The organism is Mesorhizobium sp. P2_C7 (assembly GCF_056404515.1).
Genome location: NZ_JBFUDW010000003.1, coordinates 1 through 220815, shown reverse-complemented (window position 1 = coordinate 220815; position 220815 = coordinate 1). Strand labels below are relative to the sequence as shown.

At 63.1% G+C, this 220815-nt stretch carries 232 protein-coding genes, 1 tRNA gene, 2 pseudogenes and 1 riboswitch (1 of these 236 only partly in view); of the genes and pseudogenes, 110 read left to right on the top strand and 125 right to left on the bottom strand.

Translation table 11 applies throughout. From position 1 onward, the window contains the following. The 7 genes from AC1D2G_RS08860 to AC1D2G_RS08830 all read left to right on the top strand — a co-directional run. Positions 1–211: the 3' end of an FAD binding domain-containing protein gene (locus AC1D2G_RS08860; protein ID WP_477413350.1), read on the top strand. 584 nt of this gene lie to the left of the window's left edge; only the last 211 of its 795 coding nucleotides appear in the window; its start codon lies beyond the left edge, outside the window; it ends in the stop codon at positions 209–211. 60 nt (positions 212–271) lie between these two features. Beyond that, positions 272–754, top strand: a complete 483-nt coding sequence (locus AC1D2G_RS08855; protein ID WP_477413348.1) for a (2Fe-2S)-binding protein — start codon at positions 272–274, stop codon at positions 752–754. Between the two features lie 11 nt (positions 755–765). Beyond that, positions 766–2133, top strand: coding sequence for a xanthine dehydrogenase family protein molybdopterin-binding subunit (locus AC1D2G_RS08850; protein ID WP_477413346.1), 1368 nt, complete (start codon positions 766–768; stop codon positions 2131–2133). A 1-nt stretch (position 2134) separates the two neighbouring features. Further along, entirely contained in the window at positions 2135–3139 is a 1005-nt protein-coding gene (locus AC1D2G_RS08845; RefSeq protein WP_477413344.1) for a xanthine dehydrogenase family protein molybdopterin-binding subunit, read from the top strand. Positions 3140–3148: 9 nt separating this feature from the next. Next, positions 3149–4030, top strand: coding sequence for an AAA family ATPase (locus AC1D2G_RS08840; RefSeq protein ID WP_477413613.1), 882 nt, complete (start codon positions 3149–3151; stop codon positions 4028–4030). A gap of 62 nt (positions 4031–4092) precedes the next feature. Further along, positions 4093–5169, top strand: coding sequence for a vWA domain-containing protein (locus AC1D2G_RS08835; RefSeq protein ID WP_477413611.1), 1077 nt, complete (start codon positions 4093–4095; stop codon positions 5167–5169). Beyond that, entirely contained in the window at positions 5169–6056 is an 888-nt protein-coding gene (locus tag AC1D2G_RS08830; protein WP_477413609.1) for an amidohydrolase family protein, read from the top strand. The genes AC1D2G_RS08835 and AC1D2G_RS08830 overlap by 1 nt, the downstream gene beginning before the upstream one ends. Before the next feature lie 56 nt (positions 6057–6112). Here AC1D2G_RS08830 and AC1D2G_RS08825 read toward each other — a convergent pair whose 3' ends face one another. The 8 genes from AC1D2G_RS08825 to AC1D2G_RS08790 form a co-directional block, all read right to left on the bottom strand. Further along, positions 6113–6643, bottom strand: coding sequence for an N-acetyltransferase family protein (locus tag AC1D2G_RS08825; RefSeq protein WP_477397928.1), 531 nt, complete (start codon positions 6641–6643; stop codon positions 6113–6115). A 30-nt stretch (positions 6644–6673) separates the two neighbouring features. Then, positions 6674–7081, bottom strand: coding sequence for a carboxymuconolactone decarboxylase family protein (locus tag AC1D2G_RS08820; protein WP_477413342.1), 408 nt, complete (start codon positions 7079–7081; stop codon positions 6674–6676). A 154-nt stretch (positions 7082–7235) separates the two neighbouring features. Then, complete coding sequence (locus tag AC1D2G_RS08815; RefSeq protein WP_477413340.1) at positions 7236–8732, bottom strand: sugar ABC transporter ATP-binding protein; 1497 nt, start codon at positions 8730–8732, stop codon at positions 7236–7238. Beyond that, the gene (locus AC1D2G_RS08810; protein ID WP_477413338.1) at positions 8732–9787 is read right to left on the bottom strand and encodes an NHL repeat-containing protein; all 1056 of its coding nucleotides are present in this window, start codon (positions 9785–9787) and stop codon (positions 8732–8734) included. Before AC1D2G_RS08810 ends, AC1D2G_RS08815 begins: the two co-directional genes overlap by 1 nt. Further along, positions 9784–11907, bottom strand: a complete 2124-nt coding sequence (locus AC1D2G_RS08805) for an ABC transporter permease (protein WP_477413336.1) — start codon at positions 11905–11907, stop codon at positions 9784–9786. Before AC1D2G_RS08805 ends, AC1D2G_RS08810 begins: the two co-directional genes overlap by 4 nt. 86 nt (positions 11908–11993) lie before the next feature. Beyond that, positions 11994–13019 carry a sugar ABC transporter substrate-binding protein gene (locus AC1D2G_RS08800; protein ID WP_477413334.1) on the bottom strand — a complete coding sequence of 342 codons (1026 nt, stop codon included), beginning with the start codon at positions 13017–13019 and terminating at the stop codon, positions 11994–11996. 100 nt (positions 13020–13119) lie between these two features. Continuing rightward, entirely contained in the window at positions 13120–14106 is a 987-nt protein-coding gene (locus AC1D2G_RS08795) for an ABC transporter permease (RefSeq protein WP_477413332.1), read from the bottom strand. Positions 14107–14373: 267 nt separating this feature from the next. After that, positions 14374–15807, bottom strand: coding sequence for a DHA2 family efflux MFS transporter permease subunit (locus AC1D2G_RS08790; RefSeq protein WP_477413330.1), 1434 nt, complete (start codon positions 15805–15807; stop codon positions 14374–14376). A gap of 118 nt (positions 15808–15925) precedes the next feature. Between AC1D2G_RS08790 and AC1D2G_RS08785 the strand changes: the two genes are divergently transcribed. Both AC1D2G_RS08785 and AC1D2G_RS08780 read left to right on the top strand, forming a co-directional pair. After that, positions 15926–16927 carry an ornithine cyclodeaminase family protein gene (locus tag AC1D2G_RS08785; protein WP_477413328.1) on the top strand — a complete coding sequence of 334 codons (1002 nt, stop codon included), beginning with the start codon at positions 15926–15928 and terminating at the stop codon, positions 16925–16927. Continuing rightward, positions 16924–18441 carry an HAL/PAL/TAL family ammonia-lyase gene (locus tag AC1D2G_RS08780; RefSeq protein WP_477413326.1) on the top strand — a complete coding sequence of 506 codons (1518 nt, stop codon included), beginning with the start codon at positions 16924–16926 and terminating at the stop codon, positions 18439–18441. Before AC1D2G_RS08785 ends, AC1D2G_RS08780 begins: the two co-directional genes overlap by 4 nt. Here AC1D2G_RS08780 and AC1D2G_RS08775 read toward each other — a convergent pair. The 15 genes from AC1D2G_RS08775 to AC1D2G_RS08705 all read right to left on the bottom strand — a co-directional run bounded on the left by AC1D2G_RS08775 (position 18406) and on the right by AC1D2G_RS08705 (position 31823). After that, positions 18406–19206, bottom strand: coding sequence for a 3-methyl-2-oxobutanoate hydroxymethyltransferase (locus tag AC1D2G_RS08775; protein WP_477413324.1), 801 nt, complete (start codon positions 19204–19206; stop codon positions 18406–18408). The two genes, AC1D2G_RS08780 and AC1D2G_RS08775, sit on opposite strands and share 36 nt — an antisense overlap. A gap of 34 nt (positions 19207–19240) precedes the next feature. Then, the gene (locus tag AC1D2G_RS08770; RefSeq protein ID WP_477226916.1) at positions 19241–19555 is read right to left on the bottom strand and encodes a MocE family 2Fe-2S type ferredoxin; all 315 of its coding nucleotides are present in this window, start codon (positions 19553–19555) and stop codon (positions 19241–19243) included. Positions 19556–19566: 11 nt separating this feature from the next. Next, complete coding sequence (locus AC1D2G_RS08765; protein WP_477413322.1) at positions 19567–20658, bottom strand: fatty acid desaturase family protein; 1092 nt, start codon at positions 20656–20658, stop codon at positions 19567–19569. 20 nt (positions 20659–20678) lie between these two features. Continuing rightward, entirely contained in the window at positions 20679–21593 is a 915-nt protein-coding gene (locus AC1D2G_RS08760; RefSeq protein ID WP_477413320.1) for a sugar phosphate isomerase/epimerase family protein, read from the bottom strand. 57 nt (positions 21594–21650) lie between these two features. Beyond that, the gene (locus AC1D2G_RS08755; protein ID WP_477413318.1) at positions 21651–22739 is read right to left on the bottom strand and encodes a Gfo/Idh/MocA family protein; all 1089 of its coding nucleotides are present in this window, start codon (positions 22737–22739) and stop codon (positions 21651–21653) included. A gap of 181 nt (positions 22740–22920) precedes the next feature. Next, on the bottom strand, positions 22921–23370 hold the full coding sequence (locus AC1D2G_RS08750) for an aconitase X swivel domain-containing protein (RefSeq protein WP_477413316.1): 450 nt from the start codon (positions 23368–23370) through the stop codon (positions 22921–22923). Beyond that, positions 23367–24617: an aconitase X gene (locus AC1D2G_RS08745; RefSeq protein WP_477413314.1), complete on the bottom strand. Its 1251-nt coding sequence runs from the start codon at positions 24615–24617 to the stop codon at positions 23367–23369. The genes AC1D2G_RS08750 and AC1D2G_RS08745 overlap by 4 nt, the downstream gene beginning before the upstream one ends. Positions 24618–24688: 71 nt before the next feature. Continuing rightward, entirely contained in the window at positions 24689–25756 is a 1068-nt protein-coding gene (locus AC1D2G_RS08740) for an ABC transporter ATP-binding protein (protein WP_477413312.1), read from the bottom strand. Next, positions 25756–26544 (bottom strand): ABC transporter permease, encoded by a 789-nt coding sequence (locus AC1D2G_RS08735; protein WP_477397962.1) that lies wholly within the window; start codon positions 26542–26544, stop codon positions 25756–25758. The genes AC1D2G_RS08740 and AC1D2G_RS08735 overlap by 1 nt, the downstream gene beginning before the upstream one ends. Beyond that, complete coding sequence (locus tag AC1D2G_RS08730; RefSeq protein WP_477413311.1) at positions 26544–27407, bottom strand: ABC transporter permease; 864 nt, start codon at positions 27405–27407, stop codon at positions 26544–26546. Before AC1D2G_RS08730 ends, AC1D2G_RS08735 begins: the two co-directional genes overlap by 1 nt. A gap of 66 nt (positions 27408–27473) precedes the next feature. Beyond that, on the bottom strand, positions 27474–28535 hold the full coding sequence (locus AC1D2G_RS08725; protein WP_477397964.1) for an ABC transporter substrate-binding protein: 1062 nt from the start codon (positions 28533–28535) through the stop codon (positions 27474–27476). A 54-nt stretch (positions 28536–28589) separates the two neighbouring features. Beyond that, the gene (locus AC1D2G_RS08720; RefSeq protein WP_477413309.1) at positions 28590–29564 is read right to left on the bottom strand and encodes a PfkB family carbohydrate kinase; all 975 of its coding nucleotides are present in this window, start codon (positions 29562–29564) and stop codon (positions 28590–28592) included. Further along, positions 29561–30601, bottom strand: coding sequence for an ADP-ribosylglycohydrolase family protein (locus tag AC1D2G_RS08715; protein ID WP_477413307.1), 1041 nt, complete (start codon positions 30599–30601; stop codon positions 29561–29563). Before AC1D2G_RS08715 ends, AC1D2G_RS08720 begins: the two co-directional genes overlap by 4 nt. Positions 30602–30604: 3 nt before the next feature. Continuing rightward, positions 30605–31330 (bottom strand): GntR family transcriptional regulator, encoded by a 726-nt coding sequence (locus tag AC1D2G_RS08710; protein WP_477413305.1) that lies wholly within the window; start codon positions 31328–31330, stop codon positions 30605–30607. Positions 31331–31541: 211 nt separating this feature from the next. Further along, positions 31542–31823 carry a DUF982 domain-containing protein gene (locus AC1D2G_RS08705; protein ID WP_477413303.1) on the bottom strand — a complete coding sequence of 94 codons (282 nt, stop codon included), beginning with the start codon at positions 31821–31823 and terminating at the stop codon, positions 31542–31544. A gap of 74 nt (positions 31824–31897) precedes the next feature. Between AC1D2G_RS08705 and AC1D2G_RS08700 the strand changes: the two genes are divergently transcribed. From AC1D2G_RS08700 to AC1D2G_RS08690, 3 genes are all read left to right on the top strand, one after another. Then, positions 31898–32155 (top strand): hypothetical protein, encoded by a 258-nt coding sequence (locus AC1D2G_RS08700; protein ID WP_095091414.1) that lies wholly within the window; start codon positions 31898–31900, stop codon positions 32153–32155. A 211-nt stretch (positions 32156–32366) separates the two neighbouring features. Continuing rightward, a complete protein-coding gene (locus AC1D2G_RS08695; RefSeq protein ID WP_477413301.1) occupies positions 32367–32654 on the top strand; it encodes a hypothetical protein in 288 nt (95 codons plus the stop codon). A gap of 189 nt (positions 32655–32843) precedes the next feature. Beyond that, a complete protein-coding gene (locus AC1D2G_RS08690; protein WP_477413299.1) occupies positions 32844–33914 on the top strand; it encodes a sensor histidine kinase in 1071 nt (356 codons plus the stop codon). A 6-nt stretch (positions 33915–33920) separates the two neighbouring features. Here AC1D2G_RS08690 and AC1D2G_RS08685 read toward each other — a convergent pair whose 3' ends face one another. The 9 genes from AC1D2G_RS08685 to AC1D2G_RS08645 form a co-directional block, all read right to left on the bottom strand. Then, complete coding sequence (locus AC1D2G_RS08685; RefSeq protein WP_477413298.1) at positions 33921–34406, bottom strand: pyridoxamine 5'-phosphate oxidase family protein; 486 nt, start codon at positions 34404–34406, stop codon at positions 33921–33923. 18 nt (positions 34407–34424) lie between these two features. Continuing rightward, on the bottom strand, positions 34425–34598 hold the full coding sequence (locus AC1D2G_RS08680) for a hypothetical protein (protein ID WP_477413296.1): 174 nt from the start codon (positions 34596–34598) through the stop codon (positions 34425–34427). 271 nt (positions 34599–34869) lie between these two features. Then, positions 34870–35034, bottom strand: a complete 165-nt coding sequence (locus tag AC1D2G_RS08675) for a DUF3309 family protein (protein WP_095091793.1) — start codon at positions 35032–35034, stop codon at positions 34870–34872. A gap of 253 nt (positions 35035–35287) precedes the next feature. Next, positions 35288–35923, bottom strand: coding sequence for a methyltransferase family protein (locus AC1D2G_RS08670; protein ID WP_477413294.1), 636 nt, complete (start codon positions 35921–35923; stop codon positions 35288–35290). A 504-nt stretch (positions 35924–36427) separates the two neighbouring features. Beyond that, positions 36428–37450 (bottom strand): ABC transporter substrate-binding protein, encoded by a 1023-nt coding sequence (locus AC1D2G_RS08665; RefSeq protein WP_477413292.1) that lies wholly within the window; start codon positions 37448–37450, stop codon positions 36428–36430. Then, positions 37443–38222, bottom strand: coding sequence for an ABC transporter ATP-binding protein (locus tag AC1D2G_RS08660; protein ID WP_457151270.1), 780 nt, complete (start codon positions 38220–38222; stop codon positions 37443–37445). Before AC1D2G_RS08660 ends, AC1D2G_RS08665 begins: the two co-directional genes overlap by 8 nt. Beyond that, on the bottom strand, positions 38219–38974 hold the full coding sequence (locus AC1D2G_RS08655; protein ID WP_095091792.1) for an ABC transporter permease: 756 nt from the start codon (positions 38972–38974) through the stop codon (positions 38219–38221). Before AC1D2G_RS08655 ends, AC1D2G_RS08660 begins: the two co-directional genes overlap by 4 nt. Positions 38975–39073: 99 nt before the next feature. After that, positions 39074–39682, bottom strand: a complete 609-nt coding sequence (locus AC1D2G_RS08650; protein WP_095091410.1) for a YkoF family thiamine/hydroxymethylpyrimidine-binding protein — start codon at positions 39680–39682, stop codon at positions 39074–39076. Then, positions 39673–39786: riboswitch (TPP riboswitch) on the bottom strand. Its footprint overlaps the gene before it by 10 nt. 104 nt (positions 39787–39890) lie before the next feature. Next, a complete protein-coding gene (locus AC1D2G_RS08645; RefSeq protein ID WP_477413290.1) occupies positions 39891–40811 on the bottom strand; it encodes a LysR family transcriptional regulator in 921 nt (306 codons plus the stop codon). A gap of 145 nt (positions 40812–40956) precedes the next feature. Here AC1D2G_RS08645 and AC1D2G_RS08640 point away from each other — a divergent pair, with 145 nt between their 5' ends. After that, positions 40957–41694, top strand: coding sequence for an SDR family oxidoreductase (locus AC1D2G_RS08640; RefSeq protein ID WP_477413288.1), 738 nt, complete (start codon positions 40957–40959; stop codon positions 41692–41694). Positions 41695–41878: 184 nt separating this feature from the next. Next, on the top strand, positions 41879–42973 hold the full coding sequence (locus AC1D2G_RS08635) for a nucleotidyltransferase family protein (protein WP_477413286.1): 1095 nt from the start codon (positions 41879–41881) through the stop codon (positions 42971–42973). Between the two features lie 81 nt (positions 42974–43054). Here AC1D2G_RS08635 and msrA read toward each other — a convergent pair whose 3' ends face one another. Continuing rightward, a complete protein-coding gene (msrA, locus tag AC1D2G_RS08630; protein ID WP_477413284.1) occupies positions 43055–43573 on the bottom strand; it encodes a peptide-methionine (S)-S-oxide reductase MsrA in 519 nt (172 codons plus the stop codon). A gap of 135 nt (positions 43574–43708) precedes the next feature. Beyond that, the gene (locus AC1D2G_RS08625; protein ID WP_477413282.1) at positions 43709–45253 is read right to left on the bottom strand and encodes a glycosyltransferase family 39 protein; all 1545 of its coding nucleotides are present in this window, start codon (positions 45251–45253) and stop codon (positions 43709–43711) included. Between the two features lie 195 nt (positions 45254–45448). Here AC1D2G_RS08625 and AC1D2G_RS08620 point away from each other — a divergent pair, with 195 nt between their 5' ends. Next, the gene (locus tag AC1D2G_RS08620) at positions 45449–46156 is read left to right on the top strand and encodes a hypothetical protein (protein WP_477226896.1); all 708 of its coding nucleotides are present in this window, start codon (positions 45449–45451) and stop codon (positions 46154–46156) included. 116 nt (positions 46157–46272) lie between these two features. Here AC1D2G_RS08620 and AC1D2G_RS08615 read toward each other — a convergent pair whose 3' ends face one another. Genes AC1D2G_RS08615 through AC1D2G_RS08595 form a run of 5 tightly spaced genes read right to left on the bottom strand, consistent with a single transcriptional unit; the run spans position 46273 to position 47926 of the window. Then, positions 46273–46596 carry a hypothetical protein gene (locus AC1D2G_RS08615; protein ID WP_095091790.1) on the bottom strand — a complete coding sequence of 108 codons (324 nt, stop codon included), beginning with the start codon at positions 46594–46596 and terminating at the stop codon, positions 46273–46275. After that, positions 46596–46781, bottom strand: coding sequence for a hypothetical protein (locus AC1D2G_RS08610; protein ID WP_095091404.1), 186 nt, complete (start codon positions 46779–46781; stop codon positions 46596–46598). Before AC1D2G_RS08610 ends, AC1D2G_RS08615 begins: the two co-directional genes overlap by 1 nt. Then, positions 46766–46993 (bottom strand): hypothetical protein, encoded by a 228-nt coding sequence (locus AC1D2G_RS08605; protein WP_457151276.1) that lies wholly within the window; start codon positions 46991–46993, stop codon positions 46766–46768. The genes AC1D2G_RS08610 and AC1D2G_RS08605 overlap by 16 nt, the downstream gene beginning before the upstream one ends. Position 46994: 1 nt before the next feature. After that, on the bottom strand, positions 46995–47219 hold the full coding sequence (locus AC1D2G_RS08600; protein WP_457151277.1) for a hypothetical protein: 225 nt from the start codon (positions 47217–47219) through the stop codon (positions 46995–46997). Further along, positions 47219–47926, bottom strand: a complete 708-nt coding sequence (locus tag AC1D2G_RS08595; protein ID WP_477413279.1) for a glycoside hydrolase family 108 protein — start codon at positions 47924–47926, stop codon at positions 47219–47221. The genes AC1D2G_RS08600 and AC1D2G_RS08595 overlap by 1 nt, the downstream gene beginning before the upstream one ends. 81 nt (positions 47927–48007) lie before the next feature. Between AC1D2G_RS08595 and AC1D2G_RS08590 the strand changes: the two genes are divergently transcribed. Next, on the top strand, positions 48008–49081 hold the full coding sequence (locus AC1D2G_RS08590) for an acyltransferase family protein (protein WP_477413277.1): 1074 nt from the start codon (positions 48008–48010) through the stop codon (positions 49079–49081). A 395-nt stretch (positions 49082–49476) separates the two neighbouring features. Then, entirely contained in the window at positions 49477–51600 is a 2124-nt protein-coding gene (locus tag AC1D2G_RS08585) for an acyltransferase family protein (protein ID WP_477413275.1), read from the top strand. Here AC1D2G_RS08585 and AC1D2G_RS08580 read toward each other — a convergent pair. The 3 genes from AC1D2G_RS08580 to AC1D2G_RS08570 form a co-directional block, all read right to left on the bottom strand. Continuing rightward, entirely contained in the window at positions 51597–52733 is a 1137-nt protein-coding gene (locus AC1D2G_RS08580; protein ID WP_095091396.1) for an acyltransferase family protein, read from the bottom strand. The two genes, AC1D2G_RS08585 and AC1D2G_RS08580, sit on opposite strands and share 4 nt — an antisense overlap. A gap of 87 nt (positions 52734–52820) precedes the next feature. After that, on the bottom strand, positions 52821–54935 hold the full coding sequence (locus tag AC1D2G_RS08575) for an SGNH/GDSL hydrolase family protein (RefSeq protein ID WP_477413273.1): 2115 nt from the start codon (positions 54933–54935) through the stop codon (positions 52821–52823). 511 nt (positions 54936–55446) lie between these two features. Beyond that, positions 55447–55974 carry a hypothetical protein gene (locus AC1D2G_RS08570; RefSeq protein ID WP_477413271.1) on the bottom strand — a complete coding sequence of 176 codons (528 nt, stop codon included), beginning with the start codon at positions 55972–55974 and terminating at the stop codon, positions 55447–55449. 161 nt (positions 55975–56135) lie between these two features. Here AC1D2G_RS08570 and AC1D2G_RS08565 point away from each other — a divergent pair, with 161 nt between their 5' ends. Beyond that, the gene (locus tag AC1D2G_RS08565) at positions 56136–57014 is read left to right on the top strand and encodes a hypothetical protein (protein ID WP_477413269.1); all 879 of its coding nucleotides are present in this window, start codon (positions 56136–56138) and stop codon (positions 57012–57014) included. A gap of 88 nt (positions 57015–57102) precedes the next feature. Beyond that, positions 57103–57918: a hypothetical protein gene (locus tag AC1D2G_RS08560; RefSeq protein ID WP_477413267.1), complete on the top strand. Its 816-nt coding sequence runs from the start codon at positions 57103–57105 to the stop codon at positions 57916–57918. On the opposite strand, the gene AC1D2G_RS08555 is transcribed toward AC1D2G_RS08560, so the two are convergent. The 6 genes from AC1D2G_RS08555 to AC1D2G_RS08530 all read right to left on the bottom strand — a co-directional run bounded on the left by AC1D2G_RS08555 (position 57899) and on the right by AC1D2G_RS08530 (position 63351). After that, positions 57899–58651, bottom strand: a complete 753-nt coding sequence (locus tag AC1D2G_RS08555; RefSeq protein WP_477413265.1) for a hypothetical protein — start codon at positions 58649–58651, stop codon at positions 57899–57901. The two genes, AC1D2G_RS08560 and AC1D2G_RS08555, sit on opposite strands and share 20 nt — an antisense overlap. Next, entirely contained in the window at positions 58651–59154 is a 504-nt protein-coding gene (locus AC1D2G_RS08550) for a hypothetical protein (RefSeq protein ID WP_477413263.1), read from the bottom strand. Before AC1D2G_RS08550 ends, AC1D2G_RS08555 begins: the two co-directional genes overlap by 1 nt. 3 nt (positions 59155–59157) lie before the next feature. Further along, positions 59158–59865: a hypothetical protein gene (locus AC1D2G_RS08545; RefSeq protein WP_477413261.1), complete on the bottom strand. Its 708-nt coding sequence runs from the start codon at positions 59863–59865 to the stop codon at positions 59158–59160. Between the two features lie 261 nt (positions 59866–60126). Further along, positions 60127–62154 (bottom strand): phage tail protein, encoded by a 2028-nt coding sequence (locus AC1D2G_RS08540; protein ID WP_477413259.1) that lies wholly within the window; start codon positions 62152–62154, stop codon positions 60127–60129. Then, a complete protein-coding gene (locus AC1D2G_RS08535) occupies positions 62151–62519 on the bottom strand; it encodes a hypothetical protein (protein WP_477413257.1) in 369 nt (122 codons plus the stop codon). Before AC1D2G_RS08535 ends, AC1D2G_RS08540 begins: the two co-directional genes overlap by 4 nt. A gap of 259 nt (positions 62520–62778) precedes the next feature. Further along, on the bottom strand, positions 62779–63351 hold the full coding sequence (locus tag AC1D2G_RS08530) for a hypothetical protein (protein WP_477413255.1): 573 nt from the start codon (positions 63349–63351) through the stop codon (positions 62779–62781). Between the two features lie 313 nt (positions 63352–63664). On the opposite strand from AC1D2G_RS08530, the gene AC1D2G_RS08525 reads away from it, so the two are divergent. Beyond that, positions 63665–63985, top strand: a complete 321-nt coding sequence (locus tag AC1D2G_RS08525; RefSeq protein WP_095091384.1) for a YMGG-like glycine zipper-containing protein — start codon at positions 63665–63667, stop codon at positions 63983–63985. A gap of 151 nt (positions 63986–64136) precedes the next feature. Here AC1D2G_RS08525 and AC1D2G_RS08520 read toward each other — a convergent pair whose 3' ends face one another. Together AC1D2G_RS08520 and AC1D2G_RS08515 are read right to left on the bottom strand one after the other, a co-directional pair. Next, on the bottom strand, positions 64137–64460 hold the full coding sequence (locus AC1D2G_RS08520; RefSeq protein ID WP_477413253.1) for a Bbp19 family protein: 324 nt from the start codon (positions 64458–64460) through the stop codon (positions 64137–64139). Then, complete coding sequence (locus tag AC1D2G_RS08515; protein ID WP_477413252.1) at positions 64402–66243, bottom strand: portal protein; 1842 nt, start codon at positions 66241–66243, stop codon at positions 64402–64404. The genes AC1D2G_RS08520 and AC1D2G_RS08515 overlap by 59 nt, the downstream gene beginning before the upstream one ends. A gap of 284 nt (positions 66244–66527) precedes the next feature. Between AC1D2G_RS08515 and AC1D2G_RS08510 the strand changes: the two genes are divergently transcribed. Further along, complete coding sequence (locus tag AC1D2G_RS08510) at positions 66528–67145, top strand: class I SAM-dependent methyltransferase (RefSeq protein ID WP_457152171.1); 618 nt, start codon at positions 66528–66530, stop codon at positions 67143–67145. A gap of 413 nt (positions 67146–67558) precedes the next feature. Here AC1D2G_RS08510 and AC1D2G_RS08505 read toward each other — a convergent pair whose 3' ends face one another. Then, positions 67559–68128 (bottom strand): hypothetical protein, encoded by a 570-nt coding sequence (locus AC1D2G_RS08505; RefSeq protein WP_457153825.1) that lies wholly within the window; start codon positions 68126–68128, stop codon positions 67559–67561. A gap of 139 nt (positions 68129–68267) precedes the next feature. Here AC1D2G_RS08505 and AC1D2G_RS08500 point away from each other — a divergent pair, with 139 nt between their 5' ends. Next, positions 68268–68639: a nuclear transport factor 2 family protein gene (locus AC1D2G_RS08500; RefSeq protein WP_457153824.1), complete on the top strand. Its 372-nt coding sequence runs from the start codon at positions 68268–68270 to the stop codon at positions 68637–68639. Positions 68640–68896: 257 nt separating this feature from the next. Here AC1D2G_RS08500 and AC1D2G_RS08495 read toward each other — a convergent pair. From AC1D2G_RS08495 to AC1D2G_RS08480, 4 genes and pseudogenes are all read right to left on the bottom strand, one after another. Beyond that, positions 68897–69673: pseudogene (locus tag AC1D2G_RS08495) on the bottom strand (phage terminase large subunit family protein); the annotation flags it as partial. A 223-nt stretch (positions 69674–69896) separates the two neighbouring features. After that, positions 69897–70553 (bottom strand): terminase large subunit domain-containing protein, encoded by a 657-nt coding sequence (locus AC1D2G_RS08490; RefSeq protein WP_457153826.1) that lies wholly within the window; start codon positions 70551–70553, stop codon positions 69897–69899. After that, positions 70531–70926: a hypothetical protein gene (locus AC1D2G_RS08485; RefSeq protein ID WP_477398294.1), complete on the bottom strand. Its 396-nt coding sequence runs from the start codon at positions 70924–70926 to the stop codon at positions 70531–70533. Before AC1D2G_RS08485 ends, AC1D2G_RS08490 begins: the two co-directional genes overlap by 23 nt. Further along, positions 70919–71413 (bottom strand): hypothetical protein, encoded by a 495-nt coding sequence (locus AC1D2G_RS08480; RefSeq protein ID WP_477413251.1) that lies wholly within the window; start codon positions 71411–71413, stop codon positions 70919–70921. Before AC1D2G_RS08480 ends, AC1D2G_RS08485 begins: the two co-directional genes overlap by 8 nt. Positions 71414–71920: 507 nt before the next feature. Here AC1D2G_RS08480 and AC1D2G_RS08475 point away from each other — a divergent pair. Both AC1D2G_RS08475 and AC1D2G_RS08470 read left to right on the top strand, forming a co-directional pair. Then, a complete protein-coding gene (locus AC1D2G_RS08475) occupies positions 71921–72190 on the top strand; it encodes a hypothetical protein (RefSeq protein WP_457153820.1) in 270 nt (89 codons plus the stop codon). Between the two features lie 116 nt (positions 72191–72306). Continuing rightward, positions 72307–72612: a hypothetical protein gene (locus tag AC1D2G_RS08470; protein ID WP_457153819.1), complete on the top strand. Its 306-nt coding sequence runs from the start codon at positions 72307–72309 to the stop codon at positions 72610–72612. 143 nt (positions 72613–72755) lie between these two features. On the opposite strand, the gene AC1D2G_RS08465 is transcribed toward AC1D2G_RS08470, so the two are convergent. Together AC1D2G_RS08465 and AC1D2G_RS08460 are read right to left on the bottom strand one after the other, a co-directional pair. Continuing rightward, positions 72756–73193, bottom strand: a complete 438-nt coding sequence (locus AC1D2G_RS08465) for a VOC family protein (RefSeq protein WP_457153818.1) — start codon at positions 73191–73193, stop codon at positions 72756–72758. Positions 73194–73290: 97 nt separating this feature from the next. Then, complete coding sequence (locus tag AC1D2G_RS08460; RefSeq protein WP_457152621.1) at positions 73291–73749, bottom strand: DoxX family protein; 459 nt, start codon at positions 73747–73749, stop codon at positions 73291–73293. 218 nt (positions 73750–73967) lie between these two features. Here AC1D2G_RS08460 and AC1D2G_RS08455 point away from each other — a divergent pair, with 218 nt between their 5' ends. The 5 genes from AC1D2G_RS08455 (at position 73968) to AC1D2G_RS08435 (ending at position 75651) form a co-directional block, all read left to right on the top strand. Continuing rightward, the gene (locus AC1D2G_RS08455) at positions 73968–74159 is read left to right on the top strand and encodes a hypothetical protein (protein ID WP_095091787.1); all 192 of its coding nucleotides are present in this window, start codon (positions 73968–73970) and stop codon (positions 74157–74159) included. A gap of 38 nt (positions 74160–74197) precedes the next feature. Continuing rightward, complete coding sequence (locus AC1D2G_RS08450) at positions 74198–74482, top strand: DUF3606 domain-containing protein (RefSeq protein ID WP_245331371.1); 285 nt, start codon at positions 74198–74200, stop codon at positions 74480–74482. A gap of 103 nt (positions 74483–74585) precedes the next feature. Beyond that, the gene (locus AC1D2G_RS08445; protein ID WP_095091373.1) at positions 74586–75029 is read left to right on the top strand and encodes a GFA family protein; all 444 of its coding nucleotides are present in this window, start codon (positions 74586–74588) and stop codon (positions 75027–75029) included. Between the two features lie 126 nt (positions 75030–75155). Next, positions 75156–75392 carry a DUF982 domain-containing protein gene (locus AC1D2G_RS08440; RefSeq protein ID WP_095091372.1) on the top strand — a complete coding sequence of 79 codons (237 nt, stop codon included), beginning with the start codon at positions 75156–75158 and terminating at the stop codon, positions 75390–75392. A gap of 13 nt (positions 75393–75405) precedes the next feature. Then, positions 75406–75651 (top strand): DUF982 domain-containing protein, encoded by a 246-nt coding sequence (locus AC1D2G_RS08435; RefSeq protein ID WP_095091371.1) that lies wholly within the window; start codon positions 75406–75408, stop codon positions 75649–75651. 21 nt (positions 75652–75672) lie between these two features. On the opposite strand, the gene AC1D2G_RS08430 is transcribed toward AC1D2G_RS08435, so the two are convergent. Both AC1D2G_RS08430 and AC1D2G_RS08425 read right to left on the bottom strand, forming a co-directional pair. After that, the gene (locus tag AC1D2G_RS08430; protein WP_477226868.1) at positions 75673–75963 is read right to left on the bottom strand and encodes a hypothetical protein; all 291 of its coding nucleotides are present in this window, start codon (positions 75961–75963) and stop codon (positions 75673–75675) included. Positions 75964–76119: 156 nt separating this feature from the next. After that, positions 76120–77196 carry a sensor histidine kinase gene (locus AC1D2G_RS08425; protein ID WP_477226867.1) on the bottom strand — a complete coding sequence of 359 codons (1077 nt, stop codon included), beginning with the start codon at positions 77194–77196 and terminating at the stop codon, positions 76120–76122. A gap of 464 nt (positions 77197–77660) precedes the next feature. Here AC1D2G_RS08425 and AC1D2G_RS08420 point away from each other — a divergent pair, with 464 nt between their 5' ends. From AC1D2G_RS08420 to AC1D2G_RS08390, 7 genes and pseudogenes are all read left to right on the top strand, one after another. Then, complete coding sequence (locus tag AC1D2G_RS08420) at positions 77661–77954, top strand: hypothetical protein (RefSeq protein WP_477226866.1); 294 nt, start codon at positions 77661–77663, stop codon at positions 77952–77954. Positions 77955–78089: 135 nt separating this feature from the next. Beyond that, positions 78090–78380, top strand: coding sequence for a hypothetical protein (locus tag AC1D2G_RS08415; protein WP_457152616.1), 291 nt, complete (start codon positions 78090–78092; stop codon positions 78378–78380). Positions 78381–78477: 97 nt separating this feature from the next. Continuing rightward, positions 78478–78551: transfer RNA gene (locus AC1D2G_RS08410), tRNA-Gln, on the top strand. A 589-nt stretch (positions 78552–79140) separates the two neighbouring features. Beyond that, complete coding sequence (locus AC1D2G_RS08405; RefSeq protein WP_477413250.1) at positions 79141–80397, top strand: glycosyltransferase family 2 protein; 1257 nt, start codon at positions 79141–79143, stop codon at positions 80395–80397. Between the two features lie 11 nt (positions 80398–80408). Continuing rightward, positions 80409–81455, top strand: coding sequence for an HlyD family secretion protein (locus tag AC1D2G_RS08400; protein WP_477398252.1), 1047 nt, complete (start codon positions 80409–80411; stop codon positions 81453–81455). Positions 81456–82712: 1257 nt separating this feature from the next. Next, positions 82713–83087 (top strand): CHAP domain-containing protein, encoded by a 375-nt coding sequence (locus tag AC1D2G_RS08395; RefSeq protein ID WP_477301739.1) that lies wholly within the window; start codon positions 82713–82715, stop codon positions 83085–83087. A gap of 174 nt (positions 83088–83261) precedes the next feature. Then, positions 83262–83519: pseudogene (locus AC1D2G_RS08390) on the top strand (CbtA family protein); the annotation flags it as partial. Between the two features lie 210 nt (positions 83520–83729). Here AC1D2G_RS08390 and AC1D2G_RS08385 read toward each other — a convergent pair. Next, entirely contained in the window at positions 83730–84557 is an 828-nt protein-coding gene (locus tag AC1D2G_RS08385; RefSeq protein ID WP_477413248.1) for a DUF4344 domain-containing metallopeptidase, read from the bottom strand. Between the two features lie 384 nt (positions 84558–84941). Here AC1D2G_RS08385 and AC1D2G_RS08380 point away from each other — a divergent pair, with 384 nt between their 5' ends. The 7 genes from AC1D2G_RS08380 (at position 84942) to AC1D2G_RS08350 (ending at position 88397) form a co-directional block, all read left to right on the top strand. Continuing rightward, complete coding sequence (locus AC1D2G_RS08380) at positions 84942–85085, top strand: hypothetical protein (protein WP_477396047.1); 144 nt, start codon at positions 84942–84944, stop codon at positions 85083–85085. 31 nt (positions 85086–85116) lie between these two features. After that, a complete protein-coding gene (locus AC1D2G_RS08375) occupies positions 85117–85401 on the top strand; it encodes a hypothetical protein (protein WP_477396045.1) in 285 nt (94 codons plus the stop codon). An 80-nt stretch (positions 85402–85481) separates the two neighbouring features. Beyond that, positions 85482–85631: a hypothetical protein gene (locus AC1D2G_RS08370; RefSeq protein WP_477396043.1), complete on the top strand. Its 150-nt coding sequence runs from the start codon at positions 85482–85484 to the stop codon at positions 85629–85631. Positions 85632–85763: 132 nt separating this feature from the next. Beyond that, positions 85764–86111 (top strand): hypothetical protein, encoded by a 348-nt coding sequence (locus tag AC1D2G_RS08365; protein WP_477413246.1) that lies wholly within the window; start codon positions 85764–85766, stop codon positions 86109–86111. Positions 86112–86914: 803 nt separating this feature from the next. Beyond that, positions 86915–87451, top strand: a complete 537-nt coding sequence (locus AC1D2G_RS08360; RefSeq protein WP_477413244.1) for a DnaJ domain-containing protein — start codon at positions 86915–86917, stop codon at positions 87449–87451. Between the two features lie 225 nt (positions 87452–87676). Next, the gene (locus tag AC1D2G_RS08355) at positions 87677–87910 is read left to right on the top strand and encodes a hypothetical protein (RefSeq protein WP_477226857.1); all 234 of its coding nucleotides are present in this window, start codon (positions 87677–87679) and stop codon (positions 87908–87910) included. A 280-nt stretch (positions 87911–88190) separates the two neighbouring features. Further along, the gene (locus AC1D2G_RS08350) at positions 88191–88397 is read left to right on the top strand and encodes a hypothetical protein (RefSeq protein WP_109660896.1); all 207 of its coding nucleotides are present in this window, start codon (positions 88191–88193) and stop codon (positions 88395–88397) included. 78 nt (positions 88398–88475) lie between these two features. Here the strand turns inward: AC1D2G_RS08350 and AC1D2G_RS08345 are convergent, their stop codons facing one another. After that, on the bottom strand, positions 88476–88715 hold the full coding sequence (locus AC1D2G_RS08345; RefSeq protein ID WP_095091359.1) for a hypothetical protein: 240 nt from the start codon (positions 88713–88715) through the stop codon (positions 88476–88478). Positions 88716–88985: 270 nt separating this feature from the next. Here AC1D2G_RS08345 and AC1D2G_RS08340 point away from each other — a divergent pair, with 270 nt between their 5' ends. Then, on the top strand, positions 88986–89282 hold the full coding sequence (locus AC1D2G_RS08340) for a hypothetical protein (protein WP_477413242.1): 297 nt from the start codon (positions 88986–88988) through the stop codon (positions 89280–89282). 462 nt (positions 89283–89744) lie between these two features. Here the strand turns inward: AC1D2G_RS08340 and AC1D2G_RS08335 are convergent, their stop codons facing one another. From AC1D2G_RS08335 to AC1D2G_RS08325, 3 genes are all read right to left on the bottom strand, one after another. Beyond that, positions 89745–90002 (bottom strand): PilZ domain-containing protein, encoded by a 258-nt coding sequence (locus AC1D2G_RS08335; RefSeq protein ID WP_477301723.1) that lies wholly within the window; start codon positions 90000–90002, stop codon positions 89745–89747. Positions 90003–90067: 65 nt separating this feature from the next. Beyond that, positions 90068–90409 carry a low affinity iron permease family protein gene (locus AC1D2G_RS08330; RefSeq protein ID WP_477226854.1) on the bottom strand — a complete coding sequence of 114 codons (342 nt, stop codon included), beginning with the start codon at positions 90407–90409 and terminating at the stop codon, positions 90068–90070. Positions 90410–90676: 267 nt separating this feature from the next. Further along, a complete protein-coding gene (locus AC1D2G_RS08325; RefSeq protein ID WP_457155502.1) occupies positions 90677–90985 on the bottom strand; it encodes a DUF1236 domain-containing protein in 309 nt (102 codons plus the stop codon). Positions 90986–91287: 302 nt separating this feature from the next. On the opposite strand from AC1D2G_RS08325, the gene AC1D2G_RS08320 reads away from it, so the two are divergent. The 5 genes from AC1D2G_RS08320 to AC1D2G_RS08300 all read left to right on the top strand — a co-directional run bounded on the left by AC1D2G_RS08320 (position 91288) and on the right by AC1D2G_RS08300 (position 97937). Continuing rightward, positions 91288–91527, top strand: a complete 240-nt coding sequence (locus AC1D2G_RS08320) for a hypothetical protein (protein WP_477413240.1) — start codon at positions 91288–91290, stop codon at positions 91525–91527. Between the two features lie 320 nt (positions 91528–91847). Further along, entirely contained in the window at positions 91848–92171 is a 324-nt protein-coding gene (locus AC1D2G_RS08315; protein WP_477413238.1) for a hypothetical protein, read from the top strand. An 81-nt stretch (positions 92172–92252) separates the two neighbouring features. Then, positions 92253–93257: an aldo/keto reductase gene (locus AC1D2G_RS08310; RefSeq protein WP_477396032.1), complete on the top strand. Its 1005-nt coding sequence runs from the start codon at positions 92253–92255 to the stop codon at positions 93255–93257. Positions 93258–93630: 373 nt separating this feature from the next. After that, complete coding sequence (locus tag AC1D2G_RS08305; RefSeq protein ID WP_477396054.1) at positions 93631–94737, top strand: efflux RND transporter periplasmic adaptor subunit; 1107 nt, start codon at positions 93631–93633, stop codon at positions 94735–94737. Beyond that, positions 94734–97937, top strand: a complete 3204-nt coding sequence (locus AC1D2G_RS08300) for an efflux RND transporter permease subunit (RefSeq protein WP_477413236.1) — start codon at positions 94734–94736, stop codon at positions 97935–97937. The genes AC1D2G_RS08305 and AC1D2G_RS08300 overlap by 4 nt, the downstream gene beginning before the upstream one ends. Before the next feature lie 654 nt (positions 97938–98591). On the opposite strand, the gene AC1D2G_RS08295 is transcribed toward AC1D2G_RS08300, so the two are convergent. After that, entirely contained in the window at positions 98592–100262 is a 1671-nt protein-coding gene (locus tag AC1D2G_RS08295) for a winged helix-turn-helix domain-containing tetratricopeptide repeat protein (RefSeq protein ID WP_477413234.1), read from the bottom strand. An 89-nt stretch (positions 100263–100351) separates the two neighbouring features. On the opposite strand from AC1D2G_RS08295, the gene AC1D2G_RS08290 reads away from it, so the two are divergent. After that, positions 100352–100741 (top strand): hypothetical protein, encoded by a 390-nt coding sequence (locus AC1D2G_RS08290; RefSeq protein ID WP_477413232.1) that lies wholly within the window; start codon positions 100352–100354, stop codon positions 100739–100741. Positions 100742–100790: 49 nt separating this feature from the next. Here AC1D2G_RS08290 and AC1D2G_RS08285 read toward each other — a convergent pair whose 3' ends face one another. Continuing rightward, positions 100791–102779 carry an AI-2E family transporter gene (locus tag AC1D2G_RS08285; RefSeq protein ID WP_477413230.1) on the bottom strand — a complete coding sequence of 663 codons (1989 nt, stop codon included), beginning with the start codon at positions 102777–102779 and terminating at the stop codon, positions 100791–100793. Between the two features lie 329 nt (positions 102780–103108). Here AC1D2G_RS08285 and AC1D2G_RS08280 point away from each other — a divergent pair, with 329 nt between their 5' ends. The 3 genes from AC1D2G_RS08280 (at position 103109) to AC1D2G_RS08270 (ending at position 104171) form a co-directional block, all read left to right on the top strand. Next, positions 103109–103462, top strand: a complete 354-nt coding sequence (locus AC1D2G_RS08280; RefSeq protein WP_095091345.1) for a hypothetical protein — start codon at positions 103109–103111, stop codon at positions 103460–103462. A gap of 98 nt (positions 103463–103560) precedes the next feature. After that, a complete protein-coding gene (locus tag AC1D2G_RS08275) occupies positions 103561–103806 on the top strand; it encodes a DUF982 domain-containing protein (protein ID WP_095091344.1) in 246 nt (81 codons plus the stop codon). A 131-nt stretch (positions 103807–103937) separates the two neighbouring features. After that, entirely contained in the window at positions 103938–104171 is a 234-nt protein-coding gene (locus AC1D2G_RS08270) for a DUF378 domain-containing protein (RefSeq protein WP_095091343.1), read from the top strand. Between the two features lie 90 nt (positions 104172–104261). On the opposite strand, the gene AC1D2G_RS08265 is transcribed toward AC1D2G_RS08270, so the two are convergent. The 3 genes from AC1D2G_RS08265 to AC1D2G_RS08255 form a co-directional block, all read right to left on the bottom strand. Then, positions 104262–105335 carry a D-alanine--D-alanine ligase family protein gene (locus AC1D2G_RS08265; protein WP_477413228.1) on the bottom strand — a complete coding sequence of 358 codons (1074 nt, stop codon included), beginning with the start codon at positions 105333–105335 and terminating at the stop codon, positions 104262–104264. Between the two features lie 24 nt (positions 105336–105359). Then, positions 105360–105977 (bottom strand): C39 family peptidase, encoded by a 618-nt coding sequence (locus tag AC1D2G_RS08260; protein ID WP_477413226.1) that lies wholly within the window; start codon positions 105975–105977, stop codon positions 105360–105362. A 197-nt stretch (positions 105978–106174) separates the two neighbouring features. Continuing rightward, entirely contained in the window at positions 106175–106594 is a 420-nt protein-coding gene (locus AC1D2G_RS08255) for a VOC family protein (protein ID WP_477413224.1), read from the bottom strand. A gap of 378 nt (positions 106595–106972) precedes the next feature. Between AC1D2G_RS08255 and AC1D2G_RS08250 the strand changes: the two genes are divergently transcribed. Further along, a complete protein-coding gene (locus AC1D2G_RS08250; protein WP_477413222.1) occupies positions 106973–107227 on the top strand; it encodes a hypothetical protein in 255 nt (84 codons plus the stop codon). Positions 107228–107243: 16 nt separating this feature from the next. Here the strand turns inward: AC1D2G_RS08250 and AC1D2G_RS08245 are convergent, their stop codons facing one another. The 4 genes from AC1D2G_RS08245 to AC1D2G_RS08230 all read right to left on the bottom strand — a co-directional run bounded on the left by AC1D2G_RS08245 (position 107244) and on the right by AC1D2G_RS08230 (position 110512). Continuing rightward, a complete protein-coding gene (locus AC1D2G_RS08245; RefSeq protein ID WP_477413607.1) occupies positions 107244–108443 on the bottom strand; it encodes an aminotransferase-like domain-containing protein in 1200 nt (399 codons plus the stop codon). A 142-nt stretch (positions 108444–108585) separates the two neighbouring features. Continuing rightward, positions 108586–109038, bottom strand: a complete 453-nt coding sequence (locus AC1D2G_RS08240; protein WP_477413220.1) for an N-acetyltransferase family protein — start codon at positions 109036–109038, stop codon at positions 108586–108588. Between the two features lie 316 nt (positions 109039–109354). Beyond that, the gene (locus AC1D2G_RS08235) at positions 109355–109900 is read right to left on the bottom strand and encodes an NADAR family protein (RefSeq protein ID WP_477413605.1); all 546 of its coding nucleotides are present in this window, start codon (positions 109898–109900) and stop codon (positions 109355–109357) included. Between the two features lie 123 nt (positions 109901–110023). Continuing rightward, complete coding sequence (locus AC1D2G_RS08230; RefSeq protein ID WP_477413218.1) at positions 110024–110512, bottom strand: hypothetical protein; 489 nt, start codon at positions 110510–110512, stop codon at positions 110024–110026. Between the two features lie 109 nt (positions 110513–110621). Between AC1D2G_RS08230 and AC1D2G_RS08225 the strand changes: the two genes are divergently transcribed. After that, positions 110622–111218 (top strand): DUF922 domain-containing Zn-dependent protease, encoded by a 597-nt coding sequence (locus AC1D2G_RS08225; protein ID WP_245331366.1) that lies wholly within the window; start codon positions 110622–110624, stop codon positions 111216–111218. Positions 111219–111220: 2 nt separating this feature from the next. On the opposite strand, the gene AC1D2G_RS08220 is transcribed toward AC1D2G_RS08225, so the two are convergent. Then, positions 111221–111760 carry an RBBP9/YdeN family alpha/beta hydrolase gene (locus tag AC1D2G_RS08220; RefSeq protein ID WP_477413216.1) on the bottom strand — a complete coding sequence of 180 codons (540 nt, stop codon included), beginning with the start codon at positions 111758–111760 and terminating at the stop codon, positions 111221–111223. Positions 111761–111868: 108 nt separating this feature from the next. Here AC1D2G_RS08220 and AC1D2G_RS08215 point away from each other — a divergent pair, with 108 nt between their 5' ends. Beyond that, complete coding sequence (locus tag AC1D2G_RS08215; protein WP_095091783.1) at positions 111869–112348, top strand: Lrp/AsnC family transcriptional regulator; 480 nt, start codon at positions 111869–111871, stop codon at positions 112346–112348. 38 nt (positions 112349–112386) lie between these two features. Here AC1D2G_RS08215 and AC1D2G_RS08210 read toward each other — a convergent pair whose 3' ends face one another. Next, positions 112387–113925 (bottom strand): acid phosphatase, encoded by a 1539-nt coding sequence (locus tag AC1D2G_RS08210; RefSeq protein ID WP_477413214.1) that lies wholly within the window; start codon positions 113923–113925, stop codon positions 112387–112389. Between the two features lie 253 nt (positions 113926–114178). Here AC1D2G_RS08210 and AC1D2G_RS08205 point away from each other — a divergent pair, with 253 nt between their 5' ends. Both AC1D2G_RS08205 and AC1D2G_RS08200 read left to right on the top strand, forming a co-directional pair. Further along, a complete protein-coding gene (locus AC1D2G_RS08205) occupies positions 114179–115411 on the top strand; it encodes a cytochrome-c peroxidase (protein ID WP_477413604.1) in 1233 nt (410 codons plus the stop codon). Between the two features lie 219 nt (positions 115412–115630). Beyond that, the gene (locus AC1D2G_RS08200) at positions 115631–118039 is read left to right on the top strand and encodes a putative bifunctional diguanylate cyclase/phosphodiesterase (RefSeq protein ID WP_477413212.1); all 2409 of its coding nucleotides are present in this window, start codon (positions 115631–115633) and stop codon (positions 118037–118039) included. An 86-nt stretch (positions 118040–118125) separates the two neighbouring features. Here the strand turns inward: AC1D2G_RS08200 and AC1D2G_RS08195 are convergent, their stop codons facing one another. The 4 genes from AC1D2G_RS08195 to AC1D2G_RS08180 all read right to left on the bottom strand — a co-directional run bounded on the left by AC1D2G_RS08195 (position 118126) and on the right by AC1D2G_RS08180 (position 120988). Then, positions 118126–119184, bottom strand: a complete 1059-nt coding sequence (locus AC1D2G_RS08195) for a Gfo/Idh/MocA family protein (protein ID WP_477413210.1) — start codon at positions 119182–119184, stop codon at positions 118126–118128. A 34-nt stretch (positions 119185–119218) separates the two neighbouring features. Next, positions 119219–119668 carry a hypothetical protein gene (locus AC1D2G_RS08190; protein WP_477413208.1) on the bottom strand — a complete coding sequence of 150 codons (450 nt, stop codon included), beginning with the start codon at positions 119666–119668 and terminating at the stop codon, positions 119219–119221. A 23-nt stretch (positions 119669–119691) separates the two neighbouring features. Beyond that, positions 119692–120396 carry an SDR family oxidoreductase gene (locus AC1D2G_RS08185; RefSeq protein ID WP_477413206.1) on the bottom strand — a complete coding sequence of 235 codons (705 nt, stop codon included), beginning with the start codon at positions 120394–120396 and terminating at the stop codon, positions 119692–119694. Between the two features lie 130 nt (positions 120397–120526). After that, positions 120527–120988, bottom strand: coding sequence for an Lrp/AsnC ligand binding domain-containing protein (locus AC1D2G_RS08180; RefSeq protein WP_095091332.1), 462 nt, complete (start codon positions 120986–120988; stop codon positions 120527–120529). A 132-nt stretch (positions 120989–121120) separates the two neighbouring features. Here AC1D2G_RS08180 and AC1D2G_RS08175 point away from each other — a divergent pair, with 132 nt between their 5' ends. Beyond that, complete coding sequence (locus AC1D2G_RS08175; RefSeq protein WP_477413204.1) at positions 121121–122116, top strand: ornithine cyclodeaminase family protein; 996 nt, start codon at positions 121121–121123, stop codon at positions 122114–122116. Between the two features lie 73 nt (positions 122117–122189). Here the strand turns inward: AC1D2G_RS08175 and AC1D2G_RS08170 are convergent, their stop codons facing one another. Beyond that, a complete protein-coding gene (locus tag AC1D2G_RS08170; RefSeq protein ID WP_477413202.1) occupies positions 122190–122744 on the bottom strand; it encodes a cytochrome b in 555 nt (184 codons plus the stop codon). Between the two features lie 171 nt (positions 122745–122915). Between AC1D2G_RS08170 and AC1D2G_RS08165 the strand changes: the two genes are divergently transcribed. Continuing rightward, positions 122916–123599, top strand: coding sequence for a YoaK family protein (locus tag AC1D2G_RS08165; protein ID WP_477413200.1), 684 nt, complete (start codon positions 122916–122918; stop codon positions 123597–123599). Here AC1D2G_RS08165 and AC1D2G_RS08160 read toward each other — a convergent pair. Next, on the bottom strand, positions 123596–124066 hold the full coding sequence (locus AC1D2G_RS08160) for a MarR family winged helix-turn-helix transcriptional regulator (RefSeq protein WP_477413198.1): 471 nt from the start codon (positions 124064–124066) through the stop codon (positions 123596–123598). The genes AC1D2G_RS08165 and AC1D2G_RS08160 overlap by 4 nt on opposite strands. Before the next feature lie 125 nt (positions 124067–124191). On the opposite strand from AC1D2G_RS08160, the gene AC1D2G_RS08155 reads away from it, so the two are divergent. Beyond that, positions 124192–125007 carry a p-hydroxycinnamoyl CoA hydratase/lyase gene (locus AC1D2G_RS08155; protein WP_477395997.1) on the top strand — a complete coding sequence of 272 codons (816 nt, stop codon included), beginning with the start codon at positions 124192–124194 and terminating at the stop codon, positions 125005–125007. 38 nt (positions 125008–125045) lie between these two features. Beyond that, on the top strand, positions 125046–126560 hold the full coding sequence (locus AC1D2G_RS08150) for an AMP-binding protein (protein ID WP_477413196.1): 1515 nt from the start codon (positions 125046–125048) through the stop codon (positions 126558–126560). Positions 126561–126574: 14 nt separating this feature from the next. On the opposite strand, the gene AC1D2G_RS08145 is transcribed toward AC1D2G_RS08150, so the two are convergent. Next, positions 126575–127297 (bottom strand): 3-keto-5-aminohexanoate cleavage protein, encoded by a 723-nt coding sequence (locus tag AC1D2G_RS08145; protein ID WP_477413194.1) that lies wholly within the window; start codon positions 127295–127297, stop codon positions 126575–126577. Between the two features lie 187 nt (positions 127298–127484). Here AC1D2G_RS08145 and AC1D2G_RS08140 point away from each other — a divergent pair, with 187 nt between their 5' ends. Further along, positions 127485–127679: a hypothetical protein gene (locus AC1D2G_RS08140; RefSeq protein WP_167392369.1), complete on the top strand. Its 195-nt coding sequence runs from the start codon at positions 127485–127487 to the stop codon at positions 127677–127679. 77 nt (positions 127680–127756) lie between these two features. On the opposite strand, the gene AC1D2G_RS08135 is transcribed toward AC1D2G_RS08140, so the two are convergent. Continuing rightward, on the bottom strand, positions 127757–129853 hold the full coding sequence (locus AC1D2G_RS08135) for an EAL domain-containing protein (RefSeq protein WP_477413192.1): 2097 nt from the start codon (positions 129851–129853) through the stop codon (positions 127757–127759). Positions 129854–130104: 251 nt separating this feature from the next. Between AC1D2G_RS08135 and AC1D2G_RS08130 the strand changes: the two genes are divergently transcribed. Next, positions 130105–130554 carry an ester cyclase gene (locus AC1D2G_RS08130; protein ID WP_457154611.1) on the top strand — a complete coding sequence of 150 codons (450 nt, stop codon included), beginning with the start codon at positions 130105–130107 and terminating at the stop codon, positions 130552–130554. Between the two features lie 279 nt (positions 130555–130833). Beyond that, complete coding sequence (locus AC1D2G_RS08125) at positions 130834–131904, top strand: phosphatase PAP2 family protein (RefSeq protein ID WP_095091321.1); 1071 nt, start codon at positions 130834–130836, stop codon at positions 131902–131904. Positions 131905–131989: 85 nt separating this feature from the next. Here AC1D2G_RS08125 and AC1D2G_RS08120 read toward each other — a convergent pair whose 3' ends face one another. Together AC1D2G_RS08120 and AC1D2G_RS08115 are read right to left on the bottom strand one after the other, a co-directional pair. After that, entirely contained in the window at positions 131990–132520 is a 531-nt protein-coding gene (locus AC1D2G_RS08120; RefSeq protein ID WP_477413190.1) for a hypothetical protein, read from the bottom strand. 121 nt (positions 132521–132641) lie between these two features. Continuing rightward, on the bottom strand, positions 132642–132968 hold the full coding sequence (locus AC1D2G_RS08115; RefSeq protein ID WP_095091320.1) for a DUF1330 domain-containing protein: 327 nt from the start codon (positions 132966–132968) through the stop codon (positions 132642–132644). A gap of 174 nt (positions 132969–133142) precedes the next feature. On the opposite strand from AC1D2G_RS08115, the gene AC1D2G_RS08110 reads away from it, so the two are divergent. Further along, positions 133143–133835 (top strand): winged helix-turn-helix transcriptional regulator, encoded by a 693-nt coding sequence (locus AC1D2G_RS08110; protein ID WP_457152609.1) that lies wholly within the window; start codon positions 133143–133145, stop codon positions 133833–133835. 52 nt (positions 133836–133887) lie between these two features. Here the strand turns inward: AC1D2G_RS08110 and AC1D2G_RS08105 are convergent, their stop codons facing one another. Both AC1D2G_RS08105 and AC1D2G_RS08100 read right to left on the bottom strand, forming a co-directional pair. After that, positions 133888–134286, bottom strand: a complete 399-nt coding sequence (locus tag AC1D2G_RS08105) for a helix-turn-helix domain-containing protein (RefSeq protein WP_184875228.1) — start codon at positions 134284–134286, stop codon at positions 133888–133890. After that, a complete protein-coding gene (locus AC1D2G_RS08100) occupies positions 134286–134582 on the bottom strand; it encodes a type II toxin-antitoxin system HigB family toxin (protein WP_457152607.1) in 297 nt (98 codons plus the stop codon). The genes AC1D2G_RS08105 and AC1D2G_RS08100 overlap by 1 nt, the downstream gene beginning before the upstream one ends. A gap of 137 nt (positions 134583–134719) precedes the next feature. Here AC1D2G_RS08100 and ada point away from each other — a divergent pair, with 137 nt between their 5' ends. The 4 genes from ada (at position 134720) to AC1D2G_RS08080 (ending at position 137711) form a co-directional block, all read left to right on the top strand. Further along, on the top strand, positions 134720–135850 hold the full coding sequence (gene ada / locus AC1D2G_RS08095; protein WP_477413602.1) for a bifunctional DNA-binding transcriptional regulator/O6-methylguanine-DNA methyltransferase Ada: 1131 nt from the start codon (positions 134720–134722) through the stop codon (positions 135848–135850). Positions 135851–135858: 8 nt separating this feature from the next. Continuing rightward, positions 135859–136095: a hypothetical protein gene (locus tag AC1D2G_RS08090; protein WP_457152606.1), complete on the top strand. Its 237-nt coding sequence runs from the start codon at positions 135859–135861 to the stop codon at positions 136093–136095. A 309-nt stretch (positions 136096–136404) separates the two neighbouring features. Beyond that, a complete protein-coding gene (locus AC1D2G_RS08085) occupies positions 136405–136971 on the top strand; it encodes a methylated-DNA--[protein]-cysteine S-methyltransferase (RefSeq protein ID WP_477413189.1) in 567 nt (188 codons plus the stop codon). Continuing rightward, positions 136968–137711 carry a 2OG-Fe(II) oxygenase gene (locus tag AC1D2G_RS08080; protein WP_477413187.1) on the top strand — a complete coding sequence of 248 codons (744 nt, stop codon included), beginning with the start codon at positions 136968–136970 and terminating at the stop codon, positions 137709–137711. The genes AC1D2G_RS08085 and AC1D2G_RS08080 overlap by 4 nt, the downstream gene beginning before the upstream one ends. An 8-nt stretch (positions 137712–137719) precedes the next feature. Here AC1D2G_RS08080 and AC1D2G_RS08075 read toward each other — a convergent pair whose 3' ends face one another. From AC1D2G_RS08075 to AC1D2G_RS08060, 4 genes are all read right to left on the bottom strand, one after another. Next, a complete protein-coding gene (locus tag AC1D2G_RS08075; RefSeq protein WP_477413185.1) occupies positions 137720–138655 on the bottom strand; it encodes a sigma-70 family RNA polymerase sigma factor in 936 nt (311 codons plus the stop codon). Between the two features lie 88 nt (positions 138656–138743). Then, on the bottom strand, positions 138744–139694 hold the full coding sequence (locus AC1D2G_RS08070; RefSeq protein WP_477413183.1) for an alpha/beta hydrolase: 951 nt from the start codon (positions 139692–139694) through the stop codon (positions 138744–138746). 106 nt (positions 139695–139800) lie between these two features. Further along, positions 139801–140682: an SDR family oxidoreductase gene (locus AC1D2G_RS08065; protein WP_477413181.1), complete on the bottom strand. Its 882-nt coding sequence runs from the start codon at positions 140680–140682 to the stop codon at positions 139801–139803. Positions 140683–140810: 128 nt separating this feature from the next. Next, a complete protein-coding gene (locus tag AC1D2G_RS08060) occupies positions 140811–141398 on the bottom strand; it encodes a dihydrofolate reductase family protein (RefSeq protein ID WP_477413179.1) in 588 nt (195 codons plus the stop codon). A gap of 111 nt (positions 141399–141509) precedes the next feature. Between AC1D2G_RS08060 and AC1D2G_RS08055 the strand changes: the two genes are divergently transcribed. Next, positions 141510–141932, top strand: coding sequence for a winged helix-turn-helix transcriptional regulator (locus AC1D2G_RS08055; protein WP_477413177.1), 423 nt, complete (start codon positions 141510–141512; stop codon positions 141930–141932). 51 nt (positions 141933–141983) lie between these two features. Here AC1D2G_RS08055 and AC1D2G_RS08050 read toward each other — a convergent pair whose 3' ends face one another. Further along, positions 141984–142697 (bottom strand): DUF899 domain-containing protein, encoded by a 714-nt coding sequence (locus tag AC1D2G_RS08050; protein ID WP_477413175.1) that lies wholly within the window; start codon positions 142695–142697, stop codon positions 141984–141986. Positions 142698–142906: 209 nt separating this feature from the next. Between AC1D2G_RS08050 and dinB the strand changes: the two genes are divergently transcribed. Both dinB and AC1D2G_RS08040 read left to right on the top strand, forming a co-directional pair. After that, positions 142907–144154, top strand: coding sequence for a DNA polymerase IV (dinB, locus tag AC1D2G_RS08045; protein ID WP_477413173.1), 1248 nt, complete (start codon positions 142907–142909; stop codon positions 144152–144154). A gap of 128 nt (positions 144155–144282) precedes the next feature. Further along, positions 144283–144624 (top strand): hypothetical protein, encoded by a 342-nt coding sequence (locus AC1D2G_RS08040; RefSeq protein WP_477226818.1) that lies wholly within the window; start codon positions 144283–144285, stop codon positions 144622–144624. 27 nt (positions 144625–144651) lie between these two features. Here AC1D2G_RS08040 and AC1D2G_RS08035 read toward each other — a convergent pair whose 3' ends face one another. From AC1D2G_RS08035 to AC1D2G_RS07995, 9 genes are all read right to left on the bottom strand, one after another. After that, positions 144652–144927, bottom strand: a complete 276-nt coding sequence (locus AC1D2G_RS08035) for an excalibur calcium-binding domain-containing protein (RefSeq protein WP_477413171.1) — start codon at positions 144925–144927, stop codon at positions 144652–144654. A 315-nt stretch (positions 144928–145242) separates the two neighbouring features. Next, positions 145243–146844: an FGGY-family carbohydrate kinase gene (locus AC1D2G_RS08030; RefSeq protein WP_477413169.1), complete on the bottom strand. Its 1602-nt coding sequence runs from the start codon at positions 146842–146844 to the stop codon at positions 145243–145245. A 153-nt stretch (positions 146845–146997) separates the two neighbouring features. Next, positions 146998–147723 (bottom strand): SDR family oxidoreductase, encoded by a 726-nt coding sequence (locus tag AC1D2G_RS08025; protein ID WP_184875240.1) that lies wholly within the window; start codon positions 147721–147723, stop codon positions 146998–147000. A 22-nt stretch (positions 147724–147745) separates the two neighbouring features. After that, entirely contained in the window at positions 147746–148999 is a 1254-nt protein-coding gene (locus AC1D2G_RS08020) for a sugar ABC transporter permease (protein WP_477413167.1), read from the bottom strand. Then, positions 148996–149817 carry an ATP-binding cassette domain-containing protein gene (locus tag AC1D2G_RS08015; protein ID WP_477413165.1) on the bottom strand — a complete coding sequence of 274 codons (822 nt, stop codon included), beginning with the start codon at positions 149815–149817 and terminating at the stop codon, positions 148996–148998. The genes AC1D2G_RS08020 and AC1D2G_RS08015 overlap by 4 nt, the downstream gene beginning before the upstream one ends. Before the next feature lie 149 nt (positions 149818–149966). Next, positions 149967–151043 (bottom strand): ABC transporter substrate-binding protein, encoded by a 1077-nt coding sequence (locus tag AC1D2G_RS08010; protein WP_477413163.1) that lies wholly within the window; start codon positions 151041–151043, stop codon positions 149967–149969. 250 nt (positions 151044–151293) lie between these two features. Further along, the gene (locus AC1D2G_RS08005; protein WP_095091306.1) at positions 151294–152178 is read right to left on the bottom strand and encodes an AraC family transcriptional regulator; all 885 of its coding nucleotides are present in this window, start codon (positions 152176–152178) and stop codon (positions 151294–151296) included. Positions 152179–152519: 341 nt separating this feature from the next. Next, entirely contained in the window at positions 152520–153506 is a 987-nt protein-coding gene (locus tag AC1D2G_RS08000; RefSeq protein WP_477413161.1) for a L,D-transpeptidase, read from the bottom strand. A 94-nt stretch (positions 153507–153600) separates the two neighbouring features. Then, positions 153601–154785, bottom strand: a complete 1185-nt coding sequence (locus tag AC1D2G_RS07995; RefSeq protein WP_477413159.1) for a Gfo/Idh/MocA family protein — start codon at positions 154783–154785, stop codon at positions 153601–153603. Positions 154786–154910: 125 nt separating this feature from the next. Here AC1D2G_RS07995 and AC1D2G_RS07990 point away from each other — a divergent pair, with 125 nt between their 5' ends. The 16 genes from AC1D2G_RS07990 to AC1D2G_RS07915 all read left to right on the top strand — a co-directional run bounded on the left by AC1D2G_RS07990 (position 154911) and on the right by AC1D2G_RS07915 (position 173257). Further along, on the top strand, positions 154911–155798 hold the full coding sequence (locus AC1D2G_RS07990; RefSeq protein WP_477413157.1) for a MurR/RpiR family transcriptional regulator: 888 nt from the start codon (positions 154911–154913) through the stop codon (positions 155796–155798). A gap of 78 nt (positions 155799–155876) precedes the next feature. Then, the gene (locus AC1D2G_RS07985) at positions 155877–156659 is read left to right on the top strand and encodes an SDR family oxidoreductase (protein ID WP_095091302.1); all 783 of its coding nucleotides are present in this window, start codon (positions 155877–155879) and stop codon (positions 156657–156659) included. Continuing rightward, positions 156656–158194, top strand: coding sequence for a mannitol dehydrogenase family protein (locus AC1D2G_RS07980; RefSeq protein WP_477413155.1), 1539 nt, complete (start codon positions 156656–156658; stop codon positions 158192–158194). The genes AC1D2G_RS07985 and AC1D2G_RS07980 overlap by 4 nt, the downstream gene beginning before the upstream one ends. A gap of 134 nt (positions 158195–158328) precedes the next feature. Next, positions 158329–159243 (top strand): sugar phosphate isomerase/epimerase family protein, encoded by a 915-nt coding sequence (locus AC1D2G_RS07975; RefSeq protein ID WP_477413153.1) that lies wholly within the window; start codon positions 158329–158331, stop codon positions 159241–159243. A gap of 158 nt (positions 159244–159401) precedes the next feature. Then, entirely contained in the window at positions 159402–160436 is a 1035-nt protein-coding gene (locus AC1D2G_RS07970; protein ID WP_477413151.1) for an ABC transporter substrate-binding protein, read from the top strand. Positions 160437–160649: 213 nt separating this feature from the next. Then, on the top strand, positions 160650–162224 hold the full coding sequence (locus AC1D2G_RS07965; RefSeq protein WP_477413149.1) for a sugar ABC transporter ATP-binding protein: 1575 nt from the start codon (positions 160650–160652) through the stop codon (positions 162222–162224). Next, the gene (locus tag AC1D2G_RS07960; RefSeq protein WP_477413147.1) at positions 162221–163192 is read left to right on the top strand and encodes an ABC transporter permease; all 972 of its coding nucleotides are present in this window, start codon (positions 162221–162223) and stop codon (positions 163190–163192) included. The genes AC1D2G_RS07965 and AC1D2G_RS07960 overlap by 4 nt, the downstream gene beginning before the upstream one ends. Positions 163193–163283: 91 nt before the next feature. Next, the gene (locus tag AC1D2G_RS07955) at positions 163284–164270 is read left to right on the top strand and encodes an ABC transporter permease (RefSeq protein ID WP_477413145.1); all 987 of its coding nucleotides are present in this window, start codon (positions 163284–163286) and stop codon (positions 164268–164270) included. Between the two features lie 525 nt (positions 164271–164795). Next, positions 164796–165461, top strand: a complete 666-nt coding sequence (locus AC1D2G_RS07950) for a hypothetical protein (RefSeq protein ID WP_095091773.1) — start codon at positions 164796–164798, stop codon at positions 165459–165461. Positions 165462–165555: 94 nt separating this feature from the next. Beyond that, a complete protein-coding gene (locus AC1D2G_RS07945) occupies positions 165556–168531 on the top strand; it encodes an OmpA family protein (protein ID WP_477413143.1) in 2976 nt (991 codons plus the stop codon). 13 nt (positions 168532–168544) lie between these two features. Beyond that, entirely contained in the window at positions 168545–169039 is a 495-nt protein-coding gene (locus AC1D2G_RS07940; protein ID WP_095091295.1) for a Rab family GTPase, read from the top strand. A gap of 3 nt (positions 169040–169042) precedes the next feature. Continuing rightward, the gene (locus tag AC1D2G_RS07935; protein ID WP_477301644.1) at positions 169043–170113 is read left to right on the top strand and encodes an adenylate/guanylate cyclase domain-containing protein; all 1071 of its coding nucleotides are present in this window, start codon (positions 169043–169045) and stop codon (positions 170111–170113) included. A gap of 275 nt (positions 170114–170388) precedes the next feature. Continuing rightward, positions 170389–172122: a winged helix-turn-helix domain-containing protein gene (locus tag AC1D2G_RS07930; RefSeq protein ID WP_477413141.1), complete on the top strand. Its 1734-nt coding sequence runs from the start codon at positions 170389–170391 to the stop codon at positions 172120–172122. Positions 172123–172358: 236 nt separating this feature from the next. Beyond that, positions 172359–172658 (top strand): DUF4242 domain-containing protein, encoded by a 300-nt coding sequence (locus AC1D2G_RS07925; RefSeq protein ID WP_477291509.1) that lies wholly within the window; start codon positions 172359–172361, stop codon positions 172656–172658. 86 nt (positions 172659–172744) lie between these two features. Continuing rightward, positions 172745–172948: a DUF1127 domain-containing protein gene (locus AC1D2G_RS07920; protein WP_477226799.1), complete on the top strand. Its 204-nt coding sequence runs from the start codon at positions 172745–172747 to the stop codon at positions 172946–172948. A 27-nt stretch (positions 172949–172975) separates the two neighbouring features. Continuing rightward, a complete protein-coding gene (locus AC1D2G_RS07915) occupies positions 172976–173257 on the top strand; it encodes a hypothetical protein (RefSeq protein ID WP_477413139.1) in 282 nt (93 codons plus the stop codon). A gap of 132 nt (positions 173258–173389) precedes the next feature. On the opposite strand, the gene AC1D2G_RS07910 is transcribed toward AC1D2G_RS07915, so the two are convergent. Further along, complete coding sequence (locus AC1D2G_RS07910; RefSeq protein ID WP_457153091.1) at positions 173390–174892, bottom strand: helicase HerA domain-containing protein; 1503 nt, start codon at positions 174890–174892, stop codon at positions 173390–173392. Between the two features lie 418 nt (positions 174893–175310). On the opposite strand from AC1D2G_RS07910, the gene AC1D2G_RS07905 reads away from it, so the two are divergent. Continuing rightward, a complete protein-coding gene (locus tag AC1D2G_RS07905; protein ID WP_095091288.1) occupies positions 175311–175616 on the top strand; it encodes a hypothetical protein in 306 nt (101 codons plus the stop codon). Positions 175617–175635: 19 nt separating this feature from the next. Here AC1D2G_RS07905 and AC1D2G_RS07900 read toward each other — a convergent pair whose 3' ends face one another. Next, the gene (locus tag AC1D2G_RS07900) at positions 175636–176388 is read right to left on the bottom strand and encodes a GntR family transcriptional regulator (protein ID WP_477226797.1); all 753 of its coding nucleotides are present in this window, start codon (positions 176386–176388) and stop codon (positions 175636–175638) included. Between the two features lie 102 nt (positions 176389–176490). Between AC1D2G_RS07900 and AC1D2G_RS07895 the strand changes: the two genes are divergently transcribed. Continuing rightward, entirely contained in the window at positions 176491–177036 is a 546-nt protein-coding gene (locus tag AC1D2G_RS07895; protein ID WP_477413137.1) for an autotransporter, read from the top strand. Between the two features lie 48 nt (positions 177037–177084). Here AC1D2G_RS07895 and AC1D2G_RS07890 read toward each other — a convergent pair whose 3' ends face one another. From AC1D2G_RS07890 to AC1D2G_RS07880, 3 genes are all read right to left on the bottom strand, one after another. After that, positions 177085–177915: an aldo/keto reductase gene (locus AC1D2G_RS07890; RefSeq protein ID WP_477413135.1), complete on the bottom strand. Its 831-nt coding sequence runs from the start codon at positions 177913–177915 to the stop codon at positions 177085–177087. 111 nt (positions 177916–178026) lie between these two features. After that, positions 178027–178659, bottom strand: coding sequence for a Vgb family protein (locus AC1D2G_RS07885; protein ID WP_477413600.1), 633 nt, complete (start codon positions 178657–178659; stop codon positions 178027–178029). Positions 178660–178705: 46 nt separating this feature from the next. Next, positions 178706–179926: a helix-turn-helix domain-containing protein gene (locus AC1D2G_RS07880; RefSeq protein ID WP_477413134.1), complete on the bottom strand. Its 1221-nt coding sequence runs from the start codon at positions 179924–179926 to the stop codon at positions 178706–178708. A 452-nt stretch (positions 179927–180378) separates the two neighbouring features. Between AC1D2G_RS07880 and AC1D2G_RS07875 the strand changes: the two genes are divergently transcribed. From AC1D2G_RS07875 to AC1D2G_RS07860, 4 genes are all read left to right on the top strand, one after another. Then, complete coding sequence (locus tag AC1D2G_RS07875; protein ID WP_477413132.1) at positions 180379–181131, top strand: DUF899 domain-containing protein; 753 nt, start codon at positions 180379–180381, stop codon at positions 181129–181131. A 230-nt stretch (positions 181132–181361) separates the two neighbouring features. Further along, the gene (locus tag AC1D2G_RS07870) at positions 181362–181637 is read left to right on the top strand and encodes a hypothetical protein (RefSeq protein WP_457154681.1); all 276 of its coding nucleotides are present in this window, start codon (positions 181362–181364) and stop codon (positions 181635–181637) included. Continuing rightward, on the top strand, positions 181634–182638 hold the full coding sequence (locus AC1D2G_RS07865; protein WP_477413130.1) for a zinc-dependent alcohol dehydrogenase family protein: 1005 nt from the start codon (positions 181634–181636) through the stop codon (positions 182636–182638). The genes AC1D2G_RS07870 and AC1D2G_RS07865 overlap by 4 nt, the downstream gene beginning before the upstream one ends. 142 nt (positions 182639–182780) lie before the next feature. Beyond that, positions 182781–183053 (top strand): hypothetical protein, encoded by a 273-nt coding sequence (locus AC1D2G_RS07860; RefSeq protein ID WP_095091279.1) that lies wholly within the window; start codon positions 182781–182783, stop codon positions 183051–183053. A gap of 36 nt (positions 183054–183089) precedes the next feature. Here the strand turns inward: AC1D2G_RS07860 and AC1D2G_RS07855 are convergent, their stop codons facing one another. The 9 genes from AC1D2G_RS07855 to AC1D2G_RS07815 all read right to left on the bottom strand — a co-directional run bounded on the left by AC1D2G_RS07855 (position 183090) and on the right by AC1D2G_RS07815 (position 191381). After that, complete coding sequence (locus AC1D2G_RS07855) at positions 183090–183947, bottom strand: sigma-70 family RNA polymerase sigma factor (RefSeq protein WP_477413128.1); 858 nt, start codon at positions 183945–183947, stop codon at positions 183090–183092. Then, complete coding sequence (locus AC1D2G_RS07850) at positions 183947–184420, bottom strand: carboxymuconolactone decarboxylase family protein (protein ID WP_477413126.1); 474 nt, start codon at positions 184418–184420, stop codon at positions 183947–183949. Before AC1D2G_RS07850 ends, AC1D2G_RS07855 begins: the two co-directional genes overlap by 1 nt. 135 nt (positions 184421–184555) lie before the next feature. After that, complete coding sequence (locus AC1D2G_RS07845) at positions 184556–185554, bottom strand: bestrophin family protein (RefSeq protein ID WP_477413124.1); 999 nt, start codon at positions 185552–185554, stop codon at positions 184556–184558. Between the two features lie 192 nt (positions 185555–185746). Next, positions 185747–186904, bottom strand: a complete 1158-nt coding sequence (locus AC1D2G_RS07840) for a substrate-binding domain-containing protein (RefSeq protein WP_477226787.1) — start codon at positions 186902–186904, stop codon at positions 185747–185749. Between the two features lie 80 nt (positions 186905–186984). Further along, entirely contained in the window at positions 186985–187989 is a 1005-nt protein-coding gene (locus tag AC1D2G_RS07835; RefSeq protein ID WP_477413122.1) for an ABC transporter permease, read from the bottom strand. Next, the gene (locus AC1D2G_RS07830) at positions 187986–189563 is read right to left on the bottom strand and encodes a sugar ABC transporter ATP-binding protein (RefSeq protein WP_477413120.1); all 1578 of its coding nucleotides are present in this window, start codon (positions 189561–189563) and stop codon (positions 187986–187988) included. The genes AC1D2G_RS07835 and AC1D2G_RS07830 overlap by 4 nt, the downstream gene beginning before the upstream one ends. A 105-nt stretch (positions 189564–189668) precedes the next feature. Beyond that, the gene (locus AC1D2G_RS07825; RefSeq protein ID WP_477413118.1) at positions 189669–190421 is read right to left on the bottom strand and encodes a DeoR family transcriptional regulator; all 753 of its coding nucleotides are present in this window, start codon (positions 190419–190421) and stop codon (positions 189669–189671) included. Positions 190422–190528: 107 nt separating this feature from the next. Next, positions 190529–190765: a hypothetical protein gene (locus tag AC1D2G_RS07820; protein WP_477395896.1), complete on the bottom strand. Its 237-nt coding sequence runs from the start codon at positions 190763–190765 to the stop codon at positions 190529–190531. 4 nt (positions 190766–190769) lie between these two features. Continuing rightward, a complete protein-coding gene (locus AC1D2G_RS07815; RefSeq protein ID WP_477413116.1) occupies positions 190770–191381 on the bottom strand; it encodes a TetR/AcrR family transcriptional regulator in 612 nt (203 codons plus the stop codon). 290 nt (positions 191382–191671) lie between these two features. Between AC1D2G_RS07815 and AC1D2G_RS07810 the strand changes: the two genes are divergently transcribed. The 6 genes from AC1D2G_RS07810 (at position 191672) to AC1D2G_RS07785 (ending at position 199397) form a co-directional block, all read left to right on the top strand. Then, positions 191672–192169, top strand: a complete 498-nt coding sequence (locus tag AC1D2G_RS07810; protein WP_477413114.1) for a (2Fe-2S)-binding protein — start codon at positions 191672–191674, stop codon at positions 192167–192169. Further along, positions 192166–193224 (top strand): FAD binding domain-containing protein, encoded by a 1059-nt coding sequence (locus AC1D2G_RS07805; protein ID WP_477413112.1) that lies wholly within the window; start codon positions 192166–192168, stop codon positions 193222–193224. Before AC1D2G_RS07810 ends, AC1D2G_RS07805 begins: the two co-directional genes overlap by 4 nt. Next, positions 193214–195472: a xanthine dehydrogenase family protein molybdopterin-binding subunit gene (locus AC1D2G_RS07800; protein WP_477413110.1), complete on the top strand. Its 2259-nt coding sequence runs from the start codon at positions 193214–193216 to the stop codon at positions 195470–195472. The genes AC1D2G_RS07805 and AC1D2G_RS07800 overlap by 11 nt, the downstream gene beginning before the upstream one ends. Positions 195473–195646: 174 nt before the next feature. After that, the gene (locus AC1D2G_RS07795) at positions 195647–196126 is read left to right on the top strand and encodes a (2Fe-2S)-binding protein (protein WP_477413108.1); all 480 of its coding nucleotides are present in this window, start codon (positions 195647–195649) and stop codon (positions 196124–196126) included. Then, positions 196123–197106, top strand: a complete 984-nt coding sequence (locus AC1D2G_RS07790; RefSeq protein WP_477413106.1) for an FAD binding domain-containing protein — start codon at positions 196123–196125, stop codon at positions 197104–197106. Before AC1D2G_RS07795 ends, AC1D2G_RS07790 begins: the two co-directional genes overlap by 4 nt. Further along, the gene (locus AC1D2G_RS07785) at positions 197103–199397 is read left to right on the top strand and encodes a xanthine dehydrogenase family protein molybdopterin-binding subunit (RefSeq protein ID WP_477413105.1); all 2295 of its coding nucleotides are present in this window, start codon (positions 197103–197105) and stop codon (positions 199395–199397) included. The genes AC1D2G_RS07790 and AC1D2G_RS07785 overlap by 4 nt, the downstream gene beginning before the upstream one ends. Before the next feature lie 214 nt (positions 199398–199611). Here the strand turns inward: AC1D2G_RS07785 and AC1D2G_RS07780 are convergent, their stop codons facing one another. Beyond that, positions 199612–200622, bottom strand: a complete 1011-nt coding sequence (locus AC1D2G_RS07780; protein ID WP_477413103.1) for a zinc-dependent alcohol dehydrogenase family protein — start codon at positions 200620–200622, stop codon at positions 199612–199614. 97 nt (positions 200623–200719) lie between these two features. Between AC1D2G_RS07780 and AC1D2G_RS07775 the strand changes: the two genes are divergently transcribed. Then, complete coding sequence (locus AC1D2G_RS07775; RefSeq protein WP_477413101.1) at positions 200720–201649, top strand: LysR family transcriptional regulator; 930 nt, start codon at positions 200720–200722, stop codon at positions 201647–201649. Between the two features lie 44 nt (positions 201650–201693). On the opposite strand, the gene AC1D2G_RS07770 is transcribed toward AC1D2G_RS07775, so the two are convergent. The 3 genes from AC1D2G_RS07770 to AC1D2G_RS07760 form a co-directional block, all read right to left on the bottom strand. Continuing rightward, on the bottom strand, positions 201694–202452 hold the full coding sequence (locus tag AC1D2G_RS07770) for a slipin family protein (protein WP_095091267.1): 759 nt from the start codon (positions 202450–202452) through the stop codon (positions 201694–201696). Next, a complete protein-coding gene (locus tag AC1D2G_RS07765; protein ID WP_477413099.1) occupies positions 202449–203840 on the bottom strand; it encodes an NfeD family protein in 1392 nt (463 codons plus the stop codon). Before AC1D2G_RS07765 ends, AC1D2G_RS07770 begins: the two co-directional genes overlap by 4 nt. A 213-nt stretch (positions 203841–204053) precedes the next feature. Then, positions 204054–204935, bottom strand: a complete 882-nt coding sequence (locus AC1D2G_RS07760; protein WP_477413097.1) for an EamA family transporter — start codon at positions 204933–204935, stop codon at positions 204054–204056. 368 nt (positions 204936–205303) lie between these two features. Here AC1D2G_RS07760 and AC1D2G_RS07755 point away from each other — a divergent pair, with 368 nt between their 5' ends. The 4 genes from AC1D2G_RS07755 to AC1D2G_RS07740 all read left to right on the top strand — a co-directional run bounded on the left by AC1D2G_RS07755 (position 205304) and on the right by AC1D2G_RS07740 (position 208754). Continuing rightward, entirely contained in the window at positions 205304–206185 is an 882-nt protein-coding gene (locus AC1D2G_RS07755; protein WP_477395874.1) for a helix-turn-helix domain-containing protein, read from the top strand. A 179-nt stretch (positions 206186–206364) separates the two neighbouring features. Continuing rightward, positions 206365–206742: a nuclear transport factor 2-like protein gene (locus AC1D2G_RS07750; protein ID WP_477395873.1), complete on the top strand. Its 378-nt coding sequence runs from the start codon at positions 206365–206367 to the stop codon at positions 206740–206742. 134 nt (positions 206743–206876) lie between these two features. Then, positions 206877–207524, top strand: coding sequence for a hydrolase (locus tag AC1D2G_RS07745; protein WP_477413095.1), 648 nt, complete (start codon positions 206877–206879; stop codon positions 207522–207524). Between the two features lie 45 nt (positions 207525–207569). Further along, positions 207570–208754 carry an amino acid ABC transporter substrate-binding protein gene (locus AC1D2G_RS07740; RefSeq protein ID WP_477413094.1) on the top strand — a complete coding sequence of 395 codons (1185 nt, stop codon included), beginning with the start codon at positions 207570–207572 and terminating at the stop codon, positions 208752–208754. 325 nt (positions 208755–209079) lie between these two features. Here AC1D2G_RS07740 and AC1D2G_RS07735 read toward each other — a convergent pair whose 3' ends face one another. Next, complete coding sequence (locus AC1D2G_RS07735) at positions 209080–209349, bottom strand: hypothetical protein (RefSeq protein ID WP_477413092.1); 270 nt, start codon at positions 209347–209349, stop codon at positions 209080–209082. 29 nt (positions 209350–209378) lie between these two features. On the opposite strand from AC1D2G_RS07735, the gene AC1D2G_RS07730 reads away from it, so the two are divergent. From AC1D2G_RS07730 to AC1D2G_RS07715, 4 genes are read left to right on the top strand one after another with little or no spacing between them, the layout of a single operon-like run. Next, positions 209379–210545: an acyltransferase family protein gene (locus tag AC1D2G_RS07730; protein ID WP_477413090.1), complete on the top strand. Its 1167-nt coding sequence runs from the start codon at positions 209379–209381 to the stop codon at positions 210543–210545. Further along, entirely contained in the window at positions 210542–211648 is a 1107-nt protein-coding gene (locus AC1D2G_RS07725) for a glycosyltransferase family 2 protein (protein WP_477413088.1), read from the top strand. The genes AC1D2G_RS07730 and AC1D2G_RS07725 overlap by 4 nt, the downstream gene beginning before the upstream one ends. Before the next feature lie 5 nt (positions 211649–211653). Beyond that, complete coding sequence (locus AC1D2G_RS07720; RefSeq protein WP_477413086.1) at positions 211654–212688, top strand: glycosyltransferase family 2 protein; 1035 nt, start codon at positions 211654–211656, stop codon at positions 212686–212688. A gap of 9 nt (positions 212689–212697) precedes the next feature. Beyond that, positions 212698–214530 carry an ABC transporter ATP-binding protein gene (locus AC1D2G_RS07715; RefSeq protein ID WP_477413084.1) on the top strand — a complete coding sequence of 611 codons (1833 nt, stop codon included), beginning with the start codon at positions 212698–212700 and terminating at the stop codon, positions 214528–214530. A 1-nt stretch (position 214531) separates the two neighbouring features. On the opposite strand, the gene AC1D2G_RS07710 is transcribed toward AC1D2G_RS07715, so the two are convergent. The 5 genes from AC1D2G_RS07710 to AC1D2G_RS07690 form a co-directional block, all read right to left on the bottom strand. Further along, the gene (locus AC1D2G_RS07710; protein ID WP_477413082.1) at positions 214532–215998 is read right to left on the bottom strand and encodes a coiled-coil domain-containing protein; all 1467 of its coding nucleotides are present in this window, start codon (positions 215996–215998) and stop codon (positions 214532–214534) included. A gap of 642 nt (positions 215999–216640) precedes the next feature. After that, entirely contained in the window at positions 216641–216913 is a 273-nt protein-coding gene (gene minE / locus AC1D2G_RS07705; RefSeq protein WP_024501686.1) for a cell division topological specificity factor MinE, read from the bottom strand. Then, on the bottom strand, positions 216910–217725 hold the full coding sequence (minD, locus tag AC1D2G_RS07700) for a septum site-determining protein MinD (protein ID WP_477226767.1): 816 nt from the start codon (positions 217723–217725) through the stop codon (positions 216910–216912). The genes minE and minD overlap by 4 nt, the downstream gene beginning before the upstream one ends. Positions 217726–217785: 60 nt before the next feature. Beyond that, positions 217786–218616 (bottom strand): septum site-determining protein MinC, encoded by an 831-nt coding sequence (gene minC / locus AC1D2G_RS07695; protein WP_477413080.1) that lies wholly within the window; start codon positions 218614–218616, stop codon positions 217786–217788. A gap of 491 nt (positions 218617–219107) precedes the next feature. Further along, the gene (locus AC1D2G_RS07690; RefSeq protein ID WP_477413078.1) at positions 219108–220190 is read right to left on the bottom strand and encodes a transporter substrate-binding domain-containing protein; all 1083 of its coding nucleotides are present in this window, start codon (positions 220188–220190) and stop codon (positions 219108–219110) included. Positions 220191–220815: the final 625 nt, after the last annotated feature.

The following is a 220815-nucleotide window of genomic DNA, read 5'->3' as shown; positions in this document are numbered from 1 at the left end:
GCGGATCGCGCTCGGCTGTATGGCAGACCGGCCGATGCGCGCCAAGGCGGCGGAAAAAGCATTGATCGGCCAAAGCCTGACCAAGGACGGCATCGCCTCGGCGCTCGCCGTGGGCAACGAAGGCACCTCGCCCGTCACCGATCCGATCGCCAGCGCTTGGTATCGCAACGAAGTTCTTCCGGTCCATCTCGGCCGGCTGCTGCTGACCTGAAACACCCGTTGGGGGGCGCGCGTCTGTCCGATCAATCGGGCAGGCGCGCAAGGAGGAAACATGGCAAAGGTCCCGGTCCAGTTCACGCTCAACGGTTCTGAAAAGGCCGAATTCATCGACAGCGGCACGACGCTGCTCCACGCCCTCCGCGACAAGATCGGCGACACCTCGCCGAAAGGCGGCTGCCATCAAGGCACCTGCGGCGCCTGCTCGGTCATCATCGACGGCGAGCTCCGGCTGTCCTGCCTGACGCTGGCCGAGGCCTGCAATGGTGCTGCCATCACGACGACATCGGGCCTTTCGGATGGTGGCGTCCTGCACCCGCTGCAGCACGCTTTCCTCGACACCTTCGCCACGCAATGCGGCTTCTGCACGCCGGGCATGATCATGGCCGCCAAGGTGCTGCTCGACCATACACCCAATCCCAGCCGCGACGACGTGGTCGAGGCGCTGTCGGGCAACATCTGCCGCTGTACCGGCTACGAGCCGATCATCCAGGCGGTGCTGCGTGCAGCCCGCGCCAATTCGCAGAACGCGGCCTGAGGGAAGCAAACATGGAACTGCGCAAGAGCTACTTCGCCGATGTCCGCAAGGATGATCTGCACGAGATCGGCCAGCCCCGGCCGCGCTCGGATTCACCCGGTCATGTCACCGGCAAGACCGCTTTTTTCGCCGACCGCAGTTTCCACGGCATGCTGCACCTGAAGATGGTGCGCAGCCCGCATCATCACGCCCGCATCCGCTCAATCGACACCTCGGAGGCCGAAAAGCATCCAGGCGTGGTGAAAATCCTTACCGCCAAGGACGTGCCGCACAATGTCTACACCATCCTGATCCTGATCCAGATTGGACCGGAGGACGAGACGGTGCTGGCCGACGGCAAAGTGCGCTGGAAGGGCGAGGCCGTGGTCGCCGTTCTGGCCGAAACCGAGCGCGCCGCCCAAGAAGCCGCCGCCAAGGTCAAGGTCGACTATGAAGTGCTGCCGGCCGTCTTCGACATGGAGGAGGCGCTGAAGCCCGGCGCGCCGCTGGTCAACGAGTACCATGGCCAGAATTATTATCTCTATGACAGCGGCGAATGCCGCAAGGTGCGTTTCGGCGATGTCGAGGCAGGCTTCGCGGCCGCCGACCACGTCCTCGAGCAGAGCTACCAGTCCTCGCCGATCGAGCATGCGCCCACCGAGACCACCGGCTGCGTGGTGGCGCCCGAAGGCAATGACCGCTTCACCTGCTACACCAATACGCAGGCGATGTTCTTCACCCTCGACAACGCCTCGATCATCCTGCAAATGCCCGGCAACAAGCTCCATTTCGTCGGCGGCACCGTCGGCGGCGGCTTCGGCGGCAAGGTCGACGTCATCGTCGAGCCGATCGCCATTCTCGGCGCCAAGCTCACCGGCCGTCCGGTTTCCTTCATCTACAGCCGCGAGGAGGAGATGCAGATCTCCTCGCCGCGCGCCGCCGAAAAGGTGGTCATCAGGGACGGCGTCATGAAGGACGGCCGCATCGTCGCGCGCAAGGTCACCGGCTATACCGACGCCGGCGCCTATTCGCGCCATTCGCCCTACGGCGCGCAGAAGGGCGCCGGCCACTATCCCGGCCCCTACACCATCCCCAATGTCTGGATCGACACCTACTGCGTCTACACCAACCGCACGCCCTCCTCCGCAATGCGCGGCTTCGGCGTCACCATTGGCGACTTCGCTCTGGAGGTGCAGATGGACAAGCTGGCGCGGCTGATCGGCATGGATCCGCTCGAATTCCGCTTCATCAACGCCTATCGTGACGGCGACATGAAGGCGCATCGCCAGCCGACCGAGGGTGCGGCGCTGATCGAGTGCATGCAGGAAGCCTCGCGCGCCGCCAACTGGCCTGTGGCGGAAAAATTCATGGCGATGTCATCCTACGTGAAGGGAGCTTGAGATGGCGATCAGGCGCGGACGCGGTGTTGCCGCCATCAACTATCCGACCGGCATGAACCTTGGCGGCGACCCGACCCAGGCGCTGGTGCATTCGACGCCGACCGGCAATTTCATGGTCACGCTGTCATCGGTCGATCTCGGCCAGGGCATGAAGCAGATCATGGCACAAATCTGCGCCGAGACCATCGGCGTGCCGACCGACCGCGTCGTCGTCGACACCGCCGACACCGACACCGGCCCGCACTGCATGGGCACCTTCGCCTCGCGCGGCACCCACCGCGCCGGCAACGCCGTCATCCAGGCCGCCAGGGAAGCCCGTCAGGTGATGCTGGAAGTGGCCGCAGAAGAGCTGGAAGTGAACGCCTCCGACCTCGAGACCGACGGACAGGGCAACATCCTGGTCAAGGGCGCGCCGCAAAAATCGATCTCGATCTTCGATGTCGCGCTGTCGGCACATTTCAAGCGCGGCCGCTCGATCTCCGGCCGCGGCATGTTCCTGATCCCGCGCTCCTATCCCGAGAAAGAGACCGGAGCGATGAAACCGTCGACCTGCTATGCGCATGCCTGCACCGTGGCCGAGGTCGAGGTCGACGACGAGACCGGCGAGGTCACCGTGCTGACGGTGAAGAACGTTTTTGAGATCGGCCGTGCGCTGAACCCGAAAATGGTCGAGCAGCAGCTGGTCGGCGGGTCATGGATGGGCATCAGCCACGCGCTCTACGAAACGACCGAGCCCTATTATCCCAACCGCGATCATGGCGGCACCGACTTCAACCAGTATCTGATGCCCGGCCCCGGCGATCTTGCCGAGACCGAGATCATTGTGCTGGAGAGGCCATCGGCCGACGGGCCCTATGGCGCCAAGGGACCGGGCGAAATGTGCGCCAATCCGCAGATACCAGCGCTTGCCAATGCCGTCTTCGACGCCGTCGGCGTGCGCATCGACACGTTGCCGATCACGCCGGAGCGCATCCTGCGCGCGCTCAGGGCGCAAGCGGCGAACTGAGTGATCGAAATGCCCGAGGTGAATGCCGAGACATCAGCGACCTCACCGGAGGCAGTGGCGGAGCAGCTGGCCGCCTCGCGCTATCTAGCCGATGACAGCCTGGCAACCGCCATCTTCCTGGCTATCCGGCTGGGCAAGCCGCTGCTGCTCGAAGGCGCGCCGGGCGTCGGCAAGACGGAAGCGGCCAAGGCAATCGCGCAGCTGCTCGGCCGCGATCTCGTACGGCTGCAATGCTACGAAGGCATCGACGCCGCGCACGCGCTCTACGAATGGAACTACCAGCGCCAGTTGCTCGCCATCCGCCATGCCGGCGAGCACGAGATCGACATCTATGACGACCGTTTCCTGATCGCCCGGCCGCTGCTGCAGGTGCTGAAGGCGCCCGAGCAGCGTGTGCTGCTGGTCGACGAGATCGACCGATCGGACCATGAATTCGAGGCGCTGCTTCTGGAATTCCTCTCCGATTTCCAGATCAGCATTCCCGAGCGCGGAACCATCCGCGCCAAAGCTCAGCCGATCGTCATCCTGACCTCGAACCGCACCCGCGAACTCGCCGAGGCGCTGCGCCGACGCTGCGTCTACCACTGGATCGGCTATCCCGACGCCGAGCGCGAGGCCGCCATCATCATGCTGCGCGCCGGCGATGTGGCGCAACACACCGCACGCGCAGTGGCGGCAGCCGTGCAGAGCATCCGTGCCCGCCCGCTGGCCAAGCCGCCCGGCATTGCCGAGGCGGTCGAATGGGCCAACGCAGCGACCATTCTGGAAAGGGGCGGCAGCCCGTGGCCTGAAGCCTTCCGCCGAGCCATCGGCGTGCTGATCAAGGACGAGGAGGACCTGACCTACATCGCGCCGGAGCTTGGCCGGATTGTCGAGGAGGCCATGGCGTGAGCGCGGAGCGCCTACCAGCCCTGCCCCGCGCGGCCACGCCGTTCCTCGGCTTCGGCCGGCTGCTGCGCCGTTACGGTTTCGCCGTCGCGCCGGGGCAGGTGTCCGGCTTCATGCAAGCCGTGACATTGCTCGGGCCGCGTTCGATGGCCGACATCCGCGAAGCCGCCCTTGCCACGCTGGCCCCGCCGCCCGACCGCCGCGAAGAATTCGAGGCGCATTTCCAGAACCATTTCTACGGCAACGCATCCGCCGTGGTCGAAGGAGACGGAGATGAGGAAACCAATATCAAGGATGATGGCGGCGCTGACGACGAACGGATCGAAGCCGAGCACAGCCAAGAAGGTGGCGAACTGTCCTCGGCCCTGGAGCAATTGAGCGCGCGCGATTTCCAGCGCGACGACGATAGGCTGGCCGCCTTCCGCCGCAAGCTGTCCTCGGCCTTGCCTGCCCGCCGCTCCTTCCGCACCGTGCGCACCCACTCGCGCGGCAAACTCGATCTGCGCCGGTCGCTCAGGGAAATCGTCAGTGCCGATGGCGACGTACCCTCGCCACTGCTGCGTCGCCGGCAGACTGTGCCGCGCAAGCTGCTGATCCTGATCGACGTCTCCGGCTCGATGAAGCTGCACACGTCAGACTATCTCAAGCTCGCCCATGCCGCAGTGCAAGGTGCTGACCGCGCTGAAATCTTCACCTTCGGCACACGGCTGACCCGCATCACCGCCGCACTGCGCATTCGCGACCGCGACCAGGCGCTGGCCCGCGCGGCAGCGCAGGTCGACGACTGGGACGGCGGCACCCGCATGGGGCCGACGCTACTCGCTTTCCTGTCGGTGCCACGCTTCTCCGCCTTCGCCCGTGGTGCCGCGGTCGTCATCCTCTCCGATGCGCTGGAGCGCGGCGATCATGCCGCACTAGAGACAGCGATGCGTCGGCTGAGCGCGCGCGCTTTCCGATTGTCTCTCGCGACGCCGCTGGCCGGCGATCCGCGCTTCCGGCCGGCAACGGCCGCACTGCGCGCCATCCTGCCGGTGCTCGACGATCTCATCGACGGCTCGTCGCTCAAGGGCCTCACCGATTTCATCCTGTCGCTCGCCCGCCCAGCCCCGGCAGCGGCGGCAATCTGGAAGAGGGTTTCGTGATGCAGAAAGCAATCGACGCGCATTTCCACATCTGGCGCCAGCAGGACCAGCCCTGGCTGGTCGGACCGATGGTGCCGCGCATCTTTGGCCCCTATGAGCCGATCCGCCGCGACTACCCGATCGAGGAATTTTTGGCCGACCAGAAGGCATCGGGCGTCGAGAAAGCCGTCTATGTCCAGACCAACTGGGCCAAGGAGGATTTCGAGAAGGAGGTCGCCTTCCTGCAGAAAACCGCAGATGAGACCGGCTGGCCACACGCCATCGTCGGCTACACCGACATGACCGTGGACGATATCAGGCCCCAGATCGACCGGCTGAAGAAATATCCGCTGCTGCGCGGCGTGCGCATGCAATTGCACTGGCACGAGACGCCGGCCTTTCGCTTCGCCACTTCGGCCGACCAGGTCATCGATCCCAAGGTCCGCGCCAATGTCGCCCGGCTGAAGCACTACGGCCTGTCCTTCGACCTTCAGCTATTCCCTGCCCAGATGAAGGACGGGCTGACGCTGGTCGGCGAGAACCCGGAGACCAATTTCATCCTCACCCATGCCGGCATGCTCACCGGCATGGAGCCCGAAATCACGGAAGCCTGGAAGGCAGGCCTGCGCACGCTGTCGGCCGCGCCCAATTTCCATGCAAAACTGTCCGGCCTCGGCACCTTCGTCCATCGCAACGACCCAGCGTTGATCGCCTATATCGTCGACAATGCGATCGACATCCTGGGCGCGGACCACCTGATGTTCGGCTCGAACTTCCCGATCGAGAAACTGTGGACCAGCCACGCCGAACTGATCAAGGCGCATCGCGCGGCGGTGTCAAAGCACGGCGCGAAAGCTGAGGCGGATATTTTCTGGAACACGGCCGAGAGAGTTTATCGGCCTGCATAGCACACGCCTTCCCTTCTCATTTCAAGAAAGTGGCCAAGCGCCTGTGATGGATCTGCTCACAACGGCCGGCCTAAAACCTGGACCATATGCCGTTTTGCCCCAATGCTGACTGGCCCCGCCGTCCGCATTGGCTTGAAGCCCTGCCGCTGCCAAAAGCGAAGAGCCTGCTCATTTTCTGTGATCACGCCGAGTTCCACCCACTTGACGTTCTGGGATTTCAGCCACCTGAAAAAGTCGTCGCACAGTGTACGCCCCAACCCTCTTCCGCGAAGTGCTTTGTCGATCATGAACAACGCGATCCACCAACACTCCACTCGCGGATAATTGCGGTCGCAGGCCAGCAAGCCTACAAGTTCACCATCGATCGCCTTCACCCCGAATATGAACTTGTCGGCCTCCGTCCGGTTCGGTGGAAAGTTCTCAAATTCCTCCTTTGCCGTGGCAGCGTCGGGCGGCTCGCCTCGTTCCAGCACGACATAGTCAGAGCAGCCCTGATACAGCGGCACCAGTCGTGAAGCGTCAATTCCAATCAGGCCTTCAATCTCGTAGCCAGAGAGCGACGTGGGAAATCTGGTGCTTTTGTCCATGAAAGTTCCAGCCGCGGGAAGCAACCGCCCTCACTTCACCTCGAACTGCGGATCGACGGGGATCTGCATCGCCGTGACCAGATGGTTGGTCTGGCCGGCCAGCCCGATGATCGAAACCAGTTCGCCATGCTGCACGTCTGTCATGCCCTTCGCCCGGGCCGCCGCCGTGTGCGAGTGGACGCAGTAGGAGCAGCCATTGGCGGTCGACACCGCGATATAGATCATTTCCTTGGTCAATGGATCGAGGGCGCTCTCAGCGACCATCACCACCTTCAACTGTTCCCAGATCCGCTTCAGCGCCGGTGGATCATTGGCCAGCCCGCGCCAGAAATTGTTGACGAAATCGGATTTGCGAGTCGCGCGGATGTCGTCGAACACCGCCTTCACAGCCGGGATCTTCTCCACCTCGGCATCGCTCAGAAGTTTTGTGGTGGCCATGGCTGGTCCTTTCGTTTAGATCGTCGTGTGAATTAAATCAGATCTTGAGCAATCGCAGCCAATCCATTTGCCCGATTCACTTTTTAGCGACGGCATGGCGATTCAGGTCAGGAAGCACAAGAAGTCGCCATTTGCAGGCCGGCCTCACCTGAATCTAGTGAACTGCCGCGTACATGATCTTTTCGTCAGTTGCCTCCGCCGGCGAAAACTCTTCGACGATGCGGCCTTGCCGGCAGACTAGGATGCGGTCCGACAGGTTCATGATCTCCGGCAGGTAGGAGGAAATCACGACGACAGCGAGACCCTCATCGGCCAGCCGGTTGATGATCTGATGAATCTCGGCGATCGCGCCGACATCGACGCCGCGCGTCGGCTCGTCGAAGATGACGATGCGCGGCCGCTGCACCAGCCCTTTGCCGATCACCACCTTCTGCTGGTTGCCGCCGGATAGCTCGACGACGCGTGCATTGTCGTTGATCGCCTTGATGTTCAGCGTCTTCGTCCATTCGGCCGCAAGCTGCCGCATCTCCTGCTGGTTGATCACCCAGGCCTTTTCACGGCCCGCCGCCAACAGCCCGCCGAACAGGTTCTCGGCAATGCCCATTGTCTCGAAGATGCCCTCGCTCTTGCGGTCCTCGGTGACATAGACGATGCCGTCGGCCACCGCCTCGCTCGGCACGAGATAGCGCACCGGCTTGTCGTCGAGTTCGATCGCCCCGCCACGCAGGAAATCGCGCTTGTAGATGCCGGAGACGATCTTGAACGTCTCGGTGCGGCCAGACCCGATCAGCCCGAAGACACCGGTAATCTGTCCCTCAAAGATCGAGAAGGAGTTGTTGCGCACGACATTGCTCATCGAAATGTCCTGCACCGACAGCACCTTCTTGCCGGCCTTGCGCAATTTTGCTTCGTCGCGCTGCCTGTAGATCTGCCCGGACAGTGTTCGCCCGACCATGGCCGCGACGATCCGGTCGCGGTCGAAGGCCGATGTATCGTCGGTGATGACCAGCTCGCCGTCGCGCAAAATGGTGATGCGGTCGGCGATATCAAGCGCCTCTTCCAGCGCGTGGCTGATGAAGACGATCGACACGCCGCTCGCCTTCAGCCGCCGGATCAGCGCGAAGAAATGCCGTTTCTCTTCTGGCGTCAGCGTCGCCGTCGGCTCGTCGAAGATGATGACCTCGGCATTGTGGTGGACGGCGCGCGCGATCTCGACCATCTGCCGCTTGGCGGCACCCAGCGTCGCCACCATCGCGTTCGGGTCGACGGGAAAGTTGAGTGACTGCAGGAACTGCTGCGCCGAAATGTAGGTGCCGCGCAGCCGGTTGAGGAATTTTTCGGTGCCGAGATAGAGGTTCTGCGCCACCGTCATCGACGGCACCAGGCTGGTTTCCTGGAACACCATGGCAATGCCGGCTTCGAGCGCCGCATGCGGCGAGGCGTAGGCGATTTCGGCGCCCTTATGGAACATCCTGCCGGAGGTGGCGTCGACCACCCCGGCGACGATCTTGGTCAGCGTCGACTTACCCGCGCCATTCTCGCCGAGCAGCGCGTGGATCTCGCCCTTGCGCAGGTCGAAGCTGACGTTCTTCACCGCGGGCACGCCGCGATAAGTCTTGGTGACGTTTTCCAGGCGGACGATCGGTTCCATCAAAACCCTCCCGACGCGAGGTCGACCGACAACACGCAGTCGCCGCCCCTGGAGGCGATGAACAGAAGGCCGGCCCTTTCGGCGACGCTGCAAATGCCGTGGCGCGTGCCGTTGGCGCGGCTGTGCAGGCTGAATTGCGGCTGCAGCTTCTGGTCGAGCCTTACCACCAGCCCGTAGGAGCGGCTTGGCGACCAAGGCTTGTGGATGCCCATGGTGCGGATGCCACCGCATTGCAGCGGTTCGAGGAAGCTGCGGCTGGAAGCCAGGGCCGGCGCGATCCAGTAGGCCGGTGGCACCTGATTGATCATGTCCTGCCGGTAGTGCGTTTCCTGCAGCACGAATTCGATCAGCCGGTTGCGCGGCGCAAACAAGGTCAGCCACGCACCGCCATCGGCGGTCGGCGACAGCCGTGCGGGATAGCCGGGCAGATGCGCCAGCACCGTCGAGCGGTTGCCGGTCGCGCCGTCGAAGCGGACGAGCTGGTGGCGCCAGCTTTCGCTGACCAGCACATCCTGCCCTATGGGATGGAGCCCATAGGGAAAGGCGATCTCGCCTGCCACCTTGCGGAACCCACCGCCCGCCGCATCCCGCTTCCACAGCGAACCGGACGCGCCCTTCTTCATCAGGTCGGCGGCCCATTGCGAGGGCGCGTGTTCAGCCGAACCGTTGGCCAGCCACAACATGCCATCGTCTGTGTAGGCAAGTGCAGTGATGCAGCGTATCCCGGCCGGCAGCGAAACCTCCTTGCCGGCAATCAACAGCCTACCGCTCTCCAACCCGACCGTCAGTTCGCCCGATGGCGACAGCGCCAACGCCGTGACCGGAGATGGAAAGGTCTCGACCACGGTTGGCACGGCGCCGGCAGCAATAGCGTGTATGGCATTGCCGCTGGAGGCCAACAGCCTGTCGCTGGAAATCAGCAGATTATCCGGCTCGGTCAGTTCGGCGACCGCCGGCGCGTCATCCAGCCGTGTGTTGGGGCGGAAGGCGCCGTCGAGCGGCGGAATGGTCACCGCCTTGCCGCGAAACAGGTCAAGCACAGGATCAAGGATCATGACTTCGCCCCCCAGTAGGAAGCGGGGCTGGTCCAGTTCGGGTCGGCGCCCGATATCTTGTAGCGGCCGATGCGGTTGTTGAGGATGCCGCCGACGAACAGACAGCCCTTGTGCTCGCGCATCGAGGTGACCATCGGGTGCGCGCCGCCGGTGAGGTCGCCCATCGCCTCGACGATGCCGCCGGTTTCGTTGAACTTCACCACGCCGCCGGTGTTGATGTTGGGGAACAGCCATTCATCCTGCGGCAGCCGCCGCGTCATACGCTTGCGCATGTCGGGATGGCGCAGCGACAGGTCGAAACTCGGCGTGCGCATGCCGAGCCACGCCATCCAGTAGTTGCCGTCGGAGGCGCGGTTGATGTTGTCGGGGTAGCCCGGCATGTCGCGGATGACGCATTCGGCCGTGCCGGCCTTCGGCCCTTCCAGCCAGTAGCGGTGCACGCGGCAGGCCCAGCTTTCGGCGAAGAACAGCGACTTGCCGTCATGCGCCATGCACACACCGTTGGTGTAGCGGTAACCGTCGAGCAGTGTCTTGGTCGAGCCGTCCTTCGGGTCGTAGACCAGCAAGCGGCCGGTGGCGCGGTTTTCGATCGAATCCAGCGCCCAGTCATGCGCGTCGTAGCGCTTGGTCGAGTCGGTGAAATAGATGCGGCCGTCCGGTGCCACGTCGCAGTCATTGGGATCGCGCAACCGCGCATCGTCAACGATCGAGGTCCAGGAGCGCGAGGTCTCGGCCGACAGGCGTCTCACCTTCCGATCCGGCGACACGGAATAGAGCCCCATGGCGCCGACGCAGCTGATCAGGTTGCCTGATTTGTCGAAGGCAAGTCCAAGCGGAAAGCCGCCAATATGGGCAAATACTTCCGACCTGACATAGTCCGGCGCGAAGAAGCGGACGATCTCGCCATGGCGGGTGCCGCAATAGAGATTGTCGTCGCGGTCGAGGATGACATCCTCTGGCCCCTCCAGTTCGCCGAGCCCGATATGGTCAGCTTCTGACAATCGATTGTCGAGTTCGTATGGCGTGCCCGAACCGGGCGCCGCCGACTGGGTCGCGCCCATCTTGAGATAGACCGGCGCGACATAGACCTCGTTCAGCACCTTGTGGCGGTTCTTCAGCCAGCGGATGTCGATGGTCACCGCCACCGCCAGCATGATGCCGAGCACCATCTGGTTGGTTCCGGTGCCATAGCCCAGCCGGATCAGCCCGTTGGTCATGGTCAAGACGATGATGGCGCCCATCAGCCCCTTGATCACAGAGCCGCGCCCACCGCCCAAGCTGACGCCGCCGACCACCGCCGCCGTCAGCGCCATGATCTCGAGATTGAGGCCGGTACCCGGCCCTGCCCCGCTCAGGCGGCAAGCGATGAGGAAGCCACCGATCGAGGCGCAGAAACCTGAGAAGACATAGGTCATGAACACGGTGCGGCGCACCCGGATCCCGGCATTGTGCGCCGAGCGCCGGGAGCCGCCGACCGCCAGCACGTGCCAGCCCGGCCGCGAACGAGTCAGCGCGATATGGGTGACGATCGCGAGGATGATTGCCAGCCAGACCGAGACCGACAGGCCCCAGAAGGTACTGTCGCCGATGAAGTCGAGCACATCCGACGTGGCTGTCGAGAGCTGCACGTCGGCGGCATAGGTGGTGACCAGTATGTCGAACAGTGCCCGCCCGAAGATGAAGGTGACTAGCGTGGTGAGAAAGGCGCGCAGGCGGAGATAGCCGACGAGATAGCCATTGATGGCGCCGAAGACGAGGCCGGTGGCAAGCGAAGCGGCCAGCGCCAGCCAGATCGACTGTTCGAGGATGAAGAAGACATAGACGGCCGAGAAGCACGACAGCGCGAAGATCGAGCCGACCGACAGGTCGATGCCGCCGCCCAGCATCACCACCGTCATGCCGGTGACGACCATCGAGAACTCGCCGAGCTGGCGGGTCGATTCCTGCAGCGAGGTCAGCTTGAAGAAGCCCGGAATGATCGAGCCGAAAGTCGCCAATGTCACCACCAGCGCCAGGAACGGAATGGCGTTGTCGGTCCAGCGCTTGGTCAGGATCTCGCCGACAAGATGGTCGGGCACGAGATTGTAGCGCCAGGACTGGAGGCGTTCGCGGAAGGACATCAGGTCACTGCAAATCTGGGCTGCTAGAGAAAGAGGTGGCCGGGCAATCCGGCCACCTCGTTGATTGATATTTGGCAAGGATCGGTCTATTTCGCCGCCGCTTCGGCCTGCAGCGCCTTCAGGTCCCAGCAGCTGTCGGGCTTGAGGTCGGCCTTGGTCGTCGCCTTCTCGAGCGTGTAGATGTAGGTGTGCGAGGTGCCGGCCGGCTGGCCGCTCTGCAGCAGGAACTTGATAATAGCATTCATGTCGCCCGACTGGCGGGCAAGCTCGGTCATCACCACGGCGCCATAGGTGCCGTCCTGCAGCTTGTCGCAGTCGGCCGCCTTTTCCCCCCCGCCGGTGGTGACCAGGAACACCTTGCCCTCGAGCTTGGCGTCTCGGATCGCGGCCGACGCGCCGGTGGCGTCACCATCCCAGAAGTCGATGATCGAGCAAATGTCCGGGTTCTGCTGCAGCATCGTCGTCGTCACGTTGCGCGAGGTCGTCGCATCCCAGTTCGAGTCGGGCTTGGCCACCACCTTGAAGTCGGGATGCTTGTCCAGAACCTTCATGATGCCGGCATACTGATAAAGGCTGGAAGAGTTCGCCTGGTCGCCCTGCACCAGGCCGATCTTCTTCGACGAGTTTTCGCCACAGCCCTTGATCGCCGCTTCGGCCTCGAGCTGGCCTAGACGGTCCCAGTCGCTGCCGACAAAAGCGTCGGCTGGGAAGTTGGCAGGATTGTCGACCAGGAGCACATAGGTGCCGGCCGCCTGCGCCTTCTTCATCAGCTTGGAATAGGAGTTCAGGTCCGGCGCATGAATGATCAGCACGTCCGGCCTGGTGTCCGACGAGATGGCGTCGGTGATTGCCTGCGCGCCGGCATCGACAACCCAGTTCGGGTCGCGCGTCTCGAACACGCCGCCCCAGGCCTCGACTTCGGTCTTCAGATAATGCGCCCAGCCCTGCGCCAGGTCGAAGCCCATCGCCAGCGGCACCAGCATGACGCGCTTGCCCTTCAGCGACTGCGCATAGGCGGCCGGGCCCGGATCGTCGGCGGCAAAGGTGGGCGCTACGAAGGTGGTAACGGCAAGCGCCGTGGCGGCGGCCAAGAGTGTTCTGATCAGTTTCATGTTACATCCTCTGTTTTGGTCACTGTGGTTCACCGACGGCCCCAACCGTCCGCGTTTGGTCAAGTCTTCTGGTTCGAGCATAATCTCTTCGGGACCATGCCTAGATATCGCCCTGCTGCGCGGTCTGTTCGTCACGTGGGTTGATGACGCCGTCGACGATGATCGCCCCCAGCAGGATCGCCGCCTTGATCAGGTTCTGGTAGAGCAGCGGAATGTCGATGATGGTCATGGCGTTGAGCAGGATGCCGATCAGCGCCGCCCCGACCAGCACGTTGCGCACCCCGCCCCGCCCTCCGGACAGGCCGATGCCGCCGATCACCGCCACCAGCACGATGTCGTAGAGCAGCGTCGAGTTGACGACGCGGGTGTTGATGGAATGCAGGCTGGCCGCCGTCAGCAGGCCGGCAATCAGCGCGACGAAGGCCGACAGCACATAGCGCAGCACCAGCATCGGCCGCACCGGAATGCCGATGTTGCGCGCCGCGACCGGATTGTCGCCGGCGAAATAGATGTAGCGGCCCCATTTGGTGTAGCGCAGGAACAGGAAGAACAAGAGGGCGAGGCCCGCGAAGACGAACACCTCGACGGGAATATCGAGGAAGCGCAGGCCGCCGAGCAACTCGACCCAATGGCCCTGCGGCACCGGCACGGCATCCTGCGTGATCAGTTGCGAGCGGACGTAGCCGAAGACGAAGGAACCAGTCGCCAGCGTCACGAAGATCGCCGGCACATCGGCATAGGCGACGAGGAAGCCGTTTAGCAGGCCGATCGCGAGGACGCCGGCCAGCACATAGGCGAAGGCCAGCCCGTCCGGCGTTCCAGAATTCAGGAGTTGCAGATACCAGGCGACAGACATTGCCATGATCGCCACGGCCGAGAGGTCGATGCCTCGGCCGATGATGACGACAGCCATGCCGAGCGCCAGTATGCCGAGCACCGACACCGAGCGGACGATGGCCACGAGATTGTTTGGGTCGATAAAGCCCGGCAGGCCGATGGCAGCGGCAACAAACAGCACCACGGCAATGGCAAAGACAATGCCTTCCTGATTCAGGCTCCTGAAATTCGGCCAGCCGATCGCGTTCATGTCCCGCTTACGCCCCAATGGCAGCGCTGCCATCCCACGGAAAGCTAATCGGCTTAGCGTCGGTTCGTCAAATGAATCCGCGTTCAGAAGCCCGGTCGGTGGCGATATTCATCGAGTGGACGCATCGATTGCCAAAACTGGCGCAATGCCCGGAAAAGCCTGGATTTTTAGCAATTGGTTGCGCCAATGCGATCGCTTGCGAAAGCACCGACCAAGGCGAAAGGGCAAGGCGGAATTTATCTCCGCGTCAGGTGGAAAAATTCGATTTCAGTCCCCCCGTGCGTGGCCGGAAACCTCGGCACCCGCACCTGGTGGCAGCGCGAGGAAACGCAACGCCGCCACCAGCCCGATGGCGCCGATCGCCAGAAAGGCGATTCGAAAATCGACGAGGTCGAGCGCCGGCCGGTCCCTGGCGATCTGCGACAGGTTGAGGATCGCCGCCGCCACCGCGACGCCAAACAGCATCGCCACTTGCTGCAGCATGCTGGATAGTGTCGCGGCCGAACTGCGCTGCGCCGCGTCGATATCGGCGAAGGCCAGCGTGTTGAGGGCGGTGAACTGCATCGAGCGCGACAGGCCGGCGATCAGCATCAGTAGGATCACCAGCGCTTGCGGCGTCTGCGGTGAGATCGCTGCGCACGCCATGATCGACGCCGAGGCGATCAGGCCGTTGACGACCAGCACAGATCGAAAGCCGAAGCGCCGCAATGTCGGCGTCGTCACCGTCTTCATGCCGAGATTGCCGAGGAAATAGGCCAGGATCATCATGCCGGCATCGACGGGGCTAAGACCGAAGCCGACCTGGAACAGAAGCGGCAACAGGAACGGCGTGGCGTTGATCGCCACCCGGAAATTGGTGCCGGCGGCAAGCGTCGAGATGGCGAAGGTCAGCACCTTGAACGATGAGAGGTCGAGCAGCGGGTGCGGTGCGCGCCTGAGATGGCGCACCGCCAGCCAGCCGATGGCGACGCCGAAGGCGATGAGCGCCACCGTCGGCAAGACACCGTCTTCTGGATGCGCGATGCGTTCGAGCCCGTACAGAAGGCAAGCAAGTCCCGCCGATGTCAGGAAAAAACCCGGCCAGTCGAGCGGTTTTGGGTTGGCCTCGCGGTCGCCGGGAATGAAGCGGGCGACCAGCGCCAGCCCGATTACGCCGAGCGGGATGTTGATGAAGAAATTCCAGTGCCAGGACAGATAGGTGGTGATGAAGCCGCCCAGCACCGGCCCGACCACCGGCGCGAACAGTGCCGGCCAGGTGATCAGCGCGGTGGCGTTGAGCAGCTCGGACTTCGATGCATTGCGCAGGACGAGAATGCGGCCGACCGGCGTCATCAGTGCGCTTCCTAGCCCTTGCACGACACGTGCGGCGACGAACTGGGTCAGGTTCTGCGAGAAGCCGCAGGCGAGCGAGGCCAATGTGAAAAGGATGATTGCCAGCAGGAAGATATTGCGCGCACCGAACCGGTCGGCGAGCCAGCCCGACAGCGGCACGAACACTGCCATGGTCAGCATGTAGACGGTGATGCCGATGCTCATCGCCACCGCCGGCACGCTGAACGAAGCGCCCATCTGCGGCAGCGATGTCGAGATGATCGTCGAATCAAGCAACTGCATGAAGAAGGCGATGGCGACAATCAGCGCCACGCGCCGCGCATTGGTGGCCGTTTCGGGTAAGGCTTCAGTGTCGGGAATGGCAGTCATGACGGAACCGGTTTGAACAGCAATTAGCCGGCCGCGTCCATAGACGGCGTAACAAACTTTCGTGTCGCGTCACGGCCTGTTATGGATGAGAGGCGACCGGGGAAAGTGCACGCAGCAGATGAAACCCATCTATATCGACTATCTCAATGCCCTCGATATCGACGCCCTTGCCATGTCCGATGGTGAAATCATTGCCGCCGTAGAGGCCGGCCTGGTGGCGCAAGGCAATGGCCAGACGGTGATCGAGCCGCGCGTCCATCTCGAGCCGGACCCGTCCTTCCACGGTCATTTCAATGTCCTGCGCGGCTACGTCGCGCCTCTCGACACCGCCGGCGTCAAGATCGTCGGCGACTATGTCGACAACTACCTGCACGGCCTGCCCTCCGAATTCGGCATCCTCAATCTGTTCGATCCGCGCACCGGCACGCCGCGCGCCATCCTCGACGCCACCGTCATCACCGACATGCGCACCGGTGCCGTCACCGCCATCGGCGCCAAGCATCTGGCGCGCAAGGGCTCAAAAGTGCTGGCCCATATCGGCGCGCGCGGCACTGCCTACTGGAACGTGCGCCTGCTCGACCATCTCTTCGACTTCGACGAAATCCGCGTCCATTCGCGCCGCCCGGAAAGCCGCGACGGTTTCGCCGCAAAACTCTCCGCCGATCTCGGCAAGCGTGTCACCGCTGTGGCCGACTGGAAGAGCTGTGTCGAAGGCGCCGACATCGTGGTCGAGGCCTCGCGGCTGCCGGAACCGCAGCCCTTGTTGAAGACCGAATGGATCAAGCCCGGCGCACTGGTCGTGCCCTACGGCACCATGAGCGCCGTGGAGCTGTCGCTGACCGACATCATGCAGAAGATGGTCGTCGACGATTGGGGCCAGTGCAAGGGCGGAAAGTTCGGCTCGCTGCGCGCCCATGTCGAGACCGGGCGGCTGAGCGAAAAGACGCTGCATGCCGAGCTTGGCCAGATCGCCGCCGGTCTCAAGACCGGGCGAGAGAATGACAGCGAGACGATCCTGTTCTGGCACCGCGGCCTGTCGCTGTCCGACATTGCGTTGGGCAAGGCGATGCTGGCCAAGGCGCAGGCGCAAGGCATCGGCCAGCGGCTGCGCTTCGCATGAGTGCGCTCGTCCTCACCGGAGCCGGCGTGGGCACTGCGGATGTCGCCGCTGTGGCCCGCGAAGCGCGCAAGGTGGAGGTCCGATCCGATGTCCTCGGCAGGCTGCAGAAGGCGCGAACAGTGCTCGACCAGGCCGCCGCCTCCGGCCAGCAGATCTATGGCCTCAACACCGGGCTCGGCGCCAATCTCGGCACGACGGTCAAGGGCGACGCCAGCGCCTTCCAGCGCCAGCTGCTGGAAGGACGCAGCGGCGCGGTCGGCGAAGCGCTGCCGGTCGAGACCGTGCGGGCAACCATGTTTGCCCGCGCGGCGATGCTTTCAACGGGAGGCTCCGGACTTTCGCCCACCGTGTTTGTCGCTTTGGTCGACGCGCTCAATGCCGGCGTCCACCCGGTGATGCCGTCGCTCGGCTCGATCGGCGCCGGCGATCTGGTGCTGATGACGGCGCTTGCCCGCCTGCTGACCGGTGAAGGAGACGCCGACTATCAGGGCCGGCGCATGCCGGCGGCCAAGGCGTTGATGATGGCCCGCCTCGTCCCCATCAGCCTGGCGCCCAAGGACGGGCTGTCGCTGATTAACGCTTCGGCTGTTTCAGCGGGCAGCGGTGCGCTCGTGGTGACGGATGCGCTGTCCGCCCTTGCCCAGCAGCACCAGGCCGGCGCGCTGACCATGGAAGGTATCGGCGCCAATCGCACCATCCTCGACCCGCGCCTGCATATGGCGCGGCCGGCGGCCGGCCAGCAGGAAGCGGCCAAGGCCTTGCAATATCTGCTCGCCCGCGATGAGGCACCGGCGCCGACCACCTTGCAAGATCCCCTGTCGATCCGCTGCATGCCCTCGATCCATGGCGCGCTGATCGAGGCGATCGGCCAGGCGAGACATGCCGTCGAGATCGAACTCAATGCCGCCGCCGACAACCCGCTGGTGCTCAGCGACGACGGGCTGGTGCTGTCGACCGGCAATTTCCACACTGCTTCGCTGTCGCTCGCCTTCGAAACGCTCGGCCTGGCGATCGCCCAGAGTGCCGCCGCGAGCGCTGCCCGCTTCATCCAGCTTACTGGCTCCGGCCGTAACGGCCTGCCGAAATATCTGTCGCCGGTCGGCGGCGCCTCGGCCGGCTTCGTGCCGCTGCAGAAGACGGCGACATCGATCCTGGCCGCCATCCGCCACAGAGCCAATCCGGTGATGCTGGATTTCTTGGCCGTCTCGGAAGGCGTCGAGGACCATGCCACGCAGACACCGCTGGCTGTCGCGAAATGCGCTGGGATGGTCGCGCTGTGGCGGCGGCTGATCGCCTTCGAGTTGATGGCGGCGGCACAGGCGGTCGACCTGCGCGACGGGCTCACCCTGGCGCCACGCACCGCCGCAATTCACACGGCGATACGCGCGCTGGTCCCTAGCCTGAAGGAGGATCGGCCACTCGGCATCGACGCCGAAGCGCTCTTCGCCGCGCTCGCCAACGGACCCTGGCAGGTGACCTTACGCCCGGCCGACCTTGTCGAGGAACAGCCGTAGTTCACCCGGATCCATGTGCACGATATGCCTGTCCTCGGGATAGGCCAGGCTGTTGACGTCGGCGACATATTCGGAGAACGCCGCGATCCGCTCAGCCTGCAAACGATCATATTCGGCGGCGAAATTGCGATAGACCTTGGAGTGGTGAGGCATGTGCCCACGGTTCTGGCCGAGAATGTCGTCGGCGAACAGATATTGCGCGTCGCAGCCGGTCCCCGCCCCCATCGACAGCATGATCAGCGACGTCCGCTCCGAGATCGCCTTCGCCACCTCGACCGGCACCACTTCGATCTCCGCGCCGATGGCGCCGGCGGCCTCCAGTTGCTTCACCGCTGCGAAGACCTCCATGGCGGTGTCGGCTGTCTTGCCAACAGCCTTGAAGCCGCCCGTCCAGGTGGCGCGCGATGGAATGAGGCCAACATGGCCGATGACCGGGATGGCGTCGTCGGCCATCCGCTTGATCGTGGCGTAGCCGGCGCTGCAATAGACCGCGTCTGCGCCGGCCTTATAGAGCCGGAAGGCCCAGCGCAGGAAATCGTCCGCCGTGCCGATCTCGAAGAAATTCTCCCCCGGCATGGTGAACAGGCTGGGCGCCGCATCGCGGTATTGCGGGTTGAGCACCAGTTCGGGCGGCACCGAGACGATGTCGACCCCTGCCCGCTCGGCGGCCTCGGCCTCGTCCATCGTCAGTACGCGCAGCATCGTCAGCTGGCGCTTGCCCTTCATGGCGCGCAGGTCCGCGACCGTCGGTCTTTTTCGACTCATCGAAAGAATTCCCTCTGTTACATGCTGCGGCAGGTCAGCCGATCTGGATCATCACTTTGCCAGCCTCGACCTTCACCGGATAGGTCGCGAGATCGACGCACACTGGTGCGCCCTTGGCGGCACCAGTCTTGTAGTTGAAGCGGCCATTGTGCTTGGGGCATTCGATGATGTCGTCCATCACCAGCCCGTCAGCCAGATGCGCCTTCTCATGCGTGCAGTAGCCGTCGGTGGCGAAGAATTCGTCATCCGGGCTGCGATAGATGGCGAAGGTGCGACCGCCATGGTCGAAGCGGATGACGTCTTCTTCCTCGACATCATCGACGCCGCACGCTTCAACCCAGCCGGCCATCTGGTTCTCCCCTATTCCGCTGCCGCCGGGACGGTCAGCGCATGGAATTCGTCGCGGTACGGCCGTGCCGTCGGCGGCAATTCGCGCTCGAGGAAATAGTCCTCGTACTGGAGCTGTTTGATCAGCACCGGCCAGACCTCGCAATAAGCATGCCACATCGAAGGGTTCGGTTCCGGCAGATCATGCTTGATCAACTCATGCAGTTTCGGCAGCGCATGATAGGGCACCATTGGAAACATGTGATGTTCGACGTGGTAGTTCATGTTCCAATAGATGAAACGGCTGATCGAGTTCATGTAGACGGTGCGCGTGTTCAGCCGATGATCGGTGACATTGTCAGCCAGCCCGATATGCTGCAGCAGGCCAGTCAGCACCATGTGCCAGCTGCCGTAGAGGCGCGGCAGGCCGATCAGCACCAGCGGCAGGAACGACCAGACGTAGAGCGCCAGCGCGATCGCAGCGAGATAGATAGCGATCTGCCAGCGCGCGGCGATGACCGCCTTGTGCTGCTCCATCTCCGGCACGAAGCTTTTCTCGTCCGGCGAGAGGTTGCCGAACGCATTGCGCACCAGCGTCGGCAGCGAATAGCGCAAATCGAGGACGCCGGTGAAGGCAAGTGCGGCGCGCAACAGGTCCGGCGGACGCATCACCGCGATTTCGGCGTCGCGGCCGACGATGATCGTGTCGGTGTGATGTCGGGCATGGCTCCAGCGCCAGGTGACCGGATTGCGCATCAGCATGAAGCTGGCGATCTGGTAGACGACGTCGTTCATCCAGCGGGTGCGGAAGGCTGTGCCGTGGCCGCATTCGTGCCAGCGCGAGTCGCTGGAGGAGCCGTAGAGCACACCGTAGACGCAGAAGAACGGCACGCACCACCATGAACTCCAAAACCAGATGCCGCCGGCAGCCGAGCCCAATATGGCGGCGATCCAGATGAGGGTGTCGCGGATCGCCGGCATATCGGAGCGTTGCATCAGCTCCTTCATAGTCTTGCGCGGCACGTCTGTGTGATACCACTCGGCGGAGGCCAGCCCGGTCTCGATCGCGATCCGCGTGCTTTCACCGACCAGGCTGTAGTCGCGCTTTGTCTTGACCGTCGCCATCGTCGCCTCCCGTGCGGTCCTCAAAGGCCGTTGGCGCGGAATTTTCCATCGAGGAATGTCTTGGCGCGTGGCACGTCGTCCTCGGTCAGATGCTCGATAATGACCGGGATGTTCGGGTGCTTTTCGCTGAGCCGCTTGAGATAAAGATCATAATTGAGCGAACCGAGGCCGGGCGCCGGCAATTCGATCTCGCCGACGCCGCGAAAGGTGAGGCCTTCCGAAGCATTGTCATCGCCAATGTCGGCGTGCTTCTCCGACTTGTCGCTGCCGGAGCGCTTGACGTCCTTGGCATGCGCGATCCTGATCTTGTCGGTCAGCGTGTCGAACACCTGGTTCAGCACCTGGTCCATGCGGTCGATGTTGTGCGCCTCGAAATAATTGGTCGGATCCATCAGCAGGCCAAGACCAGGATGGTCGACCTGCGCGAACATCTTGACCGTTTCCTCGACTGAGCCGACGACATTGTTGACATAAGTTTCGAGCAGGAAGACCGCGCCATGGTCATAGGCCGTCTGGGCAAGGTCGGAGATCACCTTACGGCATTCCTCGAATCCTTCCTCAGTCTTGTTCCTGGGGTGGTGCACCCAATCGGATTCGGTGTTGTAGGTGCCTGTTTCCGAGATCACGTAAGGCGAGCCGAATTCGCGCGCGTTGCGGATGATCTCCTTGAGATAGCCGACGCGCTTGTCGCGCTCGACCTTGTCCGGGTGGATGATGTTGGTGTAGCCGGAAACGCAGCAGACCGGCAGATTGTGGTCGCGGAACGTATCCCGCACAGTCCTCGCCTTATCTTTGGTGATCTGCCCAGCCGAGAGGTCGATATCCCTGAAATGCAGATCGAGTTGTACCGTGTTGAAATCGAGCGCGCGAATGCGCCTGGCCACCTCTTCGAGGCCATAGGGAAAATAGCCGGTGAAGATACCCGCCTGCATCATGATGTGAACTCCTCCCGGTAAGCGATTCAGCCGCCACGCGATTCGGCGGCCAGATGTTCAGTCGATCGATATCTCGGACAGCTTGACCGTGCGGCCTTGTGCCATGGAGCGGTAGCCGGCTTCGACCAGCGCCATCGTCTTGACGTTATCGGCGACGGACAGCGCCGGTGGCGTGCCCGTCTTCACCGCATGCTGAAGCTGTTCCATCACGCCGATGAATGCGTGCGGGAACCACATCGTATCCCAGCTGGGCGTCACCCACTCGCCACCGGTCGTCTCGGCCGAGGCATAGGTCAGGGTCGAAGCCACGCCCGTCGGCCAGCCGATGGTGCCCTTGGCGACACCCCTGGTGCCGTCGACGCGCCAGTTGATGTGCTGGTCGTCCTTGTAGCCCTCCTGCCGCGGACCGGACCAGACATCCTCCAGCGACACGGCGAGCACCCCGGACGGGAAGCGCAACGTCGACACGGTGATGCCGTCGGAATGGTCGAATTTCGTGCGCGGATCCTTGCGCGTCAGCGTCGTGATCTCTTGCGGATCGCCGAACAGGAAACGCAGCACGTCGAGATGATGCACGCTCATATTGGCGAGCGTCAGCCGGTCATAGTCGGCAAGAAAAGTCTGCCAGTGCGGGATCGCATGCATGTCGATCTGCGCGAAGACGATGTCGCCCAGCGCGCCGCTATCGATGATTTGTTTCAGCACACGCATCGACTGGTCGTAGCGCATGTTCTGGTTGACCGAGAGTATCTTGCCGGACCCGGCCGCTTCGTCGCGCAGCCTGACCGCTTCCTCTACCGACAGCGCCAATGGCTTCTGCGCCAGGATCGCCTTGATGTGCTTCTGCTTCAGCGCATGTCGGATCAGCGCCGGTTGCTGGTCGGGCGGAAAGGCAAGATCGACGATCTCGACACGGTCGTCCTCGATCAGCTGTTCCGGCGTCTCATGAACGGTTGGGATGCCCCAGCGCCCGGCCACTTTTTCGGCGCTGGCTTTCGTACGCGAAGCGATCGCGACCACCGGGAAGCCGGCCTGTGCATAGGCGGCGAGATGGCATTCGGCCATGATCTTGCCGGCGCCGACGCAGCCGATCCGGTACTCCCTGGTGCGGACCTTCACATCCGGCTCGAAATTCGTGCCTGCCATCCATTCCTCCCGTGCAGGACAGGATATAACGCGATGGCCTGTGCCTCGGCCAAGGCCGACACCATCATTTCCCATCACGGGTGTGACGACCGACCATTCAGACCAGGAATGACGAAGGCCGCGCCGATAAGCGCGCGCCGTCTGTTCGAAGTGGCGACGCGAGGCAGCACTTTCAAGCCACTCAGGCTGGGCGTCTCCCGATGCTGACGATCGCCCGGCCATCCGCGTCGAGCCCGATCGCGATCCGGTCGCCGGAGGCGACACCGGCAATGTCGCACACCACCACCGGCATGCGAATGGCGTAGAGGAATTCGGCGACGATGGCGCCCACCGCCAGGATCCAGTCCGGCCGCTCCAGAAGGATGCCGGAAGGTGCGGTGCCCTTGCGGATCGCCTCGGCCAGAACCGAGGATGAGGAGGACGAGCCACGCCCGCTCGGCATCACCAGGATCTTGCCGGCGATATTCTGGCCGAGACCGGGATGCGAATGGTCAATGATGTCGCCAGTCTCGGCGTCGACGCCGCCCCAGAAGCTGAGCGGCTGCGAAAAAGCCAGCGCCTGGCCCTCGGCCTCACCGGCCAGTTGGAAGGTCCCGAACCGCTCGACCCCGGTGTCAGTCGACCAAATCATGACGCACTCCGCACAACATGCCCGATCGCAGCCGAGCGGATGCAATCCCTCATGTCGGCGAAGGCGACGGACACGCCGATATTGCCCGGTGCGTAATGCGCCCATTTGCCGGAATTGGTCATCACCACGCCGTCTAAGCGCTCGAGGATCGAGGTGACATAGGTGCAGGTGTCCGCGACCGGGATCAAGCCGAACCCCTCCATGCCAGCCAGCGCGCCCTCCTCCTGCAGTCGCGTCAGCGTCGCGCGACCGGTGTTGACATAGATCGGGATACGCCTGGCCGGCGCGATCTCGCGCACCATCGGCAACAGACGCATCCATTCGTCATGGGAAAAGTGCGGCGTGCCCAGCGACACGGCCGCCAGCGGCGCACCATCAGGCACGGTCGATAGCCTGGCCAGCGCTTGATCGATGTCGGCGCGGCTGATGCGGATCGAAGCCTCTGGCGCATGGCCTTGGAACGCCTCATCGAGCGTCTTCGCTTCTGGCGTGATGCCGACCGCGTGGAACAGCGCCACCGCGCCGGTGGTTGCCGCCGCAGCACCCAGCGCCTTCAGTTGGTCCTCGTCACGCGGTTGTGGCAGGCCGGCGATCACCGGAATCCGATCGCCGCTTGCCTGCCCGATGAACAGCCCGACGCCGACGAACAGGCTATCGCTCGGCTCCGGCTCAGGAACGGCCAGGTCGAACAGGATGCGGCCGCGCCGGTTCTCGCTCAGATGCAGGCCCCAGGCCGGCGCACGCGCGGTCATGGCGCAGCAGAGGTCGATGAAATCGCCATAACGGTTGGTGCGCGCGCCGATAACCGAATTGGCAAAGACGATGGCATTGGATTCACCCCAGGCGATCTGCTCGCCGAAGCCCGGCCGGAACCGCGTCTGGTAGGGTGCGCAGGTGAAAGTCGCCTGGCAGCCGAGTTCGAGATGCGCCTTCATCAGACGCCGCGCCGGCACTTCCTCCGCCGCCGGCATCTTTACCAGGCCGGGATGAATGAGATCGAACGAACCGACATTGAGCGTCGTCGGCACCCGGACACGGCCACCGCCCTCGACCAGCCGTTCGACGAAATCGAGCCCGGCCTTGCCGTGGTAAAGGCAGCCATCGATATGGGCGCCGGCAATATCGAGCAGGCTGCCGGCTCCAACTGCATTGGAAAACGCGACCAGGATTTTCATCGCCGCGGCTGCCGACTGGCCCTGCTCGCCATCGAGCATCGACTGGTCCCGCCCACTCAGTTCCAAGGTCATCGCCACTCCGGACTCTTGCCCGGCTATGCTGTCCCTGATTGCGAACGGTCTGGCAAGACCCGTTGCAGGTCTCAGCTCGCAGCGATCAGCACCGTGCTCTCCGGCGACCAGCGCAGCACCACGTCCTGCCCTTCCGCCAGCCGCTCGATGCCGGTGTTCTGCACAATGACCTTGAGCGTCTGGCCGGCGCGATCGACGAAGTACGTGCTGTTGTTGCCGGCGAAGATGCGCTTGGAAACGTGGCCCTTGAGCACGTTCGTGTCGGTGGCATTGGAAACCCCGGCATCGGTGCCAATGCGGATGCGTTCAGGCCGCACGGCGCAGCTCGCCTTGGCGCCGACAGCAAGCGTCGCGCCCGCGCCCGCAGCAATCGCCGTGCCGTCCGTCAGGCGGATACCGCTGCCCGTCGTGTCGCCACGAAAGATATTGGCGTCACCGAGGAAAGTAGCGGCGAACTCGCTCTTTGGCCGGTCGTAGATCTCTTCCGGCGGCCCTTCCTGCACCAGCCTGCCGTCGCGCAAGATGCCGATGCGGTCGCTCATCGTCAGCGCCTCTTCCTGGTCGTGGGTTACGAAGATGGTGGTGATGCCAATCTCGCGCTGGATGCGCTTCAGTTCGATCTGCATGTCGACGCGCAGCGCCTTGTCGAGCGCGCCGAGCGGCTCATCGAGCAGCAGCACGCGCGGCTTGGTGACGATGGCCCGTGCCAGCGCCACCCGCTGGCGCTGGCCGCCCGACAGTTGGTGCGGGCGCCGGCCGCCGAGCTTGCCGAGTTGCACGAGATCGAGCGCGGCCTGCACCTCGGCGGCAATCACCGCCTTGGCCTCGCCGCGCACCGACAGGCCGAAGGCGACATTGTCGGCAACGCTCATATTGGGAAACAGCGCATAGTTCTGGAACACCATGCCGATGCGCCGCTTCTCGACCGGCACCCGCTCGACGCTCTCGCCGCCAATGGCAATGCGGCCGGAATCGGGAAAGTCGAACCCCGCGATCTGGCGCAGCAGCGTGGTCTTGCCACTGCCCGACGGCCCAAGCAGCGCATAGAAGCCGCCATCGGCGAAATCGATGGAGACATCGTCCAGCGCCTTGTGCGCGCCGAAGCTGCGCGAGACGTTCGATACCTGCACGCCGGCCATTATTTCTCTCCGCCGAATTTGAAGAAGCGCGCCGTGAGCAGCATCAGTGCCATCGATACGACAATGATGATCGTCGAGACCGCGTTGATCTCGGGCGTGAAGCCCTTGCGAATCGCGGCGTAGATTTCGACCGGCAGCGTCGTCTGGCCCGGCGTCGCCAGGAAATAGGACACCACGAACTGGTCGAACGAGACGGCGAAGGCGAACAGGCCACCGGCAATGACGCCGGGCATGATCCACGGCAACGTAACGCGCGCGGTCACTTGCCACTGGTTGGCGCCGAGAGAGCGCGCCGCCTCCTCCAGTTCCGGCGCAAAGGTCTGCAGACGGGCCGAAACGACGACGATGACATATGGCAGCGCCAGCGCCACATGGCCGAGCAGGATGGCATGCAACCCGCGGCCGATGCCAACGCCGAAGAAGAAGATCAGCATCGCCGTGCCGGTGATCAGCCACGGAATGGCGATCGGCGGAAACAGCAGCGCCTGAAGGAATTTCTTGCCGCGAAATTCGTAACGATAGAGCGCCAGCGACGCTGCCGAGCCAAGCACCGTGCAGACAATGGTGGTGATGACTGCGATCTCGACGCTGTTCCAGGTGGCGGCAATCAGCTGATCGTTCTGCCACAGCGATGCGTACCACTCCGTCGTCCATTCGAACGGCAATTGGTAGAAGGGCGAGACGTTGAACGACATCAGCGCCATGATGATGATCGGCAAATAGAGAAAGGCCAGCAGCAGCCAGATGTAAAGGCGGCCGAGCCATTCGAGGATGCGGGTTGTCGCCATCACGCGGCCCTCTTGAGCACTGGCGAGGCAGCCGCCAGGATCACCAGCACGACGGCCAGCAGGATGAAGGAGAGCGCCGCACCCAGCGGCCAGTTGAACACGGCGACGAACTGGTCCTCGATGACCGTGCCGTAGAAGGTGCCTGCACGGCCGCCGAGGATGCGTGGTTCCATGAACGAGCCGACAACCGGCACGAAGATGAGTGCTGCGCCGGCCACCAATCCGGGCATCGACAGCGGAATGATCACGCGCTTCAGCACCTGTAGCCGCGAGGCACCGAGCGAGCGCCCGGCCTCGATCAGCGAGTCGTCGATCGCCTGCAGGGTCAGGTAGCAGGTCAACACCATGTAGGGCACATAGGAATGCACCAGCCCGATGATCACGGCCGGATAGGAATACATGAGGTCGATGTTGATCTTGAACGGCAGCACTGCGTTGAGCGCCGTGTCGAGGATGCCGCCTTCGCGCAGAACCATCGCCCAGGAGAAGATGCGCACCAGGCCGTTCGACCAGAACGGCAGGATGACGAGCAGGAAGATCGCCTCGCGGCTGCGGCCCTTCAGCACCTTGGCCAGCACGTAAGCCGCGGGGTAGCCGATGACGATGCACCACAGCGTCACTTCAAGGCCTAGCCGCAGCGAGGCGAGCAGCAGCGTCAGATAGAGGCTCTGCGAGAAGAAGGCGGCATAGTTTCCGAGCGTGAATGCCCACGGCTTCCCAGACAGGGGCAGCTCGGTCATGAACGAGAAGAAGACCATGGCCGAGAGCGGCAGGAAGATCGCCACCGTCAGCCAGAGATAGGCCGGCGCCAGCAGCGGCAATGCCGATCTCAGCCCGCTTCGCGACGCTGTCGCAGCTGCCATGATACCCTCCTCCCAGGATTGAAAGAACCAGCCGGCGCGAACCGCCGGCTGGCCCGGATGTCGGCCTTATTTCACGTCGACCTTGAGCTGCTGCCACAGCGCCAGATAGGCTTCGCGCTGCGCGTCGGTTATCGGCGCCTGGAACTGGATGCGCTTGGCCACTTCGGGGTCCCCCATCACCTTGCGGTTGAAGGCATCCTCGGGCAGCGCTTCCACCGCCTTCGTGTTGGCCGAGACCGGAGCGCCGACCTTGGTGACCCATTCGACATAGAATTTCGGGTCGATCATGTAGTTGATGAAGGCCTCGGCGCCGGCGACGTTCTTGGCGCCGGCCGGAATGGAAAAGGCATCGAGCCAGGCGACGGCGCCTTCCTGCGGCACGACCAGCGAGACCGGGAGCTTGAAATGCGTCTTGGCGCGGTCGGCAGAACCGCTCCAGTAGGTGCCGATGTCGATCTGGTTGGAGGCGACCATCTGGTTCCAGTCGTTCTCCGAGCTCCAGAAGGTCTTGATCTGCGGCATCAGCGAGGTGAGCTTCGTCTTGACCGCATCCATATCCTTGATGTCGTTGATGTTCTGGCCGGTGGCGATGGCGCCGAACTGCACCGCCTCGACGGCGTCGTCACGAATGACGACGCGGCCCTTGTGGGCGGCATCCCACATCGCGGCGATGCTGGTCGGCGGCTTGTCGAAGGATTTCTCGTTGATGGCGAGCGCTGTCAGTCCCCACACCCATGGCACGCCATAGACCTTGCCGTCATGGACAAGCATCGGCGATCCCGCCTTGTCCTTGCTGATGTCGGCGTAGTTCGGCAACTTGGACGTATCGATCGGCTGGATCAGCTTTCCGTCCATCGCCTGGTCGTTGAAGGCGGCATTGATCATGACGACGTCATAGAGGCCGGGATTGGTCCGGATCTTGGTCAGCATTTCCTGTTCGGAATTGAAGAAGTCGTTGATGACCTTGTTGCCGGTGGCCTTTTCGAAAGCCTCGACGGCCCACGGCTCGTCGGTGCCGTAGCCCTTCCAGTTGAGCACATGCACTTCGTCGGCCTTGGCGGCAAACGCGAGTGCGGAGGTAAATACGGCGGTCGCCGTCAAAAGAGCAGTCAAGTCAGGCATGCGCATGGTTGGTTCCTCTCTGTGTTTGCCCGCTTCCGGGCTTGTCAGGCTTTCTGGCAGTTATGCATTGGCCTTCTGTCTCCGACCCTGTGCGTCCGACGGGTCGGCGGCATGGCTCAGGAATGTCTGGATCTCGTGATCGGTCGGCGCCGAAGAACCGCCATGGCGGGTCACCGAAACCGCCGCCGCTGCATTGGCATAGCGCGCTGCCTCGAAAGGCGGGATGCCGCGCGACAGCGCGCTGACGAAGGCGCCGATATGTGTGTCGCCGGCGCCGTTGGTGTCGATGGCGGAAACTTTGAAGCCGGCAACGGTCTGCACCGAGCCGTCGGCCAGCCGTACGTGACAGCCCTTGGCCCCGGCGCGGATGACCACGCCGGCTGCTTTCGGGCAATGGACTTCCAGCAACCGCGCGGCAACCGTTTCAACGTCGCCCGGACCGGCAATCTCGGCCGCTTCCGTCGCGTTGCAGCTTAGCCATGTGGTGCGGGCCAGCACCCGTGACAGGATGAGGCGCGGAATGTCCGATATCACCGGCGTCGGATCGAAGACGAAGGGAGTGTCCGCCGGCAGTGTTTCGATCCAGTCGGTGAGCACGTCACGGCTTGCGGGGTAGCTCAGCGTGTAGCCGGAGGTGAACACCCAGTCACCCGGTGTGACCGAAACGGGCGCCATCATGTCGAGGCTGAGCACGCTCTCAGCACCCGGCCACGACACGAAGGTGCGTTCGGCGTCGCTCGAGATCATGGCGACGCAATTGCCGCTATCCATCAAGGGCGATGGCGGCGTCAGCGTCTCGATGCCCTCGTTGGCGAAAGCGGCCCGCAGGAAGTCGCCGTTCGGTCCACTGCCGAGCTGGCCGCCGAACACCACCTTCATGCCGGTACGGCTGGCCGCGACCATCATGTTGAAGCCGCCGCCGGCGACCTGGGCGAAGCTCGATGCGGTCTTCTCCGTGCCGGGCGCCGGCAAGGCATCGATGCGGTAGACATAGTCGACCACGGCACTGCCGATATGAACGAGACGCCCGCTCATGCCGCCGCGTCCTTGCCGGAACCTTTTTTCGCCACCCTTGCCGCCATGAGATCGGAGGCAAGGGCGCGAACCTCCGACATGTCGATGCCGACAAGCCTGGCGATATGCTGCTGCGGCAATCGGGAAAAGCCGGTGCAGGCTCCCGCCATGCCGGCCGCGATGGCGCCGATCGTGTCGGTGTCACCGCCGAGATTGGCGCTGATGACGGCCGCCTGCCATGGATCGCCGCCGGCGACTTCCAGCACCGCGAAGGCGGCCGGAACCGATTCCTGGCTGGCGACGCCGGTGCCAACCAGATCGGTGATCAGCCGGATCGCATCCTTCATCACCTTCCCACGCACAATATCCTGCGCCCAGACGATGCGCGCGGCGATGTCGCCGCCGGTCACCCAATGGCCGAGCGTGGCCCCGCGCCTCGCTGCCGCAACGGCGCTGTCGGACGCGGCGCGCCAGCCGCCGCCGGCGACGCCGCGGCTCACGGCGGCAGCGACGGCGGCGGCCGAAGCGATGGCGATCGAAGTGTTGTGCGTCGCCCGGCAGGTCTCCGCCACCTTGGCAACCAGCGCGTCGAGCGGCTCTAGTGGCATCATGATGCCGACAGGCGCAATGCGCATCGCCGCACCATTGGTGTCGCCACCGCGCCCGGCCTCCTCGGCCGGCACGCCGTTGTTGATGGCATCGATGGCGCGTTTGGTCGACGGTCCCAGCAGATCGTAGCTGCCGCGCGCCTTGACCTCGCGCTCCCAGTCGAGCAGCGCGTTGACCCAGCGCGCATGGTCGAAACGGTCACCGGACTCCACAAGGATGCGGCCAAGCAGCAGCGCCTGCTCGGTGTCGTCGGTGACGGTGCCGGCCAGCAGCCCTTTCGACACCGGATGGTCGGCAACCGGGGCGACGAAATCGTCGACATGGCCATAAAGCTCGGCGATCCTGGCAGGCGACAGGAGTTGCGTCGGCATGCCCAGCGCATCGCCAATCGCCCCGCCGACAAGTGCGCCCATGGCGCGGTCAATCGCCTTGCTCGCTGCATCCGACATCGCTCAGAACCTCATATGCAGCGCGAAATGCGCCGGGTTGAGCAGGCTGGTGACATACTCGATCGGCCGCTCGTCGGCGGCGCGGGTCAACCGACGGCCGCGCAGGAACGGCGAGCCTTGCGGGCAACCGAGGATGGCGGCATCCTCGGCATTGAGCATCTCGATTTCGACCCATTCCTCACCATGGTCAGGAATGAGCCCGGCGTCGCGCAGCGTCTGGTGCAGCGAACCCTCGCGCAGGCCGCGCAGTGGCACGTCCTCCAGTTCCGGCGACAGCGGCAGCCGGCTGCGTTCGATGGAAATGGCATGGCCGTCGCTGGCGTTGGTGCGAACCCGGTCGACGGCGATGAAAAACGGGCTCTCAATGCCAAGCCAGGCAGCCAGGTCGGCGTCCTCGATCACTTCCAGCCGCAGCGTTCGCGTCTCGGCATTGGCGCCGGCGTTGGCCAGCGCCCGCGACCAGCCGACCGCGTCGTCAACCGGCTTGCCGTCAAAGGTGACGAACGAGCCGATACCGACCTTGGTGGTGATCAGCCCGCGGCTGGACAGTTCCTCGAGGCCCTTACGAATCGTGTTGCGGCTGACGGAGAAGCGCTGGACCAGCTCGTTCTCGCTTTGCAGGCGGTCGCCGAAGCCGAGCACGCCAGAGCGGATTTCATGCTCCAGAACAGTGGCGATCTGCTCGGGCTTGCCCGTGCCGGGAGACAGTTGAACCGCGCGCCGCTTCATATGCGTACCTGTCTAGTGAACCTGTATAGTCCTGTTCAATATATGGACGTGAGTACCGTGTCAACGGGATGCCGAAGGCAAGCCAAACGGCCAGCGAATGGTGCGGAGGTGCCTGCAAAGCGTCGGCAGGCCGGGCAGCATGAACCCGAAAAGCTGATCGTGATCGCCGAAAACACCACAATCAATCAAGAGGATAGAGCCAAGTCTTGATTCAATTTTGGCCGGACGGCATCGACACTTCACGGGGTTCAACGAGGATATCCGCTTCGATTGCGGCGCTGATGAACGCCGCTCGTGCCGCCGAGGCTTCCTTCCTTCCCTCAAGCACGGCCAGGCAGACCTTACGGGCTGCCATGTGCCTTTGCCCTGTCGCAACCGGCCAGCGGTTCATCAGAATGTCGGCGGCCTGAGCGACACGCTCCACCTTGAAGATCGAGTTTCGCGACCGGCCGAGCGCAATCCTCACCGGCTCATCGAAACGCTGGTCCTGCACCACGCCACCTCCCGAAATCGAACGTGCCGACCTAGTTCCTTGTAGTGTGATAGATTTCCTGAGGAAGGTGCAAGATGTCCGATTCCCAAGGCCAGAAAAGTCCCAAACTGATTGTCGTGGTCGCGTTCGACCGCGGCGATGACGGCGAGCTATTTCCGGCCTTCGGCCCTGCCGACCAGCAGAGCGAGGACCGTGCCATACGCACGGCCAGGGCGCTGGCGGCAAAACATGTCGGCGTCATCGCCTGGAGCCGCGAGGCCGACCCGACACTTGGCGAGTACGGTCCGCCGAACACCCTGTTCGTCAGCGGCGACGTGCCTGACATGGAGTAATCGATTGGCCTCGGCCCCTGGCCCGAACTCAATGTCGGCGGCCAAATCGGAAATATTGCCAAAGCTCCAGTTGGTTCCGCGGCGAACCGGCTAGGGTCAGGAAATAAATTTCGTTTTTAATATTAGCTCATTTGAAGGAACTGTTTTCTCTCGATCCCGTTTTGTCTACAGGTCGTTTATTCCAATGACCTCCACAGAGAGGAATTTTAAAATGAACTTCAAGATGCTCACGATGGGCGCGATGGCGCTTGCAATGATGACAGGTTCGGCGCTTGCGGCTACCCACACGTCCGCGCTCGACGATCCGGCAAAGATGTCGCCGTTCTTCACCGATGCCGGCATGAAGACCATGAAGTCCGAGGCGGAATTCAAGACCGCATGGATGGCCATGAAGGAAGAAGACCGCGCAGGCATGATGAAGGAATGCGGCGACAAGGCCATTGCCAAGTCGCATGACAATTTCTGCAAGATGACCAAGCAGCTCGGCGGCGCGAACTGACGCACCTCGATTTGGGCGCATGCCCGAAATCGAACAGTTGGATAAAGGCGGGCCAAATGCCCGTCTTTATCTAGCGGCAATCTGAGATATCACATCACCGTGCCGGCGGATTCACTTCGCGACAACGGTCGGGCAAATGTGTAACGTCCCTGTTTGGAGTGGCGGAACGCCGCTCGTCTGGCTTTGCCCATGTTTCAACCCATTGCGAATATCGAGGACGCGCAGACACTGGCGCAGGCGATCGTCAACACGATCACCGAGCCGTTTCTCGTCCTCGACGAGCAGTTTCGCGTGCTGGCAGCCAGCCGCTCCTTCTACAAGACATTTGACGTCGACCCCGCACAGACCCAGGGCTCGCTACTCTACGCGCTCGGTGCCGGTCAGTGGGATATTCCCGCGCTCCGCCTGCTGCTGGAAACGATCATTCCCGAGAAGACCGCCATGGATGGCTTCGAGGTCGAGCATGATTTCCCGCGCATCGGGCGCCGCACCATGCTGCTCAACGCCCGCAAGGTGCTTTACGACCACAGCTCGGCGATTACCATCCTTCTCGCCTTCAATGACATAACCGCCCGTCGTGTCATCGAGCGAGAAAAGGAAGAGCTTCTGCGCCGCACGGAGGATCTGCTCCGGCAGAAGGACGTCCTGCTGCGCGAGATGGAACACCGGGTCGCCAACAGCCTGCAGATCATCGCCAGCATCCTGCTGCTGAAGGCACGGTCGGTCACGTCGGAAGAAACGCGCCAGCATCTCAAGGACGCCCACCAACGCGTTCTGTCGGTGGCCGAAGTGCAGCGCCATCTACACACCTCAGCCGGCGTCGACGAGATCGATGTCGGCTCTTACCTGCCGAAACTGTGCAGCAGCCTCGCCTCGTCGATGATCGGCGAAACTCAGCCCATCACGGTCACCGTGACAGCCGAAGGCGGCAGGATGGATTCGCAGCGAGCCGTCAGCCTGGGACTGATCGTTACCGAACTCGTTCTCAACGCCATTAAATATGCCTTTCCCAAGGAGAAGGCCGGCGCTCGTATCCAGGTGAGCTACGAGACCGCGGGCAGCGACTGGAAACTGACGGTTTCGGACAATGGCATCGGCAAGATCGCCAACGACGTAACGACTACCGGCCTTGGAACAGCCATCGTCGAGGCGCTGGTCAAACAGCTGGAGGCCAAGGTAGACGTCATCAGCGACGCCGACGGCACCAGCGTGTCGGTGACCCGGGCGACGTTCATCTCACGGGTGCCGCGGGCGGCGTAAAAACCGCTACCACGATGCCTGCCTTCCCGATATCGCCTCGATCCTGATCTGAAAGAAGAGATGGCTACCCGAAACCGTTGGCGCAGCACCTGGCTTCAGGGCTCCCGGTTCCCACCAGTTCGCGTGCGTTGCAAGAAGCGACCAGGCAAATTTGCGCTCAACGTCGATCGGAGCGCTCATCCTTTCGACGGCGGCAGCGCTGTCGTCCAGGTCCGGCCCTTTGGGCAAATCTTCGAAGACGCCGTCCACGACGACGCTTCTCCAGCCGTGCGGGCTACCAACATCATCGACCTGAAGACAGACATTCGGGTTGGCCTGCATCCACTCGACCTTCCTGCCGGGAAGCGAAAAGCTGAAAATGGCGTTGTCACCGAAGGCGAAATGGATCGGCACCACATAGGGTTTGAGGTCACGCACACAGGCCAGGCGGCCAATGCGTTGCGCTTTAAGCAGGGCGACGCAGTCCTGCCGCGTCATTTCCTTGACGTTCATCCCGATCCTCGTTTCTGTTCAGCCAGCGCGATCGATGCGGCGGATGACCTTGATGGCCTCTGCTTCCGCCACCCCAATAAGCGCATCAATTCCCTGGATGGTCTCGATATGGCCGCGAGCCGCCACTATCCGTCGCAGGACGTGAAGATCATCGCGAATTTTGCAGAGTGTTGTCCGAAGTGTTGCGGGCATTTGGTGGCCTTCCGCAACTCAACTTTCTCGACGGCAAGCTGGTTCCGCCGACCGCCAAGCAAAAGCCCGCCACGGGCGAACCGGAGCGGGCCTTGGAGGAGGACAAGGGGTGGGACCCTTTCCTCTTGTTTCCACGGGGGGTGTGGACCGCGATCACCTTACAAAGTTTTCCAAACAAGCCGGATCACAAGCCGGCTTGCGAAGTTCACATTCCGGTGCGCGCCGGAATCGACGCGGTCACGGGATTGCGATCGGTTCGGCGAGCAAGCGGCTATATCCGTCCGAGCACGACAAGCACGATGATGATGAGCAGCACGAGCCCGAGACCGCCGCCGCCATAATAGCCGGTGCCATAAAAAGGACCGCCGCCGAGGCCACTGAATCCTCCAAGCAACGCTATGACAAGAAGAATGATAAGTATGGTTCCAAGGCTCATGGTTTCCCGCTCCTGTAGACGCTGACGCGCCGGTTTAAACATCGTCGAACGCAATGTTTCGATGACGTGAACGTTCGAGCAGCCTTACCGTTCCGCGAGATTGTAATGCAGCGCATGCATGAAGAAGATTCGCCGGCAAAATGAAAAAGGGCCCGCCACCTTGCGGCAGCAGGCCCTTGGCCTTTTCCAGCGTTAACGACGCGAGGTCAGCAGGCGCAACTCGCGGTGTAGCTGCCTCCGTCCACACTTGTTGTCAGACGATCCCGTGGTACAGCCTGTAGCGGACGCGCTTCATATAGTCCCGATATTCCGGCGTGGCGGCAAGCAGCGCCTCTTCGCGCAGGATGCGATGCACCTGGAAGAACGTGATGACGGCGTAGACGGCGAGATTGTAGAAGGAAAAGGCCGACAGCAGGAACAGGACATGGCCGACCAGATAGCCGGCATAGATCGGGTGTCGCACCAGGCGGTAGGCACCCCCGGTCATCACGCCGCGATTGCCCGGCAGAATGGCGAACGAACGCCCCAGCGATGCCTTGCCCCAGATCACGAAACTCAACGCCAGGGCTTGCAGCGGCGCGGCGACATAGACCGGGATGATGGCAACGCCCGGCTCGAAGGTGATGAAGCCGACACCGAAGCTGGCAATCACGGAGACGATCACCGTGAGCGGGTTCCAGTCGCGAACCTGCGGCCGCCGCGACAGAAGCAGCCAGGTAAAGGTTAGGATCTCTGAAGTCGCCACCAGCGCTATATTGATACGGGTGGGGTCGAGCATGAGGTGATATATGCCGCGGTAGACAAACAACCCCGCGAAAGCCAGCGCGCAGAGCCGAAAGAAGCCTTCCCGCAAGTCGACGAGGATTTCCCGCTTTCGGGCTGCGGACAAAATCCCTTCGTCGTTGACGCGCGAAAGGGTTTCACTTTTTGACATGAGCAAGGCCAAGCACCCGGTTATCCCTCGGGCCGACCTTTGCACGCAACCATTGCCGTACGGTTAATCAAGAAGATCAGATCGGCAGTAAAGCGCTTATGTGTCTCCGGACGCCCGCGAACGCCTTCAACGATCGTGCGAAACACGAGCAGGATGTCTCCGCCTCAGGCAAAGATACGCGTCTCTGCTGTCTTCGGCTCCAGACAGCAAAGCCGCCGAGGCGCTGCGTGCACAATTGGCCGTGCTCAACCATGTCATGTCGCGGGAAACCGGAGCCACCTGTCGCGTGGCGAAACTCTACGCAGCCGCTTTGTCGCTGCAGGGTGAACCCGGGCGGCATAACCACTCTGCTCTATGAGATCGCGAGGAATTAGCTGGAATCTGCCAATGCGTGCGCGTTTGACGGGAAGCTGCCACGCCACGCGAGTCCTTCGAAGTTTCGAGAATCAGATAGGCTCCCTACCCCAGAGTTGAGTTGCTGAAGTACTCCGCGAATTCAGGGCGTTGCGTCAGAACTTTGCCATCGGCATCGCGCAGAATGCCCGCAGCGAAGAGGTAGTCGCCAATCGCGTGCATCTTGGTCGGATCCATCGTGCCGATTACGCCATTGTCCCCGCGCAAATAGTGGCCATCGATCAGTGCCTTCAGCGAGGCTTCGATCAGCGCCGGATTTGTCAATGTGTCCTTATTGGCGGCGATCAGAAGTGCGGCAGCCGCATCGGGATGGTCGACGGCGAATTGGTAGCCGCGCCGCGTCGCTTGGACGAAGGCGGCCGCAGGTTTGGGGTTTGCCTGGAGATAGGCCTCGCTCGAGGAGATCAGGGTCGTGTGCTCATCAGGCACGCCATAGTCGGCGTAGACGAAGCTGCGCTGCTTGACGCCTTTCAACCCGGCTTCGACACCTTCCCAGGTCGAGACCTCCAGCGTGAAATCGACCGAACCGTTGGCCAGCGCTTCATAGGCTGAAGTGCCGAGTGTCACCGTCTCGAAATTGCCCTTACCGCCATCGTGGCGGATGATGGTGCCGATCAAGGCGTTTTCCCAGGCGCTGCCGAAGCCGCCATAGGTCAGGCCGTCAAGGTTCCTCGGGCTTTTGATCTCGCTGCGTGCCGCGTTGAACACCAGCCGGCCGGTTTCGGATTGCACGACGGCATAGACGCCCTTCAGGTCGGCTCCGGCGGTTTTCTGGGTGAACAGGCTGATGGTGCCGTTGATGCCGAAATCGGCGACGCGGTTGGCGACCAGGGTGCCGGCACCGGTATCGCTGTAGGGAAGGATGTCGACCTCGAGCCCGACTTCGGAATAGAACCCTTTGTCGCGGGCGACGAACAGCCCGATGTGGTTGGTGTTGACCGTCCAGTCGAGGGCGACGGTGACCTTTTGCGCAGCCGATTGTGCTTGGGCACGGCCAGCTCCGGCCACCAGCGGAAGACCGGAGACAAGGGTGAGCAACAAGGCCTGCCGGCGCGTCAAGTCAGTCATGGTCGTGTCCTTTGGATGAGTGCGGGTTGGGCTCGGGGTTGAGCAGGATGTCGAGTATCTCGGCCTCGATTGCGCTTGTCTGCAACGCGTCAGCGCCGCCAAGGCTGCGCGGGCGCGGCAGCGGCACCTTGATTTCGCGGACGATGCTGGCCGGACGCGCCGACAGCACATAGATGCGGTCGGACAGGAAGACGGCTTCGCGCACATCGTGGGTGATCAACAGTGCCGTCCAGCGATGGCGCCGCCACATCTGCTCGAGCCAGCGCTGCATGGCGGTGCGGGTCAGTGCATCGAGCGCGCCGAACGGTTCATCGAGCAAAAGCATGTCGCGCTCCTGCACCACGGTGCGCAACAGCGCCGCGCGCTGGCGCATGCCGCCCGAAAGCTGCGCCGGAAAATGGCGTTCGAAGCCGGCAAGCCCGAACTCGGCAAACAGCGGCGCAACGCGCGCCCGCGCCGCCTTGCGCCTGATGCCTTGCACTTCGAGCCCAAGCGTCGTGTTGTCGAGGATGCGTCGCCACGGCATCAGCGCGTCACGCTGCGGCATAAAGGCGAAATGCCTGCCGTGGTCGTCGAGCGGCGTGCCGTCGAAGAACATCTCGCCCTCGCCGTGCTGCGCGCCGGTCAGAAGCTGGAACAGCGTCGACTTGCCAGCGCCCGACGGCCCGAGCATGGAGACGAATTCACCGGCACCGACGCTGAGCGAAATGTCGGCGAGCACGTCGAGCCGGCCAAATGCCTTGCGCACATGCCGCAGTTCGAGCCGGCTCATCGCCACGGCCCCGTCCCGGCGGGGTGCTGGCCGGCGGCCCGTTCCCAGGGCATGGCAAGGCGCTGCAGGAGCACCGTCAGCCCAAACAGAGTGAGCGTGAGCGCGGCGCTGACACCGACGGCGGCCAGCACCAGATCGGGGCGGAAATTGTTCTTGGCGTTGAGCATGTAGATGCCCAGCCCCTTCGCGGCACCGGCATATTCGGCGAAGATGGCGCCGACCACGGCATAGGTGATGGAGATCCTCAGGCCGGCGAAGAAATAGGGCAGCGCCGAGGGCAGTCGCGCCAACAAGAAGACGCGCCAGCGCCCTGCCCCCATGGCGCGCAGCATCTGCCCGATCTCGGCCTCCGTCGCCTCGTAGCCCTGCACCAGCGCCACCAGCATCGGAAAGAAGGTGACCAGCGCCACCAGCATGATCTTGGGCATCAACCCGAAGCCGAACCACAGCACCACCAGCGGCGCGATCGCCACCAGCGGCAAGGTCTGGCTGACAATGAAGACGGGAAACAGCGCACGCCGCAGCGGCCGGAAGAAGTCGACCAGCATCGACAGCGCAAAGGCCGCGCTGAGCGAAAAGGCAAAGCCGATCAGCGTGGCCCGGATGGTCGGAATGGCATTGTCGACCAGCGCTTCGCGATTGAGCATCGCCTGCTCGAACACACGCGAAGGCGCCGGCAGTGTAGTCGACTTGATGCCGGAATAAGTGGCATAGAGCTCCCAAGCCAGCAGCAGCAACCCGACCGAAATCATGGCCGGTGCTGCCTTGACAAGAAGGCTCGCGATCGGGCTCGAAGCGGCTGATGATGAGACCACGGGCATAACCTTTGACGGGGCCGCGAATGCGGCCGCTCAGCTGGCCGACGGGCTGTTCGCCGAGACCGTGACGTCGAGGGTTACGTGGCCGGCGCCTGGCCCGAAGCGGCAGAAGGCTTCGTCCAGCGCCGAAAAGATCGCGCCGGCATCCCCGCGCAATTTGGTGCAGAAATGCTTCGAGCGCTCATAGACGCCGGACTGCTTGAGAAAATCGATGCAGCCGTAGATCTCTTCCATGTGGTCGTCGGTGCCCATCACATAGAGCGAGAACTGCGCTGCCGCCGGCTGGCCGGTCAAAGCCGCGCCACGCACCGCGGCGATTGCCGCATCCTTGCGCGGGCCGAGGGGGCCGACAGGCCCACCAAGCGCATCGGAACGGCAGATCGGATCATCCGGCTCGCCAGGGCAGCCGCGCGAGATGGTGGCTGACAACACGCAATGTTTGCCGCTCCGTGCCGCCGCCACGAACAGGTCTCGCATCGCCGGAAACAGCACTTCTGGCGGCCCGACCAGCAAGGTCGAGATGTCGTCGGTCTCGATCCTGAGCCGATCGCGGTAGGGGTCGAGTCCATCCAGCGCGCCAAGGATGACGCCGACGAAATCGTCGGCCATGGGATATAGGGAAATCTGTGCGCCTGAAAACATCGCCCGCCTCGCTCCGCTGGTATTACCCAGATCAGCTTCTAGGGTCTGTGGGCTTGCCGCCCCCGTCTCAGCCCCGACCGTACGGAGCACCCCTGTGGATGCGCGGGTTAAAGCACCATTCGAGTTGAAGCGAAAGCCGTTTTTTTGGTGTGCTCCTCCAAAAGCATTGCGCCAGGCCTGCGAAACCGGACCGTCGAGCGACAAACTTTCAACCAACAGGCGTTGTCTGGCGCCCGGTATGCGCATGGCGCAGGAAATCGACGAAGGCCCGTACGGTTGGTGCTGTATGACGCTGCTTCTGATAGCAGAGGAACCAACCGGGAAAGGCCGCGCACCAATCATCCAGCAGCGACACCAGCTTGCCGGCATCGATCAACGGGCGCACGAGGTCTTCAGCCCAAAAGGCGATGCCGACGCCCTGCACGGCGGCGGCAATCGCCATGTCGCGGCTGGAGACGACAAGCGGACCATTGACCACGACCGAGAACCATTCGCCGCCTCTGGCGAATTCCCATGCGTAGGGCCCGGCACTGCCCGGCCGGCGCCAATTGATGCAGCGGTGCTGGAGCAGATCGGCCGGTGCCGACGGCGATCCGTAGCGGGCGAGGTAGTCCGGCGAGGCCACGGCGAGTTGGCGCTGCGTGCCGCCAAGCGCCACCGCGACCATGTCGGATTCGAGAAATTCGCCAAGCCTGGCGCTGACATCATAGCCGGCCTCGACGATATCGACGGCGGCATCGTCGATCGTCACATCGAGCACGATGTCCGGCCATGCTTCATGAAAACGGCCAAGCACCGGCTCCAGATAGGTGGCGGCGGCAACGCTGGGCATATGGACGCGCAAGACGCCGGCCGGCGTGTCGCGCAAGGCGGTCGCATCGCCGACCGCCGCCTCCATCTCGGCCATAGCCGGCGCGAAGCGCGCATGCAGGCGCGCGCCGGCTTCGGTCAAGGAGAGGCTGCGGGTCGTGCGGTTGAGCAGGCGCAGGCCAAGCCGCGTTTCGAGCTGACGGATCGTCTGGCTGAGCGTCGACGCTGAAATCCGCAGATCTTCAGCGGCACGGGCGAATCTGCCATGTGCCACGACAGCGGCAAAGGCTTTCAGCTCGGCATAGTCACTACCTCGCATTATGCCAGATTCTCCAATGAGTATGATGGTATCCTATCGCATTTTCGATAGGGCGTCTGCTGCCTAGCTTAAGGACACGCCTCGGACGGCTGCGATCATCGGCATCGAACACACCTGAATCTCCCTCTGAACAGGAGCAACGAAGATGCAGAAACTCAACAGAAAAATCGCCTTGGTGACCGGCGCCTCCTCGGGCATTGGCGCGGCAACCGCGCTGGCGCTGGCGGAGCAAGGTGCTGTCGTCGCCATCGCGGCGCGACGTCGGCAGCGCCTCGACGACCTGGCCGCACGCATCCGCGACAACGGCGGTGAGGCCTTGGCCATCGAGACCGACATCACCGACGAGGCGCAGGCCACAGCCATGGTCCGGCGCGTGCTGGAAAGCCATGGCCGGCTGGACCTGCTGTTCAATGTTGCCGGTGTCGGCGTCGCCGCACCCTTCCAGAACACCACCACCCGCGAATACCGGGAGATGGTCGACCTCAACATTCTGGGTCTGCTCTACACGATCAATGCGGCGCTGCCGTCAATGAAACGGCAGGGATCAGGCCACATCGTCATCGTTTCGTCGGGCACCGGCCGCTACATCCACCCATCTGTGGTCTATTCCGGCACCAAGCATGCGGCCAGCGCCATCGCCGAATCACTGCGCCGCGAAATCGGCAAGGACGGCATCCGCGTCACTGTGATCGAGCCGGGCGCGGTCAGGACTGAGTTCACCGCCAATATGCGCGACGATGTTCGGCTGGCTGTCGAGCAAAGGTTGGGCGACATGGAGCAACTGGAGAGCAAGGACATCGCCGCCGCCATGCTCTACGCGGTCTCGCAGCCGCCAAGGGTCAATGTCAATATCCTGACCCTCTATCCGACACAGCAGGCTTGATAACCCGCCGCAGCCCGTTCCCCGCCGCAATGGATTGCTCCGTGGCGTATGAGCGTGGCGCCAGTCCGACAGTTATAAGATTTTCGCAATTTTCTTATAACTCGCTTGAAATGCGGAGCAAAAGCGCGCAGCTATAAGGGAACCGCAAATTTCTTATAACCTAGAGACATTGGTCGAACGCACGATGAAATCGATCGACATCGCTTATCGCACCTTGTTCGCTGAACTCGTGCAACGAAGCCTGGACGCGTCGTTCCAAACCGACTTCTCGACCGCGGGCAATTTCGTGCGAGTCCCCGTAAAAGGCCGCGACTACTGGTATTTTGAGGAGACTCGGCCGAAGACAACAAGACGATATGTCGGCCCGGCCGACGATCCCGAGATCGCAAAACGCGTCGCCGCCTTCAGGGAAATCAAAAGCGACCTGAAGAGCCGTCGCAAGCTTGTATCGACGCTTGTCCGCGAGGCTGGGTTGATGGAGCCGGAGAAATTTACCGGTGATATCGTTGAAGCCCTTGGCAAGGCCGGGTTTTTCCGCCTGCGAGGCGTACTGGTCGGCACCGTCGCGTTCCAAACCTACGCCGGATATCTGGGCGTAAGGCTGCCGGGGGTGGCGCTGCAAACAGGCGATGCCGACTTTGCTCAATTTCACTCGGTTTCCGTCGAAGTCAACGACAGTCTGCCGCCGATCATGGATGTGCTGCGCGATATCGATCCTTCGTTTCGCGAAATTCCACACCGAACGGATGCCGGTCGCACCACACAGTTCGAAAACGCTTCCCGGTATAAGGTCGAATTCCAGACCCCAAATCGGGGCAGCGACGACTACGCTGACCACGCGAGCGCGATGCCGTCTCTGGGCGGCGCATCGGCGCAGCCTTTGCGATTCCTGGATTTTCTGATCCGCGAACCCGTACGAACCGTCTTGCTGCATCGTTCCGGAGTCCCGGTGCTGGTCCCCTCGCCCGAGCGATATGCTGTCCACAAACTGATTGTTGCCTCCCTGCGCCAAAAGAACGCAAACGGTGCCGCAAAGCGGGAAAAGGACGTTCTTCAGGCAAGCTTGCTTGTCGAGGCGATGAAAACTGCCCGCAGGCAAGACGACCTCGCCGCGGTGTTTGCCGAAGCATGGAACCGTGGCACCAGTTGGCGTGATGCGATCCAGCGGGGTCTTCGTATGCTCGATCCCGATCGGCAAGACATGGTCGAAACAATCGTTAGAAGGGCACTTTCGGACATTGGTGAAAAGCTGGACGGCTTCACCAACGCGGCAAGCTGACTGAAAAGGCGTTTGGAATGCAACGATGCCGCTCGACGACCTCGTCAAGCGGCATGCCTGGCAGAACCGGCGCTGCAGACCCTACGAAACCGCCTTCTCGCGAACCGGCAGCTTCCAGCCCGGTCTGACGAAGTGGCAGGTGTAGCCGTTGGGGTATTTCTCCAGATAGTCCTGATGTTCAGGCTCGGCTTCCCAGAAGGGGCCAACCGGTGCGACCTCGGTGACGACCTTGCCCGGCCACAGGCCAGAGGCGTCGACATCGGCGATGGTGTCTTCGGCGATGAGCTTCTGTTCATCGCTCGTGTAATAGATCGCCGAGCGATAGCTCATTCCGACATCGTTGCCCTGCCGGTTACGGGTCGTCGGATCGTGGATCTGGAAAAAGCGCTCCAGCAGTGTGCGATAGCTGATGACGGCCGGATCGAAATTGATCTCGATGGCCTCGGCATGGGTGCCATGGTTGCGGTAGGTGGCATTGGGCACATCGCCACCGCTGTAGCCGACACGGGTGGAGATGACGCCGGGATAGCGCCGTATCAAATCCTGCATGCCCCAGAAACAGCCGCCGGCAAGCACTGCGCGTTCGGTCGAAGTCGCCATATCACGTCTCCTCAAAAAGCAATTCCAGGAAAAATGCGTAGCGGTTTTCCGTCTGGAATTGCGCAAAAAGCAAGTTGGATCTCCCCATAAATGGGCATTGTCTCTTGCTTCGTCCAGCGGACCGGCCGATCTGCTTTAGTTGCCGGGTTGGGCGAGGCTGTCGATCACACTCGGCAGCTGCGGCGCGCCGGGCGGAACGGCGGCAAAGCTGATCGCCATCGGCGGCGCCTTGAGCGACCAGTCGAAAAGAACGGTTTTGACCGGCAGTTTGCCTAGCCACGCCTGCAGATAGGGTGGCACGTCGCGCCCGGGCCAGACCAGGAGTATGCCGTGATCACGCAGCCGCTGCTTGGTGATCCAGGGGGCGTACTGCATGTTCAGCTCGGTGAAGATCGACGGCTTGTCATAAGCATTGAGGCCCGCCAGCGGCGCAACAATGTTATGGCCGCCGACGATGTCGAGCCGACCGGGCGTCGCCGCGTGCCAGACGGCTTCTGCCTCATCCGAGATCTTCTGCGCCGGCCAGCAGACGGCGTCCATGCGCCCGCGCAGATTGCATTTCGTCCAGCGGATGCCCGCATAGGCACCAGATATGCCGATGATGCAGATGAGCGCGCAGATTACCAGCTTTCGCATCTCGACGGCGCCGAGACGGTGGCCCAGGAAGGCGAGCGCCACGACGCCCGCAAGATTGTACATCGGCGCGCCCCAGGCCTCGCCTGTGCCGGTGAACAGGGACGCCACCATGATGAGGATCGCCGGGCCAAGTCCCATCCACAAGAGATAGACGAGCGTACCGCGCCCGACCGGCTCTTGCGGCGGGGGCGAGCGGCGCAGCAGCCCTGATATCGCCAGCACCAGAAAAAAGCCGCAGAGTCCGGCCGCCTGGACGCCGATGTAATAAAAGCGGGAGCGATGCGCCATCACCCACTGATCGCGCCAGGCGGCGTAGGTCAGCGGCAGGAAATCGACGCGGTAGAGCTCGATGGCCAGCGGCGCGGCGATAGCGATGAAAACCGCAAGCCCAAGCCATGGCCAAGGCGTGGCGAGCCGGCTGCGTGCCCGCGCGTCGGACAACAGCCAGATCGCGCCAAACAGCAACAGCAGGCCGGTCGAGAACTTGGCGTAGAGCCCGACGCCCGACACCAGTCCGAGCGCCAGCCACCAGACCGGCCCACCGCCGCGCCCCGCACGCCACAACAGCCAGCAGATAGCGGCCCAGAAGGGCATCTGCGCGTAGTCATGATTGAACTGCGGGGTCGGCCAGCCGAAGAAATAGAGCGACGGCATCAACAGCACGGCGGCCAGCGCACGCCTCTGCCCGAGCATGTCGCGGGCCAGCAGATAGACCAGGACGAACGTCGCCGAGATCGTCAACTGCGCCACGAGATATTGCGGCCAGCGGAACGATCCGGTCAGGAGATGGCTGGTCTCGAGCAGCCATGCCGGAAGTTGCGGATGCTTGTAGGTCAACAGCACCCATTCGCGTCCCCACATGAAGCCTTCGACGACATCGTTGGGCGGTGAGACGTTGATAAGCGCCGGTGCCACCGTCCAGCACAGGATCTGCATCAGGCACAAAAGCGCCAGCAGGTGCCACGGATGACGGATCAGACTGGACAAGACCGATGGGGAATCGGCGCCGGAGGCGGGCAATCCCACCGGCACCAAGTGATCCATCGATCCATCTATCCCCGCCATGCGGCGCTTAAATCACATAGTCCGGTTTGACGAACAGCCCCAAAAATCGAAGCTTACGAAAAAGTATAGCTGTGTGCCATTGCAGCACCAAGATCGGGCAGGAGCATCGGCGCTCCTCTCTCCAGGCAGGACAGCGTTGCACGTCTGACCCTGTCTGAAAAAATCCGGGTCCCGATGCGCCACCACCATGCCGTCATCCACTACCGTGCGCTCGACTTCTGGATGGCGCGTGCGGCCGTCCTCGTCATCATCTGCCTGCAGCTTCTGGTCATCAACAACCTCTCCTTCGGGCCGCGCTGGCTGGCGCCGGCGCTGGAAGCCGCCCTGCTGCTGCCCTTGTCGGTGGCCACGGCCTGGACACAGGTCGCCACAAGAAAGGCGGTCGAGGATCACGAATGGCATGCGATCGGCCAGTTTCGCATCATGATCCGCAGAACGGCCCTGACCATGACCGCCATCATCAGCGTCATGAATTGCGGCTCGCTGGCCTTGCTGGTGCGAGCCTTGCTGGAGGGCCACGCCGGCAACAGCGGCACGACGCTGTTGATCGACGCCCTCAACATCTGGGTGACCAACGTCATCGTCTTTGCCCTGTGGTTCTGGAGCACCGACCGGGGCGGGCCGCCGACCTGCGGCCTCGTCAAGCTCGCGCAGGCTGATTTCCTGTTTGCGCAGATGACGCTGAACGACCGTGATCTCCGCGATTGGCTGCCCGGCTTCGTCGACTATTTCTTCCTCGCCTTCACCAATGCGACAGCCTTCTCTCCGACCGATACGCTGCCACTCAGCCAACGCGCCAAGCTGCTGATGATGGCCGAGGCCATGATCTCGCTGCTGACCATCGCGCTGGTCGCGGCACGCGCCGTCAACATCCTTGCCTGATCGGGCCGAAACGCAAAAAGGCCCGCCACCTTGCGGCAGCGGGCAGGCTTATGGAGTGCTGGGATCAACCAGCGTAGGGTAAACGAGCGGCGGAGGGGTTGGTTGCCGTTTGCGGTTCACTCCTGCACCCCCGGCTTGAACCTGCGAACGACAAACTCGAACAGGATGTCCGAGATCCACATGGCGCAGACGCCGATCAGGAAAGCCGCGGCAAGCGTGGTGGTGTCGTCGGCGGGGTCGGGCATCGGCAGGCCGGCGATCCTGACATAGGACACCACCGGCAGCGTCAAATAGGCCGCGGCAAGCGCGCCGCAGATCGGTGAGGCGACCATTTCGCGCAGCTTGTAGCGATGCCGCGACAGCGCCCGCAGGACGCCACCGGCAAGGCCGGCGGCGACGACCGGTCCCTTGATGCCGAGCAGGTCGAACAGATCGTGCATCACGGCCTCCATCCACAAAGCGCCTGGCCCTTTTCATTGTGAGCCAGGATCGCCGCCACCGACGCGCCGGAAAGGGTCGCCACCTCTGCCTTTGCCGGCCGTATGGGATGCTCGACCGCGCAGAACGACCCGCCAGCACTTGCGCAGCCGGCCAGCAGGAGCGAGAGCACTATGATCTTGACCACTTCGCTAGCCTCCCCCTGTTGTCGGCCGGCGTCCGGCCGGCAACGGCGTCGTCGATCTTCTGGGCTCGGCTGCGCGCCGCGGCGTCGGCGGCATCTTGCCTGGCCTTCTGGCTGGCCTTGCCCTTGGCGTAGGCCGTCCAGAGACCGGCGAGCGCGGCACCCATTGCAAGCAGATACGGCCACAACTGGCCAAGCATGGCGAGCGCTCCCATCTCATTTCTCCTCGACCGGCGGCGGCGGCGCGACCATGCCGAGCGGACCGTCACGCACCGCGTTGATGATGATCTTGGCAAGGGCGATAGCGCCGCTGATCTGAAGCGCGGTGCGATCGGTGACGCCGAACATCGTCCAGTCGAAGCCGACCAGGGCGCCACCGCAGATGATCGCGATCAGCGTGTTGAGCAGATTGTGCAGCGCGTTGGTGTTGAGGAATTTCATCAAAAGAGGCTCCCGAAAATATCGGTGACGTGCTGCCGGAAGGCCGCGAGCGCTCCGGCGATGAGGACAAGGATGCCGGCGGCGGCAGCAGTCTTGACGGCCGGCGGCACGGGCTGGGCCGCCGGCGCCCCGCCAAAGGCCTTTTCGGCGCCGGGCGACGGCGCGGCCGGCACAGGCGCAGGCGCGGTCACAGGTGTCGCCGACATCAGCAAGGCCTGAGCCCGCACCGACGTGACGCGATCGGACCAGCCGCGCCCGAATGTTGCCCATGTCGGCAGCCGTTTGAGAAACGCCAGCCGCGCATCGCATAGCGCGTCGATGGTGACGCCGGCCGGCCTTGCCCTGGCCGCGGCAAGGGTGGCCGGCCCGATCCGGCCATCCTGGGCGACGCCCAGGGCCGCCTGCAGGGTTTTCGCCGCCCTGCCCGGCCCGCTGTTCACGGCGAAATCGAACACGGCATGGTCGACCCCGTCGGGCAATTCGGCGCCGAGCACCGCATCCCAGTAGTAGCGGCGGAAGACGGTAGCGACCTGCTGGTCGCTGATCTTGCGCAGGTCGGCCTTGCTGGCATTCGCCTTCACATAACGGCGGAAGTTGGCGAGCGTGACACCCTTCATGGTGGCGCCGCCGGGGTCGGCCGGATTGTCCGACCACCCACCTTCCGATTTCAAGACGAGCGCAAGCGCCCGCGCAAAGTTGCGGTCCATGGCAGTTCCTTTCCGCCCTCTCCGGGCAGGTTGCTGAGTTTTGGAATTTGGCTATAGTTGGCGCAGGACGAGGGATCTAACTTGCTGAACAACAATGCGCGAATATTCGCGCTCGATGGGCTGCGCGGCATCGCCGCGCTGTCAGTCTTCCTTCAGCATTTCGCGACCGATACACCCTGGCATCCCCTCACCTTTGCCTGGTGCGGCCTCATCGGCGTTGAACTGTTTTTCGTGCTGTCCGGATTTCTGATGGGCAGGAAGTATTCGACTGCCCCAATTTCAGGCTCGGCGGTGATCGACTTCTGGGTCAAGCGCGCAGCGCGCGTCCTTCCACTGTTTTTAATCTGCGTGACGGCAGCCTATGCCTGGCTTTTGCTGACAGGTCGGGGCCAGCCTTTTTACGGGCTGCAGTGGGATGGATGGTGGCACCATTACGTTTTCTGGGCCGGCCAATCCGTGTTCTGGACGATCCCGAGAGAGATCCAGTTCTATCTGGTTTTTCCGCTGATCTGGTGGGTTTGCCAGCGTCTGGGCAATGCTGCCAACTTCTTGCTGCTCGCGGCGGCGGCCATTCTCCAGGGAGCCGCTATCGGCACGCCCGTTCTCATGCAGGCCGCCCCTCTGTTTCTCGCGGGCGTCGTCGCCGGGCGTATCGAGCTTGAGCCGGACAAGTCGTACGATGTCCCGTTCGTTGCGCTGCTGGTCCTCTACGTCTTGTCCTGGCCTGGAATGATCGATGTCCTGGAATTGCCAAGATCCCTTTTCGGCGGCACGCTGTACCTTGTCTATCTGCCTTCTCTCGTCCTGGTTTCGACAGCCTCCCCGCTTGCCCAGCGCCTGTTGGGGCGGGGCGTGCTGAAGTGGTATGGCGACATCTCCTATTCCCTCTATCTGCTCCACCTGCCCATCCATGTCGCGCTCAAGATGTGGACGCCAATTTCGCTTTTGCCGAAACCCATCTGGTTCGGGCTGACATTGATCGTTGTGACGATCGCCAGCTACTATTCATTCCGCTACGTCGAGACGCCGCTGCGCAGACGCATATCGCGCCTGGCGCCCAAGCCACCGGCGCCTCAGCAACCGGTTGCCAATGGAGGTGTTAGATCGGGCCAGCCGGCAGTGGAAGAAGCCTCGGGGGCGCCGGCGCTCACATAGCGGCGAACGTTGGCGAACATCACACAGGATGGAACAGCTCGGGTTGGGGAAATACCACTCTGAACCCGAAACGCTCGGTGAGTGGTCCCAGTCACTCGGCCGGCTGGATTGTCGAAACCCCGACGCGCTTTCCAATCAAGGCATTGCCGACCCTGTCCAGCAGCCACCGCTCGACACGGCAAACCGGCCCCTGTCCATGGACTGGCTGCCGTCCCTTTCTCCAACGGTGTAGATGATGAAGCCCGAAATAACGAAGAAGATGTCGACGCCGCCAGGCCCGAAATTGTAGATGTAAGGCGTTGTCCAGTGCCCCCGCATCGGCACGAACGGTGAAGCACATGACTGACCAGGACCATCAATGACGCGACGGCGCGCAGGAACTGGACGTTCCGATAGTGCATAGCCCCGAAGTCTCCAAAGCCATCCTCTATCGGCGGTTGCCGGGCAATTCCAGCATCGCACCACCGCCCGATGCGATGACAGGTCACATTGCGTTGGGGATTGGGGATTATCAGCACCCGGAAGGCGCAATGGATTGCCTGGAATATGGCCTTCGCGTAGAGACGATTTCTATGGATCAAATGGTAGAAGCCAAGTCGACCACGGATATTGGCAGCAGGTCGGATCATCGTTCAGATATCGACGTCTTGCGGGCGATTGCGGTTGCTGCGGTCGTGCTGTTTCATCTCGGCTGGACGACGGTTAGCGGCGGGTTTGTTGGCGTTGATGTTTTCTTCGTAATCAGCGGATATCTGATATCACGCATCATCTGGACTGAGAGCGCGCAAGGTCGGTTCTCACTCAAGAATTTCTACGCTCGGCGCGCTCGCCGGCTGTTGCCAGCCCTGTTTGCAACCATCGTCGTCACCTTCGTCGTCGCCGCTTTTCTGTTCATACCGGAGCAATTCCAGGACCTGTCGAGGTCAGCGATATTCTCTCTGCTTGGACTGGCCAACGTCGATTTCTGGATGCAGTCAGGCTACTTCGATTCCGGCGCAATTCTGAAGCCGCTGCTTCACATTTGGACGCTCGCCGTTGAATTGCAGTTCTACGCGTTCTGGCCCTTCCTCATCGCCATGGCCGTTCGAAAAAGCTATTGGGTGGCCTTCTCTTTGATTGCTGCAGCCTTCGCTGCATCACTTGCGGGTTGCCTGTGGATGATGGGGTACGATCCGACGGCAGCCTTTTTCCTCGTCCCATTCCGGGTCTGGGAGTTCGCTGCAGGCGGGCTGGTGTTTCTTACCGAGAGACGGTTGCCGAAAGTGTATGCGGACCTGCTCTATGTCGTGGGGCTGGCCGCGATCCTGTTTGCCATCTTCGGCTATTCAGGACGGACGGCTTATCCTGGCGTTGCCGCTCTCGCGCCCGTCCTGGGCGCGGCATTGATGCTGCTCGGCGGTCAAGGCCGGCTGGCAAGACAGGCTCAGTTCAGACCGGCTATCTACCTCGGCAAGATCAGCTATTCGGTCTATCTGGTTCACTGGCCGCTGGTTGTCTTCATGGTGTATAGATTTGGCGCCTTGGAAGTGTGGCAGATCCTCGCCTCGCTTGTTGCAACCTTGGCCCTTGGCGCAGCCAGTTACCATTTCATCGAAGTGCGCTATCGCAAGCCGCGCCCGTTGAAGTTGGGGAAGACGTTGATTTTCGCCTGCCTCACTGCCGGCTTCATGGCAGCCGCCACACAGAGCTGGGCGACAGATGGGTGGGTCTGGCGGATGCCTGCTGCATTCCGTAATGCTTATGTTTTGGACCTGAGAAAAGAACACACATACACCTTTTCGAACTCCACTCCGTTGCTGACACCGCACGATTTCAAAACCACCAAAAGGCATCTTCTGATCATTGGAGACTCTCAGGGAGCGGATATCATTAACCTGCTCGTTGAGACTGGCGCGGCAAAACAATTCGAAATTATCTATCGCCAACTCGATTGGCGGTGTGGCGTACCGACCCTCCCTGTCGACCTGTCTGACAGGTATTGGAAATCAATAAACCCGTTTGCTGCAGCAGTTATGAAACCCTGCAACGAAGCGTACTCACTCATCCGGTCCACACCGGCGTCGCTAGAGCATGCCGATCTGGTGATGATCGCGCTGTATTGGCAAGATTTCGCATTTCCATATGTCCAGACTTCGGTTGACGAAATGCGATCCCAAACAAGCGCTCCAATCTACGTTGTCGGCAGCAAAAATTTCACAGGCAGCAGCCTTCAGTTGCTTAATAAGCACGGCACCTTTGCAGGCATCGATGAGTACGCATTCCGAGAAATCAGCCCCGTGGCTAGAAAGATCGACACTTTCCTCAAGACGCTATCGCACGTAAGTTATATCGATCCGTTGGTTGCCGTATGCCCGCATAACCAGTGCGAAATATTTACCGACAAATCCGCGCCGGTTTTTTGGGATAGCATGCATTGGACGAAAGCCGGTGTGCAACTTTTAGCGGCCAAGAACGGCGTAGCCATCTTCCCGTTTCTCGACACAAAGCAGGCGGCCGGCAAGAACTCGCCCAAGGGTTAGGCGGCGACAGGCACTGCCGGCCTCTCGACTTTGACCCCATCAATCTCGACACGCTTTTTGCCGGCGCGTCGTGAGGCAAAGCGTTTGCCCCATTCATTGGTCCAGTTCTCCCATGCGTGGAAAGTCAGCGTTGCGACCGGGACGATACACAGTAACGATATTGCGAGCGCAAGCGCATAGGCCTGAAGTTCGCTGAGCCCTGAGTGCCGAAGCCGTCCGAACAACGGAAAAAGAGCAGCAATAATCGGACCATGCACTAGGTAGACCGAATAGCTGATATCGCCTAGCCATCTCGTTGCCGCGTTGACCAGCGGCTTGATGGGGAACAGGTAGAGCCCAACCAGCAGGCAAAAAAACATCGGCCCTTGCCAATAGATAGCCGGGCCAAATGGCACCCTACCCGTGACAATCACATAGAACTGAAGCGGCACGGACGCCAGCAGGACGGCGCCGATCGCCCGTCTATGGGTCCATTCGCCGGCAATCTGAACCACATGAAACGCGATGATTCCGAACATGAACATCGGCGCCAGGTCAAATATCGATTGACGAATGTAGATGCCCGGATCTGCCACTAGATCCCCGATGACCGAGCGAAAGACCGTGGCCACGACGAGCGCAATGACAAGCGCTCGGATCGCCAAGGTTACACTTTTGGTCTTCGCGTAAATGAAGGGGAACACCAGGTAGAACGCCATCTCAACACCAATCGTCCAACCCGCAAAGATGATGGAGGTCTGGTAGCCACGGCCTGGGATGAAGTTGAAAATAAACGTCAGGTTCGCCAGGATCGTTTTGAGATTGTAGGGAAGGCCGGCCGGGTTCCACCAATACGAAAAGATTACGACGGCATAGAACAGCGGAGCTATCCGAAAAAACCTCCGCAGCATGAAGCCGAGATATGGCCTCTGTTCGTTGTCGTGCTTCGGCATTGTGAGACAGAGGGAAAAGGCGCTCACAAGGAAGAACAGATTGACGCCCATGACGCCGCTTCGGACTAATGTTTCCGGCCACCATGAAAGCACAAAGCGCGGATTGGGCATCAGCGCGACGTGAGCCATCACGACCCACAGGGCGGCTATACCACGCAGCGCGCTGAGGTAGGGGAAGCGGTCCGACTTGCCCGGCGTCATTGTTTTTCCCAGATCGACCCCACCGCCAAACCGTGATGTCCCTGCCGTACATGGATTAGAATTTCGACGCAAGATCACCGCCGGGCGCTAATGCTCGATGTCGCGAAGGTCGGTGACGATGATGGTTTTGCCTGCGCCGTTCGCGCGCGCCCCCATGAAGCCGCCAAGGTATGGCCCGGTGAGCGCCACGGTGCCAAGGTTGGCACCGCTGACGAAGACTTGAAGGTTAGACGTACCGGCCGCAAGGATAAGCCGCCATTGGCGGGCCACACCGCTAAAATCCACGGCGTTAAGAGCGGTCGTTGCGTATGTGGCGGCGCCTGTCAACTGGTAGACGTTGACGAAGCCGGAGGCATCCAGTCCGACGCCGACTCCCATACGGGCTGTAAGGGGGCCAGCACCACCAGAGGCTACTGTCGTGACGCCGTACAGGATGAATTGAGTGTCCTTCGCCATGTTTGAGTTGAAGGTGATGTCGAGCCCACCCGCTGCAAAATGCGGCGAGATCAGGAGATCGTCTTCAATGAAGGCGCTGTCTGGACCGGCCCCATAGTGCGTAATCGTCTGCAAGGCGCGATCCCTCCAAAGGTCACGGCTTTGCGCACCTCCGACGAATGCCTTCTTGGTTCTCGTCCTTCTCGATCTAACGTAGCTAAGGCCGAGGGAGGCTGTCCCGCCACCGGATGCCATGGTGAGCAGATGGAGCCCAACGGGAACGTCCCGCGCGATGCACACTTCGTGATCATGCACAAAGTCACCGCCAAAAGCGGCTGTCGACAGTTGGTTGATACCACCGACCGACACTTGATCCCAAGCGACGTCAACACCGTTCTTGCCGCCAGCCCAGATGGGATAGGCGATGCAGATGTCTAACCCCGGCACGTCGACGCGCACCGCAACCTTGAGGCTCTTGGCGTGGTCTATGGCGTCCGAGATTAACTGGAAGCCTGTCCGTGTGGCCGGCGCAGGGAGGGGCGCATTCGCTGGATCGATGGTAACGGCTCCCTCGATGGTCGATATAAACTGTTCAGGACCAGCAAGACCAGCATGAGGATGCAAGAAGGGGGTCGCCATCTGTAAGCCAATAGCCCGATAGGTGATTACCGTGGGGTGGCATCCATCCGGCACAAGGTCCGACACGCGGTAGCGGCCAGTGCGCACCCATGAGTTGATCATGTCGTAAACCTCGATGAGAGGCGAATCGGTAGCCAGTGCCACGTCCCGCATGATCTGAACGTAGTTCTTCAGTCGGTTTGCCTTGTCGGGCGTCCCCAAGGCGGCAATAGCAAACATCGGATTGGGCGTCTGCAGGATCGGAATTTTGCCGTACTTGATGCAAGCATTGACAAATGCCAGCAGGTTTTTCCGATACTGATCCGGTGTGGTCGGAGGTATGTTCTGGCAGTCATTGATGCAGTGATTACAGATGACGATCTCCGCAGTGCTGACGGCCATCTTGGCTTCGAATGTTGAGCCGGAACCATCGGTGCCCTCAAGCATCTGCTGTGAACGGGAACCGCTGACCGCACGATTGGTGACCGTAACGGCGGAGCTAAAATAGTAATCCCGCAGCACGGATTGCAGCTTGTCCGGGGCGGGCTGTGGAGTAATCCCTCCAAGACCGCTGTCAACACCGAGCATAGTGCTGTCCCCAAAGCACTCAATCTGTGTGGACACGCCGTTCCACATGTCAACGGCCTTTGCCGCCAGCGCGGCCTTTGCGCCGCCGTAGGCAAGCAAAATGTTATTGTCCACATAGGCTTTGACGCTTTGCTGTGTGGGCACTTTTTGATCGCTGTTTGAGTGCATGTCATCTTCATCGACGATGTCAGATTTCAGCACCGGATCGGCATCCCCCGTAATGCTGAGGCTGGTAGTGCCGATGACTGGGTCGACAGTGTTAAACTGGTACGTTTTCGCGCCGTTCCCCGACCCCAGTTGCACGTAGACAGTGGTCCCCTTCTGCATAGTCCGCGACGTGCGCGCGTCAGCTGCGCGGTACCATACGCCTTCGCTGGCCGTGTAGATGCCATTGGTTGATTGGTCCGTTTGGTGGGTCACCAGCACCCGGTCGCCGACCTCAGTCAACACGCCGTCGATGGTCCTCAGACCCGACAAGACAATGTTGCCCGTGGTTGCCAGGCGCACGGGTTCGCGTTCGCCGGTCAACAGGCGAACGGCGGCAGTTGCAGGTCGGGCCATAGGGCTTGCTCCATGAAAAAAGCCCCGCGAAAGCGAGGCTGTGAACGTTGCGGATTGTGTGGCTGGTTCAATTGCGGGTTGGCTGTGCTTTGAAATAGCTTGTCCCGGAGTTACGGTGACCGTGCACGTCTTGCCAAGTCCGTTCGGCCGTCATTGTGTGCAGGTTAGTCGGGAAGGCGAGGCAGGCGCCGAAATGAAAATCGTCGGCCGCAGACGCAATTAGCATGCGCTTAATTAGTTCCGGAAAATTTTAACGAATCGTTGACCGCGCTGTCCCAGAATAGGACGGCGCGGTCAACCCCAACCGGACTGCGCCGGCGGCTCCGGCACACAGCGCCCCCCGCACTGTCGGAGCCGCTACTTACACTCCCTAATATACCAGCGATGGTTGAATCAACTGTTACCGCACGTGCTTTCCACGGCCCTTTTCCGATCGTTAAACTTTGATGGAACGCCGGGATTGGCTTGCCACAGCGGTCCCAGAGCCTTGCACAACCTCACTTGCGGAATTCTAGCGTGAGCGCATGGCGATGCTGTCCGCGCCCACCATGTCGCCGAGCGCGTCGTCCGACAGGCAGCAAGACAGCACGATAGGATCGGCCCCGATCACCGGATCGAAAGTTTCGAAGGCATAGACGAGATGGGACGAGACCGCGCCTTGCCGCACGTACACCGTGGTGCTCCTCTGCAAGGTTCGCGCGCTGCGCGCGTCGGCTGCGCGAGGCCAATGGCCTTCGCTCACCATATATATGCCGTTCTGCGTCGCGTTCGTCTGGTCTTTGACAAGCACCCGGTCGCCGACTTGGGCTTCTACGGCGTCGATGGTCTGCACGCCGTAGAGGGCAACGTTCGCGGTGGTCGCTAGGCGCACGGGTTCAAGCTCGCCGGCCAACGGGTGAACGGCGGCGGCAGCAGGATGGGCCACAGGCTTGCTCCATAAAAAAAGCCCCACGAAAGCGAGGCTTGAAAGGCGCGACTTCTGTAGGTTGTCGCGGATATGCGACGTAGCGGCGAGCGCCAATTGGATGTATTCATTCAACGGGATCTGTGCCCGTCAAGAAATCGAAACTTCGTCCACCAAGCGATGGGCAATGATGGCAATGCCTTCTGTACGAACAACTTGCCGTGCTGTTCGACAGGTGCTTTTATGACCACACGTGTGGGATAGCGGGCGCGCCATCTGTACGCTTGGAGCTATTGATGGCAGAAATTACGGACCCATCTACTGAACTTTATCGACTCTGCAAAAAACTTTCGGGCGTTGATGCCAAGGATCAAACACGCAAGACTCTAGCAAGGCAATTTGACTTGCCAGTGGATAGCCCGGAGTTCTTCGCGGTCCTTGCTGCGCTCTCTGGGAGAATCATGCGGCTACGCACCTTGGTTGCGTCGTTGACTGCAACCCCGGAGCCCTTCCGCACAACGTTTGACGACGCCTGTAACCAAGTGTCGACGTTTGTGTCCTCGGCCAATTTACACAACCCTTGGTCAGGGGTGCGCGACAGTGCCTTTACTTTAGTCGCACTTAATACCCTTTTGATGGCAGGACATACTGTTCGGGGCGCCGCGCCCCTGAGCGTGCCGACAGATGCCGAACGGGCAGAACTGATTGTGAAGATCGATGAAGCGATCAATGCCATGCGCGACAGGCACGACGTGTTTGTCACACTACTCGTCACTTCGTTCACTACCCTTCGGCTTATGATTGATAAAATGGAGTTTTATGGAGTTGACGGTGTTTTCGAACACCTCTTGAGTACACATGCTATACTTAAGAATGCAGAGTCATCCCAATCAAACAATTCAAACCGAGTTTGGTCTTATAAAGCGTGGAATGCATTGGCAACAATATATGTTGCATTAACTATTCCCGACGCCGGAATAACTGCAGTGCAGAATTATTACACGTATTCTCAGGCGGCACTGCAATATTACTATCATGAAGTACCAGAACCTGACCTTAAGCTGATCACCGGCCCGACCGACGATGCCAAGCGAGAAACTCCAGCCGATGAAGGGGTCGGTACCAGCACAACTGAAGTCCCTGCCACTGACGGCCGCGGCCTCGATGCCAAGTAGCCGGCTCGCGGAAATCGAAAGTCTAATTCTTAGGTAGCTTGTAGGTCTCCAGCCTTACGGGAAACGAGCAGCATGACGGGAAATCGCAATGTCCGCAGAGATTCTAGCGCCGATTGAGGCTCGCTTAGTGCATGCCGAAAAACAGGCTGCCGAACTAATACCTACCATACGAGAATGGGCCGAGCGCCACCCGCTTCAAGGAACTGGAAGTCTTCTTCCTGATCGGCTCGGATACGAGATTCGGCTCACCAGCGTCGATCAAACGTCTGTTGATCAGTTTGGTTTTCCAGTGGGAGACTGCGTTCACAATCTGCGCAGTACGCTGGACAATCTAGCCTTTGCCCTAGTCAAATTGAGATCCGATCCACCGCAAGCGCCAAAAGACATTCACTTTCCTCTGTACATCACCGAACGCGATTTCAACAAGAATGCAAAACGTATGCTGGAGCAAGTCAGACCACTTGTGGCTTATACGCTTGGTGCGATCCAGCCATTCCAAAGGCAGGGCAGAGTTCAGAACGGCGTTTCGGAAGGAATGCCCAAGGACGATCCCTTGGTGCTTCTGCATCGGATAAATGTAGGTGATAAACACCACGTGCCGGTTCAGGTCACAATATCTCCATCAACGTTGACGTTCAAAGGCAATGTAAAGTTTGCATCGAGTGAGGACGCTGATAGAAATATTCCACCCGACACAGAAATAATGCTGCCACTTCGCGTGGGAGACGTTTTCTTTCGTCATCGCACTGTGACCCCGCTGGTTAGCGTGAACAATAACTTCGAGATCACAGGTGATATCGCTCTCGTGGCGGGCGATGAAACGGTGCCGGTAGGACCGATACTCGTGAAATTTTGTGAGCATGTCCGCCTCGTTCTCGACAGGTTCAGAGGCTTCTTTTCCTGATCTTCGGCTCAATCCGCCGAGCCGTCTTACCAAGCAGAGCCTCACCGGCGCGCGTTTCCGCCCCCAGGCCGTTCGGCGGAGTGGTCCGGACAAGCGCCTTTGCCGTATTGCTGAGCCAGGCTGCCTCGGCTGCTTGCCTCGCCATCGGGTTGCCCATCTTGGCGATCAGATCGAGCCCGCTCTGGAGGATCGCCTCGAATGTGCTGGCGTTAGTTGGGTCGCTCTGCGCGATAGCGCTGAGCGAGGCGTCCTGCACTGCAGTCCACTCGGCCAGCTCATAATCATCACGCCGCCCTTGCTGCCTTGCGGCCATGCGCAGCGAGCCGGGCGCGCGCATCGCCTCCTTCTGGCTGGCGAAAGCGGCGCGCCGGCTTTCGGGCATGGTCCGCAAGGCATCGTCGAACAGCGTGTCGAACAGGCCTGGTTTGACCACTCGGCCGGTGCGCGGATCGACCTGGCCGTACATGGCGTCATGCAGGCCTGCGCCATCGGCCGGCGCATTGGCCGTCACCTCGTCTTCCGCCTGGGCGATGCGGCCGTTGAAGCGGCGGCGCGCGATCTCTGCGTCGAACGCCTCCTGCCGCTCCTTCATCTGCCGGTAGCGCTCGGCGACAGCGGAAAGCTCGTCGCCAAAACCCTGCATCGCCCGGCCGACCGGCGAGCCGTTTGGGTATTGCGCCGCATTGCCGGCCTCGAGCCGGCGCTGGGCTATTTGGAGAGGAATGGTCGCCATCAGTAGAGACCCCCGGTGGAAAAGCCGCCCGGTGGCGACGGGAAGGCGCCTTTGCCGAAGGTCACGGCCTTGGTCGGGTCGTAGAGGCCGGAGAGGCTCGATCCGAGGCTGCGGCCTGCGTTGAAGATCGACGCCGCCACCGCCTGCTTGCCGGAGAAGCGCGAGATGGCCGCCTGCGTGCCGAGATTGTTCTGGCGCAACTGCGCGCTGTACTGGATCGCCTTGAGGTCGAGCTGGCCCTGCCCGGCGTTGGCCGCCAGCACCTCGGCCGGCGACCCGGCCGTACCGACGCCGGATGCGCCGGCCAGGGCGCGCGCCTGCGCCTGCAGGAGATCCTGCTTGTGACGCTCCTGGCCCTGTTCGAAGGCGGCGCCTTGCGCGTCGGCCCGCGCCTGCTGCTCGTAGGCCCTGGCTTGAGCGTCGGCCATCTGCTTCGACTGCCGGCCCTCGGCCAGCGCGCCGCCGACCGAAAGAGCGGTGCCGAGAAGAGCGAGTGTGCACATGGTTCAGCCTCGTTCGCCCAAGGGTTTGGTTGCGGGAAGGAATTGGCTCTTGACGCCACCGGGACGCCTGACTTCGGGACGCCGGCCTTCGACGCGCTTGACCGGCGCGCCGAGCGCCGGGCGCGGGTCGAGCGCGCCGCCGGGGCTGAGGAAGGTCAGCAAGAGCCTGTCGGCCTGCAGCGCCGGCCGGCTGAGCCGGGCGGGTGCTGCGGCACGCGGCCCGGCCATCGCGGTGCGGCGGGTGGTGGTCAGGTTCACCTTCAAATCGGCGACGCCGGCGGCGTCGAACAGGCCGTTGGCGGTGGCGATCGCGCGGGCCAGCGCATCGGCCTCGAACAGCTGCTGGCGCAGCTCTTCGACCAGCCGGCGGACGCAGCGCCAGCGCTCGCCGAGCAGGGCCGCCCTCCCCGTGATCTCGTCGCCAAGTGCTGCGATGTCGGCGCGGGCTTCGCTCTGCGCGACCTCCGCGCGGCGCTTGCCGGCGGCGTCGATGGTCTTTTCCAGGAGTGCGATTGCCGCGTTGCAGTCGTCGAGCGCGGCACGCGCGGCGGCAAGGTCGCCATCGCCGAACACCGCGCGGTCCTCGGCTTGCGCCAGATCGGCCCTGCGGCGAAGCGCGTCGGTTAGGTCGGTGTCGAGCAAGGCGATGACGGCAGCGAATTCGGCAGCCGTCCGCGCCCTGCCGAGTTGCTCGGCATGGGGGGATGTCATGGGGTGGGTCCTTTTGGGGGAGTGAGGGGGCGATCTGCGAAGCGGAAAGGATCAACGCCGACGGGACAGCACCCCCCTCTGGCCTGCCGGCCATCTCCCCCGCAAGGAGGGAGATTGGCAGTTCAGGCGTTGCCGCTGCGCCTACAAAGTTGGCGATTGGCGAATGCAGGGGTGCCGTCTGATCTCCCCCCTTCCGGGGGAGATGGCCGGCAGGCCAGAGGGGGGTGGGCGGGAATGCAACCTTCGGCTTGCGCCTCGCCGCTAAGGCTCCGCGTCGAACACCGGCGTGAAGGCGCGGATGGTGCAGGGCGTCGGGTTGACGTGGCGGATCCTCACCCTTCCCTGCCCTTCCCAGCTGTCGTCGATCGGCACCTCGACATTGCCGGTGAACAGCGTTGCGCCGCCATCCGGTGCGACGATCGAGGGAATGCGCACCGGCTCCCAGCGGCCGCGCATGAGGGACTGCACTTCGAGCCCCGTGGTGTCGGTCTCGAGCAGCGACAGGATCGCTTTCGCCACCCTCTTGCGGCGGCCGATGATGGAGCCGTCGCGGCCGCCGACATCGAGCTCCAGCGTGTCGGCGCCCGCCGCATAGGGCAGGCCGAGCTGCCATTTGGCGGATGCGGCCGACCCGGGCGGCAAGGTCACGGTGCCGCCGCTGCTGACGGTCAGGCCGCGATAGACCTTTGCACCGGCCAGCACATCGACGGACTGGCCGGCGAGATGTAGCGCGCCGCCCACCGTGGTCACCGCCGCGCCGGAGTAGGTCAGGCCGCAATCGACCTCGAAGGCGTCGGCGATAGCGCCATACTCGAAGGGCGCGGTCTTGATCTCGATGAAGCGCCTGGTCGCGCCGCCAATGGTGCGCTTGACGACCAGCCAGAGATCGTCGTTGCCGTTCTGGCCGGGCGTCACCACGGCACTTTCGACAATCGCCCGTCCCAATCCGCCGAAGTCGCCGCCCAGGCGATGCCGGTGCATGCCTCGGACTTCCTGCGATGGCTGATGGGTATAACCGCCAAGCTCGCCATTGCCGAGCGGGAACCACAGCAGGGGATCAGGGTCGGTCTGGAAGGCCAGTTCGACCACGCCAAGTTTCGGGATATGCTCGGAGATCTGGCCGACATCGTCGGAGGTGAAACGGCTCTGCGCAGTCTGCGTCAGCTCGGCGATCGATTTGCGCGAGCGCGTGACATAGAGAAACGACTGGCCGGCATCGACCGGGCGGATGCGGGCGCAGCCGAAGGTGCGCGAACGCCGGTTCTTGAACGAGGTCGGCGTCAGCGCCTCGTCGATGCCCGAGCCCGACAGGGCCCGCACGCCGCCCGACGTGCCAATCAGCAGCGCGCCGTCGGATTCGGCGATCCAGACGATGTCGTTGGCCTGGCCGCCGCCGGCCTGCACGAACTCCAGCGCGTCGTCGTCCTTCTCGCCGAGCGCGAAATTGTCGAAATCGCCGGTGGCCGAGGCATAGACCGAAAATTTCCGGCTGAAGGCCAGGCGTTCCTCATAGAGCGAGCCCGACTGGACGTACTTGCCGGGAACGAAGGTGCCGAGCCGCCAGCGGGTGATCGGGCCGAGGTCAGGCAGAGCGAAGCCATAAAGCTGGATGGTGACCACGGTGGTGCTGGTGCGGGCGATGATCTTGGCCCAACGCCAGCGCCCGTCCGAGCCGAACAGGCGGACAGCGCGGCCGACATCGCTGGCCTGGAACCCGGTGCCGCCATTGATGCCGACGGTGGAGGAGGCCGTCAGGTTGAACGGCGTCTGGCTGGCGGCGGCGCGATTGAAGGTCAGTTCGGCGAAGTCGACATCGGTGGCGCCGTCGATCGCCTTCCAGGTGAAGCGATGGTATTCAAATCCGGTCTTGTTGACGAACTCGTAGAAGCGGGTTTCACCGGCGTTCCAGGCGATCTCGCTGGTTCGGGTGTCGAGCGCCACCCATGTCGTGCCGTTGTTCGACCCTTCGAGCACCCAGTTCGTCGGCGTCCTGTCCTGGGTGCCGCCCGAGCGTGCGGTCAGCGTGTAGTTTTCGACGATGACCTGCGCGCCGCCGGCCGTGCGGTAGGTGACGGAACCGGTATCACCGACAGTGCCGACGTGGCTGACGCTGTCCTTGTCGAACACTTTCCACGCGTCCACGGACCCGCTAAAGCCCGACACCGTGCCGCTTGGCGCGGCGTTGGATGTCATCGGCGGCGTCAGCGAACCGTAGTCGGACGGGACCAGCGCCGTCGCCGTGGCATTGATCGGGTCATAGGGACCGTCGAGGAACTGGTACTCGCTCATTCCGGCAACCCTTCCGGGCGCCGGTACTCGACCTTTTCGGACGAGGTGACCGGACGCATCGCCTCGGGCAGCCGGGCATGAAACCGGTCCCAGTCTTCCCGTGATGCGTCGGGCTGGGGAATGCGCAGGCTCTCACCCTGCTGGCGCTCCAGCTCCGCATAGGATGTGAAAACCCGATCGAGGCTTTCAGGCTTGGTCCAGCCCTTGGTTTCAGCGAGCTTGCGGTTGCCTTCGGAAAGACCGTCAAACCAACTTTGGGCGACAGGCGCGGCGGACCCGTTGTCCGCACCTGCCGGTGACCGTGCCGGGTTGCCCGCCGGCCGCGCACGCGCCGCCACGGACCCGGCGTCTGCCAGATCTGTCATGTGATGTTCCTTTGTGAGGGGTTAGAAAAGAGCCGGCGGCAAAGCTGCCAATCTCCCTCCACGAAGGGGGAGATCGGCCGTCATCGCCGCTTATGTCAATCGCCCATGTTTGGCTCAGGGCGTGTCGAGATTCCGGTCAGGCCGAGCCGAAAATGGTGGGCTTCGAGAACCGGAGCCGAGCGTACGTTTGGGTACGTGAGCACCGGAAGCGCAGAAGACCGCCGTTTGTAGGCCGGCCTCACCGGAATATCGGCATGCCCTAGGCGTTATCCCCCCAGTTCTCCCACAGCACCGTAATCGTGCCGGTCACCGCGATCGTCCCGTCGGTGTCGATATCGGTGCCGGTGGGCAAGGCGAGGTTGAGATAGAGATCGACCGGCGTGGTGGTGCCATCCAGCGTCGCGGCGGCGGCGATGTCGGCGGTCGAGGCGGTGGAGAGTGCCGCACCGGCGCCGTCGAGCGTGCGAGCGGTGGCGGCGAGCACGTTGACCATGGTCGAGGCCAGCGTCGCGCTCGATGCCGCCGACGAGCCGAGCGACCAGGTGAGTGCCGCATTGTCATTGATGGTCGCCGCGCGGGGGCTGAGTACGGCGAACTGCAATCTTGCCGTGCCGCCCTTGATGCGCACCTTGCCGTCGGTGAAGTCGAAGATCTTCTGGCTGGCATAGGCCAGCGCGTCGGTGACCGGCACCGGCATGGCACTGAACGAAAAGACGGTGCGGAAGGCGCCGCCCTGCCCGGATGTGACGGCTTTCAGGCCGGCTTTCGGCGGGGCAAGGCCGGCGTCGCGGGCGGCGGCGCGGACAAGCGTGCGGGGAAGACCTCGGGTCATTGGTATGTCTCCATTGTTTGAGTGACGAGTGGTGCGCGCAGCGCATGGGAAGCCAATTGCTTGGCTTTCCAAACGACGAACGCCCGGAGCGATAGCGAAGGGACCGGCGCAGCCAGGCCGAACCGGGAAAGGCTGAATCATTCTGACAAGGATCGGCGCTACCGCCTTGTTCGCATGAGGTGTTTTCGGGCCTCGATCCATCAACGCCCGAGAAACCCTGTCTTATATCGTGAGGCCTGGTGCCCCCGTTCCGCCGCAATGCGGCGGCACGTGGCGAGCGATAGGGATTTCAGGCATTCAAGGGAGACTTCATATGAACTTTCACAAAGCCATCGCCGCCGTGCTGATGACTGCAGCACTTGCAGGCTGCGCACAGACCGAAGGCCAGCAGAGAGCCGGAACCGGCGCGCTGATCGGCGGCGCCGGCGGCGCCCTCGTCGGCCAGGCCATTGGCGGCAACACCAAGAGCACGGTCATCGGCGCGGCCAGCGGCGCCCTGCTCGGCGCGGTTGTCGGCTCGGCCACCACCCCGCAACCGCAACGGCGCGGCGAACAGATGTGCCGCTACCAGGACCGCGACGGCCGCATCTACACAGCCCCTTGCGACGACCGGTATTATAACGGCGATTATTGATCGTTAGCCCCTTCTCCCCGTTCAACGGGGAGAAGGTCCCGGCAGGGGGATGAGGGGAAGCGCCATGTTGCGAAATGCTGGCGCCGCCCCTCACCTGCCTGCCGGCATCCTCTCCCCGTAAAACGGGGAGAGGGACGCAGCTTGAGCGTTCCTACCCCTCCTCCAACCTTGCCGCTTTCTCCAGCGCCAGCAGCTGCGCCTCGTCCAGCGTCAGAAATCCCATGATGTGCTGCACCACCTCGGCGCGTGCATTGCTGAGCGCGCTGTGCAGTTCGAAGCCGCTGGGTGTGCGGGTCCGCGCCATCCACTCGCCATAGGACGGGCGCCTGTAGTAGCCGACCGTCGCCGCGAGGTCGGCCAGCACCATCTCGCCGTCGGCGCCGGAAAACACCCGGAGATACGCCTTGGCCAGCGCCTCACGGGCCTTGGTTGGGCCGCCGGCCTGCGCGGAATGGGCGAAGCGTTTGTGGCTCATGCGCCGTCACCCGCCGCGCCCCGACCACCCGCCGCTCCCGATGTTCCCTGTACACCTTCACCAGCCGGCCCGGCCTGCCCCTGCAGCATGCCTTGCAACCCGTCGAACAGGCCGCTGTCGCGCGCCTGCACGGCCGCCGGCACGGCATCCTTGGCCGCCTTCCCGGCTGTGGCGATCGCCGCCATGCCGGCCTGGGCCTGGCTTGCCTTGGCGCGGGCATCGGCAGGCTGTCGACCTCTTGCCTGCGGCGGAAAATGCGCTGCGGGCTGCGGCCGGCGCCCTGCACGATCTTGATCGCCTCGTCGCTGTCGATGTTGTCCATCACGCCGGGATCGAACTGCGCCATCTGCATGGCCGTCGTCACCACCTGGATGGTGTCGCGCGCCTCGGCCGAGCGACGCAGCACGTCGAGCGGGCCGGTAAAGGTCGGCCGCACCGCCTTGCCGGCGAGGCTCGCCGGCGGCAGGAAGCGGCTGTCTTCGTCATAAAGCCCCTTGTCCTCGAGAATGCCGAGCTCGCGGTCGAGATTGGTGGCAAAGCCGGCCTGGATGATCGAGCCGGAGGGCCCGAGCAGCGCGCCCTTTTCTTCTTGCCTGATCAGCGCTTCGGTGGCCGTCATCTGCGGGTTCTGCACCAGTGTCTGGAACAGGTTGACGAACATCATGTCGCGGATCTCGTCGGCGCGGCTCTGCGCATAGTTGAAGGCATAGGTCGGGTTCTGCCCGGTCGAGATCGGCGCGATCAGCGGCCGGCCATTGTCGTCGATCAGGCCGGGATAGTTCTCGCCGGGATTGAGCACCGGCACATAGTCGAGCCGGGCTTTCGAGGCGGTGGCCGGATCGGTGATCTGCTGCAGCGCGCGCAAGCCCGACCGGCGCACGGCGTTTTCCTCACGCACGGTCGTCAGCGCCTCGATGGTCGGCGAGACGCCGTACGGATCGCCCTCGTAGCGGCGCCAGTTGAACGTCGACACCGGGAAGGTGCGGAAGCTGCTTTCCCGCACGATCTCCTCCTCGTCCTCGATGACATGGTAGGAGGCAAACGCCGTGTCGAGATACTGGGTGTGGCCGCCGAGCCGATACATCTTGCGCTCGTCGCGCGGCTGGATGCACTGGACCAGCGAGATCTTGGTCTCGCATTTGGCCGGATCGTCGACCAGCATTTTGATGCGCGCGGGCAGCTTTTCATAGCCGAGCAGCTGCGCCGCCTGCCGCGCAGTGCGCTCGTAGCGGCGGTGAAAGATGTCGACCTGGCCCCAGCGGTTGCGCGAGAGATAGCCCTCGACTACGGGGATCGAGGCATAGCGGATCAGCGTCGAGCCAAACCCTTCCTCCGCATAGAGATAGGCCGGGCCATAGCGCACGACATTGCGCAGGCAGGCCTGTGTCGCCGGCACGAAGTTCGAATTGGCCGAGTAGCGCAACGAGAACAGGAAATCGCGCAGGGATTCCGCCCATTCCTTTTCCTCGTCGGTCTCCTCGTCGTTCATTTCGGCGGTCGACAGGCCGTGCCATTTTTCCGACTGCGGAATGATCAGGCTTTCGAGGCCTGCAGCGAGCCGGTTGGCGGCCGAGTTGATGGTGTTGGCGTAGACCCGCGCGCCCCGCCGCTCCTGCCGCTCGGCCTGCGAATCCGCCCCACCGCCACGGCGGCCGCCCCATATGTCGGGCGCATCGGGATCGCAGAACTCAGCCACCTGCTCCCACACCGCCTCATACTGGCTGCGCTCGCTCTCGAGCTCGGACTGGCGGGACAGGATATCGCGGGCACGGGAATCGGTCATGGGATGTCTCACTTGTTTGGCGCAAAGGCCGAAGCTGCCAATCTCCCCCTCGTGGGGGAGATGTCCGGCAGGACAGAGGGGGGCGCTGTCCCGCCGACCTGCAATCATTTTGGTGTTTTGCTTTTAGGAAATCGCAAAGGCTGGCGTTCCTTCACACCCCCCCTCTGCCCTGCCGGGCATCTCCCCCTCGAGGGGGGGAGATTGGCAGCTTCGGCACCATGTCATTCTTTTGCGCGGTTCTCAGTCTAAGATTCTTCTCGCGGCGGGTTTTGGAGGAGGTCGATGTGACGACGACAAGCCTTGCCGGCACCCTGAAAAACCGCGGCAAACAGGTGGCCAAACGCCTGCTTGGCTATGATTCCCGCAACTGGCTGCGCATCCGCCAGATCGAGGCGTTCACCGTCTTCCTCGAAGCCGGAAACCGCAAAGCCGCCGACGTGATCGAGATCTCGCCCGGCTGGAACCGCACCTGGCGGGCGATGTGTCCCAACTACCGCTGCGTCGATTTCCCCGCCTTCGACATCTGCAAGGACCGCACCGACGAGCAATATTCGATCGTCATCGCCGACCAGGTGCTGGAACATGTGCGGCGGCCGCTGGCGGCGGTGCAGAACATCCACGCCATGACCCGGTCCGGAGGCTGGGCGATGGTGGCGACACCCTTCCTGTTCCGCGTCCACGCCAGGCCGCACGACTACAACCGGTGGACCCCCGCCGGCCTCAAGCAATTGATGGTCGAAGGAGGTTTTTCCGAAGCCAGCGTCAAGGTCCACGGCTGGGGCAACAAGGCCTGCGCCAGGGCCCACATCGGCGGCCCCGTCCGCGCCTACGGCCTGTGGCGCGATCTCAGCAACGACGAGGAATACCCGCTGATGGTCTGGGCCTTCGCGAAGAAGGGGTGAGTGGTGGAGCTTGAACACCCCCCTCTGTCCTGCCGGACATCTCCCCCTCAAGGGGGGAGATTGGATGTCACCTCGGCTTTCGCCAGTTTCCAACATTGGAGAAGAAGGCGTCGAGGCTGACAATGCCGATCTCCCCCCTTGAGGGGGAGATGGCCGGCAGGCCAGAGGGGGGCGCGAAGGATCGCCAGCACCTCTCACCCTCCCTCTTGTTGAGAAGGGGTGAAACGCGTCACCGCCGTCTCACCAACCGTGCATGCCGGCGCCAATACCACCACGCCAGCACGCGCTTCCTGAAACTGCGCTTCATCGCGGTCATGGTCTAAAGCCCCAGAAGCACGCGGCGCTGGCCGGTGAGGCTTGCCGGCGCGAGGTCGGTCTTGATGGTGCTCAGCGTTCCCTGGCGTTGTTCGAGCTCAGCCCTGAGCGCCGCCTCGCGCGCCTGCACGTCCTTGTCCTCGGCCGTCGGTGTCGGTGGCAGCGGCTTCAGTTCCGGTGGTTTTTGAAACAGGCACATGGTTCCAGCCTTCCCTTGTCCAGTCATAGAGGAAAAAATCTTCGCCGTTCCTGCCGTAACCCGGCAGCAGGCAGCGTTGCGTGGCCCCGAGCCGGCCAAGCCAGCGCAGCGCCAGTTCATTGGCAGCCAGCGCCCGCGCCTCGACCCGCCACGCACCACGCGCAGCCACCTGAGGCCCGAGCACGGTGTGAAAGAACACGGTGATCCCAGGCACGCAGCGCTTCATGCGGCGCGTGCCCCAGCTCCAGGCGATCCACAGCCCGCCGCGCTGTTCGGCGGCGCCAAAGCCGGCCTCCGGATTGCCGTCGAGCTCGGCGACATAGGCGAACCCCTGCAACGCCGTCAGCGCCAGCAATGCCGGCGACCACTGGTCAATCTGGCAGTCGATCTCGGCGCGGTCTTCCGCGCGCAGGTTGGCGGCGATGTAGGAGAGATCGCGCAGCGTGGCGGGGATGATGCGGAGGGTCATGGGCAGGCCAGAGCGATGGGGTGCGCTTCCCGCTTTCGGGCGGAGTCTCGAAGGCCCGCGCACTTGACCGGCCCCGTCGCCAGTGACCTACTTCGGGCATCGAACACGCAGGCTACCGACGACTGGAGGAGACGGGCGAATGGACATTCGATCGACGCTGACGGAGCTATGCGAGGCCTTCAACGCGCACGATCTCGATCGCATCATGGCGTTCTTTGCCGAGGATTGCGTCCTGGAGATGCCGCGGGGGAGCATGCCTTGGGGCACGCGTTGCGAGGGCAAGCGCAACGTACGAGACGCGCTGGCGACACGCTTCGAAGGCTTGCCCGATGTCCATTACGGCAACGGCCAACATTTTGCAGATGCGGCCGCCGATACCGGCATCTCGAAATGGACCCTCACAGGCACCACCCGCGAGGGTGTGAGAAAGGAAGTCCAAGGTTGCGACTTCTATACGTTTCGTGATGGCAAGGTGATCCGCAAGGATTCCTACTGGAAGATCGTGGAGTGACCCACGGGATCAATTCGAGACATCGCAGCTATTCGAAGCGGCGAGAATGATACGGACGGCATGGCGGCCGAAGCCTCGCCACTTCGTCATCCCAGGGCGAAGCAGGAGCGAAGCGACGTCGCGGAGACCCTGGGATCCATGCCGTGACCTCCGCCAACGCATGCAGCGGCGCAGAATTTCTGTGCCGTCGCGACGCTTGGAAGTCGCGGCATGGATCCTCGGGTCAAGCCGATGACGAAGCACGTGGCACTTCGCCCTCACCTAAATTCCCCCAGCGGATCACTCTGCCTCGCCTGTCGCCGCGAGCTCCTGAACTCCGACGGATCGACCACCGCCTCCCGCAGCATCATCACGCCATAACGGGTCGCCGCCATCAGATCGTCGCGCAGTTTTACAACCTGGCCGTCCCTGCGATGATAAAGCCGAAATTCCTCGAACCAGGGCGCAAGCGTCGAGAACACCTTGAAGCGGCCGGATTGCATGCGGTCGAGCATCTCCATCAGCCCGGCCTCGACCGAGACAGAACCGTCGGGGAATTGCGCGTGGCGGGTCAGCATGTTCAGCCCGTGCGCGGCATATTGCCGGGCAAGCGCTACGCCCGCCCCTTCCAGCGTTTCGCGGCGGCCATCGCGCGGCCACGCAAAGGGCAGCCAGTCGCCCCATGGTTTCAGGGTCAGCGTCTGCATCGCGGGAGTCTGCTGCGAAGCGCGGCAGGCTTTCGCGACATAGACGACGTCGGCCTCGGTATCCCAGGCAAGTTCGACCGCGGCCGACGGATGGTCCCAGCCGAAATCCAGCGCCCCGATGCGCGGCCAGTAGCGCGGCAGCCGGAACGGCGCGCAGGCGATCATTTCCTCAGCCACCGGAAAGATGCGGCCGGAGCCCAGCACCGGAATGCCGCGAGCACGCGCCTCCCGCTCATGCGCCGGATAGGCGGCAACGATCGCCGCGCGCTCTTGGGCTGAATAATGCTCGGCATCGTCGATGGTCATGAAGGTGACGTGGCGGCTCATGGCGAACTCCTGAATCACCTTGCGAGACGAAGGGGGTATCGCGTTGTTAAGGCGCGATTTTCGGGCTAGGCGCGGCGGTTCTCTCCTTCTCCCCTTGTGGGAGAAGGTGGATCGGCGCGCAGCGCCGAGACGGTTGAGGGGTGCTGGAAGAAATGCCTTCACTGCCCAGCTGGAACACCCCTCATCCGACCGAGCTTCGCTCGGCCACCTTCTCCCACAGGGGGAGAAGGGAAGTCCTGCGTCCTCACCCCTTCCCCATTCCCTCAACCTCTTCCGCCGACAAAAAAAACAGCACCACATCCGACATGCCGAGCAGCGGGGTGAAGGTGACGATGGTGATGCCGCCGGTGGCGTTGGTGCGGGTCAGGCCTTCGGAATAGATGTCGAGCGGCGGTTCCTCGTCGAACCAGACGCCGTGCAGCGTCTCGCCCTGCCATTTCTCGCGGCCCTTTTCGAAGCTCTTGAACGACAGCACCGATTCATCGGCCTGCACGTCACCGCCGCCGCCCCAGCGCACCACGACGCTGTCGAGCGCGCCCGGCGCGCCGCGTCCCATGATGGTGTGCACAATAGCGTCGGCAGGGATCATGCCGGTGCCCCAGGCCGTCTGCTGCTGCGGCGGGCCGACTAGCACGCGCTGCGGGTTGTCGCGCGTACCCTCGCCGGTCACGCCAGCCGCCCACAGCCGGACCGCGCCGGCAAAGACCTTGCCTTGCCACCACGAGGGGTAGCGCCCAGTCAGATGCATGGCCCATTCGGCGCCGCCGGCCCTGGTCTTGCCAAGCTGGTTGCCGGCCATGAACAGCCGTTCGCGGTTCTGCGCGCCCGCGGCATGGAACTCGGCTTGCCTGGCATAGGGCCGGTAGGCGGCAAGCTGGTTAGTGCGGCGCCTGCGGTCCAGTTCCGCCAGCAGCGCCAGATATTCCGTCTTCGCCGCCGAGGTCTTCGAGGAACGGCTTGAGGGCGGCTTCGAGGCCCCGGATACGGCTGCGGATCTCGTCATCGCTTAAGCCGTCCAGTTGGTTGATGGAAACATGCAAATCCTTGGGCAGCACCGAAAGCACGATCTTCAGATATTGGTCGGGCTTGTCGGCACGCACCTCGGCAATGACCCCGGCGCCATGCGTCCGGAAATCGGCGCGCACGGCCGCCAGGAAATCATCCCCCAGCGTCCTTTTCCCGCGCTTCGGCCGGCGCCTGGCAGCGGGCTTGGTGGCTGGCGTCGCGGTCCGGCGCTTCGGCGCCCGGCGAGCCGGCGGCGGCTTGTCAGCCATGCTCGCCCCCTGTGGTCTTTGCAGCGGCCGTCCTGGATTTCGCCACCGTGGATTTTGATCGAGCGGTTCTTTTTACCCTCGATTTCGCCACTTTGGATTTTGATCGGGCGAGGCGCTTGCGCGGCTTGCCGGCTGCCCGAGCCGGCTTGGCCGGACCAGCCTCCGTCTCTGTCGCGCCGGCTGGTGTTGCCGCTTTGGAGCTCGCCACGCCGGAACCCGCCGCACCAGAGTGGCCGGCAAGGCGCAGCCGCTTCATCAGCCGTGCCGCCCCGATCGCCAGGTCGCTGCCACCCAGCGATCCCAGGCCAAAGCCGAAGCCGCCGGCCGCATCGACCGGACCGCCGCGCACCATGCCAATCAGCACGCCGGGCGCGACCTGTTCGATGAGCCCGAGACGCGGCTGCGGCGCCGCCCCCTCGAACGCGCCAATGGCGCTGACGACCTCGCGGCCGTCATCGTCGGTGATGATGGTGGCGTAGCGGCGCATGGGAGTTCTCGTGGATATTGCGAAGGGTCGTCGGGCAAAGGATGGCGTTCCGTCACGCCCCCCTCTGTCCTGCCAACGTTCAAGTGGTTTTCAAGGGCGCATCGATAGACAGACGCCAGAAACAAAAAACCCGCCTCGGCGGCGGGTCGTTGGCGCAAATCAGCACCATGGACAAATATGTAGCATAGCTGCCCTCACCCAGTCAACGATTTTCTGAGAAAAAATTCCTATAAGCCCTTTTTCGACGCCCGCCAACCAAGCTCCCGCGCATCGCTGAAGGGCAGCCGAAAAACAAAAAACCCACCGGCGCGGCGGGTCTGGAGGTCGTTGGCGCAAATCAACACCATACCCAAATCAATAGCATGCCCTCACCGGACAACCCGATCGGCATGCGAGCGGGCGGCAAGGCCAGACTTTCGTGTCGACTTTTCATAAGCCGACATCTGTGAGACCGTTAGCTGAAGCTCATGGAATGATTCGCGTCGTACGGCCTTGTAGGAGAGGGCGATGGACAGACCAACCATGGCATCCGTCTTCAGGGTGCGGCATGCGCCGGCCACGGTTTCGGGTGTGCGAAGCACCGGTCAGGGACAGGCGGACCCGATCATCCGCGTGCGCTCGCTCGGCGAGGCGATCCGCTTCGTCGCCCACGCCTACCCCCAATACGACATCAGTGCCGTCGCCATCGCCGCGGCAGATCCCTCGATCCCCCGCCTCGGGGGTCTGGACGTGAAAGCGCTGTGGCGCGAATATGGCGAGCGCCTGACGCAGGAATAGGCATTTCCAGGCAGCCAGCTCTGTGATCTTTTGCGACCTCGACTACGCCCTGCCCTCACCGCCGGAGCGGAAACGCCGCTGGCGCGTTTTCGATCATAGCCACGGGAGCAATCGCCATGAACGTCGCCAATCTGCAACTCGAAGGCCTGCTGATGGCCGTCGCGTCGATCAACCACCTCCTGGTCCAAAAGGGGGTGCTGACGGCGGAGGAAATAGACCTGGCCTTGCGCAAGGCCGAGGCCGGCGAAATCAGCCAGGAGCGGTCCGAAGGCATGTCCGCGTCAAGCCGCGACGCCGTCAGCTTTCCGATACGGCTGCTGGAACTGGCCAATCAATGCCAGCCGGAGGCGGACATGCCCTCCTTTTCAAAGCTCGCCCGCATGGTCGGCCAGATCAAGGAGCCCTACAACGACCAGATATGAAGGACGCCAACGCGGGGGCTTGCCGCTGCGGGATGGTCGCGCGCCTGGGCCTGGCTCCCGGCAAGGCGTAGCGGAGACCACGGGAATGCCTGAACGCGCTCTCTGACCCCTGGTCGCCCTTCGTCATTGTCGTCGTATTGCGCTCAGCCGAGTTCTTGGGCGAGTCCGATGAGCAGCCCTTCAGGCCCGCGGATGTAGCAGAGCCGATACACGTCCTTGTACTGGACCACTTCGCCGACGAGCTGCGCGCCGCGATTGCGGAGCCTTTCAAGCGTCTCGTCGATGTCGTCCACGGTGAACATGACGCGGAGGTAGCCCAGAGCGTTGACCGGGGCGTTGCGGTGATCCGCGACGACAGGTGGCGCGAGGAAGCGGGATAGCTCGAGCCGGCCGTGGCCATCCGGTGTGCGCATCATGGCAATCTCGACGCGCTGATCGCCCAGTCCAGTGACACGTCCGGCCCATTCTCCTTCGATCGTGGCCCGCCCTTCGAGCTCGAGGCCGAGCTCGCGAAAGAAATCAATCGTCTGACCGAGGTCATCGACGACGATCCCTACATTGTCCATCCGTTTGAGCGCCATGTGTCCATCTCCAAGGGTTTCGTCCAGGCCGTAAACTCATAAACTGCTTGCCAGGTGAGCAAATGGTTGATCCGGGGCTAGCGACGGGCTCCTGCGCCTACGCCCGGCCCGGCCATCCTGGATTCAGCGAGAGCACCCTGCCCGGGCCATGCACCGCCGCGAACAGCAGTCCGGCCATGAACGAAAAATGGTCGATGAAGAAGCCGAACTCGGCCTGGTTGCCGGCCCAGTGGCTGGGTCCGTGGAAGGAAAAGCCGAGGAACAGCACATAGGCGGCGGCGACCAGGGCCGCCGGCGTGAAGAAGGCGCCGGTCAGCAAGCACAGCACGAGCGCGGCTTCCAGCAGCGCCGCGCACCAGGCCAGGAACAGCGGAAACGGAAAGCCGGCGGCAGCGATATAGCCGGCGGTGTCGCCCATACCCATGAACTTGAAGGTCACGGCCATCAGGAAGACGCCGGCGAAGATCAGGCGGGCGATGAGAAGTGCCGCGGTCTGCCACGGTGCCTGAATGCTTTGCGACTGAGTGGTTTGCGACTGAATGATTTGCGACGACATGGTCTTTTCTCCAGGATTGCAATGGGCTCCGGCCCAAGGACGGGCGACCGGCGCCAAATCCGACACATCAGCCAGATTTTTTGTGGGAATCCCCGATGCAGGCGCCGTGCCCCGGCGCCAAGACACCTCTAACCCGTTGAATCCACTGTTGCGGCAAAACCGATTTCACTTTGCCGGCTGATGTTATGATGGCGCCGCACTCAAACGGGGAACAGGACATGGCCAAGGCATTGACCATCGCTGCGCCGCAACATCCGGTGACGAGCGCCGCCTATGAACAGGAATGCAGGGAGATGCTCGTCCCGCATCTCGACGCGCTGCTCAACAAGGTCGAGGCCGCCGGCTGGGAGCGCGGACAGGCCGCGTCGGCGCTGATGTATCTCGCCGCCAAGCGCCTCACGCCCGCCTGATGCCATAGCGGCAAGGCCGGCGGCACGGCGATATTGTCGTGGCCTTGGAACTCGCGACGGCCGATCTGTGTTATGTCCTGTTGATCGTGGAATCGGGCGCCGACGGCTGCGCGTTTCCACGGCAACAGAAAGCGAGGCCTGAAATGGCTGACGACAAGTCGAAGACGAAGCAGGACCGCAAGCTGGTTTCGAGCGAGGAGCCTTACGAGGTCGCCGCCTTTGCCCGGAAATACGGCATTCCGCCAAGCGAGGCGCAAACCATCATCAAGCGCTATGGGCCGTCGCGCAAGAAGCTCGACGCCCATATGGCGGCCCGCGGCTAGGTCCAATGGGATCGGGATGGGGCTTTGTCCTGGACGAAACATCTGGGGACGATCTCCTGTCCCGCCCGGCCCCGCAGCAGACTGACAAGATGGAGGTCGCATCATGTCCGACACCATACGCAGGACCGGCAGTTGCCTGTGCGGCGGCGTGCAGTTCGAGGTCCACGGCGCGCCGCTCAGAATCGGGCTCTGCCATTGCAAGGACTGCCGCAAGGCCAGCGGCTCGGTCTATTCGGCCTATGCCATCTGGCCGCGCGAGGCCTTCGAGACGACGGGCATCGTCAGTTCCTATGGCACGCGAAGCTTTTGCCCGACTTGCGGCGGTCGTGTTGCCTGGGTCGACGACAACGAGGCCGAGGTGATGATCGGCAGCCTCGACATCGCGCCGACCGATCTCATGCCCGAATACGAGTTGTGGACCAGCCGGCGCGAGACATGGCTGCATGCCTTGCCCGGCACCGAGCAGTTCGAGCATGACCGGCCAACGGCGAACGCCGCTGAATTGCCGCCGCCGAGGCCCTTGTCGGACGCCGTTGCGGGCGACTGAAATTTTGATCTCGAAGGCAGGGAACCCTGCCCTGTTGCCGACGTTAACCGGCGCCTCGTTTTGTGCATGTCGTCCCGAAACCTCCGCGCACTTTCGGACGGCATGCACCAGTCAAGGAGACGACCGTTGAACGACAAGATGTTTCCCCATCCGATCAGACTGAAATTTAGCCCCGGGCGCGAGCGCGTGGTGCGCAGTGCCTGGGAAAGCCTCGAATGCCTCGGCGACTGGCCGGCGGGCCAGGGCCGGCGCTACCGGGCGGCATTGCGCAGCTGCCGCGATGCACTGGATGGCTGGACGCCGCCGGAAAAGGCGATGCGGGCAATGGTCGACGCCGCGCGCGAAGCAAAACTCCTCCATTAGCGGGAAAACAGGAATGGCCGAGCCGATGCTGTCGACACCGATGCGGATCAGGCCGCATGGCTCGGACACGATCCGCGACATCACCACGCTGAAGGATGCCAGCGAAATCCTGATCGACTGGCCGCAGGCCGAGCGCGGCCCGTTCTATCAGGCCGCGCGCGAGCAGGTCGAAGCGGCGCTGGAAAACAAGGCGGGTGCCGCCCAGGCGCAGGAAGCTTTCGTTGCCCTGTGCAACCAGGCCGGCGTGCTGGTTCGCTAATCCTTTCGGCTGCCGTGCCTCCTACTGTGCCGGCGGCTGGGCCGGCACTTCGCCCGGCTTGATGACCGGTGTCTTGCCTTCATCGGGGGCCGGCGTGGCCATCCCCTGATCGCCGGTGGCCGGCGGTTTCAGCACCCCGCCGCAGTCATTGAGCGTGTCCGTCAGATTGTCGCTGCCAGGCTGCTGTTTTGCGCCTTGTTCGGTCTGGACCCGGCATTTGTCGGTCTGCGACCCAGGGTCCTGCTGCTGGCCCGTTTGCGCCGCTGCCGACAGCGCCAGCAGGGTGAATGGCACGATGGCGAGGATTCTCATCTCGGCCTCCTTGTTCCCGTCACGGCCGCTCGCGGCGACCCTTCCCTTCACGGGGACAACGCCTGTCGATGGAAAAGGTTGGCCGTCGGCGAAGCCGGGTTGAGTTCAAGCCGATGCAGCGCCCCAAAGGTTAGGTGAACCGACCGGGCCGGACCCTCACAGGTCGAAAGACGACTCCGCGGCAGCCATTTCGGCGCCGAGCTGCGGAACGACGATCGATTCCACCGGCGCCGTCAGCGACCAGCTGACACGACCCGGGTTGCGCTCCAGGACCGCCGAGCCGTTCAGCGATTGCGGCGCGACCCGCTGCAGGACGACCGTGCCAAAGCCCTTGCGCGTGGCTTCGTCTTGCCGTCCCCCTGGCCGGTCGCCTTCAGGCACCGGCATCGTTTCGTCCCAGACGAGATGGATTTCCCGCTTGCCCGAAGCACCGGCGGCGATCTGCCAGGTGATCTCGAGCCTCCCGGCATCGACCGCCAGCGCGCCATATTTGGAAGAGTTGGTGCCAAGCTCGTGAAATGCCATGCCGAGATTTTGCACGGCGTTCGGCTGCAAGGTCAGCAGCGGTCCCGACAGCGATACCTGTGCCTCGTGGCCGAACGGCTTGAGCTGCTCTTGGATGAGGTCGAAGAGGCTGGCACCCGCCCATTCCGAGTTGACCAGCAGGTCGTGCGACCGCGATAGCGCCATGATGCGGGAGCGGATGAGCTCTTCGAATTCGCGCGGATCGGTCGAGCGCTTGCTTGTCTCCCTGACCATCGAGAGGATCACCGCGAACTGGTTCTTGACGCGATGGTTCACCTCCCGCAACAACAGCCTGATCCGGCGCTCGCTCTCCTTGGTCGCGGTGATGTCGCGGGCGATCTTCGAGGCGCCGACGATCTCGCCCGTTGCGTTTCTGATCGGCGAGACGGTCAGCGATACGGCAATGAACCCGCCATCCTTGCGTCGCCGGATCGTCTCGTAGCTGGCGACGAGTTGACCATTGCGAACCCGGCTGATGATATCGACCTCTTCATCCCTGAGGTGATCGGGAATGAGCATCAGCACCGATTTGCCGACAGCCTCCTCGGCGGTGTAACCGAACATGCGCTGCGCCGCCCCGTTCCAGCTGGTGATGATGCTGTTCAAATCCTTGCTGATGATGGCGTCGAACGATGAATCGACGATAGCCGCCAGCCGTGCGTCGGCGGGAGGGTCGAGCGGACCATCGATGCTTGCCAAATCTGTCATTGCCCACCTTCCCCCGTCACGTCGCTCTCACGGCGTGACAACGTTCCACCCCATGCCCAGCAATGCATGGTGGCGCGTTTGGTTGCAATCGACGGGCGACATTCATTGGCCGGCGGCGACAGCCACCGAAGGGCGCGGACCAAAAGCTTCGCAATCAGTTCGGTTCGGGGGCGACGTCGTCCGGGGCGTCAAGCGGAGGATCGGCGTCGGGATACCGTTGCGGACAATCCTCGTAGCGGTGGTCGCGGCCGCCGCAGAAGGAACAACACATGGCTTCGCGATCCTCGTCTCCAGGTGGCCATTGCGGGGTCTCGTAGGGTTTCCTGCCGTCCATCCCCAGCAATGCGCGACGCGGCATTTGGTTGCGCCGCAAAAAACGGCCAACTGGCTGTTGCGGAACCGCTGGAAGGGATGCGAGTTTCGGGTGACACGTTTGCTTGGTACGTGAAACGCTGAGGTACGCCATGCTCATCCGCCGAATTGCTTTGACGACAGCGGCCATGCTGCTTGCCGCAACCAGCCTCGCCGAGGCCCGGCCCGACACCCGCACGATGGGCTGCCAGGAGCTTCAGCAGCTGATCCAGAGCCGCCGCGCCGTGGTGCTGACCACCGGCCCCAACACCTATGACCGCTATGTCAGGCAATTCGGCATCGAATGCGACTGGCCGGAGGTGCCGACGTCGGCCTATGTCCCGACCCGTGACGGCAGCTGCCCGGTCTACCGCTGCGACCAGGCGATCGGCGATCTCCCAGATTGACGGCGACGGCTTGCCGCCAATTGCCGATCGCCAGTTACTCGATTAAAATAGGATCGCGCTGTTGCGGAACCGCTGGCGGGATGCGAGTTTTGCGTGACACGTTTGCTTGGTACGTGAACCGCTGAGGTAACCACCATGCCCATCCATCGAACTGCCCTGACGACTGTAGCGATGCTGCTTGCCGCGACCGGTCTCACCGAGGCCCGGCCCGACACCCGCACAATGAGCTGCCAACAGCTCCAACAACTGATCCAGAGCCGCCGCGCCGTGGTGCTGACCACCGGCCCCAACACCTATGACCGCTATGTCAGGCAGTTCGGCAACGAATGCGACTGGCCCGACGCTCCGACGTCGGCCTATGTCCCGACCCGTGACGGTCGCTGCCCGGTCCACAGGTGCGCCGAGCCGGTTGGCCGTCTCCCGTGACGGCGACGGCTTTGCCGACCGCCAGTGGCCGATCACAAGAGGATCGCGTTGATCCCGGCGCGCGAACCGGCTAGGGGTGTCGGCGCAGGTTGCATTTTCCCGCTTCGTCTAATGGTAGGACAGCGCCCTTTGAAGGCGTGAATCGTGGTTCGAGCCCATGAGCGGGAACCAAGATTGAGTTGGGACGTCGTTTTGCGTCACCTTTTCGCGAGCTTTCGGTAGTCCGGCCTTGGCGGCCTTGATGGGCTGAGTAAGTTCGGCCAACAGCGGATTCATCCCTTCCTGGGGTAGGAGCATCTTCTGCTTGGTCTGGCATCTGGATTAGGCCCTATCCACCAGTCGCTCCTTGGTGCGTGGACGGGCTGCCCTTTCACGGCGGTAACAGGGGTTCGATTCCCGTTGGGCGTACCAGACTTTCAATAACTTGAGGTCAATCCGCAATCTGCGGTCCCGATAAGAGACCCGAAAAGCAACCGCAGAATCCATTTTCTGAATGTTACGCAAACGACGGTCTTCGGATCGGTTCCTCTCGTTTTGCGCTAAACGCTGACGTGGCGCGTCCTTGCGGCCACCACGTGCGTAAGCGCCAGCGCCTCCAGCCAGCAAGGGCAACGCCGACAATGTAGCCCGGCAGCAGCCGGCGACTGGAAGGGTGCGCTTCGTGGTCCATTAAGCAAGCCCGATGAATCTAAGCGCCGATAGTCGTGGTTTCAGCGCTTTCGTGCTTAGCTACCAAGTTACATTTCGGGAGATGGCCAGCATGCTCGCGATGGTGCAAACGCTGTCCGAAACCAATCTGTTCTTGCTTGCCTTTTCGGCGTTGATCTTCGACATACCGCGCTACACCTTGTCGCTGGTGTCATTGGTTCTGTTCGGAACATGGCGGAAGTCGCAGTACGGCCCAGTGCGTTCCGACCATCCTTCGGTGAGCGTGATAGTGCCGACGTTCAACGGCGGGGCTGGACTGCATCCGACAATCGCCTCGTTGCATCGCCAGACCCAACGGCCGGTCCAAATCATCATCGTCGACGACGGTTCGACAGACGATACGCGCGCGACCGCGGAGCAGGCGCGCGCTCTCGGCCTTGTCGACATGGTGATTTGCCATGGTACTCGCTGCGGACGAAGCGCGGCAATCAACGCCGCGGCCAGGTTCGCAAGCGCCGACCTACTCATGACCGTTGATGCGGACACGATATTCGAATCCACCGCGGTCGAGCGGCTCGCCTCGGTGTTCAGCGATCCGCGGGTGGGTGGCGCGAGCTGCAACATTGGGATTGTCAACGAGAGCGAATCGCTTTGGACCGGCCTTCAAAGCATCGAGTACCTGATGTCGATTAGCGCTGGGCGGTCCGTGCTCGACATCGTCGGCGCCATCGCGTGCCTTTCGGGCGCCTGCTCGACCTATCGGCGCGAGGTATTCCTGCGGCAGGGCGGGCTCGACGTCGGACCTGGTGAGGATCTGGAGTTCACGCTGCGGCTGCGACGACTGGGTTATGTGGTTCGCTTCGTCCCCAACGCCTGGGCCGGAACGCTCGGTCCGGTCAGTGGCGTCAGCCTGTTGCGCCAACACGCCCGATGGGATCGTGATGCGCTGCGTGTCCGTCTGATGATGTATGGCGAGCTAGGCTTGTTCCAAGGCCGCGAGCGCCTGAGGGACTCGTTGCAACGGCTGGACTTCATCATATTCGACCTCGTCCCGACCCTGAGCCTTCCGTTCTATCTGGCCTATGTGGTGCTGCTGTTCGGCAGCCAAGCGTTTACGTTCCTCGTCGCAATCTATGTCCTGCTGCTCTGGTTATCATTTTTCAACATGGCGCTCGCCTTGGTCATGTTTAACCGATCGGCCAGTTTTTTTGGGTTGGGCTTGGCGCTGATCTTTCCATTCTACCAAGGTGTCTACCTGAAATGCGCCCGCTTCTTCTCCTACTCGTCGGAGATCATCTTTGCCACATCGCGGCATGACGACTTTGTTCCACCGCGCGTCCGTCGTGCGCTGTTCGGAGGCCCCGTTTGAAGGAGGGTGTCATGAACATAACGGTCAACCGCCTCGATCCCAATGTGCCTGACCCAATCGAGAGCCGCCGGCGCGCGGCCGGGCGCCTTGTGCGGTTCGCATATGGCGCTACCGTATTTGGCGTCCTTGCGTTCTTCGTCATCTATTTCGGCGCGCCCTTAGTGTTGCTGAGCGGCCCCGGCACCGTAACAGCTCCCCGCTATGTGGTCTCGCTGCCCCATATCGTACAGATCAAGACCATGAACGTGGTGCCCGGCGCTACGGTCAAGGCCGGTCAAGTGATAGGTACGGTCAACTCGCCACAGGTCGACAGCGTCATCGCAACCTACATGAACGCTCTGGCGGACATCGCGGTTCGCCGGGCCGAGCTACGGGTCAAACTCCGGGTGGCACAGGAATCGCTGGCGTCCTCGCGCTCCTATCTACGACTCACCGAGGAAACCATCGCACACATCGAGGAGATGTCGTCCGCCAGCCTCAGTTATCGCGTCGACATGTACCGCGAGCGAGCGCAGGCCCTCAGGACCGTGGTTTCGCAAGAAGCGGAAATCGCCGAGGCCACTGTTCAGCTTACCGACCTAGACAAATTCAATCAGAAGATTCGCGGTCACATGGATGCCATCGAGGGCAGTTTCGCAGGCGGCGAAGTCCTGGCGCCGGTTGCGGGGGTGGTATCAACCAATGTCGCGTATGCCGGCCAGTCCCTGGTGGCGGGCGCGCCGATCGCCGAGATCCTCGATCCGACGGACATCTTCGTCGACTGGTACGTTCCCAACGAGCGTCTGGCCAATCCCACGATAGACGATCAGGTCCAGGTGTTGTTCGGCAACCGTCGAATTCCTGGGACGATAATCGACATTCTGCCGGTCTCGGATATTTACGCTGGCCGGCAGCCGCAGTTCGGCGGCGACCGACAGGCTACCCAGATTGCGCGAGTCCGCTTCAACAACGGCGTGACCCCGCCGCCGCTCAGCTCAACGGTTTACGTTCACATGTATTACACCCACTTCACCGCCCGAATCGCTAAGTGGTTGATCCAGCTGCTGCGACTCGACTGAACGGCAACACCTGATGCAAATTGAAGCTGACCAGTCGCAGTGCCCCGCTTGTGGCGGCGCCCTCAAGCTGTTCCCGGTGTTCCATCATATGATGTGCGCGTATGTTGGCCCGGAATACGATTTTGTGCCATCAGCCGGTGGCTACGGCTGCCCAAAATGCCGACGCCTCATCCTATCGGGCGATTATGCCTGCGAGATTGTCGGAACAAGCGCGCTATGCAGCCGGTGCCACAAAGAGATGGTCGTGTCTTCGGCGGGCAAGGCTCCGCTGTGACGCATGAGGCCCCTCCGAATCTGCAAGAGCCTTAAGTATCGCATCCGCATAGGCATACCCTCGCCGAACATCGGGGGACTGGGGAAGCCCAGGCTGACGCGATAGCGGTGGATCATCGGTCCTGTTGTGAAAGCCATTGTGATCGACCTGTTGGTGGTCCTCGGTTGACGGCAAGGCCCTAACCTACGCGGTCACACCATGCGAGAACGGACCGTCTTACCCTACCTGAAGGCGGGGCGGACTTTCGAGCCCGTCTCTGGCCGGCGCCTGTTACCCCAAAGCCCCCCGCCCAATAGGCGTCGGCCAACTTCCATCAGAGATGATCCTAGCTGCTCTCGAAAGTCGGTTTCCAGTCGCGGTTCCGTGCCTGCTGCTGGCCGGCGTAGTCGCGAATGCACGTGAAGAACACCGGGCTGCGGCCGCGACCCTCTGCCTTGCAATCCGAGCAGCCAAAGCGCCCGACCAGATCCCAATGCATTGACCCATGATCAGGCCCGAGCCTGTCGATCAGCAACTGGATATCGAGCTTTGTCGACTTGCAGCACATCGGGTGACCGCAATTGACGTACATCGTTTCGCGAGCGGCCAGAGTGTCGGCGAGCGACGCACCGCTAGCGGAAAAGGCCCGCCACCGGATAACGATGGCGGGAGCTTGTGTGGCTGCTCGGGGAGTGACTGCCGAGCAGAATCAGAACTTCCACTTTCTGCAACGGGTTCCAGCCTCGCGCACAAAAAAGCCCGCCACCACGAGGCAGCGGGCCAGGGTCTTATGGAGTGCTGGGATCAACCAGCATCGGATCAACGAGCGGCGGTGGGGTTGGTTGCGAACTACAAACGAGGGATGACGCTCAGCAAACGAGGGATGACGCTCAGCGCGGCGGCGATAAGCGAAGGCCGCCGCCCTGCGCGGTGTCCGATTTTCAAGGGGCCGGTATTGGGGTAAATTGCCCTAGGCTCATGCCGCTCACGCCGGGAGCATTATTATGCCTTGGGATAAAAATAGGGCTATTTCCTTTGCGCGAGGACATGCTGGTGCTGGCGGAAGTCATGGCAAAGGTCATTGTGCAAGATCTGTAAGGGAGGCAATTGAAAGCGGCGGCATAACGTTGGTTCCAACTGGTGACGCGAAAGATTACGGACGGAATCTAACAAACGCTGGATTTGTTGAGACAAATACAACCATGCCAATTGCTGGAGACGTTGTAGTTATACAGGGAATAGATGGGCATCTTTCCGGACACATGGCTATCTATGACGGTAGAATATGGGTTTCCGATTTCATACAAAATGAAAGCCTTTACCCAAATCGGGCTTATCGCCAAATAAAGCCTAAATATAAAATCTACCGTCACCCCTGAGAGCACGCCGATGGCGTGGTTTGAAGTGCCGCGAATGAGAGGCCTCAGTCTTCAGCCGCGGGCCTGAACTTCCGGACGATCATCTCGAACAGGATGTCCGAAATCCACATGGCTGAAACGCCAATGAGAAATGCCGCTGCCTAGACCGCCAAAGCACTCCGCGCGGCCTGGCGCCTATGGAAGCAGCTCGGAGCGTGGAACGCCTCGATCATAGCCGGTATCGCTTTCCTGATCGTGTTTGCGCTGGTCAAGGTGGCGCTGCCCGACATCAACGAGGTGCCGGAGAAGTTCTCGGCCGTGCTGTTGTGGCAGTTCCGCGTCGCGTCGATGGGGATCCAGCTCATCCTGTGGACGGTGATCGGGCTCTTGTTCGGCGTCGTGGCTGAGCGGAAACTCGCGGCCGCCAGCCAAGCCCGCCTCGCGCGCGCTTGAAATCCCATGCGGTGGCCGCCAAGGTTTCGTGCCCTGGCGGCCATTTTCTTTTTGGCCGTTTAGCCCTGGCTTTTGCCTATCGCAACCGCCGAGGCGCATAGCGAGTTTGGCGATTCGCAACCGGCAAGTCGGGGCACACGGATCTTCGAATCGTGCGCGGCCGGCTTAGCTATGAGGAGTTCGGGCCGCACGGCCGGCACGACACCGCCACTATCCACTCGGCCGTAGCCAACCCTTGTCGAACACCTTTTTAGCACGATGACGGTCGACATGCGGCTCGATCAGCTTCTTGTACGCATAACTGACCTGTTGGTATTCGTCTGCGCAATCCTCGGCTCGTTCCTTCGGCAAGTATCCCTTATCGACGATGTAGCCGAACTGCTCCTTGTCGGCACCATAGGCTAAGCACAACTCGTTGTAGAAGCGTTGCGCTGGCGTGCCATGTACGTCCGCAAATTTCGTCATTTGAGGTGGAGCTGTCGCGGCCTCCGCCTCGGTCTTATACGCGTAGGCGGTGCCCCCGACGATCCTGCGTGCCTCGTCCTTATGGAGTTCCAGCGTGATGTAGGCAGACACCTGATCAGCGGCGTCTTCCTCGCGTCCAAACACCGGCACCCGCAGCATCTCGAATAGGGCGTGGCCAAATTCATGGAAACAGGTATCCAACAAGGGACCCGTGACGGCGTCGTCCGGCGTGACGCCGGCCAACGTGGTGTTTGCGGGCATGGTTTTCCGGAGTTGCTCAATGTACTCGTAGCAAATCGTTATCACGTTGTCTTCATACCAGGCATTGGCGTCACCGTCGCATCCCTCCACCTTTACCAGCAAAGGGCGCGGCAGTCGGAACGGACTGAGAAATTGCTGCAACCTCTCCAGAAACCTGACTTCCTTCAGTTGTTCGTAGATCGGCTGATGCGCTGAATTCTTGGGAAGCACATAGCTCACGGTCACCCGGTTGGCTTGAGCGGCAAGTGCTGTCGTCAAGGTGTCCGGCGCGACTACCGCCCAGGTGATAAGCAACAGCAAGATCACTCTCATCACGTTCTCCTCTATGCCATCGCGGCATTGTCTGACGTCTGCGCAGTGGCAGCCCTGCCCTTGTGTCTGGACAACCTCTGCCGTGCCTGCCTGATGCAGTCGCGGCCGACAAATGCTGTCGTTTTCTCACACCCACGCACAATCTGTTACTGATCAGATGACGCGCTAATCATCGCGCTGATCCTGGACGAGGGAAAGTAGGTCACTGTTAAGAGCGGCCGAATGGGCAGAGATTTATTCTCGAATGTCAGCTTGCTGGCGTCAGCGGCGGCCTTCGGGGGAAATCATGCAGGACGCGACCGAACCAGTCGAGCCTCGGACCAGGTGACCAGGGCCCCTACCAGCGCGTGCCCTCTGTCCGCTCGCCTACGCCGGGCGAAGGAAATGCACAAGACGCTGAAGATGATGCCAGCAATGGCCGCTGGCGTTTCCGCTACGCTCTGGTCAATGGACGATATTTGCGAGAAGATGAATGCAGTTGCGCCGAAGCTGGGGCTGCGGCCCTCACAAACGAAAGCCGTCGCCTGATGCCGATAAAAGATAGCACCGGGAGGGCCGCGTGAAACGCGCGTTTCTATTTGGGCTCGCGGCCCAGCTAATCTTCATTAGCGCGATCTTTCTACTTTTTGGTGATCTAATGCTGCCAATGACGCGGTCGCCGGTCATTGGCATTGTCGCATTTGGTTTGGGCGTCGCGAGCGCATTTTTCGCTTGGAAGGCGACCCTTCATTCGTCCTGGCTGGTCAAGATCGGGATGTGGATTGCCGGCTTCGTTGCTATCTACGTGGTAATCCCCCTCATCGAAGTCCTCGGCGTGCTGATCATTCCGGTTATTTCAGACTGAGACACTCCTCCATTAGCGGTAGCTTGTATTTCGCCTGAACTGGAGTCATCATGTAGGGTGGTTTCAAGGGGTGAAATGTCATGGAATTCGCCAGTTGCTATGACCAGAGCGGGATCGTTCTTGCGTTCCTAAACATCACTGCGGTGTTCACAATTCTGGCCGCCTTTGCCGGTGCACGGTTGATTGCAATGTCAGGCGGGACGCCTTCCGAACAGATTCAGACCGCGTAAAAATCGCAAGCTCTCAAGGGAACTTGGGCAAGGTCCACCATTATCCGGCGCCAATCAGGCTGACCGTTGGCGAAAGCACCTCACGAATTGACGGCATGAAGCGCTGGCAGTGGGCTGGCGAAAGGCGAGGCGATGAAGCGCGTTTGCCTGGCAGCACTATTGGTAACGGCGGCTCTGTCTGCACACGCCGATGGCGAGCGCTGGGGCATGATACCGGCGTGCGATTCGGCCGTCAGGATGATGTCGGCACTCAGGACCGCTTCGGCCGTCAGCACAGTCAGGTCTGTTCGCCTATACGACGGCTATCGGCTCCTGCATGCCGAAGAAGATTTCGCCGCCCGTGTCGCAACGATTGAGTACGCGACGCGGGACGACCACGCAACATTTGTCCATCATTCAGCCAAGTGCCTCTTTTGGCATCGCCGCATGAGTGGGATGAGCATCGACGACGATGTCGAGGGACAAATCATCGTGGACTGAGCCGTTCACGGCGGGCTGGATTTGTCGGGCTGGCTCGCGTCCAGGTTTCCTTGCAGGCTCCATCTTGCAGGCGCCATCTTGCAGGCTCCAAGGAGGCACCGAGCCAGGCAGACGCCATCAAAAACAACAAGAGGCAGGCGCGACGGCGGCCTGTATCATTTTAATACAATCCCCAATTTGTAGACTCGCGCGGTGCACCGGCATTTAGCTAGTCCTGCGCGGGCCAAGGGGAAAAACGCCCGCTGCACGGGAGGAAGCAATGTCTGTGCAAAAGGACGATTATCGAACGAACAGGGCCGACTATGCGATTGCCGCGAAGCATGGCGCGGAAGGCGATCGCGATGAGCTGCTGGCAAGAAAAAAGACAACCTTGTGGCTGAGAGACAGGCGATCCGCCAGATTGACCGCAAACCCGTCGGAAAGCAGGCCAGGGCCGAAGGCTAGACCGCGCGGTTAGTGCATGTGCCCAAAAGTGGCCCGGTTTTGGGATAAACGAAATGCACAACACAAAGACCCAAAACGCGTCGCCTGAATACGTTCAAATGCGACGCGCTTTGGCTGGCGATCGCGGCATCTAAACAAGGCTCGCGCCGCCGCTGACTGGTTATGTCAGGCATTTTGACGCTGCATTTACCATCTCAGGTCCACGGACCATGGTCCAGCTTGCGACAGTGCGGTAACAGGCGCACTCTTCGAAATGAACCCGACGACAAGGGCCTGTGATCGCAACTCTTTCGCGGCCAGGCCCTTTGTCTTATTAAGACCAATGCATTGCCTGACAACGATGTCGTGGGAGCACCGATTTGTTCGTTGATTACTATGAACTTTTGGAAATCAGTCCGAACGCCAACTCGGAAACGATAGAACGGATATTTCGTTATTTTGCCATGCGCTACCATCCCGACAACCGGGATACCGGGGACGAATCCCGCTTTAGTGAAATCATAGATGCCCACAATACGCTCAAAGATCCGGTCAAGCGCGCGCAGTACGACATCGAGTATAAAGAGCATTTGAACATTCGCCGCGGCTTGAGCGAGGAAGCCAGCAACACCAAAGGCATAGAACGGGATGCCGTCATTCAGGCCAAAGTGCTCTCGTTGCTCTATGTCAAGCGCCGACAAGACGTCAACAATCCCGGCATTGGCGATACAGAACTCGAACGCCTGGCCGACTGCCCGCGTGAACATCTGGAGTTTCATCTTTGGTATCTAAAAGCCAAAGGCTGGATAGGAAGGATAGAGAACGGGACGTTCGCGATCACCGTGGAAGGCATCGATCGCACCCATACCGAACACCGTCGTGATCCCTCTACCAGACTGCTGGATCATACAAGCTGAAGCGGCAGCTCGCCGTGCTGTAGTTCCACGCCGCCGAAGTGCCTCGCGCATCCCTGGCACTTCTCCGCTCGCCCGGGTAGGCAACGCAAATCGGTTTTTTAGCGACCGCGAAACCAAGCTCGCACTTCCGCGTTGAAGCTCATCCAATATGGGAGCTCAGGGAATGGATTCGGCAACCGCGGCAGTGATGCTTTTGCTTTCGTGCAGCCCGGGGGAGAAGCTTCCGTGTGCAAACCCATCGATACGGCGTCGACGATGTACACATCGCTTGACCAGTGCCGGGCTTCGCTGGCGCGGAGGCTGGCAAGCTCTCCCAACGGCGAAATCGTCGGAAGGTGCAAGTCGATCGACCCCAACGTCACCGCATCGCTACCGGCGCAATATACGACGGTCGTGGTCAAGCGAGGAATTGGGCAAGGCACCGTGACCAGCTATCTCGTGCCACGCGAGACGAAATGAAAAGAGGCGGTGCCGGAAGCGCGTGGCCGCTTGGCCACCCTGAAGATAATCCCGCAAAGGCAAAACCGGGCGACCTGCATCATCGATGATAAAGCAACTCGCCGGGGCAGCCCCAACGCCCTCCCCAGCGAGCCAGTTGCTCCGCGTAGAACGAGAAATGGAGCAACTGCTGGTCTATACGAACCCAGGCGCCATTAAGTTTCACCTCCAGCCATCCTGAAACCATTTTGTAGAGCCTGCGTTGACGACCGGGGCGCCCGTCACACACAGGAGACATCCCATGACCGTCAACTGCCGCATCTCGATCGACAATCGGCCGGAAGCCACCGATGCCGTCTTCCAGGCGGTTCCCCGGATCGGCGAAAGCGTTTCGCTGTCGATCAACGGAAATGCGCAGGACCTGCGGGTATCGCGTGTCGTGCATGTCACGAATGGCTCGCTGGAAGGCGCGGCGATCGTCGTCGAAGTGACGACCAACATCCTGTAGGGTCGAGAGCAGTCGGGTCCCGGCCTGTCAGCCGGCGCCCGCTGCCGTCTGCGACCAACTGACCAGCTCAGTTGCGACCTACTCCTTGTCGCCCTCGGCAATCCCATTGCCGTCGGTGGGCAGGATTCCAAAATCCTGCGACTTCACCCCTTGCTCCGCCGTCAGGAACCCGTCCGAGGCCAGACCGCGCCGCAGCAGTTCCCTGACCGCAGCCGAGCGGCTCGGCATGCGCTTGTCATATCGCCAGTTTTCCAGCGCGGCCAGTTCATCGGCCGTCAGCATGATCTGCAGTCGTTCGGGGCGTTCCAGTTCAGCCATGGCGCTTCCTCGCTCAGGACCAAGAATGTGTTGAGTTAGTATCTGTCTCACTCGGCTTATAATTATGATAGGCCGCATTATGCGTCAAGACCCTGCGATGGGTGAACGGTGTTTCCCGCACATGATAAGCATCAAACGCCGGCTGCGCATTTGTGTAACTATTCTAACTAACTGATTTAATTGAGTATTTTGTATATTTCACTTGCCATGAGTTTACGCCCGGCGCATAGTGCACTCTGAACAGAAAACCGATCCCTTTGGGAGGTTTCGATGCGATATGATTACTCGGCGCGCTTGCGCGATGACGTCAATTCAGCGGTCCTGACGGCATTCAGGACGGCGGGCATCGTCAACATCTCGATGGTTGCGGAGCAGGTCAGGATCAGGAATCTGGCCGAAAATGTCGCCCTCGAGGACATTGAACGCCTGGTCCTGCAGGCGGCTCAACTCATTGGCGCGGCAATCGAATTCGACGGCATGGCCGGTTTGCTCGTGGATGACCTTGCCGATGAAGATGGCGAGCGCATTTCCCCGCTTGACCTGCCTCATCTGGCCTCGATCCAATAGGCAGCCAAAACGGCGGGCTGCCTGTAAGCGCTGCGCCATTCGACCAGACGCAGGACTCTGCCGGCCTGCACCATGCCTTGCGGCGCTGTGCACCTGAGTCGGCTTTCAGTCGCTGCGACATTAACCACGTTGCCATCAGCATGGACCCCAAAGCGGGTGTTGAACGTTTCCCATTATGGAAAAGCAACAACACCGATTCTATTGCCACATCGAGACAGACGGAACCTGGGCGGTTTGGGATCGTATTGCCAATGCCCCGGCGAGCTTGGGAGGGCGGGACCTGATTGGTTGCACTTCCCAGCGAGCCAATGCCGCGGAAAGCGTGCTGACGCGGATCTATGACAACGGATTGGATGCGGTTGCCGCTCGCATATCAGGGATAACGCATTTCCGTCAGGGATAGCGCAGTCTCGACCCGACCAGCCCCAGCCACCCGCGGGCCGCACGCCCAGGGATCCTGTTTCAATAAATCTGCACGCCAAGCCGCTCGTTGCGTCTCCACCGCACCACGGCACGATAGTTGGCGTCGTCCGCGGGCACGTGAAGGACGAACCGGTCGGGGATTGTTACGCCAGGGTCCACCCGCAACTCCGCGCCGTGAACGTGCTGATTCCTGACCGAGCAACTGATCTTGGCATCGTCCGTGATAATGATCGCATCCTTCAGAACAATCCCCCGTGCATCAGCGCGTCGTTCTACTGGCGGATCCGTGGGGCTCATCGTTCATTCCTCCTGGAACCCTGCAAGGCGGCGTGCCGCAGATCTTCCTTGTCACGCAATGGGGATTATGCCGGCCCAATTGTTCGGGCCGCTTCTTCTTCGAGCTTCACAAGCTTTGCCCGGATCTCTTCCGGTTCGGCATGCTCCAACCCGACAACGTCGTTTCGGGTTTCGTCAAGGGCAATGATGATCTCATTGAGTTTGGCGTGGATGGCGGCGGTGTCGCGATAGCCCTGTATGAGGACAACACCGGTGATCACGATGGCCGCAACCGACAGCGCATAGGTAACCGCATTTGTCAGCCCGAAAGGCACCAGCGCAGTGCAAAGTACCATGGCTATGAGCATCACATAGAAACCCGGGGGCCGGGAAAGAAAGTCGGCCGCGACGAACAGGAAGCGGTTCATGTTAACCGTCCCCGTTCCCGACTAGCCAAGCCTCGAGATCGCGCCGGCAGCCTGCCATATTGTCCATCATAGCCTGGCCAAGGCGAAGACAGCGATCAGCGCGGTGACCGCCACGCAGACAGGCACTGCCAGGAGCATGCCCGCCTCCAAAAACCGGGTCTCTTTGTCAGTGAACATTAGTGATTCCTCATATGACTGCAACGGAGAAATGCATGGAGCCCGCTTCCCGAAATAGATCGCGAAGCGGGCTCGCCTGCTGCGGCAGACCTACTCGATGATCTGCACGACCTTGCGGGTATCAGGATCCACGAGAACGGCGTGGTCGCCGACGACCGTGTACTTGTATTTGACGTCGGGCACCTCGATGGCGTGAAGCTCCACCGTATCCGGAAGGGCCGTGCCGACGTTGAGTTCGACACCCAGCAGGCTGACGGATGCGAGCTTCTGCTTGTGGATGTATTCGCGAACCACCGTCTGCTGTTCCGGCTTGAGAATTACGACGTTTTCCGCGAAGGCAGTACCAATTCCAGCGACCAGCGCGAGGCCTGCGACTGCACTGACAAGATATTTCTTCATGGCAAAATCTTTCCTTCTTGCGCCAATTTGGCAGCCAGGTTTGACTGCCAATCACGAGTCAGCAACGAGCCCCACAGCATTGTGTTCCGCCGCTCAGGCTAAGGTCCGGGGGTGGTACGACTGAAGTCTTAGCGGGCAACCTATGCCTGGCCGATACGTTAGAACCGCGCGAGAATCGGGGCCCCGAGCACGAGCCCTTTTCCTCGGCATCAACCGAGAGTCCACCATTTCCCCACACAGCGGGGTACCACCTCTAGCGTCCCCGCAGCGGCGGCGTGGCGTTTCCCACAGCGAGGCGAACAGTGACCAGTATCCAGAGACCGAGCACACATGATGACGATACCCGACCAGCAAATGACAACCATGCTCGTGTCCCGGAGGTGCTTTCGGTGCTTGATCTCATTCCCTCTCCCGACGACCACGAGATTGCTGATATTGTCAGGCGCACAGAACGCCTTGCGATGGCGTTGGTCATCGGAATGGCGATTTGCTTGATCTCCGCACCGGCAGTCTATCTTACCCTGGCCTACTACTCTCACTGACACATAAGGGCTGAGACTGGAGGGTTTGCTCGCCGCACAGGTGCGGCGAGCAAACCCTATCAGCGCAGGAAGGGACGTGGCTGCGCCGATCGGAAAAGTTCGAGGTCGATCCTTGGAGGTCGGTCAGCCGAAGGTAATTCCAATCACCATAAAAGTGATGGCAACCGCGAAGATCGGTGCGAGCAACCAGCGTGCCTGGCCAACACTCCTATCCATAGCTTCCTCCAGCAAATCTGCAGCGGACAACGCCCGTGAGAGCCGACTGTTCCCGGCGGCGCCACCGGCAAGACCATTGCGGTTTGCGATCGGACTTAGGTCGCATGCGCCGCTCGACCCAAGCCCAACCCGGGAAACATCCGTGGGTGGAAGTGGGTGGAACAAGTCGCGCCATCGGAAATTATCCCGTCGCCCAACAGGAGGAGGACGTTGTGAAAGGTCTGCGCAGTCTCCTTGCCGAACTGTCTTTGAGCTGGCTCAGGCGCCGTAAGGCGCAAGCGCCGCAAACCGCCAACATTAAGACCGCGACCCCCAAGACCTTGAACACGGTCAAAGCCGCGCCCCGCAAAGCTGAACACAAGACAAGGCAGCGTCCGGCCCACAAGCCCAAGCCACTGTCTTCCCGCGACGTGGCCTCGAACATGTGAAGACAGCGCGGCCGAAAGGCTGTGGGAAATGAGCGAGCGGCCGCTATAGTCTGGTGATCCCCCCACCGGAGAACGCCAGCCATGACCCTGAAAACCCACAAGCTCGGCAGCCAAGGGCTGCAGGTCTCGGCCATCGGCCTTGGCTGCATGGGCATGAGCCAGTCCTACGGTCCGGCCGACGAGGGCGAATCCATTGCCACCCTGCACCGCGCCATCGAACTCGGCTGCACCTTCCTCGACACCGCCGAGGTCTATGGCCCTCATACCAACGAGGCCCTGCTCGGCCGGGCGCTGAAGGGCAAGCGCGACCAGGTGACCATCGCCACCAAATTCGGCTTCCGCATCGAAAACGGCAAGCAGCTCGATGGAACCGACAGCCGGCCCGAGCATATCCGCGCGGCTGTGGAAGGCTCGCTCGGCCGGCTTGCCACCGACCATATCGACCTGCTCTACCAGCACCGCGTCGACCCGGCTGTGCCGATCGAGGATGTCGCCGGCGCGGTCGGCGAATTGGTCGCCCAAGGCAAGGTGCGGTTCTTCGGCCTGTCCGAGGCAGGTGCGGCCAACATCCGCCGCGCGCATGCCGTCTATCCGGTGTCCGCGGTGCAGAGCGAGTATTCGCTGTGGGAGCGCAATCTGGAGCCGCAGATCATCCCGCTGCTCGGCGAACTCGGCATCGGCCTGGTGCCGTTCTCGCCGCTCGGCCGCGGTTTCCTCACCGGCGAGGTTAGCCGTGCGGAAAACTATCCCGAGGGCGATTACCGCCGCAACGACCCGCGCTACCAGGGCGAGAACTACGACGCCAATGTCGAGGCAGCGGCCAAGGTCCGCGACATCGCGGCGGCCAAAGGCGTCAAGCCCGGCCAGGTCGCGCTGGCCTGGCTGCTGCACAAGGGCACCGGTTTTGGCATCGACATCGTGCCGATCCCCGGCACCAAGCGGAGGAAATACCTGGAGGAGAATATCGCCGCCGTCGCAATCAAGCTCGATGCCGCCGAGATGGCCGCCCTCGACGAAGCGCTGGCGCCGGGCAAAATCTCGGGCCCGCGCTACGGCCAGCGCGGGTTGGCGATGGTCGACCGGTAGGGGTCTGGGCATAGCCGGCGGAAATCTGAGCCATTCCAACAACCCAGAAATACCAACCGGGAGCGCGAGGATTTAAGCGCAGCGCCTCTGCGTAGCTTTCGACTGGCTTTAGCCCGGTGCCGGGCAGCCACAGGGTGGACATTTCAGCCGACATGGAAAATGATCATGTTGCCCTGCACAACACTGCAGTGCTCTGATCTCGACGAACAAGCCTGAGCGTAGAAGCGGATCAACCGACCTCCGGGTCCAGCCAGCGAGGACGCAAATGGACACCCTTGAGGATGCGCAATGGCATCGCGACGCGGGCGGGCAACCCGCTCGATCGGCCGGCTGGCTTGCCCGCGCCGCCGTGTCGGCGGCATTCCTGCTCGGCATGGCTTTCAGCAGCACTGCTTTTGCGCAGGACCAGCCGCTACCCGTGGTGACGGCGGCCAAGCCGGTGGTCCGTGAAATCGTCGAAGACGACGAGTTCGTCGGGCGATTCGAAGCCGTCGACCAGGTCGCCATCCGCTCGCGCGTCAGCGGCTATCTGGACAAGGTCAGCTTCCAGGACGGCGCACTGGTCAACAAGGGCGACCTGCTCTTCACCATCGACCAGCGTCCGTACCAGGCGGCTTATGATGCCGCCAAATCACAAGTGGACGTCGCCAAGAGTCTGCTCGAATTCTCCAAGATGCAGCTGGATCGCGCCGACGAACTCGCCAAGACCGGCAATATCTCAACCTCGACCGTCGACGACCGCCGGCGGGAATACCTTTCGGCGCAGGCGCAGATGCAGGGCGCGGCGGCTGCGCTGAGGACGGCCAGCCTGAACATGGAATTCACCGAGATCAAGGCGCCCTTGTCCGGCCGCATCGACCGCCGGCTGGTGTCGGTCGGCAACCTCGTGCAGCCGGATTCCACCTTGCTGACGACCATCGTTACGCGCGATCCGATCGACTTCTATTTCGACGTCGATGAGCGCCTGTATTTCAGCTACGCCCGCGACGCGAAGGAGCGCGGCGGCAGCATGCAGGAAGGCGACAGCGGGCTCGAGGTGGTGGTTCGCGTCGCCGACCGCGCGGAGGCGGTATTCAAAGGCAAGCTCGATTTTGCCGAGAACCGGATCGACAACGCGACCGGCACCATGCGGGTGCGTGCAACGTTTCCCAACGCCGACGGCATTCTCCAGCCAGGCATGTTCGGGCGCATCAACGTGCCGGGGTCGCTGCCGCATAGCGGCGTGCTGGTGCCCGACGAGGCGATCGGCGCCGATCAGGATCGCCGCATCGTGTTCCTGGTGGATGAGGCCGGGATGGTGACGGCGAAGCCCGTGCGCACCGGCCCGCTTCTCGACGGCTACCGTGTGATCCGCCAGGGCCTGACCGGCGACGAGACGATCATCGTCAACGGGCTGATGCACGCCAGGCCCGGCACCAAGGTGAAGGTCGAGATGGTGACGTTGCCGCCCAAGGCCGAGACCGCCGGGTTGCAGCAATGAGGTTCGCACATTTCTTCGTCGACCGTCCGATCTTCGCATCGGTCGTTTCGATCGTCCTGCTGATCCTCGGCGGGATTGCTTATACCCAGCTGCCGGTCGCCCAATATCCCGAGATCGCGCCGCCGACCATCGTCGTTCGCGCGCAGTATCCGGGCGCCGACGCCGAGACGATCGCAGCGACGGTGGCAACGCCGATCGAGCAGGAGATCAACGGCGTCGAGGGCATGCTCTACATGTCCTCCTATTCGTCGGGCGACGGGGCAATGGCGCTGACCATCACCTTCAAGCTGGGCACCGATCTCGACCAGGCGCAGGTGCTGGTGCAGAACCGCGTGTCGATCGCCCAGCCGCGCCTGCCCGAAGAAGTCCGCCGCCTCGGCATCACCACCACCAAGAGCTCGCCCGACCTGATGATGGTCGTGCACATGCTGTCGCCCGACAATACCTACGACCAGCTCTACGTCTCGAACTACGCCCGCTCGCAGGTGCGCGACATACTGCTCAGACTTGACGGCGTCGGCGACCTCACCATCTTCGGCGAACGCGAATATTCGCTGCGCATCTGGCTCGATCCGGAAAAACTGTCCGCCCTGGGGATGACCTCGGGCGATGTGGTGCAGGCGCTGCGCGACCAGAACGTCCAGGTGTCGGGCGGCTCGATCGGCGCGCCGCCGACCAACACCGGCACGGCGTTCCAGTACACGGTCACCACGCAAGGCCGCTTCAACGACGCACGCGACTTCCGATACGTGATCGTCAAATCGGCCGACGACGGCCGTCTGATCTCGCTGCAGGACGTGGCGCGCATCGAGCTCGGCGCCAAGGATTACGTCACCAACTCCTATCTCAACGGCAAACCGGCGGTGGCGCTCGCCATCTTCCAGCGGCCGGGCACCAATGCGCTCGCCGCAGCCGCGCAGATCCAGGACAAGATGAAGGAGCTTTCCCGCGACTTCCCGAAGGGGTTGAGCTACGACATCGTCTACAATCCGACCGAGTTCGTCGCCGAGTCGATCCAGGAGGTCTACAAGACGATCCTCGAGGCGATGGTGCTTGTCATCATCGTCATCATCGTCTTCCTGCAATCGTGGCGCATGGCGATCGTGCCGATCGTGGCGATCCCCGTGTCGCTGATCGGCACGCTGGCGGTGCTTTACGCCGCCGGCTTCTCGCTCAACATGCTGACGCTGTTCGGCCTCGTTCTGGCGATCGGCATCGTCGTCGACGATGCGATCGTCGTGGTCGAGAACGTCGAGCGCAATATCGCCAGAGGGCTGGCGCCCAATCCAGCGTCGCACCTGACCATGGACGAAGTCGGAACGGCGGTCATCGCGATCTCGCTGGTGCTGATAGCCGTGTTCGTGCCGACAGCCTTCATCCCCGGCATTTCTGGGCAGTTCTACCTGCAGTTTGCGATCACCATCGCGGTGTCGACGGCGATCTCGGCATTCAATTCGCTGACGCTTTCGCCGGCGCTGGCCGCACTGCTGTTCAAGCCGCACCACGCCGCGGCGGCGCCGCCGCGCTTTTTCCTGGCACGGTTCGCGCGGGCGCTCGCCGACGGCTTCAATCGCGGCTTCGACAGGGTCGCCCATTGGTATTCGAGCATCATCCGGGTTCTGGTCGGCTCGTGGATAACGATCGCCGCCATGCTGGGCGTTTTCGCTGCCCTCATCTGCGCCACGGTCTACATGGTGCAGGCGGTGCCGCGCGGTTTCATTCCGACGCTCGACCAGGGCTATGCGATCGTCGTCGTCCAACTGCCGGACGGCGCCTCTCTGTCGAGGACCGATGCGGTCATTAAGCAGGCGTCGCAGATCATCCAGAAAACGCCAGGCGTCGACTACGCAGTCGCCTTCGCCGGCTTCTCCGGCGCGACCTTCACCAACGCCAGCAATGCGGGCGTGATCTTCGCCAGGTTCAAGCCGTTTGACGAGCGACTGAAAGCCGGCCAGTCGGCGACCAAGGTCATCGGCAATCTGTTCGGCAGCCTGCAAACCATCAAGGAAGCCTTCATCATCGCACTGCCGCCGCCGCCGATCCGCGGCGTCGGCAATGCCGGCGGCTTCAAGCTGCTGATCCAGGAGCGCAACAGTGCCGACATGCGGCAGGTCCTGGCGCTTGCCAACGACATCGCCGGCCAGGCCAACAAGACGCCGGGGCTGACGGGCGTGTTCACGACGTTCTCCGCGTCGAGCCCGCAATTCTTCCTGGCGATCGATCGCGACAAGGCGCGCATCCTGAACGTGCCGATCCCCAACATCTTCGAGACGCTGTCGATCAATTTGGGCACCGCCTACGTCAACGACTTCAACGCTTTCGGGCGCGTCTACCAGGTGCGGGCGCAGGCCGACCAGGCGTTCCGCCTCGATCGCGCCGACATCTTGAAACTGAAGGTGCGCTCGGCGACCGGCGCGCTGGTTCCGCTCGGCACGTTGATCGAGATCCGCGACGTCACCGGCCCGGCGCTGGTCCAGCGCTACAACATGTACGTCTCGGTGCCGCTGCAGGGCAACGCCGCGCCCGGCGTTTCCACGGGCGACGCGCTGGCATTGATGGAAGGGATCACGGCAAAGACGCTGCCGGCCGGTACCTCCTATGAATGGACCGAGCTCGCCTATCAGGAGCGCAACACCGGCAATGCCGCTGTCTATATCTTCGGACTGTCGGTGCTGTTCGTGTTCCTGGCTCTGGCGGCGCAATATGAAAGCTGGGTGCTGCCGTTCGCCATTGTGCTGGTGGTGCCGCTCGGCGTGCTTGCGGCGTTGATCGGCGTGTCTTTCCGAGGCCTGGACAACAACATCCTCGTGCAGATCGGCCTCATCGTGCTGATCGGGCTTGCCGCCAAGAACGCGATCCTGATCGTCGAATTCGCGCGGCAGGCGGAGGAACGCGGCCTGTCGGCCGCCGAGGCTGCCGTCGAAGCCTGCCGGCTCAGGCTGCGGCCGATCCTGATGACCGCCTTCTCGTTCATCCTCGGCGTCGTGCCGCTGATGATCGCAACAGGCCCGGGCGCGGAAATGCGCCAGTCGCTCGGCACCGCGGTGTTCTCCGGTATGCTCGGCGTCACCTTCGTCGGCCTGTTCCTGACGCCGGTGTTCTACGTCACGCTCAGGTCGCTGTTTTCACGGCGCAAGTCCCGTGCCGAGGCCGCGCCTTCGGGGCCGGCAGAGGCGCCATCGGAGACGGCCGCCAAGTAGGTTACGAATTCGCCGCGGCGGGCGCGGGCTTATCGGCGCGGCGCGGCAACAATCCCGATAGCGACGCGCAGTATTGACCTTAGCCTGGGAGTAGTAGGGAGATCTTCACGCGCGGCGCGAAAAAACAACGCAAATACAGCTGATTGGTTACGACGTAGGTATTCTCGCAGATATGGTATTGGTCGTCCGGGGATTCCTGTACGCGGTCCCGTGGGATGATGAAGTTATGCGGCAAGTAAATGTAACCGCCGTCGCCCCTCATCCGCACCGAAGAACGAGGTATGGCGCGGCAATCAGAACCACCGCAACACTTGAATTTCGTCTGCGGATCGAACTTGTTTTCGTACCAATCATGGGCGCTGGCGACTGTTGCGGCGGCGATACACACCGCCGTGACGATGAACCTTCGCATGGCCTTCCTCAACTATCTGGCAGGCGCTGCTCCTTCGAGCGTCCATGTATATTAGCGTTCCTTTAGAAATGCCATTGACCCTCGGCTGACTGGCGCAAGCCGGTCCCATTGCCAACTTTCCCGCACCCAATATTCCTGTGAAGGATGATCTTGGTTTTGAGGCCAACTACCGCCCACAATCCAAAGGCTTCAACGGTTTTTATGCGGCCAATTGGCTTCTGCCGGCCGCATACGGTCGGCTGTCACTCCGGCAACCCCGCGAACCGCATCTGCTTGATCCAGCGGTCGAGGCTTCCGGGTGCGGTCCAAATCTTGTCCCACTCCCTGCGTTCTTTACTGATGGATTCACTGGGAGTGTTCTGGAGGAAAACCGCAAGTGCTTCCTTTGCCTCGCGCTTGTTTCCCAGACATGCTTGGATTCCCGCAAGCATTCGGTGCGCGCCGATCGGGATTGTGGACATTTTCCGCATAGCGGCCAGCGCGGCCCCGCAATCGTTCTTTTCCCAGAGCGCCCAGCCCATCTGCCAGTTGAAGTCGTCCGGGTAGAAAGGATCGATGCCCATGGCCTGCCTGATGCGATCGATCGCTTCGTCTGTACGACCAACATAGAGTAGCAGATCCGTGCTGCGGACCAGGATATCCGAGTTGCTCGGGTTCAGGGCGATTGCCTGATCGAACTGCGCAAGGGCCTGCTCCACCTCGCCGGCTTCGGTGTGGATGCTGGCGCGGATATTATGCGCTTCAGCGTCATCAGGAGCGAGCACGATGGCCTCGTCGGCGTATTCGGCCGCGCGGTTCAACGCCTCGTCACGGTCCTGCTCGTTCCAGCCGAACATCGCATCGTTGCGATAGGACCAAGCCAGCCCGATATAGCCGAACTGCGAGTTCGGATCCTCTTCGATCGCCTTGAGGTTCATCTGCCGAAACAGCTCGTTCCTCGCAGCCGAGAAATTCTCTCGAATCTCGGCGATCCCCATCAGGTGATAGTGGAGCGCACTGACCCTGGCAGAACCGCTCTGTGGCAGAGGGCGCTCGATCCTGCGTCCGACCCGTTCCGCAAGCGTGCGGATGATTTCCTCCTGGACGACGAAAAGATCGCCGATCTCGCGGTTGTAGGTGTTGGCCCAGACATGCGATCCGTCATGCGCATTCAGCAACTGGGCGGTCACTTTCAGCCGGTCTCCGATCTTCTGCTGGCTGCCTTCGAGCAGGTAGTCGACGCCGAGTTCATCTCCGATCTGCCTGGTGTCGATGGGCTTGTCGCGGTACCTGAAGCTCGAGTTCCGGGCGATGACGGCATAAGTCTTGCTCCGCGCAAGCTCGGTAATGATCCCCTCGGCGACGGCATCACTGAGATATCCCTTGTCCCCGCCAGCACTGAAGTCGTCGAAGGCAAGGATTGCAATCCTCGGCATGTCGCTCGAACGAACTGGAGCGCCTCGCCATGTTTCCGCGCCGTAGTATGCGCCGATCGCTGCCGCGACGAGAACGACTGCAACTAGAATGAAGCCGCGCTGCGATAATCGTGTCTTCGCACGTTCCGTGCCGGCAGCGGCGTTTGGGTCCGCCGCGTCGGATGGATCGGCATTCAGCCGGTAGCCTCTCCTTGGCAAGGTTTCCACGATCGCATGCGCGTCGTCCCCCAATGCGCGGCGAATATCGGCAATGCATTGGGTCAGGCTGTCGTCGGTCACGAAGGTATCGGGCCAGACCGCGCGCATCAGCGCGTCCTTGGACACGATCTCGCCCGGTCGCGCCGCGAGCACGCAGAGCACCTCGGTGGACTGGCTGCGAAGATCGACCGCTTTACCTTCGACGGTCCGGAGTTGTTTGCTTTTCGTCAGCGAGAAAAGACCGCCGAATGTGATCGTTTCAGCAGGTTTCGGGTCAATTTCAGGAGCCTTTCGGGACATTTCACCCTCTTGGCGCGCTTCCTAGCTTATCCCTTTCGGCCTTCGCTTCCAAGTGATCCCACCAGTGCCGGATTGGACGGGAGGATGACATGAAACGCGCCAAGCTCATCATCGCTCTCGCTCTTCTCGTGACAGCGCCAACGGCTGCAAAAGCGGATTCCCGCATCGCGAAACTCTGCGGCTCTGACCATGTCATCGAGGCGGCCTCAGACGACGTCCGTCCCAACCCCGGCGCCTATTATGCCGCCAGCCTTAGGTCGATGGATGACTGCATGTTCACCGCCATCGCTGTCACAATCCTTCTGACCGACCACGGGGAGCTAATCAGGATCCCCCAAGGGAAACCCATGACTTCCATGGCCGAGTGCAGAGCTTGGACCCATCAACAGGAGTTCATGCGCGTACTCCCCGGCTATCTCGCCAGCTTCCATTACTGCGACTACACATCGGAGGCCGCGCCATCCGACGCCAGCAACTGAACGACCGCCGCGTGTCGAACTCGCTCCTGGAGCGATCGGGATCTGACCCCTAGCTCGCCGCCGCGGCCTGAACCTTTTTGGGCGCGGCCCGCTGCCGGCGCATGCGGCGTTTGGTGACGAGCTTCAGGGCAACCGGCGGCTCGTTTGACAGCGCGCCGACCACGGCGTCGACCATGCCATAGGCAACGAAATCCGCGTTCATGTCCTGGGCCAGCCTGGCGGTCGCCTCCTTGTCGTCATTGCCGGTTTCCGACCAGAACACGATGCCCACCCGCAGCGCCGCCTTCGCACGCTTCAGCCGGCGAACCAGGAAGCGCGCGTGCTTGACGGAATCCCGGTTCAGGAAGCTGATCACGACGGTGTCGATGGCATCGAGTTCGAGGCGGCGGATGCTCGCCGGTTCCATCTCGGCGAAGCCCGCTTTCGATGCCGTCGCACCCTGCACTTCCAGCACCTGCGCCAGCATCGCGGCGGCGGCATCGTCGAGTTCGCCACGCCCACCGGCACAAAGCACCGACATGTCAGTGCCATCGGGCAGGTCGGCCTCGTCCACGCCGGCGCCATCGCCATTATCGCCGGGCTCCCCGGCCTCGGCCGGGTCATCCTCCTCGGCCGCTTCCTGTTGCGCCTCATCGTCGAGGTTGGCCACCAGCGTCAGGGCACTGTCCGCCACCTGCCGTCTTTGCAGGTCGCCCATGACGCCGCGCACACGGTCGCGCTCGCCCAGCAGAAGTGCCGGAATGGCCACCTTGTCGTAGAATTCGAACAGATATTTCTCTTCCAGCATCTCCTCGGCGTGGTCGGTGGCTTCCTCCGGATCGCCAGCCAGCAGCCGCTGGTAGAGGCGCGCATGGGGCTCGAGCACGGGCTCGTTGCCGAACAGCACGTCGAGGAACTCGAACTGCGGTACGTGTCTGCCAAGCACCACCAGGCAGACGGTGAGCGGCGTCGACAGGACCAGTCCGAGCGGCCCCCAGAGCCAGGTCCAGAAGATGGCGGCCACGATGATCGCCAGCGATGACAGCCCCGTTCGCGAGCCGTAAAGCCAGGGTTCGACGACGTTGCCGGTGACCAGTTCCATCACCACGAACAGGGCGGCCGTCCACAGGACGAGCGACCAGCCGGGTGCCACGGCCAGCGCCAGGAACAGCGGCAGCAGCATGCCGATGGCCGGGCCGATATAGGGAACGAAACGCAGCGCCAGCGCCAGCAGCCCCCACAGCAGTGCATTGGGAATGCCGAGGAACCACAGTCCGAGCGCAATCGGTATGGCGTAGACGATGTTGACGACCAACTGCATGAGCAGATAGCGGCCCACCCGCTTGGCAGCATCCTGCAGCGCCTCGGTGGTGCGGTGAAGGTCGCCATAGCCGACAAGCCGGATGAAGCGGTCGCGCAGATCCTCCCGTTCGAGCAGCATGAAAATAACCACGACGATGATCAGTCCGGCCGATCCGAGCGGGCTGATCAGCGGACCGACGATGCTCTGCAGGACTTCGAGCGGCTTTTGGCGCGCGACGATCTCGACGGGCACCGGCTCGCGCGCCGGCTTGTCGGGAGTGGCCGCCGGCGGCGAAGCGTCCTGCCTGTCTATCTCCTGTCCGACACGCTCGACCACGTCGCTCAACCTGGCAATGATGCCTCCCCCGACGCCGGTTTCCTTGAGTGAACGGATCTTGGTCAGGATGTTGATCTGGTAGGTCGGGATGTTCTGTGCCAGTTCGCTGACCTGCGAGGCGACAATGAAGCTGAACAGGGCGAGTGCCGCGAAAGCGCTGAGAACGCTGACGATGACAGCCGCGATCCTGGGGATGCCGACGCGTTTCAGCGCCGCGACCAGCGGCGCGAGCGCGAAGGTCAGCAGCAGCGCGATGGCGATCGGCAGGAAAACCTCGCGTCCGAAATACAGCGCCGCCACCGTCGTGACGGTGGTTGCCACATTGGGCAATGACGTTCGCGGGTGGGGCGCGGCGGCCGAAAGAATGTCCTCTAACCCATGCGCCGGAGACGCCATGCCGTTTCGACGATTGGTCGCCACTTGGTCTCTCCCCTGCCAACGGTCATGATCGGGCATATTGAGCCGGCGTGCAACTTTCGCCGGTGACGAACTGCTCGTCACCGGCTGCAGGTCGATGATCGGGATGGCGCGAGATGGCCGCGCGACGAAGCAATGGCGCCGGGAAATCTCCGGCCAGCGCTATCCCGGCCGCGCCTTGGCGATGGTCGACGTTGGGCCAGAAAGAGAAATTCATGTCCCTCGGTAAATCAACGGCACCGAGAACTGTATTCCCCAAGTCTCATCGCAGCGTCCCTTGTCGCAAGGAGGCTTCTGTGTACTTCTCGAAAAAATCCTGGAGAGCACCCTGTATGAGACTTGCAGTGTTAGTCGCGTTGGCCACGGCAGCAACTGGATGTGTGAGCTCTCCTGTCGAATATGGAGCGTCGCTTTCGACGCAAGACCCGAAGTGGGTATCGCCGGAATGTCAACAGGCCCGTGTCGACGCGTCGAACTATGATGCTCGCGAAAAGGAGCATCCCGGTTGGGGGACTGGTGTGTTCCTTGGCCCCTACGGACTAGGGCTCGCAGCAGCCATCAAAGAGCACGAGCAAAAGGAGCGAAAGATCTTCGCCCGCGAAATACATTTGCGGTGCTCAAGTTTGCCGCTGCCGAAGGAACTCGAGGGCGAGCCGAGCCCCCCGGCCACGACAAAGTATCCATAAGCCAAAGTTGGGCGACGATCCCCACGCTACAGTGATTGGCGGCGATGCAACCTCGCGCCGCCAGAAGCGTTTACGACTGCAACGCAGTCGAGGTTCCAATGCAAACCGCATGGTTCTCCAAACCCGTGGTGGTTTCGGTCGGCGTCACCGGGTCCACCCGCAACCTGTCGAACACCGAGCAGGCCATCGAATTGCTCACGACACATTGGCGCGATGCCGGCAGCCTGAAACATCAGTCCGCGCTACGCGCCTGCCGCCGGGCAACGAGCGGCGAGGTGTCCCCCGATATCGCAAGGGAGGCGTTTGTCGAGGCTGCGCGCGAGGCGCATATCCTGGTCGAGTAAGCCGGGTCGGGTAAGCTGGTTGCATTCACGGACAATAGCGGCCGTTCACAATTTCGTGATCGAAGGAACCGTTTGAAACGGAAGGCGTTTTTTTTCAGACGTCTTTTTTCAGGCAACCTTAGGAGGCGTTTATGCGTAACATGAACCTCGTCACCCTCGCCCTGATCATCCTTGGCGGTCTCAACTTCCTGTCCATGGGTGTAACGGGCTATGACGTAATCGGCACTGTCCTCGGCGGCGCCATGCTGGCCCGCCTGGCCTATCTGATCATCGGCCTTGCGGCCATATGGCAGCTCATGCCAGGCTTCCAGAGCTTTACGGTTGGCGAAGTCGATGCCGAAAGGCATCTCCATCATCATCCGTGACCGGTAAGATGCGGGGCGGCGGAAAACCCGCCGCCTCACATCCCGTAAAGGCCGATCAGGCCGCCGGCATCAACATTCCCCCAGGAGGCTTTAGACTGTTCGCGCGCCATGCCTGGCCAGCGCGTGCTCGATCAGCACGTCGATGGTGTGGCTGTAGCCTGTGCCTGATGCCGCCAGCGCCTTGGCATACATCGAGATGTCGGTGAAGCCGGGAATGGTGTTGACCTCGTTGACGAGCAGCGAACTGTCGGCGCGCAGGAAGAAATCGACGCGCGCCATGGCTTCGCAGCCGAGCGCCTGGAAGGCGCGCCGTGCCATGTCGCGTGCCATGTCGGCAACCGCGGCCGGGACATCGGCGGGTACCTTGACCACCGCGCCGTCGGCATCGAGATATTTGGCCTCATAGGTGTAGAAGCCGTGCTTGCCAGCCGGAATGATCTCGCCGGGCAGCGACACCGTCAGCGTGCCGTCGGCTCGCTGCAGGACCGAGCACTCAATCTCGCGTCCCTCGACAAATTCTTCCACCAAAACCTTGTTATCATGGTGGAAAGCCGCCTCGACAGCGTCGGCGAAACTGGCGCCGTCGACAGCCCTGCTCACGCCGAAGGACGAGCCCTGGCGCGCCGGCTTGACGAAGACCGGCAGACCCAGCCTTGCCCTGACGTCGTCGAAGGACACAGGCTCGCCACCCAGCAAGGTGGCGGAGCGGGCGACGGCAAGGCCGGCTTCGCGCATCAGCCGCTTGGCGACATCCTTGTCCATTGCGGCGGCCGAGGCGAGGATGCCGCAGCCGACATAGGCGACATCGGCGACTTCCGCATAGCCCTGCACCGAACCGTCCTCGCCGAACGGCCCGTGCAGCACGGGAAAGACGACATCGACGGGGTCGGGCTGCGTTCCATCCCGCGACACGGCGACCAGCCTGCCCTTGCCGCCGGGCAACAGCGCGACCTCCACGCCGTCCTCGGACACCGGAGCCCCTGCCGCATCGCCGACGGACGAAGCTTGCAGCAGCCATCTGCCGTCCCTGGAAATGGCGATCCGCACGATCTCGTAGCGGGTCCGGTCGATTGCCTTCAGCACATTGGCGGCCGAAAGGCGCGACACGTCATGTTCGGCCGAACGCCCGCCATAGAGGATGGCCACCCTTGTCTTGCCCGTCATCGAAATCCCTCAACTGTCAAAAAATCAAATGGCAACCGCAATGCCGCGATTGGCGAAGAAGCGGTCGAAATTGACCGGTGCCAACACTGCGTTCTCCTGTGTGGCGCTGGTATGGCCGGACGGATTGTGAAAGCGGAAACCCTGGTCCGACGCCGCGGTGACCAGCACCAGATGGCCTCCCTTCGCCGGCGGCTCGCGCTCGGGCCAGCGGATCCAGCTGCTGACCGAAGCGATGAAGAACCGCGACCGCGCCAGGATCGCCGGAATGTCCGATGTCGCGACATTGGTCATCACTTCGGCCCGCAGGCCGAAGGTCTCCCGCACGAAGCTGACGAAGGGTGCATAGATCAGCCCCTTGATCGAGCCCTCGTTGACGACATAGCCGCCATATCTAGTGCAGCGCCTGGCGAGCTCGACAGTCGGCACGATCTCGCCGCGTGTCGCCAGGATCATCTTCAGGCACGCCATGCCGCAGATATTGGCGGCCCAGACCGCGTATTCGTCAGAAGTCTCAGCCCCCGAATTTTGCCACAGCGGATCGCGCCGCAGCGCGACGTCAGCACCCTCGACGAGCACCTCCATGGTCATGTCCGGCGTTTCCCACTGGCTGAAAAACGGCACGGTTTCAGGCAGTGGACTCATGCGCTTCCTCGATCAGATTCAGATTCTCATAAACGAGGATACACGGCGATTGGAAAGCCGCTCAGAGACCGTTGCGACATTCGCTCTGGCGGTTGAGGTTTCGAGAACCGGAGCCCCGCGGATATTTGGGTCCGCGAGCACCGGAAGCACAGAAACGCCGTTAGATGGCCGCCGGAGTAGAATTTCCCAATAGTCTCTCAGAAGGTGATCGTCACGGACGCGGCGCTTCGCTCTGCCGGGCCGTGATGCACCGCCTCGATGTTGTTGCCGTCCGGATCGAGCAGGAAGGCGGCGTAGTAGCCGGGATGATAGGGCCGCTCGCCCGGCGCGCCATTGTCCGTGCCGCCGGCTGCGAGCCCGGCCTTGTAGAACGCATCGACCATGGCGTGGTCCCTTGCCTGGAAAGCGAGATGATGGCGGCCGGTGAGCTCTCCCTGCGCCGCCCGGCTGTCGGCGCTGGAAACGAACAGTTCGTCGGCCCAGAAATAGTCGTCGCCGACACCGCCGATCGGAACATCGAGCACCTGCAGGACCGCCTCGTAGAAACGCCGGCTGGCGGCGAGGTCCCTCACCACGAACTGGATATGATCGATAAGCCGGCCGCGATGCAGTTCCATGAAAATTCCTCCTTGTGAACTTGCGAACTTAGGTCCGCACAGGGCGGCGTCAACACAGGTGCTTGCCGACCGCCAGGTCCCACCACACGTCCGGCCATGGAGCCCTCGGTCGATCCTTCAAACGGAAAAGCCCGCCGGGAGGGGGATCCGACGGGCCTTTGGAAAGCTGGTACCGTGCTTTCAGATGTCTGACGGGGGGTCAGACACGGTGACAACTTTTGTGTGCCGCAGAGGTTCCACTCAAACAAAAAGATTGCCAACGGGTCGTCGAATTCACGCAAATTCAAGCGGTGGAGGCGATTTCTTTTCGCAAAACCCCTCTCCGCCGGAACTTTCCCCGCCAAGGCAAGTTTTGAGGCGCGGCTGGGAGGAATCAAATTGGACAGTTTTCAGAGGCTTGAGGCGCTGGTCGACAGCGCCAGTGTCGACGATATCGAAGAAGCAAACGCCTTGCTGCATCGCTTCAAGGGCAGATCGCAGAAGATCGCGACGGCTATCGACGAATTCATGCTCGATTTCATGACACTGGTCTTCGTCGTCGAAACCGGCGAGGAAGAGTTCGAAAAGCCAATCCGTAAACTGGCTCGCAGCCGGCTTTCGAAGCTCAATCACATGGTGAACGTGGCGGCATAGGTGCGCCGGTATGGGCTCACCCCTTCAGGATGGCCGCCAGCCGCGGTATGCCCTCGCTCACCGCGCGCCGGTCGGCGAGCGTGAAGGAGAGCCGCAGCGTGTTGCGCCCGGTTGCGTCGGCAAAGAACGCGCTGCCGGGCACGAAGGCGACGCGCGCCTCCTTCACCGCCCGCGCCAGTAGTGCCGTTGCATCGGCCCCCTCTGGCAGCGTCACCCAGACGAACATGCCGCCTTCCGGGCGGCTCCAGGTCACGCCTTCAGGCATGTTGGCTTCAAGTGCTGCGAGCAGGCCGTCGCGGCGCTCGCGGTAGGCACCGATGAGCTTTTCCACCTGGCCGTCGAACACGGCTTCGGCGACGCGGTGCATCACCACCTGGTTGATCGACGGGCTGTGCAGGTCGGAGGCCTGTTTCATCAGCACCAGTTTCTCGACGATATGGCGCGGCGCGCAGACCCAGCCAACTCGCATGCCTGGCGAGAGGATCTTCGAGAACGAGCCGCAATAGAGCGTGCGCGCCTTGTCGATAGAGCCGGAGCGAGCACAGTCGAGCGCCAGGATCGGCGGCACGCCCTCGCCGTTATAGCGCAGCGCGCGATAGGCGGCGTCCTCGATGACGGCGATGTCGAGTTCGCCGGCGAGGTCGAGCACCGCCTCGCGCTGCTGGCGGTTCAAGGTTTGGCCGGTCGGGTTGGCGAAATCCGGCACCAGATAGGCAAACTTGACCTTGCCGCCATTCGCGGCGGCGGCCGCGTGATAGGCCGCCGGCGTCATGTTGCCGCCTTCGACCGTCAGCCGGTCGTAGCGCGGCTCGTAGGCGTTGAACGCCTGCAGCGCGCCAAGATAGGTCGGCCATGTCACCAGTGCGGTATCGCCCGGCGACAGGAACAGTTTGCCGAGATAATCGAGCGCCTGCTGCGAGCCGGAGGTGATGAAGATGTTGGCCTCGTCGCAGGCGACGCCGAGTTTGCCCATCTGCCCGGCCAGCCAGCGCCGCAACGGCAGATAGCCTTCCGAAACCTGGTACTGCAGCGCCGCGCCCGCCTCGCCGCCGCCGAGCACCGAGGCATAGGCGTCGCGGATCGCCTCGGCCGGAAACAGCGCCGGATCGGGAATGCCGCCGGCAAACGAGATGATGTCGGGCTGGTCGAGCAGCTTCAGGAGTTCGCGGATTTCGGACGCCTTCATGCGCGACGAGCGCGAAGCCAACAGATTCATCAAGGTCAAGGCGCGCCTCCCGCGACAATTTTGATATAGGTCAACCTAGCTGACCTATATCAGCTCTCCCCGGCAATTTGAATAGAGCCTGACAACCTTCCGCTATACGCCAGTTGGCGCCGGCCCGGAACTATGCCGAACTTCACAAGGTCTTCTTGTAGCCGAGATGGCTGCCGGTGAAGCCGAGATCCTCGTAGAAGCGGTGCGCGTCCGCGCGCGACCTGTCGGTGGTGAGCTGGACCAGGCCGCAGCCGCGCGCCCGGCATTCTCCGATCGCCCATTCGATCATCTGCCTGCCGATGCCGCCCGAGCGCCGGTGGCTGGCGATGCGGACCGCCTCGATCTGCCCGCGCCAGGCGCCCTTGTGCGAGAGGCCGGCAAGAAAGGTGATCTGCAAGGTGCCGATCACTTCGGCGCCGTCCACGGCCACCGCCAGCAGCTGATTGGGATCGGCGTCGATGGCATTGAAGGCATCGACATAACCGCGCGCCAGCGGCAGCGAGGCGTCCTCACGGCCGGCGCCCAGCGGATCGTCGGCCAGCATGGCGACGATATCAGGCAGGTCGAAGGCTTGCGCTCGGCGGAATTCGATCATGGTTGCATGACTTACGGCGCAGTGCCGGTGTCGGCAAGGCGCTTGAGTTGGCAACGGGAGCGCCGCCCCTCATCTGCCTGCCGGCATCTTCTCCCCGTATAGTGACGGGGAGAAGGACCCAGTCACCGATGATTTCGCCATCTGCCAGCGTTGCAGAAAAAGCGCCGGCGTTGAAGCTGCCCCTTTCTCCCCGTCACTATACGGGGAGAAATGTCCGGCAGGACAATGAGGGGCAGCACTAACTTTGCAGGCTGCAGATCACCCTCATACATCAGCCTCGCGCCCTTCGAGATAGCGGAGGTTGCTAGGCCAATACTTACCGCAGGCGATTGCGCGCCTGCATCAGGGCGAACCCCAGCAGGTTCTCCCCGCGCCACAAAAGCGGGTTGGCTGCTTTCTCGTCATCGGCGGCAAGCCCAATGCCCCACACCCGGTCCATGGGGCTCGCTTCAACCAGGATCTGCTCACCGGTCGACAGCAAATATTCGCGCAGGGCCGCATTCTGCCGGAATTTCTCAAAGCTCCCCTCGCCCACAATGCGCCGCTTCTCCGCGTCCCATCTGCCTTCGTCGAAGCCGCGCACCTGGCGACCGAGCTGCTTCGCCTGCTTCGGGCTTCCCGCGCGCACGATCTGCGCCGCCGTCTCGTCATCGCCGAACAGCCTCGCCTTCTCGGCCATCATCCAATGTTCAGCTGTCGGATAGCTGCGTCCAGCCACCGTGAACGAGGCATGCCACCACTGGCTGAAGCAGGACGCGCTGATGCGGCCGTCCCTGGACGGCTGATGCCCCCAGAAGAACAGGAATTTGAGCCGGGACTTGGAACGGAAGGCTTCCTCGAGCCGGGAGCGATCGTAAATCATGGGCATGAAAGAACAGAGCCAGAGGCCGGCTTGTCAATACCGATAGCGTCGGCGTGTGTTGCACGTTCGGCAGCGCCAGTGTTTGAGGTTCAGCGACCAGGCTCCACGAACCCGGCAGGCAAATCAATCCGCATCCCCAGCCTTAGCCTTGCCGCACTGCGCCAGCACCTTGCCGATGGCCGCGCTCGAGCCCTTCAGCGAGAAACTGCTCTCGCCGTATTTTGCGGCGCTGACCTGCACATCGCCTTTCCCGCGCAGCAGATCCAGCAGCGGATCGGCTTTGGCCAGGTTCACCACGAAGTAGTTGTACATGGCTTCGAGCTGCAGGGTCTTCGTCACCGTCTTGCCGTCGGCCTTGAAGTCGAACGCGCCGCTGATGCCCGGCTCCAGTTGCTGGCCGGTGGCGCCGAGGTCGTAGCTCAGCACCGGCGTGTCGAAACAGGCCAGCATCAGATGCGCATCGCCTTTCGGCCCGCCGCAGACCGAGGCGGTCAGCACGCTGCCGCCCTCGTCCTCCTCCATCTCAGCGCTCCAGCCGCCGCAGGACGCGGCCAACGCCGGCTGTACGGCCTGCAACACCGCCACCATACCCGCGACGATCAGATATCTCATGACTTCCCCCTCAGGCATTTGCGGCCGCACCCATCGGCATTCTATAGGAAAAGCGGTTCCGTGGCATAGCCCGTCGCGGCGTGCCATCCTGATTGTGCGGAGAGCGGTGTTGAGAGCCTGTGTTCGTCTGTGCCTGTCGCTGGCCGCCCTGTTGGGCTTGCCGCTCGCCGCCCATGCCGACTGGAAGCCGGTCGAGAAGGTCGAAACCTACGCCATATCAGGCCAGTCCGGGCCGGAGCTCTACCGCTCGATCGGCGACAACGGACCGAAGGTCGGCATTGCCCGCGCCATCGCCCACACCAATTTCAAGCTGACCTGGACCAGGGACTATCAGGCGCGAGCGGGAGCCTGCGTGCTGGTCTCGGCACGGCCGAAGCTCATCATCACCTACACCTTGCCCAGCCCCTCCTCGCCACTGCCGCCAGCAATCCAGAAGAATTGGGAGGTTTTCATTGCCGGCGTCAGCGCCCATGAGAAGGTCCACGGCGCAACCATTGTCGACATGGTGCGCAAGATCGAAGCGGCGACCGTCGGCCTCAGCGTCGCCGACGACCCCAAATGCAGCAAGATCCGCGCCGAGATGACGAAGCGCCTGTCCGGACTGTCTCAGGCACAGCGACAGGCGAGCCGCGATTTCGACCGCATCGAACTCGGCCAGGGCGGCAATCTGCAAAAACTCATCCTTGCCCTGGTCAACGGCGGCTGAAGCTAGCCTCGAGCCTCCGAAACCAGACCGTCGAGAAGCGCAAAACCTTCCGGCCAGTCGCCCAGACCACTCTGCGCATTGATGTGGCCGAACGCGCCGATGACGGCAAGGCCGCTGCCCCACTGCTTCGCCCTCGCCTCGGCATAGTCCGCAGCGCCATAGGGATCGTTGGTGCTGGTCACCACCAGCGAGGCAAACCGCAGCCGGCCCTCGGGAATTTTGGCAAAGGCCATCCCGTAAGCCGGGAACACGACCGCCGTCGGATCGGGAACACCGACCAGCAAGGCCGCCTGGACCGGGCGCCGCGAGATCTTCTGCCAATGCGCGATCAGCAGGCAGGACAGGCTGTGCGCGACCAGGACCGGCGGCTCCGGCGCCTCGATCACGGCAGCCTCGAGCGCTGCCAGCCAGTCGGTGAAATCCGGCAGGTCCCAGCTGGAGGGCTGGAACCGCCGCATCGCCGGATTGGCGCTTTCCCAGCGCGATTGCCAGTGGGCTGGACCCGAACCGCCGCTGCCGGGCAGGATGATGAAATGCGTCATGTCGCCTTGCTCCTATCTATTGAAGGAGCATGGTGGTGTCTTGCCAGGGCCCCGGAAATGGGAAATCATCGGAAAAGTCACGGCTTGTCCGATGGATTCAAGGTGATCATGAAAAACAACGATGAGCGCGCGCCGCTCGACCCGACCGACATCGCCATTGTCGAAGCCATGCAGGAAAACGGCCGCATCGGCATGTCCGAGCTTGGCCGCCGGGTCGGCCTGTCGCAGCCGGCGACCTCCGAGCGGGTGAAACGGCTGGAGGAGCGCGGCGTCATTGCCGGCTACACCGCGGTGATCGATCCCGCCGCACTTGGCCTCGGCATGATGGCGATCATCCGGGTGCGCACCACGCATGAGCACATCCGGCCCTGCCTGAAGCAGTTCGCCGAGATGCCGCAGATTACCGAGGTGCACCGGCTGACCGGCGAAGACTGCTTCATCCTGAAAGTGGTCGTCCCCTCGCCGGCGCAGCTTGAAACCATCGTCGACGCGGTGGCCCGCCACGGCGCGGTCACCACGGCGCTGGTGCTGCGCAGCGAGGCGCCGAAGCCGATCGGCCGCGACCTGATCCGGAGATCAGGCGGCTAGAGCAAAGGGGGCTCGCCGCACCGAGGTCTTGAGTTGCCCTAGCGGCTGAGATCGAGCGCCGCGCTCAAATCGCCCATCGGCGGCTGGTCGTTGTTGCGCAGCGCCTTGTCGCGGGCGACGATGCCGGGCAGCACCGGCAAATCGTAACGCGCGGTGATGAAGCGCAGGATCGACGTCGTGTCGTATTGGGTGTGGTCGACAGTACCCATCTTCGCATAGGGCGAGATGATGAAGGCGGGGATGCGGTTGCCCGGCCCCCAACGGTCGGCCTTCGGCGGCGCGACATGGTCCCAGAAACCGCCATTCTCGTCATAGGTGACGACCACCAGCATATGGCTCCATTGCGGGCTCTTCTCCAGATGCGAGACGACGTCGGCGAGATGCTGGTCGCCGCTCGCCACATCGGCGTAGCCGCCATGCTCGTTGAGATTGCCTTGCGGCTTGTAAAAACTCACCGCCGGCAGCTTGCCGTCGTCGATCGCCTTGATGAATTCGGTCCCGTCGAGGCCGCCATCCCTGAGATGTTCGGCCCGCGCGGCCGTGCCGGGCGCGTAAGCGGCGAAATAGTTGAATGGCTGGTGATGGTACTGGAAGTTCGGCACCGGCGTCGCATTCTTGCCGTCGAGCGTTGCCTGCCAGGCGCCGGAATACCAGGCCCAGCTGACGCCCTTCAGCGACAACAGATCGCCTATGGTGATCTCGTGCTGCGGCGGCAGCGTGGTCGGCTGCGCCGGATCGGCCAGTGCCTTGTCGCCGCCTTCGGCCGGCTTGTTGGCGCTCGGCTGATAGGGCGGCTGCATGGTGTTGACGGCGTGGAAGTCTGGCGTGATGGCGCCGTCATTGACAAATTTCGGCGCCCCGCCGAGGGCCGAGGCCGGCGAATTGTCGGCGACCTTCAGCGTCGTGCCATCGGCCTCGACCACGGCGATCTGCCCCTTGACCGGGCTGGTGTCGGCATTTGGATAGACCGGAACGCAGGCGCAGGCGAGCATGATATGGTTGAGGAAGGAGCCGCCGAAGGCGCCCTGGAAGAAATTGTCGGCCAAAACGTATTTCTTCGCCACCGCCCACATCGGCAGCACCGAGCCGTCATAGTGACCCATCACCAGGCCGCCGGAATCGGCCCATGCGACGAACTTGTCGTTCTTCCCGCCGTCGATCTGCATCTGCTCCTGATAGAAGCGGTGCCAGAGGTCGCGCGTGATGACGGAGGTCTTCTCGTTGAAGCCGCTGGCGTCGTCGATGGCGAAGCTGGCATTGCTGAGATGGGCCGTCTGCGCCTCGGTCACCGGCGGCGTCACGCCCTTGGCGGTCAGGCCGCCCCAGGCCGGCGGCAGTTCGCTCAGCGGCTTGCCGTCGCGGTCGAGCTGGCGCACCTGGCCGGCCGAAAGGTTGGCCAGTCCGTTGGCGCCGGGGAAGCCGCCATAGAGATTATCGAAGCTGCGGTTTTCGGCATAGATGACGACGACGGTGTCTATCTTGTCGAAGCCGGGAGGGGCTGCGTTGGCTGTAGCCGGAATCGAGGCCAGCGCCGTGCCGGCCAGGCAAAGCGAGGTGAAAAGCGTGAACCGCGTCATGGGAGGTCCTCATGGCTAGGGTGATGGCTAGAGGGCAGTGCATGGCTTGGGGGCGACGAGCCATGGCTTCGGACGCTAGGTCGATGCTTTGTCACCTTTGTGACATTTATCGCCCATCCGAACACGGTTGCGTGAGCGGGTGGACCGGTCATCAATCCGTTGCAGTGCGGACCTAATTGCGGAACAAATCGGACTGAACCTTATGACCGCAAGACGATGGAAAGGCTTGATGATCGCGACCGCCGCGGCATCGATGTTTGGCCTCGCCACCATCCTGCCCGGCAACGCCGTCAGCGCCGGTAGCGGCAGTGTCCATCCCGGACCGATGTCGCGCGCGGATGCCTTCGCGCGGGCGCAGGCGCTGGCAGCGCTTGGCCGAAAGATGTTCTTCGACCCGTCGCTGTCGGCTTCAGGCAAACAATCCTGCTCGTCCTGCCATGATCCGCACCATGCCTTCGGTCCGGCCTCGGCGGCACCGGTCGAGATGGGCGGTCCGAAGCTGGACCAGCCCGGACTGCGCGCCGTGCCGTCACTTCGCTACCTTCAGGCGGTGCCAGCCTTCACGGAGCATTTCTACGATTCCGAGGATGAAGGCGACGAAAGCGTCGACAACGGCCCAACCGGCGGCCTGACCTGGGACGGCCGCGCCGACCGCGGCCGCGACCAGGCCAAGATCCCGCTGCTGTCGCCATTCGAGATGGCCAACAAGGATGCCGCCGCCGTCACCGCCGGACTGCGAAAGTCCAGCTATGCCGATGAATTCAAGGCCGCCTTCGGCGACACCGTGTTCGACCACCCGGACGACGCCTTCGAGGCCGCTGCCGAGGCGCTCGGCACTTTCGAGCAGAGCAGCACCGACTTCTACCCCTATTCCAGCCGCTACGACGCCTTCCTCGCCGGCAAGGCGACGCTGTCAGCGCAGGAATTGCGCGGGCGCGCGCTGTTCGAGGACGAAACCAAGGGCAATTGCGCCAGTTGCCACCTGAGCGAACCCGCCAATGACGGCGAGCCGCCGCAATTCACCGATTTCGGCCTGATCGCCGTCGCCGTGCCGCGCAACCCGGCCATCCCTGCCAATGCCGACCCCGCCTATTTCGATCTCGGCCTGTGCGGGCCGGTCAGGACCGACCTCCATGGCCGGGCTGAGTATTGCGGCCTGTTTCGCACGCCGACACTGCGCAACGTCGCGCTGCGCAGAAGCTTCTTCCACAACGGCTACTTCCACACGCTGCGCGACGCGGTTGCCTTCTATGCCAGCCGCGACAGCGATCCCGGCCATTGGTATCCCAAGAATGCCGACGGCACGATCCGGCAAAATGACGATTTGCCAAAGGCTTACTGGGCCAACCTCAACCAAGACCCGCCCTTCGGCAAGAAGCCCGGCGACAAACCGGCACTGACCGACCCCGAAATCGACGACATCGTCGCCTTCCTGCAAACGCTGACCGATGCCGATCAGCAGGCCGGGGCGGTACCGGCGAACTGATTACCTGGACCTTGCGCATGCCCAATCCCGCTTTCTCGCACCCACAAAACAGGCTTCCGGATCTTGCCGGATTTGGTGTGCGGGGGCACCGGGGCCGCAAGGAAGGGCATTGGTTATTGGCGCTTACTCATTAGCGCTTCCTAAACTGCTCTGGGGTATCCCTTACCAATTGATGGTGGGACGCCGATGAACGCATTCTGGCGAGCAGTCGGATTTGTTGTGATCCTTGTGACCGGCGCAGCGATGCTGGCGGCCTTGCATATCGACGCCCAGCGGAACTTCGCGCTTGCCAAGGAACGCTACATCGAGAACTCCCAGGCGGCAGCCCGGACAACCGCCAAGACGGTCGAAGACGCCTTGCGGGCCGTCTACGAGAATGTGCGAACGCTGAGCTACCTGCCAAGCGTCCGAAACCTCGACCGGCATGGCACGAACCTCGGCGACGAGGGCCGCGCGACAATCCAGCAGATCTACAACAACCTCGCCAACAACGTCTCCATTTCCGAGGTCTACTTCCTGCCGCTGGATTTCGACCCCGACCGCTTCGATGCGGTGACCGGAAAGCTCGAGGAGCCGATCCTCCAGTTCGACCAGCTGATCGTGAATGCCAGGGCGCGGTCCGACGCAGCAGCCGCAAAGTCCGCAAAGCTTGACGAGAACGCGCTGACCCGGCCCGCCGAAGAGGTCGAAACCTATGAGTACCAGGAACTGGCCAAACAGCTCGCCTGGCTGAAGGCGAACTATCCGAATTCGAGCGCCATTGACGGGCTGAATGTGCCGATCATCGGCACCAAGGAGCTCATCACCTGCGACAACACCGATTTCATCCACACCGGCAATGACGCGGATCGCTCCGGTTTCATCCTTTCGGTCCCGGTCTTCGGCCAGGATGGCAGCCTGCGCGGCTCCGTCTCGGCAATCATGCTCACCTCGGCACTGAGAAAACTGTTGCCGAGCAGCGACTATGTCATCGTCAATTCAGGCTACGGATTTGAATCCGACCAGCACAAGATGTCGACGGCCCTGGCGGCGGATTCCCGTGCCTTCACGGCGGCCGACCCCAATCTGATCTATTCCGAAGTCATCCCGCTCTCGCTCAACGATCCCAGAAGCGCCTGGCGTCTCTGGGCCGGTTTCCCCAACAGCAGATACGACAGCAACATGGACGCCCTGTCGGTGCGGCAATTCGAACTGGCTGGTTATGCGGCGGTCGCGGTGGTCACGCTGCTGGCGCTGGCCTGCTGGTATGCGATCGGACGCACGATGATGATGCAGACCAATGCCGCCGAGACTTTGGAGCGGCGGGTCGAGGAACGCACCGCCGAGATCCAACACCTTGCCACGCATGACATTCTCACCGGCCTGCCCAACCGGGGCCTCCTGGCCGACACGATGGACGAGGCGCTGAGAAGCCTCAGGGACGGCGAGAAGCTGGCCGTCCATTGCGTCGATCTCGACCGTTTCAAACCGGTCAATGACACCCTCGGCCATCCGATCGGCGATGAGGTTCTCGGTGCGGTGGCGAGGCGCCTGAAGCAGCAGGCGGGCGAAACCGCCATGGTCGCGCGAACCGGGGGAGACGAGTTCGTCATCCTCCAGCTCCTGATCGATGGCGACGAAGAGGCGGGTGTGCTGGCGAGCCGGGTCATTCATGCCCTGGCCGGCGAATTCTTGATACAGGGCCACAAGATCAACATCGGCAGCAGCATCGGCATCGCTGTCTTCCCGGACGACGGACAAAGTTCGGAAATCCTCATCCGCAATGCCGACCTGGCGTTGTACAAAGCCAAGATGGAAGGCCGCGGGACCTGCAGGTCGTTCGAGCCGGGAATGGACGCAAGACTGCAGGAGCGGCGCCAACTCGAATCCGAACTGGCTCTCGGCGTCACAAACGAGCAGTTCGTCGTGTACTATCAACCGCTGCACGACGCCAAGACCTCGAAACTCACCGGCTTCGAAGCCCTGGTGCGATGGAACCATCCGCGCCTCGGCCTGCTGCCGCCGGCGGAATTCATCCCGATGGCCGAGGAGACGGGCGTCATCGACACGCTTGGCGAGTGGATCATGCAGCGGGCTTGCGCCGACGCCGCCAAATGGCCCCTCCCCGTCAAGGTCGCGGTCAATCTCTCGCCCGCCCAGTTCAAACAGCAGGGGCTGCCGCTTCAGGTTGCCGCGGCGCTCGCGGCTTCGAACCTGCTGCCGTCACGGCTCGAGTTGGAGATCACCGAATCGGTGCTGCTGGCGCACAATGAAAACACCATAAACACGCTGTACAGCCTGCGCGACCTCGGCATCAGCATCGCCATGGACGATTTCGGCACCGGCTATTCCTCGCTGAGCTATCTCAGGTCGTTCCCGTTCAACCGCATCAAGATCGATCGCAGCTTCGTCAGCCTGATGTGCGAGAGCGGCGAAAGCCGGGCAATCGTCAAGGCCGTCGCCGAACTCGGCGCAACGCTAGGCATGACCACGACCGCGGAAGGCGTCGAGACCGAGGACCAGTTCAGGCTGGTCAGGGAGAATGGCTGCACGGATGTCCAGGGCTGGCTCTTTGGCCGTCCAATGCCGGCATCCGAGCTTCATTCGTTTTTCGAACAGCCCGAACTGCAAGATGCCTTGACCGCATAAGCAGCACCAACGGGGCAAGTACGTGAGCACCGGCAGCGCAGGGAACCGTCGTTTGCAGGCCGGCATCACCTGAATATCAACAAACTTTATTGCGTGTCGGCATTTGCCTTCAACTCCGCCCGCTTCTCGTCCGACACCACGGCGAGGTCGAGCACCTTTTGCAGGCCGGCGGCGTGGCGGAAGCTGGGCTCGCTCTGCACCCCGCTGGTGACGGCGTCGACGAAACGCTGGTAGTTGGTTGGCACCGAGCCGGCGTCGAGCTCTTCCCATTTGGCGTTCTCGACATTGTCGCCGACGCAGGCCTTGAGCAGCGAGCCGTCGAGATTGTGCACCACCTCGATGCCGCCCTTGTCGCCATAGATGCGCAGGCGCAGTTCGTTGAGATGGCCGGTCGCCCAGCGGCTGGCATGCACCACGCCGAAGGCGCCGTTGGAAAAATCCAGCGTCATGGCGAAGCTGTCATTGGCGTCGAGTTCGTAGTCGCCGATGCGATTGCCGGGCGCCTTGTCGAAGGCGCGCAGCCGGCAGAAGACATGGTCGATGTCGAGAGCGGCACCATAGCTGGCGAAATCGAGGATGTGGATGCCGACATCACCGAGCACGCCATTCGAGCCATGGCCTCGCGACAGTCGCCAGAGCCATTTCGGATCGGTGTGCCAGTCGCCCCAGAATTTCGACACCAGCCAGCTTTGCAGATAGGACGCTTCGACATGTCTGACCGTGCCGATTTCGCCCGCTTGCACCATCTGGCGGGCCTTCTGCAGCGCCGCGACATTGCGATAGGTGAGGTTCACCATGTTGACGATGCCGGCAGCCTCGGCGGCATCGGCCATCTCGGTGGCCTTGCCGTAGTTCTCGGCCAGCGGCTTCTCGCACAGCACCGGCTTGCCGGCGGCGATCAGCGCCATGGTGGTCGGATGATGAATGCGGTCCGGCGTGACATTGGCCACCGCATCGAAGCCGCCCCATTTCAGCACCTCCTCCAGTGAGGTGAAGCGGTTGGGGATGTTGAAGCCGTCGGCGAATTCGCCGACGCGCGCCGCATCGACATCGACGGCACCAACGATGTCCACGCCCTCGATGGCGCCGAACCGCCTTGCATGTTCCTGCGCCATCCAGCCGGTGCCGAGTATCAAAAGCCGCATTTCTTGCTCCTTGGAATATTCAGAATCCGACGTCTCAGAGGCGCTGCCAGATCGCCTTCAGCGGCGAACGCATGGCTTGCTCGATCGCCCGCAACTGCTCGCTGGCCAAGGAGGTCACTCCCGGATTGACGACCGTCAACGCGCAGACACCGAACGCCGCCGGCCAGACGTAGCGCAGATCGTTCAGCGACGCGGGCTTATGGCAGCACGGCGTGGTGACGGACAGGTCGGCGAAGCCTGCCGCGAAGGCCTGGTCCATGGCACCGCCCCACCATTCCTCGATGTCGCCGCCGCAGAACGGGCAATGGACGCTTTCCGTATTTGCTCCGGCGTCGAAAAACGTCACCCCCTCTTCGGATTCGACGGCGACATGCTCAGCCTGCGGGAACAGTCCGCGCGCGACATTCACGGCCGCGGCGGCAGCCGGCTCGTCGGGGTGCCAGTGCGGATCATGAGGCACAAGGCGCAGAAAATTATCTGACATGGCTCCTCCTCCCGGTCGGCGCCTCAGATAGCGCGGATGATGCCGCCGTCGACGCGGATGTTCTGGCCGGTGATGTAGCCGGCGCCGTCGGACGCCAGGAAGGCGATGGTCGCGGCGACCTCTTCCGAGGTGCCGTAGCGCTGCATCGGCACGCTGTCGCGGCGCTCCTCGGTGGCCGGCAGGCTGTCGATCCAGCCGGGCAGCACGTTGTTCATGCGCACATTGTCTGGTGCATAGGTGTTGGCGAAGATCTTGGTGTAGGCGGCAAGCCCGGCCCGGAACACCGCCGAGGTCGGAAACATCGGGCTCGGCTCGACCACCCAGGCGGTCGAGATGTTGATGATGGCGCCGCCCTTCTGCTTGACCATCTGCGGTGCCACGATGCGCACCGGCCGGATGACGTTCAGCAGATAGACATCCATGCCGGTGTGCCATTGCTCGTCCGTGATCTCGAGGATCGGCGCGCGCGGCCCATGGCCGCCGCTGTTGACCAGCACGTCGATGCGGCCATAGCGCTCCAGCGTCAGGTCGACGAGGCGTTGCAGATCGTCATTCGACTGGTTGGAGCCGGTGACGCCGAGCCCGCCAAGCTCCTTGGCCAGCGCCTCGCCCTTGCCGGACGACGACAGGATGGCGACGTTGAAGCCATCCGCCGCCAGACGCTTCGCCGCCGCCGCACCCATGCCGCTGCCGCCAGCCACGACGACAGCTATTTTTTCTGAACTCATCTGATTTTCCTTCTTGGGTTGGCGGGCGCGAAGCCTTGGCAGTTGGCGGTGTATAGCCGGTTTCGTCAGCCAGTTCGAACCAGAAAGCCTGAACCAGCATGCAGAAAAACTCTCCCATGGCGCTGCGAGTTCAGACAGGCAGCAGGGCGTCGGGCTTCACATTGGCGATCGAGGCATAAGTGTGCGTTTCCCGGACGCCGGGCAGCGGCAGGATGACCCGCTGCAGGAAATCCTGGAATACCGCCATGTCGGCGATGCGCGCCTTGACCAGATAGTCGAAACCGCCGACCACCATGTGGCATTCGATGATTTCCGGCGCCCGCAACACCGCCTCGGCGAAGCGGTCGAAGACTTGCGGCGCAGTGTGGTCGAGCCGCACCTCGATGAACACGAGCTGTGCCTGCCCGATCCTGGCGGGGTCCAGAATGGCACGCACCGCACGGATGAACCCTTCGGCGAACAGCCGCTTGACGCGCTGCGCCGCCCCTGTCGGCGACAGGCCGACCCGCCGCGCCAGATCGAGCGTCGTGCGGCGGCCGTCCTCCTGCAACAAGCGCAGCAGCGAGCGATCGATACGGTCGAGATCGTCCATTTCAGGATTCACACATTTGAGCCAGGACTAGCGTGATAGTCACGCCAAAATCGCAAAAACAGCATATTTCATCACGCCGCCAGATCGCAATACCGTTGCCGTGCACTCCAGCCGACAACGAAAGCGGATCCCATGACAACAGCCCTATCGATCTCCCGCAGCGCCCAGGCCAAGGGCGATACACCAGTGCTCTTCTTGAGCGAAGCCGAGGTGAAAACCTGCATCGACCTTCGCCAGCTTCTCGAGGCGCTGGCCGGCGGCTTCAAGGCGCTGTCCGATGGCAAGGTCGTCAATCCGGCGCGGCCGCAGCTCGACATCCCCGCTGCAGGCTATTCGCTGGCGATGCCGGCCTGGACGGCGGGCATGCATCTGACGGTGAAGATCGTCAACGTCTTCGAGGGCAACATTGCCAAAGGCATCCCCAGCCACCTCGCCACCATCCATCTGTTCGACCCGCAGACCGGCATGCCGGTCTGCGTCATGGACGGCACCTACATCACCGCCGTGCGTACCTCCGGCTCGGCTGTGCTGTCGGTTCGCGAACTCGCCCGGCGCGACGCCAAGGTAGCGACGGTGGTGGGCGCCGGCGTGCAGGCCGGCCAGCACTTGCACCTTCTGCCGCTGGTGCGCGACTTCGCCGAGATCCGCGTCGTCTCGAAGGAATTCGCCGATGCGCAGGCGCTTGCCGCGCAGCATCCCGGCGTCGTCGCCGTCAGCGATCTTGAAGTCGCGGTACGCTCGTCCGATGTCGTCTGTCTGGCCACGCATTCCTACGCACCGGTCATCTCGGCCGACTGGGTGCGGCCCGGCACCCATGTCTCGTCGGTGGGCGTCGCACCGCCCGGTGGCGAACTGCCGGTCGACCTCATCAGGCGGGCAAGCCTGTTCGTCGAGACAAGCGAAGCCTTCGCCCCGACCCCGGTCGGCTCCAGCGAGCTCGCCGGTCTCGATCCGCAAACCGGAACCGAACTCGGCGAAATGCTGCTCGGTCTACGGCCGGGACGCGTCAGCGCCGAGCAGGTCACCGTCTACAAGGCGATGGGCGTTGCCATGGAAGACATGGTGGCGGCCGACCTCGCCTATCGCGAAGCGGTTCGGCGGGGATTGGGTCGGGCTGTTGCGTTGTAGCGGGCTGGCCGGGCTCATCGTTTAAGTCGGCGCTGCCTCTCATAGCCCGTACGATGGGCAGGCCGGTTGAATATCAACGCGCCTTGGGCAAGCCGGGCAGCATCTGGCTCAGCAGGCGATCGCCAAGGAAGACGTGATGGAAGATGGCCGCGGCGGCGTGCAGGCCGGCGAGCCAGAGGATGATATCGCCAAGCGTGCCGTGGATGTCCGCCAGCGATGCGCCGGCGCCCCACGGGTCGAAAAACGGACCGATGGCGCCGACACCGTAGACCGTCACCGGGTGACCGCCGAACCATGCGCCGAGCATGGCGGTCGCCGGAACCGCGAACAGAAGCGCATAGAGCGCCCAGTGCGTCACCTTGGAGGCGACGTCCATCCATGCCGGCATCGGCGGTGCATCCGGAACGCTGTCGAACAGGCGCCAGACCAGACGCGCGACCAGCAGCCAGAAAACGGCGAAACCGAGTGACTCGTGAAGCAACAGGGTCGAGGCGCGGGCCTCAGAATAGACCCGCGCCGGCGGTCCACCTTCGGAGACCAGGAAGGCGATGAGCACAAGCAGTGCCGTCAGCCAGTGAAATGCCTGGGCAAGGTTTCCGTAGCGGGTTGTCGTACCGGACAGCGACATGCAAAAGCTCCGTTGGACACAATTGTCGTCAAGTGAACATCCGAGTTTGCCGTTCATGTGGCGGCGACCTCGCGACGGCTGGGGCCGCGCGGGCGACGGCACCGCGCGGAGGTGGAACGCTCCGCCGGGATATGAGACGCTGACCGCCAAGCCTGGCCAGGAGATGCAACGATGAAACCCACACTGCCGCTGCTGTTGAGCCTCAATGGCGGCTATGTCGATACGGCCGGGTTCCTGGCGCTGCAGGGCCTGTTCACGGCGCATGTGACGGGAAATTTCGTCACCCTGGGCGCCTCCCTGGTGCTCGGCATCTCGGGCGTGCTGGCCAAGCTTTTGGCGTTGCCGGTGTTCTGCATCGTCGTCATTCTGACCCGGCTGGCCGGCGAGCGCTTGCGCAGGCGGGGACGGCAGGCGCTTGGGCCGCTGCTGACGGCCAAGCTCTTGCTGCTGATTGCTGGTGCTGCGCTGGCGATCCGCTTTGGCCCCTTCGCCAGCGGTGACGGTGCGGCGGCAATCGTCACCGGCATGGTGCTGGTCGCCGCCATGGCGATCCAGAACGCGGTGCACCGCGTCCATCTCGCGGCCGCACCGCCATCGACGCTGATGACCGGCACCACCACCCAGATCATGATCGACGTCAGCGATCTTCTGGGCGGCGTGAAGCCAGAGGCCCGCCCTGCCCTCATTGCCCGCCTGCGGCGCATGTCGGTGGCGGTCGCCGTGTTCGCGGCCGGCTGCGCCGCAGCCGCACTTGGCTTTGCCTTCGCCAATGTCTGGTGCTTCGTCGTACCGCCGGTGATTGCGCTCTTTGCCCTGCTGTCGCAGCTTGCGGCGCCGGACGGGGAAACCAGCTAGCCCCCTTCATCCGTCCAGATCAGGCGCAGCAGGCGCAGCAGCGTTGCCCGCTCCTTTTTTGTCAGCCGCTGCAGGAACCGATCCTCGTGCCGGCGAACCTGTTGCCGCCATCCGGGGATGGCCTCCCTGGCGGCCGGCGTCAGGGCAAGCATCTGCACGCGCCGGTCGCCGGCATGGTCGTCGCGCTCGACCAGCCCGCGCTCTTCCAGTTCGGCAAGCAGCGGTGCCATGTTGGCGCTCTTCATGCCGAGCAGGCGGCAGAGCTCGGCGGCGCGGATGCCGGGCTTCTCGTCGATAAGCGCCAGCATGCCATAGGTGACCGGGCGCAGCGCCGCCTCGGCCAGCTCGACCGCGAAATCATTGAGCGCAACGGCCGAGGCGCGTTTGAGATTGTAACCGATCTGCGCGTCGAGCACGTCTTCAGGTGTCGCGCCTGGCGCACTGCTACTGATGTGAGCCTCGTCCATGCTGCAACCGATCGCCGCGATCAAGCACCTTGTCAAGCGAAAAAGACTATGCGACATAGCAAATATGATCGCTATGCTGCATAGCAATTTTCATCGATGCAGCGGCGAAACAGGAGGACCCGACCATGACCGATGAGACCGTTGCCTTCGATGTCGAGAACGGCATAGCCTGGGTGCGCTTCAACCGTCCGGACAAACGCAATTGCATGAACCCGGCGCTCAACCGGCGAATGATGGAGGTTCTAGACGAGTTGGAATTCCGCGACGATGTCGGGGTGCTGGTGCTGTCGGGCGAAGGCAGCGCCTGGTCGGCGGGCATGGACCTCAAGGAGTATTTCCGCGAGACCGAGGCCAAGGGCCTAGGCGCCATCCGCAAGGCGCAGTCCGAAGCGTACGGGTGGTGGCGGCGCCTGCGCTGGTACGGCAAGCCGACCATCGCCATGGTCAACGGCTGGTGCTTCGGCGGCGGCTATGGCCCGCTCTTCGCTTGCGACCTCGCCTTCGCCGCCGACGAGGCGCAGTTCGCCCTGTCAGAGATCAACTGGGGCATCCTGCCGGGCGGCGGCGCCACCAAGGTGGTGGTCGACCTCTTGTCGATGCGCGACGCCATGTACCACGCGCTGACCGGCGAGCTCATCGACGGCAGGAAGGCCGCCGCCTGGAAACTGGTCAATGAAAGCCTGCCGCTGGCGGATCTGAAGGCACGTGTCACCGAGGTCGCCACGCTCTTGCTGAAGAAGAACCCGATTGCCCTGAAGGCGACCAAGGACGCCATCCGCCGCGTTGCCGAGATGACCTACGACAATGCCGAGGACTATCTCGTGCGGGCCCAGGAGGCGGCCAATTCCCACGACAATGAGGGCCGCAAGGAAGGCATCCGCCAGTTCATCGACGAAAAGAGCTACAAGCCGGGTCTCGGCGCCTACGACAAGGCAAAGTGATCCCGCAAAGCACAGGCAATCCTGGGGAGGAGACGCAGATGCCGGCCTGGACGACTTCAGACCCCGTGTCCCTGCACGCCAGAGCGCAGCCGGATCGTCTCGCTTGTGTCGACTTGGCCACCGGCCGGCGCTGGACCTATTTCGCGCTGGACGAAGCCATCCAGCGTGCGGTCGGCGTTCTCGAAGCCGGCCATGGCATCGCGGCTGGGCAACGGATCGCGACGATAGCCCGCAACAGCGCCGATCTCTTGATCCTGCAGCAGGCCGCGATGCGGCTCGGCGCCATCTTCGTGCCGCTCAACTGGCGGCTTGCCAGCGCCGAGCAGAAGACGATCCTCCAGGATTGCGATCCGGCCCTTCTGTTGCATGACTCAGCCCTCGATATGGCGCTGCCAAAAGGCTGCAGGCCGGTCGAAGTCGCGGCCTTCGCGGCGGCGGTCGAGGCGCGTGCGCCGGCAGCGCGCCGCCCGCTGCCGGCGGACGATACGCCGTCGATCATCCTCTACACATCCGGCACGTCGGGTCGGCCGAAAGGGGTTATCGTCACCGAGCGCAACGCCCTGGCCACAGCGGTCAATTTCGGTGTGCTGGGGCGGGTCGGCAACGCCAGCATCTTCCTCTGCGACGCGCCGATGTTCCATGTCATCGGCCTCATCACCAACCTGCGGCCGCCTCTGCTTCAGGGTGGCACGGTGCTGATCTCGCCCGGCTTCGATGCCGGCCTCACCAACCGTCGCCTTGCCGATCCCGCGCTTGGCGTCACCCACTATTTCTGTGTGCCGCAGATGGCCAGAATGCTGCGCGACCATCCGGATTTTGCGCCTGCGAACTGGACTTCGCTCACCGCCATCTTCACCGGTGGAGCGCCAAACCCCGCCGCCGATATCAACTGGTGGCTGGCGCAAGGTGTGCGCATGGCCGACGGCTTCGGTATGACCGAAGCCGGCACCGTGCTTGGCATGCCGGTCGAGACCGACCGGATCGCACGCAAGGCGGGTTCGGCGGGTCTTGCGGCGCCGGCGATCTGCCTGCGCATCGTCGACGACGATGGCCGCGACGTGGCCGCCGGCGAACCTGGCGAGATCTGGCTGTCCGGCCCCGGCATCACATCAGGCTACTGGAACCGGCCGGAAGAGACGGCGCGCGCCTTCACCGCCGATGGCTGGTTCCGCACCGGCGACATCGCGCGGCAGGACGGCGAAGGCTTCGTCACCCTCATCGACCGGCGCAAGGACATGTTCATTTCTGGCGGCGAGAACGTCTTTCCGGTCGAAGTCGAGATGGCGCTGCTCGATCATCCCGACATTGCCGAAGCGGCAGTGATCGGCATCGCCGACCAGCGTTGGGGCGAAGTCGGGCGCGCCTTCGTGGTGGTCAAACCCGGTCGCGTTGTCGACCCGGCCGATCTGGCAAGCCACTGCGGCGCCCGCATCGCCCGCTACAAGGTGCCGAAGGAGTTCTTGCTTACCGATACGCTGCCGCGCACCGCATCCGGCAAGATCCAGAAACACATTTTACGCGGCTGGACATCACCGACCAGCGGGCAAGCCTGAGGCATACCGCCTTTTCAGCCCGCAGGCGCGGACCGAAAAGTCGCCACGGCCGCCGCAACGATTTCCGCATTGTCCCTGGCAACGCTGCCATCGGCGAGCGTCTTGCCGTCCTCCAGACCGACCCGCGTCGACCAGCGCTTGCGATGCGCAAGCGCGACGAACGGCCAGACCGTGGCGTCGACGCCGTGCAGCAGGATCGGCCGCCGCACCCCGCCCCGCTCGAGCACGGTGGCGATGCCATGGGCCTCGTCCAGTGCAGCCGGCAGGTCCTGGATGTCGATCTCGATCAGGATGCGCAGCACGCAGCCGTGGTCGGCAAGACCGACGAAACGTTCGGCATCGGCTGTTGTGGCAAGCCCCGCTTCGATGCCGACGCCGCGCTGGCGCAGCAGCTCCATCACCCCAGGCGCATCAGCCTCCGACAAATTGACCGACGCATAGTCGGGCAGTTCCTGCCAAGCGCCGATCGCGGCGCGGGTCCGCGCGACATCGTTCTCGATCCAGGCGCCGGTCGACACGCCAATCAGCGTGCCCGGGCAGGCCCGGCGCACCGCCAGCACAGTGGCATTGACCGCCGCCAGGCTTTCGCGTTCGTCAATGCGCGGATGGATGTGCAATTCGGCCGCACCGGCGGCGACACAGGCCACCGCGTCGCTCGCCATCGCCTGTGCATCGAGCGGCAGCCCGGGGTGGAAATCACGTGGGCGCGCGCCGTTGATGCAGGCCTGGACGATCATCGATCTCACCTCGGACAGGGGAGGTCGCAGTCTAGCCGCGCAGCAAGACGCGGCAAAGAGTTGGAGACTTCGCTCCTGACAGCGCGCGCAACATTCGCGGCATTTGAATAAAAGCCGCCTGTGGATATTTACCCCGCATTCCGCCAGGCCCGCCAAGATAGATTGGGGCGGGATCATGGAGAGACCATTGACCAGTGATTTTTCAGCGGCCCGCATCCACCTCGAACGCGCCTATCACTATCTGCAAGGCAGTGACGAGACGAGCCGCATGGCATGTGAGGCCCTCGATCTGTTGATCGAAACGGTGGCAGAGGCACAGCACAGGCCATCCGAGGCTGGAGTGCTGGAATTTCCGCAATCGACGGCGCGGCGAACCGCATAAGATGTTTTGAGACTCAGGCCGGCTGGCCCGGCCTGATTCTCAACACACCTGAACCTCAATATACCTGGATATCTGGATCACGATGCCTTTCGGGCCGCCACCACCCTGGTCGCGCGCGAAACGATCGCCTCCAGCGGTTCGGGCCGGTGCAGCAAGAACCCCTGGCCGAAGGCGACGCCCATATCGCTCAGCATCGTCAACGTGTCCTGCCGTTCGATCTTCTCGCCCACCACAGCGCAGCCCAGGCTGCGGGCAATGCTGGTGATAGCCAGCACGATCTCGCGGTCGAAGCGGCTTTGCGTGATGTGCTCGATGAAGGAACCGTCGATCTTGATCGTGTCGACGGGGAAACGCCTGAGATATTCGAACGAACTCATGCCGGCGCCGAAATCGTCGAGGCTGACCCGGCAGTGCCGCTCACGCGCCTTGCGCACGAATTGTTCTGCGGCGTCGAAATTCGTGACCGCGGCGGTCTCGGTAATCTCGAAGCCGATGCCCGAATGCGGCGCCCCGGTCTCCTCGATGACGCTGTCGACAAACGCCCACAATTGCGGATCGCTCAACGTCTGCGCCGACAGGTTGAAGCCGAGCGTCAGCGCGCCCGAGCGCAACGCCGCGCCGTGCCGCGACAGCGCGGTGCGGATGATCCAGCGGTCGAGCCTGGAAGCGATGCCGAACCGCTCGGCCACCGGAATGAACTCGCCGGGCGACACCAGGCGGCCATTGCGTGCGGTGAGCCTCGCCAGCACTTCGACATGGCGGCTCTCTTCCCAGGGCCTGCCCAGCAGATGGATTTCCTGGCCGAACAGTTTCAGCCGTCCGTCTTCCATGGCATCGACGGTGTCGGCGGCGATGCGCGCCGCATTCAGCCCGCCCGACCCCGATGCCGTCTTGACGGAGAACACAGCGAAACGGTTTCGCCCGGCAGCCTTGGCTGCGTAGCAGGCATCGTCGGCGCAAGCCAGCGCGTCGGCCACCGTGGTGCTAGCATCATCGACAAAGGCGATGCCGATCGAGGCCGCCAGCTTGCGCGTCGATGCGGCCGGGCCGAGATCGGCTTCGCGCACCGCGCCAAGCACGGCGGTGGCGATCCGCTCGGCCTGCACGGCATCGCAATGCTGCACCACCAGCGCGAATTCGTCGCCGCCCAGCCGCGCTGCGTGCGCCGATGGCGGCAGACAAGCACGAATGCCGGCGGCAACGCTCTTCAGCGCCAGGTCGCCGGCGGCGTGGCCGGCAAAATCGTTGAGCGCCTTGAAGTAGTCGAGATCGACATAGAACACGGCGAGCGGCGCACCTGCCGCGATATGGTCGGCGAGCAGCCGGTCGAAGGCGGAGCGGTTCCACAGGCCGGTCAGAGCGTCATGGCGGGCCGCGTAGGCGAGCTCCTGCTCGCGCAGCTTTTCCTCGGTGATGTCGCGCACCGTGCCGAGGATCTGGCCGGCAGCACCCGCGGCGGCGACGAAGCGGACCAGCGATTCGATGTGGCGGATCTCGCCGTCGCGCCTGATGATACGGTATTGATTGGCGATGACCGCGTCCGTTCCCATCGGTGCCCGGTGCGCGCGCTCGGTGGCTTCCTTGTCCTCGGGATGCAGATAGCTGTGCCAAAGGTCGGCCGTCACCTCGTCGGTGTCGGCGACGAGGCCGAACATGTCTCTGGTGCGGGTGTCCCAATAGCTCTTGTTGGTGGCGATGTCGTAGTGCCAGATGCCGGTGCCGCTGGCGGCGAGCGCCAGGCGGAAGCGCACATTGACCTTTTCGAGCTCGGCTTCGGCCGCCTTCTGCTTGGTGATGTCGGTCTGCACGCCCATCAGCCGCAGTGGCTTTCCGGAAGCGTCGCGCTCGACGATGCCACCGCGATCGAGCACCCACACCCAGTGGCCTTGCTTGTGCTTCAGCCTGAGTTCGGTCTCGATGGCGTCGGTCTGTCCGGCAATGTGGCGGTCGCCGCTGGCCAGCGCCCGCTCGCGATCGTCGGGATGGGTCAGTTGCAGCCACAGGTCGCTGGTGTTGGCAAGTTCGCTTTCGTCATAGCCCAGCATCCGCGCCCAGGTCGCGGAATAAAAGCAGTCGCCGGTCGCAAGATCCCAGTCCCAGACGCCAAGATGGGCGCGTTCCAGGGCCTTGGCCCAGAACGTTCCATTGCGACTTTTCTTGTCCTCACGCGTCATCGTCTGTTTCGCTCATCCCCACCCGCGGGGCAATCTGCAGCAAAACCAGAGAAGAAACAGTTACCGAAGGAAGACTGCCCCAGGGCGGCGATCCTGCGTTGCCAGCTTGCGTGAGCGTTGCCGGCACGTTCCCGCCTTTCGATTGGCCGGCAAGAACCGGAGTTTTGCCCCCAACGGATCGTCCTAGTGCTTGCCCAGGGTCATCGGCGAAGGCCGGTGATCCCCAAGACAAACAGGAAGAGGACCTCCCAATGACCAAACAGGAAGACAACAAGGCCGTCGTCGTCAGATGGTTCACCGACTTCTGGGGTGAAACCTGCGACCTGTCGGTGGTCGACGACATCGCCGCACCCGACATGCTGCTGAAATACTCGCTGCATGAGCCGCGCCGCGGCCGCGACGACATCAAGGCCTTCATGACCGACTTCCGCGCCGCTTTCCCGGACCTCAATTTCTGGGCCACCGCCGAGCTCATCGCCGAAGGCGACTATGTCGTCGGCCAGTGGGAGGGCGGCGGCACTCATGCCGGCCCGGCGTTCAACGATTTCCTCGTCGGTTCGCTGCCGGCCGCTACCGGCCGCACCATGCGCTTCACCGGCACCACCGTGCTGAAAGTGGTCGACGGCAGGATCGTCGAGGAGATCGGCCTCGACGACGGCGTCGCCGCCCTCACCCAGCTCGGCCTGGTCAAGGCCGCCTGATCGCTGGGCCATCGCCGTCCAGGCGATGGCCCCACGTTCAATCGCGGCCGAAGCCTGATGGAAAGGCCGCCTGCAACGGTCGAAAGCCTCGGATGGCGGCGAATGACGCAGGTGTGTTGCGGCGCAACATCGTTGTCAATGAATCCTTGCCAAAAAATTGTGAATTATAACTGTGTAACGAATAAAATTTTACTTGGATACAAGTGTAACCAGTTGGTAATACATCGCCTGCGAAATACTCCATAACAATTTTCTGGGCAGCTGGCGGGATGTCCTCCGATGAATGCGCACACCGGGCAGCGCGGCGGCAATAGCCGCTCGTCCGCCCCTCTTGACCTGGACGTCGCGGCAACCAGGAGCGGTTGGCTGCTGACTGCCCTGTGTCTGACCTATGCCCTGACTGCTCTTTACCTGGAGCCGGATCGCTATCTGCATCTGGCGCATTCCTATGCCAGGCCGTTCGTCTTGTTGTTGCCCACGCTTCTGGCGGCTGGGCTCGGCCTGGCGGCGCTGACATTTGCCAGGCGCAACCCGACCAGGTACATGCTCGACACGCTCAGCCAGAGTTGGCTGGCAGCCACACCTGTCATCGTTTTGTTCTATCTCGGCATCACCGCCTTCACCACCCTGAAGGTCGCCATCCCGGACGTCGTGCCGTTCTACGCCGACCGCGCCCTGGTGGAGCTTGATCTTTGGCTGCATGGCACCGATCCGTGGACTTGGGCGCACAGCGTCGTTCCCGAACCGTTCTCGGCCGTGATTTTCGCCGGCTACGCATATGTTTGGCATGTCCAATGGTTCGGCATTTTGCTGTTCGTCGCCTTCTGGCGCGATCCAGTCAGGCGCTTGCGCTATCTATGGGCGTTCGCGCTGACCACGATCCTGTGCGGCACCGTTCTTGCGACCTTGCTGTCGTCCGCCGGCCCGATATTCCACGACCAGTTCTACGGCGGTGACCGGTTTGCCGGACTGCGAACCGCCCTGACTGAGAACGGCTCCGCCGCACCGGTTTATATCTATGCCAACTATCTGCTTGCAGCCTACAGGAGCGGACGTCCTGAGCTGGGCAGCGGCATCTCCGCCATGCCAAGCATGCATGTCGCCTTCGTTACGCTCAACGCGCTCTTCCTGACCGGTTTCGGTCGTCGCTGGGCCATCGTCGGCTGGTCCTTTGCGGCCTTCATCCTGTTCGGCTCGGTCTATACCGGCTGGCACTATGCCGTGGATGGCTACCTCTCGATCCTTGTCGTCTCCCTGCTCTGGTATGTGACGGGGCGTTTGCTCCTGCCGCAAACGAGCCGGGACATCGCCGAGCTGGGATCGGCGATCCCCGATCCGGTAGCACAATGACCGGGCCTGGCTGACGCCGGACAGCCGCGCCCCACAGGCCTCGGGCGAATGGCCAGGCGGCATTGCGCCGCCTGGCCATTGCCGGCTACTGGCTCGGCGCCATCGCGTGTTCGCATGACACTTTGGGGTTCATGTCGGCGAAGGTGCCGGTCGGGTTGCCCTTCCACGCCCAGACATGCAGTTCGTAGAACGCGCCCAGGCCATAGCGGTTGGGCGCGCTGTTGAAGTTGAACAGCTGTCCGTCCAGCGACGCCGGCCCTTTCGAGGTGATGTATTCGACCGCCACCAGCTTCAGCTTGCCGTCGGCCATCGGCTCGTACATCACGGCTTCGGGACGCGCGATGTCGATCTTGTCGTCCTTCAGGTACTGGCCGTTGACGTAGTGGATGCCCATGGCGCCGCCGGTGATGCCGCTGGCGCAGGGAATGGGCGCATAGCCCTCGGCCGTCGCGGCCTTGACGTCGACAAACCGGCTGTTGGCAGCCCGTACCTTGTCGGCCAGCGGATTGGGGCCGGACGCAGGCGCTTCCTGATGCGCCTGCGCGAATGCGGTGCAGACGGCCAGCATGGCCCCCGCCATGAGAAGCCTGTTTCGGACGTTCGATATCATGTTCATTCCATTCTTCTTGAAAAAGCACAGCTGGCCGGCCGCCGAAAATAAGGAGGCCCGACACACAAGCGCTGTGACTGTTGTTGCTTGGAGATCCCGCAATCGATGCGACGAATGCCGGGAACGGTCATCCCTTCGGCAGATACGGGATCGTTCCGGCCAGATCGGTGTTGTCGATCATCTGGAAACGGCTGTCGCTGCCATCCTGTCGGGCCGAAACGAATGGCGCATACGCCGGATCGTTGGTGAAGGCACGCGCCGCCGCTTCCGACGGGAACGCCATCAGGGCGATCAGCGTGGTGTCGAGCGGCTTGCCTTCGAGCGTTTTCACATTGCCGCTGCGCGACAGGTATCTGCCGCCATGCTTGTGGACGAGATCGTGCACCGAGGCGGCATAGGACGGCATCCACTGCGGGTCCTTCACCTTGATGTCTGCGATGATGTAAGCGGTCATGGTCGTCTCCTGATTGTGGCGCAAGGGGTATCCCGTGCACCGGCCAAGAGGTCGCATGGCAGGACGCCGGCCAACCAGTCCGCGATCTGTACTGGGGTGGTACAGTTTCCGTACTGGCCGCTTCCTTCATGAAGGCCTAATATTCAGCTCAGGTTCGAGGGAGAGGCACCAATCATGACCCAGCACGGATACAAGCAGTTCTGTCCGCTATCGATGGCAGCCGAGGTGCTCTGCACCCGCTGGACCATGGTTCTGCTGCGCGAACTTGTGGCAGGCTCGACCCGTTTCAACGACCTGCGCCGCGGCGTGCCGAAAATGTCACCGACCCTTCTGTCGCAACGGCTCAAGGAGCTCGAACTGGCCGGGATCATCGAGCGCAAGGAAGTGCCGGGCGAGAAAGGCATCTTCGAATATCGGCTGACGGAAGCCGGCAGGGATTTGCGCCCAGTCGTCGAGGCGATGGGCTTCTGGGGACAGAAATGGGTCGAGTCCCGGCTGTCGCTGAAAAACCTCGATCCGTCGTTGCTGATGTGGGACATGCGGCGCAACCTGAACCCCTCGCCGCTGCCCGATGGGCGCACGGTGATACAATTTCTGTATCAGGAGCTACCGGCGTCCAAACGGTCGTGGTGGCTGATCGTCGAGAAGCACGGTGAGGTCGATCTGTGCTGGTACGATCCGGGCTTTGACGTCGATCTCTACGTCTCGACCGACTTGCACACGATGACGGCGATCTGGATGGGGTTGATCACGGTCGAGAAGGCCGGGGCAAAGGTCGCGTTGACCGGCGACCAGCACATCGCGAGGAAAATGCAGACCTGGTTGGGTCTCAGCCCATTTGCGATCGAACCCAAGCGGGCGGCGTAGCAACGACGGCTCGGGCGACGGCGGTCGGCGGCGCTTGGCGTCCGGCGACGGCTCAGGCGCGCTTGCGGCCTCTGGCATTTGCAAGATGGTAGGGCTGCACGAGGACATCGGCGGGAATGTTCCATTCCTTGTTCAGTTTGAAGATCATATCCAGGGTCAAGGCGCGCTTTCTGTTCAGCACCTCAGTCGCCCGAGGCGACGACCCGATCACCTCGGCCAGAGCCTTTCGCGACAGGTTGAACAGTTCCATGTGTGAGTGAATAGCTTCGACGGGATCGGGTGCCTTAATCGGATAGTGCTTATCCTCATAAGCTTCGATCAGAGTTGCGAGAATGTCGAATCGGTCACCATCGAGGGAGCCAACCTCCGGCTCATTCTCGAAATACTTGGTGATTTCGGCGATCGCCCAATCGTAATCGGCTTCGGTCTTAATGGGTCGAATATTTTCCATCACACCTTCTCCGGATCAATCTTGTCATACTCTTTGTGTGTCCCGACGAATTTGATCAGAACGCGGTGAAACTTGTAGGCGACGTGGACAATCAAGCGAAACTTATTGCCGCCGATGTCGAAAATGACGCGATTGTCACCCACGAAGTCGACTGTCGCCCCAAACGCGTCCTTGATGTCAGCCGGGGTCTTCCAATCAGCATTGCCAACAGCCACATACCAAGCTGTCAAAGGAGCTTCGGCCTGGTTGTGTTTGGCCCAAAAGTCCTTCAGGGCTTTCTTGGCAATTATCTGCATGGCCTGATATAGCAAGTTCCCAATTTGGGAACAAGAGGGTTTCCCCAATCAGGAAAGGCAGTTATGAGGCTTGCGCCTCCTGACACTTGGCAGGAAACGGGTGGCGAGGCCGGCTTTTGGCGGCTTCAATGCCGGGCATGTTCATCACCCTGGCCAAGAATCTGAAATCCACGCCGCTGCCGGTTGCCGACGATCCGCGCTGGGCGCACATCGTTTCGCGTGACAAATCGGCCGACGGAGAATTCTGGTATTCGGTGGCGACGACCGGCGTCTATTGCCGGCCCTCCTGCCCGTCACGACGCGCCAACCCGAAGAACGTGCAATTGCACGACACTATGGACCAGGCGAAGGCGACCGGCTTTCGTCCGTGCCGGCGCTGCAATCCGGATGGCCCGTCGCTGGAGGCCGGGAACGCCGCGATGGTCGCCGACGCCTGCCGCAGGATCGAACGGAGCGAGGAAGAACCGTCGCTCGCCGAACTGGCGGCCGCCGCCGGGCGCAGCGCCGGCTATTTCCACCGCGTCTTCAGGGCCGTCACCGGGCTGACGCCGAAGGACTATGCCGCCGCGCAGCGCGCCGCCCGCATCCGCCAGGGCCTTGAGGACGGCGCCAGCGTGACATCGGCGATCTATGATGCCGGCTTCAATTCGAGCGGACGTTTCTACGAGAAATCGACCGGCATGCTCGGCATGACGCCGACGCGCTATCGCGCCGGCGGCGCGCATGAAGAAATCCGCTTTGCCGTCGGCGAATCCTCGCTCGGCGCCATCCTGGTCGCATCGAGCCAAAAAGGCGTCGCCTCGATCCTGCTCGGCGACGAGCCGGACAGGCTGGTGCGCGACCTGCAGGACCGTTTCCCCAGGGCGCGGCTGATCGGCGGCGACCGCGACTATGAGGCTCTGGTCGCCCGCGTCGTCGGTTTCGTCGAAGCGCCGGCGCTTGGCCTCGCACTGCCGCTCGACGTGCGCGGCACCGCGTTCCAGCAGCGCGTCTGGCAGGCCTTGCAGGACATCCCGGTCGGCCACACGGTTTCCTATGCCGAGATCGCGGAGCGCATCGCTGCGCCAAGGGCGGCCCGCGCCATAGCCGCCGCCTGTGCGGCCAACAGCCTTGCCGTCGCCATTCCCTGCCACCGCGTGATCAGGAAAGACGGCGCGCTGTCCGGCTACGCCTGGGGTGCGGAGCGCAAGCGCGCGCTGCTCGACCGGGAGGCGGTGTCCGGCTCATCGGGCGGGGCGAGACCAGACCATCGGTCTTCTCAGACCTAGGAGACGCAATGCGCGCGATGGCCAGGTCTCCCGACACTACCGCTGATGGGAGCAGCCAAACCCGCGACAGTTCACGCGACCGGCGCGCCGATGACGCGAAATCACTGGTGATGACCGTCGTTAGCCAGATGGTCGATAATGGCAAGGTCGAGTGGAACCTGACCGCGACCGGCGAGATCGAGCTGCGGCTCCTGACCGGCGAAGTGTTCCTGCTCGGTGAAATCTCCGTCACCCGTGTCGCATGACAAAATGGGAATGGTTTCAATATCAGCGCTCTACGGCGCCCCCCTCTGTCCTGCCGGACATCTCCCCCACGAGGGGGGAGATCGGCTGTCACCACGACCTTGGCCAATCTCCAGCGTTGCAGGAAGAGAAGCCGGCGGCAGAACTGCCAATCTCCCTCCTTGTGGGAGATGTCCGGCAGGACAGAGGGGGGCGCCGTAGAGCACATACTTTACGCAGTTCCCTGCGATTTGAATTTGAAAGCAAGCATCGGAGTGAGACACGGCCGGCACGCGACTAGGGTTCAGGCACAAGACAAAGGAGCGAAGGCAATGAACCTCATGCAAACCCGAACGCCAGTACAGACAGCGATAGCACGCAACGCTGCCGCTACCCTCGACACCATCGCCTATGCCATCGGCCAGTCCGCGATCGGCAAGATCCTGGCGGCGCGCAGCGATATCGGCATCTGCGCCATCCTGATCGGCTCGGACGCCGACGCGCTGGAGCGGGACCTTGGCAATCGCTTCCCCGGCAAGATGCTGGTCGAAGACGAGACCGCCTTGCGCGACGATCTCACGGCGATAGCGCGCTTCGTCGAAACGCCTGGCGCCGGTCTCGACCTGCCGCTCGACATGCGCCACGGCACGCCGTTCCAGCAGAGGGTGTGGGACGTGCTGCGCACCATCCCGTGCGGCGCCACCGTCACCTACACCGCCCTTGCCCGCCGCCTTGGCCAGCCGAACGGTGCCCGCGCCGTGGCGACAGCCTGCGCGGCCAACGCCATCGCGCTCGGCATTCCCTGCCACCGCGTTGTCCGCACCGACGGCACGCTGTCCGGATATCGCTGGGGCATCGAGCGCAAGCGCGCCCTCCTCGACAAGGAGGCAACGCTATGAACGCCCATGCCAAGGTTGCCGCATCCGTGGTCGAAGCCGCTGAGACGCGCGTCGCCGCTTACGACTGGCCAGCCCTTGCCACCGATCTCGACGGCTTCGGCTGCGCGGTGATCGAAAAGCTGCTCTCGCCCGAGGAGTGCCGGCGGATCGCCGGCCTCTATCCTCATGAGCAGCACTTCCGCAGCCACATCCACATGGCCAGGCACGGCTTCGGCAAGGGCGAGTACCGTTATTTCCGCTATCCCTTGCCCAACCTCCTGGGCGGCATGCGCAGCGCGCTCTATCCCAGGCTGGCCGGCGTCGCCAATCAGTGGAACGAGCGCATGGGGCAAGCCATGCGCTATCCAGCGACGCATGCCGAGTTTCTCGAACAGTGCCATGCCGCCGGCCAGATCCGGCCGACGCCGTTGTTGCTGCAGTATGTACCCGGCGACTTCAACTGCCTGCACCAGGACCTCTACGGCGACCTCGCCTTCCCGCTGCAGGTAGCGATCCTGCTTTCCGAACCGGGCGAAGATTTCACCGGCGGCGAGTTCGCGCTGACCGAACAGCGACCGCGCATGCAGAGCCGGGTCGAAGTGGTGCCCTTGCGCCAGGGCGACGCGGTTGCCTTCGCCGTCCACAACCGGCCGGTGCAGGGAACCAAGGGCAACTACCGCGTGAACTTGCGCCACGGCGTCAGCCGCCTGCGCTCAGGCATGCGCCACACGGTCGGCATTATTTTTCACGACGCCAAGTGAGGCCGACTTCATCCGGCGTCGGCGGATGCCATATCCAGGATCCAGGGACACGCATAGTAGTCGCTGATATGGTCGATCACGCCGCCGTCGGCATGGATCCGCACCAGATACGCCAGCCGCCAGACCACGCCATGCAGCCTGTCGACGACCAGCACGTTTTCCCCTTCGAAGGCGCCTGGCCGTATGCGCCAGGGCAGCTCGCTGCGCTCAAATTCGGCGAAGTAGGGCGAGCTGGAGAGCAAGCCATTGTAGCAGTCCGAAACGCGCAGCCGGGCATCGGCGCTGGTCAGCGCCCGCACCCCGTCCCAGTCTCGTTTGTTGAACAATTCGACATAGCGGTCGAGCAGCCGCGCCAGTTCGGCATCGTGTAGCGGTGCCGCGATCGGCTGCGCCGGCAAGACGGCGAGCTTGGCGCGACCGCGGTTGAGCGCGGACTTGACACCGCCCGATGTCGAGCCGACCAGATCGGCGATCTCCTCCAGCGAATGGTCGAAGACATCCTTCAGCAGCACGCAGGCGCGTTCCTTCGGCGGTAGATGCACGACCAGCCGCTCGATGGCACGGCCGGCGCCGGGACCGGCGGGCTCGACAGGCAGCACGATCTCGTCGCCGGCATAGCCGGCCTCGGCTCGCTGCCGGGCGCGGCGGCTCCTGATGAAGTCGATGCAGCGGTTGTGGGCGATACGGAACAGCCAGGGCCGCAGCGCCTGCGCATCGTCGAGCAATTCGATCTTGCGATAGGCCTCGAACAGCGCCTCCTGCATGATGTCCTCGCCATCGAGGGCCGAACCGGTCATGCGCGCGCAGTATCGGTGCAGCTTGACCCGCAGATGCGAAACCGTCTCCAGGAACTCTTTGTAGCGCTGGTCGAACAGGCCTTCGGGGTCAAGCCGCGGCTGCATCCCTTGTGCCGGTTCGACGGGTTTGCGGATCTGCTGGCTCATCGCGGCATATCGGTCGGCGTCACCACACCATTGCGCAAGTGCTGCACGTCCACAAGCACGAAGCTCGATACGACCAGCCGGCGCATGCTCAAGCCGCTCTGTCGCCGGCAACTTTGTCGCTGGTAGCCGGCAAGCCCAGTCTCGGCCGCACCCAGGTGGCGAGGCGGCCGATCGCGTCGTCGGCTTCCGGCGCCTTGCCGGCCATCATCTGGAAGGAATGCAGCATGCCTTCAAAGACGTCGAGCCGCGTCTCGAGGCCGGCCAGCCTGGCGCGCTCGGCGAACATGCGGCTTTCGTCGACCAGCGTCTCATCCGCGCCGGCTTGCAGGAAGACAGGCGGAAAACCGCTGAGGTCGGCATAGAGCGCACTGACCAGCGGATCGAGCCGGTCGCCATCGTCGATGAAGTTCGTCACCAGCCAGTCGACGGCAGCCTTGGCGAAAGCCGGGTCCTTGTCGCGGTTGGTCTCATAGCTGGCGCCGGTCAGCGCCATGTCGAACCAGCCGGAGATGATCAGCGTCGCGGCAGGCAGCGGCCTGCCTTCCGCACGAAGGCACTGCAGCACGCCATAGGTCAGCACCGCGCCGCAGGAATCGCCTGCAAGTGCGACGTGCCTGGTATCGAAGCCTTGCCGGGTGCGGTCGGTGAGCCAGTTCCAGGCGGTCATCGCCGCATTGAGCTGGGCCGGATGCTTCGCCTGATGCGCCAGCGGATAGCCGTAGAGCAACGCCCGGCAGCCGACGGCCTTGGCCAGATGCCCGACCAGCTTGCGGTGAGTGTAGATCGAGCCGCCGATGAAGCCGCCGCCATGCGCGTAGAACAGCACCCGCTGCTCGTCGGCGCCCTTCGGCACGATCCACATCGCCGGCACGCCACCGGCATCGACCTCGATATAGTCGACGCCGCCCGGTTCGCCGGTCAGCGCCGTCCAATGCGTGTCGTTGTAGTCGATGATCGCTTGCGGGCTCGTCAGTTTGCCGGCATTGGCAGCCAGCGCCGCGTAGTGGTTCCTGTTTGCCTCGCTCTGTATGCTCGCCATTGTGGTCTCCCGGGGTTGCGGATCGCGGGCCGCGCGACCTTCGAAGCCTAGGACGAACGGGCGGTCGGAAAGGATACGTGGCCGCGGAAGTTTTTTTCGCGCGCGGCTAGTGCTCGCCGCCAAACATTGCGGCATGACGCCGGGCGAATTCGACGAACGGCGTTGCCCGCACGCCGAACATCTCGTGCGTCGCGAGATGCACCCGCGATTTCGGCCGCCGCAGCCGCTCGGCCAGTTGCTCGTCCAGCGCATCCGCGAAGTCGGTTGGAACGCCGCCGGCCAGCAGATTGCGGCGCCGCACTTCAGGGCTCACATTGACATAGCGAACCGACTTGCCAATCGCTTGCGATATCCGCGCCGCGACATCGCACATCGTCAGCGCCTCGGGCCCGGTCATGTCGAGGCTCTCGCCCGCGTGGCCGCCATCGCGCAGCAGCCGGAAGGCCACCTTGGCGATGTCTTCGACATCGACCGGCGACAGTTCGGTGTCGCCGAGTGCGAGACGAAAAACGCCCTCGGCGGCAATGGTTGGCGCGTCGCGCAGATAGACCTGCATGAACTGGCTGGGGCGTAGATGCGTCCACGCCAAGCCTGCCCCTTCCAGATAGCGCTCGATCTCCTCATGCATCCGCGTGAAGCGGAATTTCGTCGCGTCATAGCCGACGTTGGATTCCGCGCCGGAAAACTTCACCACATGGGCGATACCGGCCTGCTTGCAGGTGTCGATGAAGCGGCACTGCGTTTCCGTCATGTCCTCGGCGGCGGTCGAAATCATCAGCACGCGGTCGATGCCGTCGAGTGCAGCGCCCAGCGTTTCATGCCGGCGCATATCGCCCTCGATCAGTTGTATCCCGGCAAGCTCGTCGAGCCCCGCTGCCGAGGCCCGGGGCGGGTCCCTCACCAGCGCCCTCACCTCATGCTTCTGCCGTGCGAACTCGCGCACGATCGCCTTGCCGTTCAGGCCCGTGGCGCCTGTCACCAGGATCATGGTCTTGTCTCTCCGTTCAGGATTGATGCGCCCGCCCTCTGGCGACCGCACGTTGAAGACGAAGAGACGCGGGCAAAGGATTCCGCCCAAACATTTTTATCGGCGAGATGCCTCCGCCATGCCTCGGATCATGCCACTGGCGCGTAGCGGTTGACCACCATCCCGCAGGCATAGGCTTTCGAGCCGAGCAGCCGCAGGGTCTCGAAACCGCCCTGGTCGAAGATCCGCCGTCCCGCGCCCAGCACCGCCGGGTTGACGAACAACTGGAACTCGTCGACCAGCCCGGCCGCGATGAGTGAGGAGGCGAAACCGGCGCCGCCGAAGACGGCCATGTTGCCGCCCTCGCCCGCCTTCAGCGCCTTGACCTCGCGCGGCAGGTCGCCGCTCGCCACCGTTGTGCGCTCCCACCGCGAGGCGTTGAGCCTGTCGCTCAGCACCACCTTTTGTGCTTCGACGATGCGCTGCGCAAAGGCATAGAACGGATCGCCCGGAAATTTCTTCGCCGCATTGCCCCAATGGGTCAGGTACCCCTCCTCGGCCATCTTGCGGCTGAGCAGGATGGTGTCGACGCCGGCGAAGACGGCGTTGAAGTCCCGCTTCAGCTCGTCGTCCCAGGCGCTGTCGTCGCCCCATTCCCAGAGCTGCCAGTGATGATCCTCGTCGGCGCCGACAAAGCCGTCGACCGACATCTGCATCTGCAGGATCAGTTTTCTCATGGTCATTCTCCGGTTTGTCCGACACTGACGAATGATTTACTTCTGGAACCATTTGACGCACCGCGGAGAATGATGTCAATAGTAAATTGATTTAAAAATGGAACCATAGACATGTCGACCAAGGGAAAGTCCGGCTGCCCGATCAACCTGTCGCTCGAACTGCTCGGCGACCGCTGGACGCTGCTCATCATCCGCGACCTGATCTTCGCCGGGAAAAAGCATTTTCGCGAATTCCTGCAGTCCGACGAAGGCATCTCCTCGCGCACGCTGGCAGAGCGGCTGCAGACGCTGCAGGACGAAGGCATCCTCACCCGCAGCGACGACCCGACACACGGGCTGAAAACGGTCTATAGGCTGACCGAGGCCGGCATCGACCTGTTGCCCGTGCTGGCGACGCTCGGCGCCTGGGGCAGCAAGCACCGCAAGGCCGACGAGAAGCTCGCCCGGAATGCCGATGATCTGGCGGCGGGCGGCGAGGCCGCACTGGACCAGATGAAGGTGGCGTTGCGGGCGGAGCATCTGGCGAACACATGATCGCAAAAGCTCTGCCAAGGCAGGCGATCCCTCGCGCCGACAAAATGACCATCAGCGACCATCATACTCATCGTGAAGACGGACCCAATCACCCAGCGTATGTGACGGCCCATTTTCATTGCGGCCGACGGGAGTGAGGTCGAGATAGCTATAGGTCCCTATCAGGTTCTCGCCACCACGGCCCCGTACCTGGAAAGTGCAATGAATCTTGCCATCATCATCTTTATAGAAAACGGTTGTACCGCCGCGATCTCTGCCTGATATCGCGACCTCCTCGAAATTGAATAACACCTTGCCCGAGTTGATCTGGTCCTCGGTGAACGATACCTGGAAGTCGAAATTGAAATCGCTTCCGAATGACGACACCCAATCAAACTGCCAATTCATCCGCGCCTTGAAGTCCAGTAGCTCGGCGAGAGGAGCGCGCGAGCAGACGGCCAGGGAGACGTCGTGATGCATCAGATGCTGGTTGGCGGCGTCGATGTGGTCGCAAAGGAATGAACAGCCGGTGCACCGATAGTCTGCATTGGGCGGAAACATGAAGTGATAAATGATCAACTGGCTGCGGTTCTTGAAGAGATCGGCCAACGATTTCCTTCCCTGGGTCGTGTCGAACTCGTAGGGCTTGTCGATCCGCAGCCACGGCAGTGCCCGCCGGTCCGCCGCGAGCTGTTGACGCTGGCGCGTAAACGCCTTTTCTTTCTCGAGATGCGCTTTGTGCGCTTCAAACCAATCCGTGTAAGGCGCGATGATGTGGTCGTTCATGTCGTCCTCCTTCCGCACTCTGGCGTATGCTGACGGTCTCGTTACCTGTCCTAAAGACGTTGTCGAAAACCGCGATCCGACGTCGCCTGAGCAATTTGTGCTGAAGAACGCGGCTGATAGCACCGGACGCCGACATTCAGCTTGACAGTCGTGCGCGCTTTGTTCTCTATATGTTCCAATCTATCAGCAACTGCGGATGTGCGGTCGGGATGGAAACGACAGCCACCATCCTGCATGCCGATCTCGACGCCTTCTATGCTTCGGTCGAGCAGTTGCTCGATCCGTCGCTGCGCGGCAAACCAATTGCGGTCGGCGGCGGCGTCGTGCTTGCCGCCTCCTACCAGGCGCGCGCCTTCGGCGTGCGCGGCGGCATGCCGGGACGCAAGGCGCGCGAGCTCTGCCCGCAGCTGATCTTCGTCGGCGGCAATTTCAGCGACTACCAGCGCCTGGGCGACGCGGCGATCAAGGTGCTCGACGACTTCACACCCGTGGTCGAGCGCATCTCCATCGACGAAGCCTTTGCCGATGTCGCGGGCTGCACACACCTGTTCGGATCCCCGCAAGAGATCGCCACGACCATCCGCCGCCGCGTCCGGGCCGAGCTCGGCCTGCCGATCTCGATCGGCGTGGCGCGCACCAAGCATCTGGCCAAGATCGCCTCGCAGGTCGCCAAGCCCGACGGGCTGGTGGTGGTCGACCCAGGCACCGAGATCGCCTTCCTGCACGACCTGCCGGTCGGGCTGATGTGGGGCGTCGGCCCGGCGACGAAGGCGCGGCTGGCCGAAATCGGCATCGAGACCATCGGCCAGTTGGCCAGGACACACAGCGGCGCGCTGACGCGGCTGCTCGGTCCCGCCGCCGGCGAAAAGCTGTCGGCGCTGTCATGGAACCGCGACCCGCGCAAACTGGAGACGAAGCGCCGGGCGCACTCGGCCGGCGCCCAATCGGCACTTGGGCAAAAGCCTGCCGTGGCGCGGGTGATCGTGCCCACTTTGCTGCATCTGGCCGACCGCGTCGCCAGCCGGCTGCGCGCCAAGGCAAGGCCCGGCCGCACGGTGACGGTGCGCGTGCGCTTTGCCGATCTCAGCGCCGTCACGCGTTCGATCACGCTTGACCAGCCGATCGCGGCGACCGCGATGCTGGCCGAGATCGCCGGCGACCTGGTGCGCGGCGCGCTTGCCGACCACCCTTACGAGAAGACGATCTCGCTGCTGGCGATCTCGGTCTCGCATCTCGAGGAAAGTGCCGAGTTGCAACTCGAACTGCCGCTCGGCCTTGCCGATGAGAAGCGCCGTCCGGGCACCCAAAAAGGCCTGGCACGCTTCGGTGCCGACCGCGCCATCGACAAGATCCGCGAGCGCTTTGGCAAGCAGGCGGTCGGCTACGGCACGGTGGCGCTGGAGGCCGCACGCTCCGTACCCGACGAATTCAGGGAATTGGCGCAGAAGGAGCTCTGAGGGTAGCCGAAGCCAATCGTGCCCTGCATATGACCGCGCAAGTTGTAACTGGTAGCAGCAAAAGAGTGACTTGATTTCAGGCCCTGGCTATTCGAGTAAGGTGTAGCGGCCACAAGCCATGGAATGCGATGTTCACAGCCTTCATCGTTTGCGCGTCAGTCACAGCTCTCAGCGCGGTCGTCAGTCTCGGTTTCTCCTTGGCTGCCGCCATGAACGAAACCGGCAACGCCCGGACAATAGCTTTCTACGGTTGTGCACGCAGCGTGGCCTTGGTGGTCGCAAGCGCCGTGCCGTTTTTTACGGGTTCGACGGAATGGCTTGAAGCCATCGCCTGGATAATGATCCTTGTGCAGGCTGGGGATGCGATCATAGGCGCCACGATCGATGATCGGATGAAAACTTTCGGCCCGGCCGGCATGTCGCTCGCCAACCTTCTGGCTCTCCTATGGCTCATCCAGTCTGTTCAATGAGACGACGACAGACAGCCTAGGCGAGAGCTATCTGCCGGTGCGCCAATAGCGATGCACCCTGACGCCGCTGGCGCTTCCGCCATCCCAAGACTCGCAAGCAATTCCGTCCTTGTCGGCATCATGTGTCGGCCAATAGCCGGGCTGCCCTTTATGCGCGTTGGCAAGGCCGACGGCGCGGGCGGCTGTGCAGTTCGGGAACGCAGCAAAGTGCCTGAGAGCGGAGAGCGGCGAGTCGATCTGGATGCCGACAAAGCCATAGACGATGTAGCCGGACAACAGAATGAACGGCGCGAAAAGAGCCACCCATTTCAGCCTGCCCAGGCGATGAGCTGAAGGCCAACGCAAGAATGGCAGAAGCATTCCTGGCACGCCCCGGTTTCCGTACCCCAACACAGGTTATCTTGAGCCGTCTGTGGTGGCAACGACACCGGGCCGAGTTCAACGCGTTCAGGGAATTGGCGGAGCCGCTGGCCTTCGAGACTGTTTCGAAATTCGCTCTGGTGAGTCATGTGATGGTGGTTTCGAGAACCGTAGGCAGCGGACATTTGGTCCGTGAGCAACGGAAGCGCAGAAAACGCCATCACATGGCCGCAAGAGTAGAATTTCGAAATAGCTCTCTCAGCCCCTGATCGCCTTGCCGGCCTGCTGCAACAGCTCGAACGCCGCGAAACGCTTGGCGTGCCAGCCGGCCAGCGAAGCGTTGGGATGATAGACCTCGCCGAGTTCCGACATGCCCGCCATGGCCGTCACCAGGTCCTTGTAGGAGCCGGCGGCGACCGCGCCCAACATCGCCGAGCCGAGCAGCACCGGCTCCGGCGAGGTCGACGCCACCACCACCATGCCTGTCGTGTCGGCCAGCAGCTGGCGCACCAGCGGGCTTTGCCCGGCGCCGCCGCTGACGACGATGGTGTCGACAGGGATGCCCTTCTCATGCTCGGCCCGCACGATCTGGCGCGCGCCGTAGCCCAGCCCGCAGACGCCGGCGACATACAGCCCGACCAGGCTTTGGTGGCTGGTGTCGAGATCGAGCCCGGCAATCAGCGCGCGCGCATCTGGGTCGGCGAAAGGTGCGCGGTTGCCGAGGAATTCCGGCACGACATGGATCTCGCCGACCAGCGCCGGCATTGCTGCGGCACCCCCACGGCCTTGCGCCTGCAGCGACAGCCAGGCGCTGAGGCTGATCCCTTCGGCCTGCGCCCTGGCCGCGGCTTCGCCGGCCGCCGGGTGCATGCGCACAAGATGGTCGATGGCGGCACCTGCCGCCGATTGACCACCCTCGTTCAGCCACAGCCCCGGCACCATGGCCGAGAAATACGGACCCCAGACGCCGTCAACGAAGGCCGGTTCGGCGGTCGACGACAGGGTGCAGGCCGAGGTGCCGAAGACATAGGCCATGCGCGACAGGACACTGCCGAAATCGCCGCGCGCCCCGACCGTGCCGACACCGCCGGCATGCGCATCGATCAGCCCGGCCGCCACCGCGGTGCCGGGGGCGAGGCCAAGGTCGGCCGCCGCCTGCGCGATCAGTCCGCCGCCCAGCGATGCTCCCGCCGGCACGATCTCGGTGCCGATGCGCGCAAACGCCTCGTCGGCCAGCGCGCCGAGGCCGACGTTGCGGAAATATGTCTCATCCCAGCGGCTCTCATGCGCCAGATAAGTCCATTTGCAAGTCACCGTGCAGACCGAGCGGGCAAGGCTGCCAGTCGCCCGCCAGGTCAGGAAATCGGCGAGGTCCAGGAACTGCCAGGCGGCGTTGAAGGTGGCGGGCATGTTTTCCGCAAGCCACAGGAGTTTCGGTGTCTCCATCTCAGGCGAGATGACGCCGCCGACATAGCTCAGCACCGCCGCGCCGCTGCGGTTGATGCGGCGCGTCTGCTCGATCGCGCGGTGATCCATCCAGACGATGATGTTGCGTTCGGGATTGTTGGACGCGCCCACCGGCAACGGCACGCCGCCCTCACCCAGCACCACCAGCGAACATGTGGCGTCGAAACCGATGCCGGCGATCGCCTCGGGCGCTATCCCGGCTTCAGCGACAGCGGCGCGGGTGGCAATGCACACCGCCCGCCAGATATCGTTGCTCGACTGCTCGACGATGTCGCCGGCCTCGCGCCAGACCTCGATGTCCTGCTTGGCCGAGGCAACCAACTTTCCCGCTTGGTCGAACACCCCTGCCCGCGCGCTGCCGGTGCCGACGTCGATGCCGAGATAATGGGGCATGGGGGAAACCTTCGGTTAGGGGAGTAAGGGAGTAACGCAGTAGGGGAATAGGCAGCAGGCGAATGGGACTAGATTTGAGCCCGGACTTTGGACCGCAGAACAACATACTGCCCTACTCCCATACTCCCATACTCCCGTACTCCCTTACTCCCCTCACAAATCATTGCTCTGCGGCAGGATCACCAAATCCCGGATCGTCACGTTGCGCGGCCGGGTCAGCATGAACATCACCGCCTCGGCGACCTCGCGCGGCTGCATCAGGCCGCCGGCGGCGAGCTCTTCCTCAAGCTTGGCCTTTGGCCAGTCATCGACCAGCGCGGTCACCACCGGGCCCGGCGCCACCGCACCGACGCGCAGGCCGTGCTTGGCCACCTGCCGGCGCACCGTGTGGACGAAGGCCTGCACGGCGTGCTTGGACGCGGTGTAGATCGGCTCCCAGACCACCGGAACCAGTCCGGCGATCGAACTGGTGACGATGATGTCGCCGGTCTTGCGCTCGACCATGTGCGGCAGCACCGCGTGGATTGAGCGGAACACGGCGTTGATGTTGAGGTTGAGCATGCGGTCCCAGGCATCGGGATCGCCGGTCAGCACCTCGCCACCGACATAGGCGCCGGCATTGGCATGGAAGATGTCGAGCTGCCCGGCCTTTTCCAGGATCTGCGGCATCATGGTGGCGACGCTTGATGGCTGCATCAGGTCGATCACCAGCGGGATCGCCTTGGGGCCGAGTTCGGCGCACAAGCTGTTCAGCGTCGCCTCGGCGCGGTCGACCAGCACCACGCTGGCGCCAGCCGCCAGCATGTATCTTGCGCATTCGAGGCCGATCCCCGACGCCGCCCCGGTGACGGCCGCAACTTTTCCGGACAGTTGAGTCATATCTCTCTTCCTGTTGATGGGTTCAGGCCCGGCCATGGGAAACACGCGAACGGCGGGCCAGCGAGTCGACGATGACTGCTATGGCGAGCACGGCGCCTGTGATCATGTACCGAAGCGACGAGGACAGATCGAGCAGCGTCAAGCCGCTGGCGATCGACTGGATGACGATGATGCCGAGCAGTGCCGAATAGGCGCTGCCGCGGCCGCCGAACAGGCTGGTGCCGCCGATGACGGCTGCCGCGATGGCGTTGAGATTGACGTCGCCGGTGCCGGCCTGCTGGCTGGCCGACGCAAGCCGGGCCGCCGACAGCACGCCGCCGAAAGCGGCCAGCATCGAGCACAGCACGAAGGCGCTGGAATAGATCAGCCGCACATTGATGCCGGCGCGCCGCGCTGCCTCGCGATTGCCGCCGACCGCCGACATCGAGCGGCCCCATTTCGTCCGCGTCAGCGCGTAATGCATGGCAATGACCAGGCCGACGAACAGGCCGAACATCCACGGGATGCCGCGCGCCTGGTTGAGGTAGAAGACGATGAGTTCGAGCACGATCGTGATCGCCACCGCCCGCGTGACGATACCGCCGGTCGAGGGTGCCGACAGGTTGGCGGCGCGGCGACGCGCAACGTTGCGCAGGCCGGTGATCAGCATGACGATGCCGGGCACCGCCGCCAGCCCGAACGACACGAATTTCGGCATCACCAGAAGCTGGCCGAAATCAACCAGGTTCGAGCCGTAAGGCAGGTTGATCGAGCCGGTGGAGCCAAGGATGTAGAGCTGCAGGCCGAGCACCGCGAGCAGTCCTGCCAGCGTCGAGACGAAGCTCGGCATGCCGAGCCGGTTGAACAGCAGCGCGTAAAGCGCGCCTATGAAGCCGCCGACGGCGACCGCGGCCAGGATGGCGAGCGCCACCGGCCAGCCCTGGTTGACCCAAAGCGTGCCGACCAGCGCCGAGGCAAAGCCGCTGATCGAGCCGACCGACAGGTCGATCTCGCCGACCATCAAAACGCAGACGATGCCGAGCGCGATGACTCCGACGGTGGAGGAATCGAACAGCAGATTGACCAGGTTGCTGCTCGACAGGAAGATCGGATTGATGCTGGCGAACACCGTCCAGATGATGACCAGCCCGACGATGACCGGCAGCGAGCCGAGATCGCCCGAGCGCACGCGGTCGACGAAGGCGCGGATACTGCCGCTCAAACCGGCCTCATGCTTGACGCGCACGTCGGCGCGGTCGAGCTGCGGCGGAGCTGCCTGTTCGACTTGACGGCTCATGGGCGTGGCTCCTGGGTTTGATCCTGCCGCGCTTGCCGGCGTTCGGCGCGCCGCGACACCGAATTGTTCGAGGCGCCGGTGATGGCGCTGACCAGCTCCTGGTTCGAGGCGTCGGGGGTGAAGATGCCGTTGTTGCGGCCAAGCCGCAGCACGACGATGCGGTCGGCGACAGCGCGCACGTCTTCCATGTTGTGGCTGATGATGACGACGCCGAGGCCGCGGTCGCGAACCCGCTCGATCAGGTTGAGCACTTCCGCCGTCTGCGCGACGCCAAGCGCCGCCGTCGGCTCGTCGAGCAGGATCAGCTTGGGTTCGAGCAGCAGCGAGCGGGCGATCGCCACCGTCTGGCGCTGGCCGCCCGACAGCGACGCGACCACTTCGCGCACACTGGGTATACGCGCCGAAAGCTCGTTGAGCAGCGTCCAGGCGCGCACCTCCATCGCCACCTCGTCCAGCCGCAGCGGGTTGAGCTCGCGGCCGAGGAAGATGTTGGCGACGATGTCGAGGTTCTCGCACAGCGCCAGGTCTTGGAACACGGTGGCGATGCCGAGCGTCAGCGCCGCACTCGGGTCGGCCAGCGTCACCTGCTTGCCGCGATAGCTGATGGTGCCCGAGCTCGGCTGATGCACGCCGGCGAGGATCTTGACCAGCGTCGATTTGCCGGCGCCGTTGTCGCCAACCAGCGCCACCACCTCGCCGGCGTGGACATCGAGATCGATGTCGGTGAGTGCCGAAACGGCACCGAAATTCTTCGAAATGCCGCGCAGGCTGAGCACCAGCTCGCCTGTCGGAACCGGTTCGTCCGGGGTATCGATCATGCCTGGAATACCTTTCAAGAAAGGACCGGTTCAAAAAACGGGTGGGCGCTGCCTGGCCGCCGCCGGAGCCAGCCCCACCCCGATGCATTCGGGGTGGGGCTCCAGCTCCTATTGTTCGGCCAGGCAGCGGAACGGGGCAAGGGTCGCGGTCAGTTCCCGATGCCCAGCTTCTTGCAGCCTTCCGCGTAGCGATCGACGCAGAGTTCGGCCGCGGTGTTGATCTTCTTGTCGATGATCTCGGCCTTCAGGTTTTCCTGCGTCACCACCGCCGGCGTGAACAGCTGCGAGGGCGTGTCGTACAGCGTCATCTCGGCCTTCGGCGTCTCGCCCGAAAGCAGCTTGATGGCGACGTTGGCAGCAGCTGCCGCCACGATCTCGCTCGGCTTGGAGATGGTGTTGTACTGGTCGCCGGCGATGATCAGCTGCAAGGCGGCGATCGTCGCGTCGTTGCCGGTCACCGGGGGTACCGGATCGACGCCGGCTGCCTTGAAGGCCGCGATGGCGCCACCACCGGTGCCGTCATTGGCAGCGACGACGCCGAGGATCTTGGGCCCGAAGCGGGTGATCTGGCCGCCGGCCCATTGCTGCGCCTTCGGCGGCGCCCATTCCGGCGTGTCGTATTCGGCCAGGATCTGGTAGCCGCTGTTGTCGAGACCTTCATGGATGCCCTTCTTGATCAGCCCTGCCGCCGCGTCGGTCGGCGAGCCGTTGATCTGCAAAACGCCACCCGTGGCCGGATCGACCTTGAGCGCCTTCAGATGCGCGACCAGCGAGTCGGCGATCGCCTTGCCGATGCCTTCATTGTTGAACGAGACATAGAAGTCGGCCGGTGCGGTCGGGATCGGCCGGTCATAGGCGATGACCTTGATGCCCTGGCTCTGCGCCAGCTTGACCAGGGAGGCGGCGGCGGTCGAGTCCACGGGATCGAGCACGATCGCCTTGGCCCCCTGCGAGATCACCGAGTTGAACTGCTGCTGCTGGCGCGAGGCGTCGGCATCGGCGTTCTGGTAGAGCACCTTGCAGCTCGGGCACAGCTTCTTCATCTCGGCGGCGAAGCCGGGATAGTCGTGCTGTTCATAACGGGTCGAGGCCTGGTCGGGCATCAGGAAGGCGACGGTGGCGTCGGTGACCTCGGCGGCCCTTGCGATCGCGGCAGTGCCGGCCAACAGCGACAGCGCAATTGCTGCCATGCCGGCGGACTTCAATGAAGATGAAAATCGGGTCATTCGGTCTTCTCCGTTTCTGGATATGGTTGTAAGAAGGTCGTTGACTGCTTTGTTGTGAAGACACGCCTCCGCCCTCGCCCCAACTGCAATTGGGAACCAGGGCCCGGCACCGGCCTCTTGGCCGCGCCAGCATCCTCCGCTGACGAAGGATTTCTAGGACAAGCGCTCTCCATCGCGGACCGCGTTATGCGGGCCACGTTGTCAGGCGAAAAAATGTGGTTCCTCCCTTGGTTCCTCCCTGGCTCCTCCGTTAAGCGGCTTTTCCCGCGTTGATATTGTCGGCCAGCAGACGCCTGAAACGTGAGGGCGGCATGCCCTTCTCCGCCAGGAACTGCCGGTTGAAATTGGACAGATTGTTGAAGCCGACCTCGTAGCAGATGTCGGTGATCGAGGCCTGCTCGTCGCTCATCAGGATCTGGCAGGCGAGGTTGATGCGTAGCCGCTTGACGTATTGCACCAGCGACATGCCGGTGTGGCGGCGAAACGAGCGTGAGAAGGCGCCGGTCGACTGGCCGGCAATGGCCGCCAGATCCGTCTCGTCAAACAGCTGCGTCAGGTTCTCACGGATGTAAGCCAAAGCCTTGTTCATGCCGGCGGTCATATAGCCCGAGGGATCCGGCCGGTAACTGGCGCTGGCGAGCAGCTGGAATTCCTGAGCCCGGCTGAGCAGGCCGGATATCAACATGAACAGCTCGATGCGGCGCACGCCTTGCGCCTGCATCATCTCTTCCATCAGCGGCGCCAGCTCCTTGCTGGTGCGGCTGGAAAATAGCACGCCGCGCCGCGACGCCTCGAGCAGTGGCCCGAGCCCCGCCAGTTCCGGCAGCACATGCATGGCGTCGCCAATGAAGCTTTCCGAGAACTGGATGATGCGGCCGCGCAGCGGAATGGAGCTGTCCCTCGGGATATCGCTGACCCAATTGTGCGGCAGGTTGGGTCCGGTCAGCACCAGATTGCCCGGCTCGAACTCGCCGATGAAGTCGCCGACGAAATAGCGGCCGTTGGTGAAGATCACCTGATGCAGTTCATATTCGGGATGGAAATGCCAACGCACCGTGTGGAAGGGGTAGCCATGCGACCACGCCTTGAAGGACTCACCGCGTCGTATCTGGACAACTTCCAGGTCCGGTTCCATGTCCGTCTCCTCCGGGCCAGCGCGGATCGTTGCCGCGTTCGGCCCACATTCCCTAAACCGGCCGAATTGGTTTCGGCTCTGCATTTCGAGACACGCTACCGGCTCATGACAGCAGGCGCCACCACGATTCAGGGCAACGGATGATACTTTTTTGACCGGGATAGGGACATGGAAAGGCAATATTCGGACAGGATGGGATCAGCACTGCTGACGGCAACGCGCATGGTTCACGAGGGCAACTGCCCCTGTTCAACCTGCCCTCCCAGCCATCCGTCTCGGATCAAGCCAAGCAAGCTGGGTCAAAGCCGCCTCATGCGCGACCGCCGTAAACGGAAACCTGCTCAGTCCGTCGCCGACATGACGACGAAGTCCTGGCCGGAGCGGCTATCGGGATGCAGCGGCGCGTCGGTGAGCACCATCACCATGCCCGGATGCATCCTCGCCTGCATGGCGTCGAGGAAGCTCTTTTGCGTGCTGAGCCGCTTGAGCATGTCTTGCTCATTGTTGAAGAACGAGCCGGAACTGGCGCTGCGGCTGATGTCGACCCATTGCCAGTCATTGGCGGCTCCCGCCACCTGCAAGGTCAGCACATGGCTGCCAAGCCCGCCGGAGCCGGTGATGGTCAATGGCGCCTGCGCGACGACCACGCCGTTCTCGATCAGCATGATCTGCTTGTCGCCCGACGAGGCGATGATCGAGGTGACCGGGAAATCCTCCGGCTCGACCCAATCGGCGGCGCGCTTGTGGCCGTCCTTGGAAGCGACAACGTTCTGGAACTGCCCGGCCGCGTAGCCGCCCAGCACCATACCGGGATTGGTCAGTTCGGCCGGGTCGCCGCGCGCGCCCGAAATGATGACCGGCGTGCCGATATGGGTGATGCCGAACAGATTGCTGGAAAAGGCGAGCGGCAGCCGCACGCAGCCATGCGAGGCCGGATAGCCCGGCAGATTGCCGGCATGCAGCGCGATGCCCGACCATGTCAGCCGGTTCATGTTCGGCATCGGCGCATCATTGTAGGTGCTCGACTTGTGGTCCTTGTCCTTTTGGAGAATGACGAAGATGCCGGTCGGCGTCTCATGCCCGGGCTTGCCGGACGAACAGGTCGAGACGGCTATGCGCACGCCGTTGCGATAAACATGCACGCGTTGCTGCGGCAAGGAGACGATGATGGCGACCGGCCCCTTCTTCTGGCGTTCCGGATGCCAGGTGAACTCGCCGGGCTTGAGATCCTTGATGTCCTCAAGCGTCTCGGCGGCGAAGCTTCGCGCCGCCGGCAACAACGCCAGCACGCCGGCGCCAAGCACCAAATGCCGTCTGTCGAGCCCCATGCCGCCCCCCTCGTCATGACCAGCCGTCAGTCTAGAGGCTTTCCGGCCCGGATAGAAGCGGTCATGTTTGGGCGGATCGGGTCGCGCCTCGCTCTCACCCGAACCGGGCAGCTGTCCACGCTCCACCAGCCGCATTCGACTCCACCGCCGACGCGACGAATTTCACGCCGCGCGCGCCATCGACGACATCGGGCACCTGCCCCGCGCGCGCCTGATCGACCGCCGCGCCCGAACGATGGGCGCGGATGATGTCGGCGGCGTCACGGTAGAAATTGGCGAAGGCCTCGATGTAACCTTCAGGATGCGCCGCCGGCATGCGCGACACCCGCCGGCTCTCTTGCGTCGAGCCATGGCCGCCGCGCACGAGCGTACGGCTTTCCTCGCCGTAGAGGGAGAAGCGCAGCTCCTCCGGGCGCGCGCCCGACCATTCCAGCCCGGCTCTGTCGCCATAGATGCGCACGGACAAATCATTGTAGTGGCCGGGCGATGTCTGGCTGGCCAGGATCGTGCCGCGCGCCCCGCCCGTCCAACGCACCAGCACATGCGCATTGTCGTCGAGCCGGCGCCCCGGCACGACGGTGAACAGGTCGGCCGAAACCGCCTCGGCCTCACAGCCCGAGATGTAGCTTGCCAGATTGAAGGCATGCACGCCGATATCGGCCAGCACCGCCGACTGCCCAGCGCGCGCCGGGTCGGTGCGCCACTCCGCCTGCTTCTGGCCTTCGGCGTCGATCGGTCTGGTCAGCCAGTCCTGGATGTAGGCGCCGTGCACCGACACGATGCGCCCGAGTTCGCCCGCCGCCACCATCTCGCGGGCCTGGCGGACCATGGCGTAGCCGGTGTTGTTGAGAGTGACGACGAAGCGGCGTTTCTTCGCCCGCGCCAGCGCCACCAGCGCTTCGGCGTCGGCCAGCGTCGTCGACAGTGGCTTGTCGCAGATCACGTCGATGCCGGCTTCGAGGAAGGCTGTCGCGATTGGTGCATGCAGATGGTTTGGCGTGACGATGACGACGGCCTCGATGCCGTCCGGTCGCGCGGCTTCGGCCTGCGCCATCACGCGAAAATCGGCATAGCTGCGCTCCGGCGCGATGCCGATCTCGGCGGCCGATGCGGCGGCGTTCTCCGGGTCGGATGACAGCGCGCCGGCGACCAGCACGATCTGGTCGTCGAGCCGCATGGCCAGCCGGTGCACGGCGCCGATGAAGGCATTGCGGCCGCCGCCGACCATGCCGACCCGCAAGCGCTGCCGTGTCGAGCCGTCCGATGTTGCATAGACCATGATTCTTCAAACTCCTCCGGACAGGCGATTTCTGAGGGGTGCAAGCCGATGACGCCGCCAACGCTTTCGAACCCGATTTCCAATTTCCATATTGTAAAACGATCGTGCCGCGCTAGCCTGAAATCATGAGTGGGGCAGGCAAAACATCGGGACGGTCCGTTGCCGACGAAGCGGCGACCCGCAAACGCGGACGCTCGCTGGCGGCGCTCGGCTACATCCAGCCACAGACCTATGAGGAGTTGCGCGCGGTGCTGTCGTCCGGCACCGTGCATTTCCCCAAGCGGCTGCGTCAGGTCGCCATCTTCCTGTGGCAACATCCGAGCGACGTCGCGCTCGGCACCATCGCGCAGGTAGCGGCACAGGCCGGCGTGCAGCCCTCGACGCTGGTGCGCTTCGCCCAGATCTTTGGCTATGCCGGCTTTTCCGATTTCCAGGGCCTGTTCAAGGACCATATCAAAGGGTCGTGGCCGGACGGACGCGGCGAGCAGCGGAGCGAACCCAACGCCGACCTGCATTTCCTGCACGGCATGGTCGGCGCCTCACAGGCCTCGCTTGGCCGCGTCGAGAGCGATTTCGACATCGAGAGTTTCGAGAAGATGGTGACGCTGCTGGCGGCCGCCGACCTGATCTATGTCATCGGCTCCAAGCGCGCCTTCCCCGTCACCACCTATCTGTCGCTGACGCTCTGGCAGCAGGGCGTGCGCAACGTGCTGGTCGACAATGTCGGCTCCACCGCGCTCGACCAGGTCGGCTGCATCGGCAGGCAGGACGCCGTGCTGGCGGTGTCCTTCAGCCCCTACAATTCGATCACACCCGACCTCGTCGCCGTGGCGCATGAGCGCAACGCCGGCATCGTCACCATCACCGACAGCACCTTCAGCCCGCTCATCCGGCTGTCGGACACCTGGCTGGAGGTGGTCGAATCCGACTTTGCCGGCTTCCGCTCGCTGGCGGCGTCGCTGGCCGTCGGCGTGGCGCTGGTCCACGCAGTCGTCGCGCGCCGCGGCCAATGAGGCGCTGCTGGCACAATTGACTGCCGGGAATTGACGTTCCATATTTCGAAAAATAGAAACTTTGTTCCGGGAGGAGGAATGGAGCTTCAGCTCAAAGGCAAGGTGGTGCTGGTCACCGGCGCGACGCAAGGCATTGGCCGAGCAATTGCCGAAACGCTTGCGCGTTCGGGCGCCGGTGGTCTGCTGGTCACCGGTCGCGAGAAAGCGCGCGGCGATGCCGTCGCAGCCGAGCTTTCGCGGCTCGGAACGCCCACGGTTTTCGTCGCCGCCGACCTCTCCGACCCCGAAGCCCCTGCCCTGCTGGCGCAAGCCTGCATCGATCGCTTCGACCGCATCGATGGCCTTGTCAACGCCGCCGGCCTGACCGACCGCGCGTCCTTCCTCGATGCCGACCTCGATGACTGGGCAGCGCTCTTCGCCGTCAATGCGCGCGCACCATTCTTCCTCATGCAGGCGGCGATTGCCGATATGAAGAAGCGCGGCCAGGGCGGCGCCATCGTCAACATCCTGTCGATCAATGCCCATTGCGGCTCGCCGGAGCTCGCCGTCTACTCCGCGACCAAGGGCGCGCTGGCGACGCTGACCAAGAATGCCGCCAACGCCCATCGCTTCGACCGCATCCGCGTCAACGGCATCAATGTCGGCTGGACCGACACACCGGCCGAACGCACCATGCAGGCCGAGACGCTCGGCAACGGTCCGGGCTGGCTCGACGCCGCCAAAGCCTCGCAGCCTTTCGGCCGCCTGTTCTCGACAAGCGATGTGGCGAACCTCGCCGTCTTCCTGCTTTCCGACGCGGCCGGACCGATGACCGGCACGCTGGTCGACCAGGAACAGTGGGTGATCGGGGCGAACCGGTGAGCGTCGCCCCCTCCCCCGAGACACTTGGGCCGGCGCTGCTCGCCCGGTTGCCAACCACCGTCCAGAAACCGGCCTATGACCGTGCGGCGCTCGCGCCGGGCATGGCGCACCTCGGCGTCGGCGCCTTCCACCGCTGCCACCAGGCCGAATACACCGACGATCTGCTGGCCAGCCATTTCGACCGCTGGGGCGTCGTCGGCATCAACATCCGGCCACCCCGCCTCGCCGACACACTCGGCCGTCAAGGCGGTCTCTACACGCGGTTGATCCGCGAGAACGGCAACGTCGAGGCGCGCGTCATCGGCAGCATCATAGAGGTCGTCGACAGCCAGGCGAGTGCCGCACCCGCGCTCGATGTGCTGTCCTCCTCCGACATCGAACTGGTGACGACGACGGTGACCGAGAAAGGCTATTGCCACATCCCGTCCAGCGGCGAACTCGATCTCGACCATCCCGACATCGTCCACGACCTCGCCAACCCCGGGATGCCACGCAGTGTGCCCGGCCTGTTGGCGCGGGCGCTGGAATTGCGCCGGGCGACACATGGCCAGCCGCTGACGCTGCTCTCCTGCGACAACATCCCGGCCAATGGCACTATCCTGGCCAATGTCGTGCAGGCTTTTGCCGAACGGCGCGGCAATGGCCTTGCCGACTGGATCTCGGCCAACGCCGCCTTCCCGTCGGCCATGGTCGACCGCATCGCGCCGGCGGTCACGCAAGCCGATCACGACGGCGTCGAGCAGCGTTTCGGCTACCGCGATGCCGCGGTCGTCGTCGGCGAGCCGTTCCGGCAGTGGGTGATCGAGCAGAAATTCGCCGGCCGCGTGCCGCGCTGGGATCGGGTCGGCGCCAGCTTCGTCGACGACGTCACGCCGTTCGAACATCTCAAGATGAGGGTGCTCAACGGCGCCCAGACGACGCTTGCCACGCTCGGCGTGCTGGCCGGCCTCGAACACACATTCGATGCCATCGCCGACCCGCTGCTTTTGGCCTTCGTGCAACGCATGCTTGTCGAAGAGACGCTGCCGACGCTGCTGCCGGTGCCGGGCATGGACCCGCTGGCCTATGTCGCGCAGAGCCTCGCTCGGCTGCGCAATATCGCGATCCGCCACCGCAACCACCAGATTGCCACCGACGGTTCGCAAAAGATCGTCCAGCGCCTGCTCAACCCGATCCGCGACCGCCTGAGCCAGGGCCAAAGCATCGCGCTGCTGGCGCTCCCGGTCGCCGGCTGGATGGCCTATCTGATCCAGGCCTCGGCACGGTTCGGCAAACGCTGGCCGGTGTCGGACCCCTATGCCGGCAAGGTCGCCGACATATCGGACGCAACCGGCCGCGATCCACAGGCACTGGTGGCCGGCATCCTTGCCATCGAGACGATTTTCGAGCCCGGCCTTGCCGCGAACGATGTGTTCCGCAGGTCCGTCACATCAACGCTCGGCGAGCTGCTGTCGGACGATCCGATGGCCGCCGTCAGGCACAGTCTGGAACAGGGCGAGGCGGTACGGTTGAAGCGGCCCGCACAATCGGCATAGTGGAAGTCGGTCATGAAGCGAGAGCAATTCCAGGAAAAGTGTGAAACGGCTTTCCGCCCGGAATTGCGTCAAAAACAAAGGCATAGAACGATTCCTCGTTCCGTGAAAACGATGAACTGTTCAGGGGAGGCATGATGAAACTTGGACTGCTCACCGCACCCTTCGCGGAGACGCCGCTTGGCGAGGTCGCCGGCTGGGCAAGCTCCGCCGGCTTCGAGGCGCTGGAAATCGCCTGTTGGCCGAAATCGTCGGGCGCCAGCCGCCGCTATGCCGGCACCAGCCACATCGACGCCGCCTCGACTTCCGCCGCGCAGGCCAGGGACATCGTCGCCTCGCTGGCGGAGAAGAACCTCTCGGTCTCCGGCCTCGGCTACTATCCCAACCCGCTGCACCCCGACGCCGCCCACCGCGAGGCTGTCATCGGCCATCTGAAGAGGGTGATCGTGCTGGCCGCCAATATGGGCGTAACTGTCGTCAACACTTTCTGCGGTGGCGATGCCGCCAAGACCGTCGACGTCAACTGGCAGGAGGCGCTCAAGGTCTGGCCCGAAATCGTCGCCCATGCGCGCGGCCATGGCGTCAAGCTCGCCTTCGAGAACTGCCCGATGATCTTCAGCTATGACGAGTGGCCGGGCGGGCACAACATCGCCTATTCGCCGCAGGTCTGGCGCCGCATCCTGGAAGCCTGGGGCGGCGATATCGGCATGAATTTCGACCCCTCGCATCTGGTCTGGCAGATGATCGACCAGGCCCGCTTCATCCGGGAATTCGGCCCCTACATGCTGCATGCCCACGCCAAGGACCTGATGATTGATCATGATGGACTCTACGAGCGCGGAATCCTCTCGGCTGGCATAGGCTGGCAGGTGCCGCGCATGCCGGGGCTCGGCGATGTCGACTGGAGCGGCTTCCTCTCCGGCCTCTACCGGGCCGGCTATGACGGACCCATCATCATCGAACACGAGGACAGGCGATTTGAAGGCAGCGACGATCAGGTGAAGCGCGGCTTCCTGCTTGCCCGCGATGTGCTGCGTCCGTTCGTAAAATGACGGCGCAAATGCATGTCGCCCAAAGCGCGGAGGAGCGATTTTGGGACAACGACATGCATGGAAACAAGAACTTAAGGCGCGCAGCCTGAATCACTTTCTAAGCGGCACGCTTCAACGACTTGGAACTGAACTGAAAAACAATGTGGAGGAAATCTGAAATGAAGAAATATCTGACCATGGTCCCGCTACTTGCCGGCGCGGCCTTCCTGGCCTCAGTGGGCGCCTCGTCCGCCGCAGGCAAATACACCATAGGCATCTCCAACACCGTGCAGGGCAATGGCTGGCGCGAGGAGATGGTCTGCGCCATGAAGGCACAGGCACTGGCCTCCAGCGAGGTCGCCAAGCTCAACATCGCCCACCGCAACACCGATGCGGCCGGCCAGCTCGAAGACATCCGCAACCTGATCAGCGCCAAGGTCGACGCCATCGTCGTCAACCCGGCCGATCCGGCCGGCATCAAGGCGGGCCTCGAGGAAGCCACCAAGGCCGGCATCGTCGTCGTTGCCGTCGACCAGGCGGTCACCGAACCGTCTGCCTACATCATCTCCAACAACCAGGAGCAGTACGCCTATCTCGGCGCCAAATGGCTGTTCGGCCAGATGGGCGGCAAGGGCGAGGTGTTCTACATGCGCGGTGCCGCCGGCGCGTCCGCCGACAGCGACCGCGACAAGGGCTTCAAGAAGGCGCTGGCCGAATTCCCAGACGTGAAGGTCGCGCAGGAAGTCTTCACCGGCTGGCAGCAGGACCAGGCCAAGCAGCAGATCCTTTCCTTCCTCTCGACGGGAACGCCAATCAACGGCATCTGGACCTCCGGCATCGACAACGTCATCGTCGACGCGCTGGTCGAGTCGCAGGCGCCGCTGGTGCCGATCGTCGGCGCCGACAATGCTGGCTTCGTCGGCCAGTTGAGCTCGGTCAAGGGTCTCGTCGGCGCCGCGGTCACCAACCCCGGTTCGATCGGCGGCGCTGGCGTGACGCTGGCGCTGCAGATCCTCGACGGCAAGAAGCCGGCACAGCAGACCGTGCTGGTCGAGCCGCAACTATGGGAGAACGCCACCGACGAAGGCAAGGCCAAGCTGAAGGCCGCCGCCGACCCGTCGCTGAGCCCCGAATGGCCGGTCTCGATCTCGATCCCCGACTGGACCACCTACACCAAGGACCAGATCGTCGCCTGCAAGGGCCCGGGCGAGTAAGTCTGGGCTTTCGCTAACGGCCGTCGGTCGGCGCCGCCCCTCACCTGCCTGCCGGCATCCTCTCCCCGTATAGAGACGGGGAGAGGGACGTCGTCGCCGGCGTTGCGGACAGCTTCTCTCTCCCCGTTTAGGGGGAGAGATGTCCGGCAGGACAGTGAGGGGCGGCGCTGACATTCGCAGTGATCCGAGCACACAACCCGAGAACCACACGATTTGACCAGCAACCCGCTCCTCGACGCCACCGGCGTCGCCAAGAATTACGGCGCCGTTGCCGCGCTGCGCAACGCATCGCTGTCGGTGCTGCCGGGCGAGGTGCACGCGCTGATGGGCGCCAACGGCGCCGGCAAGTCGACGCTGGTGAAGATCCTGACCGGCGCTATTCCAGCCAATGCCGGGCGTATCCTCATCCGTGGCGAGGCCCGCGACATACGCTCGCCCGCCGCCGCGCGTCGCGCCGGCCTTTTGCCCGTCTACCAGGAGCCGTCGCTGATCCCGGATCTCGACGTGCTGTCCAATCTCAGGCTGACCGGCACGCCGGTCGAGCCGTTCCGTGCATGGGTGCGCGAACTCGGCATTCCCGACCTCGATATCCGCGATACCGCCCGCGACATTCCGCTGGCCGTGCTGCGCGTGCTCGATCTGGCGCGTGCGCTGGCCGTCGAGCCCGACGTGCTGCTGCTAGACGAGATGACGGCGGCGCTGCCCGCTAACCTTGCCGAGAAGGTGCTGGAAGTCGTGCGCCGCCAGGGTGACAGCGGCCGCGCGGTAATCTTCATCTCCCACCGCTTCGTCGAGATCTCGGCGCTGTGCGACCGCGCCACCGTGCTGCGCGACGGCGAGACCGTCGGCGTCGTCGACATCGTGCCTGGCGTCGAGGAAAAGATCGTCGAGCTGATGCTCGGCACACGCATCGTCAAGACCCATGTCGCCGCCCGCAGCCCTGCCCAAAAGGCTGCGCCCGCCCCTGCCCGCCCGCGGCTGGTGGTGCGCAATCTGCGCGTCGGAACCAAGCTCAACGACGTCTCTTTCGATCTCGCCGATGGCGAGGTCGCCGGCGTCGTCGCGCTTGAGGGCCAGGGCCAGGACGAGCTGTTCGCCGCTCTTGCTGGCTCGATCCGGCCATCGGGCGGCGCAATAGAGGTCGACGGCCAGCCGGCGAAATTCTCCCACCCGATCGACGCCATCCGCGCCGGCCTCGCCTATGTGCCAGGCGACCGCGCCGAGGCGCTGGCCATGCAGCGCTCGGTGCGCGAGAACATCGCGCTGCCCTTCAGTGCCGCCTTGCGCAACTGGGGGCCGATTGCCATGCGACAGGAGCGCGCCAAGGTGGTCAGCGCCATCGAGCGGCTGCAGATCGATACCCGCGCGCAAGGGGAAGTGCAGCGCCTGTCCGGCGGCAACCAGCAGAAGGTGACCATCGCCCGCTGGATCGCCGCCGACACACGGACCCTGCTGTGCTTCGACCCGACGCGCGGCATCGATGTCGGCACCAAGCAGGAGATCTACAAACTGCTGCGCGAGGTCGCCGGCCACGGCAAGTCGGTGCTGTTCTACACCTCCGAACTGGAGGAGGTGCAGCGTGTCTGCGACCGCGTCATCGTGATCTTCGGCGGCCGCGTCGTTGACATCTTCGCAGTCGAGGAGGCCGACGAGCCGGCGCTGATGCGCGCCGCCTACGGCCTGCCGCGCGGCGCCAAGGCCGACATCGGCATTTTGGCAGATCCCCACGCTTCTTCGCCTGAGAGCGCGAGTTCCTCGGAACCGAACACGCCGGGGCCGACGCCATGAGCCATTTCCTGCGCCGCCAGGGCTGGGTCGCCGGCCTGTTCGTCCTCTTCATCGTCCTGTTCATCATCACAAAACTGATCCAGCCGGCCTATGGCAGCGGCGATTTCGGCTCGCTGGTGCGCGCCGTGCTGCCTTATGCCTTTGCGGTCGCCGCCCAGACCGTCGTCGTCATCGCCGGCGGCATCGACCTGTCGGTCGCCGCCATGATGGCGCTGACCAGCGTCACCGCCGCCTCGATGATGTCAGGCGCCAGCGAAGAATACGCGCTGTTCGTGGTGCCCTTCGTGCTCGCCATGGGGTTCGTGCTCGGCGCCATCAACGGAATGCTGATCGTCGTCACCCGGGTGCCCGACATCGTCGTCACACTGGCCACTTTGTTCGTGCTGCAAGGCGCTGCCCTTTTGGTGCTCGATGCGCCGGGCGGTGCGGCGGCCGAATGGCTGAAGGCGCTGATCTCGGGCACGGTGCCGATACCCGGCCTGCCCGACGGCATCGATGCCTGGCTGCCCAAGGCTTTGCTGCTGCTCATCGTCTGCCTCTGCATCATCTGGATACCGCTCAGGCGCTCCCGCCTCGGCCTCTCCATCTACGCCATCGGCTCGAGCGAACTGGCGGCGTTCCGCAGCGGCGTACCAGTCGCGCGCACCCGCATCATCGCCTATGCGCTGTCGGGCCTGTTCGCCGCTTTTGGCGGGCTGGCTCTGACCATGAGCACCGGCATCGGTGCGCCCATTCCCGGCCCCTATCTGCTCGCCAGCGTCGCCGCGGTGGTGCTCGGCGGCGTCGCACTCGGCGGCGGCAGAGGCGGCCTGCTCGGCCCCATCGTCGCCGTCTTCGTGCTACGGCTGGTGCGCACCGATTTGACGCTGCTTGCCATCGACCCCAACGTCACCGCCATCATCGAAGGCGCGATCATGGTCGCCGTGGTGATGTTCGGGGCCTTCATCACCATGCGGAGCCAGCAATGATGAGTGGGCATGAAATGGGGCGCCGCGGAGCACTATCCTCTCCCGTCAACCGAACCAACATCGGGCGAAACCAATCGCGAGCACGAGCGTCATGAGCACAACCGCGATCTCTCCCCAACCTGTCCCCTTCGGCCGCCGCGTAAAGCGCTTTATGGCCGACCGGCCGCTGATCCCGCTGATCATCCTGCTCGTCATCCTGGTGGTGATCCTGCAGATACTGCGCCCCGGCATCGTCAACGAGCGCTGGATCGCCAATACGATAAAGTTCGCCATACCGCTGGCTATCCTCGCCGGCTGCCAGACCATGACCATGCTGACCGGCGGCATCGACCTGTCGATCGGCACGGTGGCGACGATGAGCGCCTTCATCATGGCCACGCAAATCGTCAACCAGGACCCGGCGGTGGCCTTCCTGCTGGCAATGATGCCGGCGGTCCTGATCGGCCTCGTCAACGGCATCGGCGTCGGCGTCTTCCGCGTCCACCCGCTGATCATGACGCTGGGCACCAGCCTGATCGGCACCGGCTGCCTGCAGGTCTACCAGCGCACGGTGATCGCATCGGGCGCCAGGATCCCAGACTTCCTCGCCTGGCTCGGCACCGGCCTGACTTACGGCATTCCCAACGCGCTGCTGCTGTTCGTGCCGCTGGCCGCCCTCATCGTGTTCACGCTCAGCCGCACCGGCTTCGGCCGCCTGCTCTACGCCGTCGGCGACAATGAGCGCGCGACCCGCCTCTCCGGCGTGCAATACTGGCAGGTCATCACCGCTCTCTATGTCATCTCCAGCGTGCTCGCCGGCATCACCGGCCTGCTCTATATCGGCCTGATCAAGGCCCCCTCCCTGTCGCTCGCCGAACCGCTGGTGCTGCCTTCGGTGGCGGCCGCCGTGATCGGCGGCACCTCGATCTTCGGCGGCCGCGGCGGTTACACCGGCACCATCATCGGCGCCCTGATCCTCACCGTGCTGACGACGCTTCTGACCATCCTGCAAATGCCGGAAGGGGCGAGGCGGATCTTGTTCGGGCTGATCGTGCTGTTCGTGACGGCGGCGTATCTAAGGATTGTGGAGGAAAGGTAGGGGTGGGCGCGGAAGCGAATTTCCGCTTCGCGCCGCGTTTCGGCCACAGAGGCAACAGGCAGGTTTGCGCCGACAACGGTCGCTGTCCCCGGCATTCTCGAACAGCCATTCTCCGTCCCGAAAGAAGACCTTCCTTGTTAGCATTGGGTCCGCATCGGAAGCAGACGGTCGCAGTATACAGTTGGATCTGAGACAGTACGCGCGCCGACAGGTCCGCGAGTTTCGATGAATCGAAAGAGTCTGCGAAACCTATCTGAAATATAGTATCTATAGCAGACATCGTATTGCACTTTTCGCAAGTAGATTGCGCACAATGGTCGACTGGATTAGCCGGCGTTGGGCGCAGCTACAAAGAGATACAAGAGTGACCCCAATCGGAACTCGTGCGTTTGTTGCTGTTTCGAGCGGCGAAAAGGGGACGCTGGGATCGGCTTAAGCTAGGAAGATTCCAGCTTGCGGCCCGGCTAATTTGCTGACATATTTATCTGTTTCCGAGTTTTGCACGATGGCAATTGGGGCAAAAAGATGGCTAAGGAATCTGCGAATGCCGCTTCTCCAGCAGTTAAAGCGGACGTAAATCTGATGGGTAATGCGGAGGGAAACGGGCTGAACTTCATGGCGGCCCAGGCTCGCGAGGGCGGAGGCTCCGGCGACGCGGTAGGTGTCGACAAGATACGCGATCTGCTGTTCGGCAACCAGATGCAGGACTATGACCGCCGGTTTTCCAAGCTTGAAGAACGGTTCTTGCAGCGCTTCAAGGATGTCGAATCCGAGGCCAAGCGCAATCTCGAAATGTACGAGTCAAATGCAAAGAAGCAGGTCGAATCGCTTGCGGCGCAGTTGCGGAACGAAAAAGACGCACGAGCCGAGGCCGACAAGGAGATTGACCGGAACCTTCGCGAGCAAAATCAGGCACTTGAAAAGCAGGTGCGCGCGTTGTCGGATCAATTGAGCGAGCTTGAGCGCGATGTTGCGGATCGGATGAATCGAAATGATCATTCGCTGCGTGAGGATATCAAGCAAAAGAATGAAACCGTTCAGATGATCATGGAGAAAATGTTCTCCGATCTCAGCAACGTCAAGACCGACCGAAATCTTTTGGCTGGCCTGTTTGTCGAGGTTGCAAAATGTCTGAATCAGGATCCGGTCGGTAACAAGAACAACTCGGAACGCAGCTGGAAAGTGAGTTGATCGGAATTTGACGTCAACCGTCGACCCAGTCAACCTTCCTCAAAGTACAGCCTCGAACGATACCGAGATTGATCGCGAGGCTCTGGCTAGGCTGTTGGTCGAAATTGCCCGGAACGTCGATCCGGATAATCATGCGCATTTCGACGTTCCAGCCGCCGATCATCGCATGGATACGCTTCGCGAGCTGCTGGTCGGCCGCGAAATTTCTGAGCTTTCACGCGTTACGCACCTGCTCGACGAACCCGAGCAGCTTGCGGCCGCAGTGGGGGACGTTCTCCCCAGCGCAGCCGCATCGGCGTCTCATGCGCAACTCGGCGAGGCCTTTGCGCCAGTTGTCGAGCGGGCCGTGCGACGGTCCATCCAAAAGAACCCGCGCACGCTGACGGATATATTATACCCGGTGTTTCTGCCGGCCATTCGCAAGTCGATCGGCGAAAAGATCGACCAGACCTTTCAGTCGCTGAACGAATCTTTAAGGCATATATTTACTTGGCATGGACTTAAGTGGAGATTTGAAGCTTGGAGGACAGGAACGAGCTTCTCAGAAGTTGTCCTTAAGCATTCCCTCTCCTATCAAGTAGAGCATGTCTTTCTCATTAACCGCAATTCTGGGCTATTGATTACACATGTAGCCGCCGAAAATGCAACGAGCGAAGACCCTCAACTAATTTCTTCGATGCTTAGTGCAATTCAAGATTTTGTGAAGGACTCATTCAACGAGAAAGAACAGAGCGGCCTGGACACTATCCGTTTCGGGGAACTTCGTCTTTGGTCGGAAGTTGGACCGTTTGCGACCTTGGTTGCGGTGATCCGCGGAAACCCGCCAGAGGAATTACATGAGATAATTCGCGACGTACTGCTTCGCATCCACGATGAGAGCTCAGAAGCTCTAGAGCAGTTTGACGGCGACAGTTCGCAGTTGGCCGGCGTAGAGGCGCAGCTACAGACCTGTGTTGAACTGAAGCACGAGGATTCAAACGAGGGATTTCCGTGGCTGGTGGTGGCTGCAGTCCTGCTGGTTTTGGTACCGGCAGGCGGTTGGTTCTTTCTTTCCTGGCAAGCCGGGCAGCGCTGGCAGGCCTATGTGTCGCGACTGGGAACCCAGCCGGGCATCATCGTTGCGGAACACCAGATGCGCGGCGGCCAATTCTATATCGCCGGCCTGAGAGACCCGCTTGCCGCCGACCCGCAGTCGCTGTTGTCCGGAACGCAAGTCGATCCCGCTCGAGTTCATTCGCAGTGGCAATTCTATCAGAGCCTCGAGCCGGAGTTCGTGTTGAAGCGGCTGGCGGCGTCGCTGGCCCCGCCGGATACAGTACGACTTTCGATCGTCAACGGTCGCATCGTTGCCGAGGGCGAGGCTCCCGACACGTGGATCGACCGGGCGCGTGCCACCGCCCAACAACTTTCGGCAGGCGGACCGGTCTTCGATATCTCCAAGGTTCGTGATGTGAGCCCCGAAGCGCGCGCGGCGGAGCGCTGGCAGGCCTATGTGTCGCGACTGGGGGCCCAGCCGGGCATCATCGTTGCAGATCAGAAGATACGCGATGGCCAATTCTATATTGCCGGCCTGAGAGACCCGCTCTCCGCCGACCCGCAGTCGCTGCTGTCCGGAACGCAGGTCGATCCCGCTCGCGTTCATTCGCAGTGGCAATTCTATCAGAGCCTTGAGCCGGAGTTCGTGTTGAAGCGGCTGACGGCGTCGCTGGCTCCGCCGGATTCGGTACGGCTTTCGATCGTCAATGATCGCATCGTTGCCGAGGGTGAAGCTCCCGACACGTGGATCAACCGGGCGCATGCCGCCGCCCAGCAGCTTTCGGCAGGCGGGCCGGTCTTTGATATCTCCAGAGTCCGCGATGTAAGCCCCGAGGCACGCGAGGCGGAGCGCTGGCAGGCCTATGTGTCGCGACTGGGGACCCAGCCGGGCATCATCGTTGCAGATCAAAAGATACGCGATGGCCAATTCTATATTGCCGGCCTGAGAGACCCGCTTGCCGCCGACCCGCAGTCGCTGCTGTCCGGAACGCAAGTCGATCCCGCCCGGGTTCATTCGCAGTGGCAATTCTATCAGAGCCTTGAGCCGGAGTTCGTGTTGAAGCGGCTGACAGCGTCGCTGTATCCGCCGGATACAGTACGACTTTCAATCGTCAATGATCGCATCGTTGCCGAGGGTGAGGCTCCCGACACCTGGATAGACAAGGCACGCGCAGCGGCCCGACAGCTTTCGGCAGGCGGACCGGAATTCGACATCTCCAAGGTTCGTGATGTGAGCCCCGATGCGCGCGCGGCAGAGCACTGGCAGTATTATGTGTCGCGACTTGAGGCCCAACCGGGAATCATCGTCGCCCAACAAACGGCGAGGGGTGGACATTTCTACATTTCCGGCCTGAGAGACCCGCTTGCCGCCGACCCGCAAGCTCTGCTGTCCGGAACGGAGGTTGATCCTGCCCGCGTTCATTCACAGTGGCAATTCTATCAGAGCCTTGATCCGAAGTTCGTGGTGAAGCGGCTGACGGCGTCGCTGACCCCGCCGAAATCGGTTCAGGTTTCGATCGTCCAGGGTCGCATCGTTGTCGTGGGTGAGGCCCCTGCCGCCTGGATCACCCGGGCGCAGGCCGCCTCCGAGCAACTTTCGGCGGACGGAGTGGTTCTGGATGTCTCGCAGCTGCGTGAGCTGAACCTTGCAGAACTTAATTATTTGAGAGAAGCCATCCAGACGACCGATATTTTCTTCTCGTCCGGCAAAGTTGTGCCGGGACCAGAGCAGGTGCCGGTTCTCGACAGGTTGGCGGATCAAATCAAGGAATTCGCCCAGAATGCCCGCAAGTCAGGCGTAACAGCGCGGTTCATGTTAACCGGGCATTCGGACGCCACTGGCCGTGAGACGGCCAACGCGTCGATCAGCGCCGCCCGCGCTGAGACAGTTCGCGCGCTTCTTAACAAGCGCGGCGTCCCTCCGGAACTGCTGCTGGTTCGGGGCGCGGGAACTTTTGAGCCGTTGGTGCCTGAAAATATTCAAACTGGTAGCTCCACCAATCGCCGGGTTTCGGTTACGGTAAACCTGGACTAGGGCGGGGCCCACGATGCTGCAAAAAAAGATCTGCATGTTGGGCGGGTTCGCTGTCGGAAAGACGAGCCTGGTGCGCAGGTTTGTGCAAAGCATCTTTTCGGAAACCTACTTGACCACGGTGGGAGTGAAAATCGACAAGAAGAGTGTCGTACTCCCGGATAAAACCGTGGATCTGATTTTGTGGGATTTGGCCGGCGAAGACGATATCGGCTCATTCCGCGTCAGCTATGTGCGAGGTGCGACCGGGCTCGTGCTTGTCGTCGATGGAACCCGCGCCGCAACCCTTGCCGTGGCGCTCACGCTGCGCGAGCGGGTCGAGGCCGAATTCGGACCTATGCCGTTCGTGTTGCTGTTCAACAAATCCGATCTGGCCGATCGGTGGGCAATACCGGATAGTGAGATTGACGGACTGAGGCAGCTTGGATGGCAAATCTATCTGACAAGCGCGCTTTCAGGTGAATGTGTCGATGATGCATTTCGTCAGCTTGCTTCGATGGTCACCGAATAGACCATGCATGGATTGCCAAGAGAAGTCAGAAGCTGGATTTTCAACTTCTTCTATCGTGAGCACTCTGTCGCGTATCTGAAAATTGACGCAGAGCTTTGCATAGTTGCGAAGGGCGGCAATCTTAAACATTACGAACTCTCATCACTTCGCATTGGTAAGCCTGTTGCCGATCAGCTTGCATTCATGGAAGGCTTGCTGCCTTGCCCGGAGCTTCCATTTCATATGGCCATGATCGAACTGCCCGGCGGGCGTGTCGCGGACCTTCATCTTTTTGCTGACGATGACTGCGTGTGGCTGCTCGTTCTTGACGCCACCGCCGAACGCGACAACAGGCAGCGGCTTCAACAGAAGGCCTATGAAATGACGCTCCTGCAAGAGAGGGAGCGTCAACTCAACGAGAAATTACGATCGACGAACGAGGCGTTGAGGGAGAGCCAGGAGGGATTGTCGCGTGAATACCAGCGCGCCGAAACCCTGCTCCTCAACATTCTGCCGGCGTCCATCGCGGAGCGGCTAAAGGCGCACGAACAGATTGCGGACAACCACGCGGAGGTGAGTGTGCTTTTTGCCGACATCGTCGGTTTTACGGAAAGAGCGCGAAGCGTCGGAGCCGTGACGACGCTCGCTATCTTGAATTACTTCTTCAAGGTGGCGGATCAGCTCTCGGAACGATATGGCTGCGAAAAGATCAAGACAATCGGCGATTGTGTGATGGTGGTTGCCGGCCTGCCCGCCGCGCGATCCGATCATGCGGAAGCCCTTGCGCACTATGCACTTGAACTGCGCGAGGCGGGTCGGCGCGAACGCTTCGCGGGAGAGCCGCTAAGACTGAGAATTGGAATTCACTCCGGACCGATCGTCGCCGGCGTCATAGGCAAAAAGCGGTTTGCCTATGACCTGTGGGGCGACACCGTCAATCTCGCCTCACGGATTCAAACGTCCGCCGAGCCCGATGAGATCCGTATTTCGGATGCAACTCACACACTGCTTGGACCAGATTTCGCTTGCGACCCACTCGAGGAGACGGAATTGCGGGGCACAGGTCGTGTGCGCATGTGGCGGCTCCGGGCCTGATTTGCCACTGGCAGTGCCAACCCTGCAGCGCATTTCATTTCAAGCCAGTGAATGTCCTCAGAGGGTGCGCGAAGCAGTTGATAACCGTGCGACCGCCGAAGGTCTGTCCTGGGCGATCTCGCATCGTCTGTGCATCTTTCGCCAAGCAAGACACGCTCCGTGAACCACAAGAATGACAGTCACTTTGCAAGCTTAAGTCCGGTTGCCGTCAACTAGAACGGGGCCGCTCCCATATCTGGGACCGATAAGGTAGACTGCAGCATCGGAAGACGGCGATGCACCATTCGTTTGGACAATTCGAACTTGATGAAGCTGCCCGCAAACTGTCCCTGGAGGGCGTTGGGCAGAAAATCCAGCCGCTTGTCTTTGACTTGCTCGTGTATCTGGTTCGCAACGCAGGCAGAGTTGTACCCAAAGAGGAGTTGATGGACGCTCTTTGGCCGGATGTCATTGTGACTGAAGCGTCGCTTCAGCGGGTGGTTAGCCTTACACGCAAGGCGCTTGCAGCAGGCGGATTGCAGGACGCAATACACAGCTACGTCCGCCACGGCTATCGCTTCGCAATCGATGAGCCAGGACTGGGCTACGTGCGGCCTGCCACGTTCGCGGGGGATGACAACCTTGCGCAGGCCCGCAGGCTAGCGGCGGCACGCGATTGGAGTGCGGCTGCAAAGCTCTTCGCAGGTCTTGCGGATATCGAGGCTCTCTCTCCGGCCGATATCGATCTTTGGGCTTTGGTCGTTGAATGCGGAGGGCGGCCGACCGAGGCGATCCCTATGCTGACCCGCGCCGTTGCTGCTCATATCGAGGCTGGGGATTCAGCGCGCGCCGCCAGATCCGCCGTGACACTTGCCAAGATCCAAGCCGAACGGGGAGCGGCTGCCGTTGCGGAGGGATGGCTGGAACGTGCTGCTTCGCTTCTTTCTCAGTCCAAGGACGCGAGCACGGAATCGTATCTGCTATGGATGAAGTCGCGTCTTGCATCCTCAGGCGGCCGCCCTGAGGAAGCGCTTCAGTTGGCTTCGGCCGCCCACTCGATAGCTGAACATTGCGATGACCCAGGCCTGCGAGCCCTGACCCTGACCTACAAGGGATTTTACAACCTGGCGCTTGGGAAGATCGAGGAGGGCAACGAGCAGCAAAACCATGCGGCGGCGATCGCGTTGTCGAGCCAGGTGGACCCGATCACCGGTAGCTTGGTCTATTGCAACATCCTCTGGAGCTGCAGGACCTTTGCCGATTGGTCGCGTGCTCGCCAGTGGAGTGAGGGTTTTGAAAGCTGGTGTACCGCAAGCTTTGCCCAAACATCAGGGGCCTGTGACCTTCATCGTGCCGAAGTGGTTGCGGCGCAACAGATTTTGCCTGAGGCCCTGGCTTGCATAAATGAGGCGCTTCCCAAACTTTCTGCAGAGGAATCGTGGTCGCTTGGCGAGGGCTTTCGGGTCCGTGGCGATATCTTCGCCATGATCGGCGATCTCGCGTCGGCGCGAGCTGACTACGATCAGGCCTATGCACTCGGCTGGGACGCGGAACCGGGCAATGCCTTGCTGTTGTTCGAAAGCGGCGACTTGGAAGGTGCGCTCGCTGCAATTGACCGTGTCTTACAAGGGGTGTCATGGTTCCATCTTCAGCGGCGCGGAAACTTGTTGGTCAATGCAGCCTGCATTGCAAGCCTCAATCTATCTGACCGAAATCGATGCACAACCACAACGCTGGCGACAACCGGCGACACAGGCGTTGATAGCCGAAACAAAGGCTGCACTCTGCAAGCCAGACGACCCGAACAAAAATCGCCTTCTGCTGTTGGCCCGGCAACTTTGGACAAGCGCCGGTGTCGATTATCATGCGGCGAGGATCCGCCTGCAGTTGGCAAGAGCTCTGCTCGGTTCGGGCGACGTCAGCGGCGCGAAAGTAGAGATCACGGCGGCAGAAAGATCGGCTCGCCACCTGGGATCGCAGCGCCTGGACCAAGAAGCCGCACTGCTTCGCCAGAGCTTTTCGCCCGATAGCCAATCGCTCATCGATCGTCCCAGGCAAGAGCTCATCACCTGAACGCGGCTGGCTTGCCTGCCGCGATGGGCCACGGATCAGCTCTTGCCGCCTAGCCAGGGCGAAGATCAGCCAAAGATAAGCTCGAGATAAGGACGGTCAGCCCCCTCAGCAGGTAATTTTTCCCGGCCATGCAGACACGCATGGCACCAGCGGCGCCGACAATGGGTCGGCGCGATAGCGAAAGGGAAAAATCGTGAACCTCTATGTCATCCGTCGCCCTAGCGCATGGGCATCTCTGCAGGAACTCGAAGCCGCCGGCGCGAAATCAGCAAAGGTCGCCAAGGAACAGATGCCTGGCCAAGTCCGCTGGATCCGCAGTTACGTGGTGAATGAACCCGATGGGCGCATCGGCACCTTCTGCATCTACGAGGCGAAAGACGGCGAGGCCATCCGGGATCACGCCAAGCGCGTCGGCATGCCGGGAGAGGAATTCTACCCGGTGGCCGACACCGTCATCCTTCAAAACGATCCGATTTCAACAGCAGCCGCCTGACTGAGTCCAGTTGCTGCCTCACGTCATCAGCGTGGGGCAGCATCACGCAACCAACAGGCAATGAACGGACGGCGCTTGCAGGCGGCATGCCCGCATACCAGCACCGCGAATCCTACCGAATGGAGAAAACAATGTTTCACTACCTCAAGCATGTTTCGATTGGGCTGAAGGCTCGCAGAACCGAGAGGGCTTTACGCGCTCTGCCAGACCATATCCTGAAGGACATAGGCCTTCGACGCGATGCAATCTCGTATGCCGTTCGAGAGCATCTGAAGCACGATCGTATTTGATCGTTCGCAACTAGATGGAATTGGAAAATGGAAATTCTTATAAACATGGCGAACATCATGTATGTGGTCGCCTACTTCACGCTGGATATTTTGCGGCTGCGGATACTGACGACCGCAGCAGCAACCTGTCTCGCGGTGTACTTCTACAGCCAGCCGGCGCCGCTCATGAGCGTGGTCGGCTGGAATGTCTTCTTTGTGCTTCTGAACCTCATCCAGATCGGCCGCATCTTGACGTCTCGCTACCTCAAGCTGCGGTCATATTCTCGCCGGGAAAATGCCGGCGGGCGTATGCGAAATGGCGGGTTTTGAACGACATTGGCGCTCGAAACCGAGACATCAAGTATGAGGCGCATGGTTCCGAAAAGGTACGGCCAGCGGCTGCTGGCGACTGTCGGCACTGGCGCAAATTCGCGGGCAGGCCGGAAACCTGAGGCTGCCGCCTCACACCGCCAGGCGCCCCTGCTCCGCCTCCTCGGCATTGGGGTCGCCCGGGGCCGTTGCCCAGGCGAGTTCGACCAGCGTCACGGTACGCCGGCCTACCCCGTCGAGCTGGCAGACGATGAGGCCTTGCTCCTCGATGTAGGTGAGGAGACGCCGGGCGCGGCGCAGCGAGTGGGAGCCATAGGCGCGGGCGATCGCGGCGTCGCTCGGGCAAGGCCAGCCCTCCTTCGCCGCCCTGGCGATCATCATGAACACGCCCTGCATATCATCAGGCAGCAGCGAGGCACGCACCGAGACGTCCTGCCAGGCGTCATCCCCTGCTGCCATGTCGGAGCCGAGCCCGGCGCGGGCGCGCGTCAGCATGCGGCGGAACTCCGGCAGATCGGGCACCACCGAGGCAAGGCCCTCGATGCGGCAGCGCACCACGAACTCCTGATAGAGCACGCCGATGACACGGAAGCCCGCGTCCGGCTGCGCCAGGATGGCGCGCAGCACACGGTCCACACGCTCGCGGCGCTCGGCCAGATCCTCGGCGCTGATTTGCGGCTCCACCGGCTCGGGGCGGATTTCGAGTGCCGCCGACTTCGCCGCCATCAGTTGATCGAGCAGGTCCGGCGACGACCGGCGTTGCGGCCGCACCGTCTCGGGCGGCGGCGCTGCCAGGATGATGGCGCGTGCGTCCTCGAGGGCTGCTTCCGGCAGCGGCATCAGCCGCGGCGTGCCGTTGCGCGGACTGGTGTCGGTCGGGCCGATGCGCAGCCCGAGCGGCCGCCGTGATAGCGCCGGACCGAGTGCCATGAACTGGCCGCGCTCCAGGTCGCGAAATGCCTCCGCCTGGCGCCGCTCCATGCCCAAAAGGTCGGCGGCGCGCGCCATGTCGATATCGAGGAAGGTGCGGCCCATGAGGAAATTGGACGCCTCGGCAGCGACGTTCTTGGCGAGCTTGGCCAGCCGCTGGGTGGCGATGATGCCGGCAAGCCCGCGTTTGCGGCCACGGCACATCAAATTGGTCATCGCGCCAAGCGAGAGTTTGCGCGCCTCGTCCGAAACCTCGCCGGCCACTGCCGGTGCGAACAGCTGCGCTTCGTCCACCACCACCAGCATCGGATACCAGTGGTCGCGGGCGACCTCGAACAGCCCGCCGAGGAAGGCGGCGGCCCGCCGCATCTGATTCTCGGCGTCGAGCCCCTCGAGATTGAGCACAGTGGAGACGCGGTGGATGCGCGCCCGCTCGCCGGCGCTCTGCAAGCCGCGCTCGGTATGCTCCTCGGCATCGATAACCAGATGGCCGAAACGGTCGCCCAGCGACACGAAGTCGCCTTCGGGGTCGATGATGGTCTGCTGCACCCAGGGGGCGCTCTGCTCCAGCAGCCGCCGCAAGAGATGCGACTTGCCGGAGCCCGAATTGCCCTGCACCAAAAGGCGCGTCGCCAGCAGCTCCTCGAGATCGAGCGTCGCCGCGGCGCCTGCGGTCGTGTGTCCCATCTCGATCGCAACGGTCATCTCGACTCAGGCGCTCCTTTCGCAGACGGGCTTATCAACCCGATCACAGCCCGTCGAGCGCGCATGGCCGCCCGCGCCGTGTTGCGCACAGGCCAAGGAACGGTCTCCGGATCATCACAACAAGGAACCCTGTGGATAGTAACCACCTGTTCACCATGTGACGGCGTTCCGATTGAAGCCGCGCCGCATCCGCTTAGCCTGACCTTGCATCGCGTCCCCAACGTGGTGCGTCCCAACCGCCCCCTGGCGACCGACGTTTTCAAGTTCACTCTCGCAGTATATGTCGGTCGCCAACCTCGCCTGATCTCGCCACGTTCCGACATCGTCGAGACTCGCCCGCTGGCGCAAACTTTGGGTTGACCGCCCCGGAGCGCGAGGCGACACTTCCCCAACGCTGGAAGTGCGAGGAGGAAAAGCGATGGACGAGCCCGAACGGTGGCGCCACATGTCGACAGCGCCGAGGGATGGCAGCCGCATCCTGGTCACGGTTCGCCCGTCCGAACAGGGGCCGGCGGAAGTCGACCTCGCCTATTGGTCGCGCGCCGACCAGTTCGCCAGCGAAGGCTGGCGCGCGTCGGACTCCTCGCCGGGACGCGTCGTCGAATACGCCGAACCGGAACTGAAATGCTGGATGCCGCTGCCGACAGCCAATCTCAGCCGCGCCTCCATGCCGGCCCCCTGGGAGGGTGACGACGCACAGCAGCTCGACGGCTCGGGGATTTGAGGCGCGAAGCCTCAGGCCATCAAGCGAAGTCTTGCAGATTGGTTTCCCGGAGCTTGGCGCCCGCCAGCAGGGCTTCGAGCACCTGCTTCTTGAGATTGAGGCACTGCGATCGGGCAAGCTTGACGATGCCGGAAACGTCGCTCACCTCGCAGGCATGAACCAGGTCCTTCTGCTGACCGATGATCAGCTGCGTGAAGTCGCGCGACCTGAATCCGAGGTGGAGAGCCCTCTCCGACTGGTCGAGTATCTGGCCCAGCAACTGCGCCAGGCGTGAATTTCCGGACAGCTCCGCCAAGGCAAGACGAAAGGCACGATCCGCCGCCAGGAATGCAACGTGGCTGCGCAGTGTCTCCGGCTTCAGCACCTTTCTGGCTGCCTGCCTGACATCTTCGAGCCCGCGCTCTGTGAGGCCCGACGCACCCACCCTGAACACTTCCGGTTCGATCAGACCGCGGACATCGAAGATCTCGGTGACATCGCGCAGCGTCAGTGGCGTGATGACATAGCCACGTCGCGGCTCGCTCCTGACCAGGCCCTCCTGCATCAGCCGGGTCAGCGCCGCGCGGATCGTCGCCTTTCTGATCAAATATCGATCGCCAATCTGCTTTTCCGTCAGCGTTTCACCGGGGCGAAGCACGCAGGCGACGATGTCGCTCTTCACCTGCTCGTACGCCTGCTCGCTGCGCAGCAGATCGGCGGTCGACGGGGCCGCGGCCGTGCCAGTGGACAGTGCCGGTTTCGTCGATGCGGCAGTCAAATCACGAGGAGTCATGCTTGTTCCGTTCTGGCGATCCGGTTGACGCCGCCATCGACTTTAAGTAGCCTTGAGCATCTCAGATTGATCATCTGGTCACCTCAAAAGGGATAACTGGCAATGGCTGTTCCGGTTGGCTCGCCTCTCTACGCGGTTGTCAATGATATCGTCAACGCTGCCGGAAGTCCCGATCCCCTCGCACGAATAAGGGCGGTGTTGGGCGACCATACGAACCGTCTTCATGCGCTGGGTGTGCTCGTTCATGAAGAAGAAGACGACGAGGTGCTTCTCCATGCAAGCCGGAATTTGACGATCTATCACATCACGCTGTCGCCTGGTCTGCAGTACCCGCCGCACAACCACCTGATGGACGCGCTTATCGGCATCTACAGGGGTGGCGAGACGAACTTCATCTATCCCGATGCCGCCAGCAAGCTCGATGCCCCGCGACGGCAGGACTCCACCGCGCCCACCGTGCTGCACCTGCCCCGGCACATAGTGCATTCGGTCGCCAACACCGGCAGCGCACGGTCCGGCGCGCTTCATGTCTATCTGGGCGATCTCCCGGCGACCAACCGACAACTCTGGGATCTGCAAAGCAATCAAGCCGAGCCGTTTGACAACGATCGCTATCTGGCCGGCGCCCAGCCCATCGAGCGATCTTGAGGCAGGCGCCCTTCTCCCACAAACAAGGGAGAAGGGAGAGCCGTCCCCTCAGAACAGGAACGACGCCGTAGCGGGGTTTGGGCCGGTGCGGCCGTTTGGCGAATCCATGCCCCGGATCGCCTGCAGGTCCTGCGCATCCAGCTCGAAATCGAAGACATCGAAATTGGCTGCTATGCGATCCCTGCGGATCGACTTTGGAATGACGATCAGCCCTTCCTGAAGGTGCCAGCGGATGATCGCCTGCGCCGCGGACTTGCCATGCTTGTCGGCAATGCCCGCAATGGTCGGGTCGTTCAGCAGCCGACCGCTGCCCAGCGGGCTCCAGCTTTCGATGCGGATGTCGTGGCTGGCATGAAAGTCCCTGATACCGCGCTGCTGGAACTGGGGATGCAGCTCGATCTGGTTGACCACTGGCGTCACGCCGGTCTCGCCGATGATCCGCTCCAGATGATCCTGGTTGAAATTCGAAACGCCGATCGACTTGATGGGGCCGGCCTGCCTGAGTTCGACCAGCGTCTTCCACGCCTCGACATATTTGTCCTGGCTAGGCACCGGCCAGTGGATCAGGAACAGGTCGAGTTGCTCGATGCCGAGCTTCTCCATCGTCTCGTCGAAGGCGCGCAGCGCCACATCGCGCTGGTGTGCGCCGTTGCGCAGCTTGGAGGTGATGAACAGCTCGCCTCTCGGCACGCCGGAGCTGCGGATCGCCTCTCCAACCCCATCCTCGTTCCGATAGCCCTCGGCGGTGTCGATCAGACGATAGCCGGCCTCGATCCCCCAACCCACCACCCGGGCGGTGATATCCTGGTCGACTTGCCACACGCCAAGGCCGAGCTGGGGAATGGCGGAGCCGTCGTTCAACGGTATCTGTTCAGGCATGGCAGGTCCTTTGCAAAAGATGATCCGGGCGGTCCGCCCGGCGCATGCCCTATCTAGGTTCGACAGGGAGCAACGACCAGTCGACAGCGGTCGAATTTGCCGGGTGCGAGCTCATCTCGGCCGGCGCACTGCCCGCACCACCCCGGCGGATACGCTGCCGCAGAACAGGCGTTCGCCGCCATCGGATTCCAGTCCCGAGACGCCCATGCCGGCCGGCATGTCGAGCTTCTCCAGAACCTTGCCGGTTTGCGGATCGACGCGGCGCAGGTCGCTCTGCTCGCCCTCCCAGGTGGCGTGCCACAGCTCGCCGTCAACCCAGGTCACCCCGGTGACGAAGCGGTTGGATTCGATGGTGCGCAGGATTGCCCCGGTCTCGGGGTCGATCTGGTGAATCCTGCGCTCCCGGTACTGGCCCACCCAGAGCGTTCCTTCCGCCCAGGTGAGCCCGGAGTCGCGTCCGCCGCCGGGCGCCGGAATGGATGCCAGCACCTCCCCGGTGTCGGGGTCGATCTTCTGGATGCGATCCCCGGCAAGCTGGAAGAAATGCCGGCCGTCATAGGCGGTGCCAGCGTGCGCGGCGACATCGATCGAGCGCAGCGCCTGCCCGCTTTCCGGATCGAAGGCGTTCAGTTTCTCACCAGAGGCAAACCAGACGTTGCGCCCGTCGAAGCTTACCCCGTGCACGGTGTCGACGCCCGGAAAGGGTCCGTATTCGCGCAGGATTTCGGCCGCTGAATGTTTCATGTCTTTGTCCTCACTGAGATGATCGGGCATTTTCAGGGATCATCCTCTAACCGTTTGGCAGCGGTGCCGGGAGTAACAAGGTCGTCGTGAATCCGGCCACCGGCGGCGTCATCCAGCGACGCGCCCGGCCGTGCCCGAACGACTGCACCTTGCCGGCCTCGCCAAGCTGCTCGAGCGCCCGCTGCACGCTGCGCTGGCCGGTGCCAAGCGCCAGCGCCAGCGCCGAACTCGCCCAGGATTCACCATCGGCAAGCAAGGCCAGCACCGCCGCGTGCCGCTCCTCGATCGGCCGCGCCAGCACCACCACCTCGGGCGCCTGGCGCGGCGCCAGCGCAAAGCCTTGGCTCGTGGCATTGATGTCGGCAAGCGTGCGCAGTTCGGCGCGCAACCGGCCGATCTCGACCCGCAATCGGGCCCGATGCGATTCATCGGCGTGCCTGCCGCCAAAAGCCTGTGCGATAAGCGTCGCCCGCGACACGTCCGCCGGCCATGCTTCGGCCAGCGTACGCGCCAGTGCAAACAGCACCGGGCGCGTTGCCAGCGAGACCATGGTTTCCTGCTGGCGCACGAGATAGCGCAAGGCATCGACGACCAACGCCGGCGACGCCTGCAGCGCCTCGACCTCATCGAGCAGCAAGGGGCGTTGCTGGCCACGCGCGATCAGCCGCGCCGCCGGCGCGTCCAGCGCCAGGAATGCGTTGTCGACCTCGGCCATCAGCCCCGGAATGCCGGCCCGGCGGGCGGCGTGTCGCGCCCACTCCAGCGCGGTACGCGCGGCCCTTGTCTTGAGGCGCCGCATCGCGATGCCGGCGACGGCCAGTTCGTGCGCGGCTCTCGAGGCCGGCGGAAGCGGCGCCGGGTCGAGCCCGGCCAGCACGTCTTCTGCCTCGTCGAGGCGGCCAATCAGCAACAGTCGCCGTACCTTGAGATGGCCGGCATGCGCGGCGTTCAGCCGGTCGCCATGCTTTTCCAGCGTCGCCCGCGCCGCATCCAGCGATTTGGCGGGCCAGCCCAGGTCCCGCGAGACCAGTGCGATCTCCGCCTCGGCGACGACGCATCTGGCGCGCGCCACCGCCTCCTTCGGACCGAAGGCGCGCGCGGCCCGCCGCAATAGCGCCTTGGCGCGGTCGAGGTCGCCGAGCTGCGCCATCGCGATGCCGCGCAACGCCAGCGCCGGCGCGTCCTCGCGCAGGGCGACGCGGTCCAGCGCCCCGAGTGGATCGCCCGCGGCCAGCGCCAATGCCGCTGCCGTGATCAGCGAGTCCATTCAAATCCCGTCACACTTGTAACTCCCACCCCTGCACTGCCCGCCCTAACTTAAGTCATGACCGCCAACCAGCAAGCCGTATCGGCAACAGGCGGCACACCAGGGAAAACAGCAATGACTTGGATGATGACCTAGCCATCAGGACAGGCGGAAGGCGCCGTGGCCGCCGTTGACGCCAATATCGGCACTCGTAGCCTGAGCATCTCAGGTATCGATATTAAGCATCTCGTAAAGGACAATTGACAATGCCTGACTCCGACGATCTGCCTCTCCTCGCGACGAACGACACGGTCGAGCGCGCCGGGCGCCACCCCTGCTGCGGCGGGCCTGCCCATTCAAATCCCGTCACACTTGTAACTCCCACCGGGGCGCTTCATCGCCCTACCCTGCCTCACGATCCGCAAGCAACAACGCGCCGCGCTGGCGCCACAGACTGACAAAGGAGACGAGCAATGACCAAGCACACCGCAATGAAGACCCCACCAATCGTTTCACAGCAGGCGTGGGAAGCCGCGCGCGAAGAACTGCTGGTGAAGGAGAAGGCCACACTGCGCGCCAAGGACGCGCTGGCCGCCGAGCGCCGGCGCATGCCGTGGATGGAAGTGGACAAGGCCTATGTGTTCGAGGGGCCGAACGGCAAAGCGAGCCTGCTCGATTTGTTCGAAGGCCGCCGCCAGTTGATCGTCTACCGCGCCTTCTTCGAGCCAGGGGTTCATGGCTGGCCCGATCACGCTTGCCGCGGCTGTTCGCTCGGCGCCGACCAGGTCGGCCATCTCGCCCACCTCAACGCCCGCAACACCACGCTTGCCTATGCCTCGCGCGCACCGCAGGCCGACATTGCGCGGCTGAAGAAGCGGATGGGCTGGGAGATGCCTTGGTACACCATCACCGATAGCTTCGACAAAGACTTCGGCGTCGACGAATGGCACGGCCACAACGTCTTCATCCATGACGGCGACCGGGTATTCCGCACTTATTTCATCAACAGCCGCGGGGACGAGGCGATGGGCACCGTGTGGAGCTACCTCGACGCAACGCCGCTCGGCCGCCAGGAGATCTGGGAAGACTCGCCCGAAGGCTATCCGCAGACCCCGCTCTACGGCTGGTGGAACTGGCACGACAATTACGATGCCGCGCCCGACCAGAAATGGGCAGAAGTGTCGGCTGCCGGCGAAGCGGCGTTCAGGGACAAGGACGGCCAGTAAGGATCTGCTGAGAGTGTCCGGCCGCCATCCAGCTTGGGTTCCTCGCCCCCGCCAAAGGCGGGGGAGAGGTGGCCGCGAAGCGGCCGGAGAGGGGGCTTTCGTAGGACGCGGCCCCCTCTCCGTCTCGGCTTCGCCGAGCCACCTCTCCCCCACTCTCGTGGGGGCGAGGAACCCAAGTCCTGGCGAGCAGGTCGCACGCACCAAGGCATAACCATCAAGGGAAAAGGACCATGAGCGATATCCATACCGGTGCCAGCGGCGCGATCCCTGCTGAAGACACAAGCCCGACCACCCCTGGCCTCGCCGACTGGCTGTGCCTCGCCGCGGCACCGACCTTCGCCCTGATGGCGCTGTTCAGCTGCATTCAGGGTGGCGATGCGGCCATGCTGTGCATGGGCGCCAATACCTCGCCGTTCACCGGAATGGCCGCGATGTATCTCCTGATGAGTGCCTTCCATCTGACGCCCTGGCTGAGGGTGATGTCTGGCCGGCCGGTCCGGCAATGAAACTGGTCAGGCTGAGAGCGCCGGGTGGCTTGGGCAACCTCGAACTGGTGGAGGAAGACCGTCCCCAGCCAGGATCGGGCGAAGTGCTGGTCAGAATCCGGGCCTGCTCGTTGAACCTGCGTGACGATTTCGTCGTTCAAGGCAAGATGCCGCTCGCCGACGGCCGCGTTCCGCTGTCCGATGGCGCGGGCGAGGTGATCGAAGTCGGCGACGATGTCGATGCGTTCAAAGCTGGAGACAGCGTCGTCAGCACCTTCTACCCATCGTGGCTGGGCGGTGACATGACGCCTGCGACCAGGCGCGACATACCGGGAGAAAGTTTCGACGGCTTTGCAAGCGAATATGTGTGCATGCCGGCACACGCCTTCACCAAGGCCCCGGTGGGCTACACGCATGTGGAGGCGGCAACGCTCACCTGCACCGGCGTCACCGCCTGGCGCGGCCTGGTTGTGTGCGGCAAGGTGAAACCCGGCGACACCGTGCTGGTCCTCGGCACAGGCAGCGTATCGCTGTTCGCGTTGCAATTTGCCAAAGCCGCCGGCGCCAGGGTTATCGCCACGTCTTCCGACGAGCAGAAGCTGGAAAGGCTCGGGCGCCTCGGCGCCGACGCCGTCATCAACTACAAGGCCGTGCCGGACTGGGGCCAAAAGGCCTGGGATTTGACGGACGGCCGCGGCGTCGATCACGTGATCGAGGTCGGCGGCCCCGCAACGCTCACGCAGTCGATAGCGGCCTGCCGGACGGGCGGGCACATCGCCCTGATCGGCGTCCTCACCGGCTTTGCGGCGCAAGTGTCGATCCCGGCCCTGTTTTCGAACCAGCTCCGCATCAGCGGGATCTCGATCGGCAGCAGGGCGGACCAGGAGGATATGATCCGGGCCATAGAGGTCAACCGTCTGAAGCCCATCATCGACCGCAGTTTGGCGCTTGAGGACATCGCTGGTGCCTTCACGCACTACGAATCCCAACGGCATTTCGGCAAGGTCTGCCTCGAACTTTGAGCGCCCCGAAAGCGGCATCACCGCACATCCATCAGCAACAGCCAATTGACAGCCCGGAGGAAACGGCGCTGACTGGCTGAACAGGTGGATCGCACAACAGGCGGGCGATATCGACCGCCGGCGTCGCCTTGGGGAGGATGCCATGCCAACCGTAATTGGCCATCACAACATCACGAAGGACAGCAAGCACTGGCTCAGTTCACCCAAGCGCAAGGAGCTTTTCGGCGCCCTTGGGATCACCAACATCCGCACGTTCGTCGATCCGCAGAATCCGAAACGAGTGGCCCTGATGATGGACGTCCCGGACATGGATGCCCTTGCGACAATGATGCAGAGCCAGAAAGCCGCTGACGCGATGGTCTACGATGGCGTGGTACCGGAATCGCTGGTGATCCTGGTCGAAGCCAAGGGTTGATGCGCGTCGCCTGAATCCGTTTCAACGCGACGCGCTTTAATGCAAGTGGCGGAGCTTGTCGGGGTTGCGCACCACATAGATTGCCGCGATCTTTCCGTCCTCGATGTCGAGTGCGGTCGTCTGCAGTTCGCCATCGGCTTCCAGCGTGATGAAGCCGGGCAGTCCATTGACGAAACCGACACGAACAAGCGTCGAGGCGTTCTTCTGCAGCCATTCCGCCACACGCGCGTATTGCTGCATCACGGCATCGAACCCCAGGACCACTTCCGTGGCTGCCGGACGCTTCCCGCCGCCATCGGCATGGGCGCTGACATCGGCCGACAGCATCGCGCCAAGCGCCTTCATGTCGCCGCTACGCGAGGCGGCGAAGAAGGCCTCGGCAAGCTCGAGGCCGCGTTGCCTTTCCACCTTGAAACGCGGTCTCGCCTGGCGGACATGGGTGCGCGCGCGGGCAGCGAGCTGACGGCAGGCGGCGGGTTCGCGCTGGATGGCGGCCGCGACCTCCTCGAATCCCAGCCCGAACACATCGTGCAGCAGAAAGGCCGCCCGCTCGAGCGGCGAAAGACGTTCCAGCACCAGCATCATCGGCAGGGTGACGTCTTCCACTTCGTCCTCTTCCACGACGGGATCGGGAAGCCAGGGACCGACATAGGTCTCGCGCTGGCGGCGCGCGGATTTGAGCTGGTCGAGACAAAGCCGCGTGACCGTGCGGCGCAGGAATGCCGCGGGCTCCCGCACCTCGCCAAGGTCGGCCCGCATCCAGCGGATGAAGGCCTCCTGCACGACATCCTCGGCATCCGCCACGGAGCCAAGCATGCGGTAAGCGACGCGCATCAACGTCGGACGCAGCGGATCGAAGGCCGCCGCCGCATGCTCGGTCGCTGCGCCCGTCATCAGGCGGCCGCCGCCTTGGCCGCGGACCTTATCGCCGCCGGATCGGCCCAGCTACCGAACCCAACCGCAAGGCGGTTGTAGCCGTTGATCACATTGATCATCAAGGTGAGCTTGACCTGCTCTTCCGGCGTGAATTCGGCCTCCAGGGCCTCGTAGGCGCTTTCGTGCGTATGACCTTCGCAAATCCGCGTCAGCGCCTCGGTCCAACCGAGCGCGGCGCGTTCGCGGTCGGTGTAGCAAGGCGCCTCGCGCCACGCCGACAGCAGGTAGATGCGCTGCTCGGTTTCGCCGTCCTCGCGTGCAAACACCGTGTGCATGTTGAGGCAGTTGGCGCAGCCGTTGATCTGGGATGCACGGATCTTCACAAGCTCGGCCAGGCTGGGCTCGAGGCTGGAGGAAATGGCGAAGGATGCGCGCTGCCATTCCTTCATCAGCGAGGGGGCAGCGGCGAAGAGATCAAGTTTTGCGGTCATGATTGGCTTCCTTCTGTTGGTGCCGACATCATGACGAGTCAGGATCCGCCAGTGTGACATTCACGCCAGGTTTTTATCGCCAGCCAGCGCGAGAGATCGCCCCGGCACCTGGTATCGGCCGTCGGCGACGCTTGCCTAGGTCGCGATATCGTTGACTGGCAGCAATGGCTTGGGGAGGTCAACCTCACCAAGCCCGGTGCGCAGTTCGATCTCGATGTCGCGACAGATTTGCGAGATCGGAACATCGTTGGCGTTGCCCTCGAAAGGGTTGGCACTGCTCTCGCCGACCTGGTCGAGAGACATGTATGCCCACCCCAGGAGTGTGCTGAAGGGGATCGTGAGCCAGATCGCGATCGGGCCGAGTGCGCCGCCCAGTTTGCCCATGTCGGCAAAGACTGGAACCACGCCAAATGGCAGCAAGGTGCAAAAGATCATGACGAACAAGGAACTGACGATGGCGTATTGCCGGGGATATGGATTGTTCTTGATGCGGTCGCAGCGCGCCTGCTGATCATGGAAGTCGCGGATCAGCTTGATGAGTTCGGCATAGACCTGCGGAGGGATTTTGGCGTCCTTGAACAACGCATTGACCTGGACCGATTGCATTTCAAGCAGGATTAGCGCTGGACGAGGCGACTTGACGACGTCGTTGGCTTGTTCGCCCAACAGCGGACGCAGTTCGTCGGCGATCGAGCCCCCATCCTCCTGGATATGGTAACGCCGCCGGTATTCGACATTGACCGCCCGCCCCATGGATTCCCACGGCATCGGCCGCCGCAGGGCGAACCGCAGGGCCGTCAACCAGGCGAGATGGCGGTAGATGAGTTGCCTGGCTGTCGGCACATCGTTGAAGTCCCTGCAGAAATTGGACCACAACCGGCTGCTGGCTGTAATTTGCGCAAAGGCTTGCAGCGCTTCACTGCTGCGGGTGAAAACCTGCGAATTCTTGAACCCGGCAACGAGTGACACGGTGGTGCCGAGCACGAGCACGACCGACCATGGCACCGAAAACCCGGCGATGCCCGGCAGACGGTAGGCCGCCACGGCCAGTGCGCTCACCACCACCATGTAGATGACACTGCCCCGCGACCAGAGAGCGAAATCTACCACCTTGTAGGAACGGCCTACATACATCGGGTGCCCTCGAAAGCGTGGACGACAAGCGAATCAAGCCATCACGCCTAGCATACCGTTTGCGCACCATGAATGGCCGTCTTGGCATGAGGCCGACTGTTGCGAGGCCGATTTCCCAAAGCGCGTCGCGTCCAATCTTGCCAAAAAACATGGGCACGGGGTCGCCCCCGTGCCCATGGCCTTTCACCTACCTCAATTGCACTTCGGCTTGGCGCTGTTGCAGGCGTCGACCAGTTCGGCCGGCGGATCCTTGTGGAACACGGTCTTGAAGGACTCCAGCACGTTGGACTGCACCACCGGCAAGGACTGGACGCCGACCCAAGCGGGCGTGGGTTCACCGATCAGCGCCTTCATCATCGCCAGCGCTTCGGCAACGCCCTGGTCATAGGGGCGCTGCGAACCGGTTGCCTTCAGCGGCCCACCCTTGGCGATTTCGATCGCCGACTGCAGGCCGAGATCGACAGTGGTGATCGGAATGTCGATGCCTTGCGCGCGCATCGACGACAGCGTGTCGAGCGCCGGCTGATCCCACACCGCAAACAGGCCCTTCACATCGGGATTGCCGGTGAGGAAGTCGCCGGCGATCTGCGACACCTTGGAGGGATCGGTGAAATCAACCTGCTTCATGACGATGTCGGGCCGGTTCTTCTTCATCCACTCGCCGACGCCCTTGGTGCGCTCGTTGGTGCTGAAATAGTCGACGCCGAAATTCACCAGGCCGATCGTGCCGCCCTTCGGCATGCAGGAAGACAGGATCTGCGCCGCGATCTGGCCGTTGCCCTGGCTGTCGGCCGAGATCATCGAGGCAAAATCCTTTGGAGATTCGAGGCCAACCGGGATGCTGTCCATGAACACCAGCTTGATGCCGGCCTCGCCCACCTTCTTGTAGGTCGGCGCCGTCGCGGTGAAGTCGACCGGAATGGAAATGATGCCGTCGGGATGCTGCTGGATGGTGTTCTCGATATCAGCGATCTGCTTGTCGACCTGATATTCGGCGGACGCGACGCCGGTCACGGTCACGCCATACTTGGCCAGCGTTTCGCTGATGCCTTGCACCTGCAGTTGCGACCAGTCGAGGTTCACCGTCTGCATGGAAATGCCGACCTTGAATTTGCCGGCCTTGACCTTGGCGGCTTCGTCGTCGCTCAACTTCAACTCGTCGGGCGAGGCTGCCTTTTCACCGTGCGGGCCCTGGCCGACAATGCCCTTGGGACCGAGCGTGGCCATGTCGACGCCGGTAACGCAGGTTTCCGGCGTTTGCGCCGAGCTTAGGGATGTTGAGAGCGCGAACGCGCTGGCGGCGATGCTCAATCCTAGGAAAAGCGAGTGGATTCGTGCCGAGTGCTTCATGACTTTCCTCCGTTGATCGTTGACGTCTCTGGTGCCGTTTGGAGCCGGCAATTTTCTGCTGAAATCCGCGGGCGCGCGCCTTACCTCCTCGTGAAGGCGACCGCGGCGACGATGATTGCTCCCTTGATGACGAGTTGCAGCGACGAGCTGACGCCAAGCAGCACCAGCCCATTGTTGAGCGTGCCGATGATCAGGCTGCCGAGCAGCGTGCCCAGCACGAAACCGCGACCGCCGAACAGGCTGCAGCCGCCGAGGATCACCGAGGCGATGACATCGAGCTCCATGCCTTGCACGACATCGGGCCGCGCCGCATGCGAACGCGCCGACAGGATCAGCGATGCCAGTCCGGCGAGCGTTCCGGTCAGCACGAAGGCCAGCGTGGTGACCTGCTTGATATGGACGCCGGAATAGAGCGCCGCAGTCGGGTTGCCGCCCGCCGCATAGACGCGCCGCCCATAGACGTTGTAGTGGAGCAGCAGGATGCCGGCGATCGTGACGCCAAGCGTCCACAGAATCGGCGCCGGGATGCCCAGCACCGAGCCTTCGCCGAAGATCGCGAAATAATACTCATTGGTGATGATGACCGGCTTGGTGTTGGTGACCATCAGCGCCAGGCCGCGCGCGCCGCTCAACGTGCCCAGCGTCACCAGGAAGGACGGGATTTCGAGGCGGGTGGTTAACACGCCGTTGATCAGCCCGATCAGCGCCCCAGTGCCCAATCCCGCTAGCGCGCCGACGACCCAGTTGTTGGCGACGAAAGCCATGGCCAGCGACGCACTCATACCCGAAAGCGCCAGCGTCGAGGCGACGGACAGGTCGATCTGCCTGGAGATGATGACGAACGTCATGCCGACGGCAATGATCGAGACCAGCGTCGTCTGGCGGCCGATGTTGAGAAAATTGTCGATCGACAGGAACCAGGGCGACGCCAGGCTGAAGACGATCAGCATGACGGCGAAGGCGACGTAAAGCATATAGGGGCGCTCGCCCTGAAGCAGATGCTGCAGCGCCGAGCGACCGCCTGGCTGGTTGGCGGCTGCCCCCCTTGCCACTGGTGGATTTGCCGGGCTTTGGGTGTCGGTCATGCCGCGTGCTCTTGCGATGGCTGCGAAAGTTGAATGAGGTGATGGAGATCCTCGGCGCTGCCGAATTCCTGTCTCGAAATCGTCTTGGTGATCCGGCCATCGACGACGATCGAGACGCGGTCGCAGAGCTGAAGCAGTTCGGAAAGATCCGAAGACACCAGCAGCACACCGCTTCCCGCCGCCGCTGCGGCGCGAATGACGCCGTAGATCTCCTCGCGCGCACCGACATCGACACCAACCGTCGGCTCGTCGAGCAGAAGCACGCGCGGCCGCGGCTCGTTCCATTTGCCGAACACGACCTTCTGCTGGTTGCCCCCGGACAGGTTCTTCACCGTGGTCGATGCGCCTGGCGCCTTGACGGCCAGCCGATGCATGGCGGCGTCGGCGTGCTCGCTCGCCGAGCGGCGCTGCAGCCAGCCCAGGCGCGAGAAATACGGCAACCGTGGCAGGGTCAGGTTGCGCTCGATCGAATGTTCGAGGACCAGGCCCTGGACGTGCCGGTCCTCCGGCACCAGCGCTATGCCTCGCCGTATCGCCGCGGCCGGATCGGTTCCGTTCAGCGAAACGCCGTCGAGGCTGGCATCGCCCGACTGGACGGGCAGCAGCCCGAAGATCGTCTGCAGGATTTCGGTGCGTCCGCTACCGATCAGGCCGGCAAGGCCGTGGATTTCGCCGCTGCGCAGTTCGAGATTGGCCCGGTCCAGCCTGTCATTGCTGACGCCCCTCAATTCGAGCACGGGCTTTTCAGGGGAACCAGGGCGGGCATAGGACATCACGCTTTGCCCCGCTGCCGTGGTGCCCGCCTTCAGAACGGCGTGATCCGGCCCGACGATCGCGCCGACCAATTGCCTCATACTGGTCTGTGACGTGATAAATGTTCCGGCGTTCTGCCCGTCGCGGAATACGGTCACCCGGTTCGAAATCCGAAAGACCTCATTGAGGCGATGCGTGACGTAGATCACCCCGACGCCTCGCGCGGCAACAGCACGGATCGCCTCGAACAGGATCTTCTCTTCATCGTCGGTCAGCGCCGAGGTCGGCTCGTCGAGGATGAGCAGGCGAACGTCGCCCATCAGCGCCTTGGCGATCTCGGTCATCTGGCGATAGGCAAAGGGCAGCGACCCGACCATGGCGCGGGCATCGAGCGGGATATTCTGAGACTTGAGGAAGGCTTCGGCCTGCGCCACCAGCTGGCGTTTTTTCAGGAAGCCCAAGCGGGTCTTCGGCTCTCGTCCCAGCATCAGATTGTCGGCAACCGAAAGCGATTCGACCAGGCTCAGATCCTGGTAGACCACCGCCACGCCGGCATCACGCGACTGGGCGGGCGAAGCGAACGAGACAGGCTCGCCATTGATCGCGATCGAGCCGCCATCATGCACATGCACGCCGCTTAGAATCTTGATCAGCGTCGATTTGCCGGCCCCGTTTTCACCAAGCAGGGCGTGCACTTCACCGGATTTGATTTCGAGACTGACACCGCGCAGCGCATTGACACCGCCGAACCGCTTGCTGACGCCCTCGACGCGCAGCAAGGGAGTCCCGGACGATGGCGAAATCGAACCCTGTTCGATCATGACGCCTGCATTTCCTTCCCTTGACGCGTCCCCTACCCCGATCGAGATTGTCTTTTGAGACTTCTCTTACTTTTTTTGTGACTTTTCCATCAGGCCAACGAAATGTCAAACGGAGTCAGGCGGCAGTTGGAATGATTCCGGCCCTACCTCCCCATGTTCGGTGATGACGGCGTCAAAACCGTCCATTGGCGCGAAGAAGGCGCGCTTGAGCTTGCCGATCTTGCTGCTGTCAACGACGAGGTAGTTTTCGCGCGCCAGGCCCATCACCTTCTGCTTCACCACCGCCTCGTGGAAATGCTCGCAGGTGGCGCCACGTTTGGCATCGACGCCGGCGGCCGACAGGAAAGCTGCATTGATGCCGACGCTCTTCAAAATGTCGAAGTCATGCGTGCCCGAGAAAGACGCCGACGCGGGATGATAGACGCCACCCAGCATGATGATCGTCACACTGGCCTTGCGGGTCAGGCGTTCCGCGACATTCATGGCGTAACATATTGCCGTTATTCGATAATCATCTGGAATGAGGTCGATCAGATGGATCAGCGTCGTGCCGCAATCGATGAAGATCGTCTCGTGGGGCCGAATTTTCCGCACCGCGTGCAGGCAGGCTTCGCGCTTCGCCGCCGCATGGCTGTCGGCCGCGGTCGCCAGTTCGTAAGGCGCGTCGGTATCGATCTCGGCCGCCGCCAGGATGTGTCCGCCGAGAAAGGCGATCTGCCCCGGATTGGTGGCAATGTCACGCCGCACGGTCATCTCCGAGACGCCGAGCAGCGTCGCCGCCTCTCTCAGATGGATAACCCGCCGTTCCGATAGCAGATGGATCAGCCGGGCTGTCCTTTGCGCTTTGCGAGCAGTCATGCGTTGGGCCTGTCGGTCGCCTGAAATGTGAGGAATTTAACAACCGCCCTCACTCAGTTGCAAGCGCGGTGTGCGAATCCGCCCAGTCATGCAAGAGAGCGGTCTTATCAGGTGCGATGCGAAAGATAGTCGCGAAGACGAAGCAGCCGACGTTGAATTTCCGGCGTGTCGAACAGAAACTGGCCACCACCGGGCCTGTAGCTCGCAAGCTTTACAACGGCACTTTGGACAAGCTCGTCGTCCGGATAGGCCTCGTCGAGCAGCACTTCCAGGCTGTTGGCAGCGGCCAGGCTGGTGTCTTCTCCGCTGACGAACCTTGTCAGCACCAAGATGAGACTATCCACGGGGTCACCCCTTCCCCGCCCCGAACCGCAGACCGTCCATCAGCAGCGACACCAGCCGGCGTGAGCGGTCGCGCCATTGCGGGGTGTCGGGTGCCGAATAGATGCCCGACAGTGCGTGCAGCACGTCGGAAGCGTCGACATCGCCGCGGATCGTGCCTTCGGCCACAGCAGCCTCGACCAGTTGCCGCAAGGCCTGCGAGACCCGGCCCGACGTGTCGGAAAACAGCGTCGAATTGGTGGTCAGCAGGATGCGTAGGCTGGTCGCCAGGCCGCGCTTGGTGGCGATATAGTCGACGAAGCGCTGCATCCACTGCTCCAGCGCGACATCGGACGGATGTTTTCCGGCGAGCTCGCCGGCAGCCGCGCACAGCGCCTCCGCCTCGCGCCGGTAGACCACCTCGACTAGGTGCTCGCGGGTCGGAAAATGCCGGTAGAGCGTACCGATACCGACGCCGGCTCGGCGCGCGATCTCTTCCAGCGAGGCGTCGATGCCACGCTCGGCAAAGACGGCGACCGCCACCTCGACCAGCCTGTCACGGTTGCGCTGCGCGTCGGCGCGCAACGGCTTGGCCTCTTCGACCTTCTCTTCTGCAATCACGGACGGCTCGGCGGCCAATTTTTTCTCCACGGTGTGGCGGGGGGCTTGAACCCGGCCGGGTCCGCCCCCCCGGAATAATCGGGGGCGCCTCCGTTTTAGTGGAGCACCTTTATCATATAATAGAGGGAACCGGTATGTCACGTGCTGAAAGTCGCTTCCCCCGCCCGCTGGGAGGCCGGTGAAGACCGATGAGTGCTATCTCCCCCATACGAGGAGATTAGCCAACCCGACCGCAAGGTGACCTTGCTCTTCCTAGGCCAGGCACCAGTTCATTCCCATCCGCGTCAAGCAAGTGGAGCCAGACGCCCATGACCAGCTTTCCCCTCGCTCTCACCATCAACGGACACCGATACGAACTGGAGGTCGATCCACGCGTCACACTGCTTGACCTGCTGCGCGAGCGGCTTGAACTCACCGGCACCAAGAAGGGCTGCGACCGCGGCCAGTGCGGCGCTTGCACGGTACTGGTCGATGGCAAGCGCATCAACTCCTGCCTGGCGCTTGCCGTCAGCCATGACGGCGCCAAGGTCTTGACCATCGAGGGTGTCTCCCATGGTGAAGACCTGCATCCGGTGCAGGCCGCCTTCATCGCCCATGACGGCTTCCAATGCGGTTTCTGCACGCCGGGTCAGATCATGAGCACGCTCGGTCTGATCGCCGAGGCGCAAGCCGGCGACGATCCCGAGCGCATCCGCGAGGGCATGAGCGGCAATCTCTGCCGTTGCGCTGCCTATGGCGGCATCGTCGAGGCCGTCCTGGAAGCCCAGGAACAACTGGCCAAGGCCGACCGGAGGACCGCGGCGTGAAGAACTTCGATTATATCAGGCCCACCACCATTCCCGACGCCATTGCGGCGGCGGCCGAGCCGGGTTCAGCCTATCTCGCCGGCGGCACCAACCTCCTTGACCTGATGAAGGGCGGCGTCACCAGCCCCGAGCGTATCGTCGACATCTCGCGCCTGCCGGAGCTCAACCGCATTGAGCGGCTGGCCGATGGCGGCCTGCGCATCGGCGCGCTGGTGCGCAATGCTGACCTCGCTCATGATCCAGAGTTCGCCAGATCCTATCCGGCGGTGGCGGAGGCCTTGCTGTCGGGCGCCTCGGCTCAGCTTCGCAATGCCGCCACCGTCGGCGGCAATCTGCTGCAGCGCACGCTCTGCAGCTATTTCTACGACACCGCCAGCGCCTGCAACAAGCGTGAGCCGGGCGCGGGCTGCGACGCGCTGGGTGGCGAGAACCGGCTGCATGCCGTGCTCGGCTGGAGCGACGCCTGCATCGCCACGCATCCATCGGACTTCTGCGTGCCGCTGGTGGCGCTCGACGCCGTGGTCGAGATCGAGGGCAAGAAGGGCCGGCGTCATGTGACGCTGGAGGAATTCCACCGGCTTCCCGGCGAGACGCCGCAGCGGGAGAATGGGCTGGAGCCCGGCGACCTGATCGTTGGGGTGCGCCTGCCGGCGGAGGCCGCCTCCTTCTCCGCCAATGCCCGCTATCTCAAGGTACGCGAGCGCACCTCCTATGCCTTCGCTGTTGTCTCGGCCGCCGCTGCCCTTGTCGTCGAAGGCGGCAAGATCCGCCAGGCGCGGTTGGCACTGGGCGGGGTAGCGGCCAAGCCGTGGCGGGCGCGTTCGGCGGAAGCGGTCCTGCTTGGCGCCGATGCCGACGAGACGAGCTTCGTCTGTGCGGCGGACGCCGCATTGGCCGATGCCAGTCCCTCCGGCGACAATGCGTTCAAGATCGAGCTCGCACGCCGCATCGTGGTCAGGGCGCTGATGTCTGCCCTGGCGGGAACGCCTGGACGGCTGCCAGCCCTTCCTGCCTCCCCATTTTCCTCCATTCCCGGAGTGCGCCATGACGCTTGAACTCAGCCTCAATCAGCAACCCGCCCATCTCCGGCAGGGCTCCAGCATCGGCCAGCCGCTGACCCGCCGCGATGGTTTTCTCAAGGTCACCGGTGCCGCCCGCTACGCCGCGGACAATCATCCGCCAGGCATGCTCTACGCAGTACTGGCCGTCAGCGGCATCGCGCGCGGCCGCGTTGCTTCACTGGATGTCGAGGCGGCCAAGGCGCACGGGGGCGTGGTCGAGGTGATGACGCCCGAGAACCGGCCACCGCTCGCCACCGATCCGGATGCCAAGAACAATCCCTTCATGTTCCGGCTCGACCTGCTGCAGAACGATCGTATCCGCTACCCGAACCAGACGATTGCCGTGGTGATCGCCGAAACGCTGGAGGCGGCGACCGAGGGGGCGGCACTGCTATCGCCGCGCTATGAAGCGCGGCCGGCGCGCGTTGGCCTCGACGGCGCCGAAAGCTTTGTGCCGGGCGGTGTCGGCATCGGCAGTCCTGCGGTGCACCACAAAGGCGATGTCGAGGCCGGTCTCAAGTCGGCGGCGACGCGGATCGAGGCGACCTACGAGACGCCGGCCCAATACCACAACGCCATGGAGCCGCATGCGATCGTCGCCGCCTGGGATGGCGACAGCCTGTCGATCGACACGCCGAGCCAGGGCCTTGCCATGGCACAGGGCCGCATCGCTGGCCTGTTCGGCATCGCACCGCAAAACATCCACATCCGCAGCCCTTTCCTGGGTGGCGGCTTCGGTTCCAAGGGCATGATCTCCGGGCCGCAGGTGCTCGGCATTCTGGCGGCGCGTCTCGTCGGTCGACCGGTCAAGCTGGTGCTGCGGCGCGAGCAGATGTACGGGCCAGTCGGCCATCGCGCGCCAACGCGCCAGACCTTGCGCATGGGCATGGACAGCGAAGGGCGGCTGACAGCGATCGACCATCACGCCAAGACCGCATCGAGCACGTTCGACGATTTCTTCGAGCCGGCCGCCGATGCCTCGCACACGCTCTATGCCAGCCCGGCCATCGCCACTTCGCACGAGGCGGTGCGGCTGGACACGGGCACGCCGCTGTTCATGCGCGCGCCGGGTGAAGCCACCGGCTCGATCGCGCTGGAGAGCGCCATCGATGAGGCGGCCGCGGCCTGCGGCATGGACCCGCTGGAGTTTCGGCTGCGCAATTATGCCGAGGTCGAGCCGATGACCGGCAAGCCGTTTTCGTCCAAGGCGCTGCGCCAATGCTACACCCAGGCATCAGAGCGCTTCGGTTGGCACCGCCGTCCGCTCCAGCCGCGCCAGATGCCGGACAAGGATGGCTTTCTAACCGGCTGGGGCATGGGCACGGCGACCTTTCCGGCGATCATGTTCCAGGCTGAGGCACGTGCGGTGCTGAGGGCCGACGGCAGCGGCCTGATGGAGACCGGCGCGCAGGACATGGGGCAAGGCGCCTGGACCGCCTTCGCCCAGATCGCCGCCGACGGGCTGGGGCTCGACATCGACCAGGTCGATTTCAGGGCCGGCAGCTCCGACCTGCCCAACGCAGGCATTGCCGGCGGCTCCGGCCATACGGCGACGGCCGGCATGGCGATCCACAATGCCGGAGCCGCCGTCATCGCCAGGCTCGCCGATCTCGCCACCGGCCATGAAGCCTCGCCGTTGTTCGGCGCCGGCAACGAGGGCGTCCTGGCCCGTGGCGGCCGCCTCTACCGGCGCGACGACGAAAATCGCAGTGAAAGCTACGGCGAGATCCTGGCCCGTGCCGGGCTCGCCGAGATCGATGGGCGTGGCACGGGAACCCCAGACCCGTCGTCGCGGGAGGCCTATGCCATGCACGCGCATGGCGCTGTGTTCGCCGAAGTGAAGGTCGATCCCGATTTCGGCCAGATCCGCGTCACCCGACTGGTCGGTGCCTTTGCCGCCGGGCGGGTCATCAATCCGCGGCTGGTGCGCAGCCAGTATTATGGCGGCATGATCTGGGGCGTCTCCTTCGCACTGCATGAGGAGGCCGTCACCGACCGGCGCTCGGGCCGTATCCAGAATGCCAACCTCGCCGAATACCATGTCCCGGTGAATGCCGACGTTCCGTCGGTCGAGGCGCTGCTGGTCCACGAGGACGACCCTTACGTCAACGCGCTCGGCATCAAGGGCGTTGGCGAAATCGGCATCACCGGCACGGCTGGTGCCGTCGCCAATGCGGTCTGGCATGCAACTGGCGTGCGCCCCAGGCGCTTTCCAATCCGGATCGAGGACCTGCTGGGATGACGAGTGATCCGTAAAACGGACAGGAAGCCAGTTGCCTGGCTTTCCAACGACGAATGCCCGGAGCGAAAGCGAAGGGACGGACAGCTGGGAGACACGGGTGAGCCTGCCGGCCGTCCTTGCCTGCCCAACATCAGCTCAATCGACCTCGCGTCAAGCAACTGGAGCCAGACGCCCATGACCAAAACAACAATTCCCGTCCATCTCGACATCAACGGCGATCGCCACACCCTGCAGCTCGAGCCGCGCGTCACGCTGCTCGACGCCTTGCGCGACCGTCTCGGCCTGACCGGCACCAAGAAGGGCTGCGACCACGGCCAGTGCGGCGCCTGCACCGTGCATGTCGACGGCGAGCGCGTGCTGGCCTGCCTGACGCTGGCCGCGCAGGCCGAGGGCCGCACCGTCACCACCATCGAGGGGCTTGCACGGGAGGGCGAACTGCATCCCGTGCAGGCTGCCTTCCTCGAGCACGATGCCTTCCAGTGCGGCTATTGCACGCCCGGCCAGATCATGTCGGCGGTCGCCTGCATCCGCGAGGGCCATGCCGGCTCGGATGAAGAAATCCGCGAATACATGGCCGGCAATCTCTGCCGCTGCGGCGCCTATCCACACATTGTCGCCGCTGTCCGCCAGGCAGCCCTGGAGGTCCAGTCATGAGAGATTTTTCCTATCTGCGAGCCGGCTCGCTCGATGCGGCCCGCCAGGCAGCCGCCCTGCCCGGCGCCATGCTCTTGGCCGGCGGCACCACGCTCATCGATCTCGCCAAATGCGGTGTTGCCGAGCCCGACAGTCTGGTCGACATCACCCATCTCAAGGGGCTGGACAAGATCGAAGTCAGCGCAAGCGGCGCCACCATCGGTGCACTGGCCAAAATGGGCCATGTCGCCGACCATGCCGATATCAAGAGCTACTTCCCCGTCGTCTCCGAAGCCCTGTGGCAGGCGGCTTCGGCGCAGATCCGCAACATGGCGACCATCGGCGGCAATCTGATGCAGCGCACGCGTTGCCCCTACTTCCGCGATCCGGCGAATTTCCCTGCCTGCAACAAGCGGGAACCCGGCAGCGGCTGTTCGGCTATCGGCGGTGTCACGCGGGGACACGCCGTACTCGGCACCAGCGAAGCCTGCATCGCCATGTATCCAGGTGACCTCGCCACCGCGCTGGTCGCCTTCGACGCGATCGTCCATCTCGGCGAGCGTCGGGTTTCGGTGGACGATTTCTTTCTGTTGCCCGGCGCCACGCCCGACCGGGAACACGCGATCGAACCGGGCGAGATGATCACCGCCATCGAGATCCCCGACTCCGCCGCCGCCCGGCGTTCCACATACCTGAAGATCCGCGACCGCCAATCCTATGAATTCGCCGCGGCAAGTGCTGCCGTCGGCATCGAGTTCGACGCTGACGGGCGCACCATCCGGGATTTGCGTGTGGCGCTGGGCGGCGTCGCGACCAAACCGTGGCGGGCGCGGGCCGTGGAAGAGGCGCTGAAAGGCAAAGTGCTGGAACCGGACGCCGTCCGCGCCGCCAGCCTGCTCGCCGTCGAAGGCGCCATCGACAACGGCGCCAACCACTACAAGATCGAACTGGCGCCGCGCGTCGTCGCCCGCGCCATCCTGAAAATGGGAGAAACCGCATGACCGTTCACAACATGAGACATGGTGATGCGTCCGATGGCGGCTCCGACGCCGTTGGCGGCCGGCTGTCGCGCGTCGACGGCCCGGCCAAGATCACCGGTGCCGCGAAATACGCCGTCGAGCAGCAGCTCGAAGGGCTCGCCTACGCCGTGCTGGTCGAAAGCACGATTGCATCAGGCAAGGTGCGCTCGATCGATACCGCCGAGGCCGAGGCAGCGCCCGGCGTGCTCAAGGTGTTGACCCCGGACACCATCATCAGCCTCAGGACTGCCTCTGACTGGTTCGGCACACCACCGCCGGACAAGCCCTATTGCCCGTTGGCGCGCGACATCACCTTCTCAGGCCAGCATGTCGCCGCGGTCGTAGCGGAAACCTTCGAGCAGGCTGTTGCGGCCGCTGCGCTGATCAAAGTCAGCTATGACGAGACCCCCTCCATTGTCGACCTCAGCGACGCCAAGGCCGGCGACGGCATTCCGATCGATGCCATGACCAAGGAATGGGGCGACGCCCAGGCAGCCTTCGCCTCGGCTCCGGTCAGGATCTGCGCCGCCTACAACACGCCGCGCGAATACCAGGCGCCGATGGAACCGCATGGGCTGATCGCCCAGTGGGATGGCGACAAGCTCACCGTATGGGAGCCGAGCCAGTGGCTGGACGGCATGGCGCGCACCTATGCCGAATGGTTCGACGTGCCGTTCGAGAATGTGCGGCTCGTCTCGCCCTATATCGGTGGCGGCTTCGGCTCCAAGGCGCTGGCGCTCAGCCATGGCGCGGTGGCGGCAAGTGCCGCCAAAATGCTCGGCCGGCCGGTGAGGCTGGTGATGACGCGGCCGCAGACATTCACCGGCTACGGCGGGCGCGCGGCGACACGCCAGACGGTGACGATCGGCGCAGATGTGGGAGGAATAATCCAGTCGATCGTGCATCGTGGCATCAACGAGACGTCGATGGACGGCATGTGGGTCGAGCCGCTGGGATCGGTCACCTCGATCATGTACGCGACGCCGAATTTCTCCTCGAAGCAGAATGTCGTGCGGGTGAATTCGGTGGTGCCGGGCGCCATGCGCGCGCCGGGCGAAAACCCCTCGGCCTTCGGCATCGAGAGCGCCATCGACGAACTCGCTTATGAGGTTGGCATCGATCCGCTGGAGATCCGCCTGAGAAACTATGCCGAGCAGGACCCACACGCCAGAAAAGCCTGGTCTACCAGGCAGTTGCGCGAGGCTTTTGCTGCCGGCGCAGAACGCTTCGATTGGGCAAGGCGGACACCACAGCCGCGCTCGATGCGTGACGGCAACCAGCTGATCGGCTGGGGTGTCGCCGCCGGCACATACCCGGTGCGGCGCGCCTATGGCGAGGCCATCGTGCGCATCCTCGCCGACGGCTCGGTCGAGGTCGAAAGCTCCTCGATCGACATGGGCCAGGGCACCTACACGATCCTAGCGCAGACCGCCGCCGAGACGGTCGGCGTGGCGGCCGACAATGTCGTGGTGAAGCTGGGCGACTCGCGCTTCCCCCGCGCCGGCGTCGCCGGCGGATCGCGGCTAGCCGGCGTCATGACCGGCGCCGTCTACAAGGCGGCGACCTCGGCGCTCGACCAGCTGGTGGGGCTGGCGATCAGCGATCCGCGCTCGCCGTTCCACGCGCTGCAGGCCAACACGCTGGTGGTCGCCAACGGCCGTATCTCATCGCCGCGCGGCGACGGCCCCGATCTCTCCATCGCCGAACTGCTCGGCAGCGTCGGCCGCGACCATATCGAAGCAACCGGCGACACCATGCCGGCCAATTCGACGGCGCAGGATCGCTACAAGAACTACACCACCATCGCCATGGCGCTGCCGCATACGGAGGGCGACTATTCCCGCCACAGCTGGTGCGCGCATTTCATCGAGGTGCGTGTCGACGAGGATTTCGGCACGGTGCGCGTGTCGCGCGTGGTGTCGGCGCTGGATTCGGGCCGGCTCTACAATCCCAAACTCGCCGAAAGCCAATGGAAGGGCGGCATCATCATGGGCATCGGCCAGGCGCTGCTCGAGGAAGGCATCGTCGACCGCCGCCACGGCCGCATCGTCAACAACAACCTTGCCGACTATCTGGTGCCGACCAACGCCGACATTCCGGACATCGAAGTGATCTCGGTCGGCATTCCCGACCTGCATTCCTCGGTGCTCGGCGGCAAGGGTGTCGGCGAGCTCGCGATCGTCGGCGTGGCACCCGCGATCGCCAACGCGGTCTTCCACGCCACCGGAAAACGGGTGCGCGACCTGCCGATCACGCTGGAGAAGCTGATTTAGGGGGCGACGATCTCCCCCCTTGCGGGGGAGATGGCCGGCAGGCCAGAGGGGGGTACTGTCCCGCCGGCATCTCAACCCAATCACAATCGCGCCGTCCAGTGATTTCCGGTTGAAGGTGGTAACCGCGAAGTTTGGCGATCCTTCCCACCCCCCTTTGCCCTGCCGGGCATCTCCCCCGCAAGGGGGAGCTTGGCAGCTCCGCCATCTTCGCCGATCACCACTCCAGCCCGAACACCAGCTTGCCGAAATGCAGGCCGCCGGCGGCCATGTGGGCGTAGGCTTCGGCTGCCTCGTTTTGCGAAAACACCTTGTCGACGACCGGCTCGATTCCAGCTGCACCGATGGCGCGGGCGGCGTCGTGAAGGTCGGACACAGATCCGGTGTTGTTGCCGACCACCCTCAGCGCCTTGATGATGATCGGCAGCAGATTGACCGTGGCCTCGGCGCCGGTGACGAAGCCGATGGTGAACAGCGTGCCGCCGGGCGCGGTGGCGTTGATGGCGCGGGCGAAGGTCGCGGTGCCGCCGGTCTCGACGACGAGGTCGGCACCGAGGCCGCCGGTCAGCTCCAGCACCTCGCCGTCCCAGTCCGGCGTCGCGCGGTAGTTGATGAGATGATCGGCGCCGAGCGCTTTCGCCCGCTCCAGCTTCTCGTCCGACGACGAGGTGATGATGACCGTGGCGCCGGCGGCTTTCGCAAGCTGCAAGGTGAAGATCGAGACCCCGCCGGTGCCGAGCAGCACGACGACCGAGCCCGGCCCGACATCGGCGGCGCGGATGGCGTTCCAGGCAGTGGTGCCGGCGATTGGCAGCGTCGAGGCCGCCTCGAAGGAGAGATGCGCCGGCACCGGCACGACCGAATTGGCCGGCAGCGCGACATATTCGGCCAGCGACCCCGGCAGCGAGATGCCGCGCATCTGGGTCATCTCGTAAGGGCGCGGCCGGCCACCGATCCAGCGCGGCTTGGCGTGGGCGACGACGCGATCGCCGACGGCCAGTCTCGTAACCCCCTCGCCCAGTGCAACAATCTCGCCGGCGCCGTCGGCGACGGGGATGAGCGGAAAGCTCGGTCCGGGATAATTGCCGCTCGCCACCGCGACATCGACGAAATTGAGGCTCGCCGCACGCTGGCGGATCAGCACCTCGCCGCGCTGCGGTTCGGGGGTGGCCAGGGTGGCGGCTCGGAAGGCGTCCAGCCTGGGTTGGCTTAGTTCGATGGCTTTCATGGTTTCACTCCGGTGCGTCGATTGATGGGTTGAGTGAACCTAGCTACTGCGCTATCTCTGGATAATCATTGGCTTTTGCATTTGAGTACTGCGAATCATGCAGCAATCCCAAGAACCAGTGGCCCTTGCCGAAATGGCGGCCTTCGCGGCCATTGCCGAGGCGCGGTCCTTCACCAGAGCTGCGGCGCGTGTCGGGCGTGACGCGACCATCCTGTCGCGGCGGCTGCAATCACTGGAGGAGCGGCTGGGTGTCAGGCTCCTCCATCGCACGACGCGCAGCGTGTCGCTGACCGAAGCGGGTGCCGAATTCCTGGTGCGCGTGCGCGCCATCCTCGCCGCTGTCGACGAGGCCGAGGCCGCCGCGTCGGCACATGCCGGCGGCCGCCCGCGCGGCCTGCTCCGGCTGGCGCTGCCCGGCACATTCGGGCGCATGTGGATCGGGCCGCTGCTGCCTCAATTCCTTGCCGAATTTCCCGATGTCCGCATCGAGGCGGAATTCTCCAACCGCTTCGTCGATCTGGTCGCCGAGAATTTCGACGTCGCCGTGCGGCTCGGCGCGCTGGAGGATTCGCGCCTGGTGGCGCGCAAGGTGGCGACGCGGCGCCGGCTGCTCTGCGCCGCCCCGTCCTATCTCGCCAGAAGGGGCAGGCCGGAGACACCGCAGGCGCTGCTCGAACATTCCTGCCTGGGCTTCAGCGGCTTCCAGACCTTTCCGGCCTGGGAGATGACCGACCGCGAGGGCCGGCACGTGCGCGTCGAGGTTTCCGGGCCGTTGGTCTCCGACGATGCCGAGGTGCTGGTCCAGGCCGCCGTGCAAGGCGTCGGCCTGATGATGAGCACCGACTGGCTGGTCGGCCGGGAACTCGCCGACGGCCGGCTGGTGCCGATCCTGGAGGACTGGACGCTGGCCGACGAAGGCGCGGTCTATGTCGTCGCGCCGTCAGCCAAGGGACAAGCCGCCAAGACCCGCGCCTTCGCGGACTGGATCGGCCAGCGCTTCGCGCCGGAGCCGCCCTGGCTGCGGTGAGGCCGCCGGTCTCCCACAAAGGGGGAAGATCACACGCTCCTCCCCTACTTCCCCTGCTGCTTCATGAACTGGCTGAGCAGATCGACCGGCAGCGGGAACACAACCGTGGACGAGCGTTCGCCGGCGATGTCGTGCAGGGCCTCGAAATAGCGCAGTTGCATAGCTTGCGGCTCGGCGGCCAGCATCTTGCCCGCCTCGACCAACTTGGCCGCCGCCTGCTGCTCGCCATCGGCGTTGATCACCTTGGCGCGGCGCAGCCGCTCGGCCTCGGCCTGCTTGGCGATGGCGCGGATCATGCTCTCGTTCAGGTCGACATGCTTGATCTCGACATTGGAGACCTTGATGCCCCAGGCGTCGGTGCGCTGGTCGAGGATCTCCTGGATATCGCTGTTGAGCTTGTCGCGCTCGGCCAGCATTTCGTCGAGCTCATGCTTGCCGAGCACCGAGCGCAGCGTGGTCTGCGCCAGTTGGTTGGTGGCGGCCATGAAGTCCTCGACCTGGATGATCGCCCGTTCGGCGTCGACGATGCGGAAATAGAGCACCGCGTTGACCTTCACAGAGACGTTGTCGCGCGAAATCACGTCCTGCGGCGGCACATCCTGCACCACCACCCGCAGATCGACCTTGACCATCTGCTGGATGAAGGGGACGAGGATGATGAGACCGGGACCTTTGACCCCGGTGAAGCGGCCGAGCGTGAAGACCACACCGCGCTGATATTCCCTGAGGATGCGAATGGCCGCGGACAGGAACATGACCACGACCAGCGCAAGCAACAGATAGGCCACGTAACCGATGCTCATTTCTTTGCTCCATTCCTTCCGGCGTCGCGCCGCCGCACGGTCAATACGAGGTCGCTGATGTCGGTGACCTCGACGCTGTCGCCGGGTGCGATGGGTTCGTTGGCCTTCGCCCGCCAGCGCTCGCCCTGGGCCAGTACATGGCCCTCGCCGCCCTGCCAGTCGAGAATCTGGGCCGACAGTCCGCGCATCGCCTCACCGCCGACACGCGGCAGGCTCTTGCGCGCCGCCCAGACATAGGTGCCCGTCAGCAGCGCCAGCCCAAGCGTCAGCGCGGCGGCGGGACCGATGACGGCCCATGACACGGCGAAGCCCGGACCTTGGGTCTTGAGCAGCACGGTTGCGCCAAGCAGAAAGGCGGCCACGCCGCCGAGTCCAAGCACCACGGTGGGGTTGAAGGCCTCGACAACGAGGAAGGCGACGCCGAGCAGCATCAGGGCGAGGCCGGCATAATTGATCGGCAGGAGATTGAGTGCATAGAGCCCAAGCACGAGGCAGATGGTCCCGATGACGCCGGGCGCCACCGCGCCGGGGCTGGTGAACTCGAAGATGATGGCGTAGACGCCGACCAGCATCAGGATGATGGCGACGTTCGGATCGGTGATGACGGAGAGAAGCTGGATGAACCAGCCGGGTTCCAGCGTCTCGACCCGCAGCCCTTTGGTCGCCAGAACCACTTTCCTGCCCGCTACATCGACGGTCCGCCCATCGGCCAGTTGCAACAACTCGGTGGTGTCGTGGGCGACGAAGTCGACCACATGTTCCTGCAGCGCCGCGTTGGCCGAAAGGCTCGCCGCTTCGCGCACGGCTTTCTCGCCCCAGTCGCCATTGCGCCCGCGCAGTTCCGCCAGCGAGCGGATCAAGGCAACCGCGTCATTGGTCACCTTGGCCATCATCGCGTCGCCTGCCGGCCGCCCGGTGGCGTCCTTCTCGTCGCCCTTGTCGTTCTTGTCGCTCTTGTCCTTGTCGCCGCCCGGAAGCGACGGCAGCCCGCCCATCTCGACCGGCGTCGCGGCGCCCAGATTGGTGCCGGGCGCCATCGCCGCAACGTGGGTGGCATAGAGGATATAGGTGCCGGCGCTGGCGGCATGGCCACCGGCCGGCGCGACATAGCCGATGACGGGCACCGGTGAAGCGAGGATATCGGCGATCATCTCGCGCATGGAGGTGACCAGCCCGCCGGGTGTATCGATCTGAAGGATGAGAACTTCGGCGCCCCGCTTGGCGGCGACATCAAGCGCTTCCTCGAGTTGCCTGGTGCTTGCCGGCCCGATGGCGCCGTCGATTGCGACGCTCAGCGCAACCTTCTCGCTCCCGGCCGAAGAGAAGGGAGAAAAGACAGCTGCGGCGACGAAGGCCGCGGCAAAAAGGGCCACCCGCGCGAAGGTCACGCTCAAAGCTCCGTGGATTCAATATGGGTTGTATTTTGCGAAGTCCAAGAGGAGAGCGACGTCGGCGATTGCGAACGCGGCTGAGCGCACAATCTCACTTGTGGGGAGTTGGTCGGCCGCCAGAGGCGCGCGCAAGAGCAGGAAATATTTGTGCCCTGGGCTCAACCTCGCCAGGCCGACCGGGCTCGCCCGGCAACTATGTCTCTGGAGAATCTACTCCGGCGATGGCACCGGCGGCCGCGACGTCATCGCGGTGCCGAAGGCGGCGGCAATGACGGCGGCGATCCCTGCGCATTGCGTAGGGGTCAGGCTTTCGTGCAGGAACAGGAAGCCGGCCAGCGCGCCCAGCCCGGGCTCGAGGCAGGTCAGCGTGCCGTAGATGCGGGCCGGCATCCTGGTCAGCGCCACCATCTCCAGCCAGAAGGGCAGCGCACTGGAGAACAGCCCGACGAGCAGCGCGCTGGTCAGGATTGACGGTTCGAGCAGCGCGGTTCCCGCCTGTGCCACGCCGAAGGGCAGCACCAGCACGGCTGCGATGGCCATGCCATAGGCTGTGGTGCGCGAGCCGAGTTCAGCACCCGCCTTCTGGGCGAGCACGATGTAGAGCGCCCAGAAGCCGCCGGCCGCCAGCGCCAGCATCACCCCGGTCGGATCAAGCGGTTGCATCGAATGGACGAAAGGCGACAACAGCAAGATGCCGGCCACCGCCAGCGCGATCCAGGCAAAGTCGCTGGCACGCCGCGAGGTCAACGTCGCCACCAACAGCGGGCCGGAGAACTCCAGCGCCACCGCTATGCCGAGCGGAATGGTGGCGAGCGCGGCGTAAAACAGAAGGTTGAGCGCGCACAGCGTCACGCCATAGGCGATCAGCCATGGCATGGTGGCGCGCGACGGCCGCATCTGCCACGGCCGCAGCACCGCGATCAGCATCAGCGCGCCGACGACCAGCCTGAGCGTCGTCGTGCCCTGCGCGCCGATCAGCGGGAACAGGCCCTTGGCGAAGGTGGCACCGATCTGGATCGACACCATGGCGCCCATCAGCGCGGCGATCGGCAAGGGCGCCGCTTCGCGACGGGCAACCGGCGTCGATGTCATTTTCGCTCATCCTCCATGCCGCCGGATCAAACCCGCCTGGCGGCATCGCGATAGGCCGAACCGGCCGGCCTGTCGTGAGACAGCGCCGACGTCTTGATGGGGCAAGGTGCCGGCAACCGCCAACCGGTCACTGATGTCGCCAGTCTCGATGCCAGCCGCGGGCCGGTCTTGACGTCGACGATCTCCGGCCTTGAACCTCAGACGGCCATCCGCGGGGTGATCCGCGGTTGCCGGCGTGGTGGAAGAGCCGGTTGCCCGATGCCGGCCCGTGGAACCAGGTGACGCTGTGTTCGCCGCAACGGCGCTTATGGTTTAGGCTCCATCGCTTACATAGGGCTGGTCTTCTCGACATCAGGAGGATTTGATCCGTGCTCGCCCGCGTCGACGCCGTCGCACCTCTGCCCGAAAATGTGCTCAGCCTGTCGACGGCGCGGCGGGCCTGGAACGGCGTTTCTCTCGACGTCAATGAATGGCGCGGCTCCGGCAGGGTGGCTCACCAATTTCCCCACGGGACGGAGACCCGCCTAATTGCCCTGCTGGAAGAGGTCGGCAGCCCGTGTGAACCACGGCTGCGCGAGAACCAGCCTTGCCCCGCCGGCTACAGGCCCAGGCACATGGACTTCGCCCCTGCCGGCATGGAGATGTGGGGCTATAGCGCCGACGTCCGCTTCGTTCGAGACGCCACGCTGATGTTCGATTTCGCCGCCATGGACGAAAGGCTGGCTACCCGGTTCGATCGCAAAGCGGTCTCGACGCCGCGGCTGCGTTTTGCCGATGACCGCATCTGGACCCTGGTCAAGCTGCTCGCCGAGGTGGTGAACGACACCGATCCGTCGGCGCAGCTCTACGGCGATGGGCTGACCGTGGCGATCATGGCGCGACTGTTCGTCGATCCGCTGGAGCCCGGCGCCGACGCCAAGGGCCTGGCGCCCTGGCAGCTTCGGCGTGTCATCGACCATCTCGATGCGCACCTGCCCGAGCGTGTCGACCTCGTGCGGCTGGCGGCACTGGCCGGCCTGTCGCAATCGCACTTCAGTCGGGCGTTCAAGGCCTCGACCGGCATGGCGCCGTATCGCTGGCAACTCGACGCCCGCATCCGGCGCGCGCAGGCACTGCTCATCGACAGCCGCGCCACGCTCGACCAGGTGGCCGAGGCCACCGGCTTTGCCGATGCCGTGCACTTTGGACGCACGTTCCGCAAGCTCATCGGCGCGACCCCGGCGACGTGGCGGCGCGACCGCAAAAGCTGATCGCAACGTGACAGCGGCCGATCGCAAGGCGACAGCGGATTCAGGCTGGAAATAGCAGGATCGAACAGTGCGTTGCGCCCTATGATGGAGCAATAGTCCCTCGACCGGGCAGGCGAGACATCGGATTGAGCACTTTGCGACATCCGCCTCCCCGGAACTCCTGATCCGGAAGGTGGAAGATGACCGCAGAACCGATCGACTATGATGCCCTGATGCAGGCTAACCTTGCCCGCGTGTTCGGCGAGCGCGATGCCGTCCGCCGGATGAGCGCCATTGCAAAAATCTATGCCGACGACGCGGTGCTATATGAACCGCATGCGGCGGCAACGGGCCATATCGCTATCAATCAGGCGGTGGAAGCGCTGCTGTCGAGCCTGCCGGCAGACTTCGTCTTCACGGCGACCGGCCCTGCCGTCGGTCACCACGGCATCGGGCGGCTGCGCTGGCAATCCGGCCCGCCCAACGGTCCCGTCGCCGTGACCGGCACTGATGTCGCGCATTTCCAGGGCGACCTCATCCATTCCCTTTACGTTTTTCTCGATCCCGCCGGCGCCTGATGCATGTCGCCCAAAAGTGCGCAGCGGTTTGGGACAACGACATGCACAAAAAACAGAAACTTAAAGCGCGTCGACTGGAGCCGTTTCAACACGACGCGCTTTAACCAGTCGCCCGCAGATCCAAGGAGTTTCCCATGCCCAAAACCGGCCTCGAAGCCCTGCTTCGCCCCGAAGACAGTATCCTGGTGCTGATCGACCATCAACCGTATCAGTTCACCAATCTCAACAGCCACGAACCGACGATAGTCGTCAATAACGTCGTTGGCCTGGCCAAGACGGCCAAGGTCTTCAATGTACCGACGATCCTGACGACCGTGCTCGAGGAGCGCGGCGGCTACATCATCAAGGGGCTGCAGGATGTCTTTCCGGAGCAGAAACCGATCGACCGCACCTTTATCAACACCTGGCAAGACCCCAAAGTCACCGACATCGTGAAGAAGAGCGGACGCAAGCAGCTCGTGCTCGCCGCGCTCTACACCGAGATTTGCCTGGCGATGCCGGCGATCCAGGCGCTGGCCGAAGGCTATGACGTGTTCATCGTCACTGATGCCTCAGGCGGCGTCTCGCTGGAGGCGCATGACATGGCCGTGCGCCGCATGGTCGCCGCAGGCGCAGTGCCGATCACCTGGATGGCGGTGCTGGGCGAATGGCAGCGCGACTGGGCCCGCGAAGACACGGCCGCCGGTGTCGCCGGCGTCGTAGCCGAACATGGCGGTGCCAGTGGCGTCGCCTTCGCCTGGGAAATGCAGCTGCTCGCCACCCGCGCCAAAGCCGGCGCCTGAACAGGCCCGCACGTCAAGAGGCCCGTGCTTCGAGAAAGGCTAGCCATGTCCGCCGCGCCCATCCGCATCGGCTACTGCCTGTCGCTGACCGGCCCGCTCGCGGGCAACAGCCGGTCGGCGCAGCTCGCGCATGACATCTGGCGGGAAGACACCAACCGACGGGGCGGCTTGCTCGGCCGCCCTGTCGAACTCGTCTGCCACGATGACCATGGTGACGCCTCGCTCGTGCCTGGCCTCTACAAGCGGATGATGGACGACGACAAGGTCGACCTGGTCATCGGCGGCTACGGCACCAACACGGTTTTGCCGGCAATGCCGCTGATCATCGAACGGCAGCGCTTCTTCGTCGGCCTGATGGGCCTCGGCGTCAACGCGCTCGCCTATCCCAACTATTTCGCCATGATCCCGACCGGGCCGGATCCGAACGCGGCACTGACCGAAGGCTTTTTCGCGCTCGCCGCGCAGCAGAGGCCTCGGCCCGCGACGGTGGCGCTCTTATCCGCCGACGCGGAATTTTCCAGGAATCCCATTCTCGGCGCCAAGGCAAACGCCGACAAATACGACTTCAGCATCGTTCATGAGGCCACTTATCCGCTGACGACAACCGACTTTAAGCCGGTCCTTGATGCCGTCGCCAAGAGTGGCTGCGACCTCTTGTTTCTGTGTTCATACCTTCAGGATTCGATCGACTTGGTGCGCGCCATCCATGCGCACCGGTTCCGCCCGAAGATGGTTGGCGCCGGCATGATCGGGCCGCAGAACACGGCGGTCAAGACGGCGCTCGGCCCGCTGCTCAATGGCTTCGTCAACTACGAATATTGGGTCCCCGTCTCCAGGATGATGTTCCCCGGCGTTCAGGAGTTTCTGGACACTTACCAGGCGCGAGCCGGCGATGCCGGCGTCGACCTCTTGGGGCACTATATGGCGCCGCTCGCCTTTGCGCAGATGCAGGTGGTTGCCCAGGCAATCGAGGCGACCGGCGGCTTCGACGACGCCGCCCTGTCGGCATACACGCGCGAAGCGATCTTCGACACCGTCATGGGCGCCGTCCGCTTCGGGGTGAACGGCGAATGGGCGCGGCCACGCGTCCTCCAGGTTCAGTTCCAAGGCATCTCCGGCCATGAGGCTGGCCAGTTCCGCAACGGATCGAGGCAGATCGTGGTGTCGCCACCAGACTTCGCCTCCGGTGAGCTGATCTTTCCCTATGCGCAAGCCCGCTCTGCCGGGTGAAGGGCTTTGCTTGCGGCTTCCCGTTGGGCTTTGGGAGGAGCGAACCGTGCGGGCAACCCACGAAAGAGCCGGCGATCATGCTGCATCGCGCAAAACCCAATAATTCCAATTCATTCCATGCGTAACCGGGGCCAAATACGTATAGTAAATTATAGATTTTCGAGTTTTGCGCACGATTTAAGAAAGATCTGAGCTTTTCTCATTCTCCTAGCCGGGTTTTTTTCCAATCAACCGGAGCGGGCAGATCCATACAGCTCAACGACAGGGTTGAAATGCTGGGGAAAATCGCCAAAAAAGGGTGAAATCCGGGCGGCTTTGTCAACCTTTATCGCTTGCTCACACAAGTATTTCGGCTTGGTAGATTTTTTGTGTTGCGCTGCACAATGCGGTAGCCGAACCATCCCTTGGGGGACTCGTTTAACGACTGGACATAGGCCGTGAAGGATTCCCTGGCTTGACCGAATTGAGCTGCCTGTCTGTCGATTTCGAGCTCGGCCTGAGCGGACTCGCAAGGCGCGGGTTTGATGGCGCCGGCCCAGTGGCGGGTCTCGTCCGCCTTGGCCTGCCGTTCGAAATGGCCGGCTTGCGGCTTCATCGCGGACATCACGTCGGCGGACGCCGCTGATGGGAAACAGCCGCGACATCCAACTGGATGCATTGAGGGCCATCGCCGTGACGATGGTTCTGTACTCCCATTTCTTCGCGGCCGGAGGATCATCCTTCTGGGGCCATATCGGCGTGCGGCTGTTCTTCGTGCTGAGCGGCTTCCTGATCACACGCCTGCTGCTGGAAGCGCGTTCGGCCGCCGAATTTGAAACCGGCGCCGCGTTGCGAGCCTTCTACATCAGGCGGGCGCTGCGGATATTTCCTCCCTATTTCGCCGTGCTGGGTTTCGTTTGGGTTTTCGACCTGGAACAGGCCAGGCCATCGCTGCTCTGGCATGCGCTCTATCTGTCGAATTTCTGGTATGCGCTGCGCAATGACTGGACGCCCTGGGTGTTGTGCCATTTCTGGAGCCTGAGCATCGAGGAGCAGTTCTATGTCGCCTGGCCACTGATCGTCCTGCTGGTTCCGCGCCGGCGCTTCGAGCCGATCTGCATCGGCATCATCCTGCTGTCGCTGGCCTATCGCTTCTACTGGCCGGTCGCCGCCACCCCAGCGCTGGCACGCGACCTGCTGCCGCCAGCATCCATGGATGCGCTGGCGTCGGGTGCGCTGCTTGCCTGCTGGCGGTCCAGAGGTGCTGCCCTGCCGTCATGGATGCGGCTGGGCTGGCCTGCCTTCGCGGCCGCATTCCTGATGATCGAGTGGTTTGTCCCGGCGCCTCCAGATCCGACGCTGGAATGGGCCCGCTGGCTGCTGCTGCAAGTCCTGCCCCTGGTGCCGCTGATGGCCATCGTCGCGTCCTGTTCGAGCGGCACCCTCGGCAAGCTTGCCGAGCTGCCGCCGCTGCTCGCTTTCGGCCGCATCAGCTACGGCGTTTATCTCTATCATCCGATATTGTTGTCGCTCGCCGTCAAGTCGCAGCCGTGGATTCCGCTCAATGTCTCGGAGCAAGGGCCAGGGCGGCTGCTGGTAGCAAGCGCCGCCACGATCGTCGTGGCCTCGATTTCCTGGGTGGTTTTCGAAAGGCCGCTCAACCGCCTGAAGCGCCACTTCCCCTATGTGGCGCGCACCCATGCCGCGCCGGCACACGCCGGCCATGCCGGCTGGGTCGCGAGGGCGCCCGGCCGATCGCCCGATGGCCCAGCGCCATCGCTCGACCTCCAGCGAACGGATGCGAGACCATGACCGCCGCGCCGCTCGTCTCCGTCCTGCTGCCGGTCTACAACGCCGGGCCCTATCTCGCTGCCGCGCTGGGAAGCATCCTGCGGCAGGACTACTGCCGCGTGGAGGTCATCGCCATCGATGACGGGTCGACCGACAATTCGCTCGAAATCCTCGAGCGATACCGGCAAGCCGACAGCCGCATCTCGATCATCTCGCGCGAAAACCGCGGCCTCGTGGCGACGCTCAACGAAGGGCTCCAGAATGCCCAGGGCGAACTGGTCGCACGGATGGACGCGGACGACGTCGCCTATCCCTGGCGCCTGTCGCGCCAGGTGGCGCTGTTCGAGCGGCGGCCCGAACTTGGCTTCTGCGGCGCCGGGGTCGACATGTTGATCCGCGGCCGCATCGCCAGGGGCAAGCCCGATCCGGTGTTCCAGTTCGGCCGCATTCCCATATTGGCGATGTTCTTCACCATCTTCATGCACCCGACGGTCGTCTACAACAGGAAGGTCATCGAAGACGGCGATCTCCACTACGACAAGACCTACAGGCACGCCGAGGATTTCGATCTTTTCAGGCGACTGGCCGGCCGCTACCCGGCAGCCATGATGCCCGAAAACCTGGTCGTCTACCGCATCCATCAGGCAAGCGTGACCAGCCGGCACAGCAAGGAGATGCGCAGGACGCATTTGCGGATCGTGGCGGAGAATCTCGAGCGCGAGGGCCTCGCGGAAACCACGCGAGACCTGCGCGACATCGGCGATGCGGTCAGCCTCGACACCGTTGCCCGTGCGGCCAACTTTATCGTCGCGCTGGAGGAGGAGATCTGCTCGCTGCCGGCCGAGACGCGACGGAGCTTCGAGGCCGGCGCACTGAACCTGTTCTATTTCCTTTACCAGCTCGTCGCCGACGAAAAGCAGCCCTCGCTGACGCATGAATTGCTGACGCGGACCGCGAAATGGAACGTCATCCGGCGCCGGGAGAAATATGCGCTGCGGCCGGGCTCCTGGGCGCCCTGGCTCAGCCTTGCCTCGCTGTCGGCCGGCAGGCAGGCGGACGCCCTGGCATACTTCTTCAAATCCGCGCCCGCCGAGACGGTCCTGGCGCCTTATCAGTTGAGTTAGAGGGGATGACCGTCAAAGCCCACCAACCCCTGCAGCGCGATCGTTCGACAGCGCTCGGCGCCGGCTCGGCCAATCCGCGCCCCGAACGATCGACGCCCGAAGTCAGCTTCATCATCTGTACGCGCAACCGCGTCGCCGTGCTCGAGGCTTGCATCAAGTCGGTGCAGGCCGCGTGCCGCGCCCATGCCGGCTTCGCCGCCGAGCTGGTGGTCGTCGACAACGGCTCGAGCGACCGCACGGCGGAACGCCTGGCCAGCATCGCCGCCATGTCGGACATTCCATTCACGCCGGTTCACGAGCCCCGCCCCGGATTGGCGACTGCCCGTAACGCCGGGTTGAAGCGCGCGCGGGGCCGTGTGCTGGTCTTTGTCGATGATGATTGCGCCGTCCATTGCGACTACCTGCGCGACCTGGAGCGACACTATGCGTCCGGGGAACAATGGCTCATCCGGGGCGGCCGTGTCGAACTTGGCGATCCCAGGGATTTGCCGTTCACGATCAAGCGCTCGCGGGTACGCGAGCGGCTGACGCCGGATGTCCATCCCGGCGGTTTCGTGCTGGGCTGCAACATGACGATGCACCGCGATGTCGCGGCCCGTATCGGCAATTTCGACGAACGCTTCGGCGCCGGCGGTCCGTTGCGATCGGCGGAGGATACCGACTATCTCGTGCGCGCGGTGCTGCTCGGCATCGCGGTCGAATATGTGCCGGACATGACGATCTTCCATCATCACGGCCGGCGCGATCGCAAATCCATCGAAAAGCTCCACCGCGACTACAGCCTGGGCAATGGCGGGCTCTGCCTGAAACATGTTCGCCATGCGCCCTGGCTGCTGCGTCATTTCTACTGGGCCGCGAGAGCCGCTCTCCGGGAATCGGCGGGCGGGCCTGCATTCGATCGTGAACTCGACCTGTCGCATTGGCCGATCGTCGGCATGAATTTGCTCGGCGCCGTCAGATTCGCGGTTCTCCTGCTGGCGAGACGGGCGCAGGGTGCGCCGGTGCGACAAGATCAACAGGCAAATGCCGAAGCGAGTTGAACCGCCATAATGCCATTGCTACCGCCAAGCCTGCCGATGCTGTTCCGGACGTTCGGAAAGAAGCAACTGCGCCTGCTTCCGGCCGTGGTGGTCCTCGGCCTGGTCGGCGCCGTCCTCGAAGGGTTCGGCATCGGCCTGATCATCCCGTTGCTGGGCATTATCATGGGACACGGCGATGCAACCGGAATGGGCGGCTTTTCCGCCGTCCTCCAGCATGTCGGATCGGGCCTCAGCGAGCGCGACCGGCTTATGGTCATTTCGGTCGCCATCCTCGGCTCGATCGTCCTGAAGAACATTTTCGCCTTCGCCAACACGCTGCTGACGACCTTCATCTACGGCAAGGCTAGTCATTCGATCCGCAGCGCCTTGTCGGAGCGACTGTTGCGGGTCGGCTACCCATTCTTCCTGCGGCAGAGTCCAGGACGGCTGCTCAACATCATCTCCAACGAATCCTGGCGGGCATCGGATGCGATCCAGATCATGCTGTCGGCCATCGTCAGCGCATCGGCCGCCATCATCCTGCTGGCTTTTCTGCTGCTGCTTTCGTGGCGCATGACGCTGTTGGTCACGCTGGGACTGGCCGTCGTCCAGATTGCGCACGCCATCCTCTCGGCCAATCTGAAGGGACCCAGCCGCAGCGTCGCCTCGCGCAACAGTCACCTCGCATCGCAGATGCTCCATTTGGTGCATGCCGGACGCCTGATCCGCATCTTCGGACAGGAGAGCCGGGAGAAGGCGACATTCGATACGGCGTCCGATGCGGTCCGCCGCGCCTCCTTCGTCCTGCTAGTCCGCCAGGGAGCGTTGCCGCCGCTGACGGAGGTTCTCCACGCCGTGCTGTTCCTGGCGGTGGTGATCGGTGCCTGGCTGGCGCAGGTGAATTTCCCGCTGATCATCGCGTTTGTCATCCTGCTCTACAGGCTGCAGCCGCATATGCGGGCCTTGCAAGGGTCGTGGAGCCAGTTGCAAGGCCTGAGCGGATCGCTCGAAGAGGTGACATGGATGCTGGATCCGTCCGGCAAGCCTCAACCGCCGCAAGGCGATGGGCCGTTCCACGGCCTGCGCCAGGGCATCAAGTTCGATGACGTGACGTTCACCTATTCCGGCACGGACCGCCGCGAGGTGGTGCTGCATTCGGCGACTTTCGAAATCCGCGGCGGCCGCTCGACGGCACTGATCGGCCGCTCGGGCGCCGGCAAGACGACGATCGTCAACCTTCTGTGCCGCTTCGTGGAGCCGGACACCGGCAGGATTCTCGTCGATGGATCACCGCTCGACGGGATCGACGCCAGCCAGTGGCGCCAGCACATCGCACTGGCCAGCCAGGAACTGGAGCTGGTCGATGGCACCATTTTTGAAAACATAACCTACGGGCAGGACGCGGCCACGGCCGCCGAAGCCGAGCGTGCCGCGAGACTGGCCGAGGCGCATGAATTCATCGAACGGCTCCCGCTCGGCTACGAAACGCTCGTCGGCTACAGGGGTATCAACCTCTCGGCGGGACAGCGGCAGCGGATCGCACTGGCCAGGGCCCTGGTGCGCGATCCCGACCTCCTGATCCTGGACGAGGCCACCAACGCCGTCGACGGCCTGTCGGAGGCAGCCATCGTCGAGACCCTGAAGTCGAGAGCCGGCCGCCGCACGACCATCGTCATCAGCCACCATCACAGCACGATCTCGTTCTGCGACGACGTGGTGATCCTGAGCGGCGGCAGGGTGAAGAAGCAGGCACCTTTCGGCGCCCTGGCATCGCTCACCATGGACGAGCTTTACCAGCACGAGCCGCTCGCCGCCCCAGGCGGGGCGGGAGCGAAGCGACGTCGCGGCGAGCCCGCGAAGTAGGCTACGGCGTCGCGCGGAGGTTCCTGCGGGCGCGCCGCCTGCCCGTTGCACGTGCTTTTTCCGCCACGACGCCGGTGATCTCGACCACGGTGCTCTCACGCGGTCTGCCGCTGGTGGCCTTGTGGAGCCGCTCGTAGGGCAGCAATTCCTTGATCCTGGCATTGAGCGACACGATTTCGTCCCTGAGGTCCTCGCATTCCTGCCTCTGGACATCGAGCTGTATCTGTTCCGACGCCTGTTGCAGCACAAGCTGTGAAAAATTGGCGTTCACTTTCGAAAGGCTCGCCTTGTCGCTTTCGTTCTCTTCGATGAGCGCGGACAATTTTTCATCGGCGATTTTCTTTTCGGCCAGCGTGTCGTTCAATTCAGTCTTGAGCCTGGCGATCTCGCCGGTGGCATCGCTGTTCTCGTTCGAGGCCCACTCCAGCCGCGATTGCAGGTCCTCGATCTCGGAACGCAACCCGCGCATTTGCGTCTGGCTGCGCGCCAGTTCCGCTTCCCGGTCGCCTTCCACCATGCTGGCCGTTTCGGTCATTCCCGAAAGCTTCGCCTGTGCGGCCTCGAGCGACTTCTGGAGCCGCACCTCCTCTTTCTCGCTCTTGGCGAGCGCGGCGAGCAGTTCCGCAAACCGCGCTGCTTCGCTGGCATGGATCGCCGAGAGCTCGTCGAGCCGGTGGCGCGCCTGGGATTCCCGCTTCAGAGCCTTGTCGAGCTCCATCGACAGGCTGACATGCTTTTCGCGCAGCATCTTGCTCTCGCGCAAGCGCCTGTTGGCCTCGACCGTCCTGGCGGTCAGCCGCTTGGCGATGTCGCCGAAGTCCGCGTCGCGCTTTGCGCTCGCATTGGCTGCCTCCGCGAGTTCCAGCCTTGTCGCGGCAAGCGTCGCGCGAAGTCCGTCCCTGTCCTGGACCAGGCTTGTCTCGCGCTGTTGCAGCACTTCGCAGGTGCTTTCACGCTCGCGCAGCTTTCGCCCCGCATCGTGCAGCTTTTCCGACAGCGTTCTTTGTTCGGCGATGAGCGCGGCATTTGCCAACTCCAGCTCATTGGCGCGAAGAATGTCGCCATGCAGGATGTTGAGGTATTCGCGCGTCAAATGGTGTGAGGTCGCGATCTCCGACAGCTTGCCGGTGATCTCCTCCATATAGTCCCTGGCGTCATGGAACAGCCCTTCGAAGGCGCTCAACGCAGCCAATCGGGTCTGGGCGTGGGACGTCAGCCGCGGCCCGGTTTCGGGACTGTCCGGATTGCCCGCACCGTCTGCGTTCTCCGCACCATCCGCGTTTGCCGCATTGGCCTCGGGTGGCGGGTCGTCAGGTGCCGCCGTGGAATCCGGGACCTCGTCGCTCTTTGGCGGCGCCTCGTCCTCGGCGTTGAGACTAGCGTCCAGCGCATCCGCCAGATCGATCTGCAGTTCCTGTAGTGCGGTATCTACGTCTTCAGCGCGCTTGATCAAGCCCTTGAAGTTCATGCCCGAACTCCCCTACCCATACCCAACCCAGTACTTAACAAAATGCTAATGTATCATTACATCCGCGGCTTCCGTATGGGAAGCCCCGCCTGTAGAATGCTGAAACTAGGGGATTTCTCGCTTGCGTCCAGTGGCCTGAAGTCGCCGCCGCGCACCATTTTTCGTGGCAAAGCCCGCGCCGCCGCGCGTGAGCTCCAGAGGTGCCTCGGAGAAAACTTGTCTCATTCCGGCTTACCATACGGCAAGATGATTGTCGCAGGCGAGACTGACCACGCTACCCCAAAAGTGGAGGTACCAAACGTAGGTGGGTTGGCGCCGACCCTCCACAAAATGTGGGTTTCTCGCCCTACGGAAGTGGGGGGACAGGCTCGACCCCCAAATGAATTCAGAGGAAGCTTGCCGGTGTGGCAGGCCCCCTCCCCGACCGCTTCGCGATCTCCCCACCTCCCCCTTGTGGGGGGTAAGCCATCGGTTCGCGAAGCGAATTCATCGTGCCGGTGGCACGATGAAAGACAGCGAACGCCGGGACGCTGCGCAGCAGCGGGGACCCGGCAGACGAGACCGAAGGTCCGGGTGGGGTGCCTGGCGCCGCCCCTTCGATCCGCTTTGCGGATCGACCCTCCCACAAGGGGGAGGGTAAAATCAGCCCGCCATCGCCAGCGGCACGGCGCTCTTGTTGGGGATCTGGATGTCGATTTCCAGCGTCGACATGGTCTCGCCGCGATCCATCGAGACCTGCAGATAGTCCTGGTCGATCTGCACATGCTTGGCGATGACGGCCATGATCTCCTCGCGCAGGATGGAGACGAGGTCGGGCTGGCTGCGGTTGCGGCGCTCATAGGCGAGCAGCACTTGCAGCCGCTCGCGCGCCACCGGCGCACTGGAGCGCCGCTTGAAGATGTCGAGCAGGTTCATGCCGCCCTCCTTCCCAAAAGACGATCGAGGAAACCCTTGCGTTCGAACGGCACGACGACGGGCAAGTCCTCGCCCTCGAGCCGCCTGGCGGCGTCGATATAAGCCTTGGCGGCCGCGTTGAGCGGCTCCGACAGCGTCACCGGCGAACCGAGGTTGGAGGCCCTCAACACATCCTGGCTCTCGGGAATGATGCCGAGCAGCGGCGTCGACAGGATCTCCAGCACATCGTCGATGGAGAGCATTTCGCCGCGCGCGGCGCGCGCCGCGTCATAGCGTGTGACCAGCACATGCTTGGCGATCTGCTCGCCATGCTCGGCCCGCAGCGTGCGGGCGTCGAGCAGGCCGATGATGCGATCGGAATCGCGCACCGAGCTCACTTCCGGATTGGTGACGATGACCGCCTCGTCGGCAAAGCGCATGGCAAGTTGCGCGCCGCGCTCGATGCCGGCCGGGCTGTCGCAGAACACATAGTCGAACACCGAGCGCAGCTTGTCGATGACTTCGCCGACGCCGTCTTCGGTCAGCGCATCCTTGTCGCGCGTCTGCGAGGCCGGCAGCAGGAACAGCGTCTCCACCCGCTTGTCGCGGATCAGCGCCTGCGAAAGCTTGGCCGAGCCCTGGATGACGTTGACGAGATCGAACACCACGCGGCGTTCGGCGCCCATGATCAGGTCGAGGTTGCGCAGGCCGACGTCGAAATCGACGAGCGCCACCTTCTTGCCGGTCTTGGCGACCGCGGCGCCCAGGGCTGCCGTCGAGGTCGTCTTGCCGACGCCCCCCTTGCCCGAGGTGACCACCACTACCTTGCCCATGAAAATGCCTCCGTTGTTGTTATGTCGTTGGTCGAGCGGCCCTGCCGGCCGCAACAAATGTCAGCTGAGCGGCGCGACGCGCAGCCCGTCCCCGTCGAGAAATGCCTGGATCGGCTTGCCGCGCGAAACACCTTCCATCTCCTCGGCGGTGACATACCAGCCGTCGACCGCCAGAAGCTCGGCCTCGTTGCGGCGGCAGAAGATGCGCGCGCCCTTGTTGCCGAGCGCACCTGCCGAAGCGCGCCCGCGCAGCGTGCCATAGACATGGATCGAGCCCGCCGCGATGATCTCCGAGCCGGAAGCGACCGAGCCGAGCACGATGACATCGCCATGCGGATGCACGATCGCCTGGCCGGAGCGGATCGGCGACTTGATCATCAGCGTGCCCGAAGCCTCCTGCCCAACCTGCGGCTCGCTCTCGCCTGCTTTGCTTGCGCCAACCTTGTCGGCCTGCACGCGCCCCACATCCGCGCGTCCAGCACCTGCGCGATCCGCGTCCGCACGAACCTCTGGCGCCTCGCCCTCGGCCTTCTCCTCCGCCCTCGCCTTGCGGCCGGGCAGCAGGCCGTCGGTCGTCGCCTCCTTGGCGCCGACCAGCACCGGCGGCAATTCGGCGCCGAGCGAAGCGCCTTCGAGCTCGATGGCATAGACGCGGATGTCGCGCGTGCCGAGTTCCGCCACCAGCGCCGCGATATCGCTTGGCTGCGGCTTCAGCGTGTTCAGATCGAGCAGCACCGGCCGGCCGCTGAAATAGCCGGGCGAGTTGCCGATCCAATGATCCAGCCCCTCCAGCCAGGCCCCCAAAGGCGCCTCCGGCGTCAGCGTGAAAGCGACGAACGAGCGGGCGCGAAAGCGAATGGATTTGGCCTCGAGGGGAGCGGCAAAAGTCACTGGCGGCGAATCCTTACTGATAGGTAAACGCTAGCGAGTGAATGGTTAACGAATGGTTAATGCGTGGGGGTGCAACTTGGCAACTGCGCGAGAAATCGGCGGGTCTACTAGGGCCAGTAGCGGACGCTGACCGGCTACATGCCGAACGTCTTGATAGGGGCCGAAAACGGAACGTCCGCTTTCGGGATGACTCCGCTAGAAAGCCGACCTTTGCATCCAGCGTTGTGCTGCCCTCTTTGCGCCAAAAGCGGCCCCTGCTTTGAGGGCGGCGGGATGCCGCGTAATCTCATTGGAAGAGCGGGCGAAACGACGAGCTAGATCGGATGACATTTCTCCGATGAACGAAGGTCAGGTCTTGGCGGCCACATTGCATCGGGAGCGACGTGCTTCGCTGCGATCTTCTCGGAGGTCGTCGTTCCGTCTGCTTTGGGTAGCCTCGGTCTTAGATGCGGCTGAGAGGACGTTTGTTTGCGTCCCGCATCGCTCAGCGCTCATGGTGACTCGCCGAAATACTTGGCATGCAACTGCTCCACGAGCCCGCGCTCATGTGCGCCCAGAATTTCGACCGTCAGCCGCCTGGTCAAGGGACTGTTGCGTGCAAGACCGAAGCCGTACTTATCCGGCTCGAAGAGGCCTCCGATGACACTGACCCGTTCTTCGGGGTGCGTATGCGCATAATATTCGAGCACGGGCGCATCGCCGACGATCGCGTCGATTCTGCCGTCACGCAAAGCCGCTACCGCTTCCTCGATGTTCGGGAACGATTGCCGGTCGAAACCGGAGTTGCGGGCAAAATCCTCCGACACACTGCCGGTGAATACCCCGACCGACTTGCCGGGAAGATCGGCAAGGCTGTTGACCTGGTTGGTCAATGAAAGGGTGGTCATCACGCTCGTTACGGATGAGGTGACATAGGCGAGCACAGCAATCCCGAATATTAGCCACAAGCCCTGCCATACCCGTCCAATCCAACCGAAAACATTCTTTCGGCCGGATGCTTTGCCTGAGGCAACTGACATGATCGAGAAAAAGCTCTCCGCTATTCCGTCACGCCATCGACGCGGAAAGGCGGGATCAAACTTCCGGTCGAAGATGGTCAGCGATACGGTCGCCGCCGCGATGACAAAGGCGAGCCACGCATAGGCGCGAAGGAAGCCTGCGTCCCTCAAACCCGCCACAACGTCCAGGAATCCTGTGCCTTGATGCTCGTTGACCATGATCCTCTGTCCGGCATCGAACCACGGATGAGTGAAATCGATCCGCTGCGCCCGGCCTTGTGTAATAGTGAGATTGGTGACGGCAACGTCGATCTCGCCGTTTGCCGCGGCGTCGATCAGGGCACTAACCGTCGGGTAGGGGCGGTACTGGCTTTGCAAGCCCTGCGATGCCGCGATCGACTCCCAGAGTTCGACCGCCATTCCGGTGAAGCTACCTTTCTCCTGTATGACAAATGGCGGGCTGAGATAGAGGCCGACGCCGACTGGCTGTTTGGCTTGAGGCGTTTCCTGCCCAAGTGGACTGCTTACGGCCAGCAGGCTGAACAACACGGCTAGGCAGAGAGCGTTCCTCGACATGAAAGAGTTCCCGCCTGCGGAAGCATTGACGAAATCGTCCCCTCCGGCCTTTCTCGAGACAATGGCCTGAGAGAACGCGCATTACCGAATCTATAACAAGCCGGGTGTGCGATCCGAAATCATGAATTTGTGTCCCGTTTCCGATAGATACCGTCTAGCTTGGGAGGAGACAGCGAAGCGATCTGAGCCGACGGAAGCCACGGGCGTAGTATTCGGTGAGGTCGCGCAAAGGCTTGGAGCTCCGGTCGCGTGTCACAAGAGGCTGGGGTTCGCACTACATTTCGACCGTCGCAGGTATGTCCACTTGGAACAGCGCTTCGAATGTCGCCTTCCCGGGCGCAAACCGCGACCTCCGGAGTCCTCGGTTGCGATGTCTTCTGTGGATGGCTCCCGCGATGCAAGGGGTGATTTGACGTTTCTGACGATTGGGTCAGGTGCGGTCTTCTGTCCGGCCTGTTGATGCAGTCGTTCATGTTGACCGCTGGCCTTGATGGTATCCGCGAGTCAGGTCCCACTCTGCTTTGCGGGCAATGATGCCCACGACATTCGCACGGGTTATCCCAGCTCCCGGTATGACCGGTTCGCCATCACATCTCATCGCCCTTGCAACTGGTGAACTTCTTTT

Coding starts and splice junctions, on each gene's coding strand:
- AC1D2G_RS08855 (WP_477413348.1), top strand. CDS start 272: ATGGCAAAGGTCCCGGTCCAGTTCACGCTCAACGGTTCTGAAAAGGCC.
- AC1D2G_RS08850 (WP_477413346.1), top strand. CDS start 766: ATGGAACTGCGCAAGAGCTACTTCGCCGATGTCCGCAAGGATGATCTG.
- AC1D2G_RS08845 (WP_477413344.1), top strand. CDS start 2,135: ATGGCGATCAGGCGCGGACGCGGTGTTGCCGCCATCAACTATCCGACC.
- AC1D2G_RS08840 (WP_477413613.1), top strand. CDS start 3,149: ATGCCCGAGGTGAATGCCGAGACATCAGCGACCTCACCGGAGGCAGTG.
- AC1D2G_RS08830 (WP_477413609.1), top strand. CDS start 5,169: ATGCAGAAAGCAATCGACGCGCATTTCCACATCTGGCGCCAGCAGGAC.
- AC1D2G_RS08825 (WP_477397928.1), bottom strand. CDS start 6,643: ATGGACAAAAGCACCAGATTTCCCACGTCGCTCTCTGGCTACGAGATT.
- AC1D2G_RS08820 (WP_477413342.1), bottom strand. CDS start 7,081: ATGGCCACCACAAAACTTCTGAGCGATGCCGAGGTGGAGAAGATCCCG.
- AC1D2G_RS08815 (WP_477413340.1), bottom strand. CDS start 8,732: ATGGAACCGATCGTCCGCCTGGAAAACGTCACCAAGACTTATCGCGGC.
- AC1D2G_RS08810 (WP_477413338.1), bottom strand. CDS start 9,787: ATGATCCTTGATCCTGTGCTTGACCTGTTTCGCGGCAAGGCGGTGACC.
- AC1D2G_RS08805 (WP_477413336.1), bottom strand. CDS start 11,907: ATGTCCTTCCGCGAACGCCTCCAGTCCTGGCGCTACAATCTCGTGCCC.
- AC1D2G_RS08800 (WP_477413334.1), bottom strand. CDS start 13,019: ATGAAACTGATCAGAACACTCTTGGCCGCCGCCACGGCGCTTGCCGTT.
- AC1D2G_RS08795 (WP_477413332.1), bottom strand. CDS start 14,106: ATGAACGCGATCGGCTGGCCGAATTTCAGGAGCCTGAATCAGGAAGGC.
- AC1D2G_RS08790 (WP_477413330.1), bottom strand. CDS start 15,807: ATGACTGCCATTCCCGACACTGAAGCCTTACCCGAAACGGCCACCAAT.
- AC1D2G_RS08785 (WP_477413328.1), top strand. CDS start 15,926: ATGAAACCCATCTATATCGACTATCTCAATGCCCTCGATATCGACGCC.
- AC1D2G_RS08780 (WP_477413326.1), top strand. CDS start 16,924: ATGAGTGCGCTCGTCCTCACCGGAGCCGGCGTGGGCACTGCGGATGTC.
- AC1D2G_RS08775 (WP_477413324.1), bottom strand. CDS start 19,206: ATGAGTCGAAAAAGACCGACGGTCGCGGACCTGCGCGCCATGAAGGGC.
- AC1D2G_RS08770 (WP_477226916.1), bottom strand. CDS start 19,555: ATGGCCGGCTGGGTTGAAGCGTGCGGCGTCGATGATGTCGAGGAAGAA.
- AC1D2G_RS08765 (WP_477413322.1), bottom strand. CDS start 20,658: ATGGCGACGGTCAAGACAAAGCGCGACTACAGCCTGGTCGGTGAAAGC.
- AC1D2G_RS08760 (WP_477413320.1), bottom strand. CDS start 21,593: ATGATGCAGGCGGGTATCTTCACCGGCTATTTTCCCTATGGCCTCGAA.
- AC1D2G_RS08755 (WP_477413318.1), bottom strand. CDS start 22,739: ATGGCAGGCACGAATTTCGAGCCGGATGTGAAGGTCCGCACCAGGGAG.
- AC1D2G_RS08750 (WP_477413316.1), bottom strand. CDS start 23,370: ATGATTTGGTCGACTGACACCGGGGTCGAGCGGTTCGGGACCTTCCAA.
- AC1D2G_RS08745 (WP_477413314.1), bottom strand. CDS start 24,617: ATGACCTTGGAACTGAGTGGGCGGGACCAGTCGATGCTCGATGGCGAG.
- AC1D2G_RS08740 (WP_477413312.1), bottom strand. CDS start 25,756: ATGGCCGGCGTGCAGGTATCGAACGTCTCGCGCAGCTTCGGCGCGCAC.
- AC1D2G_RS08735 (WP_477397962.1), bottom strand. CDS start 26,544: ATGGCGACAACCCGCATCCTCGAATGGCTCGGCCGCCTTTACATCTGG.
- AC1D2G_RS08730 (WP_477413311.1), bottom strand. CDS start 27,407: ATGGCAGCTGCGACAGCGTCGCGAAGCGGGCTGAGATCGGCATTGCCG.
- AC1D2G_RS08725 (WP_477397964.1), bottom strand. CDS start 28,535: ATGCGCATGCCTGACTTGACTGCTCTTTTGACGGCGACCGCCGTATTT.
- AC1D2G_RS08720 (WP_477413309.1), bottom strand. CDS start 29,564: ATGAGCGGGCGTCTCGTTCATATCGGCAGTGCCGTGGTCGACTATGTC.
- AC1D2G_RS08715 (WP_477413307.1), bottom strand. CDS start 30,601: ATGTCGGATGCAGCGAGCAAGGCGATTGACCGCGCCATGGGCGCACTT.
- AC1D2G_RS08710 (WP_477413305.1), bottom strand. CDS start 31,330: ATGAAGCGGCGCGCGGTTCAACTGTCTCCCGGCACGGGCAAGCCCGAG.
- AC1D2G_RS08700 (WP_095091414.1), top strand. CDS start 31,898: ATGTCCGATTCCCAAGGCCAGAAAAGTCCCAAACTGATTGTCGTGGTC.
- AC1D2G_RS08695 (WP_477413301.1), top strand. CDS start 32,367: ATGAACTTCAAGATGCTCACGATGGGCGCGATGGCGCTTGCAATGATG.
- AC1D2G_RS08690 (WP_477413299.1), top strand. CDS start 32,844: ATGTTTCAACCCATTGCGAATATCGAGGACGCGCAGACACTGGCGCAG.
- AC1D2G_RS08685 (WP_477413298.1), bottom strand. CDS start 34,406: ATGAACGTCAAGGAAATGACGCGGCAGGACTGCGTCGCCCTGCTTAAA.
- AC1D2G_RS08680 (WP_477413296.1), bottom strand. CDS start 34,598: ATGCCCGCAACACTTCGGACAACACTCTGCAAAATTCGCGATGATCTT.
- AC1D2G_RS08675 (WP_095091793.1), bottom strand. CDS start 35,034: ATGAGCCTTGGAACCATACTTATCATTCTTCTTGTCATAGCGTTGCTT.
- AC1D2G_RS08665 (WP_477413292.1), bottom strand. CDS start 37,450: ATGACTGACTTGACGCGCCGGCAGGCCTTGTTGCTCACCCTTGTCTCC.
- AC1D2G_RS08660 (WP_457151270.1), bottom strand. CDS start 38,222: ATGAGCCGGCTCGAACTGCGGCATGTGCGCAAGGCATTTGGCCGGCTC.
- AC1D2G_RS08655 (WP_095091792.1), bottom strand. CDS start 38,974: ATGATTTCGGTCGGGTTGCTGCTGCTGGCTTGGGAGCTCTATGCCACT.
- AC1D2G_RS08650 (WP_095091410.1), bottom strand. CDS start 39,682: ATGTTTTCAGGCGCACAGATTTCCCTATATCCCATGGCCGACGATTTC.
- AC1D2G_RS08645 (WP_477413290.1), bottom strand. CDS start 40,811: ATGCGAGGTAGTGACTATGCCGAGCTGAAAGCCTTTGCCGCTGTCGTG.
- AC1D2G_RS08640 (WP_477413288.1), top strand. CDS start 40,957: ATGCAGAAACTCAACAGAAAAATCGCCTTGGTGACCGGCGCCTCCTCG.
- AC1D2G_RS08635 (WP_477413286.1), top strand. CDS start 41,879: ATGAAATCGATCGACATCGCTTATCGCACCTTGTTCGCTGAACTCGTG.
- msrA (WP_477413284.1), bottom strand. CDS start 43,573: ATGGCGACTTCGACCGAACGCGCAGTGCTTGCCGGCGGCTGTTTCTGG.
- AC1D2G_RS08625 (WP_477413282.1), bottom strand. CDS start 45,253: ATGGATCACTTGGTGCCGGTGGGATTGCCCGCCTCCGGCGCCGATTCC.
- AC1D2G_RS08620 (WP_477226896.1), top strand. CDS start 45,449: ATGCGCCACCACCATGCCGTCATCCACTACCGTGCGCTCGACTTCTGG.
- AC1D2G_RS08615 (WP_095091790.1), bottom strand. CDS start 46,596: ATGCACGATCTGTTCGACCTGCTCGGCATCAAGGGACCGGTCGTCGCC.
- AC1D2G_RS08605 (WP_457151276.1), bottom strand. CDS start 46,993: ATGGGAGCGCTCGCCATGCTTGGCCAGTTGTGGCCGTATCTGCTTGCA.
- AC1D2G_RS08600 (WP_457151277.1), bottom strand. CDS start 47,219: ATGAAATTCCTCAACACCAACGCGCTGCACAATCTGCTCAACACGCTG.
- AC1D2G_RS08595 (WP_477413279.1), bottom strand. CDS start 47,926: ATGGACCGCAACTTTGCGCGGGCGCTTGCGCTCGTCTTGAAATCGGAA.
- AC1D2G_RS08580 (WP_095091396.1), bottom strand. CDS start 52,733: ATGACGCCGGGCAAGTCGGACCGCTTCCCCTACCTCAGCGCGCTGCGT.
- AC1D2G_RS08575 (WP_477413273.1), bottom strand. CDS start 54,935: ATGGCCCGACCTGCAACTGCCGCCGTTCGCCTGTTGACCGGCGAACGC.
- AC1D2G_RS08565 (WP_477413269.1), top strand. CDS start 56,136: ATGGCAGAAATTACGGACCCATCTACTGAACTTTATCGACTCTGCAAA.
- AC1D2G_RS08560 (WP_477413267.1), top strand. CDS start 57,103: ATGTCCGCAGAGATTCTAGCGCCGATTGAGGCTCGCTTAGTGCATGCC.
- AC1D2G_RS08555 (WP_477413265.1), bottom strand. CDS start 58,651: ATGGCGACCATTCCTCTCCAAATAGCCCAGCGCCGGCTCGAGGCCGGC.
- AC1D2G_RS08550 (WP_477413263.1), bottom strand. CDS start 59,154: ATGTGCACACTCGCTCTTCTCGGCACCGCTCTTTCGGTCGGCGGCGCG.
- AC1D2G_RS08545 (WP_477413261.1), bottom strand. CDS start 59,865: ATGACATCCCCCCATGCCGAGCAACTCGGCAGGGCGCGGACGGCTGCC.
- AC1D2G_RS08540 (WP_477413259.1), bottom strand. CDS start 62,154: ATGAGCGAGTACCAGTTCCTCGACGGTCCCTATGACCCGATCAATGCC.
- AC1D2G_RS08535 (WP_477413257.1), bottom strand. CDS start 62,519: ATGACAGATCTGGCAGACGCCGGGTCCGTGGCGGCGCGTGCGCGGCCG.
- AC1D2G_RS08530 (WP_477413255.1), bottom strand. CDS start 63,351: ATGACCCGAGGTCTTCCCCGCACGCTTGTCCGCGCCGCCGCCCGCGAC.
- AC1D2G_RS08525 (WP_095091384.1), top strand. CDS start 63,665: ATGAACTTTCACAAAGCCATCGCCGCCGTGCTGATGACTGCAGCACTT.
- AC1D2G_RS08520 (WP_477413253.1), bottom strand. CDS start 64,460: ATGAGCCACAAACGCTTCGCCCATTCCGCGCAGGCCGGCGGCCCAACC.
- AC1D2G_RS08515 (WP_477413252.1), bottom strand. CDS start 66,243: ATGACCGATTCCCGTGCCCGCGATATCCTGTCCCGCCAGTCCGAGCTC.
- AC1D2G_RS08505 (WP_457153825.1), bottom strand. CDS start 68,128: ATGACCCTCCGCATCATCCCCGCCACGCTGCGCGATCTCTCCTACATC.
- AC1D2G_RS08500 (WP_457153824.1), top strand. CDS start 68,268: ATGGACATTCGATCGACGCTGACGGAGCTATGCGAGGCCTTCAACGCG.
- AC1D2G_RS08485 (WP_477398294.1), bottom strand. CDS start 70,926: ATGGCTGACAAGCCGCCGCCGGCTCGCCGGGCGCCGAAGCGCCGGACC.
- AC1D2G_RS08480 (WP_477413251.1), bottom strand. CDS start 71,413: ATGCGCCGCTACGCCACCATCATCACCGACGATGACGGCCGCGAGGTC.
- AC1D2G_RS08475 (WP_457153820.1), top strand. CDS start 71,921: ATGGACAGACCAACCATGGCATCCGTCTTCAGGGTGCGGCATGCGCCG.
- AC1D2G_RS08470 (WP_457153819.1), top strand. CDS start 72,307: ATGAACGTCGCCAATCTGCAACTCGAAGGCCTGCTGATGGCCGTCGCG.
- AC1D2G_RS08465 (WP_457153818.1), bottom strand. CDS start 73,193: ATGGCGCTCAAACGGATGGACAATGTAGGGATCGTCGTCGATGACCTC.
- AC1D2G_RS08460 (WP_457152621.1), bottom strand. CDS start 73,749: ATGTCGTCGCAAATCATTCAGTCGCAAACCACTCAGTCGCAAAGCATT.
- AC1D2G_RS08455 (WP_095091787.1), top strand. CDS start 73,968: ATGGCCAAGGCATTGACCATCGCTGCGCCGCAACATCCGGTGACGAGC.
- AC1D2G_RS08445 (WP_095091373.1), top strand. CDS start 74,586: ATGTCCGACACCATACGCAGGACCGGCAGTTGCCTGTGCGGCGGCGTG.
- AC1D2G_RS08435 (WP_095091371.1), top strand. CDS start 75,406: ATGGCCGAGCCGATGCTGTCGACACCGATGCGGATCAGGCCGCATGGC.
- AC1D2G_RS08430 (WP_477226868.1), bottom strand. CDS start 75,963: ATGAGAATCCTCGCCATCGTGCCATTCACCCTGCTGGCGCTGTCGGCA.
- AC1D2G_RS08425 (WP_477226867.1), bottom strand. CDS start 77,196: ATGACAGATTTGGCAAGCATCGATGGTCCGCTCGACCCTCCCGCCGAC.
- AC1D2G_RS08420 (WP_477226866.1), top strand. CDS start 77,661: ATGCTCATCCGCCGAATTGCTTTGACGACAGCGGCCATGCTGCTTGCC.
- AC1D2G_RS08415 (WP_457152616.1), top strand. CDS start 78,090: ATGCCCATCCATCGAACTGCCCTGACGACTGTAGCGATGCTGCTTGCC.
- AC1D2G_RS08405 (WP_477413250.1), top strand. CDS start 79,141: ATGCTCGCGATGGTGCAAACGCTGTCCGAAACCAATCTGTTCTTGCTT.
- AC1D2G_RS08400 (WP_477398252.1), top strand. CDS start 80,409: ATGAACATAACGGTCAACCGCCTCGATCCCAATGTGCCTGACCCAATC.
- AC1D2G_RS08395 (WP_477301739.1), top strand. CDS start 82,713: ATGCCTTGGGATAAAAATAGGGCTATTTCCTTTGCGCGAGGACATGCT.
- AC1D2G_RS08385 (WP_477413248.1), bottom strand. CDS start 84,557: ATGAGAGTGATCTTGCTGTTGCTTATCACCTGGGCGGTAGTCGCGCCG.
- AC1D2G_RS08380 (WP_477396047.1), top strand. CDS start 84,942: ATGCACAAGACGCTGAAGATGATGCCAGCAATGGCCGCTGGCGTTTCC.
- AC1D2G_RS08370 (WP_477396043.1), top strand. CDS start 85,482: ATGGAATTCGCCAGTTGCTATGACCAGAGCGGGATCGTTCTTGCGTTC.
- AC1D2G_RS08365 (WP_477413246.1), top strand. CDS start 85,764: ATGAAGCGCGTTTGCCTGGCAGCACTATTGGTAACGGCGGCTCTGTCT.
- AC1D2G_RS08350 (WP_109660896.1), top strand. CDS start 88,191: ATGACCGTCAACTGCCGCATCTCGATCGACAATCGGCCGGAAGCCACC.
- AC1D2G_RS08345 (WP_095091359.1), bottom strand. CDS start 88,715: ATGGCTGAACTGGAACGCCCCGAACGACTGCAGATCATGCTGACGGCC.
- AC1D2G_RS08340 (WP_477413242.1), top strand. CDS start 88,986: ATGCGATATGATTACTCGGCGCGCTTGCGCGATGACGTCAATTCAGCG.
- AC1D2G_RS08335 (WP_477301723.1), bottom strand. CDS start 90,002: ATGAGCCCCACGGATCCGCCAGTAGAACGACGCGCTGATGCACGGGGG.
- AC1D2G_RS08330 (WP_477226854.1), bottom strand. CDS start 90,409: ATGAACCGCTTCCTGTTCGTCGCGGCCGACTTTCTTTCCCGGCCCCCG.
- AC1D2G_RS08325 (WP_457155502.1), bottom strand. CDS start 90,985: ATGAAGAAATATCTTGTCAGTGCAGTCGCAGGCCTCGCGCTGGTCGCT.
- AC1D2G_RS08315 (WP_477413238.1), top strand. CDS start 91,848: ATGCGCCGCTCGACCCAAGCCCAACCCGGGAAACATCCGTGGGTGGAA.
- AC1D2G_RS08310 (WP_477396032.1), top strand. CDS start 92,253: ATGACCCTGAAAACCCACAAGCTCGGCAGCCAAGGGCTGCAGGTCTCG.
- AC1D2G_RS08305 (WP_477396054.1), top strand. CDS start 93,631: ATGGCTTTCAGCAGCACTGCTTTTGCGCAGGACCAGCCGCTACCCGTG.
- AC1D2G_RS08300 (WP_477413236.1), top strand. CDS start 94,734: ATGAGGTTCGCACATTTCTTCGTCGACCGTCCGATCTTCGCATCGGTC.
- AC1D2G_RS08295 (WP_477413234.1), bottom strand. CDS start 100,262: ATGTCCCGAAAGGCTCCTGAAATTGACCCGAAACCTGCTGAAACGATC.
- AC1D2G_RS08290 (WP_477413232.1), top strand. CDS start 100,352: ATGAAACGCGCCAAGCTCATCATCGCTCTCGCTCTTCTCGTGACAGCG.
- AC1D2G_RS08280 (WP_095091345.1), top strand. CDS start 103,109: ATGAGACTTGCAGTGTTAGTCGCGTTGGCCACGGCAGCAACTGGATGT.
- AC1D2G_RS08275 (WP_095091344.1), top strand. CDS start 103,561: ATGCAAACCGCATGGTTCTCCAAACCCGTGGTGGTTTCGGTCGGCGTC.
- AC1D2G_RS08270 (WP_095091343.1), top strand. CDS start 103,938: ATGCGTAACATGAACCTCGTCACCCTCGCCCTGATCATCCTTGGCGGT.
- AC1D2G_RS08265 (WP_477413228.1), bottom strand. CDS start 105,335: ATGACGGGCAAGACAAGGGTGGCCATCCTCTATGGCGGGCGTTCGGCC.
- AC1D2G_RS08260 (WP_477413226.1), bottom strand. CDS start 105,977: ATGAGTCCACTGCCTGAAACCGTGCCGTTTTTCAGCCAGTGGGAAACG.
- AC1D2G_RS08255 (WP_477413224.1), bottom strand. CDS start 106,594: ATGGAACTGCATCGCGGCCGGCTTATCGATCATATCCAGTTCGTGGTG.
- AC1D2G_RS08245 (WP_477413607.1), bottom strand. CDS start 108,443: ATGAATCTGTTGGCTTCGCGCTCGTCGCGCATGAAGGCGTCCGAAATC.
- AC1D2G_RS08240 (WP_477413220.1), bottom strand. CDS start 109,038: ATGATCGAATTCCGCCGAGCGCAAGCCTTCGACCTGCCTGATATCGTC.
- AC1D2G_RS08235 (WP_477413605.1), bottom strand. CDS start 109,900: ATGATTTACGATCGCTCCCGGCTCGAGGAAGCCTTCCGTTCCAAGTCC.
- AC1D2G_RS08230 (WP_477413218.1), bottom strand. CDS start 110,512: ATGAGATATCTGATCGTCGCGGGTATGGTGGCGGTGTTGCAGGCCGTA.
- AC1D2G_RS08220 (WP_477413216.1), bottom strand. CDS start 111,760: ATGACGCATTTCATCATCCTGCCCGGCAGCGGCGGTTCGGGTCCAGCC.
- AC1D2G_RS08215 (WP_095091783.1), top strand. CDS start 111,869: ATGAAAAACAACGATGAGCGCGCGCCGCTCGACCCGACCGACATCGCC.
- AC1D2G_RS08210 (WP_477413214.1), bottom strand. CDS start 113,925: ATGACGCGGTTCACGCTTTTCACCTCGCTTTGCCTGGCCGGCACGGCG.
- AC1D2G_RS08205 (WP_477413604.1), top strand. CDS start 114,179: ATGTTTGGCCTCGCCACCATCCTGCCCGGCAACGCCGTCAGCGCCGGT.
- AC1D2G_RS08195 (WP_477413210.1), bottom strand. CDS start 119,184: ATGCGGCTTTTGATACTCGGCACCGGCTGGATGGCGCAGGAACATGCA.
- AC1D2G_RS08190 (WP_477413208.1), bottom strand. CDS start 119,668: ATGTCAGATAATTTTCTGCGCCTTGTGCCTCATGATCCGCACTGGCAC.
- AC1D2G_RS08185 (WP_477413206.1), bottom strand. CDS start 120,396: ATGAGTTCAGAAAAAATAGCTGTCGTCGTGGCTGGCGGCAGCGGCATG.
- AC1D2G_RS08180 (WP_095091332.1), bottom strand. CDS start 120,988: ATGGACGATCTCGACCGTATCGATCGCTCGCTGCTGCGCTTGTTGCAG.
- AC1D2G_RS08175 (WP_477413204.1), top strand. CDS start 121,121: ATGACAACAGCCCTATCGATCTCCCGCAGCGCCCAGGCCAAGGGCGAT.
- AC1D2G_RS08170 (WP_477413202.1), bottom strand. CDS start 122,744: ATGTCGCTGTCCGGTACGACAACCCGCTACGGAAACCTTGCCCAGGCA.
- AC1D2G_RS08165 (WP_477413200.1), top strand. CDS start 122,916: ATGAAACCCACACTGCCGCTGCTGTTGAGCCTCAATGGCGGCTATGTC.
- AC1D2G_RS08160 (WP_477413198.1), bottom strand. CDS start 124,066: ATGGACGAGGCTCACATCAGTAGCAGTGCGCCAGGCGCGACACCTGAA.
- AC1D2G_RS08155 (WP_477395997.1), top strand. CDS start 124,192: ATGACCGATGAGACCGTTGCCTTCGATGTCGAGAACGGCATAGCCTGG.
- AC1D2G_RS08150 (WP_477413196.1), top strand. CDS start 125,046: ATGCCGGCCTGGACGACTTCAGACCCCGTGTCCCTGCACGCCAGAGCG.
- AC1D2G_RS08145 (WP_477413194.1), bottom strand. CDS start 127,297: ATGATCGTCCAGGCCTGCATCAACGGCGCGCGCCCACGTGATTTCCAC.
- AC1D2G_RS08135 (WP_477413192.1), bottom strand. CDS start 129,853: ATGACGCGTGAGGACAAGAAAAGTCGCAATGGAACGTTCTGGGCCAAG.
- AC1D2G_RS08130 (WP_457154611.1), top strand. CDS start 130,105: ATGACCAAACAGGAAGACAACAAGGCCGTCGTCGTCAGATGGTTCACC.
- AC1D2G_RS08125 (WP_095091321.1), top strand. CDS start 130,834: ATGAATGCGCACACCGGGCAGCGCGGCGGCAATAGCCGCTCGTCCGCC.
- AC1D2G_RS08120 (WP_477413190.1), bottom strand. CDS start 132,520: ATGAACATGATATCGAACGTCCGAAACAGGCTTCTCATGGCGGGGGCC.
- AC1D2G_RS08115 (WP_095091320.1), bottom strand. CDS start 132,968: ATGACCGCTTACATCATCGCAGACATCAAGGTGAAGGACCCGCAGTGG.
- AC1D2G_RS08110 (WP_457152609.1), top strand. CDS start 133,143: ATGACCCAGCACGGATACAAGCAGTTCTGTCCGCTATCGATGGCAGCC.
- AC1D2G_RS08105 (WP_184875228.1), bottom strand. CDS start 134,286: ATGGAAAATATTCGACCCATTAAGACCGAAGCCGATTACGATTGGGCG.
- AC1D2G_RS08100 (WP_457152607.1), bottom strand. CDS start 134,582: ATGCAGATAATTGCCAAGAAAGCCCTGAAGGACTTTTGGGCCAAACAC.
- ada (WP_477413602.1), top strand. CDS start 134,720: ATGTTCATCACCCTGGCCAAGAATCTGAAATCCACGCCGCTGCCGGTT.
- AC1D2G_RS08090 (WP_457152606.1), top strand. CDS start 135,859: ATGCGCGCGATGGCCAGGTCTCCCGACACTACCGCTGATGGGAGCAGC.
- AC1D2G_RS08085 (WP_477413189.1), top strand. CDS start 136,405: ATGAACCTCATGCAAACCCGAACGCCAGTACAGACAGCGATAGCACGC.
- AC1D2G_RS08080 (WP_477413187.1), top strand. CDS start 136,968: ATGAACGCCCATGCCAAGGTTGCCGCATCCGTGGTCGAAGCCGCTGAG.
- AC1D2G_RS08075 (WP_477413185.1), bottom strand. CDS start 138,655: ATGAGCCAGCAGATCCGCAAACCCGTCGAACCGGCACAAGGGATGCAG.
- AC1D2G_RS08070 (WP_477413183.1), bottom strand. CDS start 139,694: ATGGCGAGCATACAGAGCGAGGCAAACAGGAACCACTACGCGGCGCTG.
- AC1D2G_RS08065 (WP_477413181.1), bottom strand. CDS start 140,682: ATGATCCTGGTGACAGGCGCCACGGGCCTGAACGGCAAGGCGATCGTG.
- AC1D2G_RS08060 (WP_477413179.1), bottom strand. CDS start 141,398: ATGAGAAAACTGATCCTGCAGATGCAGATGTCGGTCGACGGCTTTGTC.
- AC1D2G_RS08055 (WP_477413177.1), top strand. CDS start 141,510: ATGTCGACCAAGGGAAAGTCCGGCTGCCCGATCAACCTGTCGCTCGAA.
- AC1D2G_RS08050 (WP_477413175.1), bottom strand. CDS start 142,697: ATGAACGACCACATCATCGCGCCTTACACGGATTGGTTTGAAGCGCAC.
- dinB (WP_477413173.1), top strand. CDS start 142,907: ATGGAAACGACAGCCACCATCCTGCATGCCGATCTCGACGCCTTCTAT.
- AC1D2G_RS08040 (WP_477226818.1), top strand. CDS start 144,283: ATGTTCACAGCCTTCATCGTTTGCGCGTCAGTCACAGCTCTCAGCGCG.
- AC1D2G_RS08030 (WP_477413169.1), bottom strand. CDS start 146,844: ATGCCCCATTATCTCGGCATCGACGTCGGCACCGGCAGCGCGCGGGCA.
- AC1D2G_RS08025 (WP_184875240.1), bottom strand. CDS start 147,723: ATGACTCAACTGTCCGGAAAAGTTGCGGCCGTCACCGGGGCGGCGTCG.
- AC1D2G_RS08020 (WP_477413167.1), bottom strand. CDS start 148,999: ATGAGCCGTCAAGTCGAACAGGCAGCTCCGCCGCAGCTCGACCGCGCC.
- AC1D2G_RS08015 (WP_477413165.1), bottom strand. CDS start 149,817: ATGATCGATACCCCGGACGAACCGGTTCCGACAGGCGAGCTGGTGCTC.
- AC1D2G_RS08010 (WP_477413163.1), bottom strand. CDS start 151,043: ATGACCCGATTTTCATCTTCATTGAAGTCCGCCGGCATGGCAGCAATT.
- AC1D2G_RS08005 (WP_095091306.1), bottom strand. CDS start 152,178: ATGGAACCGGACCTGGAAGTTGTCCAGATACGACGCGGTGAGTCCTTC.
- AC1D2G_RS08000 (WP_477413161.1), bottom strand. CDS start 153,506: ATGGGGCTCGACAGACGGCATTTGGTGCTTGGCGCCGGCGTGCTGGCG.
- AC1D2G_RS07995 (WP_477413159.1), bottom strand. CDS start 154,785: ATGGTCTATGCAACATCGGACGGCTCGACACGGCAGCGCTTGCGGGTC.
- AC1D2G_RS07990 (WP_477413157.1), top strand. CDS start 154,911: ATGAGTGGGGCAGGCAAAACATCGGGACGGTCCGTTGCCGACGAAGCG.
- AC1D2G_RS07985 (WP_095091302.1), top strand. CDS start 155,877: ATGGAGCTTCAGCTCAAAGGCAAGGTGGTGCTGGTCACCGGCGCGACG.
- AC1D2G_RS07975 (WP_477413153.1), top strand. CDS start 158,329: ATGAAACTTGGACTGCTCACCGCACCCTTCGCGGAGACGCCGCTTGGC.
- AC1D2G_RS07970 (WP_477413151.1), top strand. CDS start 159,402: ATGAAGAAATATCTGACCATGGTCCCGCTACTTGCCGGCGCGGCCTTC.
- AC1D2G_RS07960 (WP_477413147.1), top strand. CDS start 162,221: ATGAGCCATTTCCTGCGCCGCCAGGGCTGGGTCGCCGGCCTGTTCGTC.
- AC1D2G_RS07955 (WP_477413145.1), top strand. CDS start 163,284: ATGAGCACAACCGCGATCTCTCCCCAACCTGTCCCCTTCGGCCGCCGC.
- AC1D2G_RS07950 (WP_095091773.1), top strand. CDS start 164,796: ATGGCTAAGGAATCTGCGAATGCCGCTTCTCCAGCAGTTAAAGCGGAC.
- AC1D2G_RS07940 (WP_095091295.1), top strand. CDS start 168,545: ATGCTGCAAAAAAAGATCTGCATGTTGGGCGGGTTCGCTGTCGGAAAG.
- AC1D2G_RS07935 (WP_477301644.1), top strand. CDS start 169,043: ATGCATGGATTGCCAAGAGAAGTCAGAAGCTGGATTTTCAACTTCTTC.
- AC1D2G_RS07930 (WP_477413141.1), top strand. CDS start 170,389: ATGCACCATTCGTTTGGACAATTCGAACTTGATGAAGCTGCCCGCAAA.
- AC1D2G_RS07920 (WP_477226799.1), top strand. CDS start 172,745: ATGCCCGCATACCAGCACCGCGAATCCTACCGAATGGAGAAAACAATG.
- AC1D2G_RS07915 (WP_477413139.1), top strand. CDS start 172,976: ATGGAAATTCTTATAAACATGGCGAACATCATGTATGTGGTCGCCTAC.
- AC1D2G_RS07910 (WP_457153091.1), bottom strand. CDS start 174,892: ATGACCGTTGCGATCGAGATGGGACACACGACCGCAGGCGCCGCGGCG.
- AC1D2G_RS07905 (WP_095091288.1), top strand. CDS start 175,311: ATGGACGAGCCCGAACGGTGGCGCCACATGTCGACAGCGCCGAGGGAT.
- AC1D2G_RS07900 (WP_477226797.1), bottom strand. CDS start 176,388: ATGACTCCTCGTGATTTGACTGCCGCATCGACGAAACCGGCACTGTCC.
- AC1D2G_RS07895 (WP_477413137.1), top strand. CDS start 176,491: ATGGCTGTTCCGGTTGGCTCGCCTCTCTACGCGGTTGTCAATGATATC.
- AC1D2G_RS07890 (WP_477413135.1), bottom strand. CDS start 177,915: ATGCCTGAACAGATACCGTTGAACGACGGCTCCGCCATTCCCCAGCTC.
- AC1D2G_RS07885 (WP_477413600.1), bottom strand. CDS start 178,659: ATGAAACATTCAGCGGCCGAAATCCTGCGCGAATACGGACCCTTTCCG.
- AC1D2G_RS07880 (WP_477413134.1), bottom strand. CDS start 179,926: ATGGACTCGCTGATCACGGCAGCGGCATTGGCGCTGGCCGCGGGCGAT.
- AC1D2G_RS07875 (WP_477413132.1), top strand. CDS start 180,379: ATGACCAAGCACACCGCAATGAAGACCCCACCAATCGTTTCACAGCAG.
- AC1D2G_RS07870 (WP_457154681.1), top strand. CDS start 181,362: ATGAGCGATATCCATACCGGTGCCAGCGGCGCGATCCCTGCTGAAGAC.
- AC1D2G_RS07865 (WP_477413130.1), top strand. CDS start 181,634: ATGAAACTGGTCAGGCTGAGAGCGCCGGGTGGCTTGGGCAACCTCGAA.
- AC1D2G_RS07860 (WP_095091279.1), top strand. CDS start 182,781: ATGCCAACCGTAATTGGCCATCACAACATCACGAAGGACAGCAAGCAC.
- AC1D2G_RS07855 (WP_477413128.1), bottom strand. CDS start 183,947: ATGACGGGCGCAGCGACCGAGCATGCGGCGGCGGCCTTCGATCCGCTG.
- AC1D2G_RS07850 (WP_477413126.1), bottom strand. CDS start 184,420: ATGACCGCAAAACTTGATCTCTTCGCCGCTGCCCCCTCGCTGATGAAG.
- AC1D2G_RS07845 (WP_477413124.1), bottom strand. CDS start 185,554: ATGTATGTAGGCCGTTCCTACAAGGTGGTAGATTTCGCTCTCTGGTCG.
- AC1D2G_RS07840 (WP_477226787.1), bottom strand. CDS start 186,904: ATGAAGCACTCGGCACGAATCCACTCGCTTTTCCTAGGATTGAGCATC.
- AC1D2G_RS07835 (WP_477413122.1), bottom strand. CDS start 187,989: ATGACCGACACCCAAAGCCCGGCAAATCCACCAGTGGCAAGGGGGGCA.
- AC1D2G_RS07830 (WP_477413120.1), bottom strand. CDS start 189,563: ATGATCGAACAGGGTTCGATTTCGCCATCGTCCGGGACTCCCTTGCTG.
- AC1D2G_RS07825 (WP_477413118.1), bottom strand. CDS start 190,421: ATGACTGCTCGCAAAGCGCAAAGGACAGCCCGGCTGATCCATCTGCTA.
- AC1D2G_RS07810 (WP_477413114.1), top strand. CDS start 191,672: ATGACCAGCTTTCCCCTCGCTCTCACCATCAACGGACACCGATACGAA.
- AC1D2G_RS07800 (WP_477413110.1), top strand. CDS start 193,214: ATGACGCTTGAACTCAGCCTCAATCAGCAACCCGCCCATCTCCGGCAG.
- AC1D2G_RS07795 (WP_477413108.1), top strand. CDS start 195,647: ATGACCAAAACAACAATTCCCGTCCATCTCGACATCAACGGCGATCGC.
- AC1D2G_RS07790 (WP_477413106.1), top strand. CDS start 196,123: ATGAGAGATTTTTCCTATCTGCGAGCCGGCTCGCTCGATGCGGCCCGC.
- AC1D2G_RS07785 (WP_477413105.1), top strand. CDS start 197,103: ATGACCGTTCACAACATGAGACATGGTGATGCGTCCGATGGCGGCTCC.
- AC1D2G_RS07780 (WP_477413103.1), bottom strand. CDS start 200,622: ATGAAAGCCATCGAACTAAGCCAACCCAGGCTGGACGCCTTCCGAGCC.
- AC1D2G_RS07775 (WP_477413101.1), top strand. CDS start 200,720: ATGCAGCAATCCCAAGAACCAGTGGCCCTTGCCGAAATGGCGGCCTTC.
- AC1D2G_RS07770 (WP_095091267.1), bottom strand. CDS start 202,452: ATGAGCATCGGTTACGTGGCCTATCTGTTGCTTGCGCTGGTCGTGGTC.
- AC1D2G_RS07760 (WP_477413097.1), bottom strand. CDS start 204,935: ATGACATCGACGCCGGTTGCCCGTCGCGAAGCGGCGCCCTTGCCGATC.
- AC1D2G_RS07750 (WP_477395873.1), top strand. CDS start 206,365: ATGACCGCAGAACCGATCGACTATGATGCCCTGATGCAGGCTAACCTT.
- AC1D2G_RS07745 (WP_477413095.1), top strand. CDS start 206,877: ATGCCCAAAACCGGCCTCGAAGCCCTGCTTCGCCCCGAAGACAGTATC.
- AC1D2G_RS07740 (WP_477413094.1), top strand. CDS start 207,570: ATGTCCGCCGCGCCCATCCGCATCGGCTACTGCCTGTCGCTGACCGGC.
- AC1D2G_RS07735 (WP_477413092.1), bottom strand. CDS start 209,349: ATGAAGCCGCAAGCCGGCCATTTCGAACGGCAGGCCAAGGCGGACGAG.
- AC1D2G_RS07730 (WP_477413090.1), top strand. CDS start 209,379: ATGGGAAACAGCCGCGACATCCAACTGGATGCATTGAGGGCCATCGCC.
- AC1D2G_RS07725 (WP_477413088.1), top strand. CDS start 210,542: ATGACCGCCGCGCCGCTCGTCTCCGTCCTGCTGCCGGTCTACAACGCC.
- AC1D2G_RS07720 (WP_477413086.1), top strand. CDS start 211,654: ATGACCGTCAAAGCCCACCAACCCCTGCAGCGCGATCGTTCGACAGCG.
- AC1D2G_RS07715 (WP_477413084.1), top strand. CDS start 212,698: ATGCCATTGCTACCGCCAAGCCTGCCGATGCTGTTCCGGACGTTCGGA.
- AC1D2G_RS07710 (WP_477413082.1), bottom strand. CDS start 215,998: ATGAACTTCAAGGGCTTGATCAAGCGCGCTGAAGACGTAGATACCGCA.
- minE (WP_024501686.1), bottom strand. CDS start 216,913: ATGAACCTGCTCGACATCTTCAAGCGGCGCTCCAGTGCGCCGGTGGCG.
- minD (WP_477226767.1), bottom strand. CDS start 217,725: ATGGGCAAGGTAGTGGTGGTCACCTCGGGCAAGGGGGGCGTCGGCAAG.
- AC1D2G_RS07690 (WP_477413078.1), bottom strand. CDS start 220,190: ATGTCGAGGAACGCTCTCTGCCTAGCCGTGTTGTTCAGCCTGCTGGCC.